The following is a 180,944-nucleotide window of genomic DNA, read 5'->3' as shown; positions in this document are numbered from 1 at the left end:
CTCACGACCGGGCTTTGATGTTTTTAGCGTGTTAAACAGCCAACGTTTGGTTTTTACCTGCCAAGTAAGAGTGCCAGATAGCCGATTATCCCCACTAGTTTATAGCTATATCCGAGCCTTATCTGCTTCATTTACAGCCATTTGAACGATCCTGCAGGTGGTCAAATCAGGCTTCTGCCGCTTGCTGACTACAGGGCAGTTCCATATTGACGACCTCCGCTTCCATCTGCACGTCGATCTTGAAGCCCAGCAGCTTGGCTAGGTTGGGAATACCGAGATTGCCGGATTAATCAGGTACCGTTCAAGCAAAGAGGCCTTCCCGACGGGAAGGCCTCTTTGCTTTATCTATCAACTGATTACCATCACTCGGTCGATTTATCAGGGCTTCTCTTTGTTGCCAATGCTCAGGCCGAGCTTGATGGAGAGGGCAGCCAGTAGCAGCAGCATCATGATCAGGGAGAAGAAGTTGCTGCCAAGCTCCGGGTATTGCACCTTGAGCAGCGCGGAGTGGCCGAAGACACCGATAAAGAAGCAGAGCAGGGTGCAGATGGGGGTGTTGCCCACCATGGGTTCATGGCGATAGTGCTGGAACAGCTGATAGGCCGCCAGCCAGAGGGCAATCAGCGGAAAGAAGGAGAAAGGCACGACCGAGTTGGTCAGCACGGCCAGAGAGGCATCGCCACAGATACCAATCAGCATGGCCATGGCGAGCGGTTTTTTCGGGATCATAAGCTGTTCAGGCATGTCGTTCTCCATCCTGTGGTCATGGGTGAGGTTCACGGCGCTTCTGGTTTTGTACCTCGGCGCCCATGGCGATCATCCGCAGTTGGCGAATTGTTCGGTCGGAGAGTGCCCGGCACTCTTCGCTGGTCATGTCGAGCGCATCGGCACCGGCACTGAAGACGATGGTAACCATGGCTTCTGCCTGGATGTAGGCATCTTCCCGTGGTGCTTCGGTGGTGGCTTCCAGATAATCGGTTAGCTCGGCAATGAAGTGCTGGATTTCGCGAGCCACCGCCTGACGAAAGGCGGCCGAGGTGCCGGAGCGTTCCCGCAGCAGCAGCCGGAAGATGTTGGGGTTGTTCTCGACGAACTCCATAAAGGTCTGCACCGAGGTGCTGATGACACTGCCACCACCGGCAATGCGCTGGCGTGCCTGGCGCATCAGTTGGCGTAGGGTGAGACCTCCTTCGTCAACCAGGGTCAGGCCCAGTTCCTCCATATCGCGAAAGTGGCGATAGAAAGAGGTGGGCGCGATACCCGCTTCGCGAGCGACTTCCCGCAGGCTGAGATTGGAGAAACTCCGATTGGCGCACAGTTGGCTGAATGCAGCATCGATCAATGTACGCCGGGTTTTTTCTTTTTGTTGAGCGCGAATACCCACGAAATCAGTCACCTTCAGCTTAACGAGGACAAATGATAACCCGAAGGCGCCTCAGGATCAGGTTTGTATCCTACTTTTTTACCATTGACCGTGAGGAAATCACCATAGAAAATGGCTAACAGCTGTTCGCTGAAAGGATGCAATGAGATGGCCAGACCCCCCATTATTTTCACCAATACCCTGCTGTTCTCCCTCTCCGGGATAGTGGCGTTGATTGTCGTGCCCTGGTACGGCATGAGCCACGGTTACGATCTCTGGCAGTGGGCCAGTTTCCTGTTGTTGTTCTGCCAGAGTGGTCTCTCCATCACCGCAGGCTATCACCGGCTCTGGTCGCACAAGGCTTACAAGGCGCACCCCGCTTTGCAGTGGTTATTTGCCATCGGCGGTGCGTTGGCGCTGCAGAATTCTGCCCTGCACTGGTCGGCCGATCACCGCCGTCACCATCGTCATGTGGATGACAACGATAAAGACCCCTACAGCGCGGGGCGCGGTTTCTGGTATTCCCACATCGGCTGGATGCTGCGGGAGCATCAGGGAGATCGCTATGGCGATTACAGCAATGTGCGTGATCTGCAGAACAACCCGGTGGTCGCGTTTCAGCACCGTCACTATCTGACGCTGGCACTGGCGGCCAATCTGGGGCTGCCGCTGCTGCTCGGCCTGTGGCACGGGGATATGCTCGGCATGTTGTTGCTGGCAGGTGTCTTGCGGATGGTGATGACGCACCACACCACCTTCTTCATCAACTCGCTGGCCCACATCTGGGGCAGTCAGCCCTATACCGATCGCAATACCGCTCGCGATAACGGCATCCTGGCCTTTTTCACCTTTGGCGAGGGGTACCACAACTTTCACCACCTGTTCGAGAATGATTACCGCAACGGCATTCACTGGTGGCAGTTCGATCCGACCAAGTGGTTGATCCGGCTCGCATCCTGGTGCGGTCTGGCGGGAGATCTCAGATCTTCGCCGGAGGAGCGTATCGAACAAGCCCGGCTGCAGATGCAGCTGAAACGGGCACAAGCCAAGTTGCGCAAGCAGGAAGATCGCGAACTGTGGCAGGCGCTGCTGCAGGAGGAGTACGACAAGCTGAGCCAGCAGTTGCAACACTATTACGCCAGTCGCAAGCGGCTGCTGGACCTGCGCAAGCGCAAGGCGCTGGCGCGCTATGACCGCCTCAAGCTGCAACTGGAGTATCGGGCCCTGCGTGACGGCTTCATCGCTGGTAAACGCAACTGGAGTCGCCTGCTGGCAGGTATTGCATGATGCCGTCCGGTTATCACAGAGACTAAAAGAGAAGACCGCCTGCTGGCGGTCTTCTCTTTTATGATTCAACTCAAGCTAGTTGGCTTGGCTCTGCTGTTGCTGCAACTGATCCAGTGCCTGTTGTTCCTGCTGGCTGAGACCCAGTTGTTCACAGGCCTGCTCAAAGCTGATCCCCGGATGGCGCATCATGATATCCAATAACGGGAGGGCTTAGTTGGCTTGGCTCTGCTGTTGCTGCAACTGATCCAGCGCCTGTTGCTCCTGCTGGCTAAGACCCAGTTGTTCGCAGGCCTGCTCAAAGCTGATCCCCAGATGGCACATCATGATATCGATGGCGGGCAGATAGTTTTTCATAGCTTCTTCCATGGTGATCCTCCAGACCCGTCACTTATGCCCTGAACCACTCGGTGCGGCAATTAGACTTTAGGCTTAGCCTGCCCATTTGATAAGCACCCCTGCCACTGGGGGAGGGAATTTGTTACCCTGCACCATGATAAAAACGGTTGCCGTATGACTGCGAGCAACAGGTGAGGAGCAGGGCATGTTATTGAGTTTCTTGATCATCGCTTCAGGTTGGTGGCATATCCGTGCTGCCTACGGTGCAGACAGCCGCCAGTTCTATATCAGCAAGCCGCTGACCATGCTGCTTATCATTGCGTTGGCGTTCGGCTACCAGAGTTATGACCACGATGGCTCACATGCCTGGATCCTGCTTGGCCTCTGCCTCTCGCTGGCGGGCGATGTGCTGCTGATGCTGCCAAGCGATCGCTTCATTCAGGGGTTGGCGGCATTTCTTGTCGCGCATCTCTGCTATATCGTCGGTTTTGCCCAGGGGCCGTTGTTGCTCAATCTGGTGGATGGTTTGCTGCTGTTGCTGATCGCCGGCATGGTCTTTGGCCTGCTGTGGGGCAAGCTGGGAGAGATGCGGATTCCGGTCTTCTGCTACATGCTGGTGATCATCGGCATGGCCTGGGTGGCCGCCGGTGCCTGGCACGCCTCCCTCACTGCCGGTTCGGCCGCCGCTCTGGTGGGAGCACTGATGTTCCTCTTCTCCGACAGCATGCTGGCGCTCGATCGCTTCCGCCGCCCCTTTCCCCACGCTCGAGCCTGGGTGATGAGTAGCTACTTCGCGGCGCAATTCCTGATTGCAGGGTCGCTGGCGGGATAACGCCTTCTGGTTGAGTGCAGGTAACAGATAACGAAAAACGGGCCTTGGCCCGTTTTTCGTTTTATGCCCGGCGGTTTTTCACGCCTCTAGCGGTGCGGCATCCGCAGCCCGTGGGGCGGGGGATTTGAGCAACAGCATCAGGCCGCTGGCGACCAGCAGGAAGATCCCCATGATGTAGAACACCTGGTTGTAGGCCATGATGGCCGCTTCCCGGTTGATGGTATTGGCCAGCATGGCCCGTGCTTGCTGCTGGGCAATCTCGGGGCCGGAACCCTGCGCCATCATGCTCTGGGCCAGTTGCAGCAGATAGTTTTGCCCCTCGATACTGCTGGCGGCCAGAGTGCTGCCAATTTGCAGCACATGGGTGCGGGTATCGTTGTCGAGCAGGGTCGCGATGATGGCGATACCGAACGCACCACCGAGGTTGCGCAGCACGTTGAGCAGAGTCGAGGAGGAGGGGATCTCGTCGTGGCTCAGGCTGGCGGTGGCGACCAAGGAGAGCGGCACCATGATGAAGGGCTGCCCCAGCGCCCGCACGATAAGCGACTGAATGAGCTGCGGCCCGGCGTAGTCGGCACTCATGTTGACGTTCATAAAGCAGCTGACGGCGAAGATCAGGAAGCCGAAACTCACCAGATAGCGCGGGTCTATCTTGTGGGTCAGTTTGGGCACCAGCGGTAGCACCAGCAGTTGCGGTAGTCCCATCCACATCAGTACCTCGCCGATTTCTAGCGCGTTGTAGTTGTGGATCTGGGTCATGTAGAGCGGCAGCACATAGATGGAGCCCATCAGCGCCATGCCGAGGATCAGATAGGCGAAGCAGGCCAGTGCGAAGCGCGGGTTGTGGAGCAGCCGCAGATTGACCAGCGGGTGACGGCGGATCAGCTGGCTGATGACAAAGAACACCAGCGCCACCGCCGAGATGACTGCCAGTCGCACGATGAAGCTTGAGCCGAACCAGTCTTCCCGGTTGCCCTCTTCCAGTACCACCTCCAGCAGGCCGAGGCCAAGTGCCATGGTGACAATCCCGATGAGGTCTACCCGCTTGATCACGGTCCAGTCCACCGGTTTTTTATCCAGCCCGTGGGCCAGCATGGCCATCACCAGCAGTCCCGGTGGCACGTTGAGATAGAAGATGTAGTGCCACGACATCTGCTCGGTGAGCCAGCCGCCGAGGGTCGGACCGATGGCGGGGGCGAAGGTGGCGCAGAGGCCAAACAGCGCCATGCCGGTGGCCCGCTTCTGTAGCGGCAACAGGGTGACGATGAGGGAAAAGGCCATCGGGATCAGCGCCCCGCCAGTGAAGCCTTGCAGCGCCCGGAAGACGATCATGCTGGTGAGGTTCCAGCTGAACGAGCAGAGCACGGAGGCGGCGATAAAGGCGCCGGTGGTCCAGAGCAGGTAACGGCGCACACTCAACCCTCGGCTCAACCAGCCGCTCAGGGGGATGGCGATCATCTCCGCCACCAGATAGGAGGTGGAGATCCAGGAGCTCTCGCTCAGGGTGGCCGACAGGGCCCCCTGAATGTCCTTCAGGGAGGCATTGGTGATCTGGATATCGAGGATGGCCATAAAGGCGCCGATAAGGCCCCCCATGACCGCGATCCAGTTGCGACGTGGAATGGGTTCCATCAGTTGGCAGCCACCACGGGATCAGGAGTGCGGGTATCCACGATCACTTCGGTCGAGAGACCCGGCAGCAGCTTGCCTGCCAGCGGGCCCGGCTCGGGGATGCGGATCTTCACCGGTACCCGTTGCACGATTTTGGTGAAGTTGCCGGTGGCATTCTCCGGTGGCAGCAGGGCGAACTTGGCGCCGGTCGCTGGGGCCAGGCTGTCTATGATCCCTTCGACCGGTTGATCCGGGTAGGCATCGAGTACCACTTCGACCTTCTGGCCCGGCTGCATATGGGCGAGCTGGGTCTCTTTGAAGTTGGCCTCGACCCACACCTGCTGCAGCGGCACCAAACTGGCGACCTGCATGCCGGACTGGACGTAGAGCCCTTCCCGCAGGCTGCGCTTGCCTATGATGCCGTCGGCAGGCGCCCGCAGTTCGGTGTAGCCGAGCTCAAGCTTGGCCTGCTCCAGTTGCGCTTCGCTCAATGCCAGCTTGGCCAGATTCTGTTTGCGTTCGGCATCCAGTACCAGCAGTCGTTCACGGGCCGCCTGCAGGGCGGCTTGGGCCTCTCGGGCTTGCGCCTGATTGACCTGCAGGCCGGCACGCACCTCGTCCAGACTGTCTTGCGAGCTGTAGTGGCGCTGGTTGAGCTGACTGATCCGGTTGACCTGCTGGCTGGCACGCAGCTGTTCGGCATTGGCGGAGGCGACCTTGGCCTCGGCCTGCTGGATCAGGCTCAGTTGTTGGGTGCGGGTGGCGGCCAGATTTTCGGCCGTCGCCTGATTGAGGCGCAGGTCGGCTTCGGCCTCCGCGACCCTGGTTTTGTATTCGCGATCATCGAGACGAGCGATCAGTTGGCCCGCTTTGACCGGCTGGTTGTCGGTGACCAGCACTTCGCGGATATAACCGGGCAGCTTGGAGCTGATCCCGGTCACTTCACTTTGCAGATAGGCGTTGTCGGTGCTTTCAAAATAGCGGCCGTGAAGATACCAGTAACCGGCGAACAGCAGACCGAGCAGCGCCAATATCATGGCTGCCAGCAGGGGAATTTTTTTGTGTTGACTCATTTTTGTGATTCCTGAACTTAAGGGGCGCAGGCTAACACTGGTCAACTGTTTCGATTAGTATTGGTTCACGAGATATACAGTTTCACTGGTGCAACAATGGATCTCAATGCCGCGTTAATTCTGGTGCGTATCGTCGACAAGGGCTCGTTTACGGGGGCCGCCCGCGAGCTGGGGATGACCAAGGCGATGGTCAGCCGCCGCATCGCCGAGCTGGAACAGCGGCTCGGTGTGCGTCTGCTCTATCGCTCCACTCGTCAGCTCACTTTGACCGAGGAGGGGGAGAAGTACTACCTGCACTGCAGCAAGGCGGTCGATGCCCTGACCGAAGCCGAGCTGATGCTGAGCGCCAGCCAGCAGGAGGTGACCGGCACCCTCAAACTGGCAGTGCCCATCGAGACGGGGCAATTGGTGGTTGGGCGCTTGGTCGCCAAGTTTTTGCAGGCCTATCCCGCCCTGCAGGTGGAGCTGGAGCTGACCAACCGGGTGGTGGACCCCATCAGTGAAGGGTTGGATGCGGTGGTGCGGATTGGCGACATGAGTGACTCCAATCTGGCGGCGCGCCGACTCTGGAGCACCGGGCGGCTGCTCTGTGCCAGCCCGGACTATCTGGCCCGCAGCCCGGTCATCGAGCGGCCGGAGGATCTGGCCAACCACGAGCGGGTGACGGTGAGCAGCGGGTTTCTCGCCTCTCACTGGTGCTTCGAACTGGATGGCAGAGAGGTGCTGGTTGACCCCCCATCCCGTTTTCGGGTCAATAATATTACCTGTGCCCGGGAGGCGGCGAAGGCGGGGCTGGGGTTGGCTTCGTTACCCGCTATGCTCTGTCAGGATGAGCTGGCCAGCGGCGAATTGGTGATCCTGCTGCCAGAGTGGCAACAACCCAGGGTGCCGATTTATTTGCTGTTTCCGGAGCGGCAACTGATGCCGCGCAAGTTGCGGGCATTCATCGATTTCATGATTGAGAACGGCGCCGAGTTTGGCATCGACAAGTTGTTGTAAGGGGGAGCTATGGATAACTGGATCAATCTCTATCGCGCCTCACACACCCTGGAGGCACACGCGTTGAAAGGGGCGCTGGAGGCGGAAGGGGTGCTGGTGCGCCTCAATGGCGAGGGGCTGTCAGGCGCCCTTGGCGAGCTGCCGGTCGACATGTTGCAGGTGACCCTGATGGTGCGGGCCGAGGATCGCAGCAAGGCAGGACGGGTCATCGAGCGTTACCAGCAGCGTCAGGGTAACGGCTGGCTGTGCGGTCAGTGCGGGGAGGAGAACGGCGCCAACTTCGACGTCTGCTGGCGCTGTCACCACGATCCCCACGACAGCTGAGCTTTCTTCCGCTAGCGCGGCGGGAACTCGATATCTTCCCCTGCGCTGGCATCGTGATAGGTCGCCAGATCCAGCTCGTTTTCGCTGCGGGCGATCAGCACCGACACCAGAATATCCCCCGATACATTGACCGTGGTGCGCGCCATGTCGAGGATCCGGTCAATGCCTGCAATCAGTGCCACCCCTTCCAGCGGCAAGCCCACCGCCGTCAGGGTCAGGGTCAGCAGCATCAACCCGGTGCCAGGGGTACCTGCCGTACCGATACTGGCCAGGGTGGCGATGCTGATGATGGTCAGATAATCGACCATGTGCAGATCCACCCCGAATGCCTGAGCCACGAACAGCGCAGTCACTCCCTGATAGAGGGCGGTGCCATCCATGTTGATGGTGGCGCCGATGGGCAGCACCTTGGCGGTGATGGCGGGGGAGACTCCCAGCCGCTTCTCGGCGCAGGCCAGACTGATGGGCAGGGTGGAGTTGCTGGAGCTGCTGGTGAAGGCCACCGCTTGGGCATCAACGATGCTCTTGAAGTAGTGCAGCGGATTGAGCCGTGCCAGCAGGAGCAGCAGGGTGCTGTAGACCCCGAGCACGTGCAGCAGGCAGCCGAGGTAGACGGCGCCGATCACCTTGAGCAGCGGTAGCAGCAGGTCGAGGCCGTACTTGCCGGTCATCCAGGCCATCAGGGCGCAGACACCGTAGGGGGCGAGCGCCATCACCATCTGGGTCAGCTTGAACATTCCCTCGGCCAGCGAGGTGAAGAAGAGGATGGCGGGGCGGCCACGGCGACCGCTGGCATTGAGGGCGACCGCCAGCGCCACCGCAAAGACAATTACTTGCAGGATCTTGCCATCCACCATCGCCTGTACCGGATTGCTCGGTACCAGATGGCTCAGCACGCTGGCCAGGGTGGGTGGTTCTGACATACCGACCCGCTCATAGGGGCCCATGTCGGCACCCATGCCGGGTTCCAGCAGCCAGCCCATCATCAGGCCGATACAGATGGCGATGGCGGTCGAACAGAAGTAGAGGCAGATCGCCTTGCTGCCGATGCGATCGAGGGCCTTGCCCTTGAGCAGCGAGGTGAGACCGGCGATGACCGAGCAGAAAATGAGGGGCACCATCAGCATCTGGATGGTGTTGACGAACAAGACGCCAAGGGGCTTGAGCAGCAGGGCTTGCTCTTCAAAGCCGACGCCCAGACCCACCCCTGTCAGCATGCCGATCAGGGTCTTGAGCCAGAGTGGTCGGCGGGTCCAGATCTGCCAGGGCTTGAGAGCCTCTCCATGGAACAGCATGACGCCAATATCCTTATACATTGTCTGCGATGGCCAAAAAGGGGCGCCAGTGTAGCGATCCCTGACGCGGGTTGCCACATTATCGACAAAGCGGTGGCGGTGACCACTCCCCTGACCAGGAAATGCGCAATTTATTGGCCTATATCAAGATCCCTCCGGGCGGGGAGATATTTAATTGGCATTAAATATGTTCATTATTGAGGTGAGAGATGTCGCAATCGGTTCATGGTCATGAGGTGATGGAAATGATGTTGGCGCAAGGGGGGCAATTTACCCGTGCCAGCCTGAAACAGGCGATGGCCGAGCGGTTCGGTGCCGAGGCCCGTTTTCATACCTGCAGCGCCAGCGAGATGGATGCGGAAGCGCTGATCGACTTTCTGGCCGCCCGCGGCAAATTCATCGACTCGGCCGAAGGTTTCCAGACCCGCGCCGACAAGATCTGCAACCACGGTTAATCCCGCTGCGAGCGCATCATGGCGCTCGCTCAATTCTTCGCCCTTTGCTATATTTCGCCCCCTCTCTTTTCCCTATTCAGGGCGTAGCCCGGGCGTTGTATGGATACTTTCTCTGCCGCAGTCATGCTGTTTCTGATCATGGACCCGCTGGGCAACCTGCCGGTCTTCCTCTCTATCCTGCGTCATATCGATCCCAAACGACGTCGCAAGGTGATGGTACGCGAGCTGCTCTTCTCGCTGGCCATCATGATGCTGTTCCTGTTCGTCGGTCAGCAGATCCTCGGCTTCCTCAACCTGCGGCAGGAGGCGGTCAGCATTGCGGGGGGTATCATCCTGTTCCTGATCGCCATCAAGATGATCTTCCCGAGTGAAGGGGGCGTGACCGGGCTGGCGGCGGGCGAGGAGCCCTTCCTGGTGCCGATGGCGATCCCGATGATCGCCGGTCCTTCGATCCTCGCATCGTTGATGCTGCTGGCCAATCAGGAGCCCGCCCGGATGGTGGACTGGTCGCTGGCACTCTTTCTGGCCTGGGCCGCCAGCGCGGTGATCCTGATGTTCTACGAGGTATTCAACAAGCTGCTGGGTGAGCGGGGACTCACTGCGGTGGAGCGGCTGATGGGGATGCTGCTGGTGATGATCTCGGTCCAGATGTTGCTGGACGGGGTACATCACTATCTGGCGGTGACCGGTCAGGGCTGAGCGGTTTACATATTGAAGTGAATGAAACGGGGCTACGCAGAGCCCCGTTCTTTTTTTCCTGCCGAGAGGGCGTGCCGTCACCCGTGAGTGGTCGCAGCGGGTTCCAGTTTGCTCATGATGAGGGAGAGCAACAATTCCCGCAGCCAGCGGTGGCCCGGATCCTCGCTGTGACGCTGATGCCAGATGAGCAGATGGGAGATGCTGTCCAACCCGATGGGCAGCGGCAGCTGCAACAGCGGATAGACCTGGGTGGCGTGGCGGGCGTAGAGCCTGGAGAGGGTTACTATCATGTCGGAGTGCATCCCCATCCGCAGCGCCGCCTCGAAGGAGGGCACGGTTGCCTCGATACGCCGGTAGAGATCCTGCTCCGCCAGCTTGTGATCCAGCATCCAGCGGTCTCGCCCCTCGCAGTAAGTCTGCACATGGGGATAGCTGAGGTAGTGCTCCAGATTCCAGTTGGGCTCTCGCAGCGCGGGGTGGTGCTGCTGCACCAGACAGGTGAGATCATCGACCGCCAGCACTCGCTGACAGATGCTGTCGGGCAGGGTATCGAGCCGATAATCGGAGCTGATGCAGTTCTCCCGCACCGCGAAGGCGATGTCCACCTGACCCTGACTCATCTCGGTCAGACTGTTCTCGGTCCACTCCTCGTAACGCAAGCGGATCCTTGGTGCCTGCCGCTTCAGCTCGCTCAGGTAGAGCGGGGCAAACAGGGTGAAGGCGCTGTCCATGCTGGCGATGACGAACTCCCGCTCCGAGCTGGCGGGGTCGAACTCGGGCGGCTGGATCAGGTTGTCCAGCGACAGCAGGATGGGTTGCAACTGCTGCTGCAGTGCAAGGGCACGGCCGGTGGGTTCCAGCCCGTAGGCAGAGCGGATGAAGAGGGGATCATTGAAGGTATCGCGCAGACGGCCGAGGGCTTTGCTGACCGCGGACTGGCTCAGATGAAGGCGGCGTGCGGCCTTGCTGCCGTTGCGCTCTTCCAGCAGTACCTGCAGGATAATCAGCAAATTGAGGTCGATGCGACCCAGTTGTTCCAGCAGCATGATATGAATCCTCTTCAATTCTAAGATGAATTTATACCATTTGTTTTCATATCTTGGCGATCTTATCCTCGAATGGTCTCAGGTTCGCATGAACCACTGGTACAGGATGTAGCGGTTGAGGGGACATGTAGCACAATCAATATGGCGACCTTTGGGTCGCCCTATTTTTTGGCTATGATTTATTTGCTCACTTGCACCTGCCTTGATTTTGCCCAACAATCCCTGCGCTCTATTTTGATACAAGTAATAGATATCTCTTTGTGAGGGAGTATCCCTATGGGACTCGGTGGAATTCATATCTGGCATATGCTGATCCTCTTGCTGGTCGTTGTGCTGGTCTTCGGCAGCAAGCGTCTTGCCAGTGCAGGTGAGGATCTGGGTACCGCCATCAAAGATTTTCGCAAGGCGATGCGTGACGACGCAAATCATCCGAAATAAGCAGTAGGAGTAGAAAATGTCTGTAGACGAGAAAGTTGAACTGAACGAAACCTGTGACAGCTGCGGCTGTTTTGCCGAGATCGGCACTATCATCGGCGAAGGCGACGATGTGATGGATCTGGTGATTGAAGCCGCTGCCGAGGCTGATGCCCGCGCCAAGCTGGCTGCCTATGAAGCTCTGGCCAAACAGGTCACTGCCGAAGCTCAAGTGAGCAGCGAACTGACTCAGGGCGCCAACGGCGTGATCCTGAAAGCCCGCCTGCAATTCACCTGCACCGCCGAAAAACTGATTTTCGAAATGCGGGCCCGCTCTATCTGAGTTGTCTGATAACGCGGCAGGTTTGCCTGCCGTGTTGACCCTTCTGCTGTGGGTCGGCGTTCTATAGTTACTCTATCCCACAGACGTTTTTGCCCGGCGCGAGTCGGCCAACAGAAGGCGTAAACATCATGACGCAGCGATGGATCTCTGCTCCCAATCCCACCCTCTATCGTGATCCGTGCTGCCAACAGGCAGCAGGCGTGACCTCAGCACAGGGGCAGCCATCGTGATGCGATGCTGGATCTGGGCTCTGCTGGCCCTCTGCTGTTTTCCTCTGCTGGCGGCTGAACTCAAGCCACAGCGTCTGCCCCAACCCGGGGACCTCGAAAGCATTCTGCAAAAGCGCGAACTCAGGGCTCTGGTGGTCTATGAGCGCGGCTTCTACTTTCTCGATCGCGGCGCCCAGTACGGCATTCTGGTCAATCAGCTGCAAGGGTTCGAGCGCTGGCTGAACAAGACCTATCTCGCCAAAGAGAAGGTCAAACTCAAGGTGGTCTACATCCCGGTGCGGCAGGACAAGCTGCTGGACTATCTGACCGAGGGGCGTGGCGATCTGGTGGCGGCGACCATGACGGTGACCCCGACCCGGCGTGAACAGGTGGCCTTCTCCCGGCCGCTCATTTCATCCATCGAGGAGTGGGTGGTGAGCCAGCAGAGCCTGCCCGCCTTCAGCCGCATTACCCAGCTCTCCGGCAGGCGGGTCTGGGTGCGTGCCAGCTCCAGCTACTACGAGAGTCTGCGCCAGCTCAACTGGCTGTTTCGCGAGCTGGGGCTGCCCCCCGTCTATATCGAGACGGTGCCCGAATATCTACAGGATGGCGATCTGCTGGAGATGGTGGCCGCTGGCATTATTCCCCTGACGGTGACCGACAGCTACAAGGGACGGATCTGGCTGGGTGGCATGATCTCCGGCCTCAAGGCTCACAAGTTGATCCCCCTGCGCAGCAACGGCACCAGCGCCTGGGCGCTGCGCAAGAACAGCCCCGAGCTGCTCAAGGCGGTCAATGGCTATCTGGCGAGTGTCAGCCGCAACAGCCTTTACAGCGACATGACCCTGCGCCGGTTGCTGGTTCGCAGCGATCAGATGAGCAATATCCTGGCGCCGGACCCTATGGGGCGCCTCGCGACCATTCGCAAGGTGCTGGAGAAGTACGCCAATCAATACGATCTCGACTGGCTGATGCTGGCGGCGCTTGGCTACAAGGAGTCCGGCCTCAATCCCAAGGCGCGTTCGCCCAAGGGGGCCGTGGGCCTCATGCAGTTGCTGCCTAGTACGGGGCGGGAAGTCGGCATCAACGGCGCCAGACTCACCACGCTGGAGGGCAATGTGGAGGCCGCCTGTCGCTACATGCGGTTGATCCTCGATACCTACTTCAATGATCCCAAGCTGGATCGGCTCAACCGCCACCTGTTTGCCCTCGCCGCCTACAACGCCGGGCCAAACCGGGTGCAGGCGCTGCGAGGCAAGGCGGAGAAGCTGGGGCTCGATCCCAACGTCTGGTTCGGCAACGTGGATCAGCTGGTGGCCAACGAAGTCGGACAGGGGCCGATCAACTATGTCGGTACCATCTACAAGTACTACGTAGCCTATCGTTTCAGCCTGCCCCAGATCGAGGGCAAGGCTGCCGCTATCGAAGCGGCTCAGCCCTGAGCCGGTTGACCGGCAGGGTCGCCTGCACGGTCGGCAATTGCCAGCCACCGTCCCTGTGTTGCAAAAACCAGTGAGCAGGGCCGGTGGCTGGGATGAGATCTGGCTGGCTGAGCTGGCCCAGATAGCGCAACATCGGGGTATCATGCAGTTCCATCAGCAACTCCTTTTGAATATGTGAAGAGGCTCGCCAGCGTTATGACACCCGGCCATGACAGCAGGATGACACCATGATCCCCGGATCCTTTGCCCTGATCGATGATCCCCTGCTGGCGCTCAAGGTGCGCTGCCACTGGATCCGTCATGCCCGCGAGCGGATCCAGGCGCAGTACTACAGCTGGGAGGAGGACAGCAGCGGCAAGCTGCTGCTGAGCGAGCTGCTTCACGCCGCCCGGCGTGGTGTCAAGGTGCAGCTGCTGGTGGATGATCTCTATGCCGGTGACAACCGCTTTCTGGAGATGGTGGCTCACTACCCGGGGATCGAGGTGCGGCTGTTCAACCCCTTCTGGCTGCGGGGCTGGCGCCCGCTGGCACTGCTGCTGGAGGGGCTGCTCAGCTTTCGCCGCATCAACCACCGGATGCACAACAAACTGCTGCTGGTGGATGGCAAGCTGGCGCTGATTGGCGGGCGCAACATCGGTGATCGCTACTTCGGTCTGGATCCGCAAGCGCCCTTCGTGGATCTCGAGCTCGCCTGTCAGGGGGGGCTGTGCCAGCAGATGGCACAGGGGTTCGAGCAGTTCTGGCACAGCCGCTGGAGTCACCCCATCCGCCATCTGCTGCGCCGCGAGCTGCTGCCCGCCGAAATAGAGGTGGTCAACGACTTCCTGTTTACCATGACGGATCCGGCGGTAGCGACGGTCTACGATCTGCCCGCGGCGCTGTTTGACGAGCGCGATTTGCCGCTGCAATGGCATGAGGGGCGGGCCGAGGTGTGGTTCGACCGTCCCGGCAAGGGGCTGATCTCCCGCCCCACCACCGCCCGCCAGCTCTGGCGCCAGCTGGCTGACAATCCCGGCTCGCTGGGGCTGGTGACCCCTTACCTCATCCTTACTCGCGGGTTCCGGCACCGTCTGGCGCGGCTGCGTCAGCAGGGGGTCGCCATCGACATTCTCACCAACTCGCTGGCCAGCACCGATGTGCCACTGGTCTATGGCGCCTATCAGCGCTATCTCGGCTGGTTGCTGCGCCAAGGGATCCGGGTCGCCGAGTTTGACCATGGCCACGGCAGCCTGCACGCCAAGCTGATCCTGCTGGGGGAGGAGCGGGCGCTGTTCGGCAGCCTCAACCTCGATCCCCGCTCGCTCTTTCTCAATACCGAACTGATGCTGCATCTGCACTGCCCGCCGATCTGCGAGGCGCTGCGAACGTGGCTGGCTCGCTGGCAGGAGCAGGCGGGTGGATTGCCGCACAAACCCGAAGGGTGGTCAAGGCGACTGATAGCACGCCTGAGTGACTGGTTGCCCCTGCGTCGTTGGCTGTGAGGCGGCCATTTTTTGTGCGAGATCTCGCAAAGCCTTGTAAGCCATTGCTGATGCCCTTTGCGGGTGAATAACCATGCATGAATCTATCTTGCTGTTTTATAACAATTTAGCGGTGATGATAAGGCTGTTTTTTGTACTCTGATGTGAATGGAATTAGCATAAAAACGTTTTTTATTTTGTTTTTATGCGTAATATTTCAGTTGCAAGGACAAACACGGCGGCCTGTCTGCCGTGTGGACGAAGGTTGTAACGGGTAGCTGGTCGGTTGCATTGCTGCAATTGGCGCGCACTTCAGATGGGTCGCGAACTATCGGAAAGTGAAACAGAGACCCGGCGTGGCCGGACTCCAATATGGAACATGCTATTTGCGAGGGGGTGACATGGACATGTCACCCCACTTTTTTGGCCGTTCGCCACCGTTTACCTTTTTCCATGACTGTTGCTCATCACAAGAGCCGCAGAGGGCAAGGCAATAACAAGGCAATAAAAAGAGGGCCGCAATAGCGGCCCTCGGTCTCATCTGCCCGGTGGATTAACCGGCCTTGACGCTGCGGCGACGCTGCAGCCAGACGATCGCCCCGAACAGCAGGAAGCCCGGGATCCACATCCACTCCTTGGTCCAGCGCTCGGTCGGCGCCTTGACGGTGAGGATCTCCTGATCGAACTCCAGTCCCATGGTGGCGGCCGGGCTGCCAAAGGCGACGTTGTCGATCAGCGTCTTGCCATCCTGCTCATAGAGGCTCAGCCCCAGATTGGCCAGCCGCTCTTCGCCATTTGCCCCATCCGGTACGGCGACCAGCAGGGTGAACTTGCGTGGCTTGCCCACTGCATCTTCACCGAGGATCCGCAGCCGCAGGGTGCTCTCCGCCTCCACTTCACCCATGGTTTGGGCCAGCTGGGCAGGCGGGGTCTCGCGATAGGGGTCGTGCACCATGTCCATCCAGAAACCCGGGCGGAACAGGGTAAAGGCGACCAGCAACAGCAGCACGCTCTCGTACCAGCGGCTCTTCACCAGGAACCAGCCCTGGGTGGCGGCGGCGAAGATCAGCATGGCGATGGTCGCCACAATGAAGATCAGCACGCCGTGGGCGAAGTCCACGTCGATCAGCAGCAGATCGGTGTTGAAGATAAACAGGAACGGCAGCGCTGCGGTACGCAGGCTGTAGTAGAACGCGGTGATCCCGGTCTTGATGGGATCGCCCTTGGAGACGGCCGCTGCCGCGAAGGAAGCCAGTCCCACCGGCGGCGTCACATCCGCCATGATGCCGAAGTAGAAGACGAACAGGTGCACCGCGATCAGCGGCACGATCAGCCCGTTTTGCTGCCCCAGCGTCACCACCACCGGTGCCAGCAGGCTGGAGACGACGATGTAGTTGGCCGTGGTCGGCAGCCCCATGCCGAGGATCAGGCTCAGCAGTGCGGTGAGCAGCAGCATCAGCAGCAGGTTGCCCATGGAGAGGAACTCCACCAGATCCGCCAGCACCAGACCAACCCCGGTCTGGGAGACCGCACCCACGATAATCCCCGCGGTGGCAGTGGCAATGCCGATACCGATCATGTTGCGGGCACCGGCGACCAGCCCTTCCCGCAGATCCACCACGCCATCAGCGACGGTGCCGTAGTCGTGCTTGCCGTCCTTGCGCAGCCAGTTGAGCAGCGGGCGCTGGGTCAGCAGGATGATCACCAGCATCACGGTACCCCAGAAGGCCGACAGCCCCGGCGAGAGGCGTTCCACCATCAGGCACCATACCAGTACTACCACCGGCAGCAGGAAGTGCAGGCCGGAGAGCAGCACGGCGCGGGTGTTGGGCAGCTCGGTGAGCGGCTTGTCGGGATCTTCGGCAGGCAGCGGTTCATTGCTGGCGGCGATCTTCAACAGGGCCACATAGGTGGCAGCCAGCAGTACCGAGATCCCCGGCAGGGCGTAGTCACCCAGAGCAGGTTTGAGCCAGCCGAGGCCATAGTAGACCGCCAGTGACAGGCCGCTGATGAGGGCCGCGCCAAAGGCAAAACCGGTCAGGCGACGCAGCCAGGGTTTGGGTTGATGGTTGCCGATGGGCTGCATGCCCAGTTTCAGCGCCTCCAGATGGACGATGTAGAGCAGCGCTATGTAGGAGATGGCGGCAGGCAGGAAGGCGTGCTTGATGATCTCCACATAGGGGATACCCACGTATTCGACCATCAGGAAAGCCGCAGCCCCCATCACGGGTGGCATGATCTGGCCGTTGACCGAGGAGGCCACTTCGACCGCCCCCGCTTTCTCTGAACTGAAGCCTACCTTCTTCATCATCGGGATGGTGAAGGTGCCGGTGGTCACCACGTTGGCAATCGACGAGCCGGAAATCAGACCGGTCAGGCCGGAGGCGACCACTGCTGCCTTGGCCGGGCCGCCACGCAGGTGGCCGAGCAGGCTGAAGGCGAGCTGGATAAAGTAGTGACCGGCACCGGCCCGTTCCAGCAGAGCGCCGAACAGCACGAACAGGAATACGAAGCTGGTGGAGACGCCAAGGGCAATGCCGAACACCCCTTCGGTGGTGATCCACTGGTGGTTGGCCAGCGCGGTGAAACCTACCCCGCGATGTGCCAGCAGTCCCGGCATCCAGGGGCCCGCCAGGCTGTAGATCAGAAAGACGATGGCGATGACCGCCAGTGCTGGCCCCAGGGCGCGGCGCGCCGCTTCCAGCAGCAGCGGAATGCCGATGCAGGCGGTCACCAGATCGGCGGTGGTGAGGGTGCCAGGACGCAGTGCCAGCGCTTCATACATCACGAACAGGTAAGACGCGGCGCCAGCAGCGATCAGACCGAGGGCGATATCGCCGAGGGGAACCCGATCCCGCGGCGAGGAGCGAAATGCCGGGAACACCAGAAAAGCGAGCAACAGGGCAAAGGTGAGGTGAATGGAGCGGGTTTCGGTGTCATTGAGTACGCCAAACCCCACCATGAAGGGGAGTGGCGAGGCGATCCAGAGCTGGAACAGGGACCAGGCCAGCGCCAGCGTGGTGATGATCCAGCCCAGCGGGCCCAGCGGCAGGCGAGCGCCCACATCCTGGGCGATCAGTTCCTCGGTAGAGAGTTGTTTATCTTGCATAGGGTTAACTTGTGCCAACGAGTACAACAAGAGCGACACCCGCCCCCGCAATCAGGCGGCGGACGGGTGTCGAAGAGAGTGACAAAGGCCCCGGGGCCTTCAATCAGAGCCAGCCGCGCTCTTTGTAGTAGCGGGCAGCCCCTTCATGCAGCGGTGCAGAGAGACCCACCTTGATCATGTCGGCCTCTTTCAGGTCGGCAAAGGCAGGGTGCAGGCGCTTGAAGCGATCCAGGTTGTCGAACACCGACTTGACCAGCTGATAGACCACTTCTGGATCGGTTTTAGCGCTGGTGGAGAGCACCGCTTTGCCACCGATGGAGGGGGTCGGCTTGTCGCTGCCCTTGTAGATGCCGCCCGGGATCTCGGCCTTGCTGTAGTAGCTCTTCTCGGCCAGCAGCTTGTCGATGTCGGCGCCGGTCACAGGGACCAGTACTGCATCTGTGGTGGTGGAGGCTTCCTGAATGGCACCGTTCGGGTGACCGACGAAGTAGCTCATGGCGTCGATGTTGTTGTCACCGAGGGCGGAGGCCTGTTCGGCCGGTTTCAGCTCGGAGACCAGACCGAAGTCACCCTTCTTCCAGCCTTTGACCGCCATGATCTCTTCCATGGTGTCACGCTGGCCGGAGCCCGGGTTGCCGATGTTGACGCGCTTGCCTTTCAGGTCGTCAAAGCTGGCGATCTTGGCATCGCGGCGAGCCAGGATGGTGAACACCTCGCTCTGCAGGGAGAAGACGGCGCGCATATCGTCCATGGCCCCTTCGGCCTGGAACGGTGGCAGCCCCTTCATCGCCTTGAACTGGTGGTCGGATTGCATGATGCCGAAGTTGAATTCACCGCTGCGGATGCCGTTGACGTTGGCAACACCACCGCCACTGGCCGGGGCGTTGCACTTGATCTGGTGATCGGCGGCGCCGCGATTGAGGAAGCGGCAGATGGACTGGCCAGCGACATAGTAGACGCCGGTCTGACCGCCGGTGCCTATGGTCACGAAGCGCTCCTGCGCTTGTACCGGACCACCGAATGAAACACCGACCAGAGCCGCCGACAGGGCGCATGCCAAAGTTAATCCTTTCATTTTTTCTCCCTTTTCTTTGATTTTGTTTATCCGATCCCCGGATAAATTGATGGCAATCCCGTTCTGCGCCGGGCTTGCCCGCTCTTCTCGTTGCGCGAAAGCGGGGGAGTTGATTACCCCCTTTCCGGCAGTCACCCTCATCCTGTGGTGAGGCTACCGACCTCCTGTCGGTCGAAGATAAATTGGCCCCTGAGGGGCCAAATAAAAAGTTGCAAGCACTCCGATTAAGCACATTCACCCAACATAAATCAAACGAAATGGCAAAATAGCGGAGTTAAATCTTGAGAAACATGACCTCGATCATTCATTTTCTAGCCGAAGATTAATTTGATATGAAGGGAAATGGAAGAGGGAAAAACTACGAGAGGATTCTTATGCAGCCCTTGAATGACAAGGGCCGAGGTCATAATGGATCAGTTGGCCGGGGTGGCCAGATCCAGGATAAAGGCGTATTCCAGCGCGATATCCTCGTAGGCTTTGAAGCGGCCCGACTTGCCGCCGTGGCCGGCGTCCATGTCGGTGTTCAGTAACAACTTGTTATCATCCGTTTTCAGTTCGCGCAGCTTGGCGACCCACTTGGCGGGCTCCCAATACTGCACTTGCGAGTCGTGCAGCCCGGTGGTGACCAGCAGGTTGGGATAGGCTTGCGCCTTCACCTGATCGTAGGGGCTGTAGCTCTTCATGTAGTCGTAGTAGCGCTTCTGGTTCGGGTTGCCCCACTCGTCATACTCCCCGGTGGTGAGGGGGATCGACTCGTCCAGCATGGTGGTAACCACATCGACGAACGGCACCTGCGCCACCACGCCGCGATAGAGTTCGGGCGCCTGATTGATGACCGCCCCCATCAGCAGGCCACCGGCGCTGCCGCCCATGGCGTAGACCTGATCTTTGGCACCGTAGCCTTGCTCAACCAGCGCCTTGGTGACATCGATAAAGTCATTGAAGGTGTTCTGCTTTTTCAGCAGTTTGCCATCTTCGTACCAGTGACGGCCCAGCTCTTCACCACCCCGGATATGGGCGATGGCGTAGACGAAGCCTCTGTCCAGCAGGCTCAGGCGCGAGCTGCTGAAGTCGGGATCCATACTGGCGCCGTAGGAGCCATAGCCATAGACCAGCAGCGGATTCTTGGGCGCATCAGCCTGCTCTTTCTTGAACTTGTCCTTGCGATAGACCAGCGACACCGGCACCGATACGCCGTCGCGGGCGGTCACCCAGAGCCGCTCGCTGGCGTACTGGTCGGCCTTGAAGCCGGCCACCGGCTGCTGCTTGAGCAGGGTGCGCTTGCCGCTCGCCATATCCAGCTCATAGGTAGAGGCGGGGGTGGTCATGGAGGAGTAGCCATAACGCAGGGCGCTGGTATCCGGCTCCGGGTTGTAGGCGAGCCAGGTGACATAGGCGGGATCGTCGAAGGCGATCTCCTTCTCGTCACCGCTCTGCCAGTTGATCTGGCGCAGTCGGGTCAGCCCCTTGTTGCGCTCTTCCAGTACCAGCCAATCCTTGAACAGGGCGTAGCTCTCCAGCAGCACGTCCGGATTGGGGGCAATCACCGCCTTCCAGCGATCGACCGGGCTCTCCTTGGTCTCGTAGAGGCCGAAGTTCTTGCCATCCTTGTTGGAACGCACATAGAAGCGGCCGCGGTAGTGATCCAGGCTGTATTCGTGATCCACCTGACGGGGCAGGAACAGGCGGGGGGCGTGCTCCGGCTGGTTGGCATCGATCAGCCGCGCTTCGCCTGTGGTGGTGCTGGAGAGGGCGATGACGATGAAATCTTCCGAGGTGGTGGCGTAGAGGCTGATGTAGAAGGAGTCATCCTTCTCCTCGTAGACCAGCTTGTCCGTGGCCGGATCCGTCCCGAGCGTGTGGCGATAGACCTGATAGGGCAGCAGGGTCTGCGGGTGCTTGCGCACATAGAAGACGGTCTTGTTGTCGTTGGCCCACACCAGATTGCCGGAGGTATTTTCCAGTTTGTCGGTGGCCCACTGGCCGCTCTCCAGATCGAGGAACTGGATCTGGTACTGACGGCGGGAGAGGAAATCTTCCGCCACCGCCAGCCAGCGGTTGTTGCGGCTCACCTCAAGGGCGCCGAGGGCATAGAACTCGTGCCCTTCAGCCCGCAGGTTGCTGTCGAGCAGCAGGCTCGCCTGCTCTTCACCGAGCTTGGTGCGCGAATAGATCCCGTACTCCTTGCCCGGCTCATAGCGGGTCTGGTAGCGGTAGCCGTTCTTCACATAGGGTACCGACTCATCCTGCTGGGGGATGCGGGCGACCATCTCTTTGTAAAGCTGTTCGCGCAGGGGTTGGGTCGGCTTGAGCATTGCCTCGGTATAGGCGTTCTCGGCCTTGAGATAGTCCAACACCTCGGGCTTCTGCCGCTCGTCGTCACGCAGCCAGTAGTAGTTGTCGATGCGGGTATCCCCGTGTTTTTTCAGAGTGCGGGGATGTTTGGCGGCCACGGGCGGCTGGATTGGATGTTCGCTTGTCAGCATGGCGGGCTCTTCATTGGCATAAGTGGGGGGGAGAACTGTCAGAAAGGCTAGCAGCAGAACTCCTCGGGAAAAGGTAAACATGTCGCATCCTTGGCGCTGGAAAGGGTTGGTAGACCTGAGCATCGGCTCCATGAATTGGCGTTAAATCTGCCCCTTGTTGCCGGTGGTTGCAAGCAATCCCTTGTTATTGCAGGAAATGTAATCAAAAAAAGCCGCTATCTCGCGATAGCGGCCCTCTTTCTGGCCATGAGCGGCAAGAGTCCGCTCAGGTGTGCCTCACATGATATGGGAGTGCCCTCTCATGGCCAGTTTTCGTCAGCCGGGGTAGCTCGACCAGCGGTTGGTCGCGCCCTCGTTGCTGATACTCAGTACCTCATAGGGATGGCCCGGAATATCCATGCCCGGTGCACTCTGGGGCATGCCCGGAATGGTCAGGCCACGGATCGCCGGTTTTTCCCTGAGCAGCTTCTGCACATCGGCGGCCGGTACATGCCCCTCGATCACATAGCCATTTATGATACCGGTATGGCAAGAAGCCAGTTCCGGCGCGATACCGTATTGCTGCTTCACTGCGCCGAGCTGTTCGGTTTCGATGACCTCCAGTTCGAAGCCATTCTGCTCCATGTGCTCGTTCCAGCTTTGGCAGCAGCCACAATATTTGGATTTGTAGACGGTCATCTTCTCGGCCGCGAGGGCCGAAAAGCTGACGGTACCGGCCAGCATGGCCAGTAACAGGGGTTTGTACATCACTCACCTCAGATTGAAAGAAAAGATGCCCGATACGGGATGCGTTTCAGATCCGGGTGCGTGGGGGACGTTCGAGCCGCTCGCACGGGGCGTCCGGCATAAAGAGAGAGGGGGAGGCGAAGTCGGGGGTATCCGGTTCCAGCACGGCGACCGTCAGGCTGTCGCTGCCTACCAGCGTCATCGAGAGGGCGGTGGTAAAGCTGCCGCAGGGCATCGCTTTTTCCAGGGTACGCTCGCTCTGGCTGCAGTGGGTAGTCAGGGTACAGAGGTCGGTTGCGGCCCGGCTGCCAAACGACATCAACACCAGCACCAGACTCCACAAGGGGAGCCAGCGACGGGCGTGATCGAGTTGGCGACGGGTGAGAACCATGGAATGACTCGGAAAAAACAAGGGGCACATGGTAACCCTGTGCCCCGGGGGAGGGTCAAGCACTCCCCATGGTGTCAGTCAGCCAGGATTAAGGTTGCTGACGGGTCGCCGCCAGCACGATCTCGCGCACGCAGACGTTGGCAGGCTGGTTCCAGGCGTAGAGCACGGCATCGGCGATCACTTCCGGCGCAATGACGCCGCCCATCTGATCTTTCCAGTCGTGGTAACCGGCCTTGATGCTCTCGTCAGTGGTGTGGCTGAGCAGCTCGGTCTCGACCGCACCCGGGGCAATGGTCACCATCCGCACGCCGACATCGGCTACCTCTTCCCGGATGTTCTCGGTCAGGGCGTGCACGGCGAACTTGGTGGCGCAGTAGGCAGCATGGTTCGGGAAGGTCTTGCGACCGGCGATGGAGCTGATGTTGATGATGGTGCCGCTGCGGCGCTCCTTCATGCCTGCCAGCACTGCGTGGACGCCGTTCAGCACCCCCATCACGTTGATGTTGAGCATCTGCTGCCACTCGGCGGGATCCTGCACATCGGCCTGACCCAGCAGCATGACACCGGCGTTGTTGACCATGCAGCCCACCGGGCCAAATTTGGCTTCTGCCTGCTGGACGGCGGCTTTCATGGCGGCGGTGTCGGTCACATCGACCCCGATGCAGAGGGTATCGGGCAGATTCAGCGCCTGCATCGGCTCGACCCGGCGGGCCAGCAGCAGCAGCGGATGACCGGCAGCAGAGAAGGCACGGGCGATGGCGGCACCGATCCCGGCGGAGGCACCGGTGATCACGACGAGAGATTTGGACATGGGTCTTTCCTTCTGATTCAAGAGTCGGTTTGAGCAAACAGGTGGCTGGCCAGCACGGAACCCAATCACTATAGTCACTGCATCTATAAGTGATAAATATTGTTTTCCGCTGGTTATCATCTGAAAAAACTATGGTTGGTTTATGCTGGACTTGAGATTGCTGCGTTTCTTCATCGCCATCTATGAAGAGAAGAACATCACGGCGGCGGCCGAGCGCTGCCACGTCAGCCAGCCCTCCCTCTCGGCGGGGCTGCGCCAGCTGGAAGAGGCGCTCGGTGACAGCCTGTTTGTCCGGGGCAAGAAGGGGGTGGTGGCGAAAGATCCGGCCCACTATCTCTATCCTCACGCGGTCAAGCTGGTGGAGGAGGCACGCCGTCTGCCGGAGCTGTTTCGCCAGAAGGCGACGCGTGCGAGGCTCAATATCGCCATCATGCCGGACTTGAGTCGCCATCGGGTGGCCGGGCTGTTGCAGCAAGTACAGCGCGTGTTGCCGCAGCTGGATCTCACCCTCTCCGACTACACCACACCCGCCGACTGCCGCTTGACGCTGGATGCCTTGCGCCGGGAGGACGAGATCTTTCTGCCGCTGTGGGAGGAGGATTACGTGCTCTGCGTGCCGGTCGACCATCCCCTTGCCAGTCGCGAAAGGATCGAGCTGGCCGAGCTGCAACATTATGATTTTATTGAGTGCCCGCCCTGCGAAGCCCATCAGCAGACTATCGGCCTGCTGGCCTGTGACCGCCTTACCCTCAATCTGGTGGCCAAGGCCGAGAGCAAGGGGCTGGTGATGGCGCTGGTGCTGGCGGGGGTCGGCATCAGTTTTCTGCCGGACGGGCTGGTCGAGGATGAGGCGGGGCTCTGTACCCTGCCGGTGAGCGGGCCGCGGATGTTTCGCCGGATTGGGCTCTGCTATCCCGCCCACCAGACCCTCAATCCGGCGCTGCGGGAGCTGATCCCCGAGTTGGCAGGCTATGGCGCTTCCTGATAAGGTCGCTCTCCTGTGCACCTTTACGATGCAGCTCCCCAGACTCCCCTTTTCTGTTTACCTCGCCTTGCACCGCAAGGCTTTGTTCGGGTGATGTGGTCATGAAACGCATTCTGGTTATTTTTTCCCATCCCGCGTTGCAGAGCTCGCGGGCCAACAAGCAGCTGTTGCAGGCGATTGAGGGGTTGGAGGGGGTCACTGTTCACGACCTTTACCAGCACTATCCCGACATGTTCATCGATGTGAAGCGGGAGCAGGCGCTGCTCTGTGAGCACGACATCATCGTCTTCCAGCACCCGTTTTACTGGTACTCCTGCCCGGCCATCATGAAAGAGTGGATGGATCTGGTGCTGGAGTATGGCTACGCCTACGGCCCCGAAGCCCACGCCCTCAAGGGCAAGCAGTGGTTGAGCGCCATCACCACCGGCGGGGCGCCGGAGTCCTACTGCAGCGAGGGGTACAACAGCCGACCGCTGCTCGATTTTCTGCTGCCATTTCAGCAGGCGGCCACCTTGTGCGGCATGAACTGGTTGCCGCCTTTTGTGCTCCACTCGTTCCACAAGATCAAGGATCCCGCCGCCCTGCGCCGCTGCGGGCAGGACTACCGCCAGCTGCTCTGTGCCCTGCGTGACGATCAGCTGACCCCGGAGCAACTGGCCGGGCGCCCTTATCTGCGCGACTTGCTGGAGGTGCTCTGATGAAACACTGGCAGCTTGCTGGCCGAGCTTATGAGCCGGATCTGATGTTCACACGGAGGGCTGACTGATGGGCCACGGGATCCTGTTTGATGCCTTTATCTACCTCTCCGCCGCCGTTATCGCGGTGCCGCTGGCCAAGCGCTGGGGGCTGGGCTCGGTGCTCGGCTACCTGCTGGCGGGGATCATCATAGGCCCCTTTCTGCTGGGGCTGGTGGGGGAGCAGAAGGACGTGATGCACTTCGCCGAGTTTGGCGTGGTACTGATGCTGTTTCTGGTTGGGCTGGAGTTGCGTCCGGCCCTCTTGTGGCAGCTGAAGGGGCCGATCCTCGGCACCGGCGGCCTGCAGGTGCTGCTCACCACGGCGGCGCTGACCGGCGTGGCGCACCTGATCGGTCTGCCGCTGCAACAGGGGCTGGCCATCGGCCTCATTCTGGCGCTCTCTTCCACCGCCATCGTGTTGCAGAGCCTGCAGGAGCGCAAGCTGATGCAGAGCGAGAGCGGTCGCTCCGCCTTTGCGGTGCTGCTGTTTCAGGATATTGCGGTCATTCCGATCCTGGCGCTGCTGCCGCTGCTGGCCATGGCGCCGGTCGCCAGCAATGGTGGCTCCGAGCTGGCGGGTTGGCAGCATGGTCTGCTGGTGGTCGCGGCCATCTCAGGCATAGTGCTGGGTGGCCACTACCTGATGCGGCCGGTATTTCGTGCCATCGCCCAGTCCCACATGCGGGAGATCTTCGTCGCCGCCGCCCTGCTGCTGGTGATCGCCATCGCTGTGTTGATGGAGTCGGTGGGGCTTTCGCCCGCTCTCGGCTCCTTCCTCGCCGGGGTGGTGCTGGCCGACAGCGAATATCGCCATGAGCTGGAGGCAGACATAGAGCCGTTCAAAGGCTTGCTGCTCGGCCTGTTCTTTATGTCGGTGGGGGCGGGGATCGACTTCGGGCTGTTTGCCGAACACCCTTTCCTCATCCCGACGCTGGTGGTTGGCCTGATGGTGTTCAAGTGGCTGGTGTTGATGGCGCTCGGCTTCATCATCCGCATCTCGCCGAGTCAGCGCTGGACCTTCGCGCTGGCGTTGGCGCAGGGGGGCGAGTTTGCCTTCGTGCTCTTCTCGTTTGCTGCCCAGAACCGGGTGCTGCCCGGTGAGACCATCTCGCTGCTGACGCTGGTGGTAGCGCTCTCGATGGCGCTCACCCCGCTGCTGCTGATCCTCAACGATCGGGTGATCCAGCCCTGGTTCGATTACCGTAACCAGAGCGACGCACCACAGCATGAGCAACCTGAGCTGGTGGAGCATCCGGTGATCATCGCGGGCTTCGGCCGCTTCGGTCAGATCGTGGGGCGTCTGCTGCATGGTCACGGCATCGGCACCACCATCCTCGAGCAGGATGCCAGCCAGATAGAGACCCTGCGCAAGTATGGCTATCAGGTCTTCTATGGCGATGCCAGCCGGATCGACCTGCTCCATGCCGCCGGGGCGCACAAGGCGAAGCTGCTGGTGCTCTCCATCAACGATCCGGCTACCTCGCTGGCGGTGATCGAGATGGTGCAGAAGCACTTCCCGCACCTGAAGATCCTGGCGCGAGCTCTGGATCGACCCCATGCCCACGAGATCCTGCGACACGGGGTCGAGAGCGTTCACCGGGAAACCCTGGGCTCTGCGGTCGATCTGGGGGTGGAAGCCCTGACCCAGCTCGGTTTTCGGGCCAACCAGGCCTGGCGGGCGGGGCAGACCTTCAAGCAGCACGATAACTGGCTGTTGCGCGAGCAGGTCAACTATCTGGACGATGAACACACTTATATCAACAAGAGCCTGCAATACCGGGAGATCCTCTCCGATCTGTTGCAAGACGACGAGGAGGGGCAGGAGCGTATCCATGCCCACAACTGGAATAGCGGGTTACCCGACGACGACAAGGAAGCAAAATGATTGCCTATTATCCCATGTTCAAGCACCTGCATATGACGCTGGCGCTGGTCAGTCTGCTGCTCTTTATCTATCGCTGGAGTCTGGCGCTGGCCGGCAGCGATCGGTTGCAGCAGAAGTGGCTGAAGATCCTGCCGCATATCAACGACACCTTCCTGCTGCTGTTTGGTGTGTTGCTGGCGGTGGCCTTGCAGTTGAGCCCGGGTCAACAACCCTGGCTGATGGCCAAGCTGGTTGCACTGGTGCTCTATATCGGTCTGGGTGTCATGGCGCTCAAGCGCCCGGCCCGCGGTCAGAAGCTGGTGGCCGGTGTGGCAGCGCTGGCGGTATTTGGCTACATGGTCGGTGCGGCCATCACCAAGTCAGCCTGGTCGTGGCTGATGTGAGCAAAAGGGGAGAGTCATGCTCTCCCCTGAAATCATATTCTGTGATGAATTAATTAATCGGAGTTTTATGCTAACAACAAATCGCAAGATAGAACTTTCATTTGAGGGATTTTTGGCTAATTTTAGCCTCTAGCGGCTCCTTTTTTGAGTGCATTGTCTTTATAAATCAATTGTTTAGTGTGTTTTGTATGAAAATGGCGACAGTTGTCGCAGCAAAACTTGCGACATAGACTGTCGCAAGTCACGACTAGCATACAGTCAACGCTAAACCAGTGAAGGCAAGCACCATGAGCAAGAAGCTGTTACGACAACTGACCTTGGCGCGTTGCATCCCGCACCGCCCTTACAAGCTGACCGCCAGCCAACTCCAGGTAAAACTGGAAGAGGAAGGTATCCACGTCAGTCTGCGTACCGTGCAACGGGACCTGGAGGAGATGTCCGGCATGGGACTGTTCGACCTCACCTCGGACGAGCGCAGCAAACCCCATGGCTGGTGCTTCGAGCGCCACGGCCTCAACGACTTTGCCAATATAATGCCGCTCTCGCTGGCGGTGGCCCTGAAAACCTGGAGTGATCAGGCGAGCCAACTGTTGCCGGCGAGTGTACTGACTGAATTGAACCCGCTGGTCGACAAGGCGAGCCAGGTGATCCGCGATAGCCAGAGTGAACTGGCCGAACGCTGGCTGGAGAGTGTCCACCAGTCACCGCGTCCGTTTGCCGGCAACCCGGAGATCCGCCGCAGCACCCTGATCCGCGATGCGCTCTGGCGTGGTCGCAAGTTCAGTGCCGAGATCCAGCGCGTGATCAAAGAGCGCACCGTATGGCTCTGCTACGACCGTATCAACCCGCTCGGCATTCTCAATCAGCCGGACGGTCCGATCCTGCTCTGCACTCTGTCCGAGCTGGATCCCAAGGTCTACGGCATCCCGTTCGACCATATCAAGAACGTGGAGCTGACCAACTTCAGCGCCACCCAGCCGAAGGATTTCAACATCCAGAAGCTGATCCGCGATCAGGGCTATCAGGATGTGAGCGGCCCGATCCGCTTCGTCGGCCGGATCGATGCTAACAGCCAGTCGCTGGTGGATAACCAGATCCCCGGCAACAATCCGCGCATGACCCGCTATGACAAGCGCAGCGTGGTGGTGGAGACCGAAGTGCAGGACACCCCGGAGTTTCGCAGCTGGTTGAACAACATCGGCGGTGAACTGGAGGTGCTGGCACCGGAATCGTTGCGCAAGGCCTATCTCAATCCGGCCAACCGCTTGAGCTGATTAAAAAATTGGAATGTTGAAGAGTCGAGCCTGGTCTCGGCTCTTTTTTTGCGGTTTTTTTAAGCATATTTATTCAACTAATTTTTAAGTCTTAACGTCAGGATTGAACCGTTTTCCTGCCCCGTTTTTGGGGGCGAAACCCGTGTAAGAGATCTGCCATAGCGACTGTAAGAGGCTGGCGCTTTGAGCCGTACGCGAAGCCATGCCAGAATGATCGAGCTTTCCCGTGAAACTAAATAAATGACTGATATTAAAGGGTTAGTTTTTAAGTTCATTTTTTGAGATGGGAGCTGCATCGGATCTTTATCATCGGATGGCCCTTGTTCGGGGTGCGCATTTCCTTAGTATGGGTCTCACAAGGACGGAGCTGGTCCGGCAGGATGCAGGGCAGCGCATAAAGATGGAATAGTCCGCAGGATGTGGACAAGGGATACCTCAGGATGAGTTCGATAATCAGGATGGTTATCGTCACGGATGAATAAAGGAACACCGCGGGATGCGGCAGGACACTCTCGGGATGGGAGCAGAACGAACGGAACCTCGTTCTTCAGGATGAACAGGACCTCGCCGGATGCGAGAGGAATACTTCAGGATGAAGTGAGATAACCCGGATGGTTATCTGTCAGGAAGACGCAAGGAACCCCACAGGACGTGGTAATGGACACCTCCAGGATGGAGACAGTGAAGCAGTTCAGGATGAATTGCCAGGCCAGGAACGCCGCAGGACACGCCAACGGATTGGAAAGGGGATATTCCAAAGGATTAGGATAACGTCAGGGATTGCAGGGAGCATTGCAGTTCTACGGACAGGACGACACGACTCTAGGGGACGGCTACCGCCGTCCCCTTTTCTTTTATGGTTTGTCCGAGAGATTGCCGCGCTGGGCGGCGTTGACGATCTCTTGCAGGCGCTGACGAATGTCGACCATGCCAAACACGCCAAATATCAGCACAGTGACAAATTCGGCCTTGGTGACAGCGAAGTAGCGTTTGCAAGCTGCCTTGATCATGCTGGCCTGCAGCCAGTGCAGCAGGGCGACGATCACGCCGCAGACCGGCAGAAAGCCGTTGAGTTTGCCGGGCAGCGGGGCAATCAGGCTCACCAGCACGCCAAACCAGAAGAACAATATCAGCCCCATCGCCAACAGATTAAAGACTCGCTTCATTGTTTACCTCTCTTAGATAGAGTTGATAGCAGACCTGATTTGATCGACCTGCTTGTCCTTGAGCCATTGTCCAAATTGACGGGGAGGGGCCACTGCGCCCATCCCCCCCTTTAAACTGCAGCGTCATTCTTGGTGTCCCGCAGATAGAGCTGGTAGCAGACCTGATTTGATCGACCTGCTTGTCCTTGAGCCATTGTCCAAATTGACGGGGAAGGGCCACTTCGCCCATCTCCCCCTTTAAACAGCTGCGTCATTCTTGGTGTCCCGCAGATAGAGCTGGTAGCAGACCTGACCTGCCTGCTTGTCCTTGAGTAGTTGCCAACTGGCGGGCAGCGCCAGATCGGCCATCTCCTTCTCCCGCTCCAGATAGATGAGGGCGTCCGGTGCCAGCCAGCCGCGCTGCTCCAGCAGTTCGCACACTTGCGGCAGCAGCTCGCGGCGAAACGGCGGATCGAGGAACACCAGATCGAACGGGGTGGCAGTGCCTTGCAGCCAGCTCACCGCATCAGACTGGATCACCTGACCCTGCGTGCTGCCGAGGGCGGTCAGGTTCTTCTTGATTTGGTCGGCGGCCCCTTTGTCCATCTCGATCAGGGTCACCTGCTCGGCATAGCGCGACAGCGCCTCCAGCCCGAGTCCGCCGCTACCGGCAAACAGATCCAGGCAGCGGGTGCCACGAATGTGGGGGGCCAGCCAGTTGAAGATGGTCTCCTTGACGCGATCCGTGGTGGGTCTGAGCCCCTCCACATCCTTGACCGGCAATTTGCGGCCTCGCCACTGGCCGCTGATGATTCTTACAAAGCCCGATTTTCCTTGCGGGGCGGGACTCTTGCTCGGGTTGCTACGGCTGGATTTCACTCTGGGCATCGCGTTTCATCGTCAGAAAATAAAGTGGTAGTATAAGGCGGTTCATTTTTATGCCGACCCGCCAAGGGACGGCTATCTTAGCAGTCAGCCTTTGATGTGAGTATTTTTAGATGGCAAAAGGTTTGTTTTCCTGGCTGGGTTTCGGCCGCAAGAAAGAAGAGGCTGAGGCTGTCCAACCACAGACACCCCAAGCCACCCCCGTTACCGTTGAGCCCGAGGTCACTGCTACCCCCGCTCCCGTTTCCGATACCACTGTTTCCGATAGTACGCCGGCTGTTGCCCCCGAATTGCCTGCCAGCGCACAGAATCCCGTTTTGCAAGATGATTGCTGCCTGCCGACCGAGCTGGACGATCACGGCCCGCTGGTGGTGGAGGAGTGCGCTTCCGACCTGGAGCCGGTGATCGTCAACGAAGCGCTGGTCGCCGAAGAGGAGCGTGCCGCTGACGCCGCTCGCATTGCCGCAGAAGCACAAGCTGCTGAAGCGGCTCGTATTGCCGCCGAGGCTCGCGCTGCAGAAGATGCTGGCATCGCTGCCGAAGCCCGCGCTGCGGAAGAGGCTCGCATCGCTGCCGAAGCCCGCGCTGCGGAAGAAGCTCGCATTGCTGCCGAGGCTCGCGCCGCGGAAGAGGCTCGCATTGCTGCCGAAGCTCGTGCTGCAGAAGAGGCTCGTATCGCCGCCGAAGCCCGCGCTGCGGAAGAAGCTCGCATTGCTGCAGAAGTTCGCGCCGCGGAAGAAGCTCGCATTGCCGCCGAAGCTCAGGCTGCGGAAGAGGCTCGTATTGCCGCTGAAGCTCAGGCTGCGGAAGAGGCTCGTATTGCCGCTGAAGCTCAGGCTGCGGAAGAAGCCCGTATCGCCAAAGAGGCCCAGCGCACGGAAGATATGCGCCTGGTCGCCGCGATGGAGGCTGAGGCCGCTGCACTGGCTGCTCTGCCATTGGCCGCCAAGGTGGACGACGACACCCAGGACAAACCGCAGCGGGAGGGTTTCTTTGCTCGCCTCAAGCGCAGTCTGGTGCGCACCAAAGAGAATATCGGCTCCGGTTTCTTCGGCCTGTTTCGTGGCAAGAAGATCGACGATGAGCTGTTTGAGGAGCTGGAAACCCAGCTGCTGACCGCCGATCTCGGTGTGGATACCACAACTCGTATCATCGAGGGGCTGGTGCAGCACGCTGATCGCAAGCAGCTCAAGGATGCCGAGGCGCTCTACGGCCTGCTCAAGCAGGACATGGGCGAGATGCTGGCCAAGGTCGAGCAGCCGCTGGTGATCGACACCAGCAAGAAGCCTTATGTGATCCTGATGGTCGGCGTAAACGGCGTCGGCAAGACCACCACCATCGGCAAGCTGGCCAAGCAGTTCCAGGCCGAGGGCAAGAGCGTGATGCTGGCGGCGGGTGACACCTTCCGTGCCGCTGCGGTCGAACAGCTGCAGGTTTGGGGCCAGCGCAACAACATTCCGGTGATTGCCCAGCATACCGGTGCCGATTCCGCTTCCGTCATTTATGACGCCATCGAGGCCGCCCGCTCCCGCGGGGCTGATGTGCTGATCGCCGACACCGCCGGTCGCCTGCAGAACAAGAGCAACCTGATGGAAGAGCTCAAGAAGGTGGTGCGGGTGATGAAGAAGCTGGATGAAGAGGCGCCCCACGAGATCATGCTGACTCTGGATGCAGGCACCGGCCAGAACGCCCTGAGCCAGGCCAAGCTGTTCAGCGAGGCGGTGGGCCTGACCGGCATCACCCTCACCAAGCTGGATGGCACGGCCAAGGGCGGCGTCATCTTCGCGGTGGCCGACAAGTTCCAGATCCCGATCCGCTACATCGGGGTGGGCGAGGGGATCGACGATCTGCGTCCCTTCGTTGCCAACGATTTCATCGAGGCGCTCTTCAGCCGCGATGAATAAGTCCGGCCGCGATGAGTCAGCTCAGCCGTGATGAGTAAGTGTTCCATGCCCCGACTCCGGTCGGGGTTTGTCAATTTCAGGGAACCGTTATGATTCGTTTTGACAAGGTCAGCAAGGTATACAGCGGCGGCCATCAGGCGCTGCAAAAGGTCAGCTTTCACCTGCGCAAGGGGGAGATGGCCTTTCTGACCGGGCACTCGGGGGCGGGCAAGAGTACCCTCCTCAAACTGATCAGCGTGATGGAGCGCCCGACCGATGGTCGTGTCTTCTTTCATGGCGATGATGTCAGCCATATCCAGCGCAGCCAGATCCCCTATGTTCGTCGCCAGATCGGGATGATCTTTCAGGATCACCGCCTGCTGATGGACCGAACCGTGTTCGACAACGTAGCGCTGCCGCTGGTGATCGATGGTTACAGCCATGCGGACATCAACAAGCGGGTGGCGGCGGCGCTCGACAAGGTGGGGCTGCTCGGCAAGGAGCGTTACCAGCCGCGGATGCTCTCCGGTGGTGAGCAACAGCGGGTCGGCATCGCCCGTGCCATCGTCAACAAGCCGCCGCTGCTGCTGGCGGATGAACCGACCGGTAACCTGGATCCTCAGCTCTCCATGGATATCATGCGGCTATTTCAGGAGTTCAACAATTTTGGGGTCTCGGTACTGATTGCCACCCACGATCTGGGGCTGATCGCTCGCATGCGCTATCGCACCCTGACCCTCAAGGCGGGTCGCATGTATTCGGCCGGGGAGGAGCTCTGATGGCTATCGTTCGTCATAAACAACCGCCGCTGCGCCGTCTCATGATGTACGGGGTTGACCATGTGCGGCAGGCATTTGCCAGTCTCGGGGAGCTGTGGCGCAATCCGCTCGCTTCGCTGATGACGCTGGCGGTGCTTGGCGTCAGTCTGGCGCTGCCCTCTTGTTTCCACGTGTTGCTGAAAAACGCCGAGGTGGTGGAGGGGAGCTGGCAGAGCAGTTCCCAAATCTCCCTTTACCTGCGCAAGGATCTGCCGGAGCAGAGCATTCTCGATCTGCAGCACAGGATCCTGCTCTATCCCGAGGTGGATTCGGTCACCTACCTGAGCCGTGACGATGCGTTGCGGGAGTTTCGCGAGATCTCCGGCTTCGGTGATGCGCTCGATTATCTGGACAGCAACCCGCTACCGCCTGTGTTGAGCGTGATCCCGGATCCGCGCTGGCAGAACCCGGAAGGGGCTGCCGAGCTGCTCAGCAAGCTCAACAACGAGGTGGGGGTCGAGCAGGGCAAGCTGGATCTGCAGTGGCTGACACGGCTGCAGGGGATCATGAACCTGCTGCGACACACCATTACCGGTATCGCGGTGCTGCTGCTCTCCGCCGTGTTGCTGATCGTCGGCAATACCCTGCGTCTCAACATCCTCAACCAGCGTTCCGAGATTGAAGTGCTCAAGCTGGTGGGGGCGACCGATTCCTTTATTCATCGCCCTTTCCTCTATACCGGCATCTGGTTCGGGGTGATCGGTGGCATGCTCGCCTGGTGGCTGACCGAAGTGATGGTGATCTGGAGTGAAGGGGTGGTGAAGGAGCTGGCGGGCTTGTATAACAGTAACTTCCGGCTGGTTGGCATGGGGGCGGTAGACGGGATCAATCTGATCTTGCTGGGCGCCCTGTTGGGGCTGATTGCCTCCTGGTTCTCGGTCCATCGCCACATTCGCGACATCGAACCATCCTGATTACTTTGTCATCAAAGTAAATCGCTGGATTTTGAGAGGCGGATCAAGTAAAAGAGGGGCCGTTTCTGGCTTGGCCCCCATAGTCAGAGTATTCTGAATAACAATGATCTTCCGGATCTTCGCTAGATCCAGTGAACCTTCTGATTTATAAGCAGTCTATTAAAGCTGAAGCATTTATACGGGTGTGGCCCCTCTGCCTTGCTCGTCAGACTTGGCAAGCATGTGAAGGTTGCGAGCTCCGCAACAATGGACTTAGCATGCTACTTTTCGGGGGTCCTTCATTGTGACCCCCTTTTTTTGACTGTTCATTCATGATTCATCCTGCAGGCTTAAGATAAGCCGGTCTAAAACTGGGCATGTTCTTTGATACACGCCGCAGAATGGCATCCGGTCAGTAGACAGACCCTCTCAGGGTGTTAGACTGATTCGATTGAAAAGTAAGAGGTAACAGATGGGAACTTCATTGCAGCGCACAATGGCTCTGATTCCGCAAGGTAGTCTGGAAGGCTATATCCAGGCAGTAAACTCTATTCCTGTGCTGAGCGCAGAGGAAGAGCGTGAACTGGCTGAGCGTTTGCAGCAGGATGGCGATCTCGAGGCTGCTCGCCAGCTGGTTATGTCGCACCTGCGCTTTGTCGTTCATGTCGCCAAGAGTTATGCCGGTTACGGCCTGCCTCAGGCCGATCTGGTTCAGGAAGGCAACATCGGCCTGATGAAGGCGGTCAAGCGCTTCGACCCGACGGTCGGCGTGCGTCTGGTCTCCTTTGCCGTGCACTGGATCAAGGCCGAAATCCACGAATATGTCCTGCGCAACTGGCGCATGGTCAAGGTGGCGACCACCAAGGCCCAGCGCAAGCTCTTCTTCAACCTGCGCAAATCCAAAAAACGTCTGGGCTGGCTGAACCACGAAGAGGTTCAGGCAGTGGCGGCCGATCTCGGCGTCTCTGCCGCTGACGTGACCGAGATGGAAGCGCGGATGGCCAACTACGATCAGGCGTTCGATCTGGTTGGTGATGATGAGGAAGAGGGCGGTTTCGCTCCGGTTCACTATCTGGAGGACAAATCCTCCGATCTGGCAGCGACCATCGAGAATGACAACTGGGACGATCACGCGACCCGTCGCCTGAGTTCTGCCCTCGCCACCCTGGATGAGCGCAGTCAGCACATCATCCGCGCCCGCTGGCTCGATGATGACAGCAAGACCACTCTGCAGGAGCTGGCCGATACCTACGGCGTCTCTGCCGAGCGTGTGCGTCAGCTTGAGAAAAACGCACTCAAGAAGCTGAAAGATGCCATGGAAGCCTGATGCTTCCTCTCATAAAAACAGGGCCTGATGGCCCTGTTTTTGTTTCGCAGGGATCTGGTCGGCCTTGCTTTGGTTACCCTTGAGTGTGTTATGTTGCCGCCACTGCCACATTAGGGAGAGCAGAAGTGAAACTGTTGAACGACCTGTTTACCAATAACCGTGAGTGGGCCGAACGGATCAAAGCCGAAGATCCCAATTTCTTTGCCACTCTTTCTGCCCAGCAGGCCCCCGAATACCTCTGGATTGGTTGTTCCGACAGCCGGGTCCCCGCCAACCAGCTGATGGGCTTGCTGCCGGGGGACGTCTTCGTCCACCGCAACGTCGCCAATCTGGTGGTACATACCGATTTCAACTGCCTCTCCGTGCTGCAATACGCGGTAGAAGTGCTCAAGGTGAAGCACATCATCGTCTGCGGTCACTACGGTTGCGGTGGCGTCAAGGCCGCGATGCAGAACCAGGAGCTGGGTCTCATCGACAACTGGCTGCGCAACATCAAGGATGTCTACTTCAAATACGGTGAAGAGCTGGAGGCCATCGAGGATGAGCATGAGCGCTTCGACTACCTGTGCGAGCTGAACGTGGCCGAGCAGGTCGCCAACGTCTGCCACACCACCATCATCCAGAACGCCTGGCGCAAGGGGCAGGAGCTGGCGGTGCATGGCTGGATCTACGGGATTAAAGACGGTCTGCTGCACGATCTCGATCTCTGCATCAGCGGGCCGGATCAGATCCCCGATGTCTATCGTGCCTGGCCGGACATGCGTCCGCCCCACCGTCGGCGCTAGGGAGCTTCATGGTGGCGCCAGCTCTCTATCTGCAGATCAAGCAGCATATTCTGGACGGGATCCGCGAACGCCACTATCAGGCGGGGGACAGGATCCCGACCGAAGCGGCCCTGTGCGAGCAGTTCACCGTGAGCCGGATGACGGTCAACCGGGCGCTGCGGGAACTGGTGGCCGAGGGGTGGCTGGTGCGTACCGCCGGTTCCGGTAGCTTCGTGGCGGACAGGCGCACCGAGTCGCCGCTGCTGGCTATTCGCAATATTGCCGACGAGATCGCCGAGCGTGGCGGCGAGTACAGCGCCCGGGTGATCCGGCTGCAGCGACTGGCCGCCGACGAGAAGGTGGCGGTACAGCTGGGACTGCGGGTTGGCGCCCCCATCTTTCACAGCCTGATCGTCCATCAGGCCGATGGGGAGCCGTTGCAATTGGAGGAGCGCTTCGTCGATGCCGGGCGTTTGCCGGGCTATGGCGAGCAGGATTTTACCCAACAGACCCCCAACCGCTATCTGATGGATGTCTGCCCCCTCTCCGAGATGGAGCACGTGGTGGAAGCCGTGTTGCCCAGCGCCGGTGAGGCGGGATTGTTGCAGATCCGCGTGGATTCCCCCTGCCTGTTGTTGCACCGGCGTACCTGGTCGGAGGGGCATCTCGTCTCCTACGCCCGTTTGCTCTCCCCCGGTTCCCGCTACAAGCTAAGCTCCAAGACTCAGCTGGAGTAAATGTATATACAGCTCGATTTTGCAAAGCCCACCTCCTGGTGGGTTTTTTTGTGCTTAAACTCTAAGTTTGATGCTGTTATCAGGATGTAAATTTCGCTCTTTCTTTCGTCATAGAGATCGATTATAAGAATATGTATATACATTTGAGGTCGCTATGAACAAGGAACTGTTGAACTGCGAGCGGGTCTGGCTCAACGTGATACCCGCCACCCTGAATAATGAGCTAGCCGACTACGGCCTGCTGCCGCTCCACGCCATCGGCGTGAAGAATGGCAAGATCCACGCGCTGGTGCCGATGGCCGAGCTTAAGGGGCCCCATCCTGCTCACTGGCAGGATATGCAGGGCAAGCTGGTCACTCCCGGCCTTATCGATTGCCACACCCATCTGGTCTTCGCCGGCAGCCGTGCCGAAGAGTTCGAGCTGCGTCAGCAGGGAGTGCCCTATGCCGAGATCGCCCGTCGGGGCGGTGGCATCATCAGCACGGTGCGTGCGACCCGTGCCGCCAGCGAGGAGCTGCTGTTCGAGCTGGCGTTGCCGAGGGTGACATCCCTGATCCGCGAAGGGGTCACCATGGTGGAGATCAAGTCCGGCTACGGTCTGACGCTGGATGACGAACTCAAGATGCTGCGGGTGGCCCGCCGACTGGGAGAGGCGTTGCCGATCCGGGTCAAGACCACTCTGCTGGCGGCCCATGCGGTGCCGCCTGAATATCGCGACGATCCCGACAGCTGGGTCGAGACCATCTGTCAGGAGATCATCCCGGCCGCTGCCGAGGCAGGCTTGGCCGATGCGGTGGACGTTTTCTGTGAACACATCGGCTTCTCGCTGGCCCAGACCGAGCAGGTCTATCTGGCGGCGGATCAATACGGCCTGCCGGTGAAGGGGCATATGGATCAGCTCTCCAATCTCGGTGGCAGCACCCTCGCTGCCAACTTTGGCGCCCTCTCGGTGGATCATCTGGAGTATCTGGATCCGGAAGGGATCCTGGCGCTGGCCCACCGTGGCGTGGTCGCCACCCTGTTGCCCACCGCCTTCTACTTCCTCAAAGAGACCAAGCTGCCGCCGGTTGCCGCCCTGCGCAAGGCGGGGGTGGCGATGGCGGTCTCCTCCGATATCAACCCGGGTACGGCCCCCATTGTCTCGCTGCGGATGGCAATGAATATGGCCTGCACCCTGTTTGGCCTGACCCCGCTGGAGGCCATGGTCGGGGTGACCCGTCACGCCGCCAAAGCGCTCGGCGAGCAGGATCGTCTTGGCCAGCTCAAGGCGGGCATGGCGGCCGATTTCCTGATCTGGCACTGCGCCCATCCGGCCGAGCTGAGCTACATGGTTGGCGTCGATCAGCTGGCAGGCCGCATCTTCAACGGCGAGGAGACCCTCCATGGATAAGTTCAACCCGATCGACATGTCGCTCTGGCAGGGGCGGCAGGATCCGGAAGATGGCGAACTGGCCCTGCGCTGGCATGACAAGGTGCAGCCCTGGACCGTCGGAGCACAAGACACTGCCGGTGTGGTACTGCTCGGTTTTGCCTGCGATGAAGGGGTTCGCCGCAACAAGGGGCGTGTCGGCGCCGCCGGTGCGCCGCAAGCGGTGCGCAAGCTGCTGGCCAACACCGCTTGGCATCTGAGTCGCCCCGTCTACGATGGCGGGGATGTGAGTTGCCCCGATGACGATCTCGACGCTGCCCACGGCCGTCTGGCCGAGCAGGTCGCCGCTGCGCTCGATCTGGGCCACTTCCCGCTGGTGCTGGGGGGCGGTCACGAGGTGGCTTTCGGCAGCTGGAGCGGCCTCAACCTGCATCTGGCGGGTCAGGGGCGAGTCGGCATTATCAATTTTGACGCCCACTTCGACCTGCGCATGAAGCAGGAGCAGGCCAGCTCCGGTACCCCCTTCTTCCAGATTGCCGAGCAGTGTGCCGCTCAGGGCACGCCGTTTTACTACACCTGCCTCGGGGTAGCCGAGACCGCCAATACCCAAGCCCTGTTTGCCCGTGCCAAGGCGCTGGGTGTGTGGCATGTGCTGGACGAGGCGATGACCCAGACCGAGCTGCCAGCCTTGCTAAGTGGGCTGGACGCCTTTATCGCCGATTGTGATCACCTCTATCTGACCATCGATCTCGACGTGCTGCCGGCGGCCGTGATGCCGGGAGTGAGCGCCCCCGCCGCCCGCGGCGTGGAGCTGGCGGTGATCGAACCGCTGATCGCTCATATCCGGGCCAGCGGCAAGCTCAGGCTCGCTGATCTGGCCGAGTACAACCCGACGCTGGATCAGGATAACCGCAGCGCCCGCGTGGCCGCGCGGCTGGTTCATCTGTTGACCCGTTAACCCTTTGGCCACCCATCGCCGAAGGCACCCTATTGATACAACAAGGAGTGTGTATGTCTGTGCAACAGCAGGATCCCCGTCATGATCCTAACCGCGTGATCCGTGCCCCGCGCGGTACCGAACTGACAGCCAAGAGCTGGCTCACCGAAGCGCCGCTGCGGATGCTGATGAACAACCTGGACCCCGAGGTGGCCGAGCATCCCCAGTCACTGGTGGTCTATGGCGGCATCGGTCGCGCCGCCCGCAACTGGGCCTGCTTTGACAAGATCGTCGAGGTGCTGACCCGGCTCGAGGAGGATCAGACCCTGCTGGTGCAATCCGGCAAGCCGGTCGGGGTGTTCCAGACCCACAAGGATGCGCCGCGGGTGCTGATCGCCAACTCCAATCTGGTGCCGCACTGGGCCAACTGGGAGCACTTCAACGAGCTCGATAAAAAGGGCCTGATGATGTACGGCCAGATGACCGCCGGCTCCTGGATCTACATCGGCACTCAGGGGATCGTGCAGGGCACCTACGAGACCTTCTTCGCGGTGGCCAACCAGCACTTCAACGGTGAACCCAAAGGGCGCTGGATCCTGACCGGTGGCTTGGGCGGCATGGGCGGTGCCCAGCCGCTGGCCGCCACCATGGCCGGCTTCTCGATGATCGCCGTGGAGTGCGACGAGACCCGCATCGATTTTCGTCTGCGCACCCGTTATGTGGACAAGAAGGCCCACAGCCTGGATGAGGCGCTAGCCATGGTCGAGGAGGCCAAAGAGGGCGGTACCGCCGTCTCCGTCGGTCTGCTCGGCAACGCCGCCGACGTGTTCGCCGAGCTGGTGGCCCGTGGTATCACCCCGGATGTGGTGACCGACCAGACCTCCGCCCACGACCCGGTGCACGGCTATCTGCCGCAGGGCTGGAGCGTGGCAAAGTGGCGCGAGCTGCAAAAGAGTGCACCGAACGAGGTAAACGTGGCCGCCCGTCGCTCCATGGCCCGTCAGGTGGAGGCGATGCTGACCCTGCAAGAGCGCGGCGCGGCGACTTTGGATTACGGCAACAACATCCGTCAGATGGCGCTTGAGGAGGGGGTGGCGAACGCCTTCGACTTCCCCGGCTTCGTCCCCGCCTATATCCGCCCGCTGTTTTGCGAGGGGATAGGCCCGTTCCGCTGGGTGGCCCTCTCCGGCGATCCGGAAGATATCTACAAGACCGATCAGAAGGTGAAAGAGCTGATCCCCGATGATCCTCACCTGCACAACTGGCTCGACATGGCCCGCGAGCGCATCGCGTTTCAGGGGCTGCCGGCGCGGATCTGCTGGGTCGGGGTCAAGGATCGGGTACGGCTCGGTCTGGCCTTCAACGAGATGGTGAAAAACGGCGAGCTGAAAGCCCCCATCGTCATCGGTCGCGACCATCTGGATTCCGGCTCGGTGGCGAGCCCGAACCGCGAGACCGAGTCGATGATGGATGGCTCCGATGCCGTCTCCGACTGGCCGCTGCTCAACGCCCTGCTCAACACCGCCGGTGGCGCGACCTGGGTTTCGCTGCATCACGGCGGCGGGGTCGGCATGGGCTTCTCCCAGCACTCCGGCGTGGTGATCGTCTGTGACGGCTCCGATGACGCTGCCCGCCGCGTCGGTCGGGTGCTGCGCAACGATCCGGCCACCGGGGTGATGCGCCACGCGGATGCCGGCTACGAGATTGCCATCAACTGTGCCCATGAGGCGAAACTGGATCTGCCGATGATTGACGGCGCCAACGGTGTCAAAGGAAAGGTGTAACACCATGTTTGAATTGACTATTACCCCGGGCGAGCTGGATCTTGCCACCCTGCGCCGCGTCAGCCGCGAGCCGGTACATATTGCACTGGATCCGGCGGCGTTGCCGGCGATCCACGCCTCTGCCGCCACTGTCTCCCGGGTGATCGAGCAGGGACGCGTGGTGTACGGCATCAACACCGGCTTTGGCCTGCTGGCCAACACCCGCATTCCGGTGGATCAGCTCGACGAGCTGCAGCGATCCATCGTGCTTTCCCACGCTGCGGGCATCGGCACCTATATGGATGACGCCACCGTTCGGTTGATGATGGTGCTCAAGCTCAACTCGCTGGCGCGCGGCTTCTCCGGCATCCGGCTGACGGTGCTTGAGGCCTTGATGACCCTTATCAACGCCGAAGTCTATCCGGTAGTCCCGAAGAAGGGCTCCGTCGGTGCCTCCGGCGATCTGGCGCCGCTGGCTCATATGAGCTGCCTGCTGATCGGTGAAGGCAAGGCCCGCCACAAGGGCGAGCTGATCGACGCCGCTACTGCGCTGAAAATTGCCGGGCTCGAGCCTATCGCGCTGGCGCCCAAAGAAGGATTGGCGCTGCTCAACGGCACTCAGGCGAGCACCGCCTTCGCGCTGGAAGGGCTGTTCCATGCCGAGGATCTCTATGCCGGTGCCATCACCATCGGCGCCATGAGCGTGGAGGCGGCGCTTGGCAGCCGCCGGCCGTTCGATGCACGCATCCACGTGGTGCGTGGTCAGCGTGGCCAGATCGACGCGGCCGCCTGCTATCGCCACCTGCTGGTGGATGGCAGCGAGATCGGCATGTCCCATCACAACTGCGAGAAGGTACAGGATCCCTACTCATTGCGCTGCCAGCCGCAGGTGATGGGTGCCTGCCTGACCCAGATCCGTCAGGCCGCCGAGGTGCTGGTGTGCGAGGCCAATGCGGTCTCCGACAACCCGCTGGTGTTTGCCGATGACGAGGAGATCATCTCCGGCGGCAACTTCCATGCCGAGCCGGTCGCCTTCGCTGCCGATAATCTGGCGCTGGCCATCGCCGAGATCGGCTCCCTTTCAGAGCGGCGCATGGCGCTGTTGATCGACTCGCGGATGTCCGGTCTGCCGGCGTTTCTGGTCAACAACGGCGGGGTGAATTCGGGCTTTATGATCGCTCAGGTCACCTCGGCGGCGCTGGCCTCCGAGAACAAGACCCTGGCCCACCCCGCCTCGGTGGACAGCCTGCCTACGTCGGCCAATCAGGAGGATCACGTCTCCATGGCCACCTTCGCCGGTCGTCGGCTGGCGGACATGGCGGAGAACACCCGCGGCATTTTGGCAGTTGAACTTCTGGCGGCAGCGCAAGGACTGGATTTTCGTGCTCCCCTGCGCAGTACCGAGCTGATCGAGCTGGCCAAGGGACGACTGCGGGCAGAGGTGAGCTTCTACGACAAGGACAGGTACTTCGCGCCGGATATCGAAGCGGCCGCCGCCCTGCTGGGCCGTGCCAGCTACAACGACCTGATCCCGACTGGGGTGCTGCCCAGTCTGTAAGCCTTGGTCACCCTTCTCTCCTGGCGGGAGAAGGGTTGGGGATGAGGGGGAAGCCACTTCACTGGCGCCGGTGAGGTCCGGGAGCAGATAACAAAAGACCGCCCAATCGGGCGGTCTTTGCGTGTCTGACGTTGGTTGAACGCGGTTATTCGTGCTCGAACATCAGGAACAGATAGACCACGAATAACACCAGATGGGTCGCACCATGGAGCACATTGGTGCGGCCGCTGCTGAAGGTCACTTTACAGACCATCAAGGTCGTGACCAGCAGCACCATATCGGCGGGGGAGAGGCCCAGGCGCACCTCCTGACCCAGCATGGAGCCGATAAAGAGCACGGCGGGCACGGTGAGAGCTATGGTGGCCAGCACCGAGCCGAAGTAGAGGTTCATCGCCCGCTGCAACTGGTTGTTGAAGGCGGCCTTGATGGCCCCGACCGCTTCGGGGGCCAGCACGATGCAGGCGACGATAAAGCCGCCCAGTGCGGCGGGCGCGTCCATGACATGTACCCCGTAGTTGATGGGGATGGCCAGGGTCTTGGCCAGCAGGATTACCACCAGCAGGTAGGCGAGCAGCAGGATGGTGTGATAGACGTTGCTCTGCAGCGGGCCGTGGTGCTCCTCGTAATCCTCGTGATCGCTGTCGACGAAGAAGTGGCTGTGGCTGCGGGTCTGGATGAGCAGAAAGACCCCGTAGAGCAGGATCGAGATGATGATCAGCATCCACGACATGGCGCGCGACATACTGCCGATTGCACCACCCTCGGTGAAGTTGGGCAGCACCAGACAGAGCAGGGCCAGCGGGATGATGGCCACCAGATAGGATTTCACTCCGTCCAGATTGAAGCTCTGGGTGTGGTAGCGCCAGCCGCCAAACAGCAGGGTGAAGCCCACCAGACCGGTACTCACCAGCATCACTACCGCAAACATGGTATCGCGGGCCATGGTGGGGTTGGGCTCGCCGGTCAGCATCACCGAGGAGATCATCACCACCTCCAGCGAGATGACCGAGAGGGTGAGGATCAGGGTGCCGAAGGGCTCGCCCAGCTTGATGGCGAGGGCATCGGAGTGGCGCACCACCGAGAAGATGGCCCAGGTGACGATGGCCAGTAGTGCCGCCGAAACCGGAAGATAGATCCCGAGCGGAGTTGTCTCTGTCAGCTGGTCACTGCCCAGGGTCTTGAAAAAGAGCAGGGTCAGCAGGCCAACGGGCAGGGCAATCTCTTGCCGGATAACTGTCTTCATAGGCAATGGTTCTCTATTGGGGGTCTTGACGACCGGATGACATAAACAGGCTGCACGGTTATCGGTTGCGCAATAACCGGCTCCTTATGATAAAGGTTGTTATCCCCGTCAGGGCAGATCATTTTGTTGCTGAATGTAAATAAGGGGTGGCAGGAGACGGTTTGATTTCACCATGGAGCCTGGCCAGGGCTTGCAGGAGGCTTTATCCGCCTGATGGCCGGGCTGGGTTACGGCGCTACCGCCAGCATCAACCTGATGATGTCGAGCTGCTGGCCAAACCGTTTCACGGCCAGATCCTGCCATCTCTGTGTTAGCTGGCCTGCTGGTGTTGCAGCTGCCACTCCCGTTGCCAGTGGGTCAGTATCTTCAGCGGCATGGGTTTGCCGAAGAAGTAGCCCTGGATCAGATAGACGCCGTGCTGGCTCAGATAGTCGATCTGCAGCTGGCTCTCGACCCCTTCGGCGATCATCTCCATGCCCGATTCCCGACCGAAGACGATGATGGCATCCAATACGCTGCGCTTGAGGTCGTTGGTGCCTATGGTATCGACGAACATCTTGTCGATCTTGATCTGGCGGATCCCCAGGCTCTGCAGATAGGCAAAGCCGCCGTAGCCGGTACCAAAATCATCCAGCTTGAAGTGATACCCCATCTGTTGCAGCAGGGTGATCTCCTCGGTGGCCGCCTTGATGTCGAGGATCGGCTTGCGCTCCGTCAGCTCGAAGGTGAGCCGGGTGGGTGAGGGGTTTTGGCTGTGAGCGAGCAAGGTGCGCAGCAGGGGCTGCTCGATATGGGCCGCCACCAGATTGACGCTGACCCACTGCTCCGGTGCCAGCTGCGGCAGGTCGGTGATCACCTGCTCCAGCAACTGTTCGGTCATCGGCAGGATCAGTCCTTGCTCCTCTGCATATTCGATAAAGGTGCCCGGGGGGATCAGCTCGTTTCCCCGCTGCCAGCGCAGCAGCGCCTCGAATCCCACCACTTGGTGGGTACGGGCATCCACTATCGGCTGGTAGAGGGGAATAAATTCCTTGCGTATCAATCCTGTTTGCAGCAGTCCCTTGAGGGAGCGCCGATAGCTGCGCAGCAGCCAGTATGTGACGCTTAACAGGGCGCCGAGTGCGATACCGAACCAGAGACCGTAGTGATTGAGTTGGTCATGGGCATATTGCTCCAGCGCTTTTCCCGCCCAGACCGTCTGTTTGGTGAGTTCATTGGGATCGAAGAAACTGAGGCTGATATTGCTCTCTTCCTGCTTGATCTCCTTGTCGCCACGGGGAAAGTGGACTGTGCTTGCATCGTTATCCTGTCGGCTGAACTCCAGATAGAAGCAGTGGCTGCAGGGGTGTTGCAGCAGGTCGTGGCTCCAGCTGTTATCCAGCACCCAGTAGGCGAGGTTGTCACCGGATCGGTAAAAGGCCACCAGCTCCTGTTCGGTATTGTATTTGGCCACTGTGGCGGTGATCCCCAGTTTGCCGAACTTCTGCCCGCTATTCTGGAGCTCTTTGATCAGCGGGATCTCCACCCCCAGGCTGGAGCAGCTGTTGCCGGAAGCGAGCTCCAACCCTTGCAGGCGGATATGAGCGCTGTAGAAGCGCGGATCGCGCAGCAGCTCCATGTCTTTGGCGCCGCAGTTGAACTCAAATTGTGCCAGTTGTTTGTTGATGGCGGCATCCAGCTCCCGGTGGCGTACGGCCATGGCTCCCTTGAGCTCGGCAACCTTCTCTTCCAGCAGATGAAAGGCCATCGGCTTGGCAAACCACAGGCCGAGAAACTGGCTGCCCACGACAGGCAGGACGAACAGCAACAGAGCGATCCAGACGGGTGATTTACGCAAAGGAAGTACCTGCCAGTTTCATGAGACACAAATGGACTTTGCCATCATAGAGCATTAGTGCAATCAATTTGAGTCCGAGTTGTCACACTTGTTGATTGATTTTTTAACTACATGATTTTAAATGTGTTTATTATTAACTTTGGCTAGATTCAATCGCTGACCTGTCATAAATGACAATTGCTCAGCTTATCCGAACTGCATTAGAGTAGCCCTGCGGTTTGACTCACCGTGTGTTCAATACTCCTGTATCTGTTTTTTGTCAGTAGCACAGAGTGTTAGTTTTGATATGAGTGTTCCTTTTGGTCCCCTTTGAGGGACCATTTTTCTGTCTGTCATCCCGCCCTTTCCCGCGTCTGCAGCCCGTCACCCTTGGTATTCTCCCTCTGCTTTGGGTTATGCTTGCCCGCTTAAATTGCAGAAGCGGGATCTTCATCCATAGCTGTGGCCCGATCGCCGCTGCTACCATGAGGCGACATGGATGATGCTGGGCATACGGAAAGGCGCATGAAACTCACTACACAGCTTGTCTCATTTATCACCCTTTGCGTGATCGCAGCCATGGCGACCGTGCTGATTGGCGGGGTGTTCAGCTTTCGCGAGCTGGGTATGGAGTTGCAGCAAAAGAAGGTCGATGCGCTGGTCGAAGTGATCGACAAGCAGCTCGATGTTGCTCACGACATGGAAGATATGAGCCACTGGCTGCCTACCCTGCTGCGGGCTGCCCATGTGGTAGAGCTGGAGGTGCGCCAGAATAACCAGCGGGTCTACTGGTTCCGCGATGTGCGCAATCCGGTCGACGAGCAGCTGCTGGTGCCATACAGCCACCCGCTGCCCCATCAGGCCGGCATGCAGGCCAACTTCAAACTGGAGCGCCCCTTCAAGGAGGCGGAATACTCCATCAAGGCGATGTCCGGCATCTCGCTGGGCATCTTTATCGTGGTGTTCGGTCTCTGGTACTCCATCCGCTGGCTGCGCCAGCAGTTGCGAGGGGCCGAGCTGCTGGGCATTCGCGCCCAGCTGATCCTCGATGACAAGCTCTCCAAACTGAGCCATGACCCCGCCGAAGAGTGGCCGGTGGCCGCCAGTCAGGCCCTCGATCATCTGCTCGCCGAGCTGGCAGATGCTCGCAAGGAGCGCAGCCGCTTCGACAACTTCATTCGCAGTAACGCTTTCGTCGACAAGATGACCGGCATCGGCAACCGGCTGTTTTTCGACAACCGGCTGGAGAGCGCCATCATGGAGGCGAGCGTGATGAGCGGCGGCGTGCTGCTGATCGATCTCGCCTGTCTGGAGGAGCTGGAGGCCGATCAGTTCGAGCTGCTGGGGCACGATTTGATGATGGAGGCGAGCGCTACCATAGGTGCCTTCGTGCGCAAGCATAACGGCGCCCTGCAGGCCCGCTACGCCGGTCAGGTCTTTGCGGTGTTGCTGCCCAATATGTCCGAGAGCGAGATGGTGGATAGCGCCAGCCAGCTGCTCAAGAGCCTGCAACGGCTGCACTGGCCGCAGGAGGTCAACCCCGAGACGGCGGTCTATCTCGGCGCCGTCTGTTATCAGGCACAAGACAGCCTGCTCAAGGTGCAGGAGGAGGCTGAGCTGGCCCTCAAGAGCGCCCGTCTGCAGGGGCACAACGGCTGGTTCCTCTACGAGAAGCAGCTGGATGAGGAGCAGAGCAGCAAGGGCACGGTACGCTGGCGCACCCTGATCAGCCGCCGTCTCGAAGAGCACGGTATCGAATTTTATACCCAGCCGATCCAGCAGGATCGGGGGCAGGTGGTGCTGCAGCAGGAGCTGCTCACCTATCTGCACGATGAGCAGGGGCGGGCTTTGCAGGCGGGGATTTTCATGCCGATGGCGGAGAAGGTTGGCTTGTTGCTGCAATTGGATCGGTTGGTGGCGGAGCAGACCCTCACCCTGCTGCGCCAGCGCTCCGAGCAGAGCTGCCCCATCAGCCTGACCCTCAGTGCCCAGAGCCTGCTCAACCGCGAGTTCCAGCGCTGGCTCTTCTTCGCCCTGTTCCAGCTGCCGCGCAGCACCAACGAGCGGCTGATCCTGCAACTCTCCGAATCCCAGGTGACCCGTCACTTCGAGGCGCTCAAGCGGCCGCTGCGCTCCCTGCGGATGCTGGGCTGCCAGCTGGCCATCGATCATGCCGGTCAGGATGTGGTGAGCACCCAGTACATCAAGGAGTTCGAGATCAACTTCCTCAAGTTGCACCCCAGCCTGGTGCGGGAGATCCATGCCCGTCAGGTCAACCAGATGGCGGTCCGCAGTCTGGTAGGCGGCTGCGCCAATACCCGCACCCGGGTGCTGGCAGTGGGGGTGGAGAGTGGCGACGAGTGGAAGATGCTGCGCCACCTCGGGGTGCATGCCGGGCAGGGGCCCTGGTTTGCCGAGCCCCAGCGGCTGGTGCTGGAACCGGCTGGTGATTGAGATAAACAACAGAGGGTCGCCTTGGGGCGACCCTCTGTTGTTTGCGATGCTGTTTGCGGTTGCCGTCAGGCGGGGATCACAGTCGCCCCTGCTCCCGCAGCCCGGCGAGCCCTTGCATGCCGCCAGTGTGGATAAAGACAATCTTGCTGCCGGGGGCGATACGGCCCGCAGCCAGCTCGCGAAACAGACCCCACATCGCCTTGCCGCTGTAGATGGGTTCAAGGGGCAGATCGGTTGTGGCGCTGAAATCCTGCACCCACTGCCAGAGGGTCGGACTGAATTTGGCGTAGCCACCATCGTGGTGATCGAGCGCGATGCGCCAGCCGGGGATATTGGCAGCCGCGGGATGGAGGCGACACACCTCGTCAGCGATAAAGCAGCCTCCTTTCAGTACCGCAATCGCAAGGATCTGCTCCCGATCCCGTTTGCCGGCGATCAGGCCCGCCAGAGTGCCGCCGCTGGCGCAAGGCAGTACCCAGAGATCCGGCGAGAAGGGCACTTCGCCGACCAGTTCTGCCACGCCGGGGATGGCCAGCGGGCTGCTGCCTCCTTCCGGCACGATCAGGGTATCGGGTGCACCGAATTGGGCCAGCCAGTCGGGATCCTGTCGTCGCCGGTAACTCTGGCGGTCGACAAAAACGAGATCCATGCCCCAGTGCCGGGCATCCCGCAGGGTAGAGTTACTGACGGCGTCATATTCGCCCCGTATGATACCGGTAGTACGAAGACCAGATTGGCACCCCGCTGCCGCCAGCGCGTGGATATGATTGGAGTAGGCGCCGCCAAACGAGAGCAGATGCCGTTTGCCGTGCTCTTTGGCATGCAGCAGATGGTACTTGAGCTTGCGCCACTTGTTGCCGGAGATGGCCGGATGGATCAGATCATCACGCTTGCACCACAGCTCGACACCATAGCGGGTCAGCAACGGATGGTGGAGGCGTTGCAAGGGGGAAGGGAGGATGGCTTGACCCTCTGACTCGGCGGAAAGGTTGGCTTGCAATGGTGAGTCCGTCTTTTAATCTGGAGGCTAATCTGCTGTTTATGTTAATATTTCATACATTTAATCACTATTGATGGGCGGGCTTACATGAAACAACTGTTCAGACGGTCGACGCCAAGCCGCCAGGTCGGGCTCTTGCTGGCCAATGACAGGATCATGCTGGCTGCGGTGGGCAATCCCCCCGTCTTCGCGACGCGCACCATCAACGGCCCACAGGAGTGGGCAGTGGCCATGAACGAGCTGTTCAGCCGTCATGGGCTGGCCAAGTCTACGGTGCGGGTGGCCCTCGCCGCCAGCCTTTATCAACAGATCCAGATCGACAAGCCTGCCGTGCCTGACGCCGAGATGGTGGGGGCGCTCCCCTGGGCCATCAAGGATTATGTCAGCGAACCCGTGCTGCAACTGGCGATGGATTATGTGGACTTGCCCACCCCGCCTGCCGGTCGCCCGCGCATCAATGTGATCTGCCTGCCCAAGAGCCGGGTGCAACAGCTGGCCGATGCCATCAACGGCATCGCGACCCTGCAATCCATCATCAGTGACGAATTGGCGCTGACCTCTCTCTATGACGCGGATGACACGGTGCGCATGCTGCTGTGGCAGCCCAAGGGGCAGGATCTGCAACTGCTGGTCTTCCATCAGGGCGGGCTCTGCTTCTCCCGCCAGCTGCGCGGTTTCACCAGCCTGACTGGCGAACATGAGCCGGACAGCATGCTGCTCGATTCACTGGCGCTGGAGATCCAGCGCTCCCTCGACTATCTGGCGGGCCAGCTGAAATTGCCCGAGCTGGGGCAGATGCAGTTTGCCGTCGCCTCGCCCTTTATCGGTACCCTGGTGCGCCACATGGAGCAGACCTTCGGCTTTGCCGTCTCCGCCATGGCCAACAAGGCGGTGCTGGCCGGCGTTGAATACCTCTCGGCTTACGCCGCCGCCATCGGGGAGGATGCGTGATGAAACGTCAGATAAACCTCTATGGCGCCGAGTTTCGACCCAAGCGGCAGTGGGCCAGCCTCAATCAGATGGCGCTGGTATGGAGCTTTGCGCTGCTGCTGATCCTGTTGACGGGGATCGGTTACAGCTGGCAGCAGCAGCAGGTCAGCCGGGCGCTGGCGCAGCGCTCTGCCGAGCTGGAACTCAAGCGCAGCGAGGCGCAGCGGCTCGACGCCGAGCTGGCGCGCCATCAGGCAGATCCCCGGCTGCAACAGCAACTGGTCAACAAGCAGGATGAGCTGACGGCCAAGCAGGGGCTGATGCGCCAATTGGGCAGCCTGACCCTGCAAAAATCCCAGGGCTATGCCAGCGTGATGGCGGATCTTTCCCGCATTCGCAACAGCAATCTCTCGTTGCAGCGCATCGAGATCAACGAAGGGCGGATCAACCTCTCCGGCTTTGCCGGACGCAGTCAGGATGTGCCGGCCTGGGTCAACCGCTTCAAGCAGACCCCGAGTCTGGTGGGTAAGGAGTTTGGTGAGCTGACCCTCAGTCGTGACAAGGAGGGCCGTCTGACCTTCCAGTTGAGCGGCATTGCGCGGGAGAAACCCTGATGAACCTGAAAACACAATGGCAGGCATGGGGCCAGCGTATCGCCGTGTTGAGCCAGCGGGAGCGGGTGTTGATCCTGCTGACTGGTCTGGTACTGCTGGGCGTGGCTGGCATTTACGGCTGGATCGATGGTGCAGATACCCGTCTGCAACAGGATCGCATGGCCCTGAGCGCCGCCGAGCGCGACCTCGAGATCATGGAGCTGGAAAACCTCGGCAAGCAGGCCCGGCTCAAGCGGGATCCCAATCAGGGAGTTCGCGACCAGCTGGCGCAGGTCGAAGCGGATCTGGCCCGGATCGACGATGAGCTCAAGGCCCAGACCGTCGATCTGATCCCGGCGCACGAGATGCCGCTGGTGCTGGAGGCGCTGCTCTCCCGCTCTGCCAACCTTCACATGCTGGCCCTCAGTTCGCTGGAGCCGACCCCGCTGATGGCGGGGGAGCACAAGGTCAATCTCTACAAGCATGGTATCCGGCTTCAGCTTGAAGGCGGCTATTTCGATGTGTATCAATATCTTAAAGCGCTAGAAGCCTTGCCGCGTCACTTCTACTGGAAGCAGTTCGACTATCAGGTCAAGGCCTATCCCGGCGCGGTGGTGGAGATGGAGATCTACACCCTGAGTACCAGCAAGGAGTTTATCCGTGGCTAGAGTGTTTGCGTTGTGCTGTTGCCTGTTCAGCTTGCTGGTACAGGCGGAGCAGGTCGAGGTATTGCAGGATCCCACTGCGCCACTGGCGGATGTGGCTGTTGGCGCCCGTGCGACCGGCGAGAGCAGCGCCGGTTTGCCGAAGCTGCAGAGTGTCGTGCTGGGCAATGGCCCGGCACTGGCGGTACTCAATGGCAAGAGTTATCGGGTCGGACAACAGGTGGACGGCTATACGCTGGTGGCCATCAATGCCGATGCCGTGGTGCTGGAAAAGGCGGGAAAACGCCATGCGGTAACACTGTTTGCCAGCAAGATCCGGGTTTGAGTCGTGCTTGCCTCTCGAGAGGTGAATCGGCTTTATCGAGTTTAATTGCAAGTCAGGGTGCCCTAATTACATGAAAAAACACCGTCTCTGTCTGATCACCGTGGCCATGATGGCTGCAGGCTGTACCACGTATCAGCACCCCGAGCCGACCCAGGCGAAGGATGCCCTCAAACAGGCCATAAACGAACAGCAGAAACAGGCTGCCCCTCTGACCGCGTTGCCCAAATCGGTGCAAAGTGAATTGCTGCAGCTGAACCGGCCGCAGATGCCGGTCGGCATGCCGGAGAAGCGGCTGCGTATCGCGGCTCACGACGTGGAGGCGGTGGAGTTTTTCGGTTCTCTGTTCAAGGGCTCCCGCTACAGCGTGGCGGTTCACCCCGGGGTGGCCGGGCTGGTTTCCGTCGAGCTCAAGGATGTGACTCTGCCGGAAGTGCTGGCGGTGGTGGGCGACATGTACGGCTTCGACGTGCAGCGCAAGGGCAATGTCTTCCATATCTATCCGGCGGGTCTGCGTACCGAAACCATCCCGGTCAACTACCTGATGATGTCCCGTCGTGGCCTCTCCCGCACCTCGGTCAGCACAGGCGGGGTGACCGCCAATGACAGCAATAACAGCAGCGACAGCAGTTTTGACAGTGCATCGAACAACAACAGCACCAATAACTCCTCCGGCAACAACTCGAACGGCAACAGCAGCAATGGCACCCGTATCGAGACCGATACCAACAGCGACTACTGGACCGATCTGCGCGACTCTCTGCAGACCCTGATTGGCACGGGTGATGGTCGCGCGGTGATCACCAGCCCGCAGGCGGGTCTGGTCACCATTCGCGCTTACCCGAAAGAGCTCAAGGCTGTGCGTGAATTCCTGACCCAGTCCGAGAGTCACCTCAAGCGGCAGGTGGTGCTGGAGGCGCGGATCATCGAAGTTGCCCTCAACGAAGGGTATGAGCAGGGGGTGGACTGGAGCGGTCTCTCCGCCAGCTGGGATGGCAACAAGGGGATTACCGGTGGCGGTTCACTGGCCAATACCCAGTTACCCACCACCCCTAATCAGATCTTCACTGCACTGGGTGGCGGCGCCGGTTTCAAGGTCTCTGACGGCAACTTCAATGTGGCGGTCAACCTGCTCAAGACCCAGGGCGATGTGAATACCCTCTCCAGCCCCCGTGTCACCGCGACCAATAACCAGAAGGCGGTGATCAAGGTGGGGACGGACGAATATTTTGTCACCAATGCATCGACAACAACCGTGAGCACGACGAGCGGTGACCGAACAACTCCCAATGTAGAGTTGACCCCTTTCTTCTCAGGTATCTCTTTGGATGTAACACCACAGATCGATGAAGAGGGGAAGGTGCTGCTGCATATCCATCCCTCCGTTATCGATACTGAAGAGCAAACCAAGACCATAAAGGTGACAGACAGCGATACGCTGGTGTTGCCGTTGGCGAAAAGCTCCATTCGAGAGTCCGATACCGTAGTGCAGGCCAATAACGGTGACATCATCGTTATCGGCGGCCTGATGAAGACCGACAAGCAGGAGAGCGTCAGCAAGGTACCGCTGCTGGGGGATATTCCCTGGGTGGGTGAAGCCTTTACCAACCGCCGCGAGAGCACCAAGAAGGTGGAGCTGGTGATCATGCTCAAACCGACCGTGGTGGAGAAAGATACCTGGCAAAACGAGCTGCAACGCTCCTCCGAGCTGCTCGACAAGTGGTATCCGGCCAAGGGCTGACCCATGACACCAGATACGGTCACCCTTATTCCGAACGGCCTGTGCAGTCTTGACTGCACAGGCTGCTTGTTTGCCGTGGCAGGTGAGGTCCCATGTACCTGACCCACTTCGGCCTGCAGGAGGCACCGTTCAGCCTCACTCCCAATACCGGCTTCTACTACGGCTTGCCGCCTCACGAAGAGGCACTGCAGGTGCTCAACTGGGCGCTGGCGCAGGGGGAGGGCTTTATCAAGGTGACCGGCGAGGTAGGCACCGGCAAGACCCTGCTCTGCCGCAAGCTGCTCAGCGAGCTGGGTTCGGAAGCGCGTCCGGTGCGGCTTGCCTGGTTGCCCAATCCCCATCTCACTCCGGCCGAGCTGCGCATCGCGCTGGCGCTGGAGTTGGGGTTGGCGGTACAGGATCAGAGCGAGCTGGATCTGACCGATCGTATCCATCGTCACCTGATCAGCCTGCACCAGCAGGGCAGCAGGGTGGTGGTGCTGCTCGACGAGGCGCAAGCGCTGCCGGACGAGACGCTGGAGGCGATCCGCCTGTTCGGCAATCTCGAGACCGAATCGAGCAAGCTGCTGCAGATCGTGCTGTTCGGCCAGCCGGAGCTGGATACCAGACTGGCCAAGCCGCATCTGCGCCAACTGCGCCAGCGGATTGGCTTCTCCTACTGCCTGCGGCCGCTGCGTTTTGACGAGACTCGCGCCTATCTGGAGCACAGATTGCAGGTCTCCGGTTACCGCGGGGCACCGCTGTTTGCTGGTCGCGCCATGCGTCTGTTGTGGCGCGCATCGCGAGGGATCCCGAGACTGATCAATATCCTGGCGCAGAAGTGCCTGATGCTGGCCTATGGTCAGGGTGTGCGTCAAGTCGATAGCCGTCTGGTACGGCTCGCCATTCGCGATACCGATGATGCCAGCCGCTTTGCGCCACGGCGCTGGTGGCCCCTGTTACTGTTGCTGGGGTGCGCCCTGGCTTATGGAGTCTGGCCATGAGCGTTATCAACCAGATGCTGAAAGATCTGGACCGGCGCCAGCAAGGATCCGAAGGTGCTGCCGTCTATATTGCCCCTGCGCGCCAGCAGGGATGGTGGATGTTGCTGTTGACCCTGATCTGCGGTCTGGCACTGGGGATCCTTGGTTGGCGAACCTGGATCTACTGGCAGCAGACCCATATCGTCTCGGCTGCCAGCGAAGTGCTAGCTCCCGATGCGGTGACTCCCGATGTGGTGGTAAGGGCCGCCGCGCCGGTCAGCCAGCCCGAGCCGGTCGAGGTGGCGGCCGCGCTGCCGTTGCCAAGTCAGGATGAGGTGAATGATGAGGCAGGCGAGAGTGACTCGGATGGCATGGCCGACGGTGCGCCCTTTGATGCCTCCAGCGATGTTGACGAGTCCGAGCCGACCAATGAAGAGCTGCAGCCCGAGCTTTACGCCGAACTGGCGGCAGAGCAGCAGGCCGTCGCCAGCGCACCGCGCAAACCGAGCGTATTGAAGATCGAGACGGTGGAGCTGTCGGCCAAGGAGCTGGCGGCGCTGGCGGAGCGCAAGGCGACGACCGCCATGGCCAAGGGAAGCCTGCGGGACGCGCAGGACAACTACTATCAGGTGCTGGCCCACGATCCCTACAACCAGGGGGCGCGCGAGCAGCTGGCGGGGCTGCTCTACGGCGAGGGCCGCCTGACCGAGGCGCGTCAGCTGCTGGAAGAGGGGATCCGGCTCGATCCCCAACAGGCCGATTTTCGTCTGCTACTGGCCCGCCTTGCCATCAGTGAGGGGCAGCAGCAGCAGGCGCTTGGCTGGCTGTCCGGCTATCAGCCGGATCTCGCCAGCAACATGGACTACTACGCCACCTGGGCCGGGCTGACTCAGGAGTTGGGACAGAATGCCGATGCGGCGGCGCTCTATGTGAAGCTGCTGCGTCAGCAGCCGGATCAGGGCCGCTGGTGGCTTGGTCTCGGCGTGGCCGAGGATGGTCAGGGCCACAGCCAGCGGGCGCTCGATGCCTATCGCAACGCTTTGTTGCACGGCAACCTCGGCGAGGCGTCGACCAACTGGCTGGAACAACGAATTGGCCAACTAACCCCTTGATAAACAGCAGGTTCGATTAGCTAAGCCTAATCGGATGCGGCAACGGGTGTGAAGTAACACAGATCGGAGCAAACATGGCACAACCCAGACTGAAAATGCGCCTCGGCGACCTGCTGGTACAAGAGCAGATCATCTCTGATGATCAGCTGCAGCTTGCCCTGCAGCAGCAGCGTCAGACCGGCCGAAAGCTGGGCACCACCCTCATCGACCTCGGCTTTATCAGCGAGGTGCAGCTGTTGCAGTTCCTCGCCCGCCAGCTGGATGTGCCCTTCTTCGATCTCAACAACCTCACCATCGATGCCGCCGCGGTGCCGCTGCTGCCCGAAGTGCAGGCGCGCCGTTATCGGGCGCTGGCGGTCAACCTTACCGACGACAAGGTGACGGTAGCCATGTCGGACCCGGCGGATCTGAGCGCACTGGATGCCGTCGCCGCCCTGCTCAGCCCGCGCATCATGGTGCTGGCGGTGGCGCGGGAAGGGCAGCTGCTGGAGTATTTCGACCGCCTCTATCGCCGTACCCGCGAGATTGAAAGTTTCGCCGAACAGCTGCAGGAGGAGTATCAGGACTCCGGCTTTGAGCTGGGCTCCAGTAACCTAGGGGCCAACGACGAGGGGGAGGCGACGGTGGCCAAGCTGCTGCGCTCCCTGTTCGAGGATGCGGTGCAGGTGGGGGCGTCGGATATCCACATCGAACCGGACGAGAAGGTGCTGCGGATTCGCCAGCGGATCGACGGTATCCTCCACGAGAACATCCTCAACGAGGTGCGCATCGCCCAAGCGCTGGTGCTGCGCCTCAAGCTGGTGGCGGGGCTCGATATCTCCGAGAAGCGCTTGCCGCAGGATGGCCGTTTCAATATGAAGGTGCGCGGTCGCGATGTGGATGTGCGGATGTCCACTATGCCGGTGCAGTATGGCGAGTCTGTGGTGATGCGTCTGCTGGATCAATCCTCAGGCATCCTGTCGCTGACCGAGACCGGCATGCCGCCGGAGATCCTGACCCGTTTCCGTCGCCAGCTCAAACGGCCGCACGGGATGATTCTGGTGACCGGCCCGACCGGTAGCGGCAAGACCACCACCCTCTATGGCGCCCTCTCCGAGCTCAACCAGTCCAGCAACAAGATCATCACGGTAGAAGACCCGGTGGAGTATCGTCTCTCCCGTGTCAATCAGGTGCAGGTCAACCCCAAGATTGGCCTCACCTTCTCCAACGTGCTGCGCTCCACCCTGCGTCAGGATCCGGATATCCTGCTGGTGGGGGAGATGCGGGACAACGAGACGGTTGAGATCGGTCTGCGTGGCGCCATCACAGGTCACCTGGTGCTGACCACACTGCACACCAACGATGCGGTGACCAGTGCCTTGCGCCTTATCGACATGGGGGCGCCCGGCTATCTGGTGGCGAGTGCCCTGCGGGCAGTGGTCGCCCAGCGGCTGGTGCGGCGGGTATGTGAGCACTGCGTCGAGGAGAAGGCGCCAGACGAAGGGCAGGCCACCTGGCTCACCGTACTCTCCGGCGAGGCGCCCGGCCAACACACCTATCACAAGGGGCGGGGTTGTCAGAGCTGCAACTTTACCGGTTATTCCGGCCGGATCGGGGTCTACGAGCTGCTGGAGCTGGATCAGCCGATGATGGATGCCCTGCGCCGCAACGATGCGGAAGGGTTCGCCAAGGCGGCCCGTCAACATGAACACTATCGGCCGCTGGCCCTCACAGCCCTCGATTATGCCCGTCAGGGGATCACCTCGGTGGACGAGGTGCTGCGATTGGCCGAGGATTTGGGGTAAGCGATGGCTAACTTTGCTTACAAGGGGCGTGACAGCCAGGGCAACGCCACCAGTGGCGTGGTCGAAGCGGCCAACGAGATGGCGGCCGCCGAGCAGCTGATGCGCCGCGGGGTGATGCCCACCGAACTCAAACCGGGCAATGCCAAGTCCGCCGCCATCGACTGGTCACTGTTGCTGGAAGGGGGCGTCAAGCTGGATGAGCTGGTGATCTTCAGCCGCCAGATGTATGCCCTGACCCGGGCCGGAATCCCGATCCTGCGTGCCATCGCCGGGCTGGAGGAGAGCACTCACAGCAAGCCGCTCAAGCGGGCGCTTCACTCGCTGGGGGAAGATCTTGGCAACGGTCGCCCGCTCTCCAGCTCGATGCAGGCGCACCCCAAGGTATTCAGCAGCCTGTTTGTCGCCATCATCCATGTGGGTGAGAACACAGGTCAGCTGGAAGAGTCCTTTTTGCAGCTCGCCAACTATTTCGAGCTTGAGCTGGAGACCCGCAAGCGGATCAAGACCGCCATGCGCTACCCCAGCTTCGTGATGATCGCCATCGGCATCGCCATGGTGATCCTCAATATCATGGTGATCCCGGTGTTTGCCGGCATGTTCGCCAAATTCGGGGTGGAATTGCCGCTGGCGACCCGCATTCTGCTCGCTACCTCGCACTTTTTTGTCAACTATTGGTGGCTGCTGCTCGCCATTCTGGCTGGGATGGTGTTCGGTTGGCGCCGCTGGGTCGCCACCACCAAGGGCAAGCTGACCTGGCACCGCTGGCAGCTCAAGTTGCCGATCGTCGGCACCATCATAGAGCGCTCCCTGCTGGCCCGTTTTGCCCGCAGTTTTTCCATGATGCTCAAGGCAGGAGTGCCGCTGAACACCGCGCTGACCCTGGTGGCCGATGCGGTGGATAACGCCTATATGGCGGGGCGAGTGCGGGATATGCGCGCCGGTATCGAGCGGGGCGAGAGCCTGCTGCGCACCGCCAGCAGCAGCGGCCTGTTCACCCCTCTGGTGATGCAGATGATCGCCGTGGGGGAGGAGACAGGTCAGGTCGATGACCTGCTGCACGAAGCGGCCGAGTATTACGAGCGGGAGGTGGATTATGACCTCAAGAGTCTCACCGCCCGCATCGAGCCGATCCTGATCGGGATCGTGGCAGTAATGGTACTGATCCTGGCACTGGGTATCTTCACCCCCATGTGGGACATGATGCGCGCAGTTCGCGGCAAGTAACTCGGCATCTTCACGCTTGAATGGTGGGACATGATGAGAGCCGTAAGAGGCAAGTGATCGGTGGAGTCGAGGGCTGGATGAACAGACAGACGCAGCAAGATGATCGCTGGCTGACCGGATATCGGCGGATCGCCGTGATCATCCTGCTGATGGTGATCGTGGCGACCCTGGTGCGCAGCTATCAGGGCCACCGGGAAGAGGCGCAGCAGCTCACCCTCACTTTGCTGGGGGAGCAATTTGCCGAGCGGGCACAGCGTTTGCACGGCATTTGGCTCGATGAGCGGCGCCCGCAGACACTGCATGTCGCCGGCAAGGGGTGGCAGTTTGACGCCCGGGGTTGGCCTCTGGGGCTGGTGCCGCTGCAATCTCCTTCGGAAAATTGCCGTCAGTTGTGGCTGGCTCTGATGGGTGAGACGAAGGGGGGCATGCCTCCCCTGCAGGTTCTGGCCCGCCCCGATGGCAATGGCTGCGAGATGGGGTGGGATGGTTATTGGCTGGTTTATCAGTTTTCTGACGGGCGGGTGATGAAAAAGCCTTGAATGAAACTAATCATATGACCCAACTACATGATTTTTTTGGGCCTGCATGAAATAATGTGGGGCATTACGGAGGGAGCATGACAATGAAACCAATGGCACCAACAATGCCGGAAAACGGGATGAGGAGACAGTCTGCCGGCTTTTCCCTCATTGAGCTGGTGATCGTTATCGTGATCCTGGGGATCCTGGCGGTGACTGCACTGCCGCGCTTTCTCGATGTGACTGACGAAGCGAAAAAGGCCAGCGTGGAAGGGGTCTCTGGCGGTTTTGCTACCGGCGTTTCGCTGGTGCGGGCGCAATGGGAGGCGGAAGGTCGCGCCAAACAGGACAGTCTCAATACCGTGTTCTATGACGGTAGTCGCTTCTATCTGACCACACCGACCGAGACCCAGGTCAGCAACGGCGAGCTGTCGCCCGGCTATCCGATGGATACCATTGCAAGCGGTAATCCCGATGTGGGTCCGGCCAATCTGACCGCCGAACGTTGTCTCAATATTTGGGAGGGGTTACTGCAAAACCCGCCCAAGGCTACGGCCAGCTTCAATGAAGTGCGCGGTAGCGGCAATGACCTGAAATACTATGCCACAGTAAGCAGTAATGGACTGGATTCGGTCTGCCGTTACTATTTGGTCAATAGTTTGAGTAAGGGCAGTGATGGCAAGTATCAGGATCCGCAAGGCAAGACTGATGCATTTATGAGTTTCAGTTACCGTCCGGCGTCCGGTCAGGTGACCACCAATATTAACTGACAGAGGAAAGTGAAATGAAAAAACAGGCGGGTTTTACCCTGATCGAACTGGTTATCGTGATCATCATTCTGGGTATTCTGGCGGTCACCGCTGCACCCAAGTTCCTGAATCTGCAGGATGATGCCAAGAAGGCCGCTGCAGATGGTGTACTTTCGGGTATCAGTAGTGCAATGCAACTGGTTTACAGTAAATCTGCTCTTGAAGGGGAAGAGAAGGCTGAGAAAACAGATAATCCAGCGCCTTCAGTAGAATCTGCAGGGGGAGTTGTCGCCACTCACTTTGGGTATCCGACTGCAGCCTCGGCTGGCATTGAAAAGGCAATTAGCCTTGATGGAGCTTGGAAAGGTGAGATTCTTGATGATAAATCTACACCACCTACCTATCAATTCTATTCAACAGATAAGGATGGTAATGCAGTTAATAGTTCCCCTTGTGTAATCTACACCGAGGCCAGTAGTGCAACGGCTGCTGCCATGGTCAAAAAAGGTGAGGTTACTGGCGGTAAGTGTGCTTAAGCGGTTGATCAAAAGCGAGGCTTAAGCCTCGCTTTTACTATGACGGGCATGAATAATCCAAAACCTGCCACCAAAGGCTTTACCCTGATTGAACTGGTACTGGTGATCCTGTTACTCGGGATTCTGGCCGCCTTTGCCGTGCCCAAATGGCTGGGCAAAGGCGGCTTTGAAACTCAAACCGTACGTGACGAGCTGCTGACCCGCTTGCGGCTGGTGCAGACCGTCAATATGCATGAGCCCGCCAACCGCTGCACCCAGCTGGTGCTTGCCTCCCCCCATTTTGCCCACCGTACTTATGCAGCGTGCCCCGCCAGCGATGATCTGAGCAGTGGCTGGACCGACAATCTGCGCAGCCGTGGTCGGCTGGTGACCCCCTCTGCCGGTATGTCTATCTCCCTCAATAACAGCAACAACTTCGTGTTGCGCTTCGATCAGATGGGCAGACCGCTAGGCAGCTGCGCCACCGGTTGTACCTTGCTGGTGAGTGATGGTCGCGAAACCAGCCGTATCCAGATTGAGTCAGAGGGATATATCCATGAGATCCCTTAAGCGTGGTTTCACCCTGATTGAGCTGATCGTTGGCATCGTGCTGCTGGCGGTGGCCTTGACCGGCATTTTGGGGTTGCTTATTAATCAGGCGCCGCAGGCGGTAGACCCGGTGCAGCAGGTACGCGCCGCCCAGCTGGCCCAGCGCCTCTCCGGCGAGATCTTGCAAAAGTCGTTTGATGAACATTCGGATCATAACGGTGGTCGTTATCGTTGTGGCGAGCAGGTGGCAGGGGTGACCATCTCTTCCTGCTCCACCAGTTATGGTCCGGATGGCGAGCCCGCATCCTATGCCTATAACGATGTGGATGATTTCGATACCGTAGGTAACTGGGTGGATGCCAACACGCTGACTCAGACTGCGATGGGAGTCAGCAGCGAGGAGTATCGCAACTATCAGGTGAAAATTGCGGTGAGTGGAGCCGATTTCAGCGACGGCACCTTCAAGAGTTGTGTCGCCCCCTGCTCTGTGGGCAAGCGTATTGATCTGCAGATCAAGCTACCGGATCAGAGTGTGTTCGACTTCTCCTTCTACCGGGGGAACTACTGATGGATCGCTCTGCTGTTGGGGGTTGCCTCTCTACCAGAATATCCGCGCCCCTAGCCAACTCCGGCGCCAGATTAAGCCTGGCGGCCAATCGAACCGACCGCAAACCTCGGGGTAACCGTGGCTTTACCCTGGTCGAGCTGGTGATGGTCATCCTGCTGCTCGGGATTATGGCGACCTTTACCAGCCAGTTTATCGGTATCGGTACCCAGATTTATGGCGATGCCAGCAGCCGTGAGCAACTGATGAGCGATGCCCGCTTCGCCATGGAGCGGCTTAACCGCGAATTGCGTGATGCGGTGCCGGGCTCGGAGCGGATCGAGACTACTGGCGGGACATGGGACGACACCGGTGCCTGTTTGCGGTTCTGGCCCATCAGCACCTCCAGCCGCTATCTGGCACTTAACCGCGCCATGTCTGGGAGCACGGCCACCCTTGAGCTGGTAATGGCGACCCCGGCTTCTGCTGCCAATCCGCTGGATGTGGATGCCACCGCCGTTAAAAAAGACGATCAGCTGATTGTATTCCCCGTGCCGGACAAAAATGTCAGTTCTCTTACGGCAGGCTGCGATTATGGCCGTTGTGTAGCCAGGGTTACCGATGTTCTGACACCCGTATCCGGAGCACAAACTATCCGCTATACCAGCACCGAGAGTCTGACTGGCCTCTCTCCCGGCAGCCGGGTCTACTTTGCCAACCAGCAGGTTCGCTACTGTGTGGAAGGAAACACGCTGACCCGTGCCACAGCCCCCATTGGAGCCCCCTTACCTGCACAGGGCGTGTTGATGGCGGATTCCCTTCGTATTGGCACCTTCTATCGGGAAACCTCGGCGTTTAACGCCGAAGGGGAGTTTGGCATGCGCTTTGTCTTCGAGCGCAAGGGGGAGTCGGTCACCTTCAACCACAAGATAGAGGTGTTCAATGTGCCCTGATCCACAGGCTTTCGGACGGATGCGAGGCAGTGCCTTGATGATCGCCCTGTTTGTGATTGTGGTGATGGCACTGCTGGCGGCTGCCATGGGCCGTTTTCTGGTCGATAGCGGCGAGAAAAATACCGTGGAGGTGCGCAGCGTGCGGGCTCTGCTGGCCGCCCAGAGCGGGCTGGAAGTGGCTCTCTATCGGTTGTTCCCCAAGCGCACGCTTGCCCAACCGATCCCACCTGCGGTCTGTCTGGCAAGCAGCCCACTGAGCTTTGCCGGCAATCCAGGGCTGACCAACTGTCAGGCTGTGGTTCGTTGCGCCACGGTGCCGGTGACCTACAACGGATCTGTGACCAATGGCTATCGTCTCGAGAGTGTCGGAACCTGTGGCAGCTCGGACCTTAACAGTGCCAACCCTGATTTTGCCGTGAGCCGAACCCTGATGGTCGAAGCTTATGATGGAGGCCAGATATGAGCCAAAAAATGAAGTGTTTTTTGCTATGGCTGCTGCTTTTGGTCTCTCAGTTGGCTCGAGCAGATATTGTTTTACCTGGACAGTTTTTGATTGGTGATAATACAAGTAATGCCCTTCGTCCAACTACCTTGGTTTCGACTCGATTTTCGGCTTACATACCTGTCAACCCTATCCATTTTTATATTAGTCACCCTGTGACCTTATCCGAGCTCCGGCTTGAGAGCGCTACTGGTTTGGATGCAGGAGCTAATTTTGTTATTTGGGACAGCCTAGGAAATGTAGTGCTGAATGAGAGGGCTAATGACTATTCACGGGATAGGGTATCTCGTTATGGCGGATGGTTGCTAAACCCCGGTGAGTACAAGATGGCTGTTTGGGGTGGTTGTTTTTCAAATGGGTACTATTGGGGGGCGTATGACCCTTATTGTAGAGACTGGGATGACTTTTCATTCAAAGATATAAGGTTGGTAACCAATGGTGCTACGACAGCGTTCCATTTTATTGAACGTTCCCATATAGGTGAGAATACTGATGCTACTCGCTGGTATCCCCCCGCGCCAAACGGTACTTATATATTGTATCAATTCACGCTTAATAAGCGGTCACAATTGAATGCACTCACGTTATATAACTTGCGTGATTGGGGCGTGAATAACGGTTCACGCATGTTTATCCGTCCAGTTGGTAGTGTATGCACACCATTGGTTTATTACTTCAATAGCAATGGGGATGTCAATTGGAATATAAACTATGAGCTTGCTGCTGGTAATTACGAATTATGGATCGAAACAGTAAATGCCAGAGATAGGGATGATATAAGCTGGGATGATATGATCCTGCGTTACACGCCTAAAAATGATATTCCTGTACTTGATGATTTATGTACACAGGTTTTTCCTTATCCAGCCCAAGGTCGAGAAAGTAGCGACAGAATTGACTTCTCAGGGAATACGAATTATACGGCAGGGCAGTTATTTGGTTCTCAAGGGGGTCGCCTTGGATACGGTCCAAATGGTCAGATAAAAGGTACATCTGGTCTAAACTGTGATAATAGCGCTTGTGTTGCTGCAGGTATGGTAAATAGCTGGTCTGGCGCTCCCTCTTCCCGGTTTCCATTAAGTGCAGGTAGTAACATTTCCGTTGGTTTTGCCGAAACGCGTTTTCTCACTGCCGTGGAGGGAAATCAGTTTGGGACAATTAGCACAGCTCATCAGTCACAAATAAATATCGAGAACTCGGGTATTAGCATTAAAGTTCTTGACTTGGGAAGTGGGCGTGGTGGTAGAGATTATACGGTGAAGTTGGCCGCTGGCGATTACTGGATCGAAACATTGAAGATGAATAATGATACATCGATCATTGTTGATGGCCCGGTTCGTATATTTGTTAAAAATCTCGATATGGGATCGGCCAGCTACATTAACAGTCCTGGCTCAAATATTTCTGGTGACATCAGTAAGTTACTGATGGTTGTTTATGATAGTGCATATTTAGCCAATGGTTCAACCCTATCCGGGATGGTCTATCAAGCAGATAGCTCAGCTAAAACTATTAACTTATCTTCTGCTTCATATTTAATGGGGCGCGTGAATGGTAAATCCGTGGTGTTAGGCAATAACTCGCGCATCGATAGCCAATCTTTCCAATGTACAGCTACGGCGGTTGTTGACCATTATGAGGTTTATTATCCTTCTTCCTCATTGACGTGTGAACCCGCACAGGTTCGGCTTGCCGCGTGTCTTGATAACAGTTGTAGCCAACTTTATAACGGTAATGCCAGTGTCAGTATGACGCCGAGCAACGGATGGAGTAGTAACCCGGTCAGCTTGGGTAGTTCAGGAACAGCTGATATCACATTATCTTCTCTGGCTGCCAAGAGTGTTGTCATTGGGTTATCAAGCGCAAATCCCTCGGCGCTATTACGTTGTTATCGCGATGGTGTGCTTGATAGCAGTTGTTCTATGAATTTTTCCGATGCTGCTCTGCAGTTTGATTTCTCCACCTTTTATGCCGGTAGTTCAACAAACTCGACGATTCGAGCCATTAAATCCAGCGATGTTGGAGCAACTAAGGTATGCGTTCCATTATTGACAGGAAATCAGACCCTGCAATTCGGCTCTACCAAGGTCGTGTCTGATACTGCCAGCAATGCAGTGCCGACGATCAATGGCAGCACAATATCGCCAAGTGGGAACGTTAACGTACTGTTTGATGGCAACGGGGTTGGTCAGTTGACGTTGCAATATCCGGATGCGGGGGTGTTGCGACTGGATGCTACTTTCCAGAAGAATGATGTCACCGGCACCCTTAAGCTGACCGGTAGTGATACGGTTGCTGTGATTCCTAAAGCGATCGCACTCCAGGCACAAGGACAAAGTGGCTGCTCGGGCAGTAACGACAATACATATGCAGCATGCCCTGTCTATCGTAAAGCGGGCGAGTCCTTTACTCTGCAAGCGCGTGCCCTCAATGAGCAGGATCAGCTAACCCCTGGTTTTGCGACCAGTAATAAAGCGATCTCTTGGGCGCTGTTAGCGCCGGCAGCTGGCGGCACCGGAACATTCTCGCCAACTGCAATCTCGTTGGCGAACGGAGTGGCAAATAATGTGGTGGTGAATTGGTCGGAGGTAGGGGTGATTCAGTTAGGCGTCAGCAATTTTGTGCCTTATCCCGCTTATCAGGATGAATCTCCCCAACTTGAGACAGTGCAGCGCTGGAGCTCGCCCATCGGTCGTTTTGTGCCTTGGGATTACAGTTTGAGCGGCGGTTTTATCACTCCAGCCTGCAATGCCTTTACATACATGAGTCAGCCCTTTGCCAGCGGTTTTGTCCTCACTGCACGCAATCTGCAGAAAGGGACGACACAGAACTATAAGGGGGCGTTCGCTAAAGGTGTTGCTGAGATGGTGGCGGCTAATGCTTTGGATGGCATTGCGCGTGACCAGCGTATTACGTTGTCGCCATCGCTCAGTTGGGCAAATGGTGTCGCCAGTATCAATCAGCAGTCTCCTTTGGGGCTGAATACCCGTTTTGATCGCGCCGCGAGTCCAGAAGCACCTTTTGCCACGTTGAGCTTTGGTATCAAAGTCGATGATAAGGATGGCGGCAATACACTGTTGGCTAATCCAAATATGAATACTGCTGTAGCTGGGGCATGTTCCGGTTTTGGGTGTAATGCGGTGCTGCTGGGTACTCAAAAGTTGTTGTACGGTCGCCTGCAAGCTGGTATGGCTGCAGGGCTGGCTGCGGCGCCGCTGGCCATTCCACTGCAGATGCAATATTACGAAGCGGGCAACTGGCTGCAAAACAAGGAAGATCAATGTACCCAGCTCTCTTTGGCCAATCAGGGGTTCACTTTCCTCAATCCGAGCCACACCTTTGATGCGGCGACTCGCGAGCTGAATCTGGGGGCGGGTCGCAAGATCAAGCTGGGGTTGGGTACTTCTGCACCGGGTGGGGATGCTGCACTGGCGAAGGACGGGGAGATCCTGTTCCACTTTGCCAAGCCGGACATCTCGGTGCGCATCCCCTACAAGGTCGAATTGGCAAAACAGCCGTCGCAGCCCCTCTGGTTGTCTGACCCAACGAGTGCCAATGACGGCAACCTGCAAGGTGAGGCCATTTTCGGCTCCAGCCGGGGTAATGACAGAATTATTTATCGGCGCGAAGTATTGCAGTAATTGATGTGTAAGGGGGGTTGGCTCAACAGCATCCCCCTAAATCCTTGTTTATTAGTGTTTGCAAGCGTGTGCGAGTGAGTGATGACTCGCATTTTTGTCGCGCCTGATTGATTGGCGACAGTTTGAGCGCTTGCCCATTGGGGTGGGCATTGGTAAAGTTAGCCGGTTTTCTGCACCTCCAAATTCTTAGGATTTCCCGTAGCCATGTTCAAAAAGCTCAGAGGCGTCTTTTCCAACGATCTGTCGATCGATTTGGGAACTGCCAACACCCTGATCTATGTAAAAGATCAAGGGATCGTCCTTAACGAACCCTCAGTTGTCGCCATTCGCCAAGAGCGCGGGAACGCCAAATCGGTCGCTGCTGTCGGTCATGCCGCCAAGCAGATGCTGGGCCGTACCCCGGGCAACATTTCCGCAATCCGCCCGATGAAAGACGGCGTGATCGCCGATTTCTACGTGACCGAGAAGATGCTGCAGCACTTCATCAAGCAGGTTCACGACAACAACTATTTCCGCCCCAGCCCGCGTGTGCTGGTGTGTGTACCGTGCGGTTCAACTCAGGTTGAGCGTCGCGCCATCAAGGAGTCCGCACTGGGCGCCGGTGCCCGTGAGGTCTACCTGATCGATGAGCCTATGGCTGCTGCCATAGGTGCCGGCCTGCCGGTATCCGAAGCGACCGGTTCCATGGTGGTTGATATCGGTGGTGGTACCACTGAAGTGGCCATCATCTCTCTGAACGGTGTGGTCTACTCCCAGTCCGTCCGTATCGGTGGCGACAAGTTTGACGAAGCGATCATTAGCTACGTCCGTCGCAACTACGGCAGCCTGATCGGTGAAGCGACTGCCGAGCGCATCAAGCACGAGATCGGCTCCGCCTATCCGGGCGAAGAGGTGCGCGAGATTGAAGTGCGTGGTCGCAACCTGGCTGAAGGTGTACCGCGCAGCTTCACTCTCAACTCCAACGAAATCCTGGAAGCGCTGCAAGAGCCGCTGTCCGGTATCGTGGCTGCCGTCATGGTGGCGCTGGAGCAGTCTCCGCCGGAACTGGCTTCCGACATCTCCGAGCGCGGCATGGTGCTGACTGGTGGTGGCGCACTGTTGAAAGATATCGACCGTCTGCTGATGGAAGAGACCGGCATTCCTGTCGTCGTGGCCGAAGATCCCCTCACCTGTGTGGCCCGTGGCGGCGGCAAGGCGCTGGAGTTGATCGATATGCACGGTGGCGATCTGTTCCACTACGAATAAGACCCAAAGCCGGCCAGCGTGCCGGCTCTTTTTTGACGACCCATGAAACCCATTTTTGGTAGAGGCCCTTCGCTTCAGTTACGGTTGTTTCTCGCCGTCATCATCTCCATCGCTGCCATCGTCGCGGATTCCCGCTTCGGTGTGTTTACCCATGTCCGCGTCTACCTCAGTTCGTTAGTCAGTCCCCTGCAATACATGGCCAATGCGCCGGGTACCCTGCTCGACACCATGTCGACCCAGGTGCAGACCCGTGCCGATCTCATCGAGCAGACCAAGCAGCAGGAGCAACAGCTGTTTACCCTGCGGGCCCGTCTGCTCAAAATGGATCAGCTGGAACACGAGAACCAGCGGCTGCGTGAGCTGCTGGGTTCGCCGGTGCACAAGGAGTCCCGCAAGATGGTGGCCGAGCTGCTGTCGGTGGATTCCGACCCCTTCAGCCATCAGGTGCTGATCAACAAGGGGGCGCTGGATGGCGTCTACAACGGTCAGGCGGTGATTAACGATCAGGGGGTGATTGGTCAGGTGCTCCATGTGGGCTCCACCACCAGTCGCGTGCTGCTGATCACCGACTCCAGCCATGGCATTCCGGTGCGGGTGCTGCGCAACGACTTGCGTGCTATTGCTTCCGGCAGTGGCGAGCTCGACAAGCTTGAGCTGCGCAACCTGCCGCGCAATACCGATATTCAGGTGGGTGACCTGCTGGTCACCTCCGGTCTGGGTGGCCGTTTCCCGGAAGGCTATCCGGTGGCGACTGTGACCCGCTCCGAGTATGTGGAGGGCAAGCCCTTCGCTCAGGTCGAGGCCAAGCCGCTGGTGGAGCTGGACAGACTGCGCTATCTGCTGCTGCTGTGGACCGACAAGAAGCCTGAAGTACATGATGAGGATGGCGAACGGGCGGCTCCCGCTGCGTCCGCCGCAGGAGCCACCCGCTGATGCTAGAACCCGCCAGCGGCAGGATCTGGATCTGGATCTCGATCCTGCTGGCCTTGAGCCTGTCGATCCTGCCGCTTCCTTTCGAATTTGACCCCTTCCGTCCGGACTGGCTGGCCATGGTGCTCATTTACTGGGCGCTGGCCTTGCCGCATCGGACCAACGTCGGCACCGCCTGGGTGGCGGGCCTGCTGCTGGATGTGCTGCTTGGCAGCACCCTCGGCGTGCGGGCGATGGCGATGGCCATCACCACCTACCTGGCGGCCTTCCAGTTCCAGAAGATCCGCAACTTCTCCCTCTGGCAGCAGGCACTGATCATCGGTGGCCTCTCGCTGGTGGGTAAAATGACGGTATTCTGGGCCGAGCATCTGTTCAGCCAGGCCAGTCTCAACTTCTCCTACTTTTGGTCGACGTTGACGACGATGCTAATATGGCCTTGGGTGTTTCTGGTACTGCGCAAGGTGCGGCGCCGCTTCAATATCAGGTAAATATGAACAAAAACAACGAACCACAACTCTATCTCGCCTCGGCTTCTCCCCGTCGCCGTGAACTGCTGACCCAGATTGGCTACCGCTTCGAGGTGCTGAAACTGGATGTGCCCGAGCAGCGGGAAGAGGGGGAAAAGGCGCAGGATTACGTCTGCCGCCTCGCCCGTGACAAGGCGATGGCGGGCGTGGCGTGTGCGCCGACGGCGTTGCCGGTGCTGGGTGCCGACACCATAGTGGTGCTGGGCGACCGGGTACTGGAGAAACCGTCCGACCTGCTGGATGCCAAAGATATGCTGGAGTCCCTCTCCGGCAAGGTGCATCAGGTGATGACGGCGGTGGCGCTGGCCAGCAAGGATCGTTGTGACGTGCGTCTGGTCACCACCAACGTGGCGTTTCGCAAGCTGGACGAGGCCGAGATCGAGGCCTACTGGCAGACCGGTGAGCCCTGTGACAAGGCCGGGGCTTATGGCATTCAGGGTATTGCCGGCAAGTTTGTCAGCCGCATCGAAGGGAGCTATAGCGCCGTGGTCGGCCTGCCCTTGCTGGAGACAGACTTGCTGATCAAGCATCATCTGGAACAGCTCAAATAATTTCCCGTCAGCTGTGCTCTGCTGCGTTTCTCCCTTGCGCGCGTTGTACCGGATTGGCTCTATAGAATTCAAAACTGGAACAGGCAAGGTTACTTATGTCGGTAGAACTGCTGGTTAACGTTACCCCCTCCGAAACTCGGGTCGCTCTGGTCGAAAACGGTCTGCTGCAGGAAGTGCATGTAGAACGTCAGGCCAAACGCGGCATCGTGGGCAATATCTACAAAGGCAAGATCAGCCGGGTGCTGCCCGGCATGCAGGCGGCCTTCGTCGATATCGGCATGGACAAGGCAGCCTTTTTACACGCCTCTGATATCGTCCCTCACACCGAGTGTGTGGCGGTGAAGGAGAAGGAGCAGTTCCAGGTCGGTAACATCGCCGAGCTGGTGCGTCAGGGGCAGGACATCATGGTGCAGGTGGTGAAAGATCCGCTGGGTACCAAGGGTGCCCGTCTCACTACCGATATCACCCTGCCATCCCGCTATCTGGTCTTTATGCCGGGCAGCGCCCACGTCGGTGTCTCCCAACGTATCGAGTCCGAAGCAGAGCGGGAGCGCCTCAAGCGCACCGTGGCCGGTTATGTGGACGAGCTGGGTGGCTACATCATTCGCACCGCCGCCGAAGGGGTGGGGGAGCAGGAGCTGGAGCAGGATGCAGCCTTCCTTAAGCGTCTGTGGCGCAAGATCCTCGAGCGCAAGCAGAAGTATCCCCCCTGCAAGATCCTCTACGAGGATCCCAGTCTGGCCTTTCGGGTTGTGCGCGACTTCGTCGGTGCCGAGCTCGACAAGATCCGCGTTGATTCCCGCCAGAGCTTCGATCAGCTCAAGCGCTTCACCGAAGAGTACGTGCCGGAGCTGGCCAGCAAGCTAGAGTACTATCCTGGCGAGTCGCCCATCTTCGATCTCTACGACGTGGAGAACGAGATCCAGCGGGCGCTGGAGCGCAAGGTAGAGCTGAAATCTGGCGGCTACCTCATCATCGACCAGACCGAAGCCATGACCACGGTGGATATCAACACCGGCGCCTTTGTCGGCCATCGCAATCTGGAAGAGACCATCTTCAACACCAACGTCGAGGCGACGGCGGCCATCGCCCGCCATCTGCGCCTGCGCAATCTCGGCGGCATTATCATCATCGACTTCATCGACATGCAGTCGGAGGATCACCGCCGCCGAGTGCTGCACAGTCTGGAGCAGGCGCTCTCAAAGGATCGTGCCAAGACCAACGTCAACGGCTTCTCCCAGCTCGGCCTGGTGGAGATGACCCGCAAGCGCACCCGCGAGAGTCTGGAGCATGTGCTCTGCTCCGAGTGCCCCGAGTGCAAGGGGCGCGGCCGGGTCAAGACGGTGGAGTCGGTCTGCTTCGAGATCCTGCGGGAGATCATCCGGGTCAATCGTGCCTACGATGCGGATCAGTTTACCGTCTACGCTGCCCCGGCCGTGGCCGACTACCTCCATGGCGAGGAGTCCCACAGTCTGGCGGAGCTGGAAGTGTTCATCGGCAAGCAGGTGCGGGTAGTGAGCGAACCCCTCTGTGGTCAGGAGCAGTTCGACGTGGTGATGATGTAATTGGTCTATCGCTGGCTGAGTCGGGGCTGGTTGGCCCTGGGGGTCCTGTTCGTACTGATGGCCATGCTGGTCACCTTGGTACGGGTCGGGGGCCCTTTGCTGAATCAATACCGGGAGAGTCTGATCCACACTCTGCTGGGTGATTCACAACTCAAGGTCAGCGTGGAGCAAGTGGGGCTGGACTGGACACAGTCCGGGCCCGCCCTCGAACTGCAGCAACTCGCCATCGCCCCGGATTCGGGGCGTTTTGCCGTACAGCTCGGCAAAGCCTGGGTGCATCTCGACTTCTGGCGCACTATTAACGAGCTAAAGCCGGTGTTTGGCGAGCTGATCCTGAGCGATGGCGATATCACCATCGACTTGCGCCAACCGGCTGACGAGAGCCCCTCCGGCGATCCCCAGCAGGGCGCCCTGCTGCGCTTTCTGCTGACCCAGCTCTCCACCTTCGATGTGCACAATACCCGCCTCAGCGTCACCACCTCCCTCGGTGATCTGCGCGCCCTCGACATCGCCCAACTGCGCTGGCAGAACCGTGGCAAGCGCCATCAGGGGGTAGGCAAGGCTTACCTCATCAACGGGGTGGGTGAGAGCACCATCGATCTGATTCTGGATGTGGACGCCCCGACTGCCCGGCTCGATCGCCTCAAGGGTCAACTCTATCTGGGGGCCCGCCAGCTCGATATCACCCCGACCCTGGCCAAGATCCATGCGGGCGAACCCAAGGTTGCCGGTCAGCTCGACTTCCAGCTCTGGAGCGAGTTTGACAGCGGCAAGCTGGGCAATACCCTGCTGGCGTTTGGCAACAACTACCTGATCTGGAAGGATCCCAAGAAAGGGGAGATGCACCGTTTCGGTCTCGATGGCGGCAAGATCCAGCTGCGCCGTGAGGGCACCGACTGGCAGCTGGCCAGCCACAACGTCACCTTCAAGCTGGATGGCAAACCCTGGTTGCAGAGCCGCTTGCAGCTGGAGCGGATCGGGGATCGGGTGCAGGGCTATCTGCCCAGCATAGAGTTCGACAAGATCACCCAGATCAGTCAGCTGGTCTCGGCGCTCTACCCCACACTCTGCGAGACCCTGCGCCAGACCAATCCGCAGGGTTCGGTGCAGGATCTGACGCTGCTGGCCAACGCCGACTGGCAGGGTCTCTCCCTCAGTGGCCGCTTCAGCAAGGTGCGTCTCAAGGCCTGGCAGGATATACCCGGGATGCAGGATCTCAACGGCGAGTTCTGGCTTACCCCGACCGGCGGTAGCGCCAGATTGGCGCTGGCGAACGACAAGGTGGATCCCGCCCGTCACTTCAAGATGCCGATCCCGGTCGACAACTTCTCGGCCCGCCTCGACTGGTGGCGCGAGGAACAGGGCTGGGTGCTCTACGGGCAGGATATCGCGCTGGATAACCCGGATCTGACCCTGGCCAGCCGTTTCCGCCTCGATCTGTTCGAGCACCCTTTCCTCGCCTTGACCGGCCGCATCGATGTGAAGAATGCGGGCCATGCGGATCGCTACTTCCCGCTGCAGGCGATGGACAAGGGGCTGGTGGATTACCTGAGCGGCGCCATCAAGGGGGGCAAGGCCAAGGGGGCCGACCTGCTCTGGTATGGGGAGTTTCGGGATTTCCCCTACGACAACGGCAAGGGCATATTCCAGGTGGCGGTGCCGCTGGAGCAGGCCACCTACGAGTTCTTCCCCGGTTGGCAACCGCTTACCGACCTGCAGATCGACCTGTTGTTCCAGAATGCCGGCCTCGATATGCGCAGCCGATCCACCAAACTCGGCAAGGCGAGCTCTGACTCGGTACATGCCTGGATCCCGGATCTCTCCCCGGGTGCCCACCTCTATGTGGATGCCAAGGTGCAGGGGGAGGGCAAGGCCATCAGCGACTACCTGCAGGACTCCCCGCTGGGAAGTTCGGTAGGTCAGGCGCTGCGGGAGATCGAGATCCGCGGCCCGATGGCCGGTTCGGTCAAGCTCGATATTCCTCTCGATGGCGAGAGCGAGGTGAAGGCGAGCGGTGATGCCACCTTCAGCAACAACAAGGTGCGGGTCGCCAGTCTGGATCTGCCGCTGGAGAAGGTGCAGGGGCGTCTCGAATATGACAACGAACAGACCCGCTTCAGCAACCTCAAGGCGAGTTTGTGGAACCAGCCGCTGACCCTCGACTATCAGGGGCGCCAGCATCCGGATCACTATCAGGTCGACCTCGATTTCAAGGGGCAGTGGGATAGTCGCCGCCAACCCGCCGCCATCTCTTCATTCGGCATTCTCAACGGCCGCAGTAACTGGGGCGGCAAGCTCGGGTTGACCCTGCCCGACAGCAAGCCGTTCAGTTTCCAGCTGGCGCTCGACTCCAACCTGCAGGGGATGGCGCTGGATCTGCCGCTGCCGCTGGCCAAGAGCAGCGCCAGCCGGCTGCCGCTCAAGGTGATCGCCCGTGGCCGGGATGGCAGCGCCGACATTCGTGCCGTACTGGGGGCTGATGTGGATATGCAGACCCGACTGGTCTACGGCGAAGGGGTACCTTATCTCAGCCGGGTGCGGGTCGATGTGGGTCAGCCGGGCGCCCGGGTAATGCGCGATGCCCCCATGCTGCTCGCCATCAACCAGCAGGAGGCCGATGTCGGTGGCTGGCTGGCCAGACTCAAGCAGTGGTTGCCAGCGCAGAACCAGACTGGCAATGCGGTGGTTGGCCCGGCCTTCCTGCCGCAGGAGTGGTGGGTGGATGGACAGCTGGCTCGCGCCTATATCGGCAGTGCCACCCTCAAGGCGGCGCGTTTCACCGTGGGGCCGACCAATCAGGCGACCGAAGTGATGATCGACAGCCCCGACGTGATGGGAGTGATCCGCCTGCCCGCAGTGGCCAATCGCCCGGTGGATGCCAAGTTTGCCCGCATCTACTGGTCCGGCAAGAGTTCGGATCTCAGCCCGGATCCCGATGCCAAACAGGACAACGCCATCATGGCATCCATCCCCTGGTTGAAGGTGAGCTGTGTCGATTGCCGCTTTGGCGAGCTACCTCTTGGGGAAGTGAAAGGGGAGCTGGTGCCCGGCGCCAACAAGGTGACCCTCAAGGGGCTGGATGTGCGGCTGGCGGGGAGTCAGCTCACCGGCAGCGTCGACTGGCTGGCCGATGGCCACCGGATGGAGACCCGCGCCCGTGGCAAGCTGACCAGCAACAACAGCGAGCTGCTGCTCAAGCGGCTCGGCTACACCTCGCCCATCGGCGATGCCCCCGGCTCCCTCGCTTTTGATCTGAACTGGCAGGATGTGCCCTACCGCCCGAGCCTGCCGACTCTGGGGGGAAGTGCCAACTATCAGCTGGAGGGCGGCACTCTGCGCGAGGTCAACGACAAGGGGGCGCGACTGCTCTCCCTGCTCAGCCTCGATTCCCTGCTGCGCAAGCTGCGGCTCGATTTTCGCGATGTGTTCGACAAGGGCTTCTACTTCGAGTCCATGTCCGCCTCAGCCACCATCAAGCAGGGGCAGGTCAGCAACGATGATTTCTATATGAAGGGGGCGGCAGGCAACCTGCGCGGCGAGGGGATCGCCGATCTGGTGCGCTGGCGGCTCGACTACGAGCTGAGTTTTTCCCCCAATCTGGGGGGCACCCTGCCGGTGGTGGCGGCCTTCTCCATCACGCCGGTCACGGGTCTCTATGTGCTGGCCCTCTCCAAACTGCTGGAGCCGGTAGTGGATGTGGTGACCCGCATCGATTTTCGCATCTCGGGCCCGCTCGACGCACCCAAGCTGATCGAGGCGGGGCGCGATCGCGCGCGCATCAAGCTCAACCAGCAGCAGAAAGAGGCGGTAGATGCCGTTGCCCCCAGCCTGCCGACCCAAGAGGTGACCCCTTTCCTGCTGAGCCCCAAACACGCGGGGCCGGCTCAGCGCTGAGCGAGCGGCCCGGCACCATCACAAGGAGTGAGCCATGATCCGACATATCCTGCTGATCGCCTTCAAGCCGGACACCCAGCCTGCCCGGATAGACGCGGTGCGTAACGCTTTTCTCGCCATTCCCCATCAGGTCAGCGGCGTGACCGCCGTGGAGTGGGGGGAGAATGACAGCCCGGAGGGGAGGGATGGTGGCTTTACCCACAGCGTACTGATGACCTTCGCCGACGAAGCGGCTCGCCAACGCTATCTGCCCCATCCTGATCACGATGCCCTCAAGGCCATCTTCCGTCCTGTGCTGGAGCGAATCATTGTACTGGATTACACCCTGCAGGCGGGGGATCGGGTTGTGTCAGAGGGGCCGTTATGATGGTGGATGAGCACTGGGCTGCCATCCCGCCACTGCAGCGCGCACTGCTGGAGTCGGTTATGAAACATGGCGCAGCCCATCCTGCGATTGATGCCGGGGTAGTGGTTGGGTCGCTCGCCAAGGGCAAGGCAGACCGGGTATCCGATGTCGATCTCTTGCTGCTGGCCGAGCCCGGCTTCCATAAGCAGGGAGACGAACTGGTGCGCACCATTGTGGGGGATCGGCCCATCTTTCACTGCTGGCAAGGAAGACATGAAGAGGTCTGTTCATACTGGCGCTTCATATTTCTCGACATGTCCAGCATCGAGATCCACATCCTTGATCGGGGGGCTGAGTTCCCCCTTGCCAAACCTTATTTGCCACTGTTCGATAAAACTTTCTCCCTTGGTGCGCTTGAGGTATCTGGCCCTGCCCCAAGCCATTGGGACTTTCCTGCCTATATGGCTGAAGGGGATGGCCTGGTGTGGGAGTTGTTCGATTGCCTCAAATGGGCGGAACGGGGCCAGCGTGGCTTGGTCAGGCATCATCTTCGCAAGCTGCTGGCCGAGATGGATAAAGACCCGAATATTGTGGATCGTGATTAACGCGGACAAGGAGAGAGTCATGTGGTTAGCCGCAATACAGCTGGTATCTGGCCGTCGCTGGCAGGATAACCGGGAGCAGATCGCCGCCGAGCTGGCGGCCTTGCCCAAAGAGCGGCCACTGCTGGTGCTGCTGCCGGAGAACTTTGCCCTGTTTGGTGAACGGCAGGGCTATCTGGATGGTGCCGAGGCAATTGGCCCCGACCCCAGCCCCGATCTGGGCGGAGCCGCGCCCATCCAGCAACAACTGGCCGCATGGGCCCGAGAGTACGGCATCTGGCTGGTGGCGGGGGCTATGCCGACCACCATCGCCGGTTCAGACCATATCCACACCAGCTCGCTGGTGTTTGATCCAAGCGGTGAGCTCAGGAGCCACTACCACAAGATCCACCTGTTCGACGTGGATGTGGCGGACAATCACGGTCGCTACCGTGAGTCGGAGACCTTCAGCCCGGGGGAGGCGCCTGTGCTGGTGGATTCTCCCTTTGGTCCCCTCGCCCTCTCGATCTGTTATGATTTGCGCTTTCCCGAGCTCTACCGCCAGTTGGCCCGTGCCGGTGCCCGCGTGCTGCTGGTACCTGCCGCCTTTACCGCCGTGACCGGCGAGGCGCACTGGGAGCCACTGCTGCGGGCTCGCGCCATCGAAAACCAGTGCTACGTAGTCGCTGCCAATCAGGGCGGCACCCACGAGACGGGGCGCCAGACCTGGGGCCACAGCATGGTGATCGACCCCTGGGGCCGAGTGCTGGCGAGCAAAGAGTGCGGGCGCGGCACCGTGCTGGCGAAGATGGAGCCCGGGCTTATCGACGAATTGAAACGCACCATGCCAGTGCTGCAACACGCCCGTTTGCTCTGATGGTGTGGTGAAAAATTGAAACGCAGCCGTTTGTCCGTGCTGGAGCATGCCCGTTTGTTGTGATGGTGTGGCTTGTTGCCAACCCGTCGGCAAGACGATTTAAAACAGCTCGCTACGAGAGTGGAGAAGAAGATTGAGTCTATTGAGCCAGGTTAGTGCCTCCCTGTTGGCCCCGAACGACCTCGATGAAGGGCGCCTGCAGCAGCTGCTCGGCAGCCTGATGAGTCATCAGGTCGAGTTCGGCGATCTCTATTTCCAGCGCAGCTGGCACGAGTCCTGGATGCTGGAAGATGGCATCGTCAAGGATGGCAGCTATAACATCGATCAGGGTGTGGGGGTGCGCGCCGTCAGCGGCGAAAAGACCGGTTTCGCCTACTCGGACGAGCTGAGCCTGCTGGCGCTGCAACAGTCGGTGACTGCTGCTCGCGGCATCGCCGCTGCCGGTGCTCACGGCAAGGTGAAGGCGTGGGCCCGCACCGAAGCGAACCTGCTCTATCCGGCCATGGATCCGCTGCAGACCCTCGACAAGCACCAGAAGATCGCTCTGCTGGAGCAGATGGACAAGTTCGCCAGAAGTCTGGATCCCGCCATCAATCAGGTGATGGCCTCCATCAGCGGCGTCTACGAAGAGGTGCTGGTGGCCGCTACCGACGGCACCCTGGCCGCCGATGTGCGTCCGCTGGTGCGTCTGTCGGTGACCGTGATCGCCGAGAAGGGCGATCGCCGCGAGCGTGGCAGTGCCGGTGGCGGCGGGCGCTTTGGTTACGACTGGTTCCTCGAACTGGACGGGCTGGAGAGCCGCGCCTTTGGCTATGTGCGTGAAGCGGTGCGTCAGGCGCTGGTCAACCTCGAAGCCATCGACGCGCCAGCCGGTACCATGCCGGTGGTGTTGGGCTCCGGCTGGCCCGGCGTGCTGCTGCACGAAGCGGTGGGTCATGGTCTGGAGGGGGATTTCAACCGCAAGGGATCTTCCGCATTTGCTGGCCGCATCGGCGAGCAGGTGGCTTCCAAACACTGTACCATCGTCGATGATGGCACTTTGCCGGGTCGCCGTGGTTCCGTCTCCATCGATGACGAGGGGACGCCGGGTGGCTACAACGTGCTGATCGAGAACGGTATCCTCAAGGGTTATCTGCAAGATAAGCAGAACGCTCGCCTGATGGGCGTGCCACTCACCGGCAACGGGCGCCGCGAATCCTACGCTGCCATGCCGATGCCGCGCATGACCAACACCTACATGCTGGCGGGTCAGTACGATCCGGCCGAGATCATCGCCTCGGTGAAGAAGGGCATTTATGCCCCCAACTTCGGTGGCGGTCAGGTGGACATCACCTCCGGCAAGTTTGTCTTCTCCGCCTCCGAGGCCTACCTCATCGAGGATGGCAAGATCACCGCCCCCATCAAGGGCGCGACCCTGATCGGCAACGGCCCCGAGGCGATGAGCCAGGTCTCCATGGTGGGCAGCGATCTTGCGCTGGATCGCGGGGTTGGCATCTGCGGCAAGGAGGGGCAGAGCGTACCAGTCGGTGTCGGCCAACCCACCTTAAAATTGGATCAGCTCACCGTGGGTGGCACTTCGTAGGTTTTGGTTAGCCGCGCAACGGCGTAACCCGACGCATTCAAACCCCGGCTCTTGCCGGGGTTTTGCTATTCAGGGAACCACTGGCAACAAAAAGCCCCGGTCGGTGGACCGGGGCTGGCGGGTTATTCGGTATCAGTTGACGGATATGGCGCGGGCGTCGATGAAATAGCGAGCGTTACCCTGTTTGTCGATCTGGATTTTGGCAACCAGCTGCTCTTGATCTTTATATTCCCAGTGTTGCTCGATCTTGGCGAGGGATGGGCTCGCAATCCCAACCACGTTCAGGTACTCGTGAAACAGGCTATGGCTCCCTATTTCGGTCAGCATCTTGTCCATCTGCATACTCTCCTGAAGTTGAGTGGGTATTCATCAACAAACCTATCAGCGTCCATCTGAATAAAGTCTGTATGAAAAACAAACTAACTCATTTGTGTGTCAATAACATGATCAGGAACAAGATCAGTGCAGATCGTCAGGGACTTTTTGATACCGTTTTCAATCAGAGCCGGTGGGCTTTTGCGGCAACTGATCAAACGTGCCGGAAGCCTTTGGGAGCGCCGGTGCGGTTTGCACAGCCTGGCCGCCGTGGAATACCGGATCCTGCGCCACTTCCTTGATGCCGTTGATGCAAAACTGCATACCCATGCAGACCAGCAGGAAGCCCATGATGCGGGTCATGGCATCGATGCCGGTGGCGCCCAGGATCTTGCAGACCGGGTCCGCCAGCTTCAATACTCCCCAGCTGATCAGGCTCATCAGGGCAAACGCCGTTACCACACCGGCGTAGATGGTGAGGCGGTTGTACTCGTCAGGCAGCTCGGCGATCTGGGCTGCCCCGCTTATTACCAGCGCCATGGTACCTGGTCCGCACATGCTGGGCATGGTGAGCGGTACGAAGGCGATGCTCTGGTTGATGTCGACCCCGCTCTGCTGGCTGGGGGCGGGGAACAGCATGCGAAAGCCGATAAATCCGATGATGAGGCCACCGGCCAGGCGCAAGCCCGGAATGGAGATCCCGAACAGATCCAGGATCGAGGATCCGATAAAGAAGGTGATGCAGAGGGTGCAAAACAGATAGATGGCGGCCAGATTGACCTGACGGCGCACGTGTTCGCGCGACATCCCCTTGCTCAGCCCCAGCAGCAGGGTGGCCGTGGTGGGCGGGTTGACCATGGGCAACAGCGCCAGCAAGGTGAGTAATACGACCTGAAAGAACATCTTGAGCCTCGGATAAAGAGTTGGACGTCATGGGGCGATGCGGGTGGCAGGCCCCAGAGGGAGGCTATCTTATGCTGGCGAAACTGAACATAAGCAGTACAAAAAAGCCCCGGCAGATACCGGGGCTTGTTGTTCGGGTCAGGCCGCTTGCGGCGCTTGCTGCTGCCGGATGGCCCGTTGCTGGAACCAGAGCCAGAGACCGATGGCGAAACCCAGCACCGACAGGCTTACCACATAGTGGGAGGGGGCCAGCATGTCGCTCTTCATCCAGAGGGTCACCGCCATCGGGGTGAGGCCACCGAAGATGGCGTAGGCCACGTTGTAGGAGAATGACAGACCGGAGAAGCGCACCACCGGCGGGAAGGCGTTGACCATCACGTAAGGCACGGCGCCGACAATCCCGACCGCAAAGCCTGCCAGCATGTAGAGCGGCACCAGCTGGCCCGTACCGGCCGCCAGACCGTGATAGAAGGCGTAGCTGGAGCCCGCCAGCAGCAGGGAGCCGAACATGAAGGTGAGACCGCTGCCCAGCAGGTCGATCAGTCGACCATAAACGATGCAGCCGAGGGTCAGGGCCACGATGGCCAGCGAGTTGGCGGTCAGGGCGTCGGCCGGGCTGATGCCATAAACCTTCTGCAGATAGGTGGGGGTCATCAGGATCACCACCACGATACCGGCGGAGAGCAGCCAGGTGAGCAGCATGGAGACCACCACGCTGCTCTTGTGGTTGCGCAGTACCGACTTGAGGGGTAGTTCGTCAGCCAGGGTCTTGTTGGCTTTCATCTCGGCGAAGACCGGGGTTTCGTGCAACCAGCGACGCAGGTACATGGCGACGATGCCGAAGATACCGCCGAGCAGGAAGGGCACTCGCCAGCCCCACTCGCTCACTTCGGCCGGGGTCAGGCTCTTGTTGACCGCAGTGGCGATGAGGGAGCCGAGCAGGATGCCGGCCGTCAATCCCGCCGTGAGCGTGCCGCAGGCGACCCCGACCCGACGGGCAGGGACGTGCTCGGCGACAAACACCCAGGCGCCGGGCACTTCACCGCCGATGGCGGCGCCTTGCAGGATCCGCAGTCCCAGCAGAGCGATGGGGGCGCCGATGCCGAGCACTGCATAGGTGGGCAGCAGACCGATCAACAGGGTCGGCAGCGCCATCATGATGATGCTGAGGGTGAACATCCGCTTGCGACCGATGAGATCGCCAAAGTGGGCCATGATGATACCGCCAAGCGGGCGGGCCAGATAACCGGCGGCGAAGATGCCGAAGGTCTGGAACTGGCGCAGCCACTCGGGAATGTCGGCCGGGAAAAACAGCTCGCCGATGACCACGGCGAAAAAGACGAAAATGATGAAGTCGTAAAACTCCAGCGCGCCGCCGAGGGCAGCCAGACTCAGGGTTTTGTAATCCTGTCGATTGAGGGGGCGGGCGTGATCGTGTTGTTGTATGGTCGTGGTCATATCCGTATGTTTCCCATCGGTTTTTTTAGTTATTGTCACCCCGTGCAAGGGGCATATACAGGTGATCGAGAGTATGCTGCCTGCCTCTTGTGTGTAAATCGCGCAATTCGCAACACTGTCTTGCATCTTTTTGGGGCAATCCGAATGCCCCGCTGGCGGAGGAATGATGGAAAAGAAACGGGTACTGCTCTCCTGGAGCAGCGGCAAGGATTGCGCATGGGCACTGCATCAGTTGCGGCAAGATCCCGCCATCGAGGTGGTGGGGCTGTTTACCACCCTCAATCAGGCATTCGAGCGGGTGGCGATGCATGGGGTGCGCAAGCAACTGTTGACCGAGCAGGCCGCCTGCGTCGGGCTGCCCCTCATCACCATCGATCTGCCCTGGCCCTGCAGCAACGAGGATTACGCCCGCATCATGACCGGCTTTATCGCCGATGTGGTGGCACAGGGGATCCGCCATATGGCCTTTGGCGACTTGTTCCTCGAGGATGTGCGCGCCTACCGTGAAAAGCAGCTGGCAGGCACTGGCATCGAACCACTGTTCCCGCTGTGGGGCAGCAATACCCGTGAACTGGCGCCGCAGATGGTAGCCGCCGGGTTGAAGGCGCGGATCAGTGCTCTCGACCCGAACAAGCTGGATGCCAGCCTGGGGGGCCACGACTTTGACGAGGAACTGCTGGCGGCGCTGCCGGAGGGGGTCGATCCGTGCGGCGAGAACGGCGAGTTTCACACCCTGGCCTATGATGGCCCCATGTTCTCCCGTCCGCTCGGCATTCGGGTCGGCGAGACAGTGCTGCGCGACGGCTTTGTCTTTACCGATTTGCTGCCAATCGAAGATTAATTATCGGGCGTCAAATGCTCCCTTTTGCTGGCGCATTCACAGATTTGAGAGGCGGGATGGGGGCACTATTGGCCCCCTCTTTTGATTGAAGATGACAACCTGCCTTATGAAACACATCTCTCGTCCGGCGCTGCTTGCCTCCTTGCTGGCTGCCGCCCTCTCTCTGCCTGCCGTGGCGGGTCAAGCCGCTACCGTTCAGCCTATCCCTGCCGGTGTCACCACCGTCACTTTGGCCCAGCAGGCGCCAATCCACTGGGTGTCGGTGGAGCAGATTGCCAAGAGTCTGGATGGCCTGCCCCCGATGGCAGTCGGGTTTGATATCGACGATACCTTGCTCTTCTCCAGCCCGGGTTTTTATCGCGGCAAGCAGGAGTTCTCACCCAACGACGAGAGCTATCTGAAGAACCCCGCCTTCTGGGAGAAGATGAATAACGGCTGGGATGCGTTCAGCATGCCGAAAGAGGTGGGCAAGGCGCTCATCGCCATGCATCTCAAGCGTGGTGACCACATCTATTTCGTCACCGGTCGCTCGGCCACCAAGACCGAAACCGTGAGCCAGACCTTGCAGCAGACCATGAATATTCCGGCCGACCAGCTCAATCCGGTGATCTTCGCCGGTGATCAGCCGGGCCAGAACACCAAGGTGCAGTGGCTCAAGGATAAGCAGATGAAGCTCTTCTACGGCGACGCCGACGGGGATATCAAGGCGGCGCAGGAGGTCGGCATTCGCGGCATTCGTCTGCTGCGGGCCGCCAACTCCAGCTATCGGCCACTGCCGTTGGCAGGGGCGCTGGGGGAAGAGGTGATCATCAATTCCCAGTTCTGATCCGGAGCTGATCCATGCAACAAGGGCGGGGCCATTGGCACCCGCCCTTTTTGCATCGGTTATCCAGCTCGGGTCACTCGTCTGCCCACGGCATCTCGGGCAGGCTGTCGAGGAACTCGCCGTAACGGGTCAGATTGAAGGGGCCCTGATCGGCCTCCATCGCCATCAACTCGGCACCGAGGGCACAGGCGATATATTGCAGCGCCTCTTCTCGCGGGGTGCCCTTCATCACCAGTCTCATCAAGGTAGCTTTCACGTGGGGCGGGTGACCGTCGTTGAGCTGGTTCTCCACCATCTCCAGCAGCGCGTCTTCATCAAAAAATTCCTGAGTGTCGTTCATGGGATATCCGCAACAGTGAATGTGGCGGCCAGTATAGCCTGAATGTGACTAACACCTTGAATGACCAGCGAATAAACAATCCGATGGGGAGGCCATTTGTTACCCATAATTAGGAGGAGTTTGCCACGGCAAACAGGTTGGAACACAGATAACATGGATGGACACGCCTATGCCCACGATAGATTCCCTGCTGGCCGAGCCCAAGCTACTGCCCCAGATCCCGGAAGTGATGCGCGATTTGATCCAGACCTTCAATGAAAAGGATCCGGATCTGCTCAAGATCAGCAAGTTGATCAACAAGGACCCTGTCATCTCCGCCAAGTTGTTGCGTCTGGCCAACTCGGCCAAATTCGGCAGCAGTCGTCAGATCGGCACCGTCAATGAGGCCGCGGTGCGGCTTGGACTGGCGATGGTGCGCAACATGGTGCTGGCCTGCGGGCTGACCGAATCGGTCACTGCGGTGCCCGGCATTGACCTCAAACATTTCTGGGGCTGCGTCTTCAATGTGGCGGAGCTGGCGCGTCGTCTGGCGGTGAAGAAGGGGATGAAGGGGGATGAGGTCTTTACCTGCGCCCTGCTCTACGATCTCGGCCGACTGGTGATGCATGTGGGCCTGCCGGAAAACACTGTCCACCACATTCACGATCTGGAGTTGCACAAGGGGCGGGCCAAGGCGGAAGAGCTGGTGGTTGGCTTCAACTATGCCCAGGTCGGGGCGGCCATGGCACGCTACTGGAAGTTCCCCGAGACAATCAGCAACGCGGTGGAGTATCACTACAACCCCATGCTGGCCAAGGAGTTCTCTCCCGAGGCCGGGTTGATCCATCTGGCGATCGTGCTGGCAGCGCAATCTGATGTGGGGGAAGAGGCGCCACCCGAGTGGCCCCACAAGGTGGCAGATGCACTGGGGCTGAGCTGGGCCGATTGTGCCGCCCAGTTCACTGCACTGCGCGAGCAGGGTAATGGCTACGCCGGGTTGCTGGCTGCCTGAGCCCGTTTATCCCATCTTGTCAGGGGCCAACGCGGCCCCTTTTTCATGGCCAACGGTGCCACAGGCTTGCCAGCCCGGGAGTGACGGGGCACTCTTTGCCCTTCACTTTCCGTTTGAGAGCCCTTGCCATGATTGCCTCCTCCCGCCTGATCCTGCGTGAAATGATCGCTACCGACGCCCCCTTCATCCTTGAGCTGCTCAATGACGGCGACTTTTATCGTTACATCGGTGATCGGGGCATTCGCACCCTCGAGCAGGCGCAGGAGTATATCCAGCAGGGGCCGGCGGTCAGCTATGCCCGCTATGGTCACGGACTCTATCTGGTGGAGCGCAAGGAGGACGGTGCCAGCCTCGGTATCTGCGGTTTGATCAAGCGCGACACCCTGGAGCTGGTCGATATCGGTTACGCCTTCCTGCCGCAATATCGCGGTCAGGGCTACGCCATTGAAGCGGCGCAGGCCGCCCTTGCCGATGGCAAAAGCCGGTTGGGGATCGGGCAGGTGGTCGCCATCGTCACCCCGGGTAACGAGCGATCCATCGGCCTGCTGGCCAAGCTGGGGCTGGTGCGCAGTCGACTGGTCAAGTTGAGCGAAGATGCCGATGAGTGCCTGCTGCTGGAGCAGTGATCAAGGTCAGAGAGCGGGGAAGCGAATGGTGAGGTGGCTGTCAGGCTGAGTGACAAGCAAGAGGCCGGGTCTGGCTAAAGGCGTGAGAGAAGCAAAGAGGCCGCCGTGAGTTGCGGCCTGTCTGCATCGGGCGCTGCCGGAGGGCAGGCAGGATCAGTTGAGGTCTTCGATGGAGAAATCGCCTGCTTATTGTAAGTTATTAATTTTTTTGGCTTTGTGTATTTATTATTGTCTGTTTGGCCTGTTAAGCCCCACAAAAAACCCCGCATGTAAAAAATCTAGCAAGTTTTAGGCTCGGCGGAGCATGACCAGCCTGCTCAGTTAATCGGTCAGATGTTCGTGCTGAATACCGAGTGCATCCGCCAGCAGTACGAGTTGCTGGTGGGTGAATTGGTAGTCCGGTTGCTCCATGGCCACCAGCTCACTCATTGAAATATCCACCCGCTCAGCCAAATCAGTTTGACTCAGGCCCCGATAGTTACGCCAGGCTGCCAGCAATGAAAGACCTTGCACGAATTGCAGCCCTATCACCTCGTTGGGAAAGTAGATTTTGTCATCGCTCATGGGAGTTTCCTTCTTATAGGGGTCTGATAACACGGTGGTGGATTCATCTTCCCATGTGCCATACCAGGCATCGCTCAATGGGTGGATTTGATGGGATACAACCCAAGGCTGACTGGCCAACCACTTGCCCGCCTGTCCCCGATCGGCTGCGGTTAGTGTGCCGCGCTCGAACCGGCAGAGATAGCTCTCTATTACACTGCCCGCCATATCACTTCCACCACCAAAGCCCCACTCTTGTGATTCGACAAACTCGATCCAGCGATCGAGCGCCTCCTCAAAGTCTGTTTGCTGCGGGTCAAAGGTAAACGCCAGCGTAAGACCAAACTCCTGAAACTCACCAAGGTGCAGCTTTTTGCGCAGGCGACGGGAACGTTTTTTATGTAAATCTGCAGGGTGAAAAACCATCTTATTGAAATCCTTATTGTTGCTGCTATTTGCGTGCACCCTAACCGTTCTGGCCCGGTGGTCACTAGGTTCATTCCCACGTGCGCGGGGAACGGTCTAAAGAGGCTGACTACGCCTCGACCATCTACGGTTCATCCCCACATGTGTGGGGAATAGTTTACACAGCGGCGTTTTTTGCGCATGTCACAAGGTTCATCCCAACAGACGTGGGGTGCAGGGGCCCTCGCTCTGGCGCTGCGCCTCTTTCCGCGGTTCATCCCCGCGGGCGCGGGGAACCTTGAGCGGACGACATGCCAGCTCCCTGATAAATCGGTTCATCCCCGCGGATACGGGGAACAGGCCAGACAGGCAGAAAAAACGGTAACTGTTACCGGTTCATCCCCACGGGTGCGGGGAGCTGTCGGGGGCAAAGTGGGCATACCGCATCGTCATCGGTTCATCCCCACGTGCGCGGGGAGCAGGCTTACCGCCAAACTCCATATGATTAAGTTTGCGGTTCATCCCCACGTACGCGGGGAGCAGAGGTGGCCATACGGGACGACTTCGACTGCGATCGGTTCATCCCCACGTACGCGGGGAGCAGAGGTACATCACATCACGGCCTCTCGACGCAGCCGGTTCATCCCCACGTACGCGGGGAGCAGTCTATGCCAAAGACTACGAGATGGAGAATCAGCGGTTCATCCCCACGTACGCGGGGAGCAGCCATTCCCCTTGTACATCGCACAGGGCTTCATCGGTTCATCCCCACGTACGCGGGGAGCAGCGGTTGCAGATGGTCCCGCCTGGCAGTACAAACGGTTCATCCCCACGTACGCGGGGAGCAGCTCTGTGGCTGGCCAGACTCACGACAACATGGCGGTTCATCCCCACGTACGCGGGGAGCAGGGCAGATCAAACTCACCATTGATGGTATAGCGCGGTTCATCCCCACGTACGCGGGGAGCAGTTCGTGGCTCAATCAGAATTTTGGAAAATTCACGGTTCATCCCCACGTACGCGGGGAGCAGTTCTGTACGCTCCCTTGATACTCAAGCCGGATCGGTTCATCCCCACGTACGCGGGGAGCAGCGAATATAGGTTCTGACACGGGCTTTCATCGACGGTTCATCCCCACGTACGCGGGGAGCAGGCGATGGGCTGGAGCGCGGCATGAAGCTGCGTCGGTTCATCCCCACGTACGCGGGGAGCAGGAGATGCTCAATGCTGGCCTGCCTCAGCCGACCGGTTCATCCCCACGTACGCGGGGAGCAGGCAATCGCAGCTCTCACGCTGAGCGCCGCAGGCGGTTCATCCCCACGTACGCGGGGAGCAGTGGTTCAGGAAGGCGCTGGTGTAGGCCGGAACCGGTTCATCCCCACGTGCGCGGGGAGCAGGGGCTATGCAGAAGTATGACCTAACTACTCGCCGGTTCATCCCCACGTGCGCGGGGAGCAGTAGCAGGGCATCTAAATTGTCTGCCACAATCGCGGTTCATCCCCACGTGCGCGGGGAGCAGCGCGATATCCAACCCCTGCAGCTTGAGGTGACCGGTTCATCCCCACGTGCGCGGGGAGCAGTTAATCAGCAATATTCAACCATTCGAATAGATCGGTTCATCCCCACGTGCGCGGGGAGCAGCATCTAATACGCGGATCAACTCCTCTGCTTGCCGGTTCATCCCCACGTGCGCGGGGAGCAGTAAGAGAGGCTGGTGAGCGTCCAGCCAATGCCCGGTTCATCCCCACGTGCGCGGGGAGCAGGCGGGCAAATAGTTGCTGGATCAGCCCAACCCCGGTTCATCCCCACGTGCGCGGGGAGCAGTATCACCTATCGGATTAGCGCGGGCGCAGCTGCGGTTCATCCCCACGTGCGCGGGGAGCAGGTTCAAACCCACGGCCAGAGCGCGACCGCCACTGGTTCATCCCCACGTGCGCGGGGAGCAGGTAATCAATCCATAGGAAGAATCGACATGCAAACGGTTCATCCCCACGTGCGCGGGGAGCAGTCCTCTGGCGGACGGACGATCGGCTGAGACAGCGGTTCATCCCCACGTGCGCGGGGAGCAGCGTACAGTTTGGTGATCGAGCGGCTTTATGAGCGGTTCATCCCCACGTGCGCGGGGAGCAGAGGGCCACAGGGCCGTCCTCGCCGTCTACTGACGGTTCATCCCCACGTGCGCGGGGAGCAGTCGAATCTATATGCCCCGTCTGTCTGCTGGCCCGGTTCATCCCCACGTGCGCGGGGAGCAGCGGTGATGGCGGCGGCGGAAAACCAGAAGATCCGGTTCATCCCCACGTGCGCGGGGAGCAGGGTTGCCCAGGTGGCGCCCTTGGGCTCGGAGCCGGTTCATCCCCACGTGCGCGGGGAGCAGTGAGTCCGCAAATTGGCAATGTGCGCGACGATCGGTTCATCCCCACGTGCGCGGGGAGCAGGCGAAGTAGTAGGTCATGCCGATCTGGCGTGACGGTTCATCCCCACGTGCGCGGGGAGCAGTCAGGCATGAACGAATCAACCTTGAGAACTGGCGGTTCATCCCCACGTGCGCGGGGAGCAGACTTAATGGATGTTATTGATTTAAATGGCTTTTTCAAACCATAAAAAAGCCACCAACTAATCCAGATTGTTAATGAACAATAACCTATTGATTTTCAAAGGGTAGAAATGAGACTAACCGGCAGCCATCCAAGTCCACCGGCATCCTTCTATTTGCTCCCAAGGTTTGAAAGTCAAACCCTGAGTCGTTGTTAGCAGACCATGCCATCACGATATTGCCCTGCTCAACCAATGCCTCACACTGCTGCCAGATCATCTCTCGTGCACGGCGCGAGACATCTCCCACATACACACCTGCACGGACCTCCAGCAACCAGATAGCCAGCCGACCACGCAAACGTGAGGGCACATCTTCGGTCACGACGACCAACATGCTCATCACTGACTCCTGTGACCGGCGTCCCCCATGCCGATCGGTTCGGGAATGGCGGGCGGCTGAGCATCCTTGGGAGGCTCAGGCGGGGTGATCCCCCCTGCAGCAAGCACCTCTTCAATTAGCGGGATCAGCTTTTCCAAGGTGCGCAGTTTGTTAAAACTGTCGCGACAAGCCAAGCGTACTGCGCGATCAGGGTTGGCATCGCCCCTAGCTGCGATCTCAAACGCCTGGGGCACCACGGTTTCAAATTTGATGATGTCGGCTATGTCGTAGACAAACGAGAGCGGCTTGCCACTATGGATAAAGCCGATGGCGGGGGCATACCCGGCAGCCAGGATGGCCGCCTCAGTGATGCCATAGAGGCAGGATGTGGCGGCGCTAATACATTGATTGGGCAGGTCGCCCTTCTCCCAATCCTTGGGATCATAGCGTCTCCCCTGCCACTTAACCCCATATCGAGCAGCCAACAGTTTGTAGGTCTCACGCACCCTGGCCCCTTCGATCCCACGCAACTGGTCTACTGAACGACGGCTGGGAGGTGGCTCGCCAAAGCGCAGCTCAAACATCTTGCGTACTACTTTGAGACGCAGCTCTTCATCCAGTGCAAGTTTGGCCTGAAAGAGTAGCCGGTCGGATCGGGCACCTCCCGGTTGACCTGCAGCATAGAGCCTCACCCCGGCCTCCCCTACCCAAACCAGCAGAGTACCAGCCATTGCTGCCAGCTTGACGGCTGCGTGAGAGACCCGAGTGCCGGGCTCTAGCATCAGACAGGCGACAGTACCAATGGGTATGTGAGTGCGTACCCCCTCTTTGTCCACCAGCACAAAGGCGCCGTCGATCACATCGAGCTGGCCATATTTAAGAAACAGCATGGCCCGGCGATCCTTGATTGGGAGTGGCTTTAGAGGGGGGAGCATCAGGCTTTTCCCAAAGAAAGCAAGCCGCAACCCAGCGACTTGGCTGGGCCGATACCGGCACACAGGGCGGCTCGCAAGACATCAGGCTCGACAACCTGCAAGTAACCCTCGAAGGTCGCAGTCAAGACACTAAGACGGCTTGTTCCCTTCCGCCCATGCTGCATCACAGAGCTACTGACCAGTGCATGGACAAGACTAAAACCGTGACGATCTCCTTGCCGAGCAAGCCAAGCCAACTGCTCTTCCTCGCTACACAGCCCTCTGCGTTTGCCATCACGGGTTACCGTCGGGTTAGCCTGCAGGCGAAAGCGATAGGAAAGACCTTGTTCAAGCCATTGCTCGGGTGCAAAGCGCTTCTCTTGAACTTCCCCTTGCAGGTAGTAAGGCAGATCGCGTAACGGCCCCCAGTTCCCTTCGGTTTGAGATTGCACCAGCAGTTGAGGCTGTTGCCAATTGGCTGTTGCCTCGAGACGCCACAAGAAGCGTGCAGGCGCGGTCTCTTCGTCGGGAGCAAAAGCCCTGGCCAAGGTACGATGAAGCTCGTAGGGATTGGCCAGGTCACGACGTGCCTCCTTGCTTCTTGGGTTCAAGATCAATCGACTCAGATGCAATTGATTCAGGGACATGACACCTCCTCAGGCTCCAGTTGCTCAGTGAGCACAAAACGGGGGCCAAAGCGGCGATCTGCAAAAGGGGCTATCGGTTGATCGAGGCGAACCGTCCCTTCTGTCGCCTCCAACAACAAGCGACGCACTTGCAGACCAGCCCCCTTGATCAACTCGGGATAGTCGCGCAGAGCTTCCAGCAAAGCGCTATCTCGCACACCATCAGGCAGATACACTGGCGGTGACGGCAAACACCCCTTGCGGCCCAAGCTAAGAGGCCAATGGGGCGTTTTCAGTGCCTGATGGATTTGATCGAGCAGAGCTCGTTCCCCTTCAAAACCAACCAGAAAAGCGGCATCGCTCAAGTAGTAGCGTGGGCTGACCACGGTGCGCTTCATATCGACCTTGCCAGCCGCGTTAACGATACCGGTGGCCGTCTGATAATCGCGCAACACAACCCCTTCCCTGTCCACCCTCACCCCCATCTGAAGGGCCGCAAGATCATCGACAGACTCGCTTCGATCCCGCCCCAGGGCGGCGCAGATTAGCCCGAGCACTCCCGATTTGGAAGGCTCCAGCTGGGTGTCGCGTTCATCAAAGCGGCTAGTAGTCCCCCAGGATTGCATAGGCCCTTGCAGCCGCAGTAGCAGTGTCGGCATGTTACTCTCCCCACTGGGTCTCGACGACATCGCGTACCCAAGCAGCCAAGTCGCTTACCGAGCTGCGGGCCTGACTGTTCTCGAGCTGCCACTTGCCAGTGAGATCGATATGGGCCCAGCGATCGGTTGCATCTCCGTAGACGGGGGCCAGCTTGCTCTCGTACTCACCAAGCGCCGCCACAGACTGTTCGGTGAGGCTCTTGTCGTGGCGCGGCTGGATCGGACGCTCGAAGGCATTGGCCAGATTGAGAGGGCTTTTACGCAGGCTAACCCCGATAAACTCAGGCAGGTTGTGGGCAGCGAAGCTGTTTTGTTTGCCAGTCGGTATGGCTCGGACCATCGACTGGATCAAAGACTCAATGGCCGATGCTGTCAGCTCCTTGTCATCTTGCAGGTTCTGCAACAACTTGCTCACATCAAGCGCGGCATAGCGGTAGAAGGTAGCGGAGTTGAACTCGACCTGGCCAATCATGCCTGCACCGGTTTCGTCAGGGCCACCCACGTCATCGACAGCAGTAAAGTAGTCAAAGTCGCGCTCGACCCTGTGAGTGCTTATGGCATGGGCTACCTGACAGGCAGCATCCTGATTCACCTGAGGCAAGTCGGCCAGCATTCGGCCAAAGAGGGCAATATCAACAGCTCGACTTCTATGAAGTAATGCTTCCAGTTCAGATTTGAACTGTTTAGATATATCGGTCGGTTTGAGTTTTTTCTTATTACTCAGGCTTACTATTTCTTCTGCATGAGAAGATATGAGATCTTTCAGTGCATTCACTTCAGGCATTGAAATATAAAGCAGGTAAGAGAGCGTTGCTTCAGGCGAAGCTTCATCTTCTTTATCCGTCTCTTTTTCTTCTTTATCTTTCTTCTTTTTCAACGCTTGCTTGATGATCTCGTTGAATGTAGAGGTTGTAGTTACCCCTATCTTTTCAAGCTCTTCCTTCACTAGACGATCCAAATGTCGGGTTCGCGTACCCAGATGTTCGGCTTCAATGAGATTCGATGTTTTGAACAAATCCCGTACCGATTTTTTCTGGCATTGGCTGCTAAGTCTGGCTCGGCGCTGGCCACCAAAGATTGCATCCTTGGGTGCTCCGGTATCATCACGGTTCAGATTGGAAGGGGCGAAGTTCTGGATAAGATGCAGTTCAACAAACAGGGTCATAATTTCTCTCCTTGAAGATTTAGTCGTTTGAAGCGATATGGGCAGCTACACGGTAGAAATCAGTGGCCCACCGGCGACGCAATTGGTCGAGTCGCTCAGGGTTAGTGGGGTTAAGCCAGTCGGTGAGATCCCAAAGCAGCCGCTGATAATCGATGGCCATACCATGGGATCTCAACAAGGTGACACAGTGGCGTAACGGCTCGGCCAAGGTCTCGCCATCACACTCAAGCAGCGCGATAAAACGCCCCTCGATGGATGGGCTTTGTTCTTGCTTGCGATAGAGAGCCCCCATCGCCTTGGCCAAGGTCACCTCGCTATGCTGTGGATGAAGTGCAAACAGCCCCGCCACCAGGTAGTGCGACTGACGACGGGCAGAATCAGGATGCTCGTCTGCTGCGATAAAGGGCTCAACGTAGGGAAAGACGCGCGGCGCCGTGCCGGGGGCAAAGGTGAGACTGCGGCGTAGTTCGGCCAACGCCCCACGGTTGCTCTGTGCGAGTCGCTGCAGATAATCAACAAAGGGCTGATCACTCATTGAACTTCTCCTGTTTCGTTAAGGGCTGTCAGTTGCTCCCGAATGGCAAACCACAAGCGGGACTGAACCTTGGCATTGGCACGCCATACGCTGGCACCACCTCCCAAGCAGGTCAGTTGTGCTTCCCAAGCAGCAATAGCCGCCTCTTTCAGCACTTGCTGCCATTGCCTCTCCGCGGCATCGGGGTCTTGTTCGATAAGAGCTAGGGTCGCCATCAGGGCGCGCTCGGCGCGGGCAAAGAAGATCGGTGTAGCGGGGCCTGCATCAAACAGGGTGCGAGCACGGCTACGGGTATCTTTCTGCTGACTGTCTGGCAGGGTATCCGCAATCAGCTGCACTGCGGCTCCTTTAAACGACGCAAACAGGGTCTCGGCCATCTCCAACATCATGCGGGCCGCTCGGGTCACCTCGGGTTGATCCAGCAGAGCCTGCGGCAGCTCTAGCTGCTCGACTCGCCAACGCAGCAACTTGGCCTGCTTGCACGCCAGCCCTGCCACAAGTAACTTCAGGTGTTTGCTGCCTAGCGATTTCTTTAAACGGGTGGCATTTTCAAGGATGGCTGCCGGACGTGAGCCCCCATCAGGCAATAGAGCTGGCAGATCGCGCCACAGAGCTCGCCCTTCACTAAAAGTAAGGCGTACCGGCTCGTTGCTCCCCTCCCGAAAGCTCGCCATGGGGTCGGGGGCATGTGAATCCTCTTCAAGCCCCATGCCTGCTGCAAAACGCAACCAGCGGATGGCACCATCCTCTTCGCGGTGAAAGAGCACAGCGCGAGTCTGACGGGTATAGCGATCGTTGGGGCCAGTGGCGAGCACAGCCGCCGCTTTCAGATTGGCAACGGTCAGTTCTGGCCGCTCCCAGCATGGCTGGTCTTCATGTCCATCAGGGGAGGCAGGATGTAAACCCAAGATAAGGGTTTGGGCCAGGGTATCCCCCAGAGGCAAGGTGGCCGCCGTATCGGTTAGCGGGCCCATTTTGTCTGATACTCGAAACACTTGAATCAAACCACCCGGCGTGCACTGTAAAAAACCAAGCAGGTGACGAATGGCATGAGACGGGAAGATGGCCCCCGGCACTGTATCCAGAGAGTGGTTAAACACGACTGGAGCATTACCGCTGACGCTGGCCAGATCAATCTGGGTCCAGGGTTTGAACTTGTCACGGGTCTCGGGAGCTGTGGCTAACTCGGCCACCTGCATAAATGGATGATCGGGGTGAAACAACCAGAAGCGATCGCGCCATGTTTCCAGGTAGGCGATGATGGCCTCTGTGGGGAGTCCCTGACTATACCAATGACGCAACTCCCGTTGCCCCCAGTTCGGGGTCTGTGCACTTAACGCGCGATGAGTGATAGCGAGCAGCAGACGATATTGAGCCATCAAGGATGGCGGCGCCGTCTCAGCCAAGGCCACTATCTGCGGCGCCTGCTCAAAAAGGGCCAACAAGCCCAGCTCCCTGACCTCGCCACTTAGCATCCTGACCGGCAGCCAGGGCTCGTCGAGCAGATTAAAACGCATTGTCATTGTCACTCCTTTGGTTATTCCCTGTTCCGGTAGATAAGCCCCAACTCCCCATCGAGCCGAACCACCAGCCCGCCATCCAACCGCCCCCTTCCTTCCCTATCGAGCAACAACGGGTAGCTGTAGCGAAGCAGCGGGCTCTGAGCAAAGGCTTGCACGTCGGGTTGCTGCTTGATGGCCTTAACCAGGGCCTGATTGGAGAGGCTGAGCTGGCGGGCGCAGAGCTGGCAGGCCAGTTCAGTTGAAAGAGTTGCATCGAGCGCGAAGGGCTCAGCATCAGGCGTCAAGGCCACCCCCTTGTCAGAGACAAAGAGCGGGATCACGGTGACGCTGGGTTTGCCCAGCCGGGTGCAGTTAATTAAACCTTTGTCCTCGCCCTCCCCCTCTTCGTAACCTCTGGGCTTGTTCGAATAGGCAGTACCCGGATCTGCATCGGCCCTGATAACAATATTGCGGGCCAGCTGCCGCTGGTGTTGCTCTGCAGCCAGATAAGTGGCGTAGCTGTATTCCTCGATATATTGGCGTAGCGCCTCACTCACCGAATCGGGCAACTCCCCATCGCCATAGACGGCCTGAACCAGCCGATCGATATCCTGGGGCAGTTGCAAGCTGGTTTCGCCGAGGAGCCGCACCCAGGTCATGGCGAGCAGGTAGGGATCGTAGACAAAGCGCCAACGGGTGGTCGCCAAATCGGGTAATTCACCGGGTAAGAGTCCGGCTACTGTCAACACCGGCTGACGATGAGGCTCGGGGCGGGCTGGGCGCTGATGGCGATGCAAGCGCCCCACCCGCTGCAATAGCAGATCGACCGGGGCGAGATCGCTGATTAAAAAGTCAAAATCAATGTCCAAAGATTGCTCGACAACTTGGGTTGCCACCAACAGGGCCCGGGCTGGACGCTTCCCCTCTTTTCCAAAGGTGGAGAGCACGGCAGCTTCTCGCTGTGCCCGTTCATCGGACGGGAAACGGGCATGAAAAATCTGCAGGGTGAGATCTTCCGGCGCCTTGGCCTTGAGCAGGCTATAGAGCTGCTGCGCCCGCTCGACCGTATTGACGATGATGGCGCCGCAACCGCCGTGGGTCAGGGCCTCAAGTGCTACGCAGAGCAACTCCTCGGGTGTAGTACCGCATCCGGCCAACCGGACGGGCTCCATCATTCGGCTTTCTATCTGGTCATCCCAGTCGAGGCCCCTGTCATCGGCAAGCACCAGCCGCGGATAGGCAAGCTCTGGCAGCACTGCAGGGTCAACCCGCCATGCCTTGAGCAAACCATCACGACGCTTGGTTGGCAGGGTGGCACTCATCAGGATAACTGAGCAGCCCAGGCCTTTTAGCCAGCGCAGCAGCGCTTCAATCAGCCCTTCGGTATAGGTGTCGTAGGCATGAACTTCATCGAGCACCACCACTCGATTGGCCAGCCCCCACAAACGCACGAAGTGGTGTTTGACATTGAGCACGGAGAAAAGCGCCTGATCGATGGTGCCCACCCCATAGGGGGCGATCAACGGACGCTTGCGACGAGAAAACCAGCGGGCGGCCTCGACCCCTTCACGCTGTTTGCCATCCTCACCCCACACATCCTTGAGCGCGGCCATCATCTCCTGACGGGCGGCGCCACCATGGATCAATTGCAAATCGGGCGTCGGCCCGTGAGCAAAAGCATCCATAAACTGGCGAGCACGGGCAAACAGTGCATTGCCGGTGGCCTGGGTTGGCAAGGCCAGATAGAAGCCGCGATGGCCATTCGTACGCTGCAAGTGCAGATGCGCCATAAAGGCGAGCTCTGTCTTGCCCTCCCCCATGGGGGCCTCCACCAGCAGCAAAGCGGGCCCTTGGCTCGCTTGTAACAACTCTATACCCTGGCTCTGCAGGGCTCGTGGTATGACAGGCTTATCGGCAGCCAACATTTGGCCAAGTTGCCTATCAAGTGGGACGGGTTCTGCTAGCAAAGGTGAAAAGGAACGCCAGCCGATCGCCGTCAGCGCCTCATGAGCCAGTCTTTTGGCATGGAGGTAGTGTTGCCTGAGATCGTCGTGACGAATACCGAGGGGAAACCACTCGGGGTTAGAGCCGATCCAGTCGGAAATAGAAGTCAGCCCTGCCAGCCAATTGATGGCAGGTAGCGCCAGTTCGTCAGCGGTAATCACTCCTGATGGGGTCAGCACCTTCCAGTAGGTATCGAGCAATGCCTGCCGGGCTTGCTGCCATGCCTTATCTTCACGCAGCGGCAAGCCATCCCCAACCTCCTTTGTGGTCAACGGGTAACCGTGATGAGCTCCAACCGCCTCAGCCACATTCAGGCACCAAGGGGTCTCGGCACCTGTGTGTACCGGTAGCCATTTTTTCAAAATGGCGGTCGAGGCACAGTCATGGCGATTACTGCGCAGCGATGTACTGGCAAAGGTCAGTCCTTGAGCCTTGGCAAGTGCCTGCCCTTGCTCCCATTTGGCTTGGAATCCCGGGATGGCCTTGCCCACATCATGCAAACCAGCAAGCGTCGCCAGCCAACGGGGAGCACCCTCAACCGACATACCAAATTGACTGGCCAGGTGTTGATGGGTAGTGGCGGGTTCAAGCTCGAGGATAGCTTCTGCTACCGCCGCGACATCTAGCATGTGAGCCAGCAAAGGGTGGCCTTGATCCTCGCCACTCTTGGCCCAGAGAACCGCAGCCTGTGGGTCTAGGTTTGAAAACAGAACAGGCTCATTTACTCCATCCATTGCGGGGTCGCCTCCGGCACTCAAGTGTGACTCTCGACTGTCATTATTCCCCTCTCACTGGCTCACCGGCTGAGCCAGTGGTGCCACTGCCTCGTGTTTTTTTAATCCGGCTTCCATGGCCGCTATCACACTCTGACGTAGTTCAAGTGGCGCAAGTACCTCAACCTCGCCACTAAAGCGCATCAGGTCGCGTACCAGTTCGCGTTGATCGGCATAGGGGAAAGTGAGACGAATATGACCGCTTGGCTCTATGGTCTGGAGCTGCTCCCGGTGCCACTGCACATCTCTGACCCAAGGGGTAGCAGATGGGTCAAAGCGCAGTTCGGCCTGTTGCAAATCAGCTCCGGCGAAGATGCCATAGCCATTTGCAAAGAGTGCATCCAGCTCTGGTGTCCCACATTCGCAGGCGGCTTCATCCAGCGATTTGGGTTCGACTATTCGACTCAAGGCAAAGAGGCGCAGGGCCTCTCGTCCATGACACCAGGCAAGCAGATACCAGTTGTCCCGATACCAGCAGAGACGCTGTGGCGATACTTGACGCTCTTCGGACTGATGTTGTGTGGGGTGATAGAGAAAGTGGAGTTGACGCCTGGAAAACAGCGTTTGTACCAGAGGTAGGAATAGCTCTGGGGACACGTATTGGCGCCCGATGCTTTCCACACGCAGGCGGTCAGCTTCATTCTGCCACTGGGGACCCAGCAAATCTCCGATACGTGCCTGCAACTGAGCCACCCCCTGCTGCTGCAGACCCGGTTGCACATCCTGCAGCAGGCGATTGGCCATCAAGAGCGCAAAGGCTTCCGATTCGGTAAGCCAGACGCCCGGCAAGGTAAATCGACCATCATCGGTATCGTAACGATAACCACGAGCGGTCGGGTCCCAGATTATTGGCGCCTGATAACGGTCTCGCAGCAATTCCAGCAGCCGTTTGAAAGTGCTGGCTGAGCACGCAAGTCGTTCGAGTATGACGGAGCGTGGAACAGGGTAACGGAAGTCCAATAGTAACTGGTGTAAGGCAAGGGCTCGGTTAAGTTGTTCCATATCGTTGTTAACTGATTGATAAATATTGACTAGGCTATCACTTCAATGGAAACAAAACCCTATCGAGTCTCACATATGTCATTACTAGATACGGCGAGATCGCACTCTACGCTGTCATCGCGAAAGGCTCTCTCGAGAGAGAGCTAGAGCTAAGGCATGTGCGAGAGTGAAAGGATCGTTTTAGTGATCACTGAGGGATCGGGGCATTGAAAAGCGATCGTTGAACATGCTCTTAACACTTTGAAATTTATTAATATTTTTACATTGGTAATTTTTTACATGGTTTTTCAGACCTTGCGATGGCCTGAAAATGATCGTTTTTTTCGTATGTAGCGCCGGGCGGTGGAGGGATTCAAATTGTTCTCTACCGCATACTGGGCAATGGTGATTCCTCTGCTATCGTACTGCCACTCGTAACGGCGGCAGTGTATGGCCCACTTCTCACCCATCGGTTGGCGGTTCAACTCAAGCCTAGCTGTCTTATGTTGCAGTTTATGGGCCTGGATATATGCCTCAACGGTAATGCCAGTCTGGGCTCGTTCAGTCTGAAACTGCTGGCGTTGTTGTTCCCAAAACCTGTACCTCAGAGTGGCTGCCCCCAGCGGTTGGAATTTCACATATGTCAGACGTATGTCGAGACGGTATAGCTCGGCATACGTCTTTATGCTAATACCTTGCAGCAGCACCAGAGTGGCAAAGTTCTCTTGATGGTAACGCCAGAATACCTTGCGTTCACAGAACCCCATTTCTTTCGGTTTCCTAATACGATTTGGTATTCTTGGTGCATAAATTCGGCTTTTCATTATTTACTGTATCCTGATGCTGCGGCTGACTTGGTAGTCCTTGACTGCTGGTGGCCGATCTCCTTTTGTTTCTGCTTTGGCCAAATAGCTCAAGCGGTAGATCAGCAGCCGATGTTCGTCTAGACGGTCATGATGAACGTGATAAAAAGGGTTCTCAGGTAGTGAAAGATAACCATATGTCCATTCCGCCTTGGCTAAACGGTAAACATTGTCTGAGTGTTTAACCTTTTGCCCATCTAGTAGCAGTGCCAAGTGGTAGTGTTGGGCTTTTGACCTTGCTTTCTCTCTGACCCAGATATAGCCGTGGTAGCAGGGACCATAATGTCGGATCAGTTTGGGTTTAAGCTGTTTGAAGAAATGGCTGATTGGCTGGTTGTCTATTGTCCCCTGCTTCATTTTTAGCTCCATACGAATGGCTGTAAGCTTGCTGGTTTTGCTGAAGAACTTTTCTAGTAATTGAAAAATGCCATCCATGATCTCTCGCCTGATATGGATGTGATTGATTACGGCCCAAGCATGGCCTTGATACTCATAGTTGAGGGGCAATGTTAAAGACGAGTTATTATTAATATTGGGCATATATTATTAATATCCTAGCGGTTCGGGTGAATACCGAAGACAGCTACCCCCCGTCATTGATGGTCGGACGGTTTTTCTGTGGTGTTTTCTGATTCAGAAAAAACGGCTTTAATGTTCCAGTTTGTTACATTCGGTGCCAAATAAAGGAGGCGATTGCCTCCTATTGTGGCTTCAGTGTGCCGTTAACCAAGCTTCAATCTGCTGCCTGGTCCATCCCATGACCCGCCCGTTGTTATGCTTAAGCGGTGCGGGAAGTTTGGATAATTCGATCCAGCGATAGATCGTCGTTCTTGAGCATCCCAGTACTCGTTGCAGGTCTTTATGTTTGAGTATTGGTTGCAGTGTGCCGCTATCTGCAGCGGCTAGACTGCGATAGCTAAATGGAGCTCTAGCCATTATTGCCCCTCCATCAGCTCTGCTACCCATTTCTGGTAAACCGATTCAGGCCACCCTACGGTTTTACCGTGAACCTTAATCGGTTCAGGAAACACGCCATCGCGAACCCATGCCCACAGGGTTCGACGATTGCGTCCTACAAGTTCACAAACTGCTGTAATGGATAGGATTTTTTGAGAAATCATTGCTCACCTCGTCTCGTTTGATTTGATAGAGGCAATGTTAGCGAGACGGATTTTTTACACCTCCGAAAAACAGACAGATAAAATTTCGGGAAGTTGGTTTAAAAGTGAGCGGCAGATTTGTAACTTACTGTTTTAACTCAATTCATGTTTGACAATCTTAGTTCCATGTCCCTGATCACACCATCTTCTGATGGCAGCTTGATAGTCATGTTCAGCAAATTTAAGTGCATTTGGCCGCCGAGTATCACTGATGTGTTTGGCTGTTATCGGATTGTCTGGATTGCCCAGGTGGCTGGGATACAGGATGTCGGCTAATTGATCATCCGTGTACTGGAAGCCGTTATGGCGAGCCCAGAGCATCAAATCCAGCATTGGAATGATGCTTTGTTCAATGATGTTCTTGATGATGCTGTTGCGCTTAGATTGATTTGGCTGTGGACAACCTAGTTGTTCCCGCCATATGGGGAGTAATGCCTTCAGGTCGGCAAGAATATCCTCATCTGCTGCGCTGAGATCAATGTCATTCAGCACCTGTGTTACATGATGTGGCATTGCAGCCGCGACACTGGCATGCAGGTTAACCAACGCGGGCTCCCCGTTAGCAAACCTATCTTTTTCATCCTGAATCGTCGTAGGAAATTGCTTTTCGATCAGTTGATGCAGATCGCTTAACGCCATAATCGAGATAGGACGGATTGATTGCGACGATGGCAGTTGAGCATCTGATTGGACTGCAAAAACTCGGCTTCGTGGTTCGTGCCGCAAACAAATTTGACCAGAAGCTAGTCGTGTAATCAGATTTGATAGATCGCAAAAATGCGTCAATTTATAGGCTCTGTAAAAGGCTTCTTCACATAGTTGGTTGTTCGTCACCTCCAGCAAGCTCTCGTATGAATCCAGTTTGAACCAAGTTGGGGGGTGGCGGGTTCGTTCTTTTCTTGTTGCCATAGATGAGCCCTTGAATATAAATAGCGCGATGAAAACTGTTGAATTTATATACAACCAGTTACTGTCTATCTGCATGGCGAAGGGGGGTGACATTATCGCTGGTGGGACAGTTCCAGATCATTGACTGCCATCGTTCCAGAGCAACTTTCTGTTCTGACAGGCGATGATCATGGATGTAGTGGCTCATTACACCTTTAAGGCTATGGCCCGAGATGATCTCGATAACATGGGGTGCAATGCCTGCAGCGGTGAGATGGGTGGCTAGCGATCGTCGCAAGTCGTGAAAGGTCCAAAAGGGGGTATGACCAAGCCTCACTGATAACTTATGGCCATAGGTGGACACAGTATTCAGTTTCTTCAGCGAGCCGAGGAGATAGTGGGTTTTGTTCTGTTTCGCTTGAGCGATTAGTTCAGTTATTACAGGTTTGATCTGTTCTGGTATGGCGCGAACAATCTTGTGATTTGTTTTTGAGTGTTCGATTGGAACAGTCCATATCCCAGCGGACAAGTCCCACTCCGTGATATGAGATTCCCGTACTTCTCCCGTTCTTGCGCCAAAAGTCAGTAGCAAAAGCGATAGTGTACGATAATAGGAGTTGGAGGAGGGGCTTTTGATCCACTCCATGAGTGTGTGGATTTCCGTGAGGCTTAGAACACGATCCTTTTTCCCACCTCGTTTACCTACATCTGCAATGGTCAGGTCATTGAGTGCGTCCGAGGTTGCGTAGCGCCGAACACGGCAATACTTCAGTGCTTGTTTTGAGATCTGGAAGAGCATGCCAGCAGAAACAGGTGCCTGCTTGTTACATTCATCAAAGACCACCAGCCAATGTCTGGTTTCACAATCGGCCAGGGGGAGATCGCCTATCTTGGGAAAGAGCCACTTTTGGAATAGCAGCCTGATTTTTGGGGCGTTCTTCCTGTTCTGGGCTGCGTAGTTATCAAGCCAGTAACAAATCGCATCTTTTACCGTCACTGGTTTTAGCCGTTCTTCTTTGGCCAATTTGAGCATCAGTGCTGGATTGTGGCCAGCGGCTAACCATCCTTTGCACTGTTCTGTCTTTCGACGAGCTTCTTCAAGGTCGATCCCTGCGTTGTTGTTGGTGAACTTCCCCAGGGTAACTTCCAGATTTTTGCCATCGAAGCGATAGCGAAAGACAAAGCTTACCTTTCCGCTCGGATGCCAGAACGCATTTAACCCATCTCCGCGGTCAACCTTCCGGATTGGCTTGGAGCCATCATGCTTGGTGCCGAGCATTTTTCTGAGCGAGGTGATCCCTAGTGCCATTTCAAAACCTCACTAAACCCCATAAAAAACCCCACATATGTATCCCTAACTGATATCACAACCTATCACAAGATAGGACAATGATTCTCACTGGGCCTTATATATCATGGGGCTTTAGGAGGCAAGGCAGGTTTTATTTGGACAAGGTGAAACGTCAGTTGAGGTCTTCGATGGAGAACTCGCCAGCGATACCATCACAGGAGATGGCGAAACCGCCGCTGAAGCGGGTGCTGAACTGGATCAGAAACGCATCACTGTCGTGCTCTTGCACAGGCAGGTTGATGGGCTTGCTGCGACGCAGGGGCTTGTGTGTTTGTACTGCTTTCATCATGGTATTTCTCTATATAAATTAGGTGTTTGCTCCTTGTATTGGCAAATGTCAGGTCAATGGGCGCGGTCGATTGGGTGAACGACAAGCGCGCAGGAATACCCAGCCCGGTTAAAGGGCGTCTGCACTTTCAAGGAATATGCTGATGCATAAATCAAATTGGGTGGGCAGATCGGGTCTGCACCGTGAGAGCCGGGCAACGCAGGCAGACAGCCTGACGGTTCTCAAGGCGAGTAAATCAGAAGAAGGTTATGCGGGTACTGGCAGGATTCATCGTGAGGTGAAGCATTGCAGGATAAACATAAACAGGGCTGATTAACTAGCCGGCGCGCATTCTCTCCTCGAAATGAATAAAAAGCAAACAATAATTTGCCGATGTTGAAGTCAGTACGCTTTTCCTCTGTGTAATCAAGGGGGCTATCAGCAGCAAATATTCGCATCTATCCGCCATAAAAAGAGGGCTCCCGACGGGAGCCCTCTCTCATTCTGCAACCAGCACAGTGGGCCGACTCAGTAGTCGCCACAGGCCTTCTTGGCGGCCGTGATCATCGGGGTGATGGTCATGCCTTGCACCACGATAGAGAACATCACCACCGAGTAGGTCATCACCAGGATGACCTCCCGCAGGTCGACGCCATGTTCCGGGATCATCATGACGCCGGAGGGGAGTGCCAGCGCCATCGCCATGGCCAGACCACCGCGCAGGCCACCCCAAGTGAGGATCCGCACCGAGAAGGTGTTGTAATTGCGGAATCGGCGGAAAGCCACATAGGGCAGCGACACGCTGATAAAGCGGGCGCCCAGGCAGAGCGGCACCGCAATGACCAGCAGGATCCAGTCACGCCAGGCGAGATCCAGCAGTACCAGCGCCAGACCGATCAGCAGGAACAGCAGGGCGTTGAGGAACTGGTCCATCAACTCCCAGAAGTGATCCAGGTGATGGCTGCTCTGCTCTGAGAAGCCGGAGTGACGGGTCCAGTTGCCGATCATGATGCCGGTGACCACCATGGCCAGTGCGCCGGAGACGCCGATCATGTTGGCAAAGGCGAAACCGGCGGTCGGGATGCAGAGGGTCAGCAGCAGCTCCAATGAACCGTCGTCGGTGGCGCTGATCATCACGTGGGCGATGAGGCCCAGCACGGCACCGAACAGGATGCCGCCGAGGGCTTCGTGCAGGAACAGACCGGCTACGCTACCAAAGGTGGGCTCGACACCGCCAAAGGCGACGGCAAACACGGTAGCGAAGATGACGAGGCCAACGCCGTCGTTGAACAGGGATTCCCCTTCGATCTGGATGGCGATCTGGGGTGGCGCTTTCATCTTCTTGACGATGGCCAGTACGGCAATCGGGTCAGTGGGGGAGATCAGCGCGCCGAACAGCATGCAGTAGACCAGCGGCAACTCCCAGCCCAGCAGCTTGGCGATAAACCAGAAGCCGTAGCCGATGAGGAAGGTGGAGAGCAGGGTGGCAATGATGGCCAGAATGGTGATCTCCCACTTCTGGCTACGCAGCGCCTTGAGGTTGATGCCAAGGCCACCGGCGAACAGCAGGAAGCCCAGAATCCCCTTCAGCAGGAAGTTCTGGAAGTCGATGCTCTCCATGGTCTTGACGGCAAGAGGTTCCAGATTGAACCAACCCAGTTTGCCAAACAGCACCAGCAGTGCGGAGATCAGCATGGAGCCCGCAGTAATGGCGATGGTGGTCTGGATCTTCACAACATACTGGTTGGCAAAGGCGATAAAAATCGCCAACGCTGCCAGAAAACAGAGTGTGTAGTAGACGCTCATAGTTATTTTTTTCTCGTTGGTAGACAGCAAGCACGTATCCCTATGCAGGACGGGCATAGGTTACTCTCGGGCCCTATGTTACTCATTACCCATAAATGAGTATATGGTGGCGCATTTGGACTGATAGACGGCTAGATTTCCATTTTATTTGTTTGCTGTTAGGATGCTGTTTACGCAGTTGCATGGATGTAAGAGGAACACGCGGTGTCGAACGTAATGTCGAGCAGAGAGCCGAGCAAGCAGTCGGACGTAACAAAGAAGCTGGAAGCCTGCCTCAGGGAGCGGATCCTGATCATCGACGGGGCCATGGGCACCATGATCCAGGGCTACAAGCTGGGGGAGGCGGATTATCGGGGTGAGCGGTTTGCCAACTGGCATACCGACATCAAGGGCAACAACGATCTGCTGGTGCTGACCCGTCCGGCGGTGATCCGCGAGATCCACGAGCAGTATTGCGCTGCCGGGGCCGACATTCTCGAGACCAACACCTTCAACGCCACTCGCATCGCCATGGCCGATTACGAGATGGAAGAGTTCTCGGCCGAGATCAACCGTGAAGCCGCCCGTCTGGCCCGCGCCGTGGCAGACGAGTGGACGGCAAAAGATCCCGCCAAGCCGCGCTTTGTGGCAGGGGTTCTGGGTCCCACCAACCGCACTGCCTCCATCTCGCCGGATGTAAACGATCCCGGCAAGCGCAACGTCACCTATGACCAGCTGGTGGCCGCTTACACCGAATCGACCCACGCCCTGATCGAGGGCGGCGCCGACATCATACTGATCGAGACCATCTTCGATACCCTCAACGCCAAGGCCGCCGCCTTCGCGGTGGAAGGGGTGTTCGAGGCGCTGGGCTACAGCCTGCCGGTGATGATCTCCGGCACCATTACCGATGCCTCCGGTCGTACCCTCTCCGGCCAGACCACCGAAGCCTTCTACCACTCCCTGCGCCACGTAAAACCGGTGTCGTTCGGCCTCAACTGTGCGTTGGGACCCGATGAGCTTCGCCAGTATGTGGAGGAGCTGTCGCGCATCAGCGAGACCCATGTCAGTGCCCACCCCAACGCCGGTCTGCCCAATGCGTTCGGCGAGTACGACCTCGATGCGGGTGAGATGGCGGAGCATATCCGCGAGTGGGCCCAAAGCGGCTTTCTCAACCTGGTCGGTGGCTGTTGCGGTACCACCCCGACCCATATCCGCGCCATGGCGGACGCTGTGGCGGGCATCAAGCCGCGTGTGCTGCCCGAGCTGCCGGTGGCCTGCCGCCTGTCGGGCCTCGAGCCCCTGATCATCACCCCCGAGTCCATGTTCGTGAACGTGGGGGAGCGCACCAACGTCACCGGTTCGGCCAAGTTCAAGCGGCTGATCAAGGAGGGGCTCTACGACGAGGCGCTCGATGTTGCCAAGCAGCAGGTAGAGAACGGCGCCCAGATCATCGACATCAACATGGACGAAGGGATGCTGGACGCCGAAGCGGCCATGGTGCGCTTCCTGAACCTCATCGCCGGTGAGCCGGATATCGCCCGGGTGCCTGTGATGATCGATTCCTCCAAGTGGGAGGTGCTGGAAGCGGGCCTCAAGTGCGTGCAGGGCAAGCCGGTGGTCAACTCCATCTCCATGAAGGAGGGGGAGGAGAAGTTTATCCAGCAGGCGAAACTGCTGCGCCGTTACGGCGCAGCCGTCATCGTGATGGCGTTCGATGAGGTGGGTCAGGCCGACACCCGCGCCCGCAAGTTCGAGATCTGCCAGCGTGCCTACCGGATCCTGGTGGATCAGGTCGGTTTCCCGCCGGAAGACATCATCTTCGACCCCAATATCTTCGCGGTAGCGACCGGCATTGATGAGCACAACAACTACGCGGTGGACTTCATCGAGGCGGTGAAGGACATCAAAACGCACCTGCCCCACGCCATGATCTCCGGCGGCGTCTCCAACGTCTCGTTTTCGTTTCGCGGCAACGAGCCGGTGCGCGAAGCCATTCACGCCGTATTCCTCTACCACGCCATCAAGAACGGTATGGACATGGGGATCGTCAATGCCGGCCAGCTCGCCATCTATGAAGACATTCCGGCCGAGCTGAAAGAGAAGGTCGAGGCGGTGGTGCTCAACCTCAATGACAACGCCACCGAAGAGCTGCTGGCCATCGCCGAGAAGTATCGCGGTGCCGGTGCCCAGGCGGAGGATCCGCGGGATCAGGAGTGGCGCAGCTGGCCGGTGGGCAAACGGCTGGAGCACGCACTGGTCAAGGGGATCACCGACTTTATCGAAGAGGATACCGAAGAGGCACGCGCTGGCGCGGAGAAGCCGCTGCACGTCATCGAAGGGCCGCTGATGGATGGTATGAACGTGGTCGGCGACCTGTTCGGCGCGGGCAAGATGTTCCTGCCGCAGGTGGTGAAATCGGCCCGGGTGATGAAGCGGGCGGTGGCCTATCTGCAGCCCTATATCGAGGCGGAAAAATCGGGCGGCTCCAGCAATGGCAAAATCGTGCTGGCCACCGTCAAGGGTGATGTGCACGACATCGGCAAGAACATCGTCGGGGTGGTGCTGCAGTGCAACAACTTCGAGATCGTCGACCTCGGTGTCATGGTCTCCTGCGAGACGATTCTCAAGACTGCGCGGGAGGTCGGCGCCGATATCATCGGGCTGTCGGGTCTCATCACCCCGTCGCTGGACGAGATGGTGCACGTGGCCAAAGAGATGGAGCGTCAGGGCTTCAAGCTGCCGTTGCTGATCGGTGGTGCCACCACCTCCAAGGCGCACACTGCGGTGAAGATCGAACAGAACTACTCGGAGCCAGTGGTCTATGTCTCCAACGCCTCCCGCGCGGTGGGGGTGGCCCAGAGCCTGCTTAGTCCGGATCTGAAGGAGGCGTTTGTCGCCCGCATCGACAAGGAGTACGAGATCGCTCGGGATCAGCATGCCCGCAAGCAGCCGCGCTCCCGTCCGGTCAGTCTGGCTCATGCCCGCGCCAACCGGCACCAGCTGGACTGGGTTGGCTACCAGCCGCCGAAGCCCCACGAGCTCGGGGTGCAGAAGTTCGAAGATGTGGCCATTTCGGTGTTGCGCCCCTACATCGACTGGACGCCGTTCTTCCTCAGCTGGGAGCTGGCAGGCAAGTATCCGCGCATCCTCGAGGACGAGATCATTGGCGAGGAGGCGACCAAGCTGTTTGCCGACGCCAACGCCATGCTGGATCAACTGGAAAAGGATCAGAGCGTGCGCTGCGCCGGGGTGATCGGTCTGTTCCCCGCCAACTCGGTAGGGGACAGCATCGAGGTTTACAGCAACGAGTCCCGCACCGAGGTCATCAAGGTGCTGCACCACCTGCGCCAGCAGAGCGAGAAGCAGGGCTTCCCCAACTACTGTCTGGCGGACTATGTGGCGCCGAAAGAGAGTGGCAAGCCCGACTGGATCGGTGCCTTCGCGGTGACCGGCGGCATCGGTGAGGAGGCCATCGCCAAGGCCTACAAGGCGCAGCACGATGACTACAACGCCATCCTCATTCAGGCGGTGTGCGACCGTCTCGCCGAAGCCTTTGCCGAGTATCTGCACGAGCAGGTGCGCAAGGTTCATTGGGGTTATGCTCCCGACGAGGCCCTCAGCAACGAGGAGTTGATCCGCGAGAACTATCAGGGTATCCGCCCGGCCCCCGGTTATCCGGCCTGCCCGGAGCACACCGAGAAGGGGAGCATCTGGGAGTTGCTGGATGTCGAGCAGGCCATCGGCATGCAGCTGACCGAATCCTACGCTATGTGGCCGGGGGCTGCGGTGTCGGGCTGGTACTTCTCTCATCCCGAGAGCAAATACTTCGCGGTGGCGCAGATCCAGCAAGATCAGGCGGAGGATTACGCCGTTCGCAAGGGGATGACGCTGGCCGAGGCCGAGCGCTGGCTGGGGCCAAACCTGAACTGACTCCCGCGTGACATCGGTTGATCTTTAACGAGAAACGGCGGCATCCTTGCACCGGTTGAACAACCTGCGCAGAGCCGCCGTTTAACCTGTTGGTCACAGTGATGTGGTAGCGTGCGGTTTTGCGTGGTTTGTCTTGTTGTCAGGATAAACAATTGGCGTTGTCTTGGCGCTGTGGCACCTTATACTCTCCCGCCCCATCCTGCCCAGGCATAGCCTTCTAGCGGAATTGTCATGAAGATCGCCATTTTATCCCGTGAGCCGAAAAACTACTCCACCCGCCGTCTGGTCGAGGTGGCACAGGCACGCGGCCATCAGGTAGAGGTGCTCGACACCCTGCGCTGCTATATGAATATCGCTTCCCACAACCCCTCCATTCACTACGAGGGTGGGGAGCTGGGAAGCTATGACGCCGTGATCCCGCGGATCGGGGCCAGCATTACCGCCTACGGCACCGCCGTGCTGCGCCAGTTCGAGATGATGAACACCATGGCCCTCAACAGCTCGGTGGCCATCAGCCGCTCCCGCGACAAGCTGCGGGCGATGCAACTGCTCTCCCGCCATGGCATCGGCCTGCCCATCACCGGCTATGCCCACAGCACCCACGACGTACCCGACCTCATCACCATGGTGGGCGGGGCGCCGCTGGTGGTGAAACTGCTGGAGGGAACCCAGGGGATTGGCGTGGTGCTCTGCGAGACCCAGAAAGCCGCCGAGAGCGTGATCGAGGCCTTTATCCAGACCAACAACAACATTCTGGTGCAGGAGTATATCCGCGAGGCCAATGGCGCCGATATCCGCTGTCTGGTGGTCAACGGCAAGGTAGTTGCCGCCATGCGCCGTCAGGCGCAGCCGGGGGAGTTTCGCTCCAACCTGCACCGTGGCGGCACCGCCGAGGCGATCAAGATCACCCCGGAAGAGCGCGCAACCGCCGTACAGGCCGCCAAGATCATGGGGCTGGATGTAGCGGGGGTGGATATCCTGCGTAGCGCCCGTGGCCCGCTGGTGCTGGAGGTCAACTCCTCCCCCGGCCTGCAAGGGGTGGAAGCCGCCTCCGGCAAGGATGTAGCCGGCAAGATCATCGAGTTCCTCGAACTCAAGGCGAGCCGCAAGAACAAACCGGCGGAGTGAGCCTCAGGCTTGCATCCGTCAGATAGAAACAGGGCGCCCTCGGGCGCCTTGTTGCTATCTGGCTGGTGCAGCGGTCTTGCCGGGGAGTGTCTGTTGTCTCCCTTCTCCCCTTGCGGGAGAAGGGCCGGGGATGAGGGGGCTATGCCTTCGTGGGTTCGCTGGCGATCATCTCCAGCCGGGCGCTGAAAATTCCATCCTCCAGCCGGGTGTCGATCTGCCAGCCCAGCTTCTCGCAGATGCGCTGAATGATGGTGAGGCCACAGCCGTAGCCGAGGATCTGATCCGGCGCCGCCGCCGTCGGGTTGCTGATGGTGAGCACCGGGCCACACAGCTCGATGTCGATATGTCCCTCGGCATAGCTCAGGGCATTTTTCAGCAGGTTGCCGAGGGCGATGGCGAGCAGGGAGAGGGGGGCGTTTACTTCGCTGCTCTCGTCCAGGTTCAGCCGGATATCGAGGGCCTCCCGCTGCAACAGCGGAGCGAGGCGGGCCAGCTCCTGACGGATCAGCGGGGTCACCTGCTGCAGTGGCCGCTCCACCGCCTCCTTGCGGCCCAGCAGCAGGAAGGTCTCGGTGAGCAGCGCCATCTCGTCGGCGGCGGCGCGGATACGGGTGGTGGCGCGGGCGGCCGGTGCGGGCAGATCTGTCACCTTGCCAAGCAGCGCGGCCGAGCCCTGGATCACCATGTTGGGGGTGCGCAGCTCGTGGCTGGCGAAGCGACTGAACTCCTGCTCGCGAGCGAATACGGCGCTCACCTCCTGCTTGCCGGCTAGCAGCGCCAGCTCGATATCCCGCAGCTCCTGCCAGGGGGCGTCGGGCTCGAAATCCGCCTGATCCGGGGTGAGGTGGGCGACCCTCTGTTGCAGCCGTTGCAGCGGCCCTGTGATATGGCGTACCAGCCAGATGCCGAAGCCGAGGCAGCCCAGCAGCAGGGTCACCCCGATCAGCCGGGTGGCCAGATGCAGCTTGTCCTCGTAGGGGTCGAGGTAGTCGTCGGCGTCGTCGTTGAAGACCAGATAGAGCAGTCCCTCGCCGGAGGGGTGACGGGCCACCAGAAAGTGTTTGTCCTCCTTGCCCAGCTGATGCTCGAAAAAGCCGGGGGTCTGGTAGGGCTTCAGCCATTTCGGCAGGCGTCCCGCCTCGGTCCAGTAGCTGGAGAACTGTCTGGGGCTTGGAGCCGCCGCCGCCGGGCCGAGTCGCAGCCAGTCATCGCTGTAGCGGGTCACTTCGGCTTCCAGCCAGTGGCGCAGGCTCAGCTCTTCCATCTTGTCTTCGGCCACCAGCATCAGGCCGGAGAGCAGGATCAGCAGCACCACCCCGGCGCCGCCGAGCGCCATGATCAGGCGGCGGCGCAGGCTCGGCAGGCTCATGCGCTCACCAGTCGATAGCCCTGACCGTGCAGGGTCTCCAGCATGGGAGTGGGGAAGGGCTTGTCGAGCGCGTTGCGCAGGGCGTAGATATGGCTGCGCAGGGCATCGGAGTCGGGCTCCTCATCGCCCCAGACGGTGTCGAGCACCTCCTGACGGCTGACGATGGCGGGGGCGCGGCGGGCCAGCAGGGCGAGGATTTGGAACGGGATCTTGCCGAGCTTGAGGGGCTCACCGGCGCGGGTGGCGCGGCCGCTGGCGACATCGACCGTCAGATCGCCAAAGCTGATGGCCCCCACATCGCCGCGCGGGCCACGCAGGCTGAGGGCTTGCAGTCGCACCTCCAGCTCCTCCATGGCGAACGGTTTGACCAGATAGTCATCCCCTCCCGCCTTGAAGCCTGCCAGCTTGTCTTCCAGGCTGTCGCGGGCGGTGAGAAACAGCACGGGAGTGGCAATCCCCTGCTCGCGCAGGCGCGCCACCGTGCTGAGGCCATCGAGGCGCGGCATCATCACATCCATGATGATGACGTCGAAACGCTGCTCCTCCAGCAGTTGCAGCGCCGCCTGACCGTGATAGGCACAATCGAGGCGGTGACCGGCCAGCTCCAGATAATCCATGATGGTTTCCGCCACCTGAGGATTGTCTTCCACTACCAAAATCTTCATGCTTTGCTCTCCTGGTTGGCGAGCGTTTCACGCTCTTTTCACACCGGATTCGGCATCCTGTTTGCCAGTGTAACCCCGAGGATCCCTGATGAAGAAGTCTCTCTGCGCCCTCCTGTTGCTGATCTTGTTGCCACTTGGCACCGCACAGGCGACCGAATTCAAACTGACCGGCCGCACCACCTGGCAGCTTGGCCAGTTGATGGTCAACGGCATGCCGTTCGTGATCGACGACCAGACCCGCTTCAAGGATTGGCTCAACGAGGATGATCTCGGCGGTACCTGGGTCGAGATGAAGGGGGTGGTGGAGAACGGCGTGCGCTATGTGCGCAAGGTCGAGGCCCTCGACGAAGATGACAAGGACGAGATGGATCTGGAAGGGCCGGTGGAAGGGGGGCGGATCTGGGGCTACACCACCTCGGACAACAGTCTGGCGCCGTTCGAAGGGCGCTGGCTGGAGCTGGAGTGCAAGTTTGACGGCATGCGCCTGAGCCGCTGCCGCGAGGATGACTGATCCGATCTCTGCGTTCCGATTAGAAATGCTCCCGAATGAAGCCCATGCTTGTCCAGCATGGGCTTTTTGTTCAGGGACGAACGAAGATGGAACAATCGAGAAAGTGGTGTGCATGGATGCTGGGTGTACCGCTCTGGGCGGCGCAGGCGGGAGCCGATGAATTGTGGCTGGTGGAGCTGGAGCACAGCGACGGCATCCGCCTGCAATTTCAGGGGGCCGAGGTGGAGCAGGGCAGTGCCGCCGTCTGGCGGCAGGGGGAGATTTGGCCGCAGCCACTCAAACCCGGCGACCAGCTCGCTCTGCTGGTGGCTGATGGCGTTGCCACCCGGATCGAGCTGCTGGCCGCCAGAACCCCGCTGGCCAATCAGCCCTGGCAGCGGGCGCAAGATCGCCTGCAATCCTTCGATGAACGGCAGCTCACGCTGGCAACCCTGGGCACAGTGCCACTCAATCCGCAGGTGCACTGGGTCAACGGTTCAGCCGCCGATCTGCATGCCGGGAGCGAGCTGGTATTGATCCGTTCGGCGGATGGAATATTGCAGGGAATTGAAGTGATCAATCCGGAAGAGTAATTCAGCATCTTCTTATTTAATATGGTTTCACCATATTGTGGCAGCCATTAAATAATGGCTGCCACAATATTTATGATTTATCCCTCAATAAAGTCATCGCTCTAATTATTTTCCTGTATCACCATTATTTTGTTTGTCATGGATGTTTTTTGGTGGTTTATTTTATTTGTGTCAGGTTTTGTCGGAGTCCATACCTGTCAAATGAAAAAGGATATTTCTACACAATAACAATTATCGTATGTCTGAAAGAGGGATAAATGATGAATAGAATAATTACCGCCAATCTGGCGTTTTTGGCGTATTCATTGATGCTCGCTCAGGTGCAGGCGGCTGAACCTGTCTACCCTGATCAGGTCAAGTGGGCGGGTCTTGGCACGGGCGTCTGTGCCAGTGGTTACCGTCCTCTGACCCGTGATGAAGCCATGAGTATCAAGGGTAATCTGGTCAGCCGCATGGGGCAGTGGCAGATCACCGGGCTGGCTAATCGCTGGGTGATTATGGGGCCGGGATATAATGGCGAAATCAAACAGGGCACTGCCGGAGAAACCTGGTGCTATCCCAACTCACCGGTTTCCGGAGAAATACCAACACTCTCTGACTGGAATATTCCGGCGGGTGATGAGGTCGATGTGCAATGGCGGCTTGTCCACGACAATGATTATTTTATCAAGCCAATCAGTTATCTCGCTCATTATTTGGGATACGCCTGAGTGGGTGGAAATCATAGTCCCTATGTCGGGGAGGATATGGATGTTACCCGGGTTGGCGATGGCTGGTTGATAAAGGGAAATAATGACGGTGGCTGCTCCGGATATCGTTGCGGAGAGAAGAGCTCCATCAAGGTAAGCAACTTCTCATATACTCTGGAACCCGACTCCTTCAGCCATGGTCAGGTCACCGAGAGCGGCAAGCAGCTGGTCAAGACCATCACGGCCAATGCGACCAACTACACCGACCTGCCCCAGCAGGTGGTGGTGACCCTGAAGTACGACAAGGCCACCAACTGGTCGAAAACCGATACCTACAGCCTGAGCGAGAAGGTGACCACCAAGAACAAGTTTCAGTGGCCGTTGGTAGGTGAAACCGAACTGGCCATCGAGATCGCGGCGAGCCAGAGCTGGGCTTCCCAACACGGGGGCTCGACCACCGAGACCGTCTCGGTTGAAGCGCGCCCCACGGTGCCGCCTCACTCCAGCCTGCCGGTGCGGGTTGCGCTCTACAAGTCCAACATCTCCTACCCCTACGAGTTCAAGGCCGAGGTCAATTATGACCTGACCATGAAGGGCTTCCTGCGTTGGGGCGGCAATGCCTGGTATACCCATCCGGAGAATCGTCCGACCTGGGAGCACACCTTTGCCGTCGGCCCGTTCCGCGACAAGGCAAGCAGCATCCGCTACCAGTGGGACAAGCGTTATATCCCGGGTGAAGTGAAGTGGTGGGACTGGAACTGGACCATCAGCGAGTATGGTTTGTCGACCATGCAGAATAACCTGGGTCGTGTGCTGCGCCCGATCCGTTCGGCGGTGACCGGTGACTTCTATGCCGAGAGCCAGTTTGCCGGCGATATCGAAATCGGTCAGCCCCAGACCCGTTCCACGGCCTCTGCCCAGTTGCGTAACGCCTCTGCTGAAGGTGTGGCTCTGACCGGCGTGGATCTGGACAGCGAGGCCCTTGCCAACGAAGGGTTTGGCAACGTATCCCTGACCATAGTTCCGGTTCAATAACCTCCCTCACAGGCCCCTTTCATAGGGGCCAGTTTCTGTTTGCCCTGCGCCCCTCGATTTTCCCTCTTTTTCTCCTCTTGTCCCTGAATGATCACAACAGAAAGCTATGGCGTGCCAAGTTGATGCCAACGCAGGTTTGACCTTTGTTTGGGGTGGCTCCGTGGCGAGGCATTGTTCACTCATTTGTTGAAAGAGGCGTGTTGGCCAGATTGTTAACGGCTTGTGCTTTAGATTTTCCCCCTTATACTGGCGCCATCTTGTCGGAGTGCTGACCGTCGAACGACGCGAAGCTGAGACCGTTAATTCGGGATCCGTGGAACCTGATCAGGTTAAAACCTGCGAAGGGAACAAGGGTAACTTGCGGGTTACCGCGCCGGAGGAGGAACAAGCCTCTTCCGCTCATCAAAGGGCTCACCCTTGATGGGTCAGGGCGCACAGGAGGGAGTCTGTCCCGTCCGGTTTTCCAGCATGTGGGGCGCCTTGCCCACAGCGTGCAGAGAGCGGGAAGTGGCAGAACAGCAGAGCGGAGATCCATCCCGCACGCACTCCCTCCCGAGATAAACACCCCGCCGCAAGTTCATCTTCTCCTCGAACTCCAGACAAGCAAACACCCATAACTTCAACCAGTTAATGTGAGTTTTGCTATGTCTACTTCTGTATCTGATACCGCCAAATCCAGCCGCCGCGAGCAGCGCTCCAGCGCCCAGGCCTTTATCGACAGCCTCAAGGGGATGGCTCACCCCAACTCCCGCCGCATCTTTATCGAAGGCTCCCGCGCCGATATTCGTGTTCCCCTGCGTGAGATCCAGCTGGCCGACACCTTCGTCGGCGGCACCAAAGAGGCTCCTCAGTTCGAGCCCAACGAGCCGGTGCCGGTCTACGACACCTCGGGCCGTTACGGGGAGGATGGGGTCGCCATCGACGTGCGCCGCGGCTTGCCGCGCCTGCGGGAAAACTGGGTGCTGGAGCGGGGTGACACCGACGAACTGCCGGGACTCAGCTCTACCTTCACTCAGGAGCGGCTGGCCGACGAGGGGCTGGATCACCTGCGCTTCGAGCATCTGCCGAAACCGCGCCGCGCCAAGCCGGGTCGCCGGGTCACCCAGCTCCACTACGCCCGCGCTGGCATCGTCACTCCCGAGATGGAATTTATCGCCATTCGCGAAAACATGGGGCGTGAGCGGGTGCGCTCCGAACTGTTGCGTACCCAGCATCCGGGCCGCGATTTTGGTGCCCGTTTGCCCCAGAACATTACCCCCGAATTCGTGCGCGATGAGGTGGCCGCTGGTCGCGCCATTATCCCCAGCAACATCAACCACCCGGAAGCGGAGCCGATGATCATCGGCCGCAATTTCCTGGTGAAGATCAACGCCAATATCGGTAACTCGGCGGTCACCTCCAGCATCGAAGAGGAGGTGGAGAAGCTGGTCTGGTCCACCCGCTGGGGCGCCGACACCGTCATGGATCTCTCCACCGGCCGCTATATCCACGAGACCCGCGAGTGGATCCTGCGCAACAGCCCGGTGCCCATCGGTACCGTGCCCATCTATCAGGCGCTGGAGAAGACCAACGGCATCGCCGAAGACCTCACCTGGGAGCTGTTCCGCGATACCCTGCTGGAGCAGGCCGAGCAGGGGGTGGACTACTTCACCATCCACGCCGGCGTCCTGCTGCGCTTCGTGCCGATGACCGCCAAGCGACTCACCGGCATCGTCTCGCGCGGCGGCAGTATCATGGCCAAGTGGTGCCTCTCCCACCATAAAGAGAACTTCCTCTACCAGCACTTCCGCGAAATCTGCGAGATCTGCGCCGCCTATGACGTGGCCCTGTCGCTGGGCGACGGTCTGCGTCCGGGCTCCGTCTATGACGCCAACGACGAGGCCCAGTTTGCCGAGCTGCGGACTCTTGGCGAGCTGACCAAAATCGCGTGGGAGTACGACGTGCAGGTGATGATCGAGGGGCCTGGTCATGTGCCGATGCACATGATCGAGCGCAACATGACCGAGCAGCTGGAGCACTGCCACGAGGCACCGTTCTATACGCTGGGCCCGCTCACCACCGATATCGCGCCGGGTTACGATCACTTCACCTCCGGCATCGGTGCCGCGCTCATCGGCTGGTACGGCTGCGCCATGCTCTGCTACGTGACCCCCAAGGAACACCTGGGGCTGCCCAACAAGGAGGATGTGAAGCAGGGGCTTATCACCTACAAGATCGCCGCTCACGCCGCCGATCTGGCCAAGGGTCACCCGGGGGCCCAGATCCGCGACAACGCCATGTCCAAGGCACGCTTCGAGTTCCGCTGGGAGGATCAGTTCAATCTGGCCCTCGACCCCGACACCGCCCGTGCCTACCACGACGAAACCCTGCCGCAGGAGTCCGGCAAGGTGGCTCACTTCTGCTCCATGTGCGGGCCCAAGTTCTGCTCCATGAAGATCACCCAGGACGTGCGTGACTACGCGGCGAAGCTGGAAGCCGTGGAGATCAAGCTGGTCGGCATGGATGGCCAGCAGGAGCAGGTAGTGGCTCAGGTGGAGAGCGGCATGGCCCGCATGGCTGAGACCTTCAAGGAGACCGGTGGCGAGATCTACCATCAGGCGGCGGCACTCAAACAGGCCGCAGGGGAGGAGGCGTGAGCAGCGCAAGCGGGGCTGTCAGCCCCGCCGACTTGTCGCCCGTGACCGACTCGCTGCCTGTGGTCTGGACCATCGCCGGTTCCGACTCCGGCGGCGGTGCCGGCATTCAGGCCGACTTGCACACATTGCACGACCTCGGCGTGCACGGCTGCTCGGTCATCTCCGCCATTACCGCCCAGAACTCGGTGGCGGTGAAGATGGTCGACCCCGTGCTGATGCAGACCTTCACCGCCCAGATCGACGCCCTTGGCGTCGATCTGCCGCCCGCCGCCATCAAGATCGGCCTGCTGCCGACCCGGCTCCATGTGGAGGTGCTGGCCCGCCGACTGGCGGCCATCGAGGCCCCCTTTGTGGTCTACGATCCGGTGGCCATCGCCAGCACCGGCACCCCGATGGCGGAGCCCAATATGCTGGAGGCGGTGCGCGAGCAGCTGTTGCCACGTCTGTCGCTCATCACCCCCAACGGCCCCGAGCTGGAAGCCCTGACCGGACTGCCGGTCAGCAGTCCCGAACTGGTGCGCCTCGCCGCCCGCCGTCTGCGTGAACTCGGCGCCCGCGCCGTGCTGGTCAAGGGCGGCCATCTGGAGTGGAGCGGCGATCTCTGCCTCGACTACTACCAGGATGAGCAACGTGAATTTTGGCTCGCCGCGCCGCGCCTCGATACCCGCCACGGCCATGGCACCGGCTGCTGTTACGCCAGCGCCATCGCCGCCGTGGTGGCGCAGGATTATCCGGTAGAGGATGCCATCACCCTCGCTCGTGCCTACCTGCAACAGGGCTTGGCGGCGGCGCAGGGAGTGGGGGCAGGCCCAGGGCCCATCGCCCATCTCGGCTGGCCAACCGATCTTGCCCACTTCCCCCGTGCCGTGCTGGCGGGATCACCGCTCGACCGTCGTTTCGGGCTTTATGAGACAAGCAGCGCCCGCCTGCCGCAGGGCCCCTTCGCGCCGACCGAACACAACCTCGGCCTCTATCCTGTGGTGGATTCGGTCAAGTGGCTGCGCCGCCTGCTGGGGCAGGGGGTCAAGACCATCCAGCTGCGGATCAAGAATCTGCCCGCCACTCAGGTGGCACCGGCCATTCGCGATGCGGTTGAGCTTGGTCGCCGCCATGGGGCGCGGCTCTTTATCAACGACTACTGGCAGCAGGCCATCGAGGCGGGCGCCTGGGGCGTGCATCTGGGGCAGGAGGATATGGAGACCGCCGATCTCGCCGCCATTCAGGCCGCCGGGCTGCGCCTTGGCATCTCTACCCACGGCTACTTCGAGCTGATGCGGGCCCGCGAGCTGGCCCCCTCCTATATGGCGCTGGGTCATATCTTCCCGACCAACACCAAGGCGATGCCTTCGCGCCCGCAGGGGCTGGTGCGGCTGCATCGCTACCGCGCCCTGATGTGCGATTGGCCGACGGTGGCCATCGGCGGCATCAACGAGGAGCGGGTGGCGGCGGTCAAGGCAAGCGGGGTCGGCAGTATCGCGCTGGTCTCGGCCATCACTGCCAGCGACGACTGGCAGGGGGCGACCGAGCGGCTACTCGTGGCCGTGGGGGCGGGGGATGAGCCACGCTCGGCCACCGTTATACAGGAGGCTGAACATGCGCTCTGATGCCGCTTCTCTTAGTGACAAAGAGTATCTGCGATACGGCCGCCAGCTGATGCTGGCGGAAGTGGGTGAAGAAGGGCAGGCACGGCTGAAAGATAAGTCCGTGCTGATCGTCGGCTTGGGCGGGCTCGGTTCGCCGCTTGCCCTCTATCTGGCCGGGGCCGGGGTGGGCACCTTGTGGCTGGCCGATGGCGATACGGTCGATTCCAGCAACTTGCCGCGCCAGACCCTGTTCGATAGCGAGGCGGTCAACCACTCCAAGGCGGAGCTGGCCCGCGAGCGGTTGGCGGCCCACAACCCGCTGGTGGAGCTGATCGCCATCAACCAGCGGCTCGATGCCGCCAGCCTGCCGGAGTTTGTGGCCGAGGTAGATCTGGTGATCGACTGCTGCGACAACCTCGCCACCCGCCAGGCCATCAACGCCGCCTGCGTGGCTCAGGGCAAGCCCTGGATCTCCGCCGCCGCAGTGGGTTGGCAGGGGCAGCTGATGGCGCGCACCAGCAGTGAGCACGCCTGCTACGCCTGCCTATATCCGCTGGATACCAAGGTGAGCCAGCGCTGCGAGACCAGCGGCGTCACCGGCCCTCTGGTGGGGGTGATGGGCTCTTTGCAGGCGCTGGAGGCATTGAAACTGCTGCTCGGGATGGCAAGCCCGGTCGCTGGCACATTGCGCCGCTTCGATGCTTTGACCCATCAGTGGCAGACCCTCACTCTGGCTCCCGACCCCGATTGCCCGGTCTGCGGGCAGCGCCGATGCCCGACACACGATAAGGAGATCACCCCATGACCCTCACCATTCGACTCAACGATAAAGCCCAGCCGCTGGCGGCAGGGCAGAGCGTGGCCGACCTACTGGCGGCGCAAGACGTTAATCCACAGGGGGTGGCGGTGGCCCTTAATGGCGCCGTGTTGCCCCGAGGCCGCTGGGCCGAGACCCGTCTCAATGACGGGGACGAACTCCACCTCTTTACCGCCATAGCGGGAGGCTGATCCATGATGCTTGCGTTCCCATCTTCGAGCGTTCTGCCTTGCGGTAGAACTTCATCTCTTCTTATCGCAGTGGCAGGAGGCTGACATGCTCAAGATTGCCGATCACACCTTCTCTTCGCGCCTCTTTACCGGCACCGGCAAGTTTGCCCGCCCGGATCTGATGGCCGCCGCCATCGAGGCGAGTGGCTCCCAGCTGGTCACCATGGCTATCAAGCGGCTCGAACCGGGCAAGGCCCACGACGATATCCTGAGCCCCTTGCTGCAACTCGGGGTCAAGCTGCTGCCCAACACCTCAGGTGCCAAGACCGCCGCCGAGGCGGTGTTTGCCGCCCACCTGGCCCGCGAGGCGCTGGGGACGAACTGGTTGAAGCTGGAGATCCACCCCGATCCGCGCTATCTGCTGCCCGATCCCATCGAGACACTGAAAGCCGCCGAGCAGCTGGTGAAGGAGGGCTTTGTGGTGCTGCCCTACTGTGGCGCCGACCCTGTGTTGTGCAAACGGCTGGAAGAGGTGGGCTGCGCCGCCGTGATGCCGCTCGGCGCGCCCATCGGTTCCAATCAGGGGCTGGTGACCCGGGAGTTTCTCTCCATCATCGTCGAGCAGGCCAATGTGCCTGTGGTGGTGGATGCGGGGATCGGTGCGCCGAGCCACGCGGCGGCCGCCTTTGAGCTGGGCGCCGATGCCGTGCTGGTCAACACCGCCATCGCGGTGAGCGGCGACCCGGTCGCCATGGGCCGCGCCTTTGCACTGGCCTGCACTGCAGGGCGCAGCGCCTATGAGGCAGGCCTTGGCACGCGCGCCCAGCAGGCCCAAGCCTCCAGCCCGCTCACCGATTTTCTGGGGGCGTTATGAGTCATGATGCTGGCGCGGGACAAGAGCCAATCGCCACGCCCTCTTTATCGGTTTCACCCGAGGCTGATGTGTTTAGCTCCCCTCTCGGCTCTTCACAAAATAAGGGAGAGGGGCTGGGGGTGAGGGCTAAGGAGCCTACCTTTCTCGACCGATGGCAGGAGCTTGACTGGGACGATATCGGCATGCAGATCCGCGCCAAAACTGCCGCCGATGTAGAGCGGGCGCTGGGTTCACCCCGCCGCACACTGGCCGATTTTATGGCGCTGATCTCCCCAGCCGCCGAAGCCTATCTGCCGCAGATGGCGGCCGAGGCCGAGCGGCTGACCCGCCAGCGCTTTGGCAACACCATCGGCTTCTATGTGCCGCTCTATCTGTCGAACCTCTGCGCCAACGACTGCACCTACTGCGGCTTTTCCATGAGCAACCGCCTCAAGCGCAAGACCCTGAATGCAGAGGAGATTGAGCGCGAGTGTTTGGCCATCAAGGCGCGCGGTTTTGACAGCGTGCTGCTGGTGACCGGCGAGCATGAACACAAGGTGGGGCTCGCCTATTTTCGCGAGGTGATGCCCATCATCCGCCGCCACTTCAGCACGGTGGGGATGGAGGTGCAGCCGCTCTCGCAGGCCGAATATGCCGAGCTGAAAACCCTCGGCCTCGACGCCGTCATGGTCTATCAGGAGACCTACCACGCCCCCACCTACGCCCGCCACCATCTGCGCGGCAACAAGCGGGACATCGCATGGCGCCTCGCCACGCCGGATCGGCTCGGCCGCGCCGGTATCGACAAAATCGGCTTGGGGGCGCTGATCGGTCTCTCCTCGGACTGGCGCGCCGACAGCTACTTTGTCGCCGAGCATCTGAGCTGGCTTGAGCGCCACCACTGGCAGAGCCGCTACTCGCTCTCCTTCCCGCGCCTGCGCCCCTGCACCGGTGGGCTTGAGCCTGCCGTGGTCATGTCGGATCGCCAATTGGCCCAGCTTATCTGCGCCTGGCGCCTCTTCTCGCCCACGCTGGATTTGTCGCTCTCCACCCGCGAGTCGGCTACGTTTCGCAACGGCGCGGTGCGCCTTGGCATCACCCAGATGTCGGCCGAATCGCGCACCCAGCCGGGTGGCTATGCCGAAGGGGATAAAGAGGAGCTGGAGCAGTTCGCCATCCACGACGACCGCCCGGTGGGGGAAGTGGCCGCCGCCGTGCGGCAGGCGGGGTTGCAGCCGGTGTTCAAGGACTGGGAACCCTTCTTGGGTCGTTAACGACGTTTACACCTGTGGTAACAGACAGCGGCAAGCAGATCGGAGGGGCAGATCCCCGCCACTGCTTGCCGCTTTGTTTTGTTTGCTCCAACAGGATTGTTTCGTTGGTGCGACGATGATTCTTGATATCGTTTCGCCAGTGCAAAAATCGTGGCTGCTGGTTAGATCTGTAAATTGGGCATTGCGCCTATCTGCAATGCCCGCTTGAAAGATATATTTTTAACTCGCTGTAAAAGGTCAGGCTTCGTTACGCGAAACTTGGTATGATGGAGTGCTCGTAGTTATTTGTCTGATTGAGTTTTATCTTTATAATTTGATTTTTCGGCAGTTAATTGCTCCACCCTTTGGTTAATAAATATGTATATGTTTGATGCAAACATTCCGACAAGTACTGCAATTAATACCATTGAGTAAAACTCAGTGCTTATATCATGAGCTTGATTGATAGGAAGTGATTCTGGAATAGAGTATTTCTTTTCTACATATGGGGTTAGCAATGATATGAATAATTTGCTTTTTATCCCTAGCCAAGAAAATGATGCCATAAGTCCTGAAGAAACAATTAACTTATAGCTTTGAATTATTTCTAACCCAGCAAGAAGAACTCTTGCAATAGCACCAAGTCCTCCAAATATAAATGGTATGAAAAGCAAAATTATTGCATTATATGTTTCTGTCATGACACCAATCGTATCTGACTTCAATATGAATATGTTTGAATTGTTCTGGATAGTAAGATAAATAGCAGTATAAAAAATGGTGCCTATAAGGATTAGGACATAAAAAATGGATAGGCGCTTTAACGTATATGCACTTGTCAACGTATGTAGACTAGATGAAATATTTGATGTTTTTATATTAGAAGTTTGCTTGCTATCTACGTGTTCTTGATTATTTTCCATTATAATTCCAATTTTCTACACTTTAGGTTATTTATAAATCTTCTGTTGCCATATAGGTGTGGCGAAACTTACTGCTGAGGTTTTTTACGGCTATCAATCTCTTTGGATACGCGTGCTTGCTGGATGGAAAAAAGTTTTCCTGGCAACTTCAATGAGTAAATGAAAGCTATCGATGAAAAAAATAATATAGAATGCTCCATGAAAACTTTGGCTGTAATGACATATTCATGTATATCCATTCCAAACGGCGTTATTTTATTTACAATATCAAAGCCATCAATGAAAACAAGCTTGTAAATAAATATTAGCAATAATGTTATGAAATATGCGTGCAGTAGGTTTTTGGTACTATTAAGGCTTCTAAATGTGTTTTTTGAAGCATGTTCAGCAATTCTCCATGAGCCAGTTGGTAGAGATGACGGGTCACCAATTAAAGCAATCACCCCAATTAGAAAACCCGCCAGTATAGAATAAATGTTTACTAGAACATCTAATGAAGAGCCCTTAACTAAAGGCTGGAGAAAATAAGAAAAAAGACTACTCACTACAATGCTTAGTAGTAAGAAAAAAGTCTTTTTAGTATATTTTCGCCACATAACAATTAATGCTCCAATATTTTCTCTCGGTCATATTTTATTAGGATTTCAACAAGTTTGTTCCACATTTCATCTCTATCTACAGATTTTCCATGTGCCCGAACTAAAACTTTATTACGCAGAACAATCTCATCATGCGTGATTTTCTTATCACTTTTTGTGATAATAGTATATCCAGAAAGTTCTGTATCGACTAGAGATACAGCTGCATCTTTAAGTCTATCTGCCCCCAAGATAGAGCTCTCAGATTTTATTTTACCATTGTGAGTAATGGTTATTCTAGGGAAAGTGCGAACAAGTATCCCACGAACAAAAAATGAAAATTTTAGTCATTTAATATCAATGGGTTACCAGTAAATGCTCTCGTGCCATATGACTTATTCGCACCTTCCCTAGTATTAAGATTTTCGCTATCCAATATAGCTCGCGGGTCATCATCATCCTTTAATGAGTCTAGCATCGATTCAGCCATTTTCTTAAATCGAGATGCCACACCATCAACTTTATAATCAGGTCTCATCCTCTTTATATAGTCAAATGAGGCAAGGTAAGCACTTGCATTAATCAAAATGCTTTTTACACCATCACATTTAATAGTGTTAATGGTGTTGATATCTGCAATTTGCTGGATGTCCAAACGTAAAGATTCATCCTTGAAACCGGCTTTGCTTATCAGGTTTTTAATAAAGTCAGTTATTTTTGAGTGTCTGAAAGAGTCTGTTGGACTGAGTATCACATGATCTCCATACAAACAAATAAAACCTTCGCCATCAAGATATTCTTGATGTAAGGGGGCATCATGGATATCTACATTCATTTCAGCATCATAATCTGATGGTTGAGGAATTGTGTTTGCTGCAGCTCCCTCTTCATAAAGGCCGATAGATAATAGAGTGCAATTCACATTGCCTTTCATCAAGGGTGCAGAAATTATACGATGTTTCATACCAACGCTATTTTTATTATTTCCAGCAATGAATGTTCTGTTTGCTGATAGAGGTAAGCGTTGCCATGAGTTATTAACCATATGCTCTAGAGTGTGCTGAATAACATAACCATCAGGGCACATATAACTAGCTCTGAGGTAATATATTGTACGATTTCTTTTTTCTGATATTTTTTTAGCCATTAACGCAATCCTAAACTTAAGAAAACTGCTGGAATCCCTCTCATAACTGATGACAAGTGTACAGTTTAATAGGTTTTGCATGAAGCCTTTTTGCTCAGTTATGTGAGCGATCATTTATATTTATGGACTGACTCACTAGGCTGTGATAGCGGCTTGCCAGCCTACACTATCATAATCAGAACAACCTATAGCGCTAATCAATTTCCTATTTCGTCTCTTTCTCCATCTATCGGGGGTAATCTGACCTGAGGATGCTTATCTTTACCTGTGAATTCTATTGCTAATGTAAAAATATGACTTTTCCACATTTAACCAATGAGCAAATCACGATGGACGATTTTCCTGAAATTGACATGCAAATTATGCATTATGTCTGATTCTCAGATTGCAGAGAATAATTGTCAGCTTTTCTGGCTCAGAGTTGCTTGAGGTGCTCGGTTAGTGAAAAGGGCAGAGCAAATTCCTTCATCCCAGCCAATCTATCCAGCTCTGCTTGGCCGACTTGCTGCAACTGAGTTTGCTGGGCGGGAGTGAGCGTGGTGGTTCTCGCCTTGATCAGGGTGTCGAGAAAACTGCGGTCTCCCTCAACCGCCTGATGAAACGCCTTGATCGCCAGTGCATCCACTTCTGCTGCCGTGCAGCGCTCCATGCTTTTCTCATGCAAATAGATCAGAACAGTCGCTTGCTGTGCTTTCTCCAGTGACCAGAAGGGGTCGCTTTTCGCGGGCAGTATGGCGCTGTGTTGTGACTTGAGCGCTTCGCACCGCTCAAATGCCGGATCCAGATCGTGTAGTGACAGGGCAAAGGCGCTGGAGCTGGTTGCAAGCAGCGCAAAGAGCAAGGCAAGGCGTCTGTAGAAGGAGAGACTCCTGCTACCCGGCGCCTTGTCTATTGCAGGGCTGTTGCGGCTGCTCATCGGCTTATGACTGCTTTTTCAGAAAGTAACTGATATGCCCCGGCGGCATATCGGGCAGCTGGCCAAAGACTTCGTAACCCTGCTTCTGGTAGAAGGGGAGGGCCTGAAAACTGGTGGTTTCCAGATGGTAGTTGCTGATGCCCTTGCTTTGGGCGTATTGCTCCATGGCGCCGAGCAGGCGGCCACCCCAGCCATCGCGGCGGATGCTTTCGTCGATCCAGAGCCAGTCGACGTGCAGCCAGCCCCACTTGATGTCGGCGATGATGCCGCCGTGTACCTTGCCCTCTTTATCCTTGATAAAGCTGGCGATCCGCTCGCGCCGAAGTTCGTACAGTTGAGGGCCTGCCTGGCTTACGTTGTAGCCCGTCAGGCCAATGCGCAGCGCTTCAACATCATCGTCCTGAGGCGGTTGGGGTGGGGTGAGTTGCATAGTGCTTCCTGCTTGATGGTGGTTGTCTCTAACGGGTTGCCGCTTCCAGCGCGGCTATCTCGCCGCCGCTTATCAACGGCAGGTTGCGGCTGATCTGCTCCACCGGCCAGTCCCACCAGGCGATGGCGTTGAGACGGGCGATGGTGTCGTCGTCGAAGCGGTAGCGGATCACCTTGGCGGGGTTGCCGCCGACCACGGTATAGGCGGGCACATCGCCGGTGACCACGGAGCGGGCGGCGATGATGGCACCGTTGCCGACTTTTACTCCCGGCATGATCAGGGCGTCATAGCCAATCCAGACATCGTTGCCGATCACGGTATCCCCCTTGTAGGGGAGGCTGCCCGGGGCGGGTGCGGCATGCTCCCAGCCGTTGCCGAAGATAAAGAAGGGATAGGTGGAGAAGCCGGAGGTCTGGTGGTTGGCGCCGTTCATGATGAACTTCACCCCGCGGGCGATGGCGCAGAACTTGCCGATGATCAGCTTGTCGCCGATGAAGGGGAAGTGGTAGAGGACGTTGCGCTCGAAGCCCGCCGAATCCTCCGGGTCGTCGTAATAGGTGTAGTCACCCACTTCGATATTGGGCCCCTTGATGGTGTTCTTGATAAAGCACACCTGGGGGAAGCCGTTCATGGGGTGGGGATTGGCGGGATCGGGTCCGTGCATCTGTTCTCCTTGGATGGGCCGGGCTAGAGTGCCGGGAAGTAGCAGGCGCTCATGTCGATGGGGTGATCGGGGCAATTGGGTAGATAGAATTGCCAGCCCGCATCGGAGAAAGCGCGCAGTTCGGTTTCGACAAACTTGATGGCGAGGCTCAGGGCCTGCAGGCTGTCGATGCCGTAGATAAAGGTCTTGTCGCTCAGCCCCGCCAGCTTCACCTTGCAACGCCAGTCACCGCTGGCGGACTTGGGATCCGGCTCGGGGGCCTTGATGGCGATCTTGAGGGTGAGCTGTTCCCCTTCGGTGCTGATGGCGTCGAAGCGGGCGGTAACGATGGCATTCTTCATCCTGCAACTCCTTGTGCGATTCCCCTCCTGCGGCATCGGGCTGCGTCTCCATGGAGGGATAAAAATGGGGGCGAGCCAAAGGAGCCTAAACGAAGCCTCTTTTTGAAACAATGGGATATGGGGGGATCCCGGTGGTTTGCGTGTTGCGACGGGCTGTTTCACCACGCGGGGTACACTTGCTGTAAAGGATTGTTGGCTACCGCTGCAAATCTATCTCTTATGCTGATTGCTGGTGGATCATCGGGTTGGGGCACAATATACGGCCCCTGTTGGCCGCTGAAGTACAGGAGCATCTATGACACTGTCGGTATTGCAGCTTTACGAGGTGATGGCCCAGTTGCCCGACCCGGTCTTTATCCTGAGTGAAGATGGTTATTACGTTGAATACATAGGAGGCATGGAGCAGCAATCCTATCAGGACGGCAATCCGCTGGCAGGGAAGCAGTTGCGGGATGTGCTGCCGGAGACGATGGCGCTCTGGGTGATGGCGCAGGTCGCGCTGGCGCTGGATAGCGGCCAGGTTCAGGTGGTCGAGTACGATCTGGCGGCCAGCGAGGTGGGTGGCATTGATGCCGGTGTCGGGCCACAAGGGATGCAGCGCTTTGAGGGCAAGATTGCTCCTCTGCCCTCCCTCTATGACGGCAAGCGGGCGGTAGCCTGGGTGACCCGCAATATTACCCGCCAGTACGAGTTGCAGCAGCGATTGCTGCGTCAGAGTGAAACCGACCAGCTGACCGGCCTCTACAACCGCCGTTTCTTCTTCGAGCACTGCCAGCCGTTGCGGGCAGGAGATGCGCCCTGCGGTCTTATCATGCTCGACATCGATCACTTCAAGCAGATCAACGATCGTTACGGCCACCAGCAGGGAGATCGGGCCTTGCTGCGCTTCAGTAGTTGTATCGATGCCCTGTTGCGGGCGGATGACCTCTTTGTGCGCAGTGGTGGCGAGGAGTTTCTGATCCTGCTGCCGCGGATCGATGAAGCCGGTTTGCAGCAGATGGCGGAGCAGATCCGTGCCGCTGTCGAAGCATTGCCTGCCGATCCGGTCGCCATCACGGTCAGTCTGGGCACAACCCTGGTGCAGCCGGAGGAGGAGATCAATCAGGCGCTGGCCCGGGCCGACGAGTGGCTCTATCGAGCCAAGCGGGCAGGCCGCAACCGGGTAGCACACTGCCCGGCAGGTTGAGAGTGTCTATCCGGTCGCATGGCGGAAATAGCTCGTTCTTTTACTCTAAATAAGTTGACTGACATCACTGTCAATTAGTAGAAAAGTTGGCCGTATTATTTAACTCATATTCCATAGCTTAAGGTGTTAATATTATCGGCCTGATCGCTGGTCTTATTTATGTTGTTGGGCAACAGCATGAGGTTTTATCGGTATGTTATCAAACAGGCGTGAATCTGGTTTTGGGTGACGAATGTGATACATCCTGTTGTCTTTTGAAACATTCCGATTCAAACAGTCATGAATTATTAACCTTGACCCGGATTGCGATTTCAACGATGGTAGCGTGGCATCTCCGTTTCTCTCCGGTGGCCCTGTTGGTCGCTGGCGGATTTGCTTTTTCTGCACCTGCGGCCAAATGCCGCCTGATATTGCCAGCCTGTTATTCGGGCCAATAAAAATAATGATGACAGATTAATAAGGTATATATTGCAATGAGTGTTTCTATTGCTGAAAAGAGTAACCCGGTTTCAAAATTGAAATGGGAGAAAAGTGATTCGGTATGGACCATGGGCTTATATGCCACTGCGGTCGGTGCCGGTACGTTATTTCTCCCTATTACGGTTGGCAGTAATTCGCCGGTTATTTTATTGTTTATTTTGCTGCTCGCATTTCCGCTCTCTTATTATTCCCATCGGGCGTTGAGCCGCTTTGTGCTCTCCAGCTCCCACAAGGAGGGGGATATCACCCATGTGGTGGAGGAGCACTTCGGTGCCAAGGCGGGCAAGCTGCTGATGCTGGTCTATCTGATGGCTTTCTACCCCATCATTCTGGTCTACAGCATCTCCATCACCAACGCGATCCAGAGCTTCGTGGTTCACCAGCTGGGGGATGCCGAGCTGCCGCGCGGCTTGCTGGTGCTGGGGGTGATGCTGGGCCTGCATCTGGTGCTGCTGGCCGGCAAACAGATCGTGGTGTCGGCCATCAGCGTGCTGGCGCTGCCCATGGTCGCCTTTCTGATTGGCCTCTCCATCTATTTGCTGCCCCAGTGGAGCCTCTCCTATTTCAGCGAGAGTCAGCCAGTGGAGTGGCGTGATCCGGCGTTCTGGAAATCCCTCTGGCTGATCGTGCCGGTGATGGTGTTCTCCTTCAGCCATGCGCCCATTATCTCCTCCTTCAGCGCGGCGCAGAAAAAGCGCTGTCAGGAGAGTGCCGACCTGCGTGCCAAGCGGATCATCAAGTGCAGCAGCATGCTGATTTGCGGCAGCGTGCTCTTTTTCGTGGTGAGCTGCGTGATGAGTCTGAGTCAGGCCGAGATGGCGCTGGCCCGCACCGACAATATCTCGGTGCTGTCGGCGCTGGCGAACAAGTTCTCCAATCCGCTGATCGCCTATGTGGGGCCGCTCATCGCCATTCTGGCCATGTCCAAATCCTTCCTCGGCACCTCCATGGGGGTGAGCGAGGGGACGGTGAGCATGGTGAGCGGTGCCTGTCAGGGGCTGGGGCTCTCCCTCAAGGAGTCAACCATCGCCCGGGTGTCATCGGTGATCCTGTTTATGGTGACCGCCGTCATCACCTATCTGAACCCCAATGTGCTCGACATCATCGAGCGCGTCAGTGGCCCGCTGATCGCGGTGATCCTGTTTCTGCTGCCGGCCTGCTCCATCTATCGCTTGCCCGCACTCAAGCGTTATCGCGGGCCGAGTACCATTTTTGTGTTGGTGATGGGGCTGCTTGCCATCTCGGCCCTTATCTACGATCTGCTTTGACCGGGCGGTATCCCGCACAAATCAAAAAGGGCGACCATATGGTCGCCCTTTTTCTGTGCATCGGGGTTAGCCGAGCAGGCCGCTGGCGCTCTGGCCCGCCATCAGCAAGCCGATGGCCAGCACGCTGAACCAGACCAGGGTTGCGCTTACCAGCAGATAGCCGCTGGCGACGAACAGACCGTCCCGCTGCAACATGCCGGTGGCCAGCAGCAGGATGGCCCAGGCAGGCATGGCGTTGGTGAACGGGATGGCGCCCAGGGGCAGCATCAGCAGCAGGGCGGCCAGCATGATCAGCAGGCCGTTGCAGCGGTTGACCGTGTTGCTGCCGGTCAGAACCAGCAGGCGCGGGCGGATAACGCGATCGACCCGGGCCAGCAGATCCGCCCCCTTGTGCAGGGTCGGCTTGAGCTGGTCGGCGGCGAAGCGGCGCTCCATCAGCATGGCGGGCAGCCAGGGCACCCGATTGAGGGTGATGCCGATACCGATAAAGAGGATCAGCAGGCCAAACGGGGTGCTGACGCCGGGGATGGAGACCGGCAGCAGAAAGGGGACGGTGAGCAGCACGCAAAACAGCAGCATCCCCTGCTCACCCACCAGCGCGAGCATCTGGCGCAGGCTGATGTGGCTCTCATCGATGGCATGCGCGGTGGCCCGCAGGGTATCCGCGAGGGTAGTTTTGGGGTCGTTGAGTTGCGCGGCAACCATTCCCTGATGTCCTTCTGAGTGGTGATAACGGGCCCCGATGACCCGATTTGGCGCCAGCATACGTGGCAGAGGTTAACCGTCGATGAATGGTGGCGGGGAGTACGGCAAGGCCACAATGGTACTGCTTTGCCGCGCCATCGATGAGTGTGATCCTCCCCATGAAAGTGATCCGGTACAGCCGCCGTTTAGGATGGGCGCAGGACGCCTCTGGTATGCTTTCTGCACAATCACACAGGGAGCAGGGGATGATGATGAAGAGAGCCGGGATAGTGATGATGGGGCTGTTGCTGCCACTGGGGCAGGCCTGGAGTAGCGAGGCCGCGACCACATCCGGTTGGCAGGTGACGCCATTTTTCGGCTACAGCTCAGCCATCGACTTCGAGAAGAGTGACGATGTGGTGCAGCCGGTGCCGCTTTCTGCATCGTTTGATTCTCTGCAGGGACAGGGCTCCGGCAGCTGGGGCCTCTTTATCAGCAAGGAGGTGGATGATCCCGGCATGATTGAGCTGCTCTACAGCCATCAGTCCACCACCCTCTCTCCCGACCAGCCGGATCGCCTGACGGTGGATACTTTGCACTTTGCCGGTGCGCTGACCCTCTCTGACAACCTGATGGCGCCCTACATCGGCGCCGGGATCGGGGTGACCCGCTTTGCCGCCTACGACAGCGAGGTGACCCCTTCCATGTCGCTGGCGCTCGGGGTGCAACCGCGCCTCGCCGAGCATCTGGCGCTGCGGGCCGAGGTGCGCGGTTATGGCTCGCTGGTCAACGACAACAACCAGTTTCTCTGCAACCCGGAGCAGTGCGTGTTCAAGGTGCGCGGGGAGCTTGTAACCCAGTGGCAGGCCAATATCGGTCTTACCTTCCGCTTTTAGGCGAGGGGATGTTCCCCATAAAACAGGGGCCATTGGGCCCCTGTCTCAGCAGCAATGTTCCGCCGTGATCGGCAATCAATCGGTAGCTCTTCACGCCTCTTTATTAGTCGGCGTCGCCCATACCGCGCAGTTTCTGCCCGCCTCCTTGGCGCCATAAAGCGCCTGATCCACCCGTTTGAACAGCGAGACTGCCGGTTCCCTGGGCTCTCGGACTCCCACTCCCAGGCTGACCGTCATGGTATGGGCCGGGTCGGGGGCTATGGTGCGGGTCGCATTGAGCAGGGTGTTGGCCAGTTGCTGCAGCTCGGCTTCGTGGGCGACGGGCAGCAGCAGGGCAAACTCTTCACCCCCGACACGGGCCGCCAGCGCACCCGGCGGGCAGTGCTGTTGTAACAGCTCGCCAAACTGCTGCAACACCCGATCCCCGATATCGTGGCCGTAGTTGTCATTGATCCGCTTGAAGTGATCCAGATCCAGCAGGATGAGGGCGTGGCAAATCCCCTGTTCCAGAAACAGCTGCTGATGAAAGTAGCGCCGGTTTGGCAGCCGGGTCAGATCGTCGAACAGCGCCTGCTGTCTGAGCTGGGTATTGATATGGAAGAGGTGGTGCATGGTGCTCAGGATGCCGATGCTGCTGAGCAGGATGCCGCTGGAGCGCAGCAGATCCTCGGCATAGATGGCGAGCCAGAGTGGCTGCGCCACCAGCTCATCCATGATGTCGGCGGTGGCCCCCATGATCCACAACATCAGACCGCAGGAGAGCATGCGGTAGGTGTGGGTGGGCAGGTGGGCACACTGCACCACCCAGAACAGGAACAGCATGGTGAGCCAGTTGATCACCTCGAAGCCAAAGCTGACGGCGTAAAAGCGCTCGTAGGGGAAGTGGGGCAGCAGCAACAGATGAAGGGCCATGATGGCCAGCATCACTATCCCCAGCAGCGCGATGTGGGCGCGATGCTCCCGGTCGAGGTGACGGTAGTGGGAGAGGCTGATGTCGAGACGATCGAACTGCATGGTGTTCCTCGGATTGGGCCTGCCATCAGCTTGCAAACAAGGGGCTGTGTAATGGCATGCCGTGGTCGGATAACAGGAAACGGCTGGTCTGTCAGTGTAAACGAGCGGGCCCGCAGCACGCGATATCGATGACGTCAGCTTGTGGGCTGGCTCAGGGTTTGCGCACTTCTGGTGCGCGACGTATCGCCTGCCCTGTGACAGGGCGACCCTGGGCAGGTTAGCGCAGCTCATGCGCCAAATTGGTGCGTTGATGATGTGTGTTCTTATTAATTACATGATTTAAAAGGATTTAAATTTGTGGCCCGCTTTATGCTTTTTACATGTCAGACGGTCTCTTGCGCTCATCGGCGGCAGATGCAGTGATGAGGAAGTGGCAAGAGACATCCCCGTGCCGGGCGCGGGTGTGATTCTGGCGGGTTGCAGCAACACCTTGCGATTCGCCACAGATTCAATCAGGGAAACGGAGCCGGTCTTGTACCGGTACGACAGGGAAGGAGAGTGCTCTATGGTCAAAAAATGGATGATGGCGGGTCTGACGATGTTGCCTGCCTTGCTGGTTACCCCAAGTTGGGCCGAAGAGGTCGCTCAGGTACAGGCGGCGGTGGCTCCGGTTGCCGCCATGACAATCAACAAGGGTGACAACACCTGGATGCTGCTCTCGGCGGCGCTGGTGATCCTGATGTCGATCCCCGGTCTGGCCCTCTTCTACGGTGGTCTGGTACGGGCCAAAAACATGCTGAGCGTGCTGATGCAGGTCTTTACCCTGTTCTGCCTCATCTGCGTGCTCTGGGTGATCTACGGTTATTCGCTGGCCTTTACCGAGGGGGGCAATTTCTATGGCTCCTTCAGCAAGGTGCTGCTCAAGGGGGTAACCCCTGACTCCATCGCCGCCACCTTCAGCAAGGGTGTCGGGATCAGCGAGCTGATCTATGTGGTGTTCCAGGGGGCCTTTGCCGCCATCACCTGCGGCCTTATCGTGGGGGCGTTCGCCGAGCGTATCAAGTTTGCCGCCGTGCTGCTCTTCTCGGTGATCTGGTTCACCTTCGCCTATATCCCGCTGGCTCATATGGTGTGGTACTGGGCGGGTCCGGATGCCTATACCAGCGCCGAGGCTGCGGCCACAGCGACCGCCACTGCCGGTTATCTGTTCCAGCATGGTGCGCTGGATTTTGCAGGCGGCACAGTGGTGCACATCAACGCTGCCGTGGCGGGTCTGGTGGGTGCCTATCTGGTGGGCAAGCGTCTGGGCTACGGTCGTGATCCCATGACCCCCCACAGCCTGACCATGACCATGATCGGTGCCTCCCTGCTCTGGTTCGGCTGGTTCGGTTTCAACGCGGGCTCCGCGCTGGAAGCCAACGGTATCGCCGCACTCGCCTTTATCAACACCTGGGTAGCGCCGGCTGCGGCAGCTCTCTCATGGACGCTGGCCGAGTGGGTGATGAAGGGACGTCCCTCCCTGCTGGGTGCGGCATCCGGTGCGGTGTCCGGTCTGGTGGTGATCACCCCGGCAGCCGGTTTCGTCGGTGTGGGCGGTGGTCTGGTGATGGGCCTTATCAGTGGTGTGGCCGGTCTGTGGGGCGTCCACGGTCTCAAGCGCCTGCTGGGGGCCGATGACAGCCTGGATGTCTTCGGTCTGCACGGGGTGTGCGGCATTCTCGGCGCCCTGCTGACCGGCGTCTTTGCCAGCCCGGATCTGGGCGGCACCGGAGTGTGGGACTATGTCACCAATCAGGTTGCCGAGGGTTACTCCATCCTTGGACAAGTGAAGATCCAGGCCATCGGGGTTGGCGTGACCATCCTCTGGTCCGGTGCCGTGGCGGCGATTGCCTTCAAGGCGGTCGACATGCTGGTGGGTCTGCGGGTGAACGGCGATGCCGAGCGGGAAGGGCTGGATGTCACCTCCCACGGCGAGAAGGCTTACAGCATGTAATCCCGAATGCCAGACAACAAAAAACCGCCGGGATCGGCGGTTTTTTTATGACACTAAAGCTGCAAAGCCTGAGTTCACACGCTTAGTTCACGACGGCCACGTTGATGCTGCCATTGCCCTGGGTCATGCGTACACGGGCGCCCGGGGTGAAGGTGGGGCTGGCTTTCTGCACGACCACGATGGCTTCGCCGTTCTCTTTCTTGATCTCCAGCTCGACGCCGTCGACCTGATTCATCTTGTTGCCGATGGCGTTGCCTGCCGCTGCACCGGCGATGGCGCCGCCTGCGGCTGCGATGTCGCGTCCGGTGCCGCCACCGACTGTGCTGCCCAGCAGGCCACCGACCACGGCGCCGCCAATGGTGCCAATCAGGGAGTTCTCATCGGCCTGGATCTTCACCGGGCGGGTGGAGATGATGGTGCCGTAGCTGACGGTCTGCACCTGTTTGGCGCGGTCTTTGGTGTAGACATCGCCAGAGTAAACGTCACTGTTGGCGCATCCGGTGATGGTGGTTGCTGCCAGCAGGGCAATAAGGGTCATACGCTTCAACATGGTGGGCCTCCTGGGCTGCACGTAATTTGAACAATCCGGTTGATGAGTGAACTTTACTCCAACCCCGTCACACATGAAATCGGCAAAATGTAACCAATTATGCGTTCTGTAACCGGTTTTGTCCTTGAATCGCAGCTGTACCGGAGAGGGTTTTAACCAGCAGCAGACGGTCTTCTCCGGGGCCGAAATAGTCGGCTATTTCCGCCTGCAATGTGTAACCGAGCCGGTAGTAGAGGCGCTGGGCCGGATTGGCCGGATCGACTGTGAGCCGCAGTTCGCTGATCTGCAGCGCCTGCTGGTTGGCCTCCATCTGGCGCATCATGCGCTCGGCCAGACCAAAACCGCGCGCCTCGGGCAGCACCGCCAGCGAGAGTACCCAGCCTTGCGACCGCTCCTGACCGAATCCCCCCAGTACATACCCCACCAGCTGCCCCTCGTATTCGGCCACCAGCAACAACTCGGGCCACAAATCCATCGCCTGACGGAAGAAGAAGGCGGGATAGACATCTTCGCCAAACACCTTGGCATCGATCTGCCAGATGGCGTGCATATCATTGTGGGTGGCGGTGCGTAGCAGGGGCGGGTTGTGGTGCATCAGGACTCCATCGGCAGCAAACGGATCGGCAACGCCGCTGACCTTGGGGTCAACGGCAGAAAAGGAGTCATAGGGTAGTGGTCATCCCCTGCCGGATGCAAGGGATTGACGGTTATGGCGGCAGGGGGCGGCTCTGGGGCAGTTTGGGCGCTTTGCGCAAGCCGTCGAGCAGGTGGCGGAGGGTGAGCCAGGGGTGGCGCAGCAACATGCGCGGGCCGCTCCACTTCATCACCTGCTGGATCTGTTTGCGCATCGCCGGTGCGTAGCAGTGGATATTGCACTTGGCACAGGTGGGTTTGTGGCCGTGGCCATAACGGCAGCGACGAAGGCGCTGATGGGCGAAATCCCGCAACTGGCGACAGTGGCGGCAATGGGGATCCTGATGATGGTGCTGGCAGTAGAGGCGGATCATGGCGCTGACCGTCTGCTGCTCGCGCATGAGTCTGGGATGGTCACTCGCCTTTTTGCTGGCTGCGGCGTGTGAGCCCCGGGCTGGGCTGGCATGATGACTTTTCATTGCCGCCATTCTCCTGACCTGCTCGCTTTGGGTGTTGATACAGGTCAAAAGGGGGGATAAAAAACAGGGCCCGCAGGCCCTGTGTCATCAGATGAGGCTGGTTGCCTGCTCCAGCCAGGCGAGATCCTCGCCTTCGAGCAGCGGGCTCAGGCGGCGGAACACCTCGACATGGTATTCGTTGATCCAGCGGAATTCGGCCGGGCTCAGCAGGCTGCGGTCGATCAGGCGGGTATCGAACGGCACGTAGGTCAGACGCTCGAAGCCCAGCATCGGCAGCTCGCCAACCTGTTCCAGCTCGGTCACCACTACCAGGTTTTCGCAACGGATGCCGAAGCCATCTTCACGGTAGTAGCCCGGCTCGTTGGAGAGCACCATGCCCGGTTGCAGGGCAACCATGCTCCCTTTCGGCGCGATGCGCTGGGGCCCTTCGTGGACACTCAGGAAGTGGCCGACGCCGTGGCCGGTGCCGTGGTCGTAGTTGTAACCGGCTTGCCACAGCGGCATGCGGGCCAGCACGTCGAGCTGGATACCGGCGGTGCCACGGGGGAAGCGGGCCTGATCCAGCGCGATATGGCCCTGCAGTACCCGGGTAAACATCGCTTTCTGCTCGTCGCTCACCTCACCCACCTTGATGGTGCGGGTGATGTCGGTGGTGCCATCCATATACTGGGCGCCGGAGTCCAGCAGATAGAGGCTGTCCTGGCCAAACGCGCGCGGGGTGCCGTTGGTGTGGTGGTAGTGGCACATGGCGGCGTTGGGGCCGAGCGCGGAAATGGTATCGAAGCTCGGCTCTACGTAGTGCTCCTGCTCGCGGCGGAACGCTTCCACCTGATCGGCCAGGGTGCCTTCATCCACCCCTTCGAACTCGCCGGAGGCGACCAGCCGATCCAGCCAGGCGAGGAAGCGGGTCATGGCCACACCATCGCGCAGGTGAGCGGCGCGCATGCCGGTCAGTTCGATTTCGTTCTTGCATGCTTTCGGCAGCATGGTGGGGTCTTGCCCTGCCACCAGAATGGCGCCCGCCTCTTCCATGACGAGCTGGGTCCAGGCGTTGGCGCTGTCCGGATCGGCCAGCACCTTCTGCTGATCTTCACCGATGCGCTGCAGCACGTCGCCCAGCTTGTCGATGGGGTAGACGGAGACATCTTGGCCAACGTGTTGGGTGAAGGCGAAGCAGTCAATCTTGTCGGTATCGACGAAGAAATCCATGCTGGTGTTGGCGTAGAGCACCGCAAAGCCCAGCACCACCGGCAGCCGGTCGATATCGCGGCCGCGCAGGTTGAGCAGCCAGTTGATGGGCTCGGCCTGGGTCAGCAGCACGGCATCCAGCCCGCGCTTGCGCAGGTCCGCCGCCAGCTGTTCACGTTTGGACTGGCTGGACTGGCCCGCCAGCTCCTCGCTGTAGAGGATGACCGGGCTCTTGGTCGGCTCCGGGCGATCGCTCCAGTTCAGGTCGATGGGGTTCTGCTCGACGTGGATCAGCTCGATACCGCGATCGGCCAGCACGGCTTTGGCATTCTTGTACCAGGTCAGGCTGTGCAGGCGGGCATCGAAGCCGACCCGGGAGCCTGACGGCAGCTGTTCGGCCAGCCACTGCACATGAGGATTTTCAATGAGGTGGAGGAATTCGAACAGTTCGGCGGGAGTTTGCATCCGTGCCTGCACCGTATAGCGACCATCGACAAAGAGGGCTGCTCGCTGGGCCATGATGATGGCGACTCCGGCAGAGCCGTTGAAACCGGTGATCCAGTCAAGCCGCTCGGCATAGGCGGGGATGTACTCGCCGAGGTGCTCATCATCGTGGGGGACGATAAATGCGTCCAACTCCTGCATGGCCAGCTCGGCCCTGACTTGGGCGACGCGGGTTTCAATTATCTCGAAATTATTCATGTCGTTAGTGCCAGATGGTTGCTATATGAGTGTTCAGTTTTTATGGCCGCTGGCCAGGATCCGCTTGATCGACTGACCCGCTGCTTCGATATGCTGCCTGAGCAGCACCACCGCCTCGTGTTTGCGCCGGGCGCGGCACAGTTCCAGCAATTGGGCGTGTTCACGCTCCGCCTTGTCCACCCCGTCGCTGGCAAAGAGCAGCTCGAAGCGGACATAGCGGTCACAGCTCAGATTGATCTGGGCGATCAGTTCAAGTGCCTGGGGGCGACCGGCTGCCTGATAGAGGGTGGCGTGAAAGCTGTGGTTCAACTCGGCCCAATGTTCGATCTGGGTGCCTGACTCCAGGGCGTGATCAAACTGGGCGAGGATCGCCTCCGCTTGTGCGAAGGTGGCTTCCGTCATCTTGTCGACGGCGTGAAACAGGGTATCGGCTTCCAGCAGCGCTCGCAAATAAAAGAGCTCTTCAATGGCCGAGGCGTCCAGCATGGTGACCACGGCGCCGCGATGGGCTTCGAACTTCACCAGCCCCTGCGCTTCCAGCTGCATCAGGGCTTCGCGCACCGGAATGCGGCTCACGGCCAGCTCTTTGGCAATGGCATCCTGACGCAAGGGGGCGCCAGCGGGGAACTCCCCACGGAGGATCCGGCCACGGAGGTTTTCCATCACCATCTGGGTTCGGGTCTTGTAGGGTGGGGTCATGGTCGGGTCACGATTGGGCGTTACAGAATTGTATATTGTATAAAGTTTGGCTGAATCTAACCTGTCACAATGGGCAAAGGCAAGGTTTTGGCCCCTTTAACGGGGGCGATGGCGGCGTTCGGGGCTCCACAAAAACAAAAATGCCGGTCAGCGTGACTGACCGGCATGATGTCACTGATACGAAGCGAGCCTGTTACAGCTGGGGGCCTGCCGCAACCAGACGTTTGCCTTCGTCGTTATCGGTGAAGCGCTCGAAGTTCTTGATGAAGCGCCCGGCCAGATCGACGGCCTTGGCATCCCACTCGGCCTTGTCGGCGTAAGTGTCGCGCGGGTCGAGGATCGCCGGGTTCACATCGTGCAGCGCGGTCGGGATCTCCAGATTGAAGATCGGCAGCACCTTGGTCTCGGCCTTCTCGATGGAGCCATCCAGGATGGCATCGATGATGGCGCGGGTATCCTTGATGGAGATGCGCTTGCCGGTGCCGTTCCAGCCGGTGTTGACCAGATAGGCCTCTGCACCTGCCGCTTCCATCCGTTTCACCAGCTCCTGACCGTACTTGGTCGGGTGCAGGGAGAGGAAGGCTGCGCCAAAGCAGGAGGAGAAGGTCGGAGTCGGCTCGGTGATGCCGCGCTCGGTACCGGCCAGTTTGGCGGTGAAGCCAGACAGGAAGTGGTACTTGGTCTGCTCCTTGGTCAGTTTGGAGACCGGGGGCAGCACGCCGAAGGCGTCGGCAGTCAGGAAGATCACCTTGGTGGCGTGACCTGCCTTGGAGACCGGCTTGACGATGTTGTCGATGTGATAGATGGGGTAGGAGACACGGGTGTTCTCGGTCTTGGAGCCATCATCGAAGTCGATGGTGCCATCGGCAGCAACGGTCACGTTCTCCAGCAGCGCATCGCGACGGATGGCGTGGTAGATGTCCGGCTCAGCCTCTTCGGAGAGCTTGATGGTCTTGGCGTAGCAGCCCCCTTCGAAGTTGAACACGCCGTGGTCATCCCAGCCATGCTCGTCATCGCCGATCAGCTGACGCTTGGGATCGGTGGATAGGGTGGTCTTGCCGGTGCCGGAGAGGCCGAAGAAGATGGCGACGTCGCCGTCCTGACCCACGTTGGCGGAGCAGTGCATGGAGGCAATGCCGCGCAGGGGCAGGAAGTAGTTCATCATGGAGAACATGCCCTTCTTCATCTCGCCACCGTACCAGGTGCCACCGATGAGCTGCATCTTCTCGGTCATGTTGAAGGCAACAAAGTTCTCGGAGTTGAGACCCTGCTCCTTCCAGTTCGGGTTGGTGCACTTGGCACCGTTCATCACCACGAAGTCGGGCTTGAAGGTTTTCAGCTCTTCATCGCTCGGGCGGATGAACATGTTTTTCACGAAGTGTGCCTGCCAGGCCACCTCGGTGATGATGCGCACGGCCAGGCGGGTATCCGGGTTGGCACCGCAGAAACCGTCGACCACAAACAGGCGCTTGCCGGAGAGCTGTTTGGTGACCAGCCCTTTCAGATGTGACCACACTTCGGGGGTAATCGCTTTGTTATCGTTTTTACCCTGGTCAGACCACCACACAGTATCCTGGGTAGTGGCATCTTTGACGATATATTTATCTTTCGGGGAGCGACCGGTGAAGATTCCGGTGTTTACGTTGACGGCGCCCAGCTCGGTCACCACACCGCGCTCGAACCCTTCCAGGTCAGGGCGTGTCTCTTCCGCGAAAAGCTGCTCGTAAGAGGGGTTGCGAACGATTTCTTGGCTGTTTTTGATGCCGTACTGGTCCAGTCCTAATTGTTGGGCCAGGGTGGGTTCTGCCACGATTGTCATTGTATTCTCCTGGGTTCAGAGGTTGGTAGGGTTCTATCTGACGGTCATCCTATCACTTAGGTGGTAGAGTTTAGCGATCGCCATCAAACTTTATAAAATAGGGTATTTTTTTGTTATTAAAGTTAAAGGCGGGTTTTGCCCGCCTTTAATTAGTGTAACTGGTTTGCATCATTGCCGGGAGCCCTGCTGAACAGGGTTTCGACATCGATCCCATTAAATTGGTACTGGGCGCCGCAATAATCACAGTGCATGTCGATCTTGCCGAGCTCCTGCACCATCTCCATCACCTCTTCCTTTTCTATCTGCAACAGGGCCCCTTCGCAGCGCTCGCGGGAGCAGGTGCAGCGGAACTCGACCGCCTGCGGATCGAACACCCGCACCTTGTCCTGATGGTAGAGACGGTAGAGGATCTCTTCTGCCTGCAGGCCGAACAGCTCTTCATCCTTGATGGTGCTGGTGAGCTGGGTCAGGTGATCGAAATCATTGCTGTGATCCTCGCTCTGGGCAGGCAGCTCCTGCAGCATGATGCCGGCAGCGCGCGGTTCGCCTTCATGGTAGCCGGTGCGGATCCACAGCTTGGTGGCCAGCTGTTCGGAGCGGGCAAAGTAGTGCTCCAGGCAGCCCGCCAAGGTGTCGGCGTCCAGCGCTATGATGCCCTGATAGCGCTCGCCCTGCTCCGGGGTGATGGTGATGATCAGCTGGCCGTTGCCGATCAGGCTCTGCAGCTTGCCATCGCTCGGCAGCTCGCCTTCATAGCGGGCCACGCCGCGCAGCTGCTGGTTGTTGTCACCGTTGATCACGGCCAGACGCACCGGGCCATCGCCCTGCAGTTGCACTGTGATGGAGCCTTCAAACTTGAGGGTGGCGGTCAGCAGGCTGGTGGCGACCAGCAGCTCGCCCAGCAGTTTTTGCACCTGCACCGGGTAGTTCTGGGCTTCCACTACGTGGCGGTAGGTGTGATCAAGCTGGACCAGCTCGCCACGCACTTCGTACTCTTCAAACAGATAGCGATACAGCAGATCTTGGTTGCTCATCATGTATTCCTGGCTTTTCGGTGAGGTAAATCGGGCGGGCTGGGGTTGATGCCAGCCCGGTATCAAATCGGGGTCGGTCAGTACTGTTTGACCTTGAGCAACTGGCGTCGCTCCTGCTTGTCGGGGCGGCGCTCGGGGCTGGGGGCAAACAGGCTGTTGAAGCGGCGCGCCTCGCTGTTCTCGGCCCGTTTTTTCAGGCTCTCGGCGGTCTCTTCATAGAGCTGCTGGGCCAGCGGGGCCGATTTGCGCTGCTCGCTCAAGGCCAGCACCCGCACTTCGCGTTCGTCCTGCCCCTGCCAGAAGCGGATCAGTGCACCCACTTCCACCTGTTTGCCCGGTTTGCTGCGCTGACCATTGTAGTGCACCTTGCCCCCGTCGATCTGATCCCGCGCAATGGAGCGGGTCTTGTAGAAACGGGCCGCCCACAACCACTTGTCGAGACGAACCTCGAGGGCACTTTCTGCATGATTGGGCATGAACAGGCTCCATAACGGGGAAAAGAGGTGGTCGATTATACCAGAGCACGGGGTCGGGATAGAAACCGGGCAGCCGCCGCGCGGGGCGCAAACCATGTCAAGGTGATGCAACATATGGGCAGTTTGCTGATTCACAAGGGAAAGCCGCTGCTTTATCGGGTATCCATGGGGGCTGGGAGGGGCCTTCATACCGCGCATATAACACTGCCGCCCCGGTTGGGGGCGGCAGCGTTCACATCCATCGACCATGTCAGAGTCAGAAGTGATCGTGCTGATCCGGCTTCTTCTGGTCGTGGGGGCCTTCGCTGTGGGCGATGGCGGTGCGGATGAGATCAACCCCGGCGCGGATAATCAGCACCCCCATGTTGACCAGCTTGACGCAGACCCACATGAAGGTGATGAGCAGGATCAGCTTGAGCACGGTCTGGAAGGCTTCCAGGAAGTTCTGCTCCAGCTGGGCGGTCAGGCCGTTGGCGCTGGTCATCAGCCAGGTGTAGACCTCGCGCACGAACGGGATGCGGCTTGGCATCTCCAGTACATCCAGTGCGGCAGGAAGCGCCTGGAAGATGACGATGCTGCCGAACAGGATCAAAATGACACCGATGGCGATGCCGAGGAAAAAGCCGAACTGTCTCATGGAGGGCTCCAGCGTTTGCTGCATGAAATTGAAGATAGCCGCCAATAGTAGGGAGTGCCCTGCTTCATCGCAATCTTCCGTGCACCGCCAGCGCGGCGGGAACGGCGGCGATCCGGCCGCTACCGTTGCCCAACTATCTGATTTCTGGGAGGCTTGTCGCCATTGTGCATAGGGAAAGCAAATTGATGTCGAGAACCCTCTTTTTACTCTTGCTGGCGCTGTTTGCCGCTCTGCCAGCCCTGAGTGCCGAACCGGCTGGCCCCACGGCAGCGGCCTGCGCCATTCGTCATCAGGATCAACTGCTGCTGGTGCAGGATCGCATCTCCTCCCGCTACAGCCTGAGCGGCGGCTACATAGATGGCGGCGAGAGCCCGCAGCAGGCGGCGCTGCGCGAACTCTATGAAGAGACCGGCCTGCGCGGCGAAGTCGTCGCGGATCTTGGCCGCTGGCAGAAAGCGCAGGTCTTTGCCTGCCGCACTCAGGAGCCTATCGTCGCCCAGCAAGATTCCGATTTTGTCTCGCTGCTGAAAGCTCCCAATCTGGGGGGAGAAATCCTCAACGCCCGCTTGATCGCGGTGGACAAGCTCCCCCGCGAGCAGCGCCGTTTCCCGGATCAGCTCGACTGGCTGCAATCCCGACTGGATAAGGTGCCCGAGAGCGAGGTGCACTGGCAGGCCGATTTTGTGGCGCAGGGCAATGCACTGCATCAGGCCGAGATCCCGCTGATGCTGCGGCTGCAACAGTGGCTGGGGCCCGATGTCTGGTGGCTGTCGGTCAGCAATCTGTTTGGTTCAGGCGGCTTTCAGCTTGCCCTGATACCTTTGCTGCTCCCGCTGCTGGGGTGGCCGCGACTGCGCCAGTTGCTGTTCGCCATGCTCTGGCTCGGCTTGCTGGTGCAGGCAAGCAAGGAGGGGATCGGCTGGCCGCGCCCCTTCCATCTGCAACCGCTGCTGACGACCCAGAGCGCGCAGGGCTTTGGCATGCCGAGCGGCCACACCGCCTCGGCCCTGCTGTTCTGGGGGGCGCTGCTTGGCTGGCTCTGGCCTGCCCGGCGGGGGCTGGCCTATTCGCTGGCCTTGCTGCTGGCCCTCACCACAGGTCTGGCGCGGGTCTGGCTCGGGGTGCACTTTATCTCCGATGTGGCAGCGGGGCTGCTGATCGGCGCCTTGCTGCTGGCGGTTCGCCCCTACTGGCGGCTGGATCAGCGTTCATCCGTTTGGGGCTTGCTGATCGCTGCAGCACTGGTTTGCGCGGGCCTGAGCCAGTCGGCCCATCTGGCCGGGATCGGGCTGGCTGCGCTCGGGATCTGGATCGGTGGTTTGCTTACCCTGACTCGCAGCGGTTATCCCCCCATTGTGACCGGCGCGGTTACGCTGGCGGGGGGCGCGGTGATCGGGGCGGGGCTCTGGGCATTGCCGCTGTTGACCAGTAGTTCGCTCACTATCCTGCTTGGTCAGTTTGTGCTCTTTTTCGGGCTGGGGCTCTGGTTGAGCGCTGGCCTCTGGTGGATACTCTCTTTCTTGAAATGCGACACACGACCCAAGGGCAACGGCTCTGACAAGGGAACTCTATGAATGTGAAAAAAGTGGATTTGGCCAAGATAACCCTGGGGGTGCTGTTTCTCAGCATCCTGATTATCTCCTGTTTCTTGGTGTTGCAGCCCTTCCTGCCTGCGCTGGTGTGGGCCACCATGATCACCATCGCCACCTGGCCGCTGATGCTGATGGTGCAGCGCCTGTTGTGGGGCAAGCGCACCCTGGCGGCCCTCTTTATGACGCTGGTGCTGCTGCTGATGTTCGTCATCCCGCTCTTTATGACGCTGGCCAATGTGGCAGAGAAGGCGCCCATGCTGATCGAGCTGGGTACCCATATCAGCCAGTCACCGCCGCCGGAGCTGCTCTGGTTGCAACAGATCCCGCTGGTGGGCGACAAGCTCTATGACTTCTGGCAGCAAATTCTGGCGAGCGGTGGTCAGGTGCTGTTTGCCAAGCTGGCCCCCTATTTCGGTCAGACCGCTCGCTGGCTGGCCTCTCAGGCCGGTAATCTTGGCTTGCTGTTCGTTCACTTCCTGCTGACGGTCGGTATCTGCGGGGTGCTCTATCACTCAGGTGAAGTGGTGGCGACCGGCATTCGCCGCTTCGCCCACCGGCTGGCGGGTCAGCGTGGCGACAACGCCACCGTGCTCGCTTCACAGGCGATCCGTGCCGTAGCCATGGGGGTGGTGGTGACCGCGCTGGTGCAATCTTCGGTGGCCGGTGTCGGCCTGCTGATTGCCGGTATCCCTTACGCCATGGTGCTGGTGGTGGTGATGTTCCTGCTGATCGTCGCCCAGATCGGCCCCTTCCCGGTGCTGCTGGCCTGTATCGGCTACCTCTACTGGAGCGGCGACACCACCTGGGGCACCTTCCTGCTGGTGTGGTCACTGATTGCGGGCACCATGGACAACTTCCTGCGCCCCTTCCTCATCAAACGGGGCGCCGACCTGCCGCTCATCCTCATTCTGGTGGGGGTAATCGGTGGCTTGCTGACCATGGGGATCATCGGTCTCTTTATCGGCCCCGTGGTGCTGGCGGTGGGCTACACCCTACTGGATGCCTGGATCAAGGAAGATGACCAACCGGCGACCGCCGCGGTGGAAGCGCCCAAGGCCCAATAACGATTCAGTAAAAAGACGATTCAGTCTCCATCTATGATGCAAAGAGCCGCCCGATGTGAACTGGGCGGCTCTTTTGTTTTTGACGAGCGTGATTTATGGCGATCGTGTCAGATTGGTTGATCCTCGCCAGCCTCCATATCCCACATATGACCGTCTCATGTAGGTTCGATTAGCGAAGCGTAATCGGACGATCGAGATGCCGCTGTCCCGGTTGTATCCATGAGTCAGCGGCATCTGGCAGAGGGGAAATATGGATGGCCGTTATTGCGGGGAAATAGATTTACGCGAACGTCCGATTACGCCTGACGGCTAATCGAACCTACGGGCTCGATGTAAATTGTTGAATGCTTCCACAGTCTTTGCAATTTACTTCCAAAACATTATTAACCATTTGAATAGCCATATGTGTAGATTTACAGTGAGAACAGCATAACTCATTATCTTGGTCAATCTCACTTTCACTGAAGTATCTTGGATGAAGTTCTTCTTCCCAATGCTTTCCTGGTGATTTATGGAAACCAGCATCTTCATCTTGAAGAATAAAATCATAAAAAACATGGCTTATATATGATCTAGGTACTCTTTTGTCACGATTATATTTATAGGTATTCCATCCTTCATTTATTGCTCGCTCACCTAGTGACAATATTTTGTTAGGGATGGTGTTTGCTGCTTGCTTTTTATTGGTGGCAAATCCTTTTGAATAGTATATATGGGCATTCTCGACAGATTTTTTCACAAAATAATAAATCTCACTAACTGAAAAGTCATGTAGTAGTTGATTGACAACTTCCCTTGTTTTATTTTCTGCGGAAAAGGCTATGTTTAGTTCGTCGGCTCTTACATATACATATTGAAGAACTTCTTCTCTTGCAATTCTGAATAATATTTTTAATGCTTCATTTTCCCATTGAGGTTGCATTCCATTTTTTAACTCTTTATAGATTTTATTGTAAACTTCATTCAGCCCTGCTCTATCAGTACCATCAATAGCTATATTTGGAATCCATCTGGATTTATTTACGTAGAAAGATTTGAATCCTTCATCCTCAACAAATGCATCTATCCTTGATTCTGGATCAACAACTACTGCACCACAACTCAAGAGCTCTTTTAAACATTCAAGATCCATCTGTACGGTAGGAGATAAAGCCTCAGTCCTAAATGGGTCATCAAGGGACAATATATATTCAAACTCTTCATCGGTTTGCATTCTGAAAAGTGTTAACAAGATTAACTTATGAAAAAAATTCAACTCGGAGTAATCTATTGGCTTTCTATGACTAAGATCATATATTGCTCTAATTACCGTTCTTTTTTCCTTTTCTGCATCAAGCTTCTGCTGCTCCCTTATGCTTACGCAGTTTTTACAATCACATTTTTGTTGTCGGTGATATCCACGCTCCGCAGATAATACTTGGTGCCCGCAATCAAAACATTCAATAAGAGGGATATTCCAGCTGCTAGCACTTTTGCTTTTACGTTTGGTAAACATAGGTACATTACAATATGGGCACAACGTATCATCTAGTTTTTTAGGTGGAAGTACCTTTATCAGTTTGTTAGGATTTATATTTATTTTATAGTCCTCAATCAACACAGAGTTTTTTTCACCATCTAAATACCTTTGGTAAAGCTCCTCTATTTCATCTAAGGATAGGTGTTTTATCGCGTTTGCAATATTAATTTCGAGGACTTCTTCACTCATGATTTAAATCCAATTTTTACTAGAACCCAATGGTGATTTGGTGATGGCTGTACTCATACACTAATAGCGCATTACATGTTGAGCTAGTCCATCATCATCACCACCTAGAAAATTTACTTAAAACTAAACCGCTAGCCTACCTCTGATATTTAACTCATTCACTTAACATCCTATTTAATATATCTCTTGCTATTGATAAAAATACACTTAAGGGGCTGCAATAGAAAGTGCCACTAAGCCTCAGCCTTGTAAACGGGCCAAGAGTGTGAACGAGGCCACGTCTTGAATGTTATTTATGGTCAATAAACCGGCAGTATATGATGTGGATTGAGGGGAATTGAGCTTAGAGAAATAACCCGGGGCGTTGCAACGCCCCGGGTTATCGGTCGGTAGGGTAAAGTCAGGCAGGCTGGTGGAGGGTGATGCAGTGAATGCCGCCGCCACCGGTGGCCTTGTCGCCTAATTCGAGTGTGAACCCGACCTTGCAGAGGATAGGGTTGCCACCCTCTGAGGCAGGTCACTGAATCGGGGGCGCTGGCGTGGTTAAATGGTCGGCTCACATCTTGCCGGATATTGCTGTGACCATGCCATCTGACCTTCAGCCGCTGCTCGCTTGGCCTGACTATCTGCAGGCATCCTGGCTGCGCTGCGCCCACCAGACCAGCGCCACCCTCTGGCATCCGCCCCACAGCGCCAAGGGGCAGACCTTGCAGAGCCTGCGCCAGCGCAAGCGTGACCTGCTCACCACCGGCGAGATGGCCCTCGAAGATCTCTACGAATTTATGGAGGGGCGCCCCTGCGCCCTGCTGCTCACCGACGAGAGCGGCTGCCTGCTGGCCCAGACCGGCCACCCCGACACCCTGCACGAGCTGGCGGCGTTGGGCTTTGGCCCCGGCGCCTTTTTCAGCGAGGGGCGCATCGGCACCAATGCCATCAATCTGGCGGCGCTGGAGGGAGTGCCGCTCTGCGTCAGCGGCCCCCAGCACTTCAACCAGACCCTGCACCCATGGCACAGCTGCGCCAGCCCGGTCTACAACAGCAATGGCCGTCAGGTCGCCATCATCGCTTTGACCTGCAAGGTGGAGGAGGCGAGCGCAGGCGATCTGGCGCTCACCGTCAGCGCCGGGCGCGAACTGGCCCACCTGCTGCAGATGGAGACCCTGATGCAGGAGTCCCAGCACCATCTGAGCGAGCTTTACGCCCTGCTCGATGGCATGGATGACGGCGTGCTGGCTTGGGACCCGCAGGGTAGGCTGCGCTATCTCAACGCGCTGGCGGCACAACGGCTGCGGCTCGATCCCGCGCTCTGTCTCGGCCAGCCGCTGGAGCAGCACCTGCTGTTGCCCCAGCGGTTGCAACTGGCCATCAGGGGGCAGACGCCGCTCAGCCATGTGGAGGTGACGCTGGAGCGGCTTGGCGCGCAGGAGGGGGAGTTTATCAATGCGCTGGTGAGCCTCAAGCCGCTGCCGGGGCCGGAGGGGGTCAGCTTTATCGCCCTGCTGCACCCGGTCGATCGGCTGCGGGCCATTCACCAGCTGCGCCAGACGGTGCCCGAGCTGTCGGCGCTGGTGGGGGAGTCGAGCGCCATGCGCAAGCTGCTGCGCTACGCCCGGCAGGCGGCCCAGAGTCAGGGGCCGATCCTGCTGCGCGGCGAGGAGGAGGTGGGCAAGGCCCAGCTGGCGGAGGCGATCCACTTTGGCAGCGAACGGGCCGCCGGGCCGCTCATTACCCTCAACTGCAAGGCGCTGCCGAGCGAGCGGATGGCGCTGGAGCTGATGGGTTCCGACGAGGCGGGGCAGGAGCGGGCGGGCAAGTTCGAGCTGGCCCACGGCGGCACGTTAGTGCTGGAGCAGGTGGAGTGCCTCTCTGCCCCCATGCAGGCGGCGCTGCTGCAACTGCTCAAGACCGGCCGCATCCAGCGCTTCGATTCGGCCCGCATCCTGCCGCTCAAAGTGCGGATCATTGCCACCAGCAGCGCCCCGCTGGAGCAGCTGGTGCAGGAGGGGCTGTTTGGCCGCCAGCTGCTCTATGCCTTGCAGGCGTGCGAGCTGTGGCTGCCGGGGCTGCGGGATCGCGCGGCGGATCTGCCGGGCCTTATCAGCCAGCAGTTGGCGGCGCAGGGGCGCGAGCCGGTGCGCCAGTTCAGTCCGGCGGCACTCGATTGCCTGCTCGCCTATCCCTGGCCCGGCAATCTGGGGGAGCTGCGTAGCTCCATCGAACATGCGCTGCTTCATGCCGGTCAGGGGCCGATCCCGCCCGAGGCGTTGCCCGACGCCATTCGCCACGGCTATCAGCAGGTGGCGGACGAGGTGGTGGGGCAACGGCTGCTCACGCTGGCGGAGCTGGAGCGCCAAGCCATCTTGCGCTGCGCCCACGCCTGCAAGGGGCAGGTGAGCCAGATGGCCCAGCATCTGGGGATCAGTCGTACCACCCTGTGGCGACGACTCAAGCTGCTCGAGATCGATCCCGCCGACTATCATGGCTGACGGTGAGCCGAGCCATCGCGAACCGGCCCGTAGAAAACGAAAAGGCCCCGCAGTTGCGGGGCCGTTTTCATATGGCAAGGTCAGCCGTGGTGCGGTTACAGCCCCAGCTGGTGGGCGGTGACGATGGCCGCCAGCACATCCTCGGCGGTGACCTTGAATGGCATATTGTGGATGGTCTCGCCCTCGGCGGTGGAGGTTTTGGCCACCTCCATCAGGCGCGCCATATCCAGCTCCTTGACCCCCATCATATGCAGGTTGGTCGGCAGGCCCACCGAGCGGCAGAAGGCCAACAGGGTTTCGATCTCCGCCATCGGGGCGTTCTCCAGCACCAGCTGCACCAGAGTACCGAACGCCACTTTCTCACCGTGGTAGAGGTGGTGACACTCGGCGAGCTGGGTCAGGCCGTTATGGATGGCGTGGGCGGCGGCCAGCCCGCTGCTCTCGAAGCCGATACCGCTCAGATAGGTGTTGGCCTCGATGATGTTCTCCACCGCCTTGGTGCAGAGCCCCTGTTCCACCGCCAGCTTGGCCTTGTAACCATCGGCCAGCAGGGTCTTGTAGCAGAGCTCGGCAATGGCCTGCGCCGCCAGCGTGGAGGCGCCACCGGCCATGGTCTGGCAACCGGAGACCTTGTTGGCGCGCGCCTCGAAGTAGGTGGAGAGCGCATCCCCCATGCCGGAGACCAGCAGCCGTACCGGGGCGCGGGAGACCACGCCGGTATCCATGATGACCATGTTGGGGTTGGTCGGGATCATCAGGTATTCGCTGAACTGCCCTTCCGGGGTGTAGATGACCGCCAGCGCGCTGGTAGGGGCATCGGTGGAGGCTATGGTGGGCACTATGACCACCGGCACCTCCTGGTAGAAGGCGACCGACTTGGCGGTATCCAGTGTTTTGCCGCCGCCGATGCCGATGATGACGTCAAACGGGGTCTGCTGGCAGCGGGCCAGCAGGCGGTCGATCTCGGGGCGGGAGCATTCGCCGTTGAAGCAGTCGAACTCCGGCTTGATACCGGCACCGTGGAAGCTGGTGGCCACGGTATCACCGACCAGCTTGGTGACGAAGGCATCGGCCAGGATCAGCGGCTTGCTGCCGAGCGCCTTGACGTAGTTGCCGATATTGGCGAGGGCCCCGTTGCCTTGCACGTATTTGCTGGGGCTGATGATAATGCGGTCCATATTTTATCCCTCTCTCTTTATGAATTAAGAATCGGGGCGAAGGGGCGGCAGTGCCGGGGACGCCTTCATCTTGAATGAAGCTGCACAGGCTCAGCGAGCGAGTGCAGCCCTTGAAACAGTGGCGTCAGTCGCCAAAGTGCTCGTCGGCCAGCTGCTGGAAGCAGGCCAAGGCGGCGCTGGCATCCTCGCCGCGCGCCAGCAGGGTGAGCTGGTCGCCCTGACGCACATTGAGCATGGCGAGCCGGGTCAGGCTGCGGGGGTTGGCTTCTTTGTCCCCCTTTTGCAGCTTGAGCTCAGCGGCAAAGGGCTTGAGGGCGGCCACCAGTCGGGCGGCGGGGCGCACATGCAGGCCGTGGGGGTTATCCACCACCACTTCGCAGCGCAGCCAGCCGTCGTCGGCAACGGGGGCTGTCTCGGTGGCGGCCTGCGCTGGGCTGGCAGGTAGCATCGCTTGTTTCGGGCCCAGCGCGCCGAGCGCCTCGGCGGCCACCTCGTCCAGCGTCAGGCCGGAACCGGCCGCCACCACGGCGGCCAGAGTACCTTCGACCAGCGGGGCCGGGCAGAGCCGCACCCTCGCGCTTAACTCGGGGGGCAGCAGTTCGAGGGCGGTCTCGGCGCTGAGCAGAGCGCTGCCCAAGTCCATCAGCACCAGCACGCCGCTGCCGTCATCCGCTTCTTCTATCGCACTCATCACCGCGATGGCATCGGTGCCGATGGGGTGGTCGGGGTCATCGACCCCGGCCGCCAGCAGCAATCGGGCCGGGCTGCCGAGCTGGTCAGCCAGCGCTTTCAATCCGGCCGCCAGCATGGCGCTGTGAGAGACAACTACGATTCCGATCATGTCACAACCTCGCTCTGTCACGCAGGGCGGTCAGCAGCAGCAGGGTCGAGGTGGCCCCTGCATCCTGATGGCCGATGCTGCGCTCGCCAAGGTAGCTGGCGCGCCCCTTGCGGGCCTGCATCTGGATGGTGGCCTCGGTACCGGCAGCGGCTGCCACCACTGCCTTGTCCAGCGCTTCGTTGAGCGGCAGATCTTGCTGCTGCGCCTGTTGCAGGGCGGCCAGTGCTGGCCACCAGGCGTCGCACATGGTCTTGTCGCCCGGCTCGGCGCGGCCGCGGGAGACGATCCCCTCGACCCCGTCACTGAGCATTTTGCACAGCTGACTGAGACTCAGGCTCTGGCAGGCGTCGGTACTGGCCGCCGCCCGGATAAAGAAGGTGCCATAGAGCGGGCCGCTGGCGCCGCCGACTGAGGAGAGCAAGGTCATGCCGGTGGTTTTCAGCACCTGACCGATATCCTTGTCCGCCACTGCGGGCAGTTTCTCGGCCACTTTGGCGAAGCCGCGCTGCATATTGAGGCCGTGGTCACCGTCGCCGATGTCGGTATCCAGCGCGGTGAGGTAGTCACGCTGCTCGGTAAAAATGTGTTCGCAGTCGAGCAGCCAGTTGACGATGTGATGCTTGCTTAACATGGGTTCTCCTTAGCAGCCACGACGCAGGGCGGGGGTGTGAACGGGGGCATCCCACAGGGTCATCAGTTCATCATCCACCTTGAGCAGGGTGATGGAGATGCCGGTCATGTCGAGGGAGGTGCAGTAGGGGCCGATCAGGTTGCGCACCAGATGGATGCCCGCCTCTTCGCACAAGGTGGCAAGGCGACCATAGATGCCATACAGCTCGGAGATGGGGGTGCCGCCGAGGCTGTTAACCAGCGCGATAACCCGATCGCCCTTGTTGAGCGGCTCGATAAAGGTGTGCTCCTCCTGCCAGCTGCCGCTGGTGCGATCCCAGTGGCGCAGGGTGCGGCCATAGGGGGTATTGTCAGCAAGCTCGCTGAACATGTCGTCCACCAGGGTATTGAGGTCGGTGAAGGGGCGACGCTCGATGCCCGGCTCGCCGTGGATACCGACGCCGAACTCCAGCTCGTTGTCGGCCAAGGTGAAGGAGGGCTTGCCTGCGGCAGGCACGGTGCAGGCATGCATGGCCACGCCTATGGTGCGGCTCTGGTTGTTGATGCGACGGGCCAGCGCCTCGCAACGCGCCAGATCGTAGCCCGCCTCGGCGGCGGCACCGACCAGTTTCTCGCACAGCACGGTCGTGGCAACCCCACGGCGACCGGCGGTGTAGAGGCTGTCTTTGACCGCCACGTCGTCATCGATGAGGGCGAAGCCCACTTTTACACCATCGCCGTGCAGCAGCTCGACCGCAGTTTCGAAGTTGAGCACGTCGCCGGTGTAGTTCTTCACCAGAAACAGCACGCCCGCGCCGCCATCAACGGCCTGGCCGCACTCGTACATCTGATCCGGGGTCGGAGAGGTAAAGATCTCGCCGGGGCAGGCGCCATCCAGCATCCCCTTGCCCACCAGACCTCCGTGCATCGGTTCGTGGCCGCTGCCACCGCCGGAGACCAGCGCCACCTTGCCCATCACGGGGGAGTCGGCGCGGGTGATGTAGTGGGGTTCGATACGTACCTTGAGCTCGGGGTGGGCGGCTGCCATCCCCATCAGTTGTTCACGGACCACGGCATCGACGGCATTGATCAGTTTCTTCATGGCTCACTCCTTGGCTTGCCACCGCTCGGGTGGGCAAATGGTTGATGGAGCCAGTCTAACGACAGAAAAAGGGATAAAAATGACGGGCGATTTGGTTCGGATTTGAAACAGCAGAAGGGGTATAGGTGTTTCAATCTGAAACGGCGCAGAGCTAGCGGGCGGGAAACTGTTAGCTGACTCACAGCCATGAAAAAGGGCCCCGCAGGGCCCTTCGCTACAACCGGAATATGCGGGCGGGTTAGATGGCCCAGCCACCGGCATAGAAGACCACCAGTGCCACGGCGATGATGACGGTGCCGACGTTCAGCTTCTTCCACTCGGCAGCGAACAGACGACCGATGACCAGCGCCACGAAGCCCAGCATGATGCCGGTCACGATGTTGCAGGTGAGCACGATAAAGACGGCACACAGCATGCCGGAGAGGGCATCGACCGAGTCGCTGAAGTCCAGCTTGGTGACGTTGCCCAGCATCAGCAGACCGACGTACATCAGGGCCGGTGCGGTGGCGTAAGCCGGTACCAGATAGCTCAGCGGGGAGAGGAAGATCATCAGCAGGAACAGCACGCCGACCAGCGCTGCGGTCAGACCGGTTTTGCCACCGGCCGCGGTGCCTGCGGCGGATTCGATGTAGACGGCAGCCGGAGCACCACCTACGGCGCCTGCCACCATGCTGCTGACGGAGTCGGCAGTCAGGGCCTTGCCGCCGCTGATGATGTGGCCACGTTCGTTGATAAGGCCCGCCTGTCCGGCCACGGCACGGATGGTGCCGGTGGCGTCAAACACGGCGGTCATCACCAGCGCCAGTACGGTCGGAATGACTACCGGATTGAGGGCGCCCAGCAGATCCATGCTGCCTACCAGAGAGCCCTTCTCGCCAGTCAGGCTCGGCATGGCGAAGAAGCCCTGCCAGGTCACTTTCGGGTCGAAGATAAGGCCGAGGATGGAGATGGCGATAATCACCATCAGGATGCCGCCCGGCACCTTGCGACGCTCCAGACCGAAGATGGCGGCCAGACCCAGCACCGTCATGATCACCGGGAAGGAGGTTACTTCACCCAGTTGAACCGGCAGACCGGCCCCTTCGTTCTTGATCACCATGCCGACGCCGTTGGTGGCGATCAGCAGCAGGAACAGACCGATCCCGATACCGGTGCCGTGAGCGATGCCGGAGGGGAGGTTGTCCAGGATCCACTGGCGCACGCCGGTGACGCTGATCAGGGTGAACAGCACCCCCATCAGGAAGATGGCGCCCAGGGCAACCGGAATGCTCAACCCCTGACCCAGTACCAGACTGAAGGCGGTAAAGGCGGTGAGGGAGATGGCGCAACCGATGGCCATCGGCAGCTTGGCCCACAGCCCCATCAGCAGGGAGCCGAAGGCGGCGATCAAACAGGTGGCCACAAACACCGGGCCCTGCTCAAAGCCGGCAGCGCCCAGCATGTTCGGCACCACTATGATGCTGTAGACCATCGCCAGGAAGGTGGTCAGCCCCGCGACCAGCTCCTGACGCACGCTGCTGCCGCGCGCAGAAATGGAAAAATAAGAGTCCAGAAAGCCGCCTGTCCCTGTTTGGGCGGCCATATCTTGCTTTGCCATAACTAATCCTGAAAGTGTGAAGGAAATCGTTTGCGTTGGTGGCGCGCAAAATAGCAAGAATTCGCGGCAAATACAGCGGATAACCTGACTTTTTCGTCACTATTTTACATTTTGAGTCCATTCGGAACTCATTCTAAGACTCAAGCGGTGAGAGCGTGTAAGGGAGGGATCAAGCGGTCGGGGGAGGGGAGATCTGTGAGGAAAAAGCGGGGAAAAACAAAAAACCCGCCTAAGCGGGTTTTTTTAAATTCTTGCAGAGCTGTCAGCAGTTGGCATGAGCCATCAGCAGCATGCTCCGGCTTGAATTACAGACCAACTACGTTGGCAGCAGCCGGGCCTTTCTGGCCTTGCTCGATGGTGAACTCAACGCGCTGACCTTCGTCCAGGGTTTTGAAGCTGGTGGACTGGATAGCGGAGAAGTGTACGAACACGTCTTTGCTGCCGTCAGCCGGGGAGATGAAACCAAAACCTTTCTCAGCGTTGAAGAACTTAACGGTACCAGTCATTTTGTTAGACATAATAATTTCCTTAAATAGTGTTGAATGCCACCTAAATGGCAATTTTTGATTTTTCGTCAGCAATACGTATGGGGAGCACTAAAGAAGGAGAATTATTTGATAAGAATTATCCGAGGATAACGCTTATGCTAATCACTGCTTTACTAAAATGACTGCCTAACATAATCAGGTCTGAACTGCCGAACCATCGAGAAAGATTAAAACACGCTCTCATTTTTAAAGCAAACTTTATCTCGATATTAATGTTTTGTAACAGCCAAAAATATCATTTTTTATAGTAAACATGATGCATTTCAACGGCATAGAAAAATCAGTGCAGACTCATATCACCCTGTGGTAAGCCAGATTCGGCTTTTTTGTCCTGACTATGTAGCCAGTTCTGGCAAAAAATATGAGAAAAAATGAAAAGGTGGCGATAGATGGGGATTGTCAGTTGTCGTTCTCTCTAACTCACAATGTAAATCACTTCTTAGCTGCTGCGATTAGCTTCTGAGCTGCAAATCAATGGCAGCGCCAAATCTGGCGCATCGAGCATCGCCCAGACATGCAAACGCCCGCTGGCACCAACTGCCAGCGGGCGTTTTGCAAGAAGGGATCAGCGCTTGCTGCGAAACTTGTTGCTGACCGAATCAATCCAGCTGAAGGTTTCCGGCAGTACCTGGTTCTTGGCACGCTCTTTGGCTTTCTCGCGAGCCAGCTTGGAGGCAGCCTTGGCTGCTTCGGCGCGGTCCGCCACAATTTTCAGGCGACCCTCTTCGCGGATCTTGTTCCGCTCTCCGTTGGTCAGCTGGTGGTCTGCATTGGCTTGTGCCTTTTGCAATAACAAGGCTATCTCGGCTTTTTCGGCCTCGGTCAGATCTTTCATTTCCAGCTTTTTCACGGCGCGCTCCTGCGGCAGGGTGGTTAGACACCCTAACACAGTTGTGCCGATCACTTCTTATGCAATCGGCTTTCCGGCAGTAAAAATGCAGGTTTGTGCCAACTTTCCGTTATTTCGCGGCCACTTTCCCGCCTGTTTGCCACATTTCAATTTATGGCGAGCGGCGAGGGCTGCTCTTGCTCCTCCGGCTCGACGTGGATAAGCACGATGGCGTGGGGCAGCTGCGCCATGATGGCGTGTTCGATGCGATCACAGATATCGTGAGCTTCACCGATGCTCATCTCCGGGGGCAGTGTGAGATGGAAGTCGATATGGCGGCGACGACCGGCACGACGGCTGCGCAGATCGTGAAAACCGCTGGCGGCAGGGCAGCATTCGGTGATGATGCGGCTGGTCATCGCCAGCTCTTCCGGGCTCATGCTCTGGTCGATCAGCGGCTGGAAGGCCTCGTTGAGCATGCTGATCGCCTCTCTAACAATAAAGATGGCGACCGCAATGGCGACCAGCGGATCTAGGATGGCGAGTGAATGGCCGAATAGACCGGCCAGCCAGATCCCGCCAAGACCGACGGCGACCCCGGCGGAGGTGAGCACGTCCGCCTTGAGATGAAGCGCATCGGCAGCCAGCGCGACCGACTCCTCCTCTCGGGCCACCTTGTAGAGGTAGGCCGAGACACCGCTGTTGACCAGTGCCGAGATCACCATCACCAGCACGCCCCAGCCAATGCTTTCGATCGGGCTGGGGGTGATCAGCTTGTCGACGGCTTCGAAGATGATCCAGCCCGCGGCCAGCAAGATAAACAGTGCTTCGATGACACCGGAGACATTTTCAATCTTGTCGTGACCATAGGGGTGGCGTTCATCGGGCGGGAGATCGGACTTTTTCACCGCGAACAGGGCGATCAGGGCCGCCACCAGATCCATGGCGGAGTGGATCGCCTCCGAGATGATACTGACCGAGCCGCTGGCGAAACCGGCCACCATTTTCATGATGATCAGACTGATATTGGAGCAGACCGACACCATGGCGGCTCTGGTTTTTCTGTTCATGTACAGCTTCCTGAATAAAAACGGATATTTCGGTGCGGCGCGCATTATATCCGGCTGACCGGAAATAACCTATTCGGTGTTGTAATTTGATGTTTCCAATGATATTGCGAATGCTTATTAAAATGGTGACCTCTTGCGCGGCAATAAATAGTGAGAGGGATTTATATTTCTCCGTGAAAATATCTAGGTAACGATGGATTAATATAAGCGTGACAACATTTAATAATGCGAATTACTCTTTTCTGGTCTTTCCTGTCGAGGTCCTTTGGCCTCCCCGCTCAAGGGGCTGCGCGCGACATCTTTTGGACGAGAATGAGGCTGGATCCGGATGCCGCTGGAGGGTATGCTGGGTCTGGTGATGGTCTTGCACCATCCCACCAAGCGTACTGAAGTTGATGATTCGGATGGCATGCTGGCTCCCATGAGGAACCAACTGTCTGGGTAACATTTTTGGAGTTTGATGATGAGTAACAAAGAACATCACAACGGCAAAGATGCCAAGAAAAAACCGCAGATGTCACTGAAAGAGAAACGCGAAGCCAAACGTCAGAAAGCAGAACTGAAAAACGGCAGCGCAATGAAGTAACGCTCCCCTACTGCTGTTCCTTCGGAGCCAGTACAAAGCCAGCCCTTACCGGCTGGCTTTTATGTTTGTGGCTCACGGCGTGGCGCCGTAAGCCGCGAAAATCTGGTGATAACGACCATCCTGATGCATCGCCTCAAGGCGCTTATCAAACAGATTGCGGGCATCGGCCGTTCGGAAGGCAAAGTGATAGACGGTGGGCGGGAAGAGGTCTGCTTGCCTGACCTGATTGCGCTCGTAGTGCTCGCCTGCCTGGGCGGTGGCGATCAGCTGGTCGAGGTAGTAGTAGAACACCCGCTCCTCCAGTACGACTGCATCCACCCTGCCGCGCATTAGCTGATGTACCTGCACCTGCTGCTTGGCTACCTCCTCATAGTGGGGATTCTGGTTGGCCATGGTGGCGAATGCCCCCCCCAGAATGATCCTTGCCCGTTGAAAAACGGTGACCCGTTTTGAATGCAGGTCGTCCAGAGTACTGATGTGGGTGCTGCGCAGGGTGAAGATCCGGTTATGGAAGGTGATAACGGGCTGGGTCAGAACGTGAGGATCAACCATACCGGGTCTGACGTTGATGATGGCATCCAGCTTTCCTGACTCGAACAGTCGGAAGGTGCGCTCCAGCGGCAGAAATTCAAAGCTGGGCTCATAGCCGCTGCCAGCGAACGCCTCTTTCAGCAGATCCAGCTCAATGCCGCGATTCTCGCCTTCGATGACATAAGGGGGGATGGCAAAGCTGACCCCGACCTTGAGTGGCTTTGCCAGCAACTGGCCGGAGAGCATGCTGGTCAGCATTAGCAATAAAGGGGTGAGCAGTTTCATTGCACTTTTCACAAAGCGCTCCTGTGGAGGATATCCATCACTGTAGGGGAGGCAACCATAAAGCGTTATATCCCTTTCGGGCTGAGAGGTTCAGCCTGAGTGCATAAAAAAAGACCCTGAGTTATCAGGGCCTTTTCAATATTCTGTTCTTAGAACGGGATATCGTCGTCGAAATCCATCGGCGGCTCGTTATATACCGGCGGCGCAGATTGCGGCTGCTGGGCAGGACGGCCATAACCGCCTTGCGGCTGCATGTTCTGCTGCGGAGCAGGCGCCGGGCGCTGTTGATTCATCGGCTGCTGGGCAGGCATGCTCTGCTGCGGCTGACCCCAGTTACCCTGGGATTGACCACCCATGTTCTGGCCCATGCCCTGACCGCCTTGCGGACGGCCACCCAGCATCTGCATCACGCCAGTGAAGCTGTCGACCAGCACTTCAGTGGTGTAGCGCTCCTGGCCGCTCTGATCTTGCCATTTGCGGGTCTGCAGTTTGCCTTCCACATAGACCTGGGAGCCCTTCTTCAGGTACTCGCCAGCCACTTCGGCCAGCTTGCCCATGAAGACGACGCGGTGCCACTCGGTGCGCTCTTTCTGCTCACCGGTCTGCTTGTCGCGCCAGGTTTCAGAGGTGGCCAGAGTAATGTTGGTCACAGCACCGCCACTCGGCATGTAGCGTACTTCCGGGTCTTGCCCGAGGTTACCGATCAGAATGACTTTATTGATGCCTCGACTGGCCATAATCTCTCTTCCACCTTATTTACCGGCCAGGTCGAAACCTGGTCCAACACGACTAGATACCTGATTAGTTGCTGTGTGCGGGGCGCAATGTCCCGCAGACGCATGTGACGGTCATAGTAACAGTTGCGAAGCGGATTGGCAGCATCCTTAACCGGCTTGATGTGCCAAAGGCAACTGTTGGCTCCTGCTGTAGTGATAGTCTGGTTGCAGCTGTTTCCGGCGCGTCCGGCATCACATTTCTGCCATATATTCCTGTTATGCTGGCTGATTGGCGAATTGTAATCGGTTTTTAAATCGACTAAAAACATATGGTTACGATATTTATGAGATCCATTCTCATACTTTTTTAATATTGTGCTCCCATACCTCCTTGGTAGACTCAGTCGGCCAGATTAGGTGGTTTACAGGTTCAAGGAAGAGCACACAATGAAAGCCGCATGCCCGATCGCACTGGTCACTGAAAATAATGTGCAGGCCAGCACATTTGCTGCATACCTCATCTCTCATTTGAGCCGTCCCGTCCAGCTAATCCACGAGATTAATCAGCTAGATAACCAGTGTGACGGCACGCTGTTTCTCATCGATCTCGACTATATCCGCTCTGGCCAGTCACTGGGCTGGAACCGGGCGATCTCCGAACGCTTTGGCATGGCGACCACTGTGCTGCTCAATGCTCCCACTGCGACGGATCGCGACCTGTTGCTGATGTGGCCGCAGATCTGCGGTCTGTTTTTCCGTCAGGATCCGCTCGACCGGCTGGTTGCCGGGTTGCAGAAAATCCTGCTGGGCGAGTACTGGATGCCGCGCCACCTGCTGTGCGAGCTGGTCGAATACTATCGCCAGGGCAATAGCTACCTGCTGCGTAACGACACCCTGTTGACAGCCAGAGAGCAGGAGATCATCCGTTATCTGATGACGGGCGCCTCCAATGTCGAGATCGCCGACAGCCTGTTTGTCAGCGAGCACACCGTCAAATCCCACCTCTATAACGTCTTTAAAAAGCTGAATGTGAAGAACCGGATCCAGGCGGTGAGCTGGGCCAAAGAGTATCTCGATGCTCCGGACTCCCACTGATGAAAGCGTTCTCTCTTGCGTGTTGCCTCGCGCTGCTCTGGGGCTGCACGACCGTTGTGGCGGCCGAGGCCGATGCACCGCTGGAGTCGGTACAGCCGGAGCAGGAGAGTGATCGGCTGGATGTGGATGGTCTGGTGCTGGATCGCACCTTTACCCGCTTCGGTCAGGGCTTTTATAACGAATTTACCCGGTTGCGCAGCGATGAAGACCCGGATGCCAGAGAAAATCTGACGATTCATGAGCGCCCGACAGCTCGCTGGGGCAGCCAGATCTGGATCACCCATAACCGGAAGGTGATTTTTAAAACCGCACTCTCTCCTGGCCGCAATCAGCAGGAGCAGAGCGCCAAACTGGCTTGGTCACAGGTCAGGCAGACCCTCGAACAGCAGAAGATCGCGACCCTGTTCATGGATACCTTCGATTTGGAACATGATGAACTATAAGGATATTTCTCATGCGTGCCCGGTTATGGCTAGTTGCTGCACTGATAGCGCCAACGCTCCATGCGTCGGAGCTTGTCTATCGCCCCGTCAACCCCAGCTTTGGGGGTAACCCTCTCAACAGCAGTCATCTGCTTGGCACCGCCAATGCGCAGAATGATTACAAGGATCCCGCCAGTGGCAACGGTAGCAGCGGCACCTCGGCGCTGGATCGCCTGACCTCCAACCTGCAATCCCGCCTGATCAGCCAGCTGCTGGCCGATATCGGCAAGGATGGCAGCCAGAGCGGCAGTCTGGTGACCGATGATTTTGCCATCAATGTGGTGGATGAAGATGGCACCCTGGTGGTTTCGATCACCGACCGGGTGACCAACCAGACCACCATGATCGAAGTGAATGGCCTGATTGCCGACTGAGGGCGCGATGAAACGACAACTGTTATTGATAGTGCCCCTGCTTGCGCTGGCTGGCTGTGCGACCCATATCGGCTCACCCGTTGCCGATGAGAAGGCAACCCTGATGCCGCGATCCGTCTCTTACAAGGAGCTGATCAGTCTGCCCAAGCCAAAAGGGAAAATTGTCGCGGCCGTCTACGATTTTCGCGATCAGACCGGTCAGTACCTGCCTGCACCGGCCTCCAACTTCTCCACGGCAGTTACCCAGGGCGGGGTGGCTATGCTGAGCACGGCCTTGTGGGACTCTCAATGGTTTGTGCCGCTGGAGCGGGAAGGGCTACAGAACCTGCTGACCGAGCGCAAGATTGTGCGGGCGGCCCAGAACAAGCCCAACGTTCCCGGCAACAATGCCAATCAACTGCCCTCGCTAGTTGCCGCCAACATCCTGATCGAGGGGGGGATCGTCGCCTATGACAGCAATGTACGAACCGGCGGGGCGGGGGCCAAGTATTTTGGCATCGGCGCCAGCGGGGAGTATCGGGTCGATCAGGTGACGGTCAATCTGCGCGCCGTCGATATCCGTTCAGGCCGGATCCTGAACAGTGTCACCACCTCCAAGACCGTATTGTCGCAACAGGTGCAGGCCGGGGTATTCCGTTTCGTCGAGTACAAGCGCCTGCTGGAGGCCGAGGCCGGTTTCAGCACCAATGAACCGGTACAGATGTGTGTCATGTCGGCTATCGAGTCCGGGGTGATCCGGCTAATAGCCAATGGCGTGCGGGACAATCTGTGGCAACTGGCTGACCAGCGGGATATCGACAATCCGATCCTGCAGGAGTACCTGCAAGACAATGCCCCGCTGCTTTGAGTTTTCCCGCTCGCACAATGCCCTCCCAGGTGGAGGGCATTTTTTTGGCCTCCATCGAATACGAATTAAGACTTTCTGCTCAGCGACAGGGCGGCGCTTTTCATCCTCGAATCAGCGGAGTGCCTGATAGGCCGCCTCTGGTCTGACAGGGATACTGTGGGCGTTTTCCAACAAGGCGATGGCGCGATGAAACACCTGTTGAGTGCTCTCTTTTTCCTGCTGATATCGGGCGCCCCGCAACTCGCCGCAGAGCCTGCCGTTTTCGACGAGCTGGCGATGGCAAGCGAGCTGGATTCCGGTCTGCAGAGCGATGGGAATCAGGCGCTGTTGTGGCAACTCGGTAGCGAGCAGCAACTGCACCTCACCCAGCAAGGGGAGCTGAATCAGGCGCGCCTGCTGCAACAGGGTTGGGCCAATGAGTTGGCGCTCTCCCAGGTGGGAGATGAGAACTGGGTCAATGGCGCGCAACTGGGCGAAGGCAATAGCGCCGAGCTCTATCAGGCGGGTATCAATAACCGGATTTGGCTGCTGCAACAAGGCAGCGGCAATGAAGCCTGGATCAGTCAGCAAGGGGCAGACAATCAGGCCCGGGCGATCCAGCTGGGTGATGGCAATCTGGCCAGCATCGAGCAAAACGGTAACGGATTGGCGGCAACCGTTATTCAGACGGGAGCCAATCAGCAAGTAAATGTCGTTCAAACCAACTGAGCCTAGGCTCAACCATTAGCACGAGAGGGAAATCATGTTTAAACGTACCATCATTGCCTCGGCAGTTCTTCTGGCGACCAGCACCGCTTGGGCGGCATCTACTGGCAATCAGGCTACGGTGAACCAGGCCCAGAGCGGCAATACCGCCACCATTAACCAGGTGGTGGGAAGCGTCGATAACAAGGCTAACATTGATCAAGCTGGTAACAACAACACAGCTGTTACCACTCAAAAGAATACCGGCCAGTCAGATGCCGATACTCGGCAGGTAGGTGACAGTAACAAGGGTTACATCTTGCAACAAGGTGACACTAACCTCTCCAAAGCCTCCATCGATACAAAGGGGAACGACAACTTTGCTGATGTGATTCAGCAATTTGAGAATGGCGGTGCGGTCGCCGGGGTTGTTCAAGATGGGGAGAGCAACGACGCCAAGATCAAGCAAGATAATGGTGACGGAGCTGACTCCAGGATCACTCAAATCTCGGATGGTAATCGGGCTGTCATTAATAACCAGATATCCGATTTCGCTCGGGCGAGTGTACAGCAGCTAGAGGGGGGGGCTCACCAGGCTGACGTGACCCAGACAGCGGCTGATGGAGCCAACGCCGAAGTGGTACAACGTGGAGAGCGCAATATCACCAAGGTGCTGCAGGCAACCGGTAACTATGACTATGCACCGGCGGAAGGAACATCTGCAGTGGTGACTCAGAGTGGTTCTTTGAACAATGCAGACGTTACTCAATACGATAGTGCCAACGTAGCGACTATTGAGCAAAGTGGAACCGGCGGTAAGGTGGTGACCCTGCAACAAGGATCTGATGCCGGGGAGGGCAACCACCTGCTGGCAAAACAGAGTGGTAGCAGCGAGTTTGCTGAGTTGAAACAAGATGGTAATCGCAACCGTATTGAGACCGACCAGCAAGGTACTGGCAATGATGCCTTGATCAACCAGATAGGTGATGACAACAAGGCCGTGGTTAATCAGTTAGCCAGCAGTACCGATGGTGCGGTCACCATTGATCAGGTAGGCAATGACAACTATGCCAATGCAGTGCAACAAGCAGGCAGCGGCAATACCATCGATATCGACCAGAACGGAACTGGCAACCAGGTTGCATCTGCTCGTGATGGTGAAGGCAAAGGCGCATGGACCTGGGGCTCGGACAACGAGCTGGTCGTTGCTCAGACAGGTACTGACAACTGGGCTTATGCCGATGCGTCTCACTCTGAGTCTGTGGTCAAAGTGACCCAGGATGGTGAGCTGAACAATGCCAAGGTTGAGTCCTACTTGGGTAGCGAGAACAAACTCACCGTGACCCAGAACGGCGCTGAGCACGAGGCTAATGTCTACGTCAATGCTGGGGTTGGTGGGGGGCGCAACACCGTTGATGTGGTGCAAAACGAAAGCTTCAATACTGCCAATGTGACCGTATTGGGCAGCGATAACCATGCCTATGTCTATCAAGGGGCTGGTAGCAACTGATGGTCATCTCCGGATTCAGGGGCCTGCGGGCCCCTCTTTTGTTGGTGCTGCTCTGTGGGTTGATGCTGGTTTATCGCGTTCCTTCACCAGCAACTGCAAGGGAAACCGAGATAGAACCCGATCCGTCGATCCGCTTGTCCCTCAATATGGTGCAGAGCGAACAGGGGCTGTCACTTGCACCGACGCTGCTCAGCAAGCGCAACTTGAAGGTGAGCTTCAGGTTGCTGGTGTATGGCGAAGGGGCCGCCGGGAGCACGACTCAGCGTCAGAGCCGTAATCTGTCGCTGCAGGCTGGAGTGGTCATGGCGGTTGGCAAAATAGGGCTGGGTTTGCGTTGCCCCTATCGGGTCGAGGTCACCGCCCGGATATGGCAAAACGAGCGGCTGCTGGTGGAGAAAAAAGAGCAGATGGGGTGCGCCGGATGATGCGCATTTCATCTCATGACTGTCTATTCATCCAGTAGTCTCTATGCCATACTGACTCGCTCAAGTTTCTGTATCGAGCGTGCAACAAGATGGAAAAGATCGTGGTCCGGGGTGCTCGCACCCACAACCTCAAGAACATCAATCTGACCCTGCCCCGCGACAAGCTGATCGTGGTCACCGGCCTCTCCGGTTCGGGCAAATCCTCTCTGGCGTTCGATACCCTCTATGCCGAGGGGCAGCGCCGCTATGTGGAGTCCCTCTCCGCCTATGCCCGCCAGTTCCTCTCCCTGATGGAGAAGCCGGACGTTGACCATATCGAGGGGCTTTCGCCCGCCATCTCCATCGAGCAGAAGTCCACCTCCCACAACCCGCGCTCGACCGTCGGCACCATCACCGAGATCTACGACTACCTGCGTCTGCTGTTCGCCCGAGTCGGTGAGCCGCGCTGCCCGACCCATGCCATTCCGCTCGCCGCCCAGACCATCAGCCAGATGGTGGATCAGGTGCTGGCTCAACCGGAGGGGAGCAAGCTGATGCTGCTGGCTCCGGTGGTGCGGGATCGCAAGGGGGAGCACACCAAGCTGCTGGAGAATCTGGCGGCCCAGGGCTACATCCGTGCCCGTATCGACGGCGAGGTGTGCGATCTCTCCGATCCTCCGACTTTGGAGCTGCACAAGAAGCACACCATCGAGGTGGTGGTGGATCGCTTCAAGGTGCGTGAGGACCTGGCGCTGCGTCTGGCCGAGTCGTTCGAGACGGCGCTGACCCTCTCCGGCGGCATCGTGCTGGTGGTGCCGATGGACGGCGAGGAGGGGGTTGCCCCCATGACCTTCTCCGCCAACTTCGCCTGCCCGGAGTGTGGCTACTCCATGTCGGAGCTGGAGCCGCGCATCTTCTCCTTTAACAACCCGGCTGGTGCCTGTCCCACCTGTGATGGTTTGGGCGTGCAGCAGTACTTCGACCCGGCCAAGGTGATCGGCGATCCGGCCATCAGCCTAGCCAACGGCGCCATCCGTGGCTGGGACAAGCGCAGCTTCTACTACTTCCAGATGCTCAAATCCCTCTCCGAGCACTACAAGTTCGATCTGGAGACGCCGTGGGAAGATCTGCCGGTCAAGACCCAGGAGGTGATCCTGCGCGGCTCAGGTCGCACCGAGATCGAGTTCCGCTACATGAACGACCGCGGCGACGTGGTGGTGCGCAAGCACCCGTTCGAGGGGATCCTGCACAACATGGAGCGACGCTACCGGGAAACCGAGTCCAACTCGGTACGCGAAGAGCTCTCCAAGTACATAGCCAACAAATCCTGTACCAGCTGCGGTGGTAGCCGACTGCGGGAGGAGGCGCGCCACGTTTTCGTTGATAACCGCAACCTGCCGGCCATCGCCGAGCAGTCCATCGGCGATGCACTGGCCTTCTTCGAGGGGCTGAACCTCACCGGCCAGCGCGCCCAGATTGCCGAGAAGATCTTGAAAGAGATCGTCGAGCGGCTCGGCTTCCTGGTGAATGTGGGTCTCAACTACCTGAGCCTGTCGCGCAGCGCCGAGACCCTCTCAGGTGGCGAAGCGCAGCGCATTCGACTGGCCAGCCAGATTGGTGCCGGTCTGGTGGGGGTGATGTACGTACTGGATGAGCCTTCCATCGGTCTGCATCAGCGCGACAACGAGCGGTTGCTCAAGACCCTCACCCATCTGCGCGATCTGGGCAATACCGTGATCGTGGTGGAGCACGACGAGGATGCCATTCGCCTCGCCGACCATGTGCTGGATATCGGCCCGGGGGCGGGTGTGCATGGCGGCGAAATTGTTGCGCAGGGCACCCCCCAGCAGATCATTGACAATCCGGAGTCGCTGACCGGTGACTACCTCTCCGGCCGCAAGCAGATCGCCATTCCGGCCGAGCGCACCCCGCTCACCGGCAAGTGGCTGAAACTCAAGGGGGCGAGCGGCAACAACCTGCGCAACGTCAACCTGGATCTGCCCATCGGAGTGATGACCTGCGTTACAGGTGTTTCCGGCTCCGGCAAGTCGACCTTGATCAACGACACCCTGTTCCGCATCGCTCATCGCGAGCTGAACAAGGCCACCGAATCCACCCCGGCGCCCTATCGCAGCGTCGAGGGGCTGGAGCATCTGGACAAGGTGGTGGATATCGACCAGAGCCCCATCGGCCGTACCCCTCGCTCCAACCCGGCCACCTATACCGGTCTGTTCACTCCGATCCGCGAGCTGCTCTCCGGTACCCAGGAGGCGCGTTCGCGCGGTTATCAGCCGGGCCGTTTCTCCTTCAACGTGAAAGGGGGGCGCTGCGAGGCATGTCAGGGGGATGGGGTCATCAAGGTAGAGATGCACTTCCTGCCGGACGTCTATGTGCCGTGCGACGTCTGCAAGGGCAAGCGCTACAACCGCGAGACCCTGGAGGTGAAGTACAAGGGCAAGAACATCCACGAAATCCTCGAGATGACAGTGGAAGATGCCCGCGAGTTCTTCGATCCGGTACCGGCGGTGGCGCGCAAGCTGCAGACCCTGATGGACGTGGGCCTCTCCTATATCCGTCTCGGCCAGTCTGCTACTACCTTGTCGGGCGGCGAGGCACAGCGGGTCAAGCTGGCGCGCGAGCTTTCCAAACGGGATACCGGCCAGACCCTCTATATTCTGGACGAGCCGACCACCGGGTTGCACTTCCACGATATCCAGCAACTGCTCAAGGTACTGCACCAGTTGCGGGATCGCGGTAATACCATCGTCATCATCGAGCACAACCTTGATGTGGTAAAAACTGCCGACTGGATCGTCGATTTGGGACCGGAGGGAGGGGCAGGTGGTGGCCGTATTTTGGTGACGGGGACGCCGGAAGAGATTTGCACCAATAAAGAGTCTCATACAGCTCGTTTTTTACGACCGCTATTGGCGCGATAAGCCGTTATAATCGAGGGGCCTTTGGCCCCTTTTTGTTATAAAAATCGGGAGCATAGGGGGAAGCTCGTCAAGTGGGGCAGGCTTGGCATCTCTGCATCATGGTCATGGATATATCGGGTTATGGCTCAGGCTCCGCGCACGATTGATCATCAGTTGGCTTACTCCATGTTCCCCATCTGGCTGGGGGCGATCCTGCTATTGCTGGTCCTGCTGGCGTGGGCCCAGATCCCGGCCGCCAGCCGGATTGAAGAGCAGCGAATGAAGGAGCATCTGCTGCGCGTGACCAAGGCGGTGCAGGCGGATGTGGCAGCTCTGGATGCATTCAGTCGGGATTGGGGCATCTGGGATGACAGCCATCGTTTTATGGACAACAAAAGCAGGGGGTACATCGAATCCAACCTGTTCAGTGATATGCCGATGCGGGATTTTAGTCTCAACCTGATGAGTTTTATGGATCTCACCGGCTACGAAATCTGGACGCGTACCCTGCTACCCGATGCGCCGGGGGTTAATCCGGATCAGTTTCCCTACTTCCTTGATGAACTGAAAAAGCAGTTAAGGGAGCGCTCGGTGGCGCAAGGGGGCATCAATCTGCACGGGATCCGTGCTTCCCAGTGGGGGCCGCTGATGTACTCGTGGCAGCCGATCAGAAACAGTGACGAGTCGGCACCGTTCAACGGTTTCTTGCTGGTTGTACGTTGGCTCGACAAGGCCTACCTCGAGCAAGTATCGGAGCGTACCGCGCTGCCACTGGCGATCTCCCACGCCAATCTGGATGTCACCGCTACCTTCAAACCACTGAAACCGCAAATAACGTATCGCCTGATCGACCTTGGGCTCACCCGGCTCAGGGGAGAGGTGCGACTGCTCAACAGCGATAACCAGCCGGTGCTGACTCTGGTGATTGAGGAGGAGAGAAAGATCTTGAGTGGCGTCATGGAGGGGGCGCTCTGGACCTTTATTGGCATGCTGTTTATCAGTTTTATCTGCGTCATGATCGCCATGTACCGGCTCAACAGCATTGTGCTCACCCCGTTGCAGCAGCTGGTGTCGGCGCTGCAACGCTTTGGCGATCGGCCAGATGCCACCTTGATCCCCTATATCGACAGCAGTGCCGAGATGGCGACCCTGAGCGGCAAGTTCAAGGAGATGGCCAGCAAGGTCAGTCAGCAACACGATGATTTGTTGGAAAAATCCAGCCAGATGGAGATGGCTGCATTCACCGACCCCTTGACCCGTTGTTTCAATCGTCGCTATCTCGATGGCTGGTTGCAGGCCAACCGGGCCAAACCTTGTCTGTTATTGCTGCTGGATCTGGATCATTTCAAGCGGATCAATGACCGCCTTGGCCATGACATCGGGGATCTGGTGCTGAAACAGTTGGCGGATCTGCTGCGCAAGGTGGTGACAGGAGAGCGCGAGCCGATCATCCGGCTGGGCGGGGAGGAGTTCTTGTTGTTGCTACAAGTGGATGACGAGCAAGAGTTGGCGCTGCGGGTCGAATATCTGCGCCAGCGTGTCGCTCAGCACCGCTTTGGCAGAGAGGATGCGCCACTCTGGTTGACGGTGTCGCTGGGGTTCTGCCGCTATCCGTTGCACCCGGAGTACCCGGATTCATTCTGGAGTCATAGCTTCAAACTGGCGGACATGGCGCTGTATCAGGCCAAAGTCGGCGGGCGAAATCGGTGGTGTGGCTACGCTGGTAGCCTCTCTGCTGAGGGAATGGGTCAGACTCCGGAACAGCTTGCCGAAGGGGGGCATATCACCCTGCTGCACTCTGTCAATCCGGATTAACCCTGCCGTATCAATACCAGATAGGCCAGGGCGACAATAAAACCGAGCAGGATAAAGAGAAAGGATCCGATTCCCCACACGGCCGCGAGAAAGGCCCCCACCTTTTGCCATTTCGACTCATTTTTCATAAATAAACCATTACTTCCCAGTAACTTGTATGGCGCAAAAAATACGCTGATTTGCCCATATTAACAACAATTAATAGCCGCTCTGCCGCGCAATAAGATGTGGTTTGCTTGCCTCTTTTGGCGCTGTGTGCGGGGAGTTACAACCTGCAGAAACAGGCATTTCAGCTTGTTATCTGGGGACTCAACGAGATTGGGATAGCGCGCAAAGATGTCACACCAATCGATTTATTTCTGTGCAACCTTTGCTCCAAGTCAATAACTTTGCATTTACAAGGGCATATAGTCAGCGGGCTTACAGCATCAAATGAAAACAAAAAAAGGGATTACGTGATGAAAAAATTACTTCCTCTGATGATTGCCGCTGCAGTGACCTCTCCTTTCGCCATGGCCCATCAGGCTGGTGATATTCTGGTTCGTGGCGGTTTGGCATTTGTATCGCCGCAGGAAAGCAGCACGCCTGTAGAGCTGGAAATTAATGACAACATGCAATTGGGATTGACTCTCTCTTACATGATTACTGATAACTGGGGTGTCGAATTGCTGGCTGCAACCCCCTTCTCTCATTCAGTCAAACTGGGTGGTGCTGAAGTTGCCAAGATCAAGCATTTGCCGCCGACTCTGATGGGTCAGTACTATTTTGGCGATGCTCAAAGCAAGGTTCGCCCGTATGTCGGTATTGGCGTGAACTACACCACCTTCTTTGATGAAGAGGGTCGTGGTGCGCTGTCAGGAACCGATGTCAAAGTCGATGACTCCTGGGGGGTTGCCGGACAAGTTGGTATCGATATGGCGATCACTGACCGCTGGTTTGTCAACGGTTCAGCCTGGATCATGGATATCGATACCGATGTGCATACAGCGATTGGCACCATTAATACCAAGGTCGACCCGATGGCCTTTGTGGTGGGTGTTGGCTACCGCTTCTAATGATTCTGACTGCGGTTCTGAACGGACCGCGGAAGATAGCAAAGTACGTCTCTTTCAGCCCGGCTTGTGCCGGGCTTTTTTCGTACGGCTGATTTTGTCTGGACTGTGATCCAACCCGATACAAATCAATTAAATACCTGCCGCTTTATTTCAGTTATTCGCCACCCCTGCCGATAGTGACTATGTTCACTTTACCTTCCCCCAATGAGTGAGGATGTCTCCATGGGCTTATCTATCGTGCAGCGGATCATCGCCGGATTCGTGTTGATGCTGCTGTTGCTGATCCTGCTTGGTGTGATCAGTACCTTTAAAATCAAGGGTATAAATGACGGCCTCTCTGCCGTATCTGACCGGGCAACCCCGCTGGTGGTGGCTGTCGCAGGTCTCAAGGGGGCGCTGCAGGATAGCAACCGCTGGGTGCTGGTCTACCGCACCAGTGAAGATGCCGCCCAGTTGCCGCAGCTGGCCAATCAGTTCAAGGAGCAGCAGAACCGCTTCGCCCAGCTGAGTCAGGAGATGGGTAAATTTACCGACGTAGCGGATGCTCGTGCCCGCTTCCAGCAGGTCGAGAGTGCTACCACTCAATTTTATGGCTTGGCGGATCAGGTGTTGGCCCAGCATCGGCAGTGGGTTAGTGCATTAGATCAGCGCCACAAGCTGGAGATGGAATTTATCCGCCTTGAGGATACCTACCAGTGGGCGGCGGATCTGCTGCTGCAACAGACCGCCAGCAAACGCTCCATGCGCAACAAGGCGGAACTTATTACCTCGGGTATCGCCCGCGATCTGAAGAATATCCGCCGTGCCGATGCCAAAACCGACCTGAACGAGCTGGAAAAGGTTCTCAGCAAGGATATCGAGATGGCCCGCAAGCGGTTGGAGCGGGTGCTGGTGCCCGATGATGTGAAAGCGCGCTTTGTCTCCAATCTGGATCGGATGCAGGAGCTGGCACTTGGCGCTCAGGGCTTGCTGGCAACCATGCGTCAGGCTCAACAACTGGCGCTGTCGTTGGCCACGAAAAATCAGCAGCTGGATGCCAGTCTGGTCAACAGCCTCAATTTGCTCGATGAGATGGGCAAGTCTGCCGGAGCCATCGCCAGCGACAGCAGGATCAACGCCGATGCGGCGGTCAGCAGTGCCAGCTTCTGGATCCTGGTGGTTGCCGCGATGTCGGCCGCTGCCGCGCTGGTGATCGGCTATACCACTGCGCGCAGCATTCAGCGCCCGTTGCAGATGATCAACAAGGAGCTCGATTACATGGCGGCCGGTGACATGACACGGCGCATCAACTACCGCAGCAGTTGCGAATTTGGCAGCCTCTCTCGCTCCATCGATACGCTGGCGGGCAAGACTGGTGAGCTGCTCTCTCAAATCAATGCAGGCTCTCGCCATCTGGTGGATGAGGCGAGCCGCGCCGCCGAGATCAGCGAACGGGCCATGTCCCGGGTACAGGAGCAGAAGAGCCAGACCGATCAGGTGGCTGCCGCCATTACCGAGCTGGAAGTGAGCGCCACCGAGGTGGCCCGCTCTACCGATGGCACCAAGCGGGAAGTGGATCTGGCCGATGAAGAGGCGCGCAATGGTCGCCAGAAAGTGGCCACCACTCGCCGGATCACCGAGCAGCTGGCTGGCGCCATGGAAGAGGCGGTCGGAATCACCTACAAACTTGGGGAATTCAGTAACAACATCGGCAGCATTCTCGATGTGATCCGCAGTATTGCCGAGCAGACCAACCTGCTGGCGTTGAACGCCGCCATCGAAGCGGCCCGTGCTGGTGATGCAGGTCGTGGTTTTGCGGTGGTGGCCGATGAGGTGCGGGCGCTGGCCAATCGCACCCAGACTTCGACCGAAGAGATCCAGGGGATGATTGAGAACCTGCAGAGCTCCAGCAAGCATGTGGTTGAAGTGATGGGGCGCAGCCAGGAGCAGACCCAGAGCTGTGTCGAGCAGACCCGCGAGATGGATGTGGCGCTGCAATCCATTGCCGAGCGGATGGGGGCCATCAAGTCGATGGCGGATCAGGTGGCCCATGCCGCTCAGGAGCAGATCTCCGTCAGTCAGGGGGTCGCTCGTCATATCGCCGGTATTGCTGATGTGGCATACGAGACAGAGCGGGAGGCGCGGGAATCCGCCAGCAGCAGCGAAGTGCTGGCCGACCTGGTCGCCAAACAGCAGCAATTGATCGCACATTTCAAGGTCTAGGAGGGCTTATGTCTAAAAAGTGGATTGGAGCCCTGAGTCTCCTGTTGTGTGGCCAGCTGATGGCCAGCGAGCTGGTGATTGAAAGCTGGCGAACCGATGACAAGGCGTTGTGGGAGCAGAAAATCATCCCGGCGTTTGAAGCGGCGCATCCCGGCATCAAGGTGAGTTTTCATCCGGTGCAGAACGTCAACTACATGCCCACCCTGTGGGAGAGCCTGAAAGGGGGCAAAGCGGGGGATCTCATTACCTGTCGTCCGTTTGATGACTCGCTCGCCCTGTTCAAGGCGGGCCATCTGGCCGAGCTGACCGAGATGGCGGGGATGGAGAACTTCCCGAGTTTTGCCCAGTCACCCTGGCAGACCGATTCCGGTGCCCAGACCTTCTGTGTACCCATGGCCTCGGTGATCCATGGCTTCTTCTATAACAAGAAGATTTTCAGTGAGTTGGGGCTCACCTTGCCGCAAACCCGCGATCAGTTCTTCGCCGTGCTGGACAAGATCAAGGCCGATGGGCGCTATGTGCCGCTGGCCATGAGTGGTTCCGAGAGCTGGGTTGCCTCCGAACTGGGGTTCCAGAACATTGGCCCCAACTACTGGAAAGGGGAAGATGGTCGTCTGGCTTTGATTGGCGGGCAGGAGCGGTTGGACAACCCCCAATATGTGAAGGTGTTCGACGAGCTGGCCCGCTGGCGTTCCTACCTCGGTGAAGGTGGCGAGAGCCGCGATTATGCGACCAGTAACGAGCTGTTCACTTCGGGCAAGGCCGCCTTCTACGTGGCGGGCTCCTGGGAGATTGCTCCCTTTACCGGCAAGGTCGATTTTGGCGTCATGCGCCCGCCGGTGGCCAAACAGGGTGATGGCTGTTTCTTTACCGACCACACCGATATCGGTATGGGGATGAATCCGGCCAGCAAGAATAAAGAGGGTGCAATGGCTTTCCTGCAGTGGCTGACGACGCCGCAATTTGCCGAGCTCTATACCAACTCGCTGCCGGGATTCTTCTCCCTCTCCAACCACTTCTTCGATGTCACCAATCCGGCGGCCAAAGAGATGATGGAGTGGCGCGATCAGTGTGACTCGACCATTCGGGTGGCGACCCAGATCCTCTCCCGTGGTACGCCCAAGTTGGGGGATGAACTGGCCGAGGTGAGTCAGGCAGTGCTGCTTGGCAAGATGGAGCCCAAGGCTGCCGCGGATCGACTGGAAAGTGGCTTGAAGAGCTGGTATGCCCCTCATCAGGGCAACAAGTCCAAGAGCGCGGACTGTCAGTGTGATGCGGTTGCCCCTGCTCCTGTTTTAGCGCCGACGACTGAGGTGTCCGCAGCTCCCGCGACCAGTGAAACATCGGCCGTGGTGTCACCTGCTGTGACTCCCGCAGAACCCGCATCAGCGGCCGCAGCCCCATTACCGGCGCCGTCGGATGAGGTGGAGCAGGCGCTCTCCAACGAGCTGGAGGCGCCACAGCAGCCACAGCAATAGGTCATCTGCATCAATAAGAGCGGGAGGCATCAGCCTCCCGTTTTTTTATGGCTCGTGGCCAGCATGTATCGCTTTATTGTGCTTCGTGGGGCCAGCGGCAGAGGCTGCCGATGCGGGCTACCGGGGCAAACCCCAGAGAGCGGTAAATGCGCTGGGCATGGTAGTGCTCGTCAGCCACTATGATGAGCTGTTTGGCGCGGGACAATCCTGCGAGAGCCACTTGACTCAGCAACTGGCGGCATAACCCCTGGTTGCGCCACGCATGGTGCGTGCGTACCAACTGGAAGCGTCCAAGTGTGCCGCAGAAGAAGAGGCCACAGCTGGCGACCAATTGCCCCTCTTGCCAGATCCCCCACCAGTCCCCGAGACCATCGGCAATCATGGCCTGATAGAGCGCCTGGCGGGATCGCAGATAGGGAAGATAGCTCTGTTCCGAGTGCCCCTCATCCCGTTCATTGAGTTCGAAGTCGAGCCACTCAGGCCAATCAGCAGTGGTGAAGGTGCGTGCATCAACCTTGTTCGTGTCGTCGTGAGGAGGTGGGCTGCTCTGCTCATCCAGCGCCAGCACCACGCACTCCATATATTGGTAACCCGTTGCGACAAAACCGGCGATCCGGCTGTTTTGTCCGGCCGCCAGTGGCCATTGGAAGGTGCGGTGGCGCACTCGAGGATCCTGGCCGATCAGCTGATCGAATGTGGCTTCCAGCCAGCCTTTGTCGCGGTCGCTGGGCGGGGTGGGGAGCAGCAGGTAGTTGCCGAAGTAATAGTTGGGAGCATCCGGCGTGCGAACCGCCCAGAACTGATCGTGCTGAACAACCTCGCCCTGATAGCGATCGAACAGCAAGTCGGTGGCAAAGCCGGGATGGGTATCCATGATGGTGCTCCTGCAAAGACTCATTCTGTTATCGGCAGGAGTGGGAAATAGATGAAAAGGGGCCGGAGAATCCTCCGGCCAAACAATCACACGCAGATTCAGAACGTCCAGGACGATCTGCCCCCATCATAACTCGACTGGGGCGATTTTGGGATGGGCACTTTTCGGTTACGTACCGTTAATTTTGTAAATATGAAGCTCGTCAGATCGGATGTGAGGTAAATCCCTGTTGACTTTGTGTCGTTTTACTCATAAATATAAAGACGTTTAGACGTCCAAACATCCGTTTTGACGTAGGCAGATGGATTGCAGGACAGGGAGAAGAGCAGATGGGTTTTCACAGTGCACGTCAGGTTGAGGCGCTCAACCAGAGCTTGGCAGATTTGAATGGCGATATATCGGTCAGTTTCGAGTTTTTTCCGCCCAATAGTGAAGGGATGGAGAATACCCTCTGGCAGTCCATCGAACGGCTGAAAGTGCTGGAACCCAAGTTCGTCTCCGTCACCTATGGCGCCAACTCCGGTACCCGTGATCGCACCCACAAGGTGATCAAGGACATCAAGGAGCGGACAGGCCTGATTGCGGCGCCTCACCTGACCTGTATCGATGCCAGCCGCGACGAATTGCGCACCATCGCCCGCGATTACTGGAACAGCGGTATTCGCCATATCGTGGCTCTGCGCGGTGATTTGCCGCAGGGGTTGGAGAAGCCGGATATGTATGCCACCGATCTGGTTGCCCTGCTCAAGTCAGAGGCCGACTTCGATATCTCGGTTGCCGCCTATCCTGAAGGGCACCCGGAGGCCAAGAGTGCGCAATCCGACCTGCTCAACCTTAAGCGCAAGATCGATGCCGGTGCCAACCGTGCTATCACCCAGTTCTTCTTCGATGTGGAAACTTACTTGCGCTTTCGGGATCGCTGCGCCGCCATCGGCATCGATGCTGAAATCGTGCCGGGGATCCTGCCGGTCTCCAACTATCAGACCCTGGCCAAGTTTGCCGGTTTTACCAACGTGAAGATCCCGCGCTGGATGCATCAGCGTTTCGAGGGGCTTGATAACGATCAGATGACCCGCAATCTGGTGGGGGCGAGCATCGCCATCGATCAGGTGCGCGTGCTGAGTCAGGAAGGGGTGAAGGATTTCCACTTCTATACCCTGAACCGCTCCGAGCTGACCTATGCCATCTGCCATACTCTGGGGGTTCGTCCCAAGGGGTGACCTGTGGTCACCGCGATAAAAGCAAAAAGCCAATGAGTTGCTCATTGGCTTTTTCGTTATGGCCGATTATCAAGGTCTGGTCGGGGCGATCTCTTTTGGCTCAAGATCGATGACCGCATTACCGGCAGCCCCCGGATACTGGCGATAGACCTGATCCTGCTCCAGTGTGTAGAAGGTATCCAGATAGTCGTCGTTGTTGGTCATCCAGGAGTCGGGCAGTGCCTTGACGATGCGACCGCCGAGATCGAGGAAGGGCAGGGCTTCCGGCACGCCACCCGCAGTAAAGCCGAGTTTGAGAGCTTCAATTAGCAGGGCGCTCAGCTCCTTGTAGTTGACGTTGTCATCCTGCTCCATCATCACCACATCGACGGCACCCCAGCGATAGCGATCCCAGTAAACCAGGATCTGGTTGGGGGTGTAGTCTGTGTTGTCATAGTCGAGGTAGGGCATGTCGACAATATCGACTACTGGCTCATCTCGGCTGGGATTGACCCCTGCGACCACTGCATACACTTCGGCCGCGCCGAGTAGCCAGGGCTCCTGATCATCCTTCAGTCTGATCTTTTTCAGGATACTGGTCTTGAGTGGCGCCGTGCTGGCCGCCACTCGCGGCGCGCTTTGCAGATCCGCATCGGCCAGCGCCTTGCGCATTACCTTCAAGCCTGCGTTTTTGGCTTTGACGGGATCGGCTTCGACTACCAGAACCGGCCGGGCCGGTGCCTTGTCCACATCCAGATAGACGGGATTGCCAGCGCTGTCGAACGCTTCAATGGCGCTCCAGCTCTTCTCATCTCCACTTGGAACATAGGCGACCAGCGGTTCGACGCCCTGTTGCAGTGCGGCGGCCTGATCGGTGTTGGCCAGTCGCAACTGCATCAGTTGCTTGACCTCGCCATCCAGTCCTTGCCGGCTGATGGCCGCCTGGTTGGCATCGCTCGCCTGCCGTTTAAGCCGTGGACTGGCCTTCTGCAGCAGGTTGGGAAGCGGGCTCTGATATTGCTGATTGCTCAGCAGGGGCAGCAGGTTTTTCTGCTGAAGTGCGAGCTGGCGAGCCAGCTCTCGATCCGTATCGGCAGCCTGGACGCTCGTAGCACCCAGTATGGCCAGTAGTAACAAGACAGCCTGATTTTTCATTTTTATACTCCGTTGCATGGAACCTGACAGGGCACCATGTCCGGGAAGATTGGTGCCCTGACGCCACTAGAGGGAAATTAGTTTCACTTGTGAATCATTTTATGTGGATAGTGTGCAGAGGTTCACGGTTTGAGGTTCAATTGATTCCTTTGTCGATATAATTGGAACTGATAGATAGCCAGACCAATCAGCAGACCCCAGCAGGCTGCCGCGATGCCGAGCAGGCTGATCCCGGACGCGGTAATAATAAAGGTGAGCAGCGCAGCTTCTCGCGCTTCATCCTGTTGCAAGGCAGAGTGCAGGCTGCTGCCGATGGTGCCTAGCAGGGCCAATCCGGCGATGCAGGTGACAAGGGCTGCCGGAAAGGCGCTAAACAGGGCCGCGACGGTTGCGCCGAAGCAGCCGGTCAGGAGATAAAAGCAACCCGCCCATACCGCAGCTGGCCAGCGGCGCTTGGTATCCGAGTCGACCTCTTTGCCCATGCAGATGGCGGCAGTGATGGCGGCCAGATTGAAGGCATAGCCGCCAAAAGGGGCGAGCAGCAGGCCAGTCAGGCCAGTCCAGCTGATCAGCGAGGAGGTGGAAGGCTGATAGCCGTGGGCCCGCAAGATGGCAATTCCCGGCATGTTTTGCGATGTCATGGTGACAATGAACAGCGGCAGCGCGATACCAAACAGAGCATCAAGGGAGAAGGCTGGCCATGTCCAGACCGGGCTGGCGAGTTGCCAGTGAAGGGTGCCCATTTGCAAATCCTCCCGCACGCTGCAGATCAGCATCCCCACTCCCAGTACCAGCACCATGGTATAGCGGGGCCAGAGATGACGACCCAGCAGGAAGGCCAGCAGCAGGGTGCCAAGCAGCAAGGGATCTTGCGGGGCGACCTTGAACAGATCCAATCCGAATCTGAGCAGCACGCCAGCGAGCATTGCGGCGGCCAGTGGAGCCGGGATATGTTTCATCAAACGGTCGAACCAGCCGTTGATGCCACACAGAGTGATCAGCAGGGACGAGATCACAAAGGCGCCGATGGCTTCCGCCAGAGTGAAGTTGCCCAGCGTGGTGATCAGCAGTGCCGCGCCCGGTGTGGACCAGGCGGTTAGTATGGGTATACGGTAATAGAGAGAGAGGCCGATGCAGCTCACCCCCATGCCGATCCCCAGCGTCCAGAGCCAGGAGGCGACTTGAGCTGTATCTGCACCCGCCGCTGTGGCGGCCTGGATGATCAGAATGACGGAGCTGGTGTAGCCGACCATCACGGCGATAAAGCCTGCGACCAGATGGGGGAGGGCGAAGGGCATGACTCTTCCTCTTGGCGTTGTGACGCGCTGTGCGTTATTACGTACAATACAGCTTTGACTATATCGCTGTGCGCTATAGCGCACAAGGCGCATCGTGCAAAAGTAATAAAGAGGCAGTTATGCAAGAGATGAGTCAGCATCTGGCTGCTCGACTGAAGGGGCTGCGCAGCGAGCGCGGCTGGAGCCTGGATGCCGCCGCGCGCGAAACGGGTGTCAGCAAGGCGATGCTGGGGCAGATTGAGCGGGGAGAGTCCAGCCCGACAGTGGCGACGCTGTGGAAGATAGCCACCGGTTTTCGAGTCTCATTTTCCAGTTTCATTGAGCCCACACCCGCCGCGCAGGCAGAGGTGCTCTATCGCACCGCCGATGCCATTCGCCAGCAGCCAGCGGGAGAGGGCATGCAAGTGGCCCCCCTCTTCCCTTATGAAAACCGGTTTGGCTTCGAATTGCTTGAGCTGACCCTGTTGCCGGGTTACCAGCGTGAATCCGAGCCCCATGAGCCGGGAGTGACCGAACATGTCATCGTCATAAGCGGCATGATGGAGGTGCTGGTGGAAGGGGAGTGGCGTTCATTGGTGCAAGGGGAGGCTGTGCGTTTTGCTGCCGACCGTCCCCACGGTTATCGCAATCTGGGCATAGCCCCGGCGATTTTCCACAACCTCATCCACTATCCGGTGGCAACACCCTGAACATGTTCCGCAGTCATCAACCCGGTCGACCATCTGCTCTGGGGCGGATCAGTATCGGGGTATAGACCCAGACAAACAGACCATAGGCTGCGATCCAGGCAAGCGCGCTGAGGTTCCAGCCATGCAGGGTATAAGCAGGCCAGAACAGCGGAATCGCCACCCGCATTGTAGCGGCAGCGATGACCAGGGCGAATGCGCCAGTGATCCTGCGTCCTATCAGCAAGGCCCGACCGCTATGGCCGAGGGAGACTCGCGCAATCATGCCCAGGATCATGGTGCCCATACAGCCTGCGCTGAGCAGGTGACTGGCCATCGACAACGTGATGGGCAGACCCGCGCTATGTGCCGCAAGGGCGAGCAGGCCAAGAGGGATAAACAGATAGGCGAGATGGAGTGACCACAGCAGGGGATGCGCAACGGTCGATGGCAGATGCCAACGCAGTTGTCGCCACAGATGCAAACTCGCCGCCACTATATAGAGAGGCACTATATATATGCTGGTGACCCATTGGGTGGGGAGCAGCAGCCAGCACAGCAAGATAAGCCACAGTGTCGCGAGCGCCGCCCGCTCCAGCCAGAGCTGAGGTGCGGGTTTCTCCTGACCGGTTGCTCGGGCGGTGAAGAACGGAATCACCCTTCCACCCATCACGGCGATCAGGGTGGTAAACAACAGCACAATGGTGATCAATAGGTGCTCAACGGTGGTCCAATCGGTCTGCCATAACCAGCTGGCACCATTGAGCAAGGTCAGTATCAGCAACAGGGGCACGAAGAAGAGGTTGCGCCATTGCCGGGTTATCAAGATAGGCTTGGCAAGGAACCAGGCGCACAGCGGCAGCCAGAGCAGGTCTGCCACCATCAGGAGCGTATTCTCTTCACCCAGCCAGGGTAACAAGGTCCTTGGCAACATCCACAACCCCACTACCATTGCCAATGGCCAGCTTCTAACACCGGGATGGGCCGTCCAATTCTGCACCGCGGTGAGCAGAAAACCCGCGACGATGGCAGCCCCGAAACCAAACAGCATCTCATGACCATGCCACCAGATCGGGTTGGCAATCCCGGGCAAGGTTAGCCAACCGTTGAGCTGCCCCAGCCAGAGCAACATGGCGACGGCAGCAAACAGAGCCCCAAACAAGAAGAAGGGTCGGAACCCCAAGCGGAACAGCGGGACGATTTGCTCTTCCTTATGGCTATCGAGGATTTGATGCATGAGGGCATTCCAATTGAACATTTGAGATGGCAATTATAAATTGGCTTTTCAAATGTTCAATTTAAATCCGGCAATAGTCAGAATTGATGCCATTTCGAGCAAAAAAAGAGGTGGTTGCTTGATATCTGAGCGAACGAACTTTTTTGCTGAAAAAGCCCTTGTCATCCCGGCGCGGCTCCCTATAATGCGCCCCTACCAGCACGGCGGAACACGCCGAACTGATGAGCCAGCTTCCTAGCGAAGTGGGCGCCGAAAGAAAAGCGAAAACAATCGCTTGACTTTCGAAGTGAGAAGCGTAATATGCGCCTCCTCAACGCGACAAGCGTGACGCTCTTTAAT

The 180,944-nt window shown here is 58.5% G+C and carries 165 protein-coding genes, 1 pseudogene, 1 CRISPR repeat array and 1 riboswitch; of the genes and pseudogenes, 90 read left to right on the top strand and 76 right to left on the bottom strand.

What is annotated here, in order from left to right:
• Positions 1-378: 378 nt before the first annotated feature.
• On the bottom strand, positions 379-744 hold the full coding sequence (locus VF684_RS10370) for a YijD family membrane protein (protein ID WP_139442142.1): 366 nt from the start codon (positions 742-744) through the stop codon (positions 379-381).
• A gap of 19 nt (positions 745-763) precedes the next feature.
• On the bottom strand, positions 764-1,384 hold the full coding sequence (fabR, locus tag VF684_RS10365; protein WP_005339921.1) for an HTH-type transcriptional repressor FabR: 621 nt from the start codon (positions 1,382-1,384) through the stop codon (positions 764-766).
• Positions 1,385-1,531: 147 nt separating this feature from the next.
• Here fabR and VF684_RS10360 point away from each other — a divergent pair, with 147 nt between their 5' ends.
• Positions 1,532-2,650, top strand: coding sequence for a fatty acid desaturase (locus VF684_RS10360; RefSeq protein WP_139442143.1), 1,119 nt, complete (start codon positions 1,532-1,534; stop codon positions 2,648-2,650).
• Positions 2,651-2,860: 210 nt separating this feature from the next.
• Here the strand turns inward: VF684_RS10360 and VF684_RS10355 are convergent, their stop codons facing one another.
• Entirely contained in the window at positions 2,861-3,004 is a 144-nt protein-coding gene (locus VF684_RS10355; protein WP_162182404.1) for a hypothetical protein, read from the bottom strand.
• Between the two features lie 187 nt (positions 3,005-3,191).
• Here VF684_RS10355 and VF684_RS10350 point away from each other — a divergent pair, with 187 nt between their 5' ends.
• The gene (locus VF684_RS10350; RefSeq protein ID WP_139442144.1) at positions 3,192-3,818 is read left to right on the top strand and encodes a lysoplasmalogenase; all 627 of its coding nucleotides are present in this window, start codon (positions 3,192-3,194) and stop codon (positions 3,816-3,818) included.
• Between the two features lie 78 nt (positions 3,819-3,896).
• Here VF684_RS10350 and VF684_RS10345 read toward each other — a convergent pair whose 3' ends face one another.
• On the bottom strand, positions 3,897-5,450 hold the full coding sequence (locus VF684_RS10345; protein ID WP_139730915.1) for a DHA2 family efflux MFS transporter permease subunit: 1,554 nt from the start codon (positions 5,448-5,450) through the stop codon (positions 3,897-3,899).
• Entirely contained in the window at positions 5,450-6,502 is a 1,053-nt protein-coding gene (locus VF684_RS10340; protein WP_005348510.1) for an HlyD family secretion protein, read from the bottom strand. The genes VF684_RS10345 and VF684_RS10340 overlap by 1 nt, the downstream gene beginning before the upstream one ends.
• Positions 6,503-6,598: 96 nt before the next feature.
• On the opposite strand from VF684_RS10340, the gene VF684_RS10335 reads away from it, so the two are divergent.
• Positions 6,599-7,501: a LysR family transcriptional regulator gene (locus VF684_RS10335; RefSeq protein WP_019444678.1), complete on the top strand. Its 903-nt coding sequence runs from the start codon at positions 6,599-6,601 to the stop codon at positions 7,499-7,501.
• A 9-nt stretch (positions 7,502-7,510) separates the two neighbouring features.
• Positions 7,511-7,825, top strand: coding sequence for a putative signal transducing protein (locus VF684_RS10330; protein WP_005339933.1), 315 nt, complete (start codon positions 7,511-7,513; stop codon positions 7,823-7,825).
• An 11-nt stretch (positions 7,826-7,836) separates the two neighbouring features.
• On the opposite strand, the gene VF684_RS10325 is transcribed toward VF684_RS10330, so the two are convergent.
• On the bottom strand, positions 7,837-9,120 hold the full coding sequence (locus VF684_RS10325) for a dicarboxylate/amino acid:cation symporter (RefSeq protein ID WP_005357632.1): 1,284 nt from the start codon (positions 9,118-9,120) through the stop codon (positions 7,837-7,839).
• 209 nt (positions 9,121-9,329) lie between these two features.
• Here VF684_RS10325 and VF684_RS10320 point away from each other — a divergent pair, with 209 nt between their 5' ends.
• Together VF684_RS10320 and VF684_RS10315 are read left to right on the top strand one after the other, a co-directional pair.
• Positions 9,330-9,575 (top strand): YecH family metal-binding protein, encoded by a 246-nt coding sequence (locus tag VF684_RS10320; protein ID WP_005357633.1) that lies wholly within the window; start codon positions 9,330-9,332, stop codon positions 9,573-9,575.
• 99 nt (positions 9,576-9,674) lie between these two features.
• Positions 9,675-10,274 carry a YhgN family NAAT transporter gene (locus VF684_RS10315; protein ID WP_058056278.1) on the top strand — a complete coding sequence of 200 codons (600 nt, stop codon included), beginning with the start codon at positions 9,675-9,677 and terminating at the stop codon, positions 10,272-10,274.
• Between the two features lie 77 nt (positions 10,275-10,351).
• Here VF684_RS10315 and VF684_RS10310 read toward each other — a convergent pair whose 3' ends face one another.
• A complete protein-coding gene (locus VF684_RS10310; RefSeq protein ID WP_005357635.1) occupies positions 10,352-11,320 on the bottom strand; it encodes a LysR family transcriptional regulator in 969 nt (322 codons plus the stop codon).
• 276 nt (positions 11,321-11,596) lie between these two features.
• On the opposite strand from VF684_RS10310, the gene tatA reads away from it, so the two are divergent.
• From tatA to VF684_RS10295, 3 genes are all read left to right on the top strand, one after another.
• Positions 11,597-11,758 carry a twin-arginine translocase TatA/TatE family subunit gene (gene tatA / locus VF684_RS10305; protein ID WP_005339944.1) on the top strand — a complete coding sequence of 54 codons (162 nt, stop codon included), beginning with the start codon at positions 11,597-11,599 and terminating at the stop codon, positions 11,756-11,758.
• A 16-nt stretch (positions 11,759-11,774) separates the two neighbouring features.
• Positions 11,775-12,077 (top strand): YfcZ/YiiS family protein, encoded by a 303-nt coding sequence (locus VF684_RS10300; protein ID WP_005339945.1) that lies wholly within the window; start codon positions 11,775-11,777, stop codon positions 12,075-12,077.
• Between the two features lie 229 nt (positions 12,078-12,306).
• On the top strand, positions 12,307-13,728 hold the full coding sequence (locus VF684_RS10295) for a transglycosylase SLT domain-containing protein (RefSeq protein WP_376899193.1): 1,422 nt from the start codon (positions 12,307-12,309) through the stop codon (positions 13,726-13,728).
• On the opposite strand, the gene VF684_RS10290 is transcribed toward VF684_RS10295, so the two are convergent.
• Positions 13,706-13,882 carry a hypothetical protein gene (locus tag VF684_RS10290; RefSeq protein ID WP_005339947.1) on the bottom strand — a complete coding sequence of 59 codons (177 nt, stop codon included), beginning with the start codon at positions 13,880-13,882 and terminating at the stop codon, positions 13,706-13,708. The genes VF684_RS10295 and VF684_RS10290 overlap by 23 nt on opposite strands.
• A 73-nt stretch (positions 13,883-13,955) precedes the next feature.
• Between VF684_RS10290 and VF684_RS10285 the strand changes: the two genes are divergently transcribed.
• On the top strand, positions 13,956-15,209 hold the full coding sequence (locus VF684_RS10285) for a phospholipase D-like domain-containing protein (RefSeq protein ID WP_139730914.1): 1,254 nt from the start codon (positions 13,956-13,958) through the stop codon (positions 15,207-15,209).
• A gap of 532 nt (positions 15,210-15,741) precedes the next feature.
• Here VF684_RS10285 and VF684_RS10280 read toward each other — a convergent pair.
• The 6 genes from VF684_RS10280 to VF684_RS10255 form a co-directional block, all read right to left on the bottom strand.
• Positions 15,742-18,297, bottom strand: a complete 2,556-nt coding sequence (locus VF684_RS10280) for a TRAP transporter permease (protein ID WP_139443091.1) — start codon at positions 18,295-18,297, stop codon at positions 15,742-15,744.
• A 103-nt stretch (positions 18,298-18,400) separates the two neighbouring features.
• A complete protein-coding gene (locus VF684_RS10275) occupies positions 18,401-19,372 on the bottom strand; it encodes a TAXI family TRAP transporter solute-binding subunit (protein WP_005339950.1) in 972 nt (323 codons plus the stop codon).
• A gap of 413 nt (positions 19,373-19,785) precedes the next feature.
• Positions 19,786-21,939, bottom strand: a complete 2,154-nt coding sequence (locus VF684_RS10270; RefSeq protein WP_180342825.1) for a S9 family peptidase — start codon at positions 21,937-21,939, stop codon at positions 19,786-19,788.
• A 234-nt stretch (positions 21,940-22,173) separates the two neighbouring features.
• The gene (locus VF684_RS10265) at positions 22,174-22,605 is read right to left on the bottom strand and encodes a DUF411 domain-containing protein (protein ID WP_139441698.1); all 432 of its coding nucleotides are present in this window, start codon (positions 22,603-22,605) and stop codon (positions 22,174-22,176) included.
• A 46-nt stretch (positions 22,606-22,651) separates the two neighbouring features.
• Positions 22,652-22,975, bottom strand: coding sequence for a hypothetical protein (locus VF684_RS10260; protein WP_058056283.1), 324 nt, complete (start codon positions 22,973-22,975; stop codon positions 22,652-22,654).
• Between the two features lie 88 nt (positions 22,976-23,063).
• On the bottom strand, positions 23,064-23,786 hold the full coding sequence (locus tag VF684_RS10255) for an SDR family oxidoreductase (protein ID WP_005348556.1): 723 nt from the start codon (positions 23,784-23,786) through the stop codon (positions 23,064-23,066).
• 142 nt (positions 23,787-23,928) lie between these two features.
• Between VF684_RS10255 and VF684_RS10250 the strand changes: the two genes are divergently transcribed.
• From VF684_RS10250 to VF684_RS10230, 5 genes are all read left to right on the top strand, one after another.
• Complete coding sequence (locus VF684_RS10250; RefSeq protein ID WP_236281480.1) at positions 23,929-24,771, top strand: LysR family transcriptional regulator; 843 nt, start codon at positions 23,929-23,931, stop codon at positions 24,769-24,771.
• Positions 24,772-24,872: 101 nt separating this feature from the next.
• Entirely contained in the window at positions 24,873-25,469 is a 597-nt protein-coding gene (kefF, locus tag VF684_RS10245; protein WP_005339958.1) for a glutathione-regulated potassium-efflux system oxidoreductase KefF, read from the top strand.
• Positions 25,470-25,536: 67 nt separating this feature from the next.
• The gene (locus VF684_RS10240) at positions 25,537-27,393 is read left to right on the top strand and encodes a monovalent cation:proton antiporter-2 (CPA2) family protein (RefSeq protein WP_139730913.1); all 1,857 of its coding nucleotides are present in this window, start codon (positions 25,537-25,539) and stop codon (positions 27,391-27,393) included.
• The gene (locus tag VF684_RS10235; RefSeq protein ID WP_005339984.1) at positions 27,390-27,776 is read left to right on the top strand and encodes a SirB2 family protein; all 387 of its coding nucleotides are present in this window, start codon (positions 27,390-27,392) and stop codon (positions 27,774-27,776) included. The genes VF684_RS10240 and VF684_RS10235 overlap by 4 nt, the downstream gene beginning before the upstream one ends.
• Positions 27,777-28,063: 287 nt before the next feature.
• On the top strand, positions 28,064-29,050 hold the full coding sequence (locus VF684_RS10230) for a helix-turn-helix transcriptional regulator (protein WP_005339987.1): 987 nt from the start codon (positions 28,064-28,066) through the stop codon (positions 29,048-29,050).
• An 854-nt stretch (positions 29,051-29,904) separates the two neighbouring features.
• Here the strand turns inward: VF684_RS10230 and VF684_RS10225 are convergent.
• Positions 29,905-30,216 carry a DUF1145 domain-containing protein gene (locus VF684_RS10225; RefSeq protein WP_005342853.1) on the bottom strand — a complete coding sequence of 104 codons (312 nt, stop codon included), beginning with the start codon at positions 30,214-30,216 and terminating at the stop codon, positions 29,905-29,907.
• A 237-nt stretch (positions 30,217-30,453) separates the two neighbouring features.
• The gene (rsmD, locus tag VF684_RS10220; RefSeq protein WP_139730912.1) at positions 30,454-31,083 is read right to left on the bottom strand and encodes a 16S rRNA (guanine(966)-N(2))-methyltransferase RsmD; all 630 of its coding nucleotides are present in this window, start codon (positions 31,081-31,083) and stop codon (positions 30,454-30,456) included.
• 110 nt (positions 31,084-31,193) lie between these two features.
• On the opposite strand from rsmD, the gene ftsY reads away from it, so the two are divergent.
• From ftsY to hutH, 10 genes are all read left to right on the top strand, one after another.
• Positions 31,194-32,984 (top strand): signal recognition particle-docking protein FtsY, encoded by a 1,791-nt coding sequence (gene ftsY / locus VF684_RS10215; protein WP_376899188.1) that lies wholly within the window; start codon positions 31,194-31,196, stop codon positions 32,982-32,984.
• An 89-nt stretch (positions 32,985-33,073) separates the two neighbouring features.
• Complete coding sequence (ftsE, locus tag VF684_RS10210; RefSeq protein WP_005339995.1) at positions 33,074-33,742, top strand: cell division ATP-binding protein FtsE; 669 nt, start codon at positions 33,074-33,076, stop codon at positions 33,740-33,742.
• Complete coding sequence (gene ftsX, locus VF684_RS10205; protein ID WP_005339996.1) at positions 33,742-34,695, top strand: permease-like cell division protein FtsX; 954 nt, start codon at positions 33,742-33,744, stop codon at positions 34,693-34,695. Before ftsE ends, ftsX begins: the two co-directional genes overlap by 1 nt.
• Positions 34,696-35,146: 451 nt before the next feature.
• Positions 35,147-36,001, top strand: coding sequence for an RNA polymerase sigma factor RpoH (rpoH, locus tag VF684_RS10200; protein ID WP_005339997.1), 855 nt, complete (start codon positions 35,147-35,149; stop codon positions 35,999-36,001).
• A gap of 125 nt (positions 36,002-36,126) precedes the next feature.
• Positions 36,127-36,786 carry a carbonate dehydratase gene (gene can / locus VF684_RS10195; RefSeq protein ID WP_042076162.1) on the top strand — a complete coding sequence of 220 codons (660 nt, stop codon included), beginning with the start codon at positions 36,127-36,129 and terminating at the stop codon, positions 36,784-36,786.
• Between the two features lie 11 nt (positions 36,787-36,797).
• A complete protein-coding gene (hutC, locus tag VF684_RS10190; RefSeq protein WP_041202413.1) occupies positions 36,798-37,502 on the top strand; it encodes a histidine utilization repressor in 705 nt (234 codons plus the stop codon).
• A 154-nt stretch (positions 37,503-37,656) separates the two neighbouring features.
• On the top strand, positions 37,657-38,892 hold the full coding sequence (hutI, locus tag VF684_RS10185; RefSeq protein ID WP_201913458.1) for an imidazolonepropionase: 1,236 nt from the start codon (positions 37,657-37,659) through the stop codon (positions 38,890-38,892).
• Positions 38,885-39,829, top strand: a complete 945-nt coding sequence (hutG, locus tag VF684_RS10180) for a formimidoylglutamase (protein ID WP_376899185.1) — start codon at positions 38,885-38,887, stop codon at positions 39,827-39,829. Before hutI ends, hutG begins: the two co-directional genes overlap by 8 nt.
• Positions 39,830-39,882: 53 nt before the next feature.
• Positions 39,883-41,592 (top strand): urocanate hydratase, encoded by a 1,710-nt coding sequence (gene hutU, locus VF684_RS10175; RefSeq protein ID WP_201913456.1) that lies wholly within the window; start codon positions 39,883-39,885, stop codon positions 41,590-41,592.
• A gap of 4 nt (positions 41,593-41,596) precedes the next feature.
• Entirely contained in the window at positions 41,597-43,129 is a 1,533-nt protein-coding gene (gene hutH, locus VF684_RS10170) for a histidine ammonia-lyase (protein WP_376899183.1), read from the top strand.
• A gap of 145 nt (positions 43,130-43,274) precedes the next feature.
• On the opposite strand, the gene VF684_RS10165 is transcribed toward hutH, so the two are convergent.
• Entirely contained in the window at positions 43,275-44,372 is a 1,098-nt protein-coding gene (locus tag VF684_RS10165; protein ID WP_376899181.1) for a calcium:proton antiporter, read from the bottom strand.
• Positions 44,373-44,682: 310 nt separating this feature from the next.
• A complete protein-coding gene (locus VF684_RS10160) occupies positions 44,683-46,209 on the bottom strand; it encodes an EAL domain-containing protein (RefSeq protein WP_376899179.1) in 1,527 nt (508 codons plus the stop codon).
• Positions 46,210-46,713: 504 nt separating this feature from the next.
• Between VF684_RS10160 and VF684_RS10155 the strand changes: the two genes are divergently transcribed.
• A complete protein-coding gene (locus VF684_RS10155) occupies positions 46,714-48,642 on the top strand; it encodes an EAL domain-containing protein (RefSeq protein WP_058059990.1) in 1,929 nt (642 codons plus the stop codon).
• Between the two features lie 76 nt (positions 48,643-48,718).
• Here VF684_RS10155 and VF684_RS10150 read toward each other — a convergent pair whose 3' ends face one another.
• The gene (locus VF684_RS10150; protein WP_279461153.1) at positions 48,719-49,642 is read right to left on the bottom strand and encodes a 1-aminocyclopropane-1-carboxylate deaminase/D-cysteine desulfhydrase; all 924 of its coding nucleotides are present in this window, start codon (positions 49,640-49,642) and stop codon (positions 48,719-48,721) included.
• Positions 49,643-49,729: 87 nt separating this feature from the next.
• Between VF684_RS10150 and VF684_RS10145 the strand changes: the two genes are divergently transcribed.
• From VF684_RS10145 to tldD, 27 genes are all read left to right on the top strand, one after another.
• A complete protein-coding gene (locus tag VF684_RS10145) occupies positions 49,730-50,593 on the top strand; it encodes an MSHA biogenesis protein MshI (RefSeq protein ID WP_440174199.1) in 864 nt (287 codons plus the stop codon).
• Positions 50,593-51,186, top strand: a complete 594-nt coding sequence (locus tag VF684_RS10140; RefSeq protein ID WP_204481747.1) for a PilN domain-containing protein — start codon at positions 50,593-50,595, stop codon at positions 51,184-51,186. Before VF684_RS10145 ends, VF684_RS10140 begins: the two co-directional genes overlap by 1 nt.
• Positions 51,186-51,833 carry an MSHA biogenesis protein MshJ gene (locus VF684_RS10135; protein ID WP_376899176.1) on the top strand — a complete coding sequence of 216 codons (648 nt, stop codon included), beginning with the start codon at positions 51,186-51,188 and terminating at the stop codon, positions 51,831-51,833. Before VF684_RS10140 ends, VF684_RS10135 begins: the two co-directional genes overlap by 1 nt.
• A complete protein-coding gene (locus VF684_RS10130; protein ID WP_005342886.1) occupies positions 51,826-52,155 on the top strand; it encodes a SctD/MshK family protein in 330 nt (109 codons plus the stop codon). Before VF684_RS10135 ends, VF684_RS10130 begins: the two co-directional genes overlap by 8 nt.
• A gap of 70 nt (positions 52,156-52,225) precedes the next feature.
• Complete coding sequence (gene mshL, locus VF684_RS10125) at positions 52,226-53,893, top strand: pilus (MSHA type) biogenesis protein MshL (protein WP_204481742.1); 1,668 nt, start codon at positions 52,226-52,228, stop codon at positions 53,891-53,893.
• 92 nt (positions 53,894-53,985) lie between these two features.
• The gene (locus VF684_RS10120; RefSeq protein WP_204481741.1) at positions 53,986-54,876 is read left to right on the top strand and encodes an ExeA family protein; all 891 of its coding nucleotides are present in this window, start codon (positions 53,986-53,988) and stop codon (positions 54,874-54,876) included.
• Positions 54,873-55,967 carry a tetratricopeptide repeat protein gene (locus VF684_RS10115; protein WP_376899173.1) on the top strand — a complete coding sequence of 365 codons (1,095 nt, stop codon included), beginning with the start codon at positions 54,873-54,875 and terminating at the stop codon, positions 55,965-55,967. Before VF684_RS10120 ends, VF684_RS10115 begins: the two co-directional genes overlap by 4 nt.
• A 74-nt stretch (positions 55,968-56,041) precedes the next feature.
• Complete coding sequence (gene mshE / locus VF684_RS10110; protein WP_005348611.1) at positions 56,042-57,751, top strand: MSHA fimbrial ATPase MshE; 1,710 nt, start codon at positions 56,042-56,044, stop codon at positions 57,749-57,751.
• Positions 57,752-57,754: 3 nt separating this feature from the next.
• Positions 57,755-58,975 (top strand): type II secretion system F family protein, encoded by a 1,221-nt coding sequence (locus VF684_RS10105; RefSeq protein WP_376899171.1) that lies wholly within the window; start codon positions 57,755-57,757, stop codon positions 58,973-58,975.
• 77 nt (positions 58,976-59,052) lie between these two features.
• Positions 59,053-59,514, top strand: coding sequence for a hypothetical protein (locus tag VF684_RS10100; RefSeq protein WP_139440802.1), 462 nt, complete (start codon positions 59,053-59,055; stop codon positions 59,512-59,514).
• 77 nt (positions 59,515-59,591) lie between these two features.
• On the top strand, positions 59,592-60,263 hold the full coding sequence (locus VF684_RS10095; protein WP_376899169.1) for a type II secretion system protein: 672 nt from the start codon (positions 59,592-59,594) through the stop codon (positions 60,261-60,263).
• A 14-nt stretch (positions 60,264-60,277) separates the two neighbouring features.
• Entirely contained in the window at positions 60,278-60,778 is a 501-nt protein-coding gene (locus VF684_RS10090; RefSeq protein WP_107682229.1) for a prepilin-type N-terminal cleavage/methylation domain-containing protein, read from the top strand.
• Between the two features lie 48 nt (positions 60,779-60,826).
• Positions 60,827-61,327: a prepilin-type N-terminal cleavage/methylation domain-containing protein gene (locus VF684_RS10085; RefSeq protein WP_139440801.1), complete on the top strand. Its 501-nt coding sequence runs from the start codon at positions 60,827-60,829 to the stop codon at positions 61,325-61,327.
• On the top strand, positions 61,314-61,874 hold the full coding sequence (locus tag VF684_RS10080) for a prepilin-type N-terminal cleavage/methylation domain-containing protein (protein ID WP_107682227.1): 561 nt from the start codon (positions 61,314-61,316) through the stop codon (positions 61,872-61,874). Before VF684_RS10085 ends, VF684_RS10080 begins: the two co-directional genes overlap by 14 nt.
• Positions 61,874-62,803, top strand: a complete 930-nt coding sequence (locus VF684_RS10075) for a PilW family protein (protein ID WP_181294840.1) — start codon at positions 61,874-61,876, stop codon at positions 62,801-62,803. The genes VF684_RS10080 and VF684_RS10075 overlap by 1 nt, the downstream gene beginning before the upstream one ends.
• A gap of 37 nt (positions 62,804-62,840) precedes the next feature.
• Positions 62,841-63,266, top strand: coding sequence for an MSHA biogenesis protein MshP (locus VF684_RS10070; RefSeq protein WP_139440800.1), 426 nt, complete (start codon positions 62,841-62,843; stop codon positions 63,264-63,266).
• Positions 63,263-66,946 (top strand): DUF6701 domain-containing protein, encoded by a 3,684-nt coding sequence (locus VF684_RS10065; protein ID WP_440174195.1) that lies wholly within the window; start codon positions 63,263-63,265, stop codon positions 66,944-66,946. Before VF684_RS10070 ends, VF684_RS10065 begins: the two co-directional genes overlap by 4 nt.
• A 204-nt stretch (positions 66,947-67,150) precedes the next feature.
• A complete protein-coding gene (locus VF684_RS10060; protein WP_005340051.1) occupies positions 67,151-68,191 on the top strand; it encodes a rod shape-determining protein in 1,041 nt (346 codons plus the stop codon).
• 42 nt (positions 68,192-68,233) lie between these two features.
• Positions 68,234-69,124, top strand: coding sequence for a rod shape-determining protein MreC (mreC, locus tag VF684_RS10055; protein ID WP_005340053.1), 891 nt, complete (start codon positions 68,234-68,236; stop codon positions 69,122-69,124).
• Entirely contained in the window at positions 69,124-69,609 is a 486-nt protein-coding gene (gene mreD, locus VF684_RS10050) for a rod shape-determining protein MreD (protein WP_005340054.1), read from the top strand. The genes mreC and mreD overlap by 1 nt, the downstream gene beginning before the upstream one ends.
• A 2-nt stretch (positions 69,610-69,611) precedes the next feature.
• The gene (locus VF684_RS10045; RefSeq protein ID WP_005340055.1) at positions 69,612-70,199 is read left to right on the top strand and encodes a Maf family protein; all 588 of its coding nucleotides are present in this window, start codon (positions 69,612-69,614) and stop codon (positions 70,197-70,199) included.
• Between the two features lie 95 nt (positions 70,200-70,294).
• Entirely contained in the window at positions 70,295-71,764 is a 1,470-nt protein-coding gene (gene rng, locus VF684_RS10040) for a ribonuclease G (protein WP_005340056.1), read from the top strand.
• Positions 71,765-75,658 carry a YhdP family protein gene (locus VF684_RS10035; RefSeq protein ID WP_376899165.1) on the top strand — a complete coding sequence of 1,298 codons (3,894 nt, stop codon included), beginning with the start codon at positions 71,765-71,767 and terminating at the stop codon, positions 75,656-75,658.
• Between the two features lie 34 nt (positions 75,659-75,692).
• Positions 75,693-76,025, top strand: a complete 333-nt coding sequence (locus VF684_RS10030; RefSeq protein WP_100647003.1) for a Dabb family protein — start codon at positions 75,693-75,695, stop codon at positions 76,023-76,025.
• The gene (locus VF684_RS10025) at positions 76,022-76,609 is read left to right on the top strand and encodes a nucleotidyltransferase domain-containing protein (protein ID WP_139740294.1); all 588 of its coding nucleotides are present in this window, start codon (positions 76,022-76,024) and stop codon (positions 76,607-76,609) included. The genes VF684_RS10030 and VF684_RS10025 overlap by 4 nt, the downstream gene beginning before the upstream one ends.
• Positions 76,610-76,628: 19 nt before the next feature.
• Positions 76,629-77,462: a carbon-nitrogen hydrolase family protein gene (locus VF684_RS10020; protein WP_270819873.1), complete on the top strand. Its 834-nt coding sequence runs from the start codon at positions 76,629-76,631 to the stop codon at positions 77,460-77,462.
• 133 nt (positions 77,463-77,595) lie between these two features.
• Entirely contained in the window at positions 77,596-79,044 is a 1,449-nt protein-coding gene (gene tldD, locus VF684_RS10015; protein WP_026035085.1) for a metalloprotease TldD, read from the top strand.
• Positions 79,045-79,176: 132 nt separating this feature from the next.
• Here tldD and VF684_RS10010 read toward each other — a convergent pair whose 3' ends face one another.
• From VF684_RS10010 to VF684_RS10000, 3 genes are all read right to left on the bottom strand, one after another.
• The gene (locus VF684_RS10010) at positions 79,177-79,380 is read right to left on the bottom strand and encodes a hypothetical protein (RefSeq protein WP_043822671.1); all 204 of its coding nucleotides are present in this window, start codon (positions 79,378-79,380) and stop codon (positions 79,177-79,179) included.
• A gap of 159 nt (positions 79,381-79,539) precedes the next feature.
• The gene (locus tag VF684_RS10005; RefSeq protein ID WP_005357737.1) at positions 79,540-80,262 is read right to left on the bottom strand and encodes a MarC family NAAT transporter; all 723 of its coding nucleotides are present in this window, start codon (positions 80,260-80,262) and stop codon (positions 79,540-79,542) included.
• A 138-nt stretch (positions 80,263-80,400) separates the two neighbouring features.
• Positions 80,401-81,720, bottom strand: a complete 1,320-nt coding sequence (locus VF684_RS10000; protein ID WP_376899161.1) for an MFS transporter — start codon at positions 81,718-81,720, stop codon at positions 80,401-80,403.
• 166 nt (positions 81,721-81,886) lie between these two features.
• On the opposite strand from VF684_RS10000, the gene VF684_RS09995 reads away from it, so the two are divergent.
• Both VF684_RS09995 and aphA read left to right on the top strand, forming a co-directional pair.
• Positions 81,887-82,561, top strand: coding sequence for an ATP-binding protein (locus tag VF684_RS09995; RefSeq protein ID WP_376900340.1), 675 nt, complete (start codon positions 81,887-81,889; stop codon positions 82,559-82,561).
• A 106-nt stretch (positions 82,562-82,667) separates the two neighbouring features.
• Positions 82,668-83,387 carry an acid phosphatase AphA gene (gene aphA, locus VF684_RS09990; RefSeq protein WP_005342927.1) on the top strand — a complete coding sequence of 240 codons (720 nt, stop codon included), beginning with the start codon at positions 82,668-82,670 and terminating at the stop codon, positions 83,385-83,387.
• Positions 83,388-83,460: 73 nt separating this feature from the next.
• Here aphA and VF684_RS09985 read toward each other — a convergent pair whose 3' ends face one another.
• Complete coding sequence (locus tag VF684_RS09985) at positions 83,461-83,727, bottom strand: hypothetical protein (RefSeq protein ID WP_005340078.1); 267 nt, start codon at positions 83,725-83,727, stop codon at positions 83,461-83,463.
• A 169-nt stretch (positions 83,728-83,896) separates the two neighbouring features.
• Between VF684_RS09985 and VF684_RS09980 the strand changes: the two genes are divergently transcribed.
• Together VF684_RS09980 and VF684_RS09975 are read left to right on the top strand one after the other, a co-directional pair.
• On the top strand, positions 83,897-84,718 hold the full coding sequence (locus tag VF684_RS09980) for an HDOD domain-containing protein (RefSeq protein ID WP_019446506.1): 822 nt from the start codon (positions 83,897-83,899) through the stop codon (positions 84,716-84,718).
• 128 nt (positions 84,719-84,846) lie between these two features.
• Complete coding sequence (locus VF684_RS09975) at positions 84,847-85,344, top strand: GNAT family N-acetyltransferase (protein ID WP_376899159.1); 498 nt, start codon at positions 84,847-84,849, stop codon at positions 85,342-85,344.
• Between the two features lie 321 nt (positions 85,345-85,665).
• Here the strand turns inward: VF684_RS09975 and VF684_RS09970 are convergent, their stop codons facing one another.
• From VF684_RS09970 to VF684_RS09885, 18 genes are all read right to left on the bottom strand, one after another.
• Positions 85,666-86,313, bottom strand: coding sequence for a 50S ribosome-binding protein YggL (locus VF684_RS09970; RefSeq protein ID WP_440174192.1), 648 nt, complete (start codon positions 86,311-86,313; stop codon positions 85,666-85,668).
• Between the two features lie 371 nt (positions 86,314-86,684).
• Positions 86,685-88,849: direct repeats of the CRISPR family, unit length 29 nt; unit sequence CGGTTCATCCCCACGTGCGCGGGGAGCAG.
• Positions 88,850-88,933: 84 nt separating this feature from the next.
• Entirely contained in the window at positions 88,934-89,227 is a 294-nt protein-coding gene (cas2e, locus tag VF684_RS09965; protein ID WP_258720294.1) for a type I-E CRISPR-associated endoribonuclease Cas2e, read from the bottom strand.
• Complete coding sequence (gene cas1e, locus VF684_RS09960; RefSeq protein ID WP_207670612.1) at positions 89,227-90,141, bottom strand: type I-E CRISPR-associated endonuclease Cas1e; 915 nt, start codon at positions 90,139-90,141, stop codon at positions 89,227-89,229. Before cas1e ends, cas2e begins: the two co-directional genes overlap by 1 nt.
• Positions 90,141-90,767, bottom strand: coding sequence for a type I-E CRISPR-associated protein Cas6/Cse3/CasE (gene cas6e, locus VF684_RS09955; RefSeq protein ID WP_258720295.1), 627 nt, complete (start codon positions 90,765-90,767; stop codon positions 90,141-90,143). The genes cas1e and cas6e overlap by 1 nt, the downstream gene beginning before the upstream one ends.
• Positions 90,758-91,405 carry a type I-E CRISPR-associated protein Cas5/CasD gene (cas5e, locus tag VF684_RS09950; RefSeq protein ID WP_064341170.1) on the bottom strand — a complete coding sequence of 216 codons (648 nt, stop codon included), beginning with the start codon at positions 91,403-91,405 and terminating at the stop codon, positions 90,758-90,760. Before cas5e ends, cas6e begins: the two co-directional genes overlap by 10 nt.
• Before the next feature lies 1 nt (position 91,406).
• Positions 91,407-92,570: a type I-E CRISPR-associated protein Cas7/Cse4/CasC gene (gene cas7e / locus VF684_RS09945; protein ID WP_258720296.1), complete on the bottom strand. Its 1,164-nt coding sequence runs from the start codon at positions 92,568-92,570 to the stop codon at positions 91,407-91,409.
• Positions 92,571-92,589: 19 nt separating this feature from the next.
• Positions 92,590-93,105 carry a type I-E CRISPR-associated protein Cse2/CasB gene (gene casB / locus VF684_RS09940; protein ID WP_258720297.1) on the bottom strand — a complete coding sequence of 172 codons (516 nt, stop codon included), beginning with the start codon at positions 93,103-93,105 and terminating at the stop codon, positions 92,590-92,592.
• Positions 93,102-94,628, bottom strand: a complete 1,527-nt coding sequence (gene casA, locus VF684_RS09935; protein ID WP_258720298.1) for a type I-E CRISPR-associated protein Cse1/CasA — start codon at positions 94,626-94,628, stop codon at positions 93,102-93,104. The genes casB and casA overlap by 4 nt, the downstream gene beginning before the upstream one ends.
• A gap of 14 nt (positions 94,629-94,642) precedes the next feature.
• Complete coding sequence (cas3, locus tag VF684_RS09930) at positions 94,643-97,345, bottom strand: CRISPR-associated helicase Cas3' (protein ID WP_440174190.1); 2,703 nt, start codon at positions 97,343-97,345, stop codon at positions 94,643-94,645.
• 54 nt (positions 97,346-97,399) lie between these two features.
• The gene (locus VF684_RS09925; RefSeq protein WP_236269196.1) at positions 97,400-98,386 is read right to left on the bottom strand and encodes a helix-turn-helix transcriptional regulator; all 987 of its coding nucleotides are present in this window, start codon (positions 98,384-98,386) and stop codon (positions 97,400-97,402) included.
• Between the two features lie 287 nt (positions 98,387-98,673).
• The gene (locus VF684_RS09920; RefSeq protein ID WP_411637115.1) at positions 98,674-99,189 is read right to left on the bottom strand and encodes a hypothetical protein; all 516 of its coding nucleotides are present in this window, start codon (positions 99,187-99,189) and stop codon (positions 98,674-98,676) included.
• 3 nt (positions 99,190-99,192) lie between these two features.
• Positions 99,193-99,768 carry a YagK/YfjJ domain-containing protein gene (locus VF684_RS09915; protein WP_440174188.1) on the bottom strand — a complete coding sequence of 192 codons (576 nt, stop codon included), beginning with the start codon at positions 99,766-99,768 and terminating at the stop codon, positions 99,193-99,195.
• A 171-nt stretch (positions 99,769-99,939) separates the two neighbouring features.
• Positions 99,940-100,164, bottom strand: coding sequence for a helix-turn-helix transcriptional regulator (locus VF684_RS09910; RefSeq protein ID WP_158508560.1), 225 nt, complete (start codon positions 100,162-100,164; stop codon positions 99,940-99,942).
• The gene (locus VF684_RS09905) at positions 100,164-100,349 is read right to left on the bottom strand and encodes a helix-turn-helix transcriptional regulator (protein WP_081050801.1); all 186 of its coding nucleotides are present in this window, start codon (positions 100,347-100,349) and stop codon (positions 100,164-100,166) included. Before VF684_RS09905 ends, VF684_RS09910 begins: the two co-directional genes overlap by 1 nt.
• A 132-nt stretch (positions 100,350-100,481) precedes the next feature.
• Positions 100,482-101,297 (bottom strand): DUF6387 family protein, encoded by an 816-nt coding sequence (locus VF684_RS09900; RefSeq protein ID WP_440174186.1) that lies wholly within the window; start codon positions 101,295-101,297, stop codon positions 100,482-100,484.
• A gap of 58 nt (positions 101,298-101,355) precedes the next feature.
• Complete coding sequence (locus tag VF684_RS09895) at positions 101,356-102,585, bottom strand: tyrosine-type recombinase/integrase (protein WP_236351042.1); 1,230 nt, start codon at positions 102,583-102,585, stop codon at positions 101,356-101,358.
• Positions 102,586-102,739: 154 nt separating this feature from the next.
• Entirely contained in the window at positions 102,740-102,916 is a 177-nt protein-coding gene (locus VF684_RS09890) for a hypothetical protein (RefSeq protein ID WP_323911145.1), read from the bottom strand.
• A 507-nt stretch (positions 102,917-103,423) separates the two neighbouring features.
• Positions 103,424-104,701, bottom strand: coding sequence for a cation:proton antiporter (locus tag VF684_RS09885; protein ID WP_019446508.1), 1,278 nt, complete (start codon positions 104,699-104,701; stop codon positions 103,424-103,426).
• A gap of 216 nt (positions 104,702-104,917) precedes the next feature.
• On the opposite strand from VF684_RS09885, the gene metH reads away from it, so the two are divergent.
• Positions 104,918-108,613: a methionine synthase gene (gene metH, locus VF684_RS09880; RefSeq protein ID WP_376900339.1), complete on the top strand. Its 3,696-nt coding sequence runs from the start codon at positions 104,918-104,920 to the stop codon at positions 108,611-108,613.
• 231 nt (positions 108,614-108,844) lie between these two features.
• Entirely contained in the window at positions 108,845-109,741 is an 897-nt protein-coding gene (gene rimK, locus VF684_RS09875) for a 30S ribosomal protein S6--L-glutamate ligase (RefSeq protein ID WP_005340088.1), read from the top strand.
• Between the two features lie 139 nt (positions 109,742-109,880).
• On the opposite strand, the gene VF684_RS09870 is transcribed toward rimK, so the two are convergent.
• Together VF684_RS09870 and VF684_RS09865 are read right to left on the bottom strand one after the other, a co-directional pair.
• On the bottom strand, positions 109,881-111,110 hold the full coding sequence (locus VF684_RS09870; RefSeq protein ID WP_139440790.1) for a sensor histidine kinase: 1,230 nt from the start codon (positions 111,108-111,110) through the stop codon (positions 109,881-109,883).
• Positions 111,107-111,775: a response regulator transcription factor gene (locus tag VF684_RS09865; protein ID WP_019446511.1), complete on the bottom strand. Its 669-nt coding sequence runs from the start codon at positions 111,773-111,775 to the stop codon at positions 111,107-111,109. Before VF684_RS09865 ends, VF684_RS09870 begins: the two co-directional genes overlap by 4 nt.
• Positions 111,776-111,863: 88 nt before the next feature.
• Between VF684_RS09865 and VF684_RS09860 the strand changes: the two genes are divergently transcribed.
• The 9 genes and pseudogenes from VF684_RS09860 (at position 111,864) to thiH (ending at position 121,915) form a co-directional block, all read left to right on the top strand.
• Complete coding sequence (locus VF684_RS09860; RefSeq protein WP_005340092.1) at positions 111,864-112,286, top strand: hypothetical protein; 423 nt, start codon at positions 111,864-111,866, stop codon at positions 112,284-112,286.
• 86 nt (positions 112,287-112,372) lie between these two features.
• Positions 112,373-112,858, top strand: coding sequence for a hypothetical protein (locus VF684_RS09855; protein WP_139440789.1), 486 nt, complete (start codon positions 112,373-112,375; stop codon positions 112,856-112,858).
• Positions 112,859-113,118: 260 nt separating this feature from the next.
• Positions 113,119-114,582: pseudogene (gene aerA, locus VF684_RS09850) on the top strand (aerolysin AerA).
• A 251-nt stretch (positions 114,583-114,833) separates the two neighbouring features.
• Positions 114,834-114,946: riboswitch (TPP riboswitch) on the top strand.
• A 280-nt stretch (positions 114,947-115,226) separates the two neighbouring features.
• Positions 115,227-117,218, top strand: a complete 1,992-nt coding sequence (gene thiC, locus VF684_RS09845) for a phosphomethylpyrimidine synthase ThiC (protein ID WP_044798984.1) — start codon at positions 115,227-115,229, stop codon at positions 117,216-117,218.
• Positions 117,215-118,822, top strand: coding sequence for a thiamine phosphate synthase (thiE, locus tag VF684_RS09840; protein ID WP_139440786.1), 1,608 nt, complete (start codon positions 117,215-117,217; stop codon positions 118,820-118,822). The genes thiC and thiE overlap by 4 nt, the downstream gene beginning before the upstream one ends.
• A complete protein-coding gene (locus VF684_RS09835; RefSeq protein ID WP_376899156.1) occupies positions 118,812-119,606 on the top strand; it encodes a HesA/MoeB/ThiF family protein in 795 nt (264 codons plus the stop codon). The genes thiE and VF684_RS09835 overlap by 11 nt, the downstream gene beginning before the upstream one ends.
• Positions 119,603-119,809 (top strand): sulfur carrier protein ThiS, encoded by a 207-nt coding sequence (gene thiS / locus VF684_RS09830; RefSeq protein ID WP_005357774.1) that lies wholly within the window; start codon positions 119,603-119,605, stop codon positions 119,807-119,809. Before VF684_RS09835 ends, thiS begins: the two co-directional genes overlap by 4 nt.
• A gap of 85 nt (positions 119,810-119,894) precedes the next feature.
• Complete coding sequence (locus VF684_RS09825; RefSeq protein WP_139440783.1) at positions 119,895-120,662, top strand: thiazole synthase; 768 nt, start codon at positions 119,895-119,897, stop codon at positions 120,660-120,662.
• The gene (thiH, locus tag VF684_RS09820) at positions 120,659-121,915 is read left to right on the top strand and encodes a 2-iminoacetate synthase ThiH (protein ID WP_139440782.1); all 1,257 of its coding nucleotides are present in this window, start codon (positions 120,659-120,661) and stop codon (positions 121,913-121,915) included. The genes VF684_RS09825 and thiH overlap by 4 nt, the downstream gene beginning before the upstream one ends.
• Positions 121,916-122,196: 281 nt before the next feature.
• On the opposite strand, the gene VF684_RS09815 is transcribed toward thiH, so the two are convergent.
• From VF684_RS09815 to VF684_RS09785, 7 genes are all read right to left on the bottom strand, one after another.
• Positions 122,197-122,817 carry a hypothetical protein gene (locus VF684_RS09815; RefSeq protein ID WP_376899153.1) on the bottom strand — a complete coding sequence of 207 codons (621 nt, stop codon included), beginning with the start codon at positions 122,815-122,817 and terminating at the stop codon, positions 122,197-122,199.
• Between the two features lie 68 nt (positions 122,818-122,885).
• Positions 122,886-123,413, bottom strand: a complete 528-nt coding sequence (locus VF684_RS09810; protein WP_139433113.1) for a hypothetical protein — start codon at positions 123,411-123,413, stop codon at positions 122,886-122,888.
• 325 nt (positions 123,414-123,738) lie between these two features.
• Positions 123,739-124,542 (bottom strand): hypothetical protein, encoded by an 804-nt coding sequence (locus VF684_RS09805; RefSeq protein ID WP_440174182.1) that lies wholly within the window; start codon positions 124,540-124,542, stop codon positions 123,739-123,741.
• A 415-nt stretch (positions 124,543-124,957) separates the two neighbouring features.
• On the bottom strand, positions 124,958-125,458 hold the full coding sequence (locus VF684_RS09800) for a hypothetical protein (protein WP_139433109.1): 501 nt from the start codon (positions 125,456-125,458) through the stop codon (positions 124,958-124,960).
• A gap of 4 nt (positions 125,459-125,462) precedes the next feature.
• Positions 125,463-125,888, bottom strand: a complete 426-nt coding sequence (locus VF684_RS09795; protein WP_100646986.1) for a GNAT family N-acetyltransferase — start codon at positions 125,886-125,888, stop codon at positions 125,463-125,465.
• Between the two features lie 28 nt (positions 125,889-125,916).
• On the bottom strand, positions 125,917-126,552 hold the full coding sequence (locus VF684_RS09790) for a Vat family streptogramin A O-acetyltransferase (RefSeq protein ID WP_376899149.1): 636 nt from the start codon (positions 126,550-126,552) through the stop codon (positions 125,917-125,919).
• 23 nt (positions 126,553-126,575) lie between these two features.
• Positions 126,576-126,893 (bottom strand): DUF6968 family protein, encoded by a 318-nt coding sequence (locus VF684_RS09785; protein ID WP_005355042.1) that lies wholly within the window; start codon positions 126,891-126,893, stop codon positions 126,576-126,578.
• Positions 126,894-127,188: 295 nt separating this feature from the next.
• Here VF684_RS09785 and VF684_RS09780 point away from each other — a divergent pair, with 295 nt between their 5' ends.
• Both VF684_RS09780 and VF684_RS09775 read left to right on the top strand, forming a co-directional pair.
• Positions 127,189-128,079, top strand: a complete 891-nt coding sequence (locus tag VF684_RS09780) for a GGDEF domain-containing protein (protein ID WP_376899147.1) — start codon at positions 127,189-127,191, stop codon at positions 128,077-128,079.
• Positions 128,080-128,552: 473 nt separating this feature from the next.
• Positions 128,553-129,827, top strand: a complete 1,275-nt coding sequence (locus VF684_RS09775) for an amino acid permease (protein WP_376899145.1) — start codon at positions 128,553-128,555, stop codon at positions 129,825-129,827.
• A gap of 66 nt (positions 129,828-129,893) precedes the next feature.
• On the opposite strand, the gene VF684_RS09770 is transcribed toward VF684_RS09775, so the two are convergent.
• Positions 129,894-130,532: an exopolysaccharide biosynthesis protein gene (locus VF684_RS09770; protein ID WP_058056332.1), complete on the bottom strand. Its 639-nt coding sequence runs from the start codon at positions 130,530-130,532 to the stop codon at positions 129,894-129,896.
• Positions 130,533-130,783: 251 nt separating this feature from the next.
• On the opposite strand from VF684_RS09770, the gene VF684_RS09765 reads away from it, so the two are divergent.
• Positions 130,784-131,407 carry an outer membrane beta-barrel protein gene (locus VF684_RS09765; protein ID WP_031227913.1) on the top strand — a complete coding sequence of 208 codons (624 nt, stop codon included), beginning with the start codon at positions 130,784-130,786 and terminating at the stop codon, positions 131,405-131,407.
• Positions 131,408-131,497: 90 nt separating this feature from the next.
• Here VF684_RS09765 and VF684_RS09760 read toward each other — a convergent pair whose 3' ends face one another.
• Positions 131,498-132,421: a GGDEF domain-containing protein gene (locus VF684_RS09760; RefSeq protein ID WP_139440774.1), complete on the bottom strand. Its 924-nt coding sequence runs from the start codon at positions 132,419-132,421 to the stop codon at positions 131,498-131,500.
• Positions 132,422-132,926: 505 nt separating this feature from the next.
• Between VF684_RS09760 and amt the strand changes: the two genes are divergently transcribed.
• Positions 132,927-134,354 (top strand): ammonium transporter, encoded by a 1,428-nt coding sequence (gene amt, locus VF684_RS09755; protein ID WP_376899143.1) that lies wholly within the window; start codon positions 132,927-132,929, stop codon positions 134,352-134,354.
• An 82-nt stretch (positions 134,355-134,436) separates the two neighbouring features.
• Here amt and VF684_RS09750 read toward each other — a convergent pair whose 3' ends face one another.
• The 9 genes from VF684_RS09750 to VF684_RS09710 all read right to left on the bottom strand — a co-directional run bounded on the left by VF684_RS09750 (position 134,437) and on the right by VF684_RS09710 (position 142,571).
• A complete protein-coding gene (locus tag VF684_RS09750; RefSeq protein WP_005340126.1) occupies positions 134,437-134,904 on the bottom strand; it encodes a glycine zipper 2TM domain-containing protein in 468 nt (155 codons plus the stop codon).
• A 97-nt stretch (positions 134,905-135,001) separates the two neighbouring features.
• On the bottom strand, positions 135,002-135,499 hold the full coding sequence (locus VF684_RS09745; protein ID WP_021231619.1) for a GNAT family N-acetyltransferase: 498 nt from the start codon (positions 135,497-135,499) through the stop codon (positions 135,002-135,004).
• A 112-nt stretch (positions 135,500-135,611) separates the two neighbouring features.
• The gene (locus VF684_RS09740) at positions 135,612-136,016 is read right to left on the bottom strand and encodes a nitrous oxide-stimulated promoter family protein (protein ID WP_376899140.1); all 405 of its coding nucleotides are present in this window, start codon (positions 136,014-136,016) and stop codon (positions 135,612-135,614) included.
• Between the two features lie 87 nt (positions 136,017-136,103).
• Positions 136,104-137,906 (bottom strand): aminopeptidase P family protein, encoded by a 1,803-nt coding sequence (locus VF684_RS09735; RefSeq protein ID WP_376899138.1) that lies wholly within the window; start codon positions 137,904-137,906, stop codon positions 136,104-136,106.
• 33 nt (positions 137,907-137,939) lie between these two features.
• A complete protein-coding gene (locus VF684_RS09730; protein WP_005340138.1) occupies positions 137,940-138,605 on the bottom strand; it encodes a GntR family transcriptional regulator in 666 nt (221 codons plus the stop codon).
• A 193-nt stretch (positions 138,606-138,798) separates the two neighbouring features.
• The gene (gene pckA / locus VF684_RS09725) at positions 138,799-140,424 is read right to left on the bottom strand and encodes a phosphoenolpyruvate carboxykinase (ATP) (RefSeq protein ID WP_005340139.1); all 1,626 of its coding nucleotides are present in this window, start codon (positions 140,422-140,424) and stop codon (positions 138,799-138,801) included.
• Positions 140,425-140,573: 149 nt separating this feature from the next.
• Positions 140,574-141,458 (bottom strand): Hsp33 family molecular chaperone HslO, encoded by an 885-nt coding sequence (gene hslO / locus VF684_RS09720; RefSeq protein ID WP_019445177.1) that lies wholly within the window; start codon positions 141,456-141,458, stop codon positions 140,574-140,576.
• A 77-nt stretch (positions 141,459-141,535) separates the two neighbouring features.
• Positions 141,536-141,934: a ribosome-associated heat shock protein Hsp15 gene (gene hslR / locus VF684_RS09715; protein WP_323892333.1), complete on the bottom strand. Its 399-nt coding sequence runs from the start codon at positions 141,932-141,934 to the stop codon at positions 141,536-141,538.
• Positions 141,935-142,190: 256 nt separating this feature from the next.
• Positions 142,191-142,571, bottom strand: coding sequence for a hypothetical protein (locus tag VF684_RS09710; protein WP_005340143.1), 381 nt, complete (start codon positions 142,569-142,571; stop codon positions 142,191-142,193).
• A 185-nt stretch (positions 142,572-142,756) separates the two neighbouring features.
• Between VF684_RS09710 and VF684_RS09705 the strand changes: the two genes are divergently transcribed.
• Positions 142,757-144,145 (top strand): bifunctional NUDIX hydrolase/phosphatase PAP2 family protein, encoded by a 1,389-nt coding sequence (locus VF684_RS09705; RefSeq protein WP_376899136.1) that lies wholly within the window; start codon positions 142,757-142,759, stop codon positions 144,143-144,145.
• On the top strand, positions 144,142-145,227 hold the full coding sequence (gene ydiK, locus VF684_RS09700; protein WP_005356525.1) for an AI-2E family transporter YdiK: 1,086 nt from the start codon (positions 144,142-144,144) through the stop codon (positions 145,225-145,227). Before VF684_RS09705 ends, ydiK begins: the two co-directional genes overlap by 4 nt.
• Positions 145,228-145,546: 319 nt before the next feature.
• Here ydiK and VF684_RS09695 read toward each other — a convergent pair whose 3' ends face one another.
• Positions 145,547-146,935 (bottom strand): hypothetical protein, encoded by a 1,389-nt coding sequence (locus VF684_RS09695; protein ID WP_259584758.1) that lies wholly within the window; start codon positions 146,933-146,935, stop codon positions 145,547-145,549.
• A gap of 584 nt (positions 146,936-147,519) precedes the next feature.
• Here VF684_RS09695 and dhaR point away from each other — a divergent pair.
• Positions 147,520-149,421 carry a dihydroxyacetone kinase operon transcriptional regulator DhaR gene (gene dhaR / locus VF684_RS09690; RefSeq protein ID WP_376899134.1) on the top strand — a complete coding sequence of 634 codons (1,902 nt, stop codon included), beginning with the start codon at positions 147,520-147,522 and terminating at the stop codon, positions 149,419-149,421.
• A 95-nt stretch (positions 149,422-149,516) separates the two neighbouring features.
• Here the strand turns inward: dhaR and VF684_RS09685 are convergent, their stop codons facing one another.
• The 8 genes from VF684_RS09685 to VF684_RS09650 form a co-directional block, all read right to left on the bottom strand.
• Positions 149,517-150,599 carry a glycerol dehydrogenase gene (locus VF684_RS09685; RefSeq protein ID WP_376899132.1) on the bottom strand — a complete coding sequence of 361 codons (1,083 nt, stop codon included), beginning with the start codon at positions 150,597-150,599 and terminating at the stop codon, positions 149,517-149,519.
• A 124-nt stretch (positions 150,600-150,723) separates the two neighbouring features.
• Entirely contained in the window at positions 150,724-151,440 is a 717-nt protein-coding gene (dhaM, locus tag VF684_RS09680) for a dihydroxyacetone kinase phosphoryl donor subunit DhaM (RefSeq protein ID WP_376899130.1), read from the bottom strand.
• Between the two features lies 1 nt (position 151,441).
• Positions 151,442-152,071 carry a dihydroxyacetone kinase subunit DhaL gene (gene dhaL, locus VF684_RS09675; protein ID WP_236367707.1) on the bottom strand — a complete coding sequence of 210 codons (630 nt, stop codon included), beginning with the start codon at positions 152,069-152,071 and terminating at the stop codon, positions 151,442-151,444.
• A 9-nt stretch (positions 152,072-152,080) separates the two neighbouring features.
• Positions 152,081-153,151 carry a dihydroxyacetone kinase subunit DhaK gene (dhaK, locus tag VF684_RS09670; protein WP_323915367.1) on the bottom strand — a complete coding sequence of 357 codons (1,071 nt, stop codon included), beginning with the start codon at positions 153,149-153,151 and terminating at the stop codon, positions 152,081-152,083.
• A 238-nt stretch (positions 153,152-153,389) separates the two neighbouring features.
• Complete coding sequence (locus tag VF684_RS09665; protein WP_019445188.1) at positions 153,390-154,748, bottom strand: NCS2 family permease; 1,359 nt, start codon at positions 154,746-154,748, stop codon at positions 153,390-153,392.
• 305 nt (positions 154,749-155,053) lie between these two features.
• Positions 155,054-155,266 (bottom strand): transcription antiterminator/RNA stability regulator CspE, encoded by a 213-nt coding sequence (gene cspE / locus VF684_RS09660; RefSeq protein WP_005316548.1) that lies wholly within the window; start codon positions 155,264-155,266, stop codon positions 155,054-155,056.
• A gap of 595 nt (positions 155,267-155,861) precedes the next feature.
• Complete coding sequence (yjbD, locus tag VF684_RS09655; RefSeq protein WP_005340165.1) at positions 155,862-156,146, bottom strand: DUF3811 domain-containing protein; 285 nt, start codon at positions 156,144-156,146, stop codon at positions 155,862-155,864.
• A gap of 146 nt (positions 156,147-156,292) precedes the next feature.
• Positions 156,293-157,195 carry a cation diffusion facilitator family transporter gene (locus VF684_RS09650; protein ID WP_376899128.1) on the bottom strand — a complete coding sequence of 301 codons (903 nt, stop codon included), beginning with the start codon at positions 157,193-157,195 and terminating at the stop codon, positions 156,293-156,295.
• 460 nt (positions 157,196-157,655) lie between these two features.
• Between VF684_RS09650 and VF684_RS09645 the strand changes: the two genes are divergently transcribed.
• The gene (locus tag VF684_RS09645; RefSeq protein WP_019445191.1) at positions 157,656-157,781 is read left to right on the top strand and encodes a hypothetical protein; all 126 of its coding nucleotides are present in this window, start codon (positions 157,656-157,658) and stop codon (positions 157,779-157,781) included.
• Between the two features lie 72 nt (positions 157,782-157,853).
• Here the strand turns inward: VF684_RS09645 and VF684_RS09640 are convergent, their stop codons facing one another.
• Positions 157,854-158,597, bottom strand: coding sequence for a substrate-binding periplasmic protein (locus VF684_RS09640; RefSeq protein ID WP_440174206.1), 744 nt, complete (start codon positions 158,595-158,597; stop codon positions 157,854-157,856).
• 149 nt (positions 158,598-158,746) lie between these two features.
• The gene (locus tag VF684_RS09635; protein WP_005340181.1) at positions 158,747-159,334 is read right to left on the bottom strand and encodes a single-stranded DNA-binding protein; all 588 of its coding nucleotides are present in this window, start codon (positions 159,332-159,334) and stop codon (positions 158,747-158,749) included.
• A 426-nt stretch (positions 159,335-159,760) separates the two neighbouring features.
• Here VF684_RS09635 and VF684_RS09630 point away from each other — a divergent pair, with 426 nt between their 5' ends.
• The 12 genes from VF684_RS09630 to VF684_RS09575 all read left to right on the top strand — a co-directional run bounded on the left by VF684_RS09630 (position 159,761) and on the right by VF684_RS09575 (position 174,177).
• Positions 159,761-160,408, top strand: a complete 648-nt coding sequence (locus VF684_RS09630; protein WP_042080923.1) for a LuxR C-terminal-related transcriptional regulator — start codon at positions 159,761-159,763, stop codon at positions 160,406-160,408.
• Positions 160,408-160,851 carry a curli production assembly/transport protein CsgE gene (locus VF684_RS09625; RefSeq protein ID WP_440174177.1) on the top strand — a complete coding sequence of 148 codons (444 nt, stop codon included), beginning with the start codon at positions 160,408-160,410 and terminating at the stop codon, positions 160,849-160,851. Before VF684_RS09630 ends, VF684_RS09625 begins: the two co-directional genes overlap by 1 nt.
• Before the next feature lie 11 nt (positions 160,852-160,862).
• Positions 160,863-161,264, top strand: coding sequence for a curli assembly protein CsgF (locus VF684_RS09620; RefSeq protein WP_150389798.1), 402 nt, complete (start codon positions 160,863-160,865; stop codon positions 161,262-161,264).
• Positions 161,265-161,271: 7 nt separating this feature from the next.
• Positions 161,272-162,111 (top strand): CsgG/HfaB family protein, encoded by an 840-nt coding sequence (locus tag VF684_RS09615; RefSeq protein WP_005355003.1) that lies wholly within the window; start codon positions 161,272-161,274, stop codon positions 162,109-162,111.
• Positions 162,112-162,297: 186 nt separating this feature from the next.
• Positions 162,298-162,819 (top strand): curlin, encoded by a 522-nt coding sequence (locus tag VF684_RS09610; RefSeq protein ID WP_257688027.1) that lies wholly within the window; start codon positions 162,298-162,300, stop codon positions 162,817-162,819.
• A gap of 34 nt (positions 162,820-162,853) precedes the next feature.
• Positions 162,854-164,305: a curlin gene (locus VF684_RS09605; protein WP_257699638.1), complete on the top strand. Its 1,452-nt coding sequence runs from the start codon at positions 162,854-162,856 to the stop codon at positions 164,303-164,305.
• A complete protein-coding gene (gene csgH / locus VF684_RS09600; protein ID WP_374884325.1) occupies positions 164,305-164,730 on the top strand; it encodes a curli-like amyloid fiber formation chaperone CsgH in 426 nt (141 codons plus the stop codon). Before VF684_RS09605 ends, csgH begins: the two co-directional genes overlap by 1 nt.
• Positions 164,731-164,819: 89 nt before the next feature.
• Positions 164,820-167,648, top strand: coding sequence for an excinuclease ABC subunit UvrA (gene uvrA, locus VF684_RS09595; protein WP_064341415.1), 2,829 nt, complete (start codon positions 164,820-164,822; stop codon positions 167,646-167,648).
• Between the two features lie 120 nt (positions 167,649-167,768).
• Positions 167,769-169,442, top strand: coding sequence for a diguanylate cyclase (locus VF684_RS09590; protein WP_257724936.1), 1,674 nt, complete (start codon positions 167,769-167,771; stop codon positions 169,440-169,442).
• A gap of 458 nt (positions 169,443-169,900) precedes the next feature.
• Complete coding sequence (locus VF684_RS09585) at positions 169,901-170,497, top strand: OmpW family outer membrane protein (RefSeq protein WP_201913407.1); 597 nt, start codon at positions 169,901-169,903, stop codon at positions 170,495-170,497.
• 222 nt (positions 170,498-170,719) lie between these two features.
• Positions 170,720-172,699, top strand: coding sequence for a HAMP domain-containing methyl-accepting chemotaxis protein (locus tag VF684_RS09580; protein WP_201913406.1), 1,980 nt, complete (start codon positions 170,720-170,722; stop codon positions 172,697-172,699).
• Between the two features lie 8 nt (positions 172,700-172,707).
• Positions 172,708-174,177, top strand: a complete 1,470-nt coding sequence (locus VF684_RS09575) for an ABC transporter substrate-binding protein (protein WP_139440761.1) — start codon at positions 172,708-172,710, stop codon at positions 174,175-174,177.
• 73 nt (positions 174,178-174,250) lie between these two features.
• Here VF684_RS09575 and VF684_RS09570 read toward each other — a convergent pair whose 3' ends face one another.
• On the bottom strand, positions 174,251-175,051 hold the full coding sequence (locus VF684_RS09570) for a GNAT family N-acetyltransferase (RefSeq protein WP_139440760.1): 801 nt from the start codon (positions 175,049-175,051) through the stop codon (positions 174,251-174,253).
• Positions 175,052-175,380: 329 nt separating this feature from the next.
• Here VF684_RS09570 and metF point away from each other — a divergent pair, with 329 nt between their 5' ends.
• Positions 175,381-176,271, top strand: coding sequence for a methylenetetrahydrofolate reductase (metF, locus tag VF684_RS09565; protein ID WP_005340191.1), 891 nt, complete (start codon positions 175,381-175,383; stop codon positions 176,269-176,271).
• Positions 176,272-176,340: 69 nt separating this feature from the next.
• Here the strand turns inward: metF and VF684_RS09560 are convergent, their stop codons facing one another.
• A complete protein-coding gene (locus VF684_RS09560) occupies positions 176,341-177,405 on the bottom strand; it encodes a DUF3103 family protein (RefSeq protein ID WP_021231648.1) in 1,065 nt (354 codons plus the stop codon).
• 122 nt (positions 177,406-177,527) lie between these two features.
• Positions 177,528-178,703, bottom strand: a complete 1,176-nt coding sequence (locus VF684_RS09555) for a benzoate/H(+) symporter BenE family transporter (RefSeq protein WP_201913403.1) — start codon at positions 178,701-178,703, stop codon at positions 177,528-177,530.
• A gap of 119 nt (positions 178,704-178,822) precedes the next feature.
• Here VF684_RS09555 and VF684_RS09550 point away from each other — a divergent pair, with 119 nt between their 5' ends.
• A complete protein-coding gene (locus VF684_RS09550; protein WP_019445207.1) occupies positions 178,823-179,392 on the top strand; it encodes a helix-turn-helix domain-containing protein in 570 nt (189 codons plus the stop codon).
• A gap of 16 nt (positions 179,393-179,408) precedes the next feature.
• Here the strand turns inward: VF684_RS09550 and VF684_RS09545 are convergent, their stop codons facing one another.
• Positions 179,409-180,605, bottom strand: a complete 1,197-nt coding sequence (locus tag VF684_RS09545) for an NnrS family protein (RefSeq protein ID WP_201913400.1) — start codon at positions 180,603-180,605, stop codon at positions 179,409-179,411.
• Between the last annotated feature and the right edge of the window lie 339 nt (positions 180,606-180,944).

It is taken from the genome of Aeromonas sp. Lyrl_2, assembly GCF_051948815.1.
Classification (GTDB): Bacteria; Pseudomonadota; Gammaproteobacteria; order Enterobacterales; family Aeromonadaceae; genus Aeromonas; species Aeromonas veronii.
This window is presented reverse-complemented; position numbering and strand designations above follow the sequence as displayed.

What these genes read in the sequence shown, in the direction of transcription:
- VF684_RS09865 (WP_019446511.1), bottom strand. Translation starts at nt 111,775, where the DNA reads ATGAAGATTTTGGTAGTGGAAGACAATCCTCAGGTGGCGGAAACCATC.
- VF684_RS10105 (WP_376899171.1), top strand. Translation starts at nt 57,755, where the DNA reads ATGGCTAACTTTGCTTACAAGGGGCGTGACAGCCAGGGCAACGCCACC.
- thiC (WP_044798984.1), top strand. Translation starts at nt 115,227, where the DNA reads ATGTCTACTTCTGTATCTGATACCGCCAAATCCAGCCGCCGCGAGCAG.
- VF684_RS10325 (WP_005357632.1), bottom strand. Translation starts at nt 9,120, where the DNA reads ATGCTGTTCCATGGAGAGGCTCTCAAGCCCTGGCAGATCTGGACCCGC.
- VF684_RS10240 (WP_139730913.1), top strand. Translation starts at nt 25,537, where the DNA reads ATGGGCCACGGGATCCTGTTTGATGCCTTTATCTACCTCTCCGCCGCC.
- VF684_RS10320 (WP_005357633.1), top strand. Translation starts at nt 9,330, where the DNA reads ATGTCGCAATCGGTTCATGGTCATGAGGTGATGGAAATGATGTTGGCG.
- rsmD (WP_139730912.1), bottom strand. Translation starts at nt 31,083, where the DNA reads ATGCCCAGAGTGAAATCCAGCCGTAGCAACCCGAGCAAGAGTCCCGCC.
- hutU (WP_201913456.1), top strand. Translation starts at nt 39,883, where the DNA reads ATGTCTGTGCAACAGCAGGATCCCCGTCATGATCCTAACCGCGTGATC.
- VF684_RS09765 (WP_031227913.1), top strand. Translation starts at nt 130,784, where the DNA reads ATGAAGAGAGCCGGGATAGTGATGATGGGGCTGTTGCTGCCACTGGGG.
- VF684_RS09745 (WP_021231619.1), bottom strand. Translation starts at nt 135,499, where the DNA reads ATGCACCACAACCCGCCCCTGCTACGCACCGCCACCCACAATGATATG.
- aphA (WP_005342927.1), top strand. Translation starts at nt 82,668, where the DNA reads ATGAAACACATCTCTCGTCCGGCGCTGCTTGCCTCCTTGCTGGCTGCC.
- VF684_RS09630 (WP_042080923.1), top strand. Translation starts at nt 159,761, where the DNA reads ATGAAAGCCGCATGCCCGATCGCACTGGTCACTGAAAATAATGTGCAG.
- dhaM (WP_376899130.1), bottom strand. Translation starts at nt 151,440, where the DNA reads ATGATCGGAATCGTAGTTGTCTCTCACAGCGCCATGCTGGCGGCCGGA.
- cas6e (WP_258720295.1), bottom strand. Translation starts at nt 90,767, where the DNA reads ATGTCCCTGAATCAATTGCATCTGAGTCGATTGATCTTGAACCCAAGA.
- mshL (WP_204481742.1), top strand. Translation starts at nt 52,226, where the DNA reads ATGAAAAAACACCGTCTCTGTCTGATCACCGTGGCCATGATGGCTGCA.
- VF684_RS09650 (WP_376899128.1), bottom strand. Translation starts at nt 157,195, where the DNA reads ATGAACAGAAAAACCAGAGCCGCCATGGTGTCGGTCTGCTCCAATATC.
- VF684_RS10140 (WP_204481747.1), top strand. Translation starts at nt 50,593, where the DNA reads ATGAAACGTCAGATAAACCTCTATGGCGCCGAGTTTCGACCCAAGCGG.
- thiH (WP_139440782.1), top strand. Translation starts at nt 120,659, where the DNA reads ATGAGTCATGATGCTGGCGCGGGACAAGAGCCAATCGCCACGCCCTCT.
- dhaR (WP_376899134.1), top strand. Translation starts at nt 147,520, where the DNA reads ATGCCATCTGACCTTCAGCCGCTGCTCGCTTGGCCTGACTATCTGCAG.
- VF684_RS09885 (WP_019446508.1), bottom strand. Translation starts at nt 104,701, where the DNA reads ATGAGCGTCTACTACACACTCTGTTTTCTGGCAGCGTTGGCGATTTTT.
- VF684_RS09580 (WP_201913406.1), top strand. Translation starts at nt 170,720, where the DNA reads ATGGGCTTATCTATCGTGCAGCGGATCATCGCCGGATTCGTGTTGATG.
- VF684_RS09590 (WP_257724936.1), top strand. Translation starts at nt 167,769, where the DNA reads ATGGCTCAGGCTCCGCGCACGATTGATCATCAGTTGGCTTACTCCATG.
- cas5e (WP_064341170.1), bottom strand. Translation starts at nt 91,405, where the DNA reads ATGCCGACACTGCTACTGCGGCTGCAAGGGCCTATGCAATCCTGGGGG.
- VF684_RS10020 (WP_270819873.1), top strand. Translation starts at nt 76,629, where the DNA reads ATGTGGTTAGCCGCAATACAGCTGGTATCTGGCCGTCGCTGGCAGGAT.
- tatA (WP_005339944.1), top strand. Translation starts at nt 11,597, where the DNA reads ATGGGACTCGGTGGAATTCATATCTGGCATATGCTGATCCTCTTGCTG.
- casA (WP_258720298.1), bottom strand. Translation starts at nt 94,628, where the DNA reads ATGACAATGCGTTTTAATCTGCTCGACGAGCCCTGGCTGCCGGTCAGG.
- VF684_RS10030 (WP_100647003.1), top strand. Translation starts at nt 75,693, where the DNA reads ATGATCCGACATATCCTGCTGATCGCCTTCAAGCCGGACACCCAGCCT.
- VF684_RS10025 (WP_139740294.1), top strand. Translation starts at nt 76,022, where the DNA reads ATGATGGTGGATGAGCACTGGGCTGCCATCCCGCCACTGCAGCGCGCA.
- VF684_RS09555 (WP_201913403.1), bottom strand. Translation starts at nt 178,703, where the DNA reads ATGCCCTTCGCCCTCCCCCATCTGGTCGCAGGCTTTATCGCCGTGATG.
- VF684_RS10235 (WP_005339984.1), top strand. Translation starts at nt 27,390, where the DNA reads ATGATTGCCTATTATCCCATGTTCAAGCACCTGCATATGACGCTGGCG.
- VF684_RS10285 (WP_139730914.1), top strand. Translation starts at nt 13,956, where the DNA reads ATGATCCCCGGATCCTTTGCCCTGATCGATGATCCCCTGCTGGCGCTC.
- VF684_RS10145 (WP_440174199.1), top strand. Translation starts at nt 49,730, where the DNA reads ATGAAACAACTGTTCAGACGGTCGACGCCAAGCCGCCAGGTCGGGCTC.
- VF684_RS10000 (WP_376899161.1), bottom strand. Translation starts at nt 81,720, where the DNA reads ATGACCACGACCATACAACAACACGATCACGCCCGCCCCCTCAATCGA.
- VF684_RS10280 (WP_139443091.1), bottom strand. Translation starts at nt 18,297, where the DNA reads ATGCAAGATAAACAACTCTCTACCGAGGAACTGATCGCCCAGGATGTG.
- dhaL (WP_236367707.1), bottom strand. Translation starts at nt 152,071, where the DNA reads ATGTTAAGCAAGCATCACATCGTCAACTGGCTGCTCGACTGCGAACAC.
- cas3 (WP_440174190.1), bottom strand. Translation starts at nt 97,345, where the DNA reads ATGGATGGAGTAAATGAGCCTGTTCTGTTTTCAAACCTAGACCCACAG.
- VF684_RS10370 (WP_139442142.1), bottom strand. Translation starts at nt 744, where the DNA reads ATGCCTGAACAGCTTATGATCCCGAAAAAACCGCTCGCCATGGCCATG.
- VF684_RS10260 (WP_058056283.1), bottom strand. Translation starts at nt 22,975, where the DNA reads ATGGTTCTCACCCGTCGCCAACTCGATCACGCCCGTCGCTGGCTCCCC.
- VF684_RS09635 (WP_005340181.1), bottom strand. Translation starts at nt 159,334, where the DNA reads ATGGCCAGTCGAGGCATCAATAAAGTCATTCTGATCGGTAACCTCGGG.
- VF684_RS10090 (WP_107682229.1), top strand. Translation starts at nt 60,278, where the DNA reads ATGAAAAAACAGGCGGGTTTTACCCTGATCGAACTGGTTATCGTGATC.
- VF684_RS09610 (WP_257688027.1), top strand. Translation starts at nt 162,298, where the DNA reads ATGAAACACCTGTTGAGTGCTCTCTTTTTCCTGCTGATATCGGGCGCC.
- VF684_RS10095 (WP_376899169.1), top strand. Translation starts at nt 59,592, where the DNA reads ATGACAATGAAACCAATGGCACCAACAATGCCGGAAAACGGGATGAGG.
- VF684_RS10350 (WP_139442144.1), top strand. Translation starts at nt 3,192, where the DNA reads ATGTTATTGAGTTTCTTGATCATCGCTTCAGGTTGGTGGCATATCCGT.
- VF684_RS09890 (WP_323911145.1), bottom strand. Translation starts at nt 102,916, where the DNA reads ATGATGAAAGCAGTACAAACACACAAGCCCCTGCGTCGCAGCAAGCCC.
- VF684_RS09925 (WP_236269196.1), bottom strand. Translation starts at nt 98,386, where the DNA reads ATGGAACAACTTAACCGAGCCCTTGCCTTACACCAGTTACTATTGGAC.
- VF684_RS10315 (WP_058056278.1), top strand. Translation starts at nt 9,675, where the DNA reads ATGGATACTTTCTCTGCCGCAGTCATGCTGTTTCTGATCATGGACCCG.
- VF684_RS09900 (WP_440174186.1), bottom strand. Translation starts at nt 101,297, where the DNA reads ATGGCAACAAGAAAAGAACGAACCCGCCACCCCCCAACTTGGTTCAAA.
- metF (WP_005340191.1), top strand. Translation starts at nt 175,381, where the DNA reads ATGGGTTTTCACAGTGCACGTCAGGTTGAGGCGCTCAACCAGAGCTTG.
- VF684_RS09585 (WP_201913407.1), top strand. Translation starts at nt 169,901, where the DNA reads ATGAAAAAATTACTTCCTCTGATGATTGCCGCTGCAGTGACCTCTCCT.
- VF684_RS10330 (WP_005339933.1), top strand. Translation starts at nt 7,511, where the DNA reads ATGGATAACTGGATCAATCTCTATCGCGCCTCACACACCCTGGAGGCA.
- VF684_RS10010 (WP_043822671.1), bottom strand. Translation starts at nt 79,380, where the DNA reads ATGGACAAGATGCTGACCGAAATAGGGAGCCATAGCCTGTTTCACGAG.
- VF684_RS09685 (WP_376899132.1), bottom strand. Translation starts at nt 150,599, where the DNA reads ATGGACCGCATTATCATCAGCCCCAGCAAATACGTGCAAGGCAACGGG.
- VF684_RS09780 (WP_376899147.1), top strand. Translation starts at nt 127,189, where the DNA reads ATGACACTGTCGGTATTGCAGCTTTACGAGGTGATGGCCCAGTTGCCC.
- hslR (WP_323892333.1), bottom strand. Translation starts at nt 141,934, where the DNA reads ATGCCCAATCATGCAGAAAGTGCCCTCGAGGTTCGTCTCGACAAGTGG.
- VF684_RS10165 (WP_376899181.1), bottom strand. Translation starts at nt 44,372, where the DNA reads ATGAAGACAGTTATCCGGCAAGAGATTGCCCTGCCCGTTGGCCTGCTG.
- VF684_RS09545 (WP_201913400.1), bottom strand. Translation starts at nt 180,605, where the DNA reads ATGCATCAAATCCTCGATAGCCATAAGGAAGAGCAAATCGTCCCGCTG.
- VF684_RS09790 (WP_376899149.1), bottom strand. Translation starts at nt 126,552, where the DNA reads ATGCACGGACCCGATCCCGCCAATCCCCACCCCATGAACGGCTTCCCC.
- VF684_RS09855 (WP_139440789.1), top strand. Translation starts at nt 112,373, where the DNA reads ATGGAACAATCGAGAAAGTGGTGTGCATGGATGCTGGGTGTACCGCTC.
- VF684_RS09575 (WP_139440761.1), top strand. Translation starts at nt 172,708, where the DNA reads ATGTCTAAAAAGTGGATTGGAGCCCTGAGTCTCCTGTTGTGTGGCCAG.
- VF684_RS09645 (WP_019445191.1), top strand. Translation starts at nt 157,656, where the DNA reads ATGATGAGTAACAAAGAACATCACAACGGCAAAGATGCCAAGAAAAAA.
- hutI (WP_201913458.1), top strand. Translation starts at nt 37,657, where the DNA reads ATGAACAAGGAACTGTTGAACTGCGAGCGGGTCTGGCTCAACGTGATA.
- VF684_RS09995 (WP_376900340.1), top strand. Translation starts at nt 81,887, where the DNA reads ATGGAAAAGAAACGGGTACTGCTCTCCTGGAGCAGCGGCAAGGATTGC.
- VF684_RS09860 (WP_005340092.1), top strand. Translation starts at nt 111,864, where the DNA reads ATGAAGAAGTCTCTCTGCGCCCTCCTGTTGCTGATCTTGTTGCCACTT.
- VF684_RS10135 (WP_376899176.1), top strand. Translation starts at nt 51,186, where the DNA reads ATGAACCTGAAAACACAATGGCAGGCATGGGGCCAGCGTATCGCCGTG.
- VF684_RS09665 (WP_019445188.1), bottom strand. Translation starts at nt 154,748, where the DNA reads ATGGCAAAGCAAGATATGGCCGCCCAAACAGGGACAGGCGGCTTTCTG.
- VF684_RS10255 (WP_005348556.1), bottom strand. Translation starts at nt 23,786, where the DNA reads ATGTCCAAATCTCTCGTCGTGATCACCGGTGCCTCCGCCGGGATCGGT.
- VF684_RS09800 (WP_139433109.1), bottom strand. Translation starts at nt 125,458, where the DNA reads ATGAGCAGCCGCAACAGCCCTGCAATAGACAAGGCGCCGGGTAGCAGG.
- VF684_RS09750 (WP_005340126.1), bottom strand. Translation starts at nt 134,904, where the DNA reads ATGTTGAAGCGTATGACCCTTATTGCCCTGCTGGCAGCAACCACCATC.
- VF684_RS09785 (WP_005355042.1), bottom strand. Translation starts at nt 126,893, where the DNA reads ATGAAGAATGCCATCGTTACCGCCCGCTTCGACGCCATCAGCACCGAA.
- VF684_RS09705 (WP_376899136.1), top strand. Translation starts at nt 142,757, where the DNA reads ATGTCGAGAACCCTCTTTTTACTCTTGCTGGCGCTGTTTGCCGCTCTG.
- VF684_RS09615 (WP_005355003.1), top strand. Translation starts at nt 161,272, where the DNA reads ATGAAACGACAACTGTTATTGATAGTGCCCCTGCTTGCGCTGGCTGGC.
- VF684_RS09625 (WP_440174177.1), top strand. Translation starts at nt 160,408, where the DNA reads ATGAAAGCGTTCTCTCTTGCGTGTTGCCTCGCGCTGCTCTGGGGCTGC.
- VF684_RS09640 (WP_440174206.1), bottom strand. Translation starts at nt 158,597, where the DNA reads ATGAAACTGCTCACCCCTTTATTGCTAATGCTGACCAGCATGCTCTCC.
- VF684_RS10290 (WP_005339947.1), bottom strand. Translation starts at nt 13,882, where the DNA reads ATGGAACTGCATGATACCCCGATGTTGCGCTATCTGGGCCAGCTCAGC.
- VF684_RS10300 (WP_005339945.1), top strand. Translation starts at nt 11,775, where the DNA reads ATGTCTGTAGACGAGAAAGTTGAACTGAACGAAACCTGTGACAGCTGC.
- VF684_RS10060 (WP_005340051.1), top strand. Translation starts at nt 67,151, where the DNA reads ATGTTCAAAAAGCTCAGAGGCGTCTTTTCCAACGATCTGTCGATCGAT.
- VF684_RS09560 (WP_021231648.1), bottom strand. Translation starts at nt 177,405, where the DNA reads ATGAAAAATCAGGCTGTCTTGTTACTACTGGCCATACTGGGTGCTACG.
- VF684_RS09740 (WP_376899140.1), bottom strand. Translation starts at nt 136,016, where the DNA reads ATGAAAAGTCATCATGCCAGCCCAGCCCGGGGCTCACACGCCGCAGCC.
- VF684_RS09970 (WP_440174192.1), bottom strand. Translation starts at nt 86,313, where the DNA reads ATGGTTTTTCACCCTGCAGATTTACATAAAAAACGTTCCCGTCGCCTG.
- VF684_RS10230 (WP_005339987.1), top strand. Translation starts at nt 28,064, where the DNA reads ATGAGCAAGAAGCTGTTACGACAACTGACCTTGGCGCGTTGCATCCCG.
- VF684_RS09915 (WP_440174188.1), bottom strand. Translation starts at nt 99,768, where the DNA reads ATGCCCAATATTAATAATAACTCGTCTTTAACATTGCCCCTCAACTAT.
- VF684_RS10045 (WP_005340055.1), top strand. Translation starts at nt 69,612, where the DNA reads ATGAACAAAAACAACGAACCACAACTCTATCTCGCCTCGGCTTCTCCC.
- cspE (WP_005316548.1), bottom strand. Translation starts at nt 155,266, where the DNA reads ATGTCTAACAAAATGACTGGTACCGTTAAGTTCTTCAACGCTGAGAAA.
- VF684_RS09570 (WP_139440760.1), bottom strand. Translation starts at nt 175,051, where the DNA reads ATGGATACCCATCCCGGCTTTGCCACCGACTTGCTGTTCGATCGCTAT.
- csgH (WP_374884325.1), top strand. Translation starts at nt 164,305, where the DNA reads ATGGTCATCTCCGGATTCAGGGGCCTGCGGGCCCCTCTTTTGTTGGTG.
- cas2e (WP_258720294.1), bottom strand. Translation starts at nt 89,227, where the DNA reads ATGAGCATGTTGGTCGTCGTGACCGAAGATGTGCCCTCACGTTTGCGT.
- VF684_RS10115 (WP_376899173.1), top strand. Translation starts at nt 54,873, where the DNA reads ATGAGCGTTATCAACCAGATGCTGAAAGATCTGGACCGGCGCCAGCAA.
- VF684_RS10005 (WP_005357737.1), bottom strand. Translation starts at nt 80,262, where the DNA reads ATGTTCTTTCAGGTCGTATTACTCACCTTGCTGGCGCTGTTGCCCATG.
- VF684_RS10080 (WP_107682227.1), top strand. Translation starts at nt 61,314, where the DNA reads ATGAGATCCCTTAAGCGTGGTTTCACCCTGATTGAGCTGATCGTTGGC.
- VF684_RS10360 (WP_139442143.1), top strand. Translation starts at nt 1,532, where the DNA reads ATGGCCAGACCCCCCATTATTTTCACCAATACCCTGCTGTTCTCCCTC.
- ftsX (WP_005339996.1), top strand. Translation starts at nt 33,742, where the DNA reads ATGGCTATCGTTCGTCATAAACAACCGCCGCTGCGCCGTCTCATGATG.
- VF684_RS10265 (WP_139441698.1), bottom strand. Translation starts at nt 22,605, where the DNA reads ATGTACAAACCCCTGTTACTGGCCATGCTGGCCGGTACCGTCAGCTTT.
- VF684_RS09620 (WP_150389798.1), top strand. Translation starts at nt 160,863, where the DNA reads ATGCGTGCCCGGTTATGGCTAGTTGCTGCACTGATAGCGCCAACGCTC.
- VF684_RS09835 (WP_376899156.1), top strand. Translation starts at nt 118,812, where the DNA reads ATGCGCTCTGATGCCGCTTCTCTTAGTGACAAAGAGTATCTGCGATAC.
- VF684_RS10250 (WP_236281480.1), top strand. Translation starts at nt 23,929, where the DNA reads ATGCTGGACTTGAGATTGCTGCGTTTCTTCATCGCCATCTATGAAGAG.
- hutG (WP_376899185.1), top strand. Translation starts at nt 38,885, where the DNA reads ATGGATAAGTTCAACCCGATCGACATGTCGCTCTGGCAGGGGCGGCAG.
- ydiK (WP_005356525.1), top strand. Translation starts at nt 144,142, where the DNA reads ATGAATGTGAAAAAAGTGGATTTGGCCAAGATAACCCTGGGGGTGCTG.
- VF684_RS09815 (WP_376899153.1), bottom strand. Translation starts at nt 122,817, where the DNA reads ATGGAAAATAATCAAGAACACGTAGATAGCAAGCAAACTTCTAATATA.
- VF684_RS09895 (WP_236351042.1), bottom strand. Translation starts at nt 102,585, where the DNA reads ATGGCACTAGGGATCACCTCGCTCAGAAAAATGCTCGGCACCAAGCAT.
- uvrA (WP_064341415.1), top strand. Translation starts at nt 164,820, where the DNA reads ATGGAAAAGATCGTGGTCCGGGGTGCTCGCACCCACAACCTCAAGAAC.
- ftsE (WP_005339995.1), top strand. Translation starts at nt 33,074, where the DNA reads ATGATTCGTTTTGACAAGGTCAGCAAGGTATACAGCGGCGGCCATCAG.
- VF684_RS10275 (WP_005339950.1), bottom strand. Translation starts at nt 19,372, where the DNA reads ATGAAAGGATTAACTTTGGCATGCGCCCTGTCGGCGGCTCTGGTCGGT.
- VF684_RS09985 (WP_005340078.1), bottom strand. Translation starts at nt 83,727, where the DNA reads ATGAACGACACTCAGGAATTTTTTGATGAAGACGCGCTGCTGGAGATG.
- VF684_RS10340 (WP_005348510.1), bottom strand. Translation starts at nt 6,502, where the DNA reads ATGAGTCAACACAAAAAAATTCCCCTGCTGGCAGCCATGATATTGGCG.
- VF684_RS09975 (WP_376899159.1), top strand. Translation starts at nt 84,847, where the DNA reads ATGATTGCCTCCTCCCGCCTGATCCTGCGTGAAATGATCGCTACCGAC.
- VF684_RS10070 (WP_139440800.1), top strand. Translation starts at nt 62,841, where the DNA reads ATGATCGCCCTGTTTGTGATTGTGGTGATGGCACTGCTGGCGGCTGCC.
- VF684_RS10085 (WP_139440801.1), top strand. Translation starts at nt 60,827, where the DNA reads ATGAATAATCCAAAACCTGCCACCAAAGGCTTTACCCTGATTGAACTG.
- hutH (WP_376899183.1), top strand. Translation starts at nt 41,597, where the DNA reads ATGTTTGAATTGACTATTACCCCGGGCGAGCTGGATCTTGCCACCCTG.
- VF684_RS09735 (WP_376899138.1), bottom strand. Translation starts at nt 137,906, where the DNA reads ATGAATAATTTCGAGATAATTGAAACCCGCGTCGCCCAAGTCAGGGCC.
- thiS (WP_005357774.1), top strand. Translation starts at nt 119,603, where the DNA reads ATGACCCTCACCATTCGACTCAACGATAAAGCCCAGCCGCTGGCGGCA.
- VF684_RS09795 (WP_100646986.1), bottom strand. Translation starts at nt 125,888, where the DNA reads ATGCAACTCACCCCACCCCAACCGCCTCAGGACGATGATGTTGAAGCG.
- VF684_RS10065 (WP_440174195.1), top strand. Translation starts at nt 63,263, where the DNA reads ATGAGCCAAAAAATGAAGTGTTTTTTGCTATGGCTGCTGCTTTTGGTC.
- VF684_RS09805 (WP_440174182.1), bottom strand. Translation starts at nt 124,542, where the DNA reads ATGGCTAAAAAAATATCAGAAAAAAGAAATCGTACAATATATTACCTC.
- VF684_RS10155 (WP_058059990.1), top strand. Translation starts at nt 46,714, where the DNA reads ATGAAACTCACTACACAGCTTGTCTCATTTATCACCCTTTGCGTGATC.
- VF684_RS10310 (WP_005357635.1), bottom strand. Translation starts at nt 11,320, where the DNA reads ATGCTGCTGGAACAACTGGGTCGCATCGACCTCAATTTGCTGATTATC.
- VF684_RS09870 (WP_139440790.1), bottom strand. Translation starts at nt 111,110, where the DNA reads ATGAGCCTGCCGAGCCTGCGCCGCCGCCTGATCATGGCGCTCGGCGGC.
- mshE (WP_005348611.1), top strand. Translation starts at nt 56,042, where the DNA reads ATGGCACAACCCAGACTGAAAATGCGCCTCGGCGACCTGCTGGTACAA.
- casB (WP_258720297.1), bottom strand. Translation starts at nt 93,105, where the DNA reads ATGAGTGATCAGCCCTTTGTTGATTATCTGCAGCGACTCGCACAGAGC.
- amt (WP_376899143.1), top strand. Translation starts at nt 132,927, where the DNA reads ATGGTCAAAAAATGGATGATGGCGGGTCTGACGATGTTGCCTGCCTTG.
- VF684_RS10295 (WP_376899193.1), top strand. Translation starts at nt 12,307, where the DNA reads ATGCGATGCTGGATCTGGGCTCTGCTGGCCCTCTGCTGTTTTCCTCTG.
- mreC (WP_005340053.1), top strand. Translation starts at nt 68,234, where the DNA reads ATGAAACCCATTTTTGGTAGAGGCCCTTCGCTTCAGTTACGGTTGTTT.
- cas1e (WP_207670612.1), bottom strand. Translation starts at nt 90,141, where the DNA reads ATGCTCCCCCCTCTAAAGCCACTCCCAATCAAGGATCGCCGGGCCATG.
- VF684_RS09920 (WP_411637115.1), bottom strand. Translation starts at nt 99,189, where the DNA reads ATGAAAAGCCGAATTTATGCACCAAGAATACCAAATCGTATTAGGAAA.
- VF684_RS09775 (WP_376899145.1), top strand. Translation starts at nt 128,553, where the DNA reads ATGAGTGTTTCTATTGCTGAAAAGAGTAACCCGGTTTCAAAATTGAAA.
- VF684_RS09710 (WP_005340143.1), bottom strand. Translation starts at nt 142,571, where the DNA reads ATGAGACAGTTCGGCTTTTTCCTCGGCATCGCCATCGGTGTCATTTTG.
- hslO (WP_019445177.1), bottom strand. Translation starts at nt 141,458, where the DNA reads ATGAGCAACCAAGATCTGCTGTATCGCTATCTGTTTGAAGAGTACGAA.
- ftsY (WP_376899188.1), top strand. Translation starts at nt 31,194, where the DNA reads ATGGCAAAAGGTTTGTTTTCCTGGCTGGGTTTCGGCCGCAAGAAAGAA.
- VF684_RS10100 (WP_139440802.1), top strand. Translation starts at nt 59,053, where the DNA reads ATGAACAGACAGACGCAGCAAGATGATCGCTGGCTGACCGGATATCGG.
- kefF (WP_005339958.1), top strand. Translation starts at nt 24,873, where the DNA reads ATGAAACGCATTCTGGTTATTTTTTCCCATCCCGCGTTGCAGAGCTCG.
- VF684_RS09770 (WP_058056332.1), bottom strand. Translation starts at nt 130,532, where the DNA reads ATGGTTGCCGCGCAACTCAACGACCCCAAAACTACCCTCGCGGATACC.
- cas7e (WP_258720296.1), bottom strand. Translation starts at nt 92,570, where the DNA reads ATGACCCTGTTTGTTGAACTGCATCTTATCCAGAACTTCGCCCCTTCC.
- VF684_RS10075 (WP_181294840.1), top strand. Translation starts at nt 61,874, where the DNA reads ATGGATCGCTCTGCTGTTGGGGGTTGCCTCTCTACCAGAATATCCGCG.
- VF684_RS09910 (WP_158508560.1), bottom strand. Translation starts at nt 100,164, where the DNA reads ATGGCTAGAGCTCCATTTAGCTATCGCAGTCTAGCCGCTGCAGATAGC.
- mreD (WP_005340054.1), top strand. Translation starts at nt 69,124, where the DNA reads ATGCTAGAACCCGCCAGCGGCAGGATCTGGATCTGGATCTCGATCCTG.
- VF684_RS09730 (WP_005340138.1), bottom strand. Translation starts at nt 138,605, where the DNA reads ATGACCCCACCCTACAAGACCCGAACCCAGATGGTGATGGAAAACCTC.
- VF684_RS09825 (WP_139440783.1), top strand. Translation starts at nt 119,895, where the DNA reads ATGCTCAAGATTGCCGATCACACCTTCTCTTCGCGCCTCTTTACCGGC.
- dhaK (WP_323915367.1), bottom strand. Translation starts at nt 153,151, where the DNA reads ATGAAGAAACTGATCAATGCCGTCGATGCCGTGGTCCGTGAACAACTG.
- pckA (WP_005340139.1), bottom strand. Translation starts at nt 140,424, where the DNA reads ATGACAATCGTGGCAGAACCCACCCTGGCCCAACAATTAGGACTGGAC.
- VF684_RS10335 (WP_019444678.1), top strand. Translation starts at nt 6,599, where the DNA reads ATGGATCTCAATGCCGCGTTAATTCTGGTGCGTATCGTCGACAAGGGC.
- VF684_RS10225 (WP_005342853.1), bottom strand. Translation starts at nt 30,216, where the DNA reads ATGAAGCGAGTCTTTAATCTGTTGGCGATGGGGCTGATATTGTTCTTC.
- VF684_RS09980 (WP_019446506.1), top strand. Translation starts at nt 83,897, where the DNA reads ATGCCCACGATAGATTCCCTGCTGGCCGAGCCCAAGCTACTGCCCCAG.
- rimK (WP_005340088.1), top strand. Translation starts at nt 108,845, where the DNA reads ATGAAGATCGCCATTTTATCCCGTGAGCCGAAAAACTACTCCACCCGC.
- VF684_RS10270 (WP_180342825.1), bottom strand. Translation starts at nt 21,939, where the DNA reads ATGTTTACCTTTTCCCGAGGAGTTCTGCTGCTAGCCTTTCTGACAGTT.
- VF684_RS09760 (WP_139440774.1), bottom strand. Translation starts at nt 132,421, where the DNA reads ATGCAGTTCGATCGTCTCGACATCAGCCTCTCCCACTACCGTCACCTC.
- VF684_RS09905 (WP_081050801.1), bottom strand. Translation starts at nt 100,349, where the DNA reads ATGATTTCTCAAAAAATCCTATCCATTACAGCAGTTTGTGAACTTGTA.
- VF684_RS09550 (WP_019445207.1), top strand. Translation starts at nt 178,823, where the DNA reads ATGCAAGAGATGAGTCAGCATCTGGCTGCTCGACTGAAGGGGCTGCGC.
- rpoH (WP_005339997.1), top strand. Translation starts at nt 35,147, where the DNA reads ATGGGAACTTCATTGCAGCGCACAATGGCTCTGATTCCGCAAGGTAGT.
- rng (WP_005340056.1), top strand. Translation starts at nt 70,295, where the DNA reads ATGTCGGTAGAACTGCTGGTTAACGTTACCCCCTCCGAAACTCGGGTC.
- VF684_RS09695 (WP_259584758.1), bottom strand. Translation starts at nt 146,935, where the DNA reads ATGAGTGAAGAAGTCCTCGAAATTAATATTGCAAACGCGATAAAACAC.
- VF684_RS10120 (WP_204481741.1), top strand. Translation starts at nt 53,986, where the DNA reads ATGTACCTGACCCACTTCGGCCTGCAGGAGGCACCGTTCAGCCTCACT.
- VF684_RS10355 (WP_162182404.1), bottom strand. Translation starts at nt 3,004, where the DNA reads ATGAAAAACTATCTGCCCGCCATCGATATCATGATGTGCCATCTGGGG.
- VF684_RS10345 (WP_139730915.1), bottom strand. Translation starts at nt 5,450, where the DNA reads ATGGAACCCATTCCACGTCGCAACTGGATCGCGGTCATGGGGGGCCTT.
- VF684_RS09810 (WP_139433113.1), bottom strand. Translation starts at nt 123,413, where the DNA reads ATGTGGCGAAAATATACTAAAAAGACTTTTTTCTTACTACTAAGCATT.
- metH (WP_376900339.1), top strand. Translation starts at nt 104,918, where the DNA reads ATGTCGAGCAGAGAGCCGAGCAAGCAGTCGGACGTAACAAAGAAGCTG.
- VF684_RS09605 (WP_257699638.1), top strand. Translation starts at nt 162,854, where the DNA reads ATGTTTAAACGTACCATCATTGCCTCGGCAGTTCTTCTGGCGACCAGC.